Origin of the sequence: Achromobacter seleniivolatilans, assembly GCF_030864005.1 — a bacterium.
Lineage (GTDB): Bacteria > Pseudomonadota > Gammaproteobacteria > Burkholderiales > Burkholderiaceae_B > Achromobacter > Achromobacter seleniivolatilans.
The window spans coordinates 6,407,914-6,638,599 of record NZ_CP132976.1 but is presented as its reverse complement, the minus strand read 5'-3'; the positions used below and the strand labels follow the sequence as shown (position 1 = coordinate 6,638,599).

The 230,686-nt window shown below is 61.3% G+C and carries 181 protein-coding genes, 2 tRNA genes, 3 rRNA genes, 1 other RNA gene and 3 pseudogenes (1 of these 190 cut by a window edge); 95 read left to right on the top strand and 95 right to left on the bottom strand.

The genetic code is table 11. The features are described 5' to 3' along the window. Positions 1-129 precede the first annotated feature (129 nt). From RAS12_RS29955 to RAS12_RS29910, 10 genes are all read left to right on the top strand, one after another. On the top strand, positions 130-624 hold the full coding sequence (locus tag RAS12_RS29955) for an HU family DNA-binding protein (RefSeq protein WP_306944169.1): 495 nt from the start codon (positions 130-132) through the stop codon (positions 622-624). A gap of 156 nt (positions 625-780) precedes the next feature. Continuing rightward, a complete protein-coding gene (locus RAS12_RS29950) occupies positions 781-1,293 on the top strand; it encodes a MarR family winged helix-turn-helix transcriptional regulator (RefSeq protein WP_306944167.1) in 513 nt (170 codons plus the stop codon). 56 nt (positions 1,294-1,349) lie between these two features. Beyond that, on the top strand, positions 1,350-2,570 hold the full coding sequence (locus tag RAS12_RS29945) for an MFS transporter (RefSeq protein WP_306944165.1): 1,221 nt from the start codon (positions 1,350-1,352) through the stop codon (positions 2,568-2,570). A gap of 84 nt (positions 2,571-2,654) precedes the next feature. Beyond that, positions 2,655-5,312, top strand: a complete 2,658-nt coding sequence (gene leuS / locus RAS12_RS29940) for a leucine--tRNA ligase (protein ID WP_306951687.1) — start codon at positions 2,655-2,657, stop codon at positions 5,310-5,312. An 11-nt stretch (positions 5,313-5,323) separates the two neighbouring features. After that, complete coding sequence (locus RAS12_RS29935; RefSeq protein ID WP_306944163.1) at positions 5,324-5,986, top strand: LPS-assembly lipoprotein LptE; 663 nt, start codon at positions 5,324-5,326, stop codon at positions 5,984-5,986. Positions 5,987-5,989: 3 nt separating this feature from the next. Further along, entirely contained in the window at positions 5,990-7,045 is a 1,056-nt protein-coding gene (gene holA / locus RAS12_RS29930; RefSeq protein ID WP_306944162.1) for a DNA polymerase III subunit delta, read from the top strand. Positions 7,046-7,146: 101 nt separating this feature from the next. Beyond that, on the top strand, positions 7,147-8,427 hold the full coding sequence (locus RAS12_RS29925; RefSeq protein WP_371321233.1) for a glutamate-5-semialdehyde dehydrogenase: 1,281 nt from the start codon (positions 7,147-7,149) through the stop codon (positions 8,425-8,427). 166 nt (positions 8,428-8,593) lie between these two features. Then, on the top strand, positions 8,594-8,974 hold the full coding sequence (locus RAS12_RS29920) for a hypothetical protein (protein WP_306944157.1): 381 nt from the start codon (positions 8,594-8,596) through the stop codon (positions 8,972-8,974). Positions 8,975-8,977: 3 nt separating this feature from the next. Next, a complete protein-coding gene (locus RAS12_RS29915; RefSeq protein WP_306944154.1) occupies positions 8,978-9,763 on the top strand; it encodes a 2-keto-4-pentenoate hydratase in 786 nt (261 codons plus the stop codon). A gap of 36 nt (positions 9,764-9,799) precedes the next feature. Then, entirely contained in the window at positions 9,800-10,327 is a 528-nt protein-coding gene (locus RAS12_RS29910; protein WP_306944152.1) for a GNAT family N-acetyltransferase, read from the top strand. A gap of 1 nt (position 10,328) precedes the next feature. On the opposite strand, the gene RAS12_RS29905 is transcribed toward RAS12_RS29910, so the two are convergent. Next, positions 10,329-11,744: an amidase family protein gene (locus RAS12_RS29905; RefSeq protein ID WP_306944150.1), complete on the bottom strand. Its 1,416-nt coding sequence runs from the start codon at positions 11,742-11,744 to the stop codon at positions 10,329-10,331. A 113-nt stretch (positions 11,745-11,857) separates the two neighbouring features. Beyond that, the gene (locus RAS12_RS29900; RefSeq protein WP_306944148.1) at positions 11,858-12,727 is read right to left on the bottom strand and encodes a LysR family transcriptional regulator; all 870 of its coding nucleotides are present in this window, start codon (positions 12,725-12,727) and stop codon (positions 11,858-11,860) included. 136 nt (positions 12,728-12,863) lie between these two features. On the opposite strand from RAS12_RS29900, the gene RAS12_RS29895 reads away from it, so the two are divergent. The 5 genes from RAS12_RS29895 (at position 12,864) to RAS12_RS29875 (ending at position 16,894) form a co-directional block, all read left to right on the top strand. Further along, complete coding sequence (locus tag RAS12_RS29895; protein WP_306944145.1) at positions 12,864-14,261, top strand: MFS transporter; 1,398 nt, start codon at positions 12,864-12,866, stop codon at positions 14,259-14,261. Positions 14,262-14,346: 85 nt separating this feature from the next. Next, complete coding sequence (locus tag RAS12_RS29890; RefSeq protein ID WP_306944143.1) at positions 14,347-15,294, top strand: 3-hydroxyacyl-CoA dehydrogenase NAD-binding domain-containing protein; 948 nt, start codon at positions 14,347-14,349, stop codon at positions 15,292-15,294. Positions 15,295-15,339: 45 nt separating this feature from the next. Further along, entirely contained in the window at positions 15,340-16,089 is a 750-nt protein-coding gene (locus tag RAS12_RS29885; RefSeq protein WP_306944141.1) for a hypothetical protein, read from the top strand. Between the two features lie 109 nt (positions 16,090-16,198). After that, positions 16,199-16,471, top strand: a complete 273-nt coding sequence (locus tag RAS12_RS29880) for a GNAT family N-acetyltransferase (RefSeq protein ID WP_306944139.1) — start codon at positions 16,199-16,201, stop codon at positions 16,469-16,471. Positions 16,472-16,492: 21 nt separating this feature from the next. Then, on the top strand, positions 16,493-16,894 hold the full coding sequence (locus RAS12_RS29875; protein ID WP_306944136.1) for a YchJ family protein: 402 nt from the start codon (positions 16,493-16,495) through the stop codon (positions 16,892-16,894). A gap of 67 nt (positions 16,895-16,961) precedes the next feature. Here RAS12_RS29875 and RAS12_RS29870 read toward each other — a convergent pair whose 3' ends face one another. After that, a complete protein-coding gene (locus RAS12_RS29870) occupies positions 16,962-17,831 on the bottom strand; it encodes a LysR substrate-binding domain-containing protein (protein ID WP_306944135.1) in 870 nt (289 codons plus the stop codon). Positions 17,832-17,942: 111 nt separating this feature from the next. On the opposite strand from RAS12_RS29870, the gene RAS12_RS29865 reads away from it, so the two are divergent. Both RAS12_RS29865 and RAS12_RS29860 read left to right on the top strand, forming a co-directional pair. After that, positions 17,943-18,656, top strand: coding sequence for a haloacid dehalogenase type II (locus RAS12_RS29865; protein WP_306944133.1), 714 nt, complete (start codon positions 17,943-17,945; stop codon positions 18,654-18,656). A gap of 48 nt (positions 18,657-18,704) precedes the next feature. Beyond that, a complete protein-coding gene (locus RAS12_RS29860) occupies positions 18,705-19,445 on the top strand; it encodes an aldolase (protein ID WP_306944131.1) in 741 nt (246 codons plus the stop codon). Positions 19,446-19,684: 239 nt separating this feature from the next. Here the strand turns inward: RAS12_RS29860 and rrf are convergent. From rrf to RAS12_RS29840, 4 genes are all read right to left on the bottom strand, one after another. Beyond that, positions 19,685-19,797, bottom strand: a 5S ribosomal RNA gene (gene rrf, locus RAS12_RS29855). 197 nt (positions 19,798-19,994) lie between these two features. Continuing rightward, a 23S ribosomal RNA gene (locus RAS12_RS29850) occupies positions 19,995-22,879 on the bottom strand. Positions 22,880-23,222: 343 nt separating this feature from the next. Beyond that, positions 23,223-24,753, bottom strand: a 16S ribosomal RNA gene (locus RAS12_RS29845). The 16S, 23S and 5S rRNA genes sit together here, the layout of an rRNA operon. Before the next feature lie 1,119 nt (positions 24,754-25,872). After that, entirely contained in the window at positions 25,873-26,199 is a 327-nt protein-coding gene (locus tag RAS12_RS29840; RefSeq protein WP_306944129.1) for a hypothetical protein, read from the bottom strand. A gap of 126 nt (positions 26,200-26,325) precedes the next feature. On the opposite strand from RAS12_RS29840, the gene RAS12_RS29835 reads away from it, so the two are divergent. Further along, positions 26,326-27,249, top strand: coding sequence for a LysR substrate-binding domain-containing protein (locus RAS12_RS29835; protein ID WP_306944127.1), 924 nt, complete (start codon positions 26,326-26,328; stop codon positions 27,247-27,249). A 154-nt stretch (positions 27,250-27,403) separates the two neighbouring features. Here the strand turns inward: RAS12_RS29835 and scpC are convergent, their stop codons facing one another. Continuing rightward, positions 27,404-28,921 (bottom strand): succinyl-CoA:acetate CoA-transferase ScpC, encoded by a 1,518-nt coding sequence (gene scpC / locus RAS12_RS29830; protein ID WP_306944125.1) that lies wholly within the window; start codon positions 28,919-28,921, stop codon positions 27,404-27,406. 244 nt (positions 28,922-29,165) lie between these two features. On the opposite strand from scpC, the gene RAS12_RS29825 reads away from it, so the two are divergent. Continuing rightward, a complete protein-coding gene (locus tag RAS12_RS29825) occupies positions 29,166-30,083 on the top strand; it encodes a LysR family transcriptional regulator (protein WP_306944123.1) in 918 nt (305 codons plus the stop codon). Positions 30,084-30,269: 186 nt separating this feature from the next. After that, the gene (locus tag RAS12_RS29820; protein WP_371321232.1) at positions 30,270-32,663 is read left to right on the top strand and encodes a DUF3772 domain-containing protein; all 2,394 of its coding nucleotides are present in this window, start codon (positions 30,270-30,272) and stop codon (positions 32,661-32,663) included. A gap of 36 nt (positions 32,664-32,699) precedes the next feature. Here the strand turns inward: RAS12_RS29820 and RAS12_RS29815 are convergent, their stop codons facing one another. The 3 genes from RAS12_RS29815 to RAS12_RS29805 all read right to left on the bottom strand — a co-directional run bounded on the left by RAS12_RS29815 (position 32,700) and on the right by RAS12_RS29805 (position 34,760). After that, on the bottom strand, positions 32,700-33,398 hold the full coding sequence (locus RAS12_RS29815; protein WP_306944120.1) for a hypothetical protein: 699 nt from the start codon (positions 33,396-33,398) through the stop codon (positions 32,700-32,702). A gap of 44 nt (positions 33,399-33,442) precedes the next feature. Next, complete coding sequence (locus RAS12_RS29810) at positions 33,443-33,919, bottom strand: hypothetical protein (protein ID WP_306944119.1); 477 nt, start codon at positions 33,917-33,919, stop codon at positions 33,443-33,445. Between the two features lie 433 nt (positions 33,920-34,352). Next, positions 34,353-34,760 (bottom strand): hypothetical protein, encoded by a 408-nt coding sequence (locus RAS12_RS29805; RefSeq protein WP_306944117.1) that lies wholly within the window; start codon positions 34,758-34,760, stop codon positions 34,353-34,355. An 84-nt stretch (positions 34,761-34,844) separates the two neighbouring features. Here RAS12_RS29805 and RAS12_RS29800 point away from each other — a divergent pair, with 84 nt between their 5' ends. Continuing rightward, positions 34,845-35,135, top strand: a complete 291-nt coding sequence (locus tag RAS12_RS29800) for an antibiotic biosynthesis monooxygenase family protein (protein ID WP_306944115.1) — start codon at positions 34,845-34,847, stop codon at positions 35,133-35,135. Positions 35,136-35,144: 9 nt separating this feature from the next. Here the strand turns inward: RAS12_RS29800 and RAS12_RS29795 are convergent, their stop codons facing one another. The 5 genes from RAS12_RS29795 to RAS12_RS29775 all read right to left on the bottom strand — a co-directional run bounded on the left by RAS12_RS29795 (position 35,145) and on the right by RAS12_RS29775 (position 39,433). Next, positions 35,145-35,498, bottom strand: a complete 354-nt coding sequence (locus RAS12_RS29795; protein WP_306944113.1) for a nucleotide pyrophosphohydrolase — start codon at positions 35,496-35,498, stop codon at positions 35,145-35,147. Between the two features lie 26 nt (positions 35,499-35,524). Continuing rightward, a complete protein-coding gene (locus RAS12_RS29790) occupies positions 35,525-36,145 on the bottom strand; it encodes a 3'-5' exonuclease (protein ID WP_371321231.1) in 621 nt (206 codons plus the stop codon). A gap of 3 nt (positions 36,146-36,148) precedes the next feature. Beyond that, positions 36,149-36,373, bottom strand: coding sequence for a DUF1653 domain-containing protein (locus RAS12_RS29785; protein WP_306944111.1), 225 nt, complete (start codon positions 36,371-36,373; stop codon positions 36,149-36,151). A gap of 113 nt (positions 36,374-36,486) precedes the next feature. Continuing rightward, a complete protein-coding gene (locus RAS12_RS29780) occupies positions 36,487-37,971 on the bottom strand; it encodes a methyl-accepting chemotaxis protein (RefSeq protein ID WP_306944110.1) in 1,485 nt (494 codons plus the stop codon). A gap of 379 nt (positions 37,972-38,350) precedes the next feature. Beyond that, positions 38,351-39,433 carry a GlxA family transcriptional regulator gene (locus RAS12_RS29775; protein ID WP_306944108.1) on the bottom strand — a complete coding sequence of 361 codons (1,083 nt, stop codon included), beginning with the start codon at positions 39,431-39,433 and terminating at the stop codon, positions 38,351-38,353. A 142-nt stretch (positions 39,434-39,575) separates the two neighbouring features. Between RAS12_RS29775 and RAS12_RS29770 the strand changes: the two genes are divergently transcribed. The 5 genes from RAS12_RS29770 to RAS12_RS29750 are packed head-to-tail and all read left to right on the top strand — an operon-like array spanning position 39,576 to position 44,392. After that, positions 39,576-40,628, top strand: a complete 1,053-nt coding sequence (locus RAS12_RS29770; RefSeq protein ID WP_306944106.1) for an ABC transporter substrate-binding protein — start codon at positions 39,576-39,578, stop codon at positions 40,626-40,628. A gap of 14 nt (positions 40,629-40,642) precedes the next feature. After that, positions 40,643-41,695, top strand: coding sequence for an ABC transporter ATP-binding protein (locus tag RAS12_RS29765; protein ID WP_306944104.1), 1,053 nt, complete (start codon positions 40,643-40,645; stop codon positions 41,693-41,695). Next, positions 41,692-42,540: an ABC transporter permease gene (locus tag RAS12_RS29760; RefSeq protein ID WP_306944102.1), complete on the top strand. Its 849-nt coding sequence runs from the start codon at positions 41,692-41,694 to the stop codon at positions 42,538-42,540. The genes RAS12_RS29765 and RAS12_RS29760 overlap by 4 nt, the downstream gene beginning before the upstream one ends. After that, positions 42,537-43,328 carry an ABC transporter permease gene (locus tag RAS12_RS29755; RefSeq protein WP_306944100.1) on the top strand — a complete coding sequence of 264 codons (792 nt, stop codon included), beginning with the start codon at positions 42,537-42,539 and terminating at the stop codon, positions 43,326-43,328. Before RAS12_RS29760 ends, RAS12_RS29755 begins: the two co-directional genes overlap by 4 nt. A gap of 50 nt (positions 43,329-43,378) precedes the next feature. Beyond that, positions 43,379-44,392 carry a proline racemase family protein gene (locus RAS12_RS29750; protein WP_306944098.1) on the top strand — a complete coding sequence of 338 codons (1,014 nt, stop codon included), beginning with the start codon at positions 43,379-43,381 and terminating at the stop codon, positions 44,390-44,392. A 61-nt stretch (positions 44,393-44,453) separates the two neighbouring features. Here the strand turns inward: RAS12_RS29750 and RAS12_RS29745 are convergent, their stop codons facing one another. From RAS12_RS29745 to RAS12_RS29730, 4 genes are read right to left on the bottom strand one after another with little or no spacing between them, the layout of a single operon-like run. Further along, positions 44,454-46,058, bottom strand: a complete 1,605-nt coding sequence (locus tag RAS12_RS29745; RefSeq protein ID WP_306944096.1) for a GMC family oxidoreductase — start codon at positions 46,056-46,058, stop codon at positions 44,454-44,456. Positions 46,059-46,093: 35 nt separating this feature from the next. Beyond that, the gene (locus RAS12_RS29740) at positions 46,094-46,897 is read right to left on the bottom strand and encodes a shikimate dehydrogenase family protein (RefSeq protein ID WP_306944094.1); all 804 of its coding nucleotides are present in this window, start codon (positions 46,895-46,897) and stop codon (positions 46,094-46,096) included. 15 nt (positions 46,898-46,912) lie between these two features. Continuing rightward, a complete protein-coding gene (locus tag RAS12_RS29735; RefSeq protein ID WP_306944092.1) occupies positions 46,913-47,899 on the bottom strand; it encodes a transketolase family protein in 987 nt (328 codons plus the stop codon). Further along, on the bottom strand, positions 47,900-48,757 hold the full coding sequence (locus RAS12_RS29730; protein ID WP_306944090.1) for a transketolase: 858 nt from the start codon (positions 48,755-48,757) through the stop codon (positions 47,900-47,902). 125 nt (positions 48,758-48,882) lie between these two features. Between RAS12_RS29730 and RAS12_RS29725 the strand changes: the two genes are divergently transcribed. Both RAS12_RS29725 and RAS12_RS29720 read left to right on the top strand, forming a co-directional pair. Next, positions 48,883-49,587 carry a GntR family transcriptional regulator gene (locus tag RAS12_RS29725; RefSeq protein WP_306944089.1) on the top strand — a complete coding sequence of 235 codons (705 nt, stop codon included), beginning with the start codon at positions 48,883-48,885 and terminating at the stop codon, positions 49,585-49,587. 9 nt (positions 49,588-49,596) lie between these two features. After that, positions 49,597-50,667 carry a glycerol dehydrogenase gene (locus RAS12_RS29720; protein WP_306944087.1) on the top strand — a complete coding sequence of 357 codons (1,071 nt, stop codon included), beginning with the start codon at positions 49,597-49,599 and terminating at the stop codon, positions 50,665-50,667. Positions 50,668-50,711: 44 nt separating this feature from the next. On the opposite strand, the gene kce is transcribed toward RAS12_RS29720, so the two are convergent. From kce to RAS12_RS29705, 3 genes are read right to left on the bottom strand one after another with little or no spacing between them, the layout of a single operon-like run. After that, positions 50,712-51,647: a 3,5-dioxohexanoate:acetyl-CoA acetone transferase gene (gene kce / locus RAS12_RS29715; RefSeq protein WP_306944086.1), complete on the bottom strand. Its 936-nt coding sequence runs from the start codon at positions 51,645-51,647 to the stop codon at positions 50,712-50,714. Then, a complete protein-coding gene (locus tag RAS12_RS29710) occupies positions 51,640-52,596 on the bottom strand; it encodes a 3-hydroxyacyl-CoA dehydrogenase (RefSeq protein WP_306944084.1) in 957 nt (318 codons plus the stop codon). Before RAS12_RS29710 ends, kce begins: the two co-directional genes overlap by 8 nt. Then, positions 52,596-53,378: an SDR family oxidoreductase gene (locus tag RAS12_RS29705; protein ID WP_306944082.1), complete on the bottom strand. Its 783-nt coding sequence runs from the start codon at positions 53,376-53,378 to the stop codon at positions 52,596-52,598. Before RAS12_RS29705 ends, RAS12_RS29710 begins: the two co-directional genes overlap by 1 nt. A gap of 332 nt (positions 53,379-53,710) precedes the next feature. On the opposite strand from RAS12_RS29705, the gene RAS12_RS29700 reads away from it, so the two are divergent. The 6 genes from RAS12_RS29700 to RAS12_RS29675 all read left to right on the top strand — a co-directional run bounded on the left by RAS12_RS29700 (position 53,711) and on the right by RAS12_RS29675 (position 60,178). Beyond that, positions 53,711-54,910 (top strand): ABC transporter substrate-binding protein, encoded by a 1,200-nt coding sequence (locus RAS12_RS29700; protein WP_306944081.1) that lies wholly within the window; start codon positions 53,711-53,713, stop codon positions 54,908-54,910. Between the two features lie 122 nt (positions 54,911-55,032). Next, positions 55,033-55,899 (top strand): branched-chain amino acid ABC transporter permease, encoded by an 867-nt coding sequence (locus RAS12_RS29695; protein WP_006227849.1) that lies wholly within the window; start codon positions 55,033-55,035, stop codon positions 55,897-55,899. 22 nt (positions 55,900-55,921) lie between these two features. After that, complete coding sequence (locus RAS12_RS29690; RefSeq protein WP_306944076.1) at positions 55,922-57,703, top strand: branched-chain amino acid ABC transporter ATP-binding protein/permease; 1,782 nt, start codon at positions 55,922-55,924, stop codon at positions 57,701-57,703. Continuing rightward, entirely contained in the window at positions 57,696-58,400 is a 705-nt protein-coding gene (locus RAS12_RS29685) for an ABC transporter ATP-binding protein (RefSeq protein WP_306944074.1), read from the top strand. Before RAS12_RS29690 ends, RAS12_RS29685 begins: the two co-directional genes overlap by 8 nt. 18 nt (positions 58,401-58,418) lie before the next feature. Next, positions 58,419-59,414: an NAD(P)H-quinone oxidoreductase gene (locus RAS12_RS29680; protein ID WP_306944073.1), complete on the top strand. Its 996-nt coding sequence runs from the start codon at positions 58,419-58,421 to the stop codon at positions 59,412-59,414. Then, positions 59,411-60,178 (top strand): SDR family oxidoreductase, encoded by a 768-nt coding sequence (locus RAS12_RS29675; RefSeq protein WP_306944072.1) that lies wholly within the window; start codon positions 59,411-59,413, stop codon positions 60,176-60,178. The genes RAS12_RS29680 and RAS12_RS29675 overlap by 4 nt, the downstream gene beginning before the upstream one ends. A 61-nt stretch (positions 60,179-60,239) precedes the next feature. Here RAS12_RS29675 and RAS12_RS29670 read toward each other — a convergent pair whose 3' ends face one another. Beyond that, entirely contained in the window at positions 60,240-60,902 is a 663-nt protein-coding gene (locus RAS12_RS29670; RefSeq protein ID WP_306944070.1) for a thiopurine S-methyltransferase, read from the bottom strand. Between the two features lie 213 nt (positions 60,903-61,115). Between RAS12_RS29670 and RAS12_RS29665 the strand changes: the two genes are divergently transcribed. The 5 genes from RAS12_RS29665 to RAS12_RS29645 all read left to right on the top strand — a co-directional run bounded on the left by RAS12_RS29665 (position 61,116) and on the right by RAS12_RS29645 (position 64,626). Continuing rightward, positions 61,116-61,661: a sigma-70 family RNA polymerase sigma factor gene (locus RAS12_RS29665; protein WP_306944068.1), complete on the top strand. Its 546-nt coding sequence runs from the start codon at positions 61,116-61,118 to the stop codon at positions 61,659-61,661. After that, positions 61,658-62,341, top strand: coding sequence for an anti-sigma factor (locus RAS12_RS29660; RefSeq protein ID WP_306944066.1), 684 nt, complete (start codon positions 61,658-61,660; stop codon positions 62,339-62,341). Before RAS12_RS29665 ends, RAS12_RS29660 begins: the two co-directional genes overlap by 4 nt. An 86-nt stretch (positions 62,342-62,427) precedes the next feature. Then, entirely contained in the window at positions 62,428-62,976 is a 549-nt protein-coding gene (locus RAS12_RS29655) for a fasciclin domain-containing protein (RefSeq protein WP_306944064.1), read from the top strand. A 131-nt stretch (positions 62,977-63,107) separates the two neighbouring features. Then, complete coding sequence (locus RAS12_RS29650) at positions 63,108-63,833, top strand: tetratricopeptide repeat protein (RefSeq protein WP_306944061.1); 726 nt, start codon at positions 63,108-63,110, stop codon at positions 63,831-63,833. Positions 63,834-63,852: 19 nt separating this feature from the next. After that, positions 63,853-64,626, top strand: a complete 774-nt coding sequence (locus tag RAS12_RS29645) for a hypothetical protein (protein ID WP_306944060.1) — start codon at positions 63,853-63,855, stop codon at positions 64,624-64,626. A gap of 27 nt (positions 64,627-64,653) precedes the next feature. On the opposite strand, the pseudogene RAS12_RS29640 reads toward RAS12_RS29645, so the two are convergent. The 3 genes and pseudogenes from RAS12_RS29640 to RAS12_RS29630 all read right to left on the bottom strand — a co-directional run. Continuing rightward, positions 64,654-65,391, bottom strand: a pseudogene (locus RAS12_RS29640) (YoaK family protein); the annotation flags it as partial. Positions 65,392-65,466: 75 nt separating this feature from the next. Then, positions 65,467-66,159: a lysozyme inhibitor LprI family protein gene (locus tag RAS12_RS29635; protein WP_306944058.1), complete on the bottom strand. Its 693-nt coding sequence runs from the start codon at positions 66,157-66,159 to the stop codon at positions 65,467-65,469. Next, positions 66,156-67,385 carry an SMI1/KNR4 family protein gene (locus tag RAS12_RS29630; protein WP_306944056.1) on the bottom strand — a complete coding sequence of 410 codons (1,230 nt, stop codon included), beginning with the start codon at positions 67,383-67,385 and terminating at the stop codon, positions 66,156-66,158. The genes RAS12_RS29635 and RAS12_RS29630 overlap by 4 nt, the downstream gene beginning before the upstream one ends. Positions 67,386-67,486: 101 nt before the next feature. On the opposite strand from RAS12_RS29630, the gene RAS12_RS29625 reads away from it, so the two are divergent. Next, positions 67,487-68,137 carry a hypothetical protein gene (locus RAS12_RS29625; RefSeq protein WP_306944055.1) on the top strand — a complete coding sequence of 217 codons (651 nt, stop codon included), beginning with the start codon at positions 67,487-67,489 and terminating at the stop codon, positions 68,135-68,137. Positions 68,138-68,149: 12 nt separating this feature from the next. Here the strand turns inward: RAS12_RS29625 and RAS12_RS29620 are convergent, their stop codons facing one another. Then, positions 68,150-69,196, bottom strand: coding sequence for an aldo/keto reductase (locus RAS12_RS29620; RefSeq protein ID WP_306944053.1), 1,047 nt, complete (start codon positions 69,194-69,196; stop codon positions 68,150-68,152). 317 nt (positions 69,197-69,513) lie between these two features. Between RAS12_RS29620 and RAS12_RS29615 the strand changes: the two genes are divergently transcribed. From RAS12_RS29615 to RAS12_RS29590, 6 genes are all read left to right on the top strand, one after another. After that, the gene (locus RAS12_RS29615; RefSeq protein WP_306944051.1) at positions 69,514-70,479 is read left to right on the top strand and encodes an AraC family transcriptional regulator; all 966 of its coding nucleotides are present in this window, start codon (positions 69,514-69,516) and stop codon (positions 70,477-70,479) included. Positions 70,480-70,559: 80 nt separating this feature from the next. Beyond that, positions 70,560-71,528 carry a LysR substrate-binding domain-containing protein gene (locus RAS12_RS29610; RefSeq protein ID WP_306944049.1) on the top strand — a complete coding sequence of 323 codons (969 nt, stop codon included), beginning with the start codon at positions 70,560-70,562 and terminating at the stop codon, positions 71,526-71,528. A 118-nt stretch (positions 71,529-71,646) separates the two neighbouring features. After that, a complete protein-coding gene (gene ycaC / locus RAS12_RS29605) occupies positions 71,647-72,270 on the top strand; it encodes an isochorismate family cysteine hydrolase YcaC (protein ID WP_306944046.1) in 624 nt (207 codons plus the stop codon). Between the two features lie 147 nt (positions 72,271-72,417). After that, on the top strand, positions 72,418-72,981 hold the full coding sequence (locus tag RAS12_RS29600) for a DUF3455 domain-containing protein (RefSeq protein ID WP_306944045.1): 564 nt from the start codon (positions 72,418-72,420) through the stop codon (positions 72,979-72,981). A 127-nt stretch (positions 72,982-73,108) separates the two neighbouring features. Beyond that, a complete protein-coding gene (locus RAS12_RS29595) occupies positions 73,109-73,678 on the top strand; it encodes a sigma-70 family RNA polymerase sigma factor (protein ID WP_306944042.1) in 570 nt (189 codons plus the stop codon). Next, entirely contained in the window at positions 73,675-74,397 is a 723-nt protein-coding gene (locus tag RAS12_RS29590; RefSeq protein WP_306944041.1) for an anti-sigma factor, read from the top strand. Before RAS12_RS29595 ends, RAS12_RS29590 begins: the two co-directional genes overlap by 4 nt. 53 nt (positions 74,398-74,450) lie before the next feature. On the opposite strand, the gene RAS12_RS29585 is transcribed toward RAS12_RS29590, so the two are convergent. Then, positions 74,451-75,599, bottom strand: coding sequence for a sterol desaturase family protein (locus RAS12_RS29585; RefSeq protein WP_306944040.1), 1,149 nt, complete (start codon positions 75,597-75,599; stop codon positions 74,451-74,453). A 247-nt stretch (positions 75,600-75,846) separates the two neighbouring features. Here RAS12_RS29585 and RAS12_RS29580 point away from each other — a divergent pair, with 247 nt between their 5' ends. From RAS12_RS29580 to RAS12_RS29570, 3 genes are all read left to right on the top strand, one after another. Further along, a complete protein-coding gene (locus RAS12_RS29580; RefSeq protein ID WP_306944039.1) occupies positions 75,847-76,077 on the top strand; it encodes an HP1242/YdcH family protein in 231 nt (76 codons plus the stop codon). A gap of 128 nt (positions 76,078-76,205) precedes the next feature. Continuing rightward, complete coding sequence (locus RAS12_RS29575) at positions 76,206-76,808, top strand: LysE/ArgO family amino acid transporter (protein ID WP_306944038.1); 603 nt, start codon at positions 76,206-76,208, stop codon at positions 76,806-76,808. A gap of 118 nt (positions 76,809-76,926) precedes the next feature. Next, positions 76,927-77,268, top strand: coding sequence for a hypothetical protein (locus RAS12_RS29570; protein ID WP_306944037.1), 342 nt, complete (start codon positions 76,927-76,929; stop codon positions 77,266-77,268). 13 nt (positions 77,269-77,281) lie between these two features. Here the strand turns inward: RAS12_RS29570 and RAS12_RS29565 are convergent, their stop codons facing one another. Continuing rightward, entirely contained in the window at positions 77,282-77,602 is a 321-nt protein-coding gene (locus RAS12_RS29565) for a hypothetical protein (protein ID WP_306944036.1), read from the bottom strand. A gap of 735 nt (positions 77,603-78,337) precedes the next feature. Between RAS12_RS29565 and RAS12_RS29560 the strand changes: the two genes are divergently transcribed. The 6 genes from RAS12_RS29560 (at position 78,338) to RAS12_RS29535 (ending at position 114,913) form a co-directional block, all read left to right on the top strand. Next, positions 78,338-108,424 carry an Ig-like domain-containing protein gene (locus tag RAS12_RS29560; RefSeq protein WP_306944035.1) on the top strand — a complete coding sequence of 10,029 codons (30,087 nt, stop codon included), beginning with the start codon at positions 78,338-78,340 and terminating at the stop codon, positions 108,422-108,424. 312 nt (positions 108,425-108,736) lie between these two features. Next, complete coding sequence (locus tag RAS12_RS29555; protein ID WP_306944034.1) at positions 108,737-110,167, top strand: TolC family outer membrane protein; 1,431 nt, start codon at positions 108,737-108,739, stop codon at positions 110,165-110,167. Then, positions 110,164-112,272: a type I secretion system permease/ATPase gene (locus tag RAS12_RS29550; protein WP_306944033.1), complete on the top strand. Its 2,109-nt coding sequence runs from the start codon at positions 110,164-110,166 to the stop codon at positions 112,270-112,272. The genes RAS12_RS29555 and RAS12_RS29550 overlap by 4 nt, the downstream gene beginning before the upstream one ends. Further along, positions 112,269-113,474: a beta-barrel domain-containing protein gene (locus tag RAS12_RS29545; RefSeq protein WP_371321230.1), complete on the top strand. Its 1,206-nt coding sequence runs from the start codon at positions 112,269-112,271 to the stop codon at positions 113,472-113,474. Before RAS12_RS29550 ends, RAS12_RS29545 begins: the two co-directional genes overlap by 4 nt. 67 nt (positions 113,475-113,541) lie before the next feature. Beyond that, the gene (locus RAS12_RS29540; RefSeq protein ID WP_306944032.1) at positions 113,542-114,348 is read left to right on the top strand and encodes a SapC family protein; all 807 of its coding nucleotides are present in this window, start codon (positions 113,542-113,544) and stop codon (positions 114,346-114,348) included. Between the two features lie 199 nt (positions 114,349-114,547). After that, positions 114,548-114,913 (top strand): response regulator transcription factor, encoded by a 366-nt coding sequence (locus RAS12_RS29535; RefSeq protein WP_306944031.1) that lies wholly within the window; start codon positions 114,548-114,550, stop codon positions 114,911-114,913. A 319-nt stretch (positions 114,914-115,232) separates the two neighbouring features. On the opposite strand, the gene RAS12_RS29530 is transcribed toward RAS12_RS29535, so the two are convergent. Beyond that, positions 115,233-115,787, bottom strand: coding sequence for a contact-dependent growth inhibition system immunity protein (locus RAS12_RS29530; protein ID WP_306944030.1), 555 nt, complete (start codon positions 115,785-115,787; stop codon positions 115,233-115,235). 678 nt (positions 115,788-116,465) lie between these two features. Continuing rightward, positions 116,466-116,903 (bottom strand): DUF2778 domain-containing protein, encoded by a 438-nt coding sequence (locus tag RAS12_RS29525; protein ID WP_306951679.1) that lies wholly within the window; start codon positions 116,901-116,903, stop codon positions 116,466-116,468. A gap of 460 nt (positions 116,904-117,363) precedes the next feature. Between RAS12_RS29525 and RAS12_RS31150 the strand changes: the two are divergent. Both RAS12_RS31150 and RAS12_RS31115 read left to right on the top strand, forming a co-directional pair. Further along, positions 117,364-117,540, top strand: a pseudogene (locus RAS12_RS31150) (transposase); the annotation flags it as partial. Between the two features lie 95 nt (positions 117,541-117,635). Beyond that, positions 117,636-117,875, top strand: a pseudogene (locus RAS12_RS31115) (integrase core domain-containing protein); the annotation flags it as partial. A 96-nt stretch (positions 117,876-117,971) separates the two neighbouring features. Here the strand turns inward: RAS12_RS31115 and RAS12_RS29515 are convergent. Beyond that, positions 117,972-118,048 (bottom strand) — tRNA-Pro (locus tag RAS12_RS29515). Between the two features lie 81 nt (positions 118,049-118,129). On the opposite strand from RAS12_RS29515, the gene RAS12_RS29510 reads away from it, so the two are divergent. Further along, positions 118,130-118,513, top strand: coding sequence for an MFS transporter (locus RAS12_RS29510; RefSeq protein WP_306944029.1), 384 nt, complete (start codon positions 118,130-118,132; stop codon positions 118,511-118,513). Positions 118,514-118,575: 62 nt separating this feature from the next. Here the strand turns inward: RAS12_RS29510 and pstB are convergent, their stop codons facing one another. The 5 genes from pstB to ppk1 form a co-directional block, all read right to left on the bottom strand. Further along, the gene (pstB, locus tag RAS12_RS29505; RefSeq protein ID WP_006221056.1) at positions 118,576-119,352 is read right to left on the bottom strand and encodes a phosphate ABC transporter ATP-binding protein PstB; all 777 of its coding nucleotides are present in this window, start codon (positions 119,350-119,352) and stop codon (positions 118,576-118,578) included. Positions 119,353-119,400: 48 nt separating this feature from the next. Beyond that, positions 119,401-120,255 (bottom strand): phosphate ABC transporter permease PstA, encoded by an 855-nt coding sequence (pstA, locus tag RAS12_RS29500; protein ID WP_306944028.1) that lies wholly within the window; start codon positions 120,253-120,255, stop codon positions 119,401-119,403. 26 nt (positions 120,256-120,281) lie between these two features. Continuing rightward, the gene (gene pstC / locus RAS12_RS29495) at positions 120,282-121,298 is read right to left on the bottom strand and encodes a phosphate ABC transporter permease subunit PstC (protein ID WP_306944027.1); all 1,017 of its coding nucleotides are present in this window, start codon (positions 121,296-121,298) and stop codon (positions 120,282-120,284) included. Positions 121,299-121,456: 158 nt separating this feature from the next. Continuing rightward, entirely contained in the window at positions 121,457-122,497 is a 1,041-nt protein-coding gene (gene pstS, locus RAS12_RS29490; RefSeq protein ID WP_306944026.1) for a phosphate ABC transporter substrate-binding protein PstS, read from the bottom strand. 221 nt (positions 122,498-122,718) lie between these two features. Continuing rightward, on the bottom strand, positions 122,719-124,794 hold the full coding sequence (ppk1, locus tag RAS12_RS29485; RefSeq protein ID WP_306944025.1) for a polyphosphate kinase 1: 2,076 nt from the start codon (positions 124,792-124,794) through the stop codon (positions 122,719-122,721). 219 nt (positions 124,795-125,013) lie between these two features. Here ppk1 and ppx point away from each other — a divergent pair, with 219 nt between their 5' ends. Continuing rightward, positions 125,014-126,501 (top strand): exopolyphosphatase, encoded by a 1,488-nt coding sequence (ppx, locus tag RAS12_RS29480; protein ID WP_306944024.1) that lies wholly within the window; start codon positions 125,014-125,016, stop codon positions 126,499-126,501. Between the two features lie 184 nt (positions 126,502-126,685). Here the strand turns inward: ppx and RAS12_RS29475 are convergent, their stop codons facing one another. From RAS12_RS29475 to RAS12_RS29455, 5 genes are all read right to left on the bottom strand, one after another. Next, positions 126,686-127,492: a GNAT family N-acetyltransferase gene (locus tag RAS12_RS29475; RefSeq protein WP_306944023.1), complete on the bottom strand. Its 807-nt coding sequence runs from the start codon at positions 127,490-127,492 to the stop codon at positions 126,686-126,688. Positions 127,493-127,707: 215 nt separating this feature from the next. After that, positions 127,708-129,051, bottom strand: coding sequence for a phosphoglucosamine mutase (glmM, locus tag RAS12_RS29470; RefSeq protein ID WP_306944022.1), 1,344 nt, complete (start codon positions 129,049-129,051; stop codon positions 127,708-127,710). Continuing rightward, positions 129,048-129,893 (bottom strand): dihydropteroate synthase, encoded by an 846-nt coding sequence (gene folP / locus RAS12_RS29465; RefSeq protein ID WP_306944021.1) that lies wholly within the window; start codon positions 129,891-129,893, stop codon positions 129,048-129,050. The genes glmM and folP overlap by 4 nt, the downstream gene beginning before the upstream one ends. 18 nt (positions 129,894-129,911) lie before the next feature. Next, the gene (ftsH, locus tag RAS12_RS29460; protein ID WP_306944020.1) at positions 129,912-131,801 is read right to left on the bottom strand and encodes an ATP-dependent zinc metalloprotease FtsH; all 1,890 of its coding nucleotides are present in this window, start codon (positions 131,799-131,801) and stop codon (positions 129,912-129,914) included. 216 nt (positions 131,802-132,017) lie between these two features. Beyond that, a complete protein-coding gene (locus RAS12_RS29455; RefSeq protein ID WP_306944019.1) occupies positions 132,018-132,650 on the bottom strand; it encodes an RlmE family RNA methyltransferase in 633 nt (210 codons plus the stop codon). Between the two features lie 18 nt (positions 132,651-132,668). Here RAS12_RS29455 and RAS12_RS29450 point away from each other — a divergent pair, with 18 nt between their 5' ends. Beyond that, positions 132,669-133,271 (top strand): YhbY family RNA-binding protein, encoded by a 603-nt coding sequence (locus RAS12_RS29450; protein ID WP_306944018.1) that lies wholly within the window; start codon positions 132,669-132,671, stop codon positions 133,269-133,271. Positions 133,272-133,397: 126 nt separating this feature from the next. Here RAS12_RS29450 and greA read toward each other — a convergent pair whose 3' ends face one another. Beyond that, positions 133,398-133,874 carry a transcription elongation factor GreA gene (gene greA / locus RAS12_RS29445; protein WP_306944017.1) on the bottom strand — a complete coding sequence of 159 codons (477 nt, stop codon included), beginning with the start codon at positions 133,872-133,874 and terminating at the stop codon, positions 133,398-133,400. Between the two features lie 669 nt (positions 133,875-134,543). On the opposite strand from greA, the gene RAS12_RS29440 reads away from it, so the two are divergent. Then, a complete protein-coding gene (locus RAS12_RS29440) occupies positions 134,544-136,163 on the top strand; it encodes a methyl-accepting chemotaxis protein (RefSeq protein ID WP_306944016.1) in 1,620 nt (539 codons plus the stop codon). Between the two features lie 48 nt (positions 136,164-136,211). Here RAS12_RS29440 and RAS12_RS29435 read toward each other — a convergent pair whose 3' ends face one another. Continuing rightward, positions 136,212-137,549, bottom strand: a complete 1,338-nt coding sequence (locus tag RAS12_RS29435) for a solute carrier family 23 protein (RefSeq protein WP_306944015.1) — start codon at positions 137,547-137,549, stop codon at positions 136,212-136,214. 139 nt (positions 137,550-137,688) lie between these two features. Here RAS12_RS29435 and RAS12_RS29430 point away from each other — a divergent pair, with 139 nt between their 5' ends. From RAS12_RS29430 to RAS12_RS29405, 6 genes are all read left to right on the top strand, one after another. After that, positions 137,689-138,117, top strand: a complete 429-nt coding sequence (locus RAS12_RS29430) for a FlxA-like family protein (protein ID WP_306944014.1) — start codon at positions 137,689-137,691, stop codon at positions 138,115-138,117. Positions 138,118-138,241: 124 nt separating this feature from the next. After that, complete coding sequence (locus RAS12_RS29425) at positions 138,242-139,567, top strand: ABC transporter substrate-binding protein (RefSeq protein ID WP_306944013.1); 1,326 nt, start codon at positions 138,242-138,244, stop codon at positions 139,565-139,567. 135 nt (positions 139,568-139,702) lie between these two features. Continuing rightward, entirely contained in the window at positions 139,703-141,412 is a 1,710-nt protein-coding gene (locus RAS12_RS29420) for an ABC transporter permease (RefSeq protein ID WP_306944012.1), read from the top strand. Then, positions 141,409-142,494, top strand: a complete 1,086-nt coding sequence (locus RAS12_RS29415) for an ABC transporter ATP-binding protein (RefSeq protein ID WP_306944011.1) — start codon at positions 141,409-141,411, stop codon at positions 142,492-142,494. The genes RAS12_RS29420 and RAS12_RS29415 overlap by 4 nt, the downstream gene beginning before the upstream one ends. A 10-nt stretch (positions 142,495-142,504) precedes the next feature. Next, positions 142,505-143,413, top strand: coding sequence for a LysR family transcriptional regulator (locus RAS12_RS29410; protein ID WP_306944010.1), 909 nt, complete (start codon positions 142,505-142,507; stop codon positions 143,411-143,413). A 23-nt stretch (positions 143,414-143,436) separates the two neighbouring features. Continuing rightward, on the top strand, positions 143,437-144,081 hold the full coding sequence (locus RAS12_RS29405) for a histidine phosphatase family protein (protein ID WP_306944009.1): 645 nt from the start codon (positions 143,437-143,439) through the stop codon (positions 144,079-144,081). Positions 144,082-144,101: 20 nt separating this feature from the next. Here RAS12_RS29405 and RAS12_RS29400 read toward each other — a convergent pair whose 3' ends face one another. The 3 genes from RAS12_RS29400 to carA form a co-directional block, all read right to left on the bottom strand. After that, positions 144,102-144,866: an SDR family oxidoreductase gene (locus tag RAS12_RS29400; RefSeq protein WP_306944008.1), complete on the bottom strand. Its 765-nt coding sequence runs from the start codon at positions 144,864-144,866 to the stop codon at positions 144,102-144,104. An 81-nt stretch (positions 144,867-144,947) separates the two neighbouring features. Next, positions 144,948-148,193, bottom strand: a complete 3,246-nt coding sequence (carB, locus tag RAS12_RS29395; RefSeq protein WP_306944007.1) for a carbamoyl-phosphate synthase large subunit — start codon at positions 148,191-148,193, stop codon at positions 144,948-144,950. A gap of 10 nt (positions 148,194-148,203) precedes the next feature. After that, positions 148,204-149,358, bottom strand: coding sequence for a glutamine-hydrolyzing carbamoyl-phosphate synthase small subunit (gene carA / locus RAS12_RS29390; RefSeq protein WP_306944006.1), 1,155 nt, complete (start codon positions 149,356-149,358; stop codon positions 148,204-148,206). Positions 149,359-149,575: 217 nt separating this feature from the next. Here carA and tal point away from each other — a divergent pair, with 217 nt between their 5' ends. Continuing rightward, positions 149,576-150,529 (top strand): transaldolase, encoded by a 954-nt coding sequence (gene tal, locus RAS12_RS29385; RefSeq protein WP_306944005.1) that lies wholly within the window; start codon positions 149,576-149,578, stop codon positions 150,527-150,529. 64 nt (positions 150,530-150,593) lie between these two features. Here tal and RAS12_RS29380 read toward each other — a convergent pair whose 3' ends face one another. After that, entirely contained in the window at positions 150,594-151,121 is a 528-nt protein-coding gene (locus RAS12_RS29380) for a carboxymuconolactone decarboxylase family protein (RefSeq protein ID WP_306944004.1), read from the bottom strand. Positions 151,122-151,217: 96 nt separating this feature from the next. On the opposite strand from RAS12_RS29380, the gene RAS12_RS29375 reads away from it, so the two are divergent. Genes RAS12_RS29375 through RAS12_RS29360 form a run of 4 tightly spaced genes read left to right on the top strand, consistent with a single transcriptional unit; the run spans position 151,218 to position 155,039 of the window. Then, positions 151,218-153,407 (top strand): ATP-binding protein, encoded by a 2,190-nt coding sequence (locus tag RAS12_RS29375; protein ID WP_306944003.1) that lies wholly within the window; start codon positions 151,218-151,220, stop codon positions 153,405-153,407. Positions 153,408-153,423: 16 nt separating this feature from the next. Beyond that, entirely contained in the window at positions 153,424-153,789 is a 366-nt protein-coding gene (locus RAS12_RS29370) for a response regulator (RefSeq protein ID WP_306944002.1), read from the top strand. Positions 153,790-153,800: 11 nt separating this feature from the next. Continuing rightward, positions 153,801-154,448: a hypothetical protein gene (locus RAS12_RS29365; protein WP_306944001.1), complete on the top strand. Its 648-nt coding sequence runs from the start codon at positions 153,801-153,803 to the stop codon at positions 154,446-154,448. 15 nt (positions 154,449-154,463) lie between these two features. Continuing rightward, on the top strand, positions 154,464-155,039 hold the full coding sequence (locus tag RAS12_RS29360; protein WP_306944000.1) for a biliverdin-producing heme oxygenase: 576 nt from the start codon (positions 154,464-154,466) through the stop codon (positions 155,037-155,039). A 42-nt stretch (positions 155,040-155,081) separates the two neighbouring features. Here RAS12_RS29360 and RAS12_RS29355 read toward each other — a convergent pair whose 3' ends face one another. The 13 genes from RAS12_RS29355 to RAS12_RS29295 form a co-directional block, all read right to left on the bottom strand. Then, on the bottom strand, positions 155,082-155,876 hold the full coding sequence (locus RAS12_RS29355) for an ABC transporter permease (protein WP_306943999.1): 795 nt from the start codon (positions 155,874-155,876) through the stop codon (positions 155,082-155,084). Between the two features lie 3 nt (positions 155,877-155,879). Next, a complete protein-coding gene (locus RAS12_RS29350; RefSeq protein ID WP_306943998.1) occupies positions 155,880-156,689 on the bottom strand; it encodes an ABC transporter ATP-binding protein in 810 nt (269 codons plus the stop codon). After that, positions 156,682-157,722, bottom strand: a complete 1,041-nt coding sequence (locus RAS12_RS29345; RefSeq protein ID WP_306943997.1) for an ABC transporter substrate-binding protein — start codon at positions 157,720-157,722, stop codon at positions 156,682-156,684. The genes RAS12_RS29350 and RAS12_RS29345 overlap by 8 nt, the downstream gene beginning before the upstream one ends. An 11-nt stretch (positions 157,723-157,733) precedes the next feature. Next, positions 157,734-158,993, bottom strand: a complete 1,260-nt coding sequence (locus RAS12_RS29340; protein WP_306943996.1) for a CaiB/BaiF CoA transferase family protein — start codon at positions 158,991-158,993, stop codon at positions 157,734-157,736. A 148-nt stretch (positions 158,994-159,141) separates the two neighbouring features. Beyond that, on the bottom strand, positions 159,142-159,750 hold the full coding sequence (gene recR / locus RAS12_RS29335; protein ID WP_306943995.1) for a recombination mediator RecR: 609 nt from the start codon (positions 159,748-159,750) through the stop codon (positions 159,142-159,144). Between the two features lie 21 nt (positions 159,751-159,771). Next, positions 159,772-160,098 carry a YbaB/EbfC family nucleoid-associated protein gene (locus RAS12_RS29330; RefSeq protein ID WP_006221090.1) on the bottom strand — a complete coding sequence of 109 codons (327 nt, stop codon included), beginning with the start codon at positions 160,096-160,098 and terminating at the stop codon, positions 159,772-159,774. Positions 160,099-160,143: 45 nt separating this feature from the next. Beyond that, complete coding sequence (locus RAS12_RS29325) at positions 160,144-162,513, bottom strand: DNA polymerase III subunit gamma/tau (RefSeq protein ID WP_306943986.1); 2,370 nt, start codon at positions 162,511-162,513, stop codon at positions 160,144-160,146. A gap of 151 nt (positions 162,514-162,664) precedes the next feature. Continuing rightward, an RNA gene (gene ffs / locus RAS12_RS29320) (signal recognition particle sRNA small type) lies at positions 162,665-162,762 on the bottom strand. 563 nt (positions 162,763-163,325) lie between these two features. Next, the gene (locus RAS12_RS29315; RefSeq protein ID WP_306943984.1) at positions 163,326-166,775 is read right to left on the bottom strand and encodes a UvrD-helicase domain-containing protein; all 3,450 of its coding nucleotides are present in this window, start codon (positions 166,773-166,775) and stop codon (positions 163,326-163,328) included. Between the two features lie 3 nt (positions 166,776-166,778). After that, positions 166,779-169,442, bottom strand: a complete 2,664-nt coding sequence (locus tag RAS12_RS29310) for a PD-(D/E)XK nuclease family protein (RefSeq protein ID WP_306943983.1) — start codon at positions 169,440-169,442, stop codon at positions 166,779-166,781. A 77-nt stretch (positions 169,443-169,519) separates the two neighbouring features. Continuing rightward, positions 169,520-170,005, bottom strand: a complete 486-nt coding sequence (locus tag RAS12_RS29305) for a hypothetical protein (protein ID WP_306943981.1) — start codon at positions 170,003-170,005, stop codon at positions 169,520-169,522. Positions 170,006-170,017: 12 nt separating this feature from the next. Then, positions 170,018-170,887: a hypothetical protein gene (locus RAS12_RS29300; protein ID WP_306943979.1), complete on the bottom strand. Its 870-nt coding sequence runs from the start codon at positions 170,885-170,887 to the stop codon at positions 170,018-170,020. 287 nt (positions 170,888-171,174) lie between these two features. After that, a complete protein-coding gene (locus tag RAS12_RS29295; RefSeq protein WP_306943978.1) occupies positions 171,175-172,374 on the bottom strand; it encodes an MFS transporter in 1,200 nt (399 codons plus the stop codon). Between the two features lie 298 nt (positions 172,375-172,672). On the opposite strand from RAS12_RS29295, the gene RAS12_RS29290 reads away from it, so the two are divergent. From RAS12_RS29290 to RAS12_RS29270, 5 genes are all read left to right on the top strand, one after another. Beyond that, entirely contained in the window at positions 172,673-172,984 is a 312-nt protein-coding gene (locus RAS12_RS29290; RefSeq protein ID WP_306943977.1) for a DUF485 domain-containing protein, read from the top strand. Next, on the top strand, positions 172,981-174,651 hold the full coding sequence (gene actP / locus RAS12_RS29285; RefSeq protein ID WP_306943975.1) for a cation/acetate symporter ActP: 1,671 nt from the start codon (positions 172,981-172,983) through the stop codon (positions 174,649-174,651). The genes RAS12_RS29290 and actP overlap by 4 nt, the downstream gene beginning before the upstream one ends. An 18-nt stretch (positions 174,652-174,669) precedes the next feature. Beyond that, a complete protein-coding gene (gene acs, locus RAS12_RS29280) occupies positions 174,670-176,628 on the top strand; it encodes an acetate--CoA ligase (RefSeq protein WP_306943973.1) in 1,959 nt (652 codons plus the stop codon). 7 nt (positions 176,629-176,635) lie between these two features. After that, positions 176,636-177,277, top strand: a complete 642-nt coding sequence (locus RAS12_RS29275; protein WP_306943971.1) for a response regulator transcription factor — start codon at positions 176,636-176,638, stop codon at positions 177,275-177,277. A gap of 130 nt (positions 177,278-177,407) precedes the next feature. Beyond that, on the top strand, positions 177,408-178,361 hold the full coding sequence (locus RAS12_RS29270) for an NAD(P)H-dependent flavin oxidoreductase (protein WP_306943969.1): 954 nt from the start codon (positions 177,408-177,410) through the stop codon (positions 178,359-178,361). 53 nt (positions 178,362-178,414) lie between these two features. On the opposite strand, the gene RAS12_RS29265 is transcribed toward RAS12_RS29270, so the two are convergent. From RAS12_RS29265 to RAS12_RS29235, 7 genes are all read right to left on the bottom strand, one after another. Then, entirely contained in the window at positions 178,415-179,383 is a 969-nt protein-coding gene (locus RAS12_RS29265; RefSeq protein ID WP_306943967.1) for a tripartite tricarboxylate transporter substrate binding protein, read from the bottom strand. Positions 179,384-179,432: 49 nt separating this feature from the next. Next, the gene (locus RAS12_RS29260) at positions 179,433-180,629 is read right to left on the bottom strand and encodes a CaiB/BaiF CoA transferase family protein (RefSeq protein WP_306943965.1); all 1,197 of its coding nucleotides are present in this window, start codon (positions 180,627-180,629) and stop codon (positions 179,433-179,435) included. After that, a complete protein-coding gene (locus RAS12_RS29255) occupies positions 180,626-181,360 on the bottom strand; it encodes an enoyl-CoA hydratase/isomerase family protein (RefSeq protein WP_306943963.1) in 735 nt (244 codons plus the stop codon). Before RAS12_RS29255 ends, RAS12_RS29260 begins: the two co-directional genes overlap by 4 nt. A 90-nt stretch (positions 181,361-181,450) precedes the next feature. Further along, positions 181,451-181,987 (bottom strand): MarR family winged helix-turn-helix transcriptional regulator, encoded by a 537-nt coding sequence (locus tag RAS12_RS29250; RefSeq protein WP_306943960.1) that lies wholly within the window; start codon positions 181,985-181,987, stop codon positions 181,451-181,453. Between the two features lie 88 nt (positions 181,988-182,075). Next, positions 182,076-183,032, bottom strand: coding sequence for a hydroxymethylglutaryl-CoA lyase (locus RAS12_RS29245; RefSeq protein ID WP_306943958.1), 957 nt, complete (start codon positions 183,030-183,032; stop codon positions 182,076-182,078). Next, complete coding sequence (locus tag RAS12_RS29240; RefSeq protein WP_306943957.1) at positions 183,029-184,660, bottom strand: AMP-binding protein; 1,632 nt, start codon at positions 184,658-184,660, stop codon at positions 183,029-183,031. Before RAS12_RS29240 ends, RAS12_RS29245 begins: the two co-directional genes overlap by 4 nt. Further along, positions 184,657-185,427 (bottom strand): enoyl-CoA hydratase/isomerase family protein, encoded by a 771-nt coding sequence (locus RAS12_RS29235; protein ID WP_306943955.1) that lies wholly within the window; start codon positions 185,425-185,427, stop codon positions 184,657-184,659. The genes RAS12_RS29240 and RAS12_RS29235 overlap by 4 nt, the downstream gene beginning before the upstream one ends. Positions 185,428-185,751: 324 nt before the next feature. Between RAS12_RS29235 and RAS12_RS29230 the strand changes: the two genes are divergently transcribed. Then, positions 185,752-185,826, top strand: a tRNA-Arg gene (locus RAS12_RS29230). A 312-nt stretch (positions 185,827-186,138) separates the two neighbouring features. Continuing rightward, complete coding sequence (gene pbpG / locus RAS12_RS29225; RefSeq protein ID WP_306943954.1) at positions 186,139-187,362, top strand: D-alanyl-D-alanine endopeptidase; 1,224 nt, start codon at positions 186,139-186,141, stop codon at positions 187,360-187,362. A 79-nt stretch (positions 187,363-187,441) separates the two neighbouring features. On the opposite strand, the gene RAS12_RS29220 is transcribed toward pbpG, so the two are convergent. Beyond that, entirely contained in the window at positions 187,442-187,831 is a 390-nt protein-coding gene (locus RAS12_RS29220) for a ribbon-helix-helix domain-containing protein (RefSeq protein WP_306943952.1), read from the bottom strand. A 243-nt stretch (positions 187,832-188,074) separates the two neighbouring features. Here RAS12_RS29220 and adhP point away from each other — a divergent pair, with 243 nt between their 5' ends. Beyond that, a complete protein-coding gene (gene adhP / locus RAS12_RS29215) occupies positions 188,075-189,100 on the top strand; it encodes an alcohol dehydrogenase AdhP (protein WP_306951678.1) in 1,026 nt (341 codons plus the stop codon). Between the two features lie 79 nt (positions 189,101-189,179). Here adhP and RAS12_RS29210 read toward each other — a convergent pair whose 3' ends face one another. The 4 genes from RAS12_RS29210 to RAS12_RS29195 all read right to left on the bottom strand — a co-directional run bounded on the left by RAS12_RS29210 (position 189,180) and on the right by RAS12_RS29195 (position 192,411). Continuing rightward, positions 189,180-189,758 (bottom strand): DJ-1/PfpI family protein, encoded by a 579-nt coding sequence (locus RAS12_RS29210; RefSeq protein WP_306943950.1) that lies wholly within the window; start codon positions 189,756-189,758, stop codon positions 189,180-189,182. Between the two features lie 136 nt (positions 189,759-189,894). Further along, positions 189,895-190,383: a Cys-tRNA(Pro) deacylase gene (gene ybaK / locus RAS12_RS29205; protein ID WP_088590484.1), complete on the bottom strand. Its 489-nt coding sequence runs from the start codon at positions 190,381-190,383 to the stop codon at positions 189,895-189,897. 63 nt (positions 190,384-190,446) lie between these two features. Next, complete coding sequence (xerD, locus tag RAS12_RS29200) at positions 190,447-191,430, bottom strand: site-specific tyrosine recombinase XerD (protein ID WP_306943945.1); 984 nt, start codon at positions 191,428-191,430, stop codon at positions 190,447-190,449. Between the two features lie 75 nt (positions 191,431-191,505). Continuing rightward, positions 191,506-192,411, bottom strand: a complete 906-nt coding sequence (locus tag RAS12_RS29195; RefSeq protein WP_306943943.1) for a LysR substrate-binding domain-containing protein — start codon at positions 192,409-192,411, stop codon at positions 191,506-191,508. Positions 192,412-192,580: 169 nt separating this feature from the next. Between RAS12_RS29195 and RAS12_RS29190 the strand changes: the two genes are divergently transcribed. Both RAS12_RS29190 and RAS12_RS29185 read left to right on the top strand, forming a co-directional pair. Continuing rightward, entirely contained in the window at positions 192,581-194,263 is a 1,683-nt protein-coding gene (locus tag RAS12_RS29190; protein ID WP_306943942.1) for a thiamine pyrophosphate-binding protein, read from the top strand. 128 nt (positions 194,264-194,391) lie between these two features. After that, positions 194,392-195,585, top strand: a complete 1,194-nt coding sequence (locus tag RAS12_RS29185; RefSeq protein ID WP_306943940.1) for an acyl-CoA dehydrogenase — start codon at positions 194,392-194,394, stop codon at positions 195,583-195,585. A gap of 93 nt (positions 195,586-195,678) precedes the next feature. On the opposite strand, the gene RAS12_RS29180 is transcribed toward RAS12_RS29185, so the two are convergent. Further along, positions 195,679-196,608, bottom strand: a complete 930-nt coding sequence (locus RAS12_RS29180) for an energy transducer TonB (protein ID WP_306943937.1) — start codon at positions 196,606-196,608, stop codon at positions 195,679-195,681. A gap of 40 nt (positions 196,609-196,648) precedes the next feature. Here RAS12_RS29180 and RAS12_RS29175 point away from each other — a divergent pair, with 40 nt between their 5' ends. Beyond that, complete coding sequence (locus RAS12_RS29175) at positions 196,649-196,855, top strand: hypothetical protein (RefSeq protein WP_306943935.1); 207 nt, start codon at positions 196,649-196,651, stop codon at positions 196,853-196,855. A gap of 7 nt (positions 196,856-196,862) precedes the next feature. On the opposite strand, the gene RAS12_RS29170 is transcribed toward RAS12_RS29175, so the two are convergent. The 5 genes from RAS12_RS29170 to RAS12_RS29150 form a co-directional block, all read right to left on the bottom strand. After that, positions 196,863-197,306 (bottom strand): MaoC family dehydratase, encoded by a 444-nt coding sequence (locus RAS12_RS29170; protein WP_306943933.1) that lies wholly within the window; start codon positions 197,304-197,306, stop codon positions 196,863-196,865. A gap of 88 nt (positions 197,307-197,394) precedes the next feature. Then, positions 197,395-198,636 carry a benzoyl-CoA 2,3-epoxidase subunit BoxA gene (gene boxA, locus RAS12_RS29165; protein WP_306943931.1) on the bottom strand — a complete coding sequence of 414 codons (1,242 nt, stop codon included), beginning with the start codon at positions 198,634-198,636 and terminating at the stop codon, positions 197,395-197,397. Positions 198,637-198,692: 56 nt separating this feature from the next. Then, positions 198,693-200,120: a benzoyl-CoA 2,3-epoxidase subunit BoxB gene (gene boxB / locus RAS12_RS29160; RefSeq protein ID WP_306943929.1), complete on the bottom strand. Its 1,428-nt coding sequence runs from the start codon at positions 200,118-200,120 to the stop codon at positions 198,693-198,695. Between the two features lie 63 nt (positions 200,121-200,183). Beyond that, positions 200,184-201,842, bottom strand: coding sequence for a 2,3-epoxybenzoyl-CoA dihydrolase (gene boxC, locus RAS12_RS29155; protein ID WP_306943927.1), 1,659 nt, complete (start codon positions 201,840-201,842; stop codon positions 200,184-200,186). A 204-nt stretch (positions 201,843-202,046) separates the two neighbouring features. Then, entirely contained in the window at positions 202,047-202,955 is a 909-nt protein-coding gene (locus RAS12_RS29150; RefSeq protein WP_306943925.1) for a helix-turn-helix transcriptional regulator, read from the bottom strand. A gap of 177 nt (positions 202,956-203,132) precedes the next feature. On the opposite strand from RAS12_RS29150, the gene RAS12_RS29145 reads away from it, so the two are divergent. The 7 genes from RAS12_RS29145 to RAS12_RS29115 all read left to right on the top strand — a co-directional run bounded on the left by RAS12_RS29145 (position 203,133) and on the right by RAS12_RS29115 (position 209,922). Continuing rightward, positions 203,133-203,609, top strand: coding sequence for a DUF4863 family protein (locus RAS12_RS29145; RefSeq protein ID WP_306943922.1), 477 nt, complete (start codon positions 203,133-203,135; stop codon positions 203,607-203,609). Positions 203,610-203,679: 70 nt separating this feature from the next. Continuing rightward, a complete protein-coding gene (locus RAS12_RS29140) occupies positions 203,680-205,239 on the top strand; it encodes a benzoate-CoA ligase family protein (RefSeq protein ID WP_306943920.1) in 1,560 nt (519 codons plus the stop codon). 85 nt (positions 205,240-205,324) lie between these two features. Beyond that, complete coding sequence (locus RAS12_RS29135) at positions 205,325-206,485, top strand: ABC transporter substrate-binding protein (protein ID WP_306943918.1); 1,161 nt, start codon at positions 205,325-205,327, stop codon at positions 206,483-206,485. A gap of 15 nt (positions 206,486-206,500) precedes the next feature. Continuing rightward, positions 206,501-207,382 carry a branched-chain amino acid ABC transporter permease gene (locus RAS12_RS29130; protein ID WP_306943917.1) on the top strand — a complete coding sequence of 294 codons (882 nt, stop codon included), beginning with the start codon at positions 206,501-206,503 and terminating at the stop codon, positions 207,380-207,382. A 2-nt stretch (positions 207,383-207,384) separates the two neighbouring features. Beyond that, the gene (locus tag RAS12_RS29125; protein ID WP_306943916.1) at positions 207,385-208,446 is read left to right on the top strand and encodes a branched-chain amino acid ABC transporter permease; all 1,062 of its coding nucleotides are present in this window, start codon (positions 207,385-207,387) and stop codon (positions 208,444-208,446) included. Then, positions 208,439-209,215 carry an ABC transporter ATP-binding protein gene (locus tag RAS12_RS29120; protein WP_306943915.1) on the top strand — a complete coding sequence of 259 codons (777 nt, stop codon included), beginning with the start codon at positions 208,439-208,441 and terminating at the stop codon, positions 209,213-209,215. Before RAS12_RS29125 ends, RAS12_RS29120 begins: the two co-directional genes overlap by 8 nt. Next, positions 209,212-209,922: an ABC transporter ATP-binding protein gene (locus RAS12_RS29115; protein WP_306943913.1), complete on the top strand. Its 711-nt coding sequence runs from the start codon at positions 209,212-209,214 to the stop codon at positions 209,920-209,922. Before RAS12_RS29120 ends, RAS12_RS29115 begins: the two co-directional genes overlap by 4 nt. Here RAS12_RS29115 and RAS12_RS29110 read toward each other — a convergent pair. Both RAS12_RS29110 and RAS12_RS29105 read right to left on the bottom strand, forming a co-directional pair. Further along, positions 209,919-211,475 carry an acetolactate synthase large subunit gene (locus RAS12_RS29110; protein ID WP_306943911.1) on the bottom strand — a complete coding sequence of 519 codons (1,557 nt, stop codon included), beginning with the start codon at positions 211,473-211,475 and terminating at the stop codon, positions 209,919-209,921. The genes RAS12_RS29115 and RAS12_RS29110 overlap by 4 nt on opposite strands. Before the next feature lie 201 nt (positions 211,476-211,676). Beyond that, positions 211,677-212,699 carry an amino acid ABC transporter substrate-binding protein gene (locus RAS12_RS29105; protein WP_306943909.1) on the bottom strand — a complete coding sequence of 341 codons (1,023 nt, stop codon included), beginning with the start codon at positions 212,697-212,699 and terminating at the stop codon, positions 211,677-211,679. A 354-nt stretch (positions 212,700-213,053) separates the two neighbouring features. Between RAS12_RS29105 and RAS12_RS29100 the strand changes: the two genes are divergently transcribed. The 4 genes from RAS12_RS29100 (at position 213,054) to RAS12_RS29085 (ending at position 216,310) form a co-directional block, all read left to right on the top strand. Continuing rightward, on the top strand, positions 213,054-214,073 hold the full coding sequence (locus RAS12_RS29100) for a Bug family tripartite tricarboxylate transporter substrate binding protein (RefSeq protein ID WP_306943907.1): 1,020 nt from the start codon (positions 213,054-213,056) through the stop codon (positions 214,071-214,073). 62 nt (positions 214,074-214,135) lie between these two features. Next, entirely contained in the window at positions 214,136-214,816 is a 681-nt protein-coding gene (locus tag RAS12_RS29095; RefSeq protein ID WP_306943905.1) for a 3-oxoacid CoA-transferase subunit A, read from the top strand. 25 nt (positions 214,817-214,841) lie between these two features. After that, positions 214,842-215,483, top strand: a complete 642-nt coding sequence (locus RAS12_RS29090; protein ID WP_306943903.1) for a 3-oxoacid CoA-transferase subunit B — start codon at positions 214,842-214,844, stop codon at positions 215,481-215,483. Continuing rightward, on the top strand, positions 215,483-216,310 hold the full coding sequence (locus RAS12_RS29085; RefSeq protein WP_306943901.1) for an IclR family transcriptional regulator domain-containing protein: 828 nt from the start codon (positions 215,483-215,485) through the stop codon (positions 216,308-216,310). Before RAS12_RS29090 ends, RAS12_RS29085 begins: the two co-directional genes overlap by 1 nt. A 26-nt stretch (positions 216,311-216,336) precedes the next feature. Here RAS12_RS29085 and RAS12_RS29080 read toward each other — a convergent pair whose 3' ends face one another. The 6 genes from RAS12_RS29080 to RAS12_RS29055 all read right to left on the bottom strand — a co-directional run bounded on the left by RAS12_RS29080 (position 216,337) and on the right by RAS12_RS29055 (position 221,021). Continuing rightward, positions 216,337-217,389 (bottom strand): L-threonylcarbamoyladenylate synthase, encoded by a 1,053-nt coding sequence (locus RAS12_RS29080; protein ID WP_306943899.1) that lies wholly within the window; start codon positions 217,387-217,389, stop codon positions 216,337-216,339. Positions 217,390-217,403: 14 nt separating this feature from the next. Beyond that, positions 217,404-218,594 (bottom strand): 5-(carboxyamino)imidazole ribonucleotide synthase, encoded by a 1,191-nt coding sequence (locus RAS12_RS29075; protein ID WP_306943898.1) that lies wholly within the window; start codon positions 218,592-218,594, stop codon positions 217,404-217,406. A gap of 5 nt (positions 218,595-218,599) precedes the next feature. Further along, complete coding sequence (gene purE, locus RAS12_RS29070) at positions 218,600-219,121, bottom strand: 5-(carboxyamino)imidazole ribonucleotide mutase (protein ID WP_306943896.1); 522 nt, start codon at positions 219,119-219,121, stop codon at positions 218,600-218,602. 116 nt (positions 219,122-219,237) lie between these two features. Beyond that, a complete protein-coding gene (locus tag RAS12_RS29065; RefSeq protein WP_306943894.1) occupies positions 219,238-219,798 on the bottom strand; it encodes a disulfide bond formation protein B in 561 nt (186 codons plus the stop codon). Positions 219,799-219,808: 10 nt separating this feature from the next. After that, on the bottom strand, positions 219,809-219,967 hold the full coding sequence (locus tag RAS12_RS29060) for a DUF5993 family protein (RefSeq protein ID WP_306943893.1): 159 nt from the start codon (positions 219,965-219,967) through the stop codon (positions 219,809-219,811). A gap of 172 nt (positions 219,968-220,139) precedes the next feature. Further along, on the bottom strand, positions 220,140-221,021 hold the full coding sequence (locus RAS12_RS29055) for a phosphoribosylaminoimidazolesuccinocarboxamide synthase (RefSeq protein WP_306943892.1): 882 nt from the start codon (positions 221,019-221,021) through the stop codon (positions 220,140-220,142). A gap of 283 nt (positions 221,022-221,304) precedes the next feature. Here RAS12_RS29055 and RAS12_RS29050 point away from each other — a divergent pair, with 283 nt between their 5' ends. Then, positions 221,305-221,757, top strand: coding sequence for a GFA family protein (locus RAS12_RS29050; protein WP_306943890.1), 453 nt, complete (start codon positions 221,305-221,307; stop codon positions 221,755-221,757). Positions 221,758-221,854: 97 nt separating this feature from the next. Here RAS12_RS29050 and fba read toward each other — a convergent pair whose 3' ends face one another. From fba to RAS12_RS29015, 7 genes are all read right to left on the bottom strand, one after another. After that, complete coding sequence (fba, locus tag RAS12_RS29045; protein ID WP_306943889.1) at positions 221,855-222,919, bottom strand: class II fructose-bisphosphate aldolase; 1,065 nt, start codon at positions 222,917-222,919, stop codon at positions 221,855-221,857. Positions 222,920-223,130: 211 nt separating this feature from the next. Beyond that, the gene (locus tag RAS12_RS29040) at positions 223,131-224,570 is read right to left on the bottom strand and encodes an amidase (protein WP_306943887.1); all 1,440 of its coding nucleotides are present in this window, start codon (positions 224,568-224,570) and stop codon (positions 223,131-223,133) included. Continuing rightward, a complete protein-coding gene (locus tag RAS12_RS29035) occupies positions 224,563-226,194 on the bottom strand; it encodes an ABC transporter ATP-binding protein (RefSeq protein ID WP_306943885.1) in 1,632 nt (543 codons plus the stop codon). Before RAS12_RS29035 ends, RAS12_RS29040 begins: the two co-directional genes overlap by 8 nt. Further along, the gene (locus RAS12_RS29030) at positions 226,194-227,033 is read right to left on the bottom strand and encodes an ABC transporter permease (protein WP_306943883.1); all 840 of its coding nucleotides are present in this window, start codon (positions 227,031-227,033) and stop codon (positions 226,194-226,196) included. The genes RAS12_RS29035 and RAS12_RS29030 overlap by 1 nt, the downstream gene beginning before the upstream one ends. Next, complete coding sequence (locus RAS12_RS29025) at positions 227,030-228,007, bottom strand: ABC transporter permease (protein ID WP_306943881.1); 978 nt, start codon at positions 228,005-228,007, stop codon at positions 227,030-227,032. The genes RAS12_RS29030 and RAS12_RS29025 overlap by 4 nt, the downstream gene beginning before the upstream one ends. Next, on the bottom strand, positions 228,004-229,617 hold the full coding sequence (locus tag RAS12_RS29020) for an ABC transporter substrate-binding protein (protein WP_306943880.1): 1,614 nt from the start codon (positions 229,615-229,617) through the stop codon (positions 228,004-228,006). Before RAS12_RS29020 ends, RAS12_RS29025 begins: the two co-directional genes overlap by 4 nt. Before the next feature lie 56 nt (positions 229,618-229,673). After that, positions 229,674-230,686 carry the 3' portion of an ArgE/DapE family deacylase gene (locus tag RAS12_RS29015; RefSeq protein ID WP_306943877.1) on the bottom strand. Its footprint extends 310 nt past the window's final position, so the window shows 1,013 of its 1,323 coding nt (coding positions 311-1,323); the start codon falls outside the window, past its right edge; the stop codon is at positions 229,674-229,676.

Sequence of the window (230,686 nt, the reverse complement as noted above, 5' to 3'; positions counted from 1 at the left end):
AACAACGGCTTAAATGGCGTTGCAAAGGCGCTAGAACCTCAACTCTTCCGCTATCATCGGGCGCGTAGCGTTAAACGCCGATATCCCGGCGCGCGCTGCCCCATGTCCTTCAACATACGGATTTTGACCATGGCCACGAAAGCAAAAGCTCCTGCCAAGAAAGTCACCAAGACCGCCGTCAAGGCACCCGCAAAAAAGGCAACCGCCGCCAAGCCCGCAGTTAAGGCTGCTGTGAAGCCCGCAGCAAAGCCTGCTGTGAAGCCCGCAGCAAAGAAGGCCGTCGCCGCCAAGAAGGTCGCAACTGCACCCAAGGCAATCAAGGCTGCTCTGAACAAGACCCAACTGATCGCTCACATCGTTGAGCAATCGGGCGTGGAAGCCAAGGCTGTCAAGGCCGTTCTGGCCAGCCTGGAAACCTCGGTTCTGGGTTCCGTGGACAAGAAGGGCGTTGGCGAATTCACGCTGCCCGGCCTGTTCAAGGTTGCAGTGCAGAAGGTTGCCGCCAAGGCCAAGCGCTTCGGCAAGGATCCGTTCACGGGTGTTGAGCGTTGGTTCCCCGCCAAGCCGGCTTCGGTCAAGGTGAAGGTTCGCCCGCTCAAGAAGCTGAAGGACGCCGCGCAGTAATTTAATTACTCGCAGTCTCCGGTCAAGCCGGAAGGGCCCGCCTCGCAAGAGGCGGGCCCTTCTTTTTTGCCGCGCGGTTCGGAATCTCTACCGCCCCTATTGTTGGCATTTATCTTAATGTTAAGATACTTCACATCAAACTAATTTGAGTTTTCCATGAACGACCTCGTCGATCTGGTGATTTCACAATGGAATCGGGAATGTCCCACCCAGGACTTCGCCGCCATGTCGGTGGTCACCCGCGTCTTCCGCTTGAACGCCTTCGCCACGCGCAATGTGAACCGCAGTTTCCGCCGCTACAACCTGCATCAGGGTGAATTCGACGTGCTGGCCACGCTGTACCGCAGCGGAGCGCCATACGCCTTGAACCCGCAGAAACTGGTCGAGGCCCTGCTGCTGACGTCCGGCGCCATGACCAATCGGCTGGATCGCCTGGAGCAAGCCGGTTTGCTGATGCGCAATCCCAATCCCGATGACCGGCGCAGCACTATCGTGTCGCTCACTGCCGAAGGGCTGCGCATCGTCAAGCTTGTTCTCAAGGACTATCTGAAAGATCTGGCAGAGCTGCTGAATCCGCTCACCGTCCCAGAGCGCAAGCAATTGGCTGCCCTGTTAAAGAAGCTGCTGATCAAGCACGACGAAGAAACCCCTGGAGGCATCGGCGCCTGACGCCTGCTTTCGCCCCCCTGCCTTCCCCGCCCGCTTTGCTTTCCGGCTGTACCCCAATGACTTCTGCGACTTCCCCTACTCCGACGCCTGCACTGACCGCGCCGATCATCCTGCTGATGTCGGTCGCTACCGGCCTGGCCGTCGCCAGCAATTACTACGCCCAACCCCTGCTGCACACGATCAGTCAACAATTCGGACTTTCAAACGCTGTTGCGGGCAGCATCGTCACGACAGCCCAACTGAGCTATGCAGTGGGTTTGATGTTGCTGGTGCCCCTGGGCGACATGATGGAACGCCGCAGCCTGATCGTCCTGATGACCTTGCTGTCCGCCGGCGGGCTGCTGATTTCGTCCTTCTCGACCAATATCGTGATGCTGCTGGTGGGCACCGCGTTGACCGGCATGCTGTCTGTCGTGGCGCAGATTCTGGTGCCGTTCGCAGCCACGCTGGCGGCGCCCCATGAACGGGGCAAGGCGGTAGGCACTGTCATGAGCGGCCTGCTTCTGGGCATTCTGCTGGCGCGAACCGTCGCGGGGGCGCTAGCCGACGTGGGCAGCTGGCGCACCGTGTATTGGGTCGCTGCCATCCTGATGCTGGCGATGGCAGCGGCACTGTGGCGCGTGCTGCCTCGCTACCAGAGCCGCTCGACGTTGAGCTACCCGCGGCTGCTGGGTTCAATCCTGCGCATGTTCATTGACGAACCACTGTTCCGCGCCCGTTCGTTGCTGGGCGGCCTGCTGTTTGCCGCATTCAGCATGTTGTGGACGCCACTGACCTTTTTGCTGGCCAGCCCGCCCTATGAATACAGCAATACCACCATCGGACTGTTCGGTCTGGCCGGGGCGGCCGGCGCTTACGCCGCCAATCGCTTCGGACGCCTGGCCGACCGCGGCCTGGGCAATCTGGCCACCCGGGTCGGCCTGCTGCTGCTGATGGGTTCCTGGGGGTTGATGGCTTTCGGCCAGGTCTCGGTTTTTGCGCTGCTGGCCGGGATTCTGATCCAGGACCTGGCGATCCAGGGCGTCCACGTCACCAATACCAGTGCGCTCTACCGTCTGCGCCCGGAAGCCCGCAGCCGCCTGACTGCTGGCTATATGACGTCCTATTTCATCGGCGGAGCATCCGGTTCACTGTTATCGTCCTGGCTTTACGCCCATTTTGGCTGGCCCGGCGTGGTCATCGCGGGCGCCGTACTGGGGGTGATTACGTTGGCATACGGCACTTTGGCGCCAAGTGCGCGCATCCCGGAAACGGCTCCGCCCCCTGCCCGCGCCTAGCACCTCCTATAATCAGGGGTTTTGACCGCCACCGCGCCCGCGCGGCAGGGCGGCTCACCCTTTTTTGCCACCGTGCCCGAGCCCATGCAGGAACGTTACCTCCCCACTACCGTCGAAGCGGCCGCCCACCAAGATTGGCAGGCCCGCGACGCCTATCTGGTCCATGAACACGCAAAGAACGCTGACGGCTCCGAAAAGCCCAAGTTCTACGCCTGCTCCATGCTGCCTTACCCCAGTGGCAAGCTGCACATGGGTCACGTGCGCAACTACACCATCAATGACATGATGGCCCGCCAGTTGCGCATGCGTGGCTACAACGTCCTGATGCCCATGGGCTGGGACGCCTTCGGCATGCCGGCGGAAAACGCCGCCATCAAGTCCAAGGTGCCGCCGGCAAAATGGACCTACGACAACATCGCCTACATGAAGAAGCAGATGAAGGCGATGGGTCTGGCGATCGACTGGTCGCGCGAAATGTGCGCCTGCGATCCGCAGTATTACAAGTGGAACCAGTGGCTGTTCCTGAAGATGCTGGAAAAAGGCGTGGCCTACCGCAAGACCCAGGTCGTGAACTGGGACCCGGTGGATCAAACCGTGTTGGCCAATGAACAAGTCATCGACGGCCGCGGCTGGCGGTCGGGCGCGCTGGTTGAAAAGCGCGAAATCCCGGGCTACTACCTGCGCATCACCGACTACGCCGACGAATTGCTGGGCGCCGTCCAGAACGAACTGCCCGGCTGGCCCGAGCGCGTGCGCCTGATGCAGGAAAACTGGATCGGCAAGTCCGAAGGCCTGCGCTTCGCCTTCCCGCACAAGATTGCCGGCCAAGACGGCCAGTTGATCCAGGACGGCAAGCTTTACGTCTTCACCACCCGCGCCGACACCATCATGGGCGTGACGTTCTGCGCCGTGGCGCCGGAACACCCCCTGGCCACGCATGCGGCCCGCAGCAACCCGGCCTTGGCCTCGTTCATCGAGCAATGCAAGCTGGGCGGCACGACCGAAGCCGAAATGGCCACGCGTGAAAAAGAAGGCATGCCCACGGGCTTGTTCGTCACGCACCCGGTCACCGGCGCGGAAATCGAGGTCTGGGTCGGCAATTACGTGCTCATGACCTACGGCGACGGCGCCGTCATGGGCGTGCCGGCGCACGACGAACGCGATTTCGCGTTTGCCAAGAAATACAACCTGCCCATCGTGCAGGTCGTGGATGTCGCTGGCAAGGAATACTCCACTGACGCCTGGCAAGAATGGTACGGCGACAAACAAACCGGCCGCACCATCAATTCCGGCAAGTACGACGGCCTGTCCCACAAGGATGCCGTGGACGCCATCGCCGTTGACCTGGGCGCGCAAGGCCTGGGCGAAAAGCAAACCACGTGGCGCCTGCGCGACTGGGGCGTATCGCGCCAGCGCTACTGGGGCACCCCGATCCCGATCATCCACTGCGCCGATTGCGGCCCGGTGCCGGTGCCCGAGAAAGACTTGCCCGTCATCCTGCCCGATGACCTGATCCCCGACGGCAGCGGCAACCCGCTGGCCAAGAACGAAGCCTTCCTGTCCTGCTCGTGCCCCAGCTGCGGCAAGCCCGCGCGCCGCGAAACGGACACGATGGACACGTTCGTGGACTCGTCCTGGTATTTCATGCGCTACACCTCGCCTGGCAACGACTCCGCCATGGTCGACGCGCGCAATGACTACTGGATGCCGATGGACCAGTACATCGGCGGCATCGAACACGCCGTGCTGCATCTGCTGTACGCCCGTTTCTGGACCAAGGTCATGCGCGACATGGGCTTGCTCAATTTCGACGAGCCCTTCACCAAGCTGCTCTGCCAGGGCATGGTGCTGAACCATATCTACTCGCGCAAGACGCCCCAGGGCGGCATCGAGTATTTCTGGCCGGAAGATGTCGAAAACGTCTATGACGACCGCGGCGCCATTACCGGCGCCAAGCTCAAGTCGGACGGCTCCGCCATCACTTACGGCGGCGTGGGCACGATGTCCAAGTCCAAGAACAACGGCGTCGATCCGCAATCGCTGATCGACACGCTGGGCGCCGACACGGCCCGCCTGTTCGTCATGTTTGCCAGCCCGCCTGAGCAGACCCTTGAATGGTCCGACTCCGGCGTCGAAGGCTCCAACCGCTTCCTGCGCCGCCTTTGGTCGATCAGCTACGCACAACGCGAAGCCATTACACGTGGCCTGACCAACGGCGCTGATTGGACGCAAGCTCCGGCTGCCGTCAAGGATCTGCGCCGCGAGGTCTACACGCTGCTCAAGCAAGCCGACTACGACTACCAGCGCATTCAATACAACACCGTCGTGTCCGCCTGCATGAAAATGCTGAACGCCATCGACGACGCCAAGCTGCCTGAAGGCGCCACGACTGACGCCGCCTACGCTGAAACGGTGGGCGTGCTGCTGCGCGTGTTGTATCCGGTCGTGCCGCACATCACCTGGCACCTGTGGCAAGACCTCGGTTACGCGAAGGAACTGGGCGACCTGCTCGACGCACCGTGGCCGCATGTGGACGAAGCCGCGCTGATCGCAGACGAAATCGAGCTGATGCTCCAGGTCAATGGCAAGCTGCGCGGTTCGATCCGCGTAGCCGCCACGGCCGCCAAGGAAGACATCGAGAAGCTCGCCGCCAGCCAGGAAGAGGTCACTCGCTTCCTGGAAGGCCGCCCGCCCAAGCGCGTCATCGTGGTTCCGGGCAAACTGGTCAACGTCGTAGGCTGATGAGGTCAAGCATGTACTTCGCCGGGCAAAAAACGCACTCCCCCCGCCAATCCAGGCTGCTGCGCGGCGCCTGCCTGGCGCTGTTCATGCTGCTCTCCGCTTGCGGCTTCACGATGCGGGGAGTCACCCCGATGCCGTTCGACACGCTGTACGTCGGCATACCCGGCAACAACCAATTCGGCGCCGATGTGCGCCGGGCGTTGCGCGCGGCGTCACCCGACACGAAACTTGTTGAAAATCGCAAGGAAGCTCAGGCGATCTTCCAGCAGGTTTCCGATACGCGGACGCTACGCGAGGTGTCGCTCAACGCGCAGGGCCGAGTCGAGGAATACGAACTCGGCATCAACTACACCTTCCGCCTGATCGACAACAAGGGCCGCGCGCTGATTCCGGACACGACCCTGTCCATCTATCGCGAAATGCCGTACGACGATCAAATCGTGCAGGCCAAACAGGGCCAGATCGAAACCTTGTACCGTGCGATGCAGCGCGATTTGGTGTCCCGCGTGCTGCGGCGCATGACAGCGCCTGAAGTGCGACGCGCGTTCGAATCTGCTGATCAACGCGGAGAAAGTGAAGACTCCCCGCTGTTCGATCCCAATGCGCCGGATCCACAGCACACGCCCACGCCGTGGCAAACGCCGTCCACCACCGACCCGGCGATCTTGCGCTAGCCCATGGCACAGTCATTGGACGCGGATCGCCTGGCCGAACATCTGCAACGGCCGGGCAACGCGCTCGCGCCGCTGTATACGGTCTCGGGGGACGAACCCTTGCTGGTCACCGAGGCCGTGGATACATTGCGTGCTTCGGCGCGCAATGCGGGCTATACCGACCGGCTGTCCATGGTGATGGACGCGCGCAGCGACTGGAGTTCAGTCACTGCCGCCACTCAAAGCGTGTCGCTGTTCGGCGACCGCCGCATTCTTGAAATCAAGATCCCCACGGGAAAGCCTGGAAAGTCCGGCGCGGACACCCTGACCAAGCTGGCCGAACAGTCCGAAAAGCAAGGCAACGACGATACGCTGATCCTGATCGCCCTGCCCCGTCTGGATAAGGCCACCCGCGAAAGCCGCTGGGTTCAGGCCTTAAGCCGCGCCGGGGTCATGGTCGACATCGCCAATATCGAACGCGGCCGCCTGCCAGCGTGGGTAGGCATGCGTCTGGCACGCCAAAACCAGCGCGCCGATGCTGCCACCCTGCAATGGATGGCCGACAAGGTAGAAGGCAACCTGTTGGCGGCTCACCAGGAAATCCAGAAACTGGGGCTGCTCTACCCGGAAGGCCAATTGGCCGCAGAAGATGTGGAGCGCGCCGTGCTGAACGTGGCACGCTACGACGTCTTCGGCTTGCGCGATGCCATGCTTGCCGGCGACATCGCCCGCACCATCCGCATGATCGATGGCTTGCGCGCGGAAGGCGAAGCCCTGCCCCTGGTTTTATGGGCGGTCGGCGAAGAAATTCGCCTCCTTGCGCGCGTCGCCGAAGCCCGCTCACTTGGGCAAGACGTCAACGGCCTGATGCGCCGTCTGCGCATTTTTGGCGCCCATGAAAGGCTGGCCTTGCAAGCCCTGAGCCGGGTGCAACCGGCAGTCTGGCCCGCAGCCGTACAGCACGCACACGAAGTTGACCGCCTGATCAAAGGCCTGTCCGTACCTGGACGCCTTTCAGATCCCTGGGAAGAAATGACCCGGCTGGCGCTGCGCGTCGCCGCCGCCGGCGGACGACCGTGAAGGCGGCATAGCCGCCGCCTTCGCCTCGCCCCTCCCTACGCCCGGCCCTCTGGCTGGATATACACTGATTCTTCAGACGGCGCCCGCGCCGCCCCACCTCTATGATCGACGCCGCCATGTCCTCGTCCTCCATCGAACAAGCCATGCTTGCCCTGGGCGAAAACGCCCGCCGTGCCTCGCGCGCGATGATGCGCGCCAACAGCGCCGCGAAAAATCAGGCCCTGCTGGCCATGGCTGACGCGCTCGCCGCCAGTCACGACGAACTGAAAGCCGCCAACGAAAAAGACGTTGCCGCCGCCCGCGCCAATGGCCTGGAAGCCGCCCTGCTCGACCGCCTGACGCTGTCGGACAAAACGCTGAACCACATGGCGGAAGGCTTGCGCCAGATTGCCGCCTTGCCCGACCCGATCGGCAGCATCACTGCCACCACCGTGCGTCCCAACGGCATGCGCGTGGCGCAGATGCGGGTTCCGCTAGGCGTGATCGGCATCATTTATGAATCGCGTCCCAACGTCACTATCGACGCGGCAGCGCTCTGCCTGAAGTCCGGCAACGCCGCCATCTTGCGCGGCGGCAGCGAAGCCCTGCATTCCAACATCGCGCTTGGCCGCATTGTGCAGATGGGTCTGGCCGCCGCTGGCCTGCCCCAAGATGCCGTACAGGTCGTAGCCACAGCCGACCGGGCCGCAGTCGGCAAGCTCATCACCATGACCGAACACATCGATGTCATCGTGCCGCGCGGCGGCAAGGGCCTGATCGCCCGCCTATCGCAAGAAGCGCGCGTGCCGTTGATCAAACACCTGGACGGCAACTGCCACATCTATATCGATGCGGCGGCCGATCCAGAAAAAGCCCACGCCATCGCCTTCAATGCCAAGACCTACCGTTACGGCATCTGCGGCGCAATGGAAACGCTGCTGGTGGATGCCGTCGCCGCCGTCTCCATCCTGCCCACGCTGGCCGCGGCCTTCAACGAACATGGCGTCGAACTGCGCGGCTGCCCGCGCACGATGGCTCTGCTGCCGCACATCACGCCAGCCACAGATGAAGATTGGGGCACGGAATACCTGGCCCCCATCCTGGCCGTGCGCATCGTCGACACGTTGGACGACGCCATTGAGCACATCGCCCGCTGGGGTTCCGGCCACACCGACGCCATCGTCACCGAAGATCTATCGGCAGCGCAGCGTTTTCAGCGCGAAGTCGATTCCAGCTCGGTTTATGTCAACCTGCCGACCTGCTTTGCGGATGGTTTCGAGTACGGCCTGGGGGCCGAAATCGGCATTTCCACAAATCGCCTGCATGCCCGCGGCCCGGTCGGCCTGGAAGGCCTGACTACGCTTAAATGGGTGTTGAGCGGTGAAGGTCAAGTCCGCGGTTGACGCTGCCTGCATGCACGGGCGGCTTCCCGCTCGTGCGCAGCCGCTGACGCAGCCCTGAACACGCGCTTGCGCCAAGCCCCCTACAATATGGCCTGAATTTTTGTGCAGGCTTCTTAGCGCAGACTTCATTTCATTCAACGCGGCATGCCGCGCACCAGAGATCCCCATGCATTCACCTGCCATGGCCATGGCCTTCAGCCTTTTTGTGCTGTGCTTCATCACCTGCTCGCTCAGTGGCATCGTGCTGTTCTTTTTCAAGAGCAAGCAAATCAATGCCGCGATGAAGCATCCCTACCTGCAGCACCGCACATTCAAACAGTATCCGCTGTCTATCCAGGCCGCGATCATGCTGGATTATTTCTTTCGCCTGATGTTTCCCGGCACGCGCCTCTGGTTGATCGGCAACGCCAACGATTTGTTGGAACACGTTGATCCCAAAAAGGTGCCGCTGTCCCTGAAATGGCCGGTCGTCGGCTTTTGGGGCTCTTGCTGGTTGGGCTTGATTGCCATGATCGCGCTGTGGATCATGCTCTACGTAGGGGCTTGAGCCATGCAGATCAGAATCGAAGATTATCCGGGCAGTCTTGACGCTGCCAAAACGCTGATCGCCGCCCGCGACTCGGGAATTGCCGGCCCCCGTTTGCCTGCCGATCTGCGCCCCCAATCATTGGGACAAGCCTTCGCCGTCCAACAACGCACAGCGCAGGTGCTGCAAGAGACCCGGCAAGACGCAGTCGCCGCATGGAAAAGCGCATTGCCGTCGCCCGAAAAAACCGTCGTGGCGCCCATCTACGCGTCAACCGTTGCCTACGCAGAAACCGGTCCTGTCCCCACGCGTACCGATGTCGTTCGCATCGAACCCGAAATTGCGTTCGAGCTGGGCCGCGACTTGCCCGCGCGCGACACGCCCTACAGTGCTGCAGAAGTTGATGCCGCCATTGTCAGCGCGCGACTGGCATTGGAAGTTCTGGGTTGCCGCTACGCCTCTCCAGAACACGCCAGCCTGCCCGAACTGTTAGCGGACCACATGTTCAACCAGGGCCTGGTCCTGGGCCCGCGTATTGCGTCACCGGAAGCCGCCCCGGGCAGCATGAGCTTGACGCTGTCGGTCAATGGCGTAGAGGTAGAACAACACGCCGGATTTCATCCGAACGACCACCCCAAGGCAGGCCTGTATTGGCTAGCCAACTTCCTGCGCGAGCAAGGCCTGGGGCTGTCCGCAGGCCAGCATGTCATTACGGGCTCGTATGCGGGCTTTCTTGATGTCCCTGCAAACCAGGATATCGAACTGGTTTATGGCGATATCGGGGTGTTGCGCGTTCGCTTCAACAAGTAAGACACCTACACGCAACGCCCTTCTTCGCTGCCGCCCATGCTGACACTGCGCCCCTTGGCACTCACGGACTTTGCGCTATTGGCCAGCTGGTTTTCCGGCTTGCCCGATGTCGTGCAATGGGGCGGTTCGCAACTGTCGTTCCCGCTGAGTCAAGCCGACGTGTCCGCAATGCTGGCCGAAGGACAGACATCACCGCCCAGCCGCCGCTGTTGGATGGTTTGCCGTGGCGATACGCCCATCGGCCATGCGCAATTGGCGTATGACTGGCGCGACGGCAACGCCCGCCTTGGTCGCGTCGCCATTGCGCCTGCCGAACGCGGCAAGGGTTTGGCGCGTCCATTGGTGACGCTAATGGTGAATGAAGCATTCCAGACTCCCGGCATTGACCGTCTGGAGCTCAATGTCTATATGTTCAACAAACCTGCGATCCGCACCTATCAGGCGCTGGGTTTTACGCTGGAAGGCGTAAGGCGATCGTCCACGCGCGTGGACGATGCTCGATGGGACACCGGCATGATGGGTTTGCTGCGTTCAGAATGGCGGGCGGCACAGCCCGCCGCCTGATTCAACGCAGTTCGGGTTCCGCAATACTGATTGCCGGGCCTGCTGCCTCGATCACCTCGCCAGCGGCCAAACACAGGTCTTCGCGATAACGCCCAGCCACAATCTGCACCCCGACTGGACTCGGGCCGACACTGCTCATTGCGCTGCCCATTGCGACCGACAGGGCTGGCAAGCCCATGAACGGCACGCCAATCTGCGTCATCTGCGCACGCCATACGCGCGCATACGCGGCGTCGCCTTGCAAATCGAGCTTGTCCGGAAAGGGCAACTCAGCTGATACCGGCAACAGCAGTACCGGATATTCGGCAAAGAACAGCTCCCACAACCGCGTCAATGTCGCGCGCCGTGTCAGCGCAGCGGAAAAATTGCTCAGATCTGCACCCGCCGCTTTGTCGCGTTGACCGCGCAACGCCACCAACGCCCCTTGATCGCCTTCTTTTTCAGCAGCCGCCAGCATGGCGTCATACCCGTCGGCCATCCACATGCGGATTTGAAGGTCGGCGGCTTCCTGCATGGGCGGGATGGCATCTAGCGTGTCTACTGTCCAACCCGCGTCTGCCAGACGCCGCGCCGCTTCCAGCAAGGCTTTGACAACACCCGGCTCGGTTTCCATGCCATCGGGATTTACGCATAACGCCGCCCGGCGCGGTGCATCAGGACCAACCAGCGGGGCAGGCACCCACCACGGATCACGCGGATCTGCCGCCGCCAATACCGCCAACCCCAGACGCACATCAGCAATGGTCCGCCCCAAAGGGCCGGACACGGCCGTCAGCTGGCCTCCAATCGAACGTTCGGGCAGCGCGGCGTTATACGCCGCCACGCGGCCCAGAGACGGCCGCAATCCATGCACGCCGCAGGCGTACGCGGGATACCGGATGGACCCGGCAATGTCCGTGCCATGCGCCAGATGCCCAATGCCAGCCGCCACTGCTGAGGCCGCGCCGCCCGACGATCCGCCGGGCGTAAGGGACGGATTACGAGGGTTCAGCGTATCACCATGCAGGGCGTTGCCAGTAAACCAGCGCAGCGAAAAAGCGGGCGTATTGGTGCGCCCCAGAATAACGGCGCCAGCGCGGCGCAGATTGTCTACGACAGGACTGTTGGCCGTGGCGATCAGGTCCTTTTGCAGGTTCACGCCGTTTGTTGTGGCATAACCGGCCTGATCCACGTTTACCTTGACCGTAACGGGCACGCCCGCCAGTGGGCCCAGCGCGTCGCCGCGGGCCAGGGCCGCATCGACATCGGCGGCCTGCGCCAGCACATCTTCGGGACGATGATCAATTACCGCATTCAGCGTGGGGTTCACGGCATTTAACCGGCTCAACGCACTGCGAGCGGCGTCGACGGCGGAAACTTCACGATTGCGAATACGGGAGGCAAGCTCAACTGCGGACAAACGCCAAATATCGGACACGCGTCGCTCCTGTGGACATGGTGTTGGCGGGCAGACAAACCTTAGCGCCAGTTGCGCCAGCCCACAAGCCACGGATTACCGCAGTAGCGCCCGCAATGCCCGCGCTGGCTCTGCTACTTGTCCGCTTCAAACACGTCGATGATCGCATCGGCCACGGCCCGCACGCGCGCTGTGCGATTCAGATCGCCATGCATGACCAGCCATAGATCGTAATCTTCGCTGCGGCTGGGCCAGATGCGTACCAGGTCCGGATAACTCGGCGCCATATGCGTGGGAATTTCTCCAATGCCCAAGCCGGCCGCCACCGCTTCAATAATCATCACTCCGGAATTCAATTCAATCGCGACCCGGCCGTTTCCTGTTGGCTCGCCGCAGAACGTATCGGACCACCCGGGCAATACCGCTTGCTGATACGTCACCAGCGTATGCCCCGCAAATGCAGTTCCAGGCCGCGGTTCGCCATGCGCAGCTAGATAGGACCGCGACGCATACAAGCCCACTTCTTTGCGTGCCAGATGCCTTTGGATCAAATCGGGATTGTCAGGTTTGACATTGCGTATCGCCAGGTCAGCTTCGCGCCGCGTCAGGTTGCTGATCTGAATGGATGTAGACAAATCGATTCGGATATCGGGATGCTGAAGATGCAACCGGCGGATCGCCTCCATGATGAAGTAACTGGCCACGGTCTCCGAGGTTGCCACGCGCACCACGCCGGACAAGCGATGATCCAGCCCTTGCATCTGCCGCTGCAACTGGTCAGCCGCCTGCTCCATGCGTTCGGCCGCGGCAAACGCCAGTTCACCAGCCGCTGTGGGCACGTAGCCCCCTGGCGTGCGCAAGAACAAGCGCGCATCCAGAGATGACTCCAGCGCCGCCAGGCGGCGTCCGGCCGTGGCCTGGTCAATTTGCAGCAACGCTGCCGCGCCACGCAATGTACCGACCCTATAAATAGCTAGAAATATTCTGGCGTTGTCCCAATCCATGATGTTTTTCCCCTGCGCATACCCTGCATATCGATGCATTTTTGCATGACTGCAAAGCATTTATTTGGCTTTTTTGCATCGATGAAAAACCCTAAGCTTCTCCCTTCGGAAAGCATCAACAGACATCATCAACGCTATGAGTACCGCCTGCCCTCAAGTCCCCGCCCCCGCGCTGGACACCAAACCGGTCACTGGCTGGCTGCCGCTGATCACCCTGGCGATCGGGTTCGTCATGGCCATGCTGGACGTCACGGTGGTCAACGTGGCGTTGCCCAGCATCGCGCTGCAATTCACGGTGCCGCTGACCGATCTGGTCTGGATTGTGGACGGCTACACCCTGACATTCGCCGCGTTGCTGCTGGTGGCAGGCGCACTGGCTGACCGCTACGGCGCCAAGACGATCTACCTGACGGGTTTAGCCGTGTTCACGTTTGCATCGCTGCTTTGCGGTCTGGCACCGGACGGCAACGCGCTGATCGCGGCCCGCATGTTGCAGGGGCTGGGGGCCGCCTTGTTCATGCCCAGTTCACTCAGCTTGTTAACCCACGCTTATGAAGACGAGCAGGTACGCAACCGCATGCTGGCCGCTTGGTCGGCCATCGTCGCCGTGGCCGGCGCATCCGGTCCGTTGCTGGGGGGCGTGCTGATTCACCAGTTCGGCTGGCGCAGCATCTTTCTTATCAACATCCCGCTGGGCGTGGCTGGCTTATGGCTGGCACGCCGCCGGATTCAAGCAGCGCCGCGGCGGCCGCGCGCGCTCAATCCTTTAAGCCATCTTTTAGGCGTGATCGCGCTGTCATCGCTGTGCTTTGTGCTGATCCAAGGCAACGCCTACGGCTGGTCTTCCACTCCTATCGCCAGCGCCGCCGCGATAAGCGCGGTAGCCGTTGTCTTGCTGGTGCGCCGCGAACGGCGCCACGCCGAACCCATTCTGCCGCGCGCGCTCTTCAAAACCACGCAATTCGCCGCCGCAAATGCCGTGGGCTTTCTGATCAATCTGGCATCCTACGGACAGCTCTTTCTACTCAGCCTCTTCCTGCAACACGCACGCGGCGCGGACGCATTGCAGACCGGGATCGAACTGGTCCCGATGCTGGCGGTATTTTCAATCGGCAACTTGATTTCGGGCCGGGTATCGGCACGCTGGAATGTCTCGGCAGCCTTGTTGGGTGGCGTGGCGCTGGCTGCCATCATGAGCGCTATCGGCATCGTTGCATTCACACCGGGCATTGCCTACTGGCCGTTCGCCATCGCCGTTGCGCTATCGAATTTAGGGGTAGGCATCGCCGTGCCCGCAATGACCAGTGTCGTCATGCAGGTGTCCGGCAAGCATCACGCCAATAGCGCAGCCGCCGCATTGAACGCCAATCGCCAATCCGGCGCGCTGGTGGGAGTGGCGCTGATGGGCACGATTCTGCATGTGCTGCCTGACTGGCACACGACACTGCCAGCTGCTTACAGCATCATTGCGGCGAGTTATCTACTGGCAGTAGTGTTGGTCTGGAAGCACCTGCGCCGCGCACGCAACACTTGAAATTGCTGGCAGCGCCCTGGGCCTTGCATGACAAGCTTCGTGCGTTTGCTTCACAATGTGGCCCATCCACCTATCGGAGAGCCGCATGTCCAGCACCGTTACGCCCGCCCAGCCTATCCGTCGCGTCGCCATCGTAGGCGCCGGGACCATCGGCGCCAGTTGGGCCGCGCTATTCCTGGCCCATGGGCTCGAAGTCGTCGTGAGCGACCCCGCAGCCGATGCTGAATCGCAGACCCGCGCCCGCGTAAAGGCCGCCTGGCCGGTCCTGGCCGAGCTGGGCCGCGTAGCCGATGGCGCATCTGCCGACACCTTGCGCTTTGAGCCCGACTTGGCCGCCGCGCTGGAGGGCGTGGACTTTGTGCAAGAAAACGCCCCTGAGCGCGAAGATTTCAAGATCGATCTGTTCGCCCGCATGGATGCGATTCTGCCGCCGCACGTCATTGTCGCCTCCAGTTCGTCGGGACTCATCATGAGCCGCCTGCAATCCCGCTGCCAGCATGCAGCGCGATTTGTCATTGGCCACCCCTTCAACCCGCCTCACCTGATCCCCTTGGTGGAAGTGGTCGGCGGCAATCAAACATCGGCCGACACGATCGACCGCTGCATTGCCTTCTACCAGGCGATGGGCAAATACCCCATCCGGTTGAACAAAGAAGTCCCTGGCCATATCGCCAACCGCTTGCAGGCCGCTTTGTGGCGGGAGGCCATTCACCTGGCTGCGGAAAATGTTGCAAGCGTGGCCGACATTGATGCGGCAGTCTCGCAAGGTCCCGGATTGCGCTGGGCATTGTTTGGCCCGCACATGACCTTCAATCTAGGAGGCGGCGCAGGCGGTTTGGCGAACTTCATGGATCATCTGCTGGACCCGGTGCAAACCTGGTGGGACGATCTGGGTGCACCCGACGTCACGCCCGAACTTCAACAACGCCTGATCGATGGCGTCAACGCCGCAGCAGGCGAGCGCAACATCGCCGACCTCGTAGAAACTCGGGATGCGCAACTCACCGCTTTACTCAAGGCCTTGCAGCGCTAAGCCGTAGCGGGTTGATTCTTCCCTCTGTTGTCTAGGATGCAATACATGCCGTGGCTCAACCGCCCGCAGCTTGCGCGCCGCAAGCTGCTCGCCTGTCTCGCCCTTTTGGCGGCTTTGCCGGCAAGCGTTGCGCAGGTGTCGCCTGCCGAACCGATACGCCCACCCTCCCTCGTATGGGGTGCATTGCCCGACGGCGACCTCTATCTGCTTGTCGCCAGTCCACGCCTAAGCAAGCCAGAGGTCGTTCAACTGGCCGACGGCACAATCGGGCCCGGGGTCGGCGACGACCGGTTCGTCACGCAGGTCTGGAGCAATGTGCCAGCGCCCATCCAGCTTTGGGTCACGATCGATCCGGCTCGGCTGCGTGATGCAGGCCTGACATTGGATCAGGCCTTGAAGGCTCTAGATCAAAAGCTGGGCGTCTCTGCTCAACCGCTCCAAGGGATCGGCATTGCTGCTTCTTGGTTCTACCCGAAAGCGTCGCGTACTGCCTTGAGCGAAAGGTCAGACACATCGCTCAAACTGCCGGACGGCCGTGTCGCCGACCCGGCAATGTGGACAGAGGTCGCTTACCGGCAATACCCCGAACCCTGGAACGACTGGCAGCAAGTGGCGCTCAGCCTCACCATCCATGCAGAGAGCGATCGCAGTTCGCTCCACGACGTGGTTATTGGCCGGCTGAATCAGTTGGCGCAGAAACTTCCTGCGGACGTGTCCATCCTGATGATCCCGGGCGGCCCACGACTGAAAGAAGTCGATGGGATCTTCGTCACGCTCGGCGCTGAACATCGCTAACGCAGAGTGCCGGAACGTTTGCGGACGCCGCCTGCCATCGCGAGCCGCTGTTATCCTTGCACCACAGACACCGGGTCACGCCACCCGGCCTAACCAGGAAATCCGCTTCATGACGCTCGTCACGCAGGACATCGAACGCTCCCGCTTCACCGCCATCGTCGATGGCGTGCTGTGTGTGCTGGACTACCAGCTGCAAGACAACATCATGGCGATCGTGCACACGGGCGTACCCAGCCAGGTAGGCGGACGTGGCATCGCGGCCGAACTCACCAAATTCGCGTTGGATACGGCGCGCGCCAATGGCTGGAAGGTACGCCCCTTGTGTTCCTATGCCGAGGTCTACATGCGCCGCCATCCCGACTACAACGACCTGCTAGCCTGAACAACCTGCAACGCCTTTATCTTGACCAAGACATCCTCCACCCCAGCCCTGCCATGCCCGTGCGGCGGCGCGAAGTACTCCGCATGTTGCGGCCGTTGGCATGATGGCCCCGAGGCCATGCTGGCGCCTACCGCCGAAGCCCTGATGCGTTCCCGCTACAGCGCGTTCGTCATGGACAAGCTTCCTTATCTGCTGGCCACTTGGCACGCCAGCACGCGCCCGTCGTCCTTGGAACCCAACCCGCCTGACCTGAAGTGGCTTGGACTTGCTATCAAGCAAGCCCGCAGCCAGGACGCGGACCACGCCACCGTGGAGTTCGTCGCGCGCAGCCGCCAAGCCGGCCGCGCTCATCGCATGCATGAAACCAGCCGCTTCGTCCGTGAAGATGGGCAGTGGTATTACGTGGATGGTGATTTGAGCTGAACTGCGCCGATTCTGCGCAGTTCAGCTCAGAACCGCGTGGCGTTGGCAGGCGTTGGATCTGGAGCGGTCAGCTCGTCAAACTCTGCACGTCGCTTTCGATCGCCTGGCGCAGGGCTGACACCAGATGCTGTTCCACATCAGATACGCCACGCGGATTACCGACTATCGCCAACTCGGTCGGCGGCACCGCCGCAAAACCCTCGTCCGCGGCAAGCAGCGCATGCGTGTCCAAGCGCGCAAAAACAGGCAACAGACTCACGCCCAAACCAGCGGCCACCGCCGCCTGCACACCCGCCAGACTCTGGCTGTGATAAGCCACGTGCCATGCCCGTCCAGCGCTTTCCAGCGCATAGATCATCCGCTTGCGGTAGATGCACCCTTGAGGAAACAGTACCAGAGGCACCGACCCGCCTTGCGCCAAGCGCTGCCTGCCGCCCACCCACACCAGGCGTTCTGGCCATGCTGCCAGACTAGGCCCATCCCCGGGTTCACGCTTGATCAACGCCAGATCCAAATCCCCGGACGCCAACTTGGCTCGCAAATCCGAGCTCATACCGCTGGCCGTTTCCAGCCTGACCTCGGCATGTCCGGCAGCAAATCCAGCCAACAGCACCGTCAGCCGCGACACGTCGAAATCTTCAGGAATGCCCAGTCTTAAGACCCGCGTGGCCCTGGGCGCCGACAACACGTGCTCGGCTTCATCCGCAATCGCCAGCAAACGGCGCGCATAGACCAACATCAGATTGCCGTCTTCGGTCGGCGACACATTGCTGCCCGTGCGGTCTCGCAGCAGCAGCGTTTTGCCCACGGTCTGTTCCAGTTTGCGCACCTGTTGGCTTACCGTCGATTGCGTGCGATGCACACGGCTGGCCGCCCGCGTGAAGCTGCCTTCGTCCACGACACAAACCAGGGTTCTAAGCAATTCAAGATCCAGCATGGTTTAGATATTCACAAATCAACTGAGAAGAGTTCAATTATTAATTTTACAACTCATGTGTCAGAACCCTAAGCTGATTCTGTTCGGCTCCCACATCTACCGGAATCCAGCATGCCTTTGAACCAACTTCCCCGTCCCCAATGGCTGACCTTCGATTGCTACGGCACCCTTATCCAGTGGGACGAGGGGTTGCAAGCGGCTGTCGCGAAACTGCTGCATACCAACGCCCTTGACGGGAATGCGCCCACGCCCGCGCAATTCCTGCATGTTTACGACGAACATGAACATCGGCTGGAACGCACGCCTCCCCACAAGCGCTTCGCAGACGTGACTCGCGAGTCGCTGCGCCTGACTACGCAGGACCTGAACCTGCCCTATCGTCCGGAAGATGCCGAAATATTGACGAGCAGCATTTCTGCCATGCCGCCCTTTCCAGAAGTTGTCACAACACTTGCCGCGTTAAAACAAGCGGGTTTTCGTCTCTGCATCATTTCCAACACCGACGACGCCATCATCGCGGGCAACGTAGCGCAACTCGGAGGCCATATCGATCGCGTCATCACGGCTGAGCAAGCGGGTGCGTATAAACCGTCGCGCAAGATATTTGCCCACGCCCACGATAGCTTGGGCGTTACGCCGGACGAGGTCGTGCATATCTGCGCAAGCCCGCATCTGGACCATGCTGCCGCCCGAGAAATCGGGTTTCGTTGCATATGGATCGACCGCGGTACCGGCCGCAAGCTCTTGCCTGACTACCGCCCGGACGCTACCGTACCGACTTTGGATCGCGTACCTGACCTGTTCCGTAATGCCGGCTGGCTATGACGAGCAGTGGTTTCGCCCTTGTCGCTGTGTAACCCCATAAAGGTAGCCATGAATCAAGACCCGCATTTTGCTGACGCACTCTTTCGCGCTGAACCCGTCGCAGCGTTACGCGCTGACCTGGCGCTTGCCTTGCGGGCAGCAGCTGCCCATGGCTTGGGTGAAGGCGTGTGCAACCATTTCAGCGTGGCCTTACCCGGTGACCCAGACCACTTTCTGCTCAATCCGCGCGGCCTGATGTGGAATGAGGTCCAAGCAGACGACATTGTGCTGATCGACGCCAATGGCAACAAACTCGCCGGCCGCCACGAAGTCGAACCCACAGCCATGTTTATCCATGCGGCCATCCATCGAATCGCCGGCAAGGCCTGTGTGCTGCATACGCACATGCCTTACGCCACCGCACTGACGCTGACGTCTGACCGAGCGCTAGACACCACCCTTTCGCAAAACGCGATGCGGTTTCATGGGCGGCTTGCCATCGATCAGGATTACAACGGCTTGGCGCTGGATATCAGCGAAGGCGAGCGCATCGCGCACGCCATGCAAGGTGCAGACATCGTTTTTCTCGGCAATCACGGCGTTGTCGTTTGCGGTGAACGCCTGGACTATGCCTACGACGATCTGTTCTTTCTGGAGCGCGCGTGTACCGCTCAAGTGTTGGCGCAATCGACAGGCCGTCCACTAAAACCCGCTGATCCCGCAATTGCCGCCAAAGTTGCTGGCCAAATTCAAAGTGAACGTTTGCAGTCCGAACTGTTGTTCGCGGCATTGCGACGCCAATTGCCTTAGCCGATCTGGCTAGTCTTTTCGCTTTTTGAACAATCCCGATGAGACGAGACGATAGCTACCCACCGGCCTAAACATAACGACCAATAAAAAACCCCTCGCAGCGTCAGCTGCGAGGGGTTTTCTACATGGGGTATCGATATTCATACCGCGCATCGCGCGGCCAATACATAACGCAGGTAAAACCCGCGCCCCAAAGACAAAACCCCACAGGATTACCTGTGGGGTTTTGCGGAATAAAAGCCTGACGATGACCTACTTTCACAGACGTCCGTCCACTATCATCGGCGCGAAGGCGTTTCACTGTCCTGTTCGGGATGGGAAGGAGTGGTACCACCTTGCTATGGTCGTCAGGCGTAACTGGTTGAGCGGCTGCGGTTAGGCAACTGCTCCAATCTTGGAAGAAACACAACGTGTGGATGATCAGAGGCTAGCTCGATGATCATGCACAGGGGGGTGTAATTGTTGGCTGACTGCCGACGGTGCAGTCAGATTTTGTATTGAACGACACTTGGAACGCTATATCACCAGGTCAATAACCATCAGTGTTATAGGATCAAGCCTCACGAGCAATTAGTATCAGTTAGCTTAACGCATTACTGCGCTTCCACACCTGACCTATCAACGTCCTGGTCTCGAACGACTCTTTAGGGGGATCAAGTCCCCGGGATACCTAATCTTCAGACGAGTTTCCCGCTTAGATGCCTTCAGCGGTTATCTCTTCCGTACTTAGCTACCCGGCAATGCCATTGGCATGACAACCGGTACACCAGAGGTACGTCCACTCCGGTCCTCTCGTACTAGGAGCAGGCTCCGTCAAGTATCCAACGCCCACGGCAGATAGGGACCAAACTGTCTCACGACGTTTTAAACCCAGCTCACGTACCTCTTTAAATGGCGAACAGCCATACCCTTGGGACCGGCTACAGCCCCAGGATGAGATGAGCCGACATCGAGGTGCCAAACACCGCCGTCGATATGAACTCTTGGGCGGTATCAGCCTGTTATCCCCAGAGTACCTTTTATCCGTTGAGCGATGGCCCTTCCATTCAGAACCACCGGATCACTATGTCCTGCTTTCGCACCTGTTCGACTTGTCAGTCTCACAGTCAAGCACGCTTATGCCATTGCACTATCAGCACGATTTCCGACCGTACCTAGCGTACCTTCGAACTCCTCCGTTACACTTTGGGAGGAGACCGCCCCAGTCAAACTGCCCACCATGCACTGTCCCCGATCCGGATAACGGACCAAGGTTAGAACCGCAAACAAACCAGGGTGGTATTTCAAGGTTGGCTCCACGTGATCTAGCGACCACGCTTCAAAGCCTCCCACCTATCCTACACAGGCCGGTTCACAGATCAATGCAAAGCTACAGTAAAGGTTCATGGGGTCTTTCCGTCTAGCCGCGGGTAGATTGCATCATCACAAACACTTCAACTTCGCTGAGTCTCAGGAGGAGACAGTGTGGCCATCGTTACGCCATTCGTGCAGGTCGGAACTTACCCGACAAGGAATTTCGCTACCTTAGGACCGTTATAGTTACGGCCGCCGTTTACCGGGGCTTCGATCAAGAGCTTGCACCCCATCACTTAACCTTCCGGCACCGGGCAGGCGTCACACCCTATACGTCGACTTTCGTCTTTGCAGAGTGCTGTGTTTTTAATAAACAGTCGCAGCCACCGATTCTCTGCGACCCCATCATGCTAAGCGCGCAGGCGCTTCACACTACCGGGGTATACCTTCTCCCGAAGTTACGGTATCAATTTGCCGAGTTCCTTCTCCTGAGTTCTCTCAAGCGCCTTGGAATATTCATCCCGTCCACCTGTGTCGGTTTGCGGTACGGTCTCGTACAGCTGAAGCTTAGAGGCTTTTCTTGGAACCACTTCCAATCACTTCGCAAGCAATGCTCGCTCGTGTCACACCCTTGATTTACGCGCCCGGATTTGCCTAAGCGCCATCTTCGATGCAGCAACAGGGACATCCAACACCCTGATGATCTTCCGCGATCCGTCCCCCCATCGCACTGTACGACGGTACTGGAATATTAACCAGTTTCCCATCAGCTACGCATCTCTGCCTCGCCTTAGGGGCCGACTCACCCTGCGCCGATGAACGTTGCGCAGGAAACCTTGGACTTACGGCGAGGGGGCTTTTCACCCCCTTTATCGCTACTCATGTCAGCATTCGCACTTCTGATACCTCCAGCAGCCTTTACAAGCCACCTTCGCAGGCTTACAGAACGCTCTCCTACCGCGTGCACTAAAAGTGCACACCCGCAGCTTCGGTTTATCGCTTAGCCCCGTTACATCTTCCGCGCAGGACGACTCGATCAGTGAGCTATTACGCTTTCTTTAAAGGATGGCTGCTTCTAAGCCAACCTCCTGACTGTCTATGCCTTCCCACTTCGTTTCCCACTTAGCGATAATTCGGGACCTTAGCTGGCGGTCTGGGTTGTTTCCCTCTTGAGTCCGGACGTTAGCACCCGGTGCTCTGTCTCCCAAGCTGTACTTGCAGGTATTCGGAGTTTGCCATAGTTTGGTAAGTCGCCATGACCCCCTAGCTATAACAGTGCTCTACCCCCTGCAGTAATACTTGAGGCACTACCTAAATAGTTTTCGGAGAGAACCAGCTATTTCCAGATTTGTTTAGCCTTTCACCCCTATCCACAGCTCATCCCCTAATTTTTCAACATTAGTGGGTTCGGTCCTCCAGCACGTGTTACCGTGCCTTCAACCTGGCCATGGATAGATCATCTGGTTTCGGGTCTACACCCAGCGACTGAATCGCCCTATTCGGACTCGCTTTCGCTACGGCTTCCCTATTCGGTTAACCTTGCCACTGAATGTAAGTCGCTGACCCATTATACAAAAGGTACGCAGTCACCCCACAAGGAGGCTCCTACTGTTTGTATGCATACGGTTTCAGGATCTATTTCACTCCCCTTCCGGGGTTCTTTTCGCCTTTCCCTCACGGTACTGGTTCACTATCGGTCGATCACGAGTATTTAGCCTTGGAGGATGGTCCCCCCATCTTCAAACAGGATTTCACGTGTCCCGCCCTACTTATCTTACGCTTAGTTCCACACACAAAATTTCATCTACAGGGCTATCACCTGCTACGGCGGGGCTTTCCATCCCCTTCGATTATCTTGCATGCTAAAACGTAAAGGCTCTTCCGATTTCGCTCGCCACTACTTTCGGAATCTCGGTTGATTTCTTTTCCTCGAGCTACTGAGATGTTTCAGTTCACCCGGTTCGCTTCCACTAGCCTATGTATTCAGCTAGGGATACTGCATTGCTGCAGTGGGTTTCCCCATTCGGATATCTACGGATCAAAGCTTGTTTGCCAGCTCCCCGTAGCTTTTCGCAGGCTACTACGTCCTTCATCGCCTGTGATCGCCAAGGCATCCACCATATGCACTTAGTCGCTTGATCCTATAACGCTGTAGGCTATAGGACCTGAGTATTAGCGTTTGTGCCGTTCATAAGTTTCAAAGCAGTCTGAGGTTATTCACCCCAGTCTTGAGAACTTGGAACAAAAATAATGCAATCACAACCCGTACTTATTTTCTTCAGCTTGCGCTGAGTACTTAATAAGTACATTTCGTTGTGCTTCTTCCAGATTGTTAAAGAACGATATAGCTGTTGAGTAAAACCCAACTCATAACACTGCAAGCAGCGCTATGAGTTAGCTTCTACGCGGAATCAAGCATTCTTGATTCCAGCTACAAAAAACAACCGATAAGAGTGGACGCTTAACACGAGCACTTAAGCTCTGAAAGGAGGTGATCCAGCCGCACCTTCCGATACGGCTACCTTGTTACGACTTCACCCCAGTCATGAATCCTACCGTGGTAATCGCCCCCCTTACGGTTAGGCTAACTACTTCTGGTAAAACCCACTCCCATGGTGTGACGGGCGGTGTGTACAAGACCCGGGAACGTATTCACCGCGACATGCTGATCCGCGATTACTAGCGATTCCGACTTCACGCAGTCGAGTTGCAGACTGCGATCCGGACTACGATCGGGTTTCTGGGATTGGCTCCCCCTCGCGGGTTGGCGACCCTCTGTCCCGACCATTGTATGACGTGTGAAGCCCTACCCATAAGGGCCATGAGGACTTGACGTCATCCCCACCTTCCTCCGGTTTGTCACCGGCAGTCTCATTAGAGTGCCCTTTCGTAGCAACTAATGACAAGGGTTGCGCTCGTTGCGGGACTTAACCCAACATCTCACGACACGAGCTGACGACAGCCATGCAGCACCTGTGTTCCAGTTCTCTTGCGAGCACTTCCAAATCTCTTCGGAATTCCAGACATGTCAAGGGTAGGTAAGGTTTTTCGCGTTGCATCGAATTAATCCACATCATCCACCGCTTGTGCGGGTCCCCGTCAATTCCTTTGAGTTTTAATCTTGCGACCGTACTCCCCAGGCGGTCAACTTCACGCGTTAGCTGCGCTACTAAGGCCCGAAGGCCCCAACAGCTAGTTGACATCGTTTAGGGCGTGGACTACCAGGGTATCTAATCCTGTTTGCTCCCCACGCTTTCGTGCATGAGCGTCAGTGTTATCCCAGGAGGCTGCCTTCGCCATCGGTGTTCCTCCGCATATCTACGCATTTCACTGCTACACGCGGAATTCCACCTCCCTCTGACACACTCTAGCCCGGTAGTTAAAAATGCAGTTCCAAAGTTAAGCTCTGGGATTTCACATCTTTCTTTCCGAACCGCCTGCGCACGCTTTACGCCCAGTAATTCCGATTAACGCTTGCACCCTACGTATTACCGCGGCTGCTGGCACGTAGTTAGCCGGTGCTTATTCTGCAGGTACCGTCAGTTTCATAGGGTATTAACCCATGACGTTTCTTTCCTGCCAAAAGTGCTTTACAACCCGAAGGCCTTCATCGCACACGCGGGATGGCTGGATCAGGGTTTCCCCCATTGTCCAAAATTCCCCACTGCTGCCTCCCGTAGGAGTCTGGGCCGTGTCTCAGTCCCAGTGTGGCTGGTCGTCCTCTCAAACCAGCTACGGATCGTCGCCTTGGTGAGCCATTACCCCACCAACTAGCTAATCCGATATCGGCCGCTCTAATAGTGCAAGGTCTTGCGATCCCCTGCTTTCCCCCGTAGGGCGTATGCGGTATTAGCCACGCTTTCGCGTAGTTATCCCCCGCTACTAGGCACGTTCCGATACATTACTCACCCGTTCGCCACTCGCCACCAGACCGAAGTCCGTGCTGCCGTTCGACTTGCATGTGTAAGGCATCCCGCTAGCGTTCAATCTGAGCCAGGATCAAACTCTTCAGTTTAATCTCTGTATTTGTTCGTATTCTTGGTCCGAATAAATCCGAACCAGGTCATACGTCGCTACTCAAAGGAAGTGAGGTATGTTCTTAAACTTGACGTCTAAGGTACTTCACTTCTAGTGAGCACTTGATTTCTTGTGCTTGTGAATAAGCTCGGGTTTAACCCCTTACCTAATCACAGTGCATCGCATCAAGCGCCCACACTTATCGGTTGTTTAATTGTTAAAGAGCGGTACTGCTAAATTCTGTACTACTTACTGCTACTGCTTCAATCCGGCTCGCTTCGGGCTGCTTTCGCTACCGCGTCGCTTGCTGTTTTCAGCAGCAGAGAGGCGAGATTATGAAGGAGTTTTTATCGTTTGTCAAGCTGGCTTCGTTTCTGCTTTCGCTTCACTCCACCGCTTGACTCACAACCCCTTCAGGCCTGCTTCTCTTTAGCAGCTATCGAAATATCAGGGCAAACCCTAAGTTTTCGGCAACTGCCAAGCCTGAAACTATAACACAACTTTTGCAGATTATGCAACCGGCTTCTGCCTGATTTGCATCCTATCTTGCAACCCCGCCACCTTGGCCTGCGCCTCGATTTTGGCTCTGGAATCCAGAGGTTGGTTACCGCTCAGGTGGCTAGCAACTCGTTTAGGGTAAACCCTGAAAACCAATCACCAGCCAAGCCCAAGACTATAGCACGATTTTTGCAGATAGTGCAACTGGCTTTTGCCTGATTTGCATCCATCCTTGCAACAACCGCGGCGTGCTCATCGCTGAGTACTGTGCGGCAGATTCGCTGGTGAGCCCGTATCGGGCAACGCCTTCAAACCTGTTGTGCCTTGCTTGGCTTCGCGGTTCAGAACTGCTTGAACTGCGAAGGAGCGAGACTATAGCACAAATTTTTGGCTTGTCATGCGCTGGAAGCAATAAGGTGGACCTGTCCTGCCATGTGCCGAGGCTTCGTTGCCCTCCTCTATATATAGAGAGGGAAAAAGTAGGCACCTGCTCTATATATATAGCGGCTGCTATCCCCGTCTCTTTATGGCTACTGCTCTGCCAATCTCGAAGGCAGAACGTCCGAGCATTCCCTGCAGGACTCTGGGCGGCGCAAACGCCCTTGCCTCCATCAGCGATTTACCACCGCATGTAATCTGCCTTGCGCAGATTGCCAAGGTCTCGATTCACGTGGCTTTCATTGACGAGCCACGTGGGAGCGCCTACGTCTTTCAGCATGTGGGCATCCAATTCAGTAGCCAGGTTGCGCAGACAAGCCTCGGCGCGCCTCTTCTTATACGCGCGCCAGATCTTGGCAATGATGCCGGCGGGCGCGGTAGGTTGCGGCTGCACTTCTTGAACGGCAGCGGGCGAAGATGCCGAAGTAGGTAGGGAAGACGTCTTCTGCGACGCTTGCCAAGCGGGCTGGAAAGGCGGGGAAGACGAGCTGCAAGTATGGGCGGACATAAGGAACTCCTTTGGCTTTGACGTTTTGGTAAGCGTAGCCGCCCAACTTGCGGGTGAAAATCGAATTGTTTTCGCTATATCGGTAAGCTAGACTAACCAATACCCTTTCTGACCAAGCCGCCATCCATGCGATTACCCCTGAATACCCTGCCCGCCTTTCGCGCCGTTGCCGAATTGCAGAACCTGCGCGCGGCGGCAGAGCGCTTGCACCTGACCCACAGCGCAGTCAGCCAGCAGATCAAGGGGCTAGAGGAACAGTTGGGATTCCCGCTGTTTGAACGTAGCGGCCGGGGAATCGTGTTGAATAGTGCTGGCGCGGCATTGCTTTGCAGCGTACAAAGCGCGCTGGCAATACTGGATGAAGGCGTAATGGCCGCATCGGCCGCGGCGACTGGCAGCGAACAGCGCCTGCGCGTGTCGGTGCTTCCGTCGTTTGCGCAACGCTGGCTGTTGCCGCGCATGGCCCGGTGGCGGACACAGAATCCCGGGATGTCTCTGGAAATCGAGACATCCCAGCAAGTCGTGGATCTGGTGCGCGACGGTTTTCATGCCGCACTGCGGTTTGGGCGGGGACCGTGGGCGGGCGTCGAGTCCGAACCCTTGTTCGACATGCCGCTGCCGCTGATCGCACTGGCATCGCCCGAAACAGCAGCGACGCTAGAGGATGATTCTCCTGAAACGCTGGCGCGCCAGCCCTTGTTGGGTGAGCGCGATATGTGGCAGCACTGGTTCAACGCCGCCGGCTTGCGCACATCCATCATGCCCGTTGCCACCTTCAATGATGCGGGGATGATGCTTCAGGCCGCCGAGCAGGGCTTGGGAATCACATTGGGCAGGGAGCTGCTGGCGGCGGACGCCATTTGCGCGGGACGGTTGGTCCGGGTGTCGCCTATGCGCGTGCACTACGATCAGGCGCAAACCTACCATCTTGTTTACCCGCCTAGCTTGCGCGATTGGACGCCGTTGGTGGCGCTAAAGAAATGGCTGCGGGACGAATTGGAATTGTCACGCCGCAATCTGGTCACGCCGGGTTCGGACCTGGACGCTTAATCACTGAACAAAAAAAAGGTAAAGCAGCTTTCGCTCCTTTACCTCTACCAAAACACGGCGCCCGGCGGTATCCACCTACCCGCAAGTCAGGATTCGCTTCGCTCGAATGGCCTGGCAGGCGCCGTGGCGGCGGCAGTCAATTTTGGCCTCGCCGTCAGGCTGCCTTACGGGCCGCTGGCTTTGCGGGCTGCATTGAGTCCGTTTCGTTGAATCGCTGATGCCAGGAGAACGCCTCTTCAATCAGGTGAGGCGTCTGGCCGCCGCGCTCGCAAGCGCGGTCGAAGTAGTCCTGCAAACCTTCGCGGTACGACGGATGCACGCAATGCTGAATGACTGCGCGCGCGCGTTCGCGTGGCGCCAGCCCGCGCAAATCCGCCAGCCCGCATTCGGTAACCAGCACATCGACATCGTGCTCGGTGTGATCCACATGCGACACCATCGGCACGACGCTGGAAATGTCTCCATTCTTGGCCATGGATTTAGACACGAAGATAGCCAGATGCGCGTTACGCGCGAAGTCACCCGAACCGCCGATACCGTTCATCATGTGCGTGCCGCCCACGTGCGTGGAATTCACGTTGCCGTAGATGTCGAATTCCAGTGCCGTGTTGATAGCAATGATGCCCAGACGGCGGACAAGTTCTGGCGCGTTGCTGATCTCTTGCGGACGCAAGACGATGCGCTCGCGGTAGTGCTCGATATTGGCCAGGATCTTGTCGTACACGGGCTTGGACACCGTGATGGACGAAGCCGAAGCGAACGCAAGTTTGCCTTGGTCCAGCAGTTCAATCGCGCTGTCTTGCAGCACTTCGGAGTACATCGTCAGGTTGTCGAAATCCGAAGACTCAAAGCCATGCAGGACGGCGTTGGCGATGGTGCCAATGCCGGCCTGCAAAGGCAGGAGCGCGTTCGTCAAACGGCCGGCGTCCACTTCACCCCGCAGGAATGTATTGATGTGCCCGGCAATGGCGTTGGTCTCGTCGTCGGGCGGCAAAGCGTTGGACGGGCTGTCCGGTTCATGCGTGATGACGATCGCGGCGATCTTGTCGGGGTCGACCTCGATGAAAGGCAGGCCAATGCGCTGGTCGACTGTTGTCAGGCCTATGGGCTGACGGGCCGGACGGTCCGCGGGCACGTAGATATCATGCAGACCTTCGATAGCGGCGGGCACGCTCACGTTCAATTCGATGATGATCTTGTCCGCCTGTTGCGCGAACGAAGCGGAATTTCCGACCGACATGGTGGGCACGATGGCGCCGGTTTCGGTGATAGCGGCGGCTTCGATGATAGCCACGTTGATCGGACCGATATGACCCGCGCGCAATTGCTCGACGGTTTCAGACAGATGCTGGTCAATGAAGGCGATGTCGCCTTGGTTGATCTTGCGGCGCAGCGTCGTGTCGACCTGAAACGGCATGCGGCGCGACAGCGCGTTGGCCTGGGCCAGCATCTTGTCTGTGTCATGTCCCAACGAGGCGCCGGTAATCAACGTGATGGACAGCGGCTCGCGTTCAGCGCGGCTGGCTATCGCAGCCGGCACAGACTTACAGTCCCCAGCCCGTGTAAAACCGCTCATTCCAACGGTCATGCCGTCTTGAACCAGCAAAGCCGCCTGGGCAGCGGACGTGATTTTGGCGCGCAGCCCAGGATGGCGGATTCGGTCGAGATGCATGGTGTCTCCAAATTTAAAGTCCAACGGCTTGCGGCCGGGCGCGGCAATACGGCCAGAGCACCCGGGCGCCGTCTGACGCGGCGTTTCCCGATATCCCAGCGCTGGCGCAGGCCAGCCCAGGGATGAATTTTCGGCAGTATAGGAACGCCCGCCCAAATCTCGTAATGACTTAAAATCATTCAAACCAGTCGTTTTTTTCATCGTTTGCCCTTCCGGCGCGTAATGCGCCCAGGAACCCGCCCCCATGGACGTGCGCGCCCTGCGTTATTTTGTGGAAACTGTCCGGCACGCCAGCTTTACGCAGGCGGCCAAGACGCTGTTCGTCACGCAGTCCACCGTCAGCAAAATGATTCGCCAATTGGAAGAGGAGGCGGGTACACCGCTGTTGATCCGCGACGGCCATACCGCTCGCCCTACGGATACCGGCCGTGTCATGTATCAGCGAGGTCTGCAAGTGCTGGAGACGATGCGCCAGCTCTCCGAGGAACTGCGGCAGACAGCCGACCTGCACCGCGGCGCGCTGGAAGTGGGCATTCCGCCGATGATCAATTTGCTATTCACACCAGTGGTGAAGCGATTTCGCGAACTTCATCCGGGGATTCACCTGACGCTGCGTGAAGGAACGGGCCAGGCCGTTGAAGGGCTGGTCGCCACCGGCGAACTGGAAATAGGCGCCACCATCTTGCCAATCGCGCCCGATGGCGGTCTGGCCGCGCAGGCATTTGGCAGCTATCCGATCTGGGTTATCGGCCCGCCCGACGCCCCTTGGGCAGGCAAGACCTCATTGCCCTTGAGCGCCTTGCGCGACACTCGGCTACTGATTCCCACGGATGATTTTGCGATGACCCGCCGTTTGCGCCAGGCTTTTGCCGACGCGGGTATCCAGCCAGGCATCGCGGCACAAAGCGCACACTGGGACTTTCTGGTCGCCATGGCGTCCGCAGGACTGGGCGTTGCGCTGCTGCCCGAACCCTTGATGCAGCGCATGAAGACGCGCGGCTTAAGCACCGCGAAACTAGCCAAGTCCGGCCTGCAATGGGAGGTTGGCCATATCTGGCTGCAAACCGGCTATTTGTCCTTTGCCGCGCGCGCGTGGCTGGACGTGTGCGACGCCGTCCTGGGCAAGCCCAAAAGGGCGCGCTCGGGTCTGAATGCGGCCTAAGATGATTCCAAACGTTGGGCTCGTAAACGTTGATTTCGGTCCCTCTAGCCCCACCCTGATCCGCCAGCCCAACGAGTCTTGCAAATAACCAGGGACAGGTCGTCATTTTTGTTGCAACGCCTGCGGCGGCACCTTGTTATGCTGCCGCCTTCACTCGAGCAAATCGCTCAAGAAATGACCCTGACAATGCCCCCCTTGCTGAAACACGTCCGCCGCATTCGAACACCCGATTTCGCGGCGTTCATTGCTGCATTGTTCTTGGCGCTCTGTCTGATGCCCGCGTTTGCGGCGGCGCCTCCCAGCCCTTCGGAGACCGAAGCAACACTGGCGGCCGCCCGCAAGCAAATTGACGATATGCGCAAGCGCGTCGCCGATCAGACCGACGACGCAACCCTGGTCAAACAACGCAATGACGCTTTGGACATACAGTCCAAGGCTGATGCGGCCAGTGAAGCGCTGACGCCGCAACTGGCTAGCGTTACTGCCCGACTGAGCGAACTGGGCACTCCGCCCGAGGGTGCCAAGGAGGCGCCCGACGTCGCGGCGCAACGCATGCAACTGGAGAAAAACAGCCGGGCGCTGGACGCGCAGATCAAACTGGCCCGGTTGTTGTCCGTCGATGCCGCCCAAACTGCGGAGCAGATCTCGGCGTTACGGCGGACGCAGTTCAAAGCCAGGCTGGGCGAGCGCAGAGATTCGTTTCTGTCCGGCCAGTTCTGGACCGAATTTAACGAAGAGTTTCCCAGCGACCTGGAACGCCTCGGCGCGCTGCGCGACGAGTTGACGACTGCTGTCGGGCAAACGCCCAAATGGGGTTGGTTCCTGCTGGCGGCCGCCGCCGCGTTGGTCATTGCAGCGCGGGTAGCCATAGGCAGGGTGTTGCTGAGGGTGACCGCGACGCGCGTTCCGCCCGGCCGTTTGCGCCGCTCGTTTCTTGCCGTGGCGCTTTTGGTCCTGTCGGTCGCCACCCCCGGCCTGATCGCTTTGCTGATTCAAACCGGCCTGGACTGGAATTCGCAACTGTCGGACAACACTGCCGCGTTGCTGACGACCCTGGTCGCCACCGTCTGTTTTGGGGGGTATGTATCTGGCCTGGGCAATGCGCTGCTATCCACGAATCGCCCTTCGTGGAGGCTGCCGCCTATCAGCGATGCAGTCGCCACGCGCTTGCGCTGGCTGCCGGGCATGCTCGGCGTGCTGGTGGTGATGATCTGGCTGGCGGAACGCCTTCCGGTGTTGCTGAACGCCAGTCTGACGACCACGATTACGCTGACCGGGATTGTCGCCGTATTGCTGATGGCGACAATGGGCGTGGTGCTGGCTATCGGCCGCAGGCTGCGACGCCAAAGCATTCAGGAAAATGATGCGCCCGTGCCCTTCTGGATATCCCTGCTGCTGGGCGCGGTGTGGACGGTATTGATTATTAGCCTGGCCAGCCTGCTGGCGGGCTACGTGGCGTTCGGCAGTTTCATGGCCAAGCAGGTGCTGTGGGTGCTGATTGTGCTGGCATCCGCGTATTTGGTCTCGACGCTGATCGAAGACGGTTTCAGCACACTGCTGGGCACTTCGCACCGCGATACCGGCGAGAACGAAAAACCCAGTATGCGGGACCAGGCGGCGGTATTGCTGTCTGGTATGGGCCGCGTCGCCGTGGCTTTGCTGGCCATCATCCTGCTGCTGGCGCCGTTTGGCGAAGGGCCGATGGATCTGCTGCAACGCTTTGACCAATTGCGCAAAGGCCTGGCAATTGGCGAGGCGCAGATACGCCCCGGTGCTGTGTTGCAAGCGTTGCTGGTGCTGGCCTTGTCATTGCTGAGCGTAAAGGTGCTCAAGCGCTGGCTGTCGAATCGGTATCTGCCGACCACGGAATTGGACCCGGGCATGCAGTTGTCCGCCGCCACGTTGTTTGGATACGCGGGAGTAGTCCTGGCCGTCGCCCTATCGCTTTCCGCGGCGGGCATTGGCCTGGAACGTGTGGCGTGGATTGCCAGCGCGCTGTCAGTGGGGATTGGTTTTGGCTTGCAAGCCGTTGTGCAGAACTTTGTGTCGGGCCTGATCCTGCTGGCCGAGCGCCCCGTCAAAGTGGGTGACTGGGTATCGCTGGGCGGTGTGGAAGGCGACATCCTGCGCATCAATGTGCGTGCGACTGAAATCCAGATGGGAGACCGGTCGACGGTGATCGTGCCGAACTCGGAGTTCGTGACAAAGACGGTGCGCAACGTGACGCGATCAAATCCGCTGGGTCTGGTTCAGATCAAGCTGCCCATGCCTTTGTCCACGGACGCGGAACAGGTCCGCGAACTGATGTTGCAGGCTTTTGCCGACCACGAAGACGTGCTGGACACGCCCGCGCCCAATGTGTTTTTGGACGGCATTGATAACGGTCACTTGATCTTCAACGCCAAGGGCTACGTCTCGTCGCCACGGGCCGCTTACGGCGTGCGCAGCGCATTGCTGTTCACGGTACTCAAACGGTTGAACGACGCAGCGCTGGAAGTATCCTCGCCCCCCACAATGCTGTTGGCCTCGGCTCCACAGGCGGCAGCGCCCATCGGGGCGTTGCCCCCCGCCGCGACTTAGGCGCTGCATCCCCTCATTGCCGGCCATGATCCAGCCTTAACCCGGCGAGTACAGGTCAGCGAATTTCTGCCGGTCAAGCCGCGGGTTGCGCAACGGCGGCGAGGTCAAGGCCGCGGTCTGCGCGGCCTGTACCGGATACGCCTGCACGAGGGGCGCCGAGGCTGGAGCCTGGGACTGCATGACAAGCGGCGCCGGTGCGCTGCCGGCCGTCGATGTGGGTGCGGCTTGAGCTACCGCCGTGGTGTCAAAACGATGATCCGCTGTCGTCAAGGCGGGGTTGGTACACAGTCCTTGCGCAACCAGCGCGGCCTTGGTGCGGTCGTCGGTTTGGCAGAGTATGTCGATCGCCGCAGTTTCCAGACGACGCGAACGGTCAGCGTCTTTGGTCGACGCTGCGGCTTGCATGGTGCGCTCAAAGTTTCGGCGCAAGCTGCACTTCTGATCTTCGATCGGAATCGCGATATTCATGCCGAAGCCCACCACGGAACCGCCTCCGCCAGCGGACACCATGCAGCTGTCCGACGAGAACGATCCATAGAAACTTTGGCCGCCCACCGGGGGCACTGTGCGCACGGTGCTGGAACCGCTATTGTTGGAATTCAGCGTAATGCCCTGGTTGTTGCCCGCATTGGTGGACCCGGACGATGACGTTGTCGAAGAGCTGGAATTACTGGTTTGCGCGGTAGCCGAGAAGGCTGCCATCGACAGGGAAATAGCAAGCAGAATGGTCTTCATGGTGTCCCCTCGCCCGGACGGCCGAAGCCGTCCGGATAACTGGCTCAGTGATTGAAGCCGCCGATGTGGCCCACAGAGCCCACACCGCTGATCGAGCCGAATGCGCCAATGTTTCCAGCCACGAACGTCCCCGTCGCAGAGGCTGTCGTGTCCGTTTTGCCGAACGATGCGCCGCCGTTGGCAATGCTGTCGCCGACCATGATGGGCGCATTGCCCGTTACGTGGCCGTACGACTCGCTAGTGGCATATTGCCGCGTGCTGGTCGTGACCTGAGTGCCGTCGCGGTTGAAGCTCCCGCTGACCTGCGCGACCCCGCCCGTTTCGCCAAACGATGTCTGGGTGGAAGACCCGTAACCGTTGATCTGGGTCGCCACCACAGAGCTGCCCGTGGAAATTGATGTCGCCGTGCCATTGATCGTGCCGGCGTGACCCGTGAGCGACACGGTCGGCACGCTCGGGCCCGATGCATAGGCCGTTGCTGCGAACAATGACATGGCTGCGACTATTGCGAGCTTTTTCATTTGAGCTCCTCCTGATCCGCGAAGCGGATTCACAGGTACCGGTGGCCGACCGGCACGGACCGCTGCATTCCATTCCTTGCGCTGACTGAGAAGTCAGGTGTGGGACTTAAGTAGTGGTACGGAATGATTGCGCCGTCCTAAGCATGTCGATATCGGCCTTACGGGCGACCGCAACTTTGTGCATGAGACCGACCTGTAAAACATGAGGACAAATAGACGAGTATTTGGCATCCGGCCATGCGTATGGCCGATGGAAAAAGCATGAAATGGACGCCCCCCCCGGGCCAGTCTCGGCTGTATGGATGGGCTGATACGCGTCGGGTTCGCGCAACTTGGCTACCCCTCACGTCGTTGGACGTGGAGCCGATAACCTTTGGGCTTTACGTTGGATTGCCTGCGCCTAAAGGCCCATCGCGAAGGGTTGTGCGCGCAATCAGCGACGGACCAAGATGCTAGCGAGGAGTTGTGCAGATTCGCGCCTGGCCAACATCACATCGCCGGCCACCAGCAGCAACAAGAAGCCGCATTCCGCCAAATCCAGATCGGCCAGGACGTGATAGCTGGCCATCAAGGCAATGCCCAGTATGCCGGCAAGCCAGGCTGGCCAAGCGGGCGGCAGTCCCTTGACGGGCGAACCCGCGCTTCGGCTCCAGCACAACCACGCCATCAGCGGCAAGCAAAGCATCGACAAGGGAATGTAGATGGCAATGGCGGACAGCAGCACCACAACGCTGAATTGCGTGTGCAAGACCAGGGCCAATAGGGCAATTGCGCCAACGCCCACGTACCAAAGCAGGCGAACGGCTAGCAGACGAGTCAGTGTGACGGCTCGGGGATTCATCGGACGGGCTGAAATTAGAATTTTCAGCCATACTACTCCGGCCGGTAGGCCCCTACCCGACCCCATTTATTTGGAGACCCAGTCATGATCCAGGAAATTGCCAGCATTCATGTCCGCGAAGGGCAAGAAGCGCTGTTCGAGGCAGGCGTCGCGCAGGCCAAGCCGTTGTTTTTGCGGGCTCGTGGTTGCCATGGAATGGAGCTGTACCGCAGCATTGAGCAGCCGCAGCGCTACACGCTGGTTGTTGACTGGGAAACCGTGGAAAACCATATGGTGGATTTCCGTGAATCCCCTGATTTCCAGGAGTGGCGCAAGCTCGTGGCGGGCTTTTTCGTCGAGCCGCCACAGGTCCATCACGAACAGAAAATCATCTGAGACGTAACGCTAGGCCGGCGGGTCGTTGTATTTGCGTGCACTACCGCGAAACTGATCCGCCGGATATTTCTGGGCATTCTTGACCATCTTGTTGGCGACGGCGTCGGCAATGCCGATGCCCAATTGGTCCGCCAACGCCACCAGATACATCTGCACATCGGCGATCTCGTCCGCGGCATCCGCCAACTGTTCGGGCGTCAGGCTGCGCGATTGCGCTTCGGTCAGCCACTGAAACAGCGACACCAGTTCGCCGGTCTCTCCTGCCAGCGCCATTGCCAGATTCTTCGGCGAATGAAACGGCTGCCACGCCCGTTCTGCGGTGAAATTCCGCACCGCGATCTTGATCTGTTCCAGGTCGGACATGTCAGCTTCCAGAAAACAGCCCCGCGTTATTCGGCAGCCAGACGCGAACCAGCCGCCAGTGCAACGGCCACGGTGGTCCGCACATCGGCCAGCGCTCGGTGGGTGGGATTGGACGCGCCCACATGACGCGCCAGGATGTCGAGTTTGTGTGAGGGCAGCTCTGGCCACGCCCGGCGCGCCAATGCCAACGTGCAATGAGTGGCATTGGCAAACGGCATCCCGGTTTGATCTGCCGTCGCCCCCAAAAAGCGCCGGTCAAAAGACGCATTGTGGAAAAACACGGGCAGATCTTCAACAAATTCCAGAAAAGATGAGAACGCCTGCACGACGGGCACGCCATGACGGTCGATCTCGGCCTGCGTAATGCCGGTCAGCCGGGTAATGAAGGATGGCACAGGGGAGCGCGTACGCACCACTTGCGTGTATTCACGCGTGAGCGTGCCCGAGGGTTCAACCCTGACCGCCGCAAATTCCAGAATCTCGCACGTGGCGGTCGACAAGCCTGTTGTTTCCAAGTCGGCCACGATAAACGGGCCGCGCAAGGCCTCCAGCGCGGAGACCAGCGCCGCCGAGGCCTGCGTCCGGTTGGCTACAGTACGTGTAGCTGTTGCGCCGCCCGTGCGCGGCCGCCGGTTGTAGAACGTCACGTCTTACTCTGCCGGGTGCAACGGCGCGAAACGGGGGGAGCCGTCGGCGAGCTGGCCAAAGAACAATTCAGCCGGGCGGACCCAGAGGCCACGCGGATGAGGCCACAGGTGTTCATAGACCACCATCGATTCTTCGGTTTCAGAATGACGGGCCGTGCCCACATAGCGGTACAGACCACCTTTGTAGTGGCGGTGTGAGGCGAGAGTCAGCGCTTCAGATTCGGTCATGGACGGGTGCCGCAAATAACGCGGCCTGGGCAGGAAGCTTCCGGCCCAGGCCTTGGGGTTCAGACAATACCGTCTTTATAGCGCACTCGTGCGGATCGGCGCCCGCCCGGCTATCAGTACCGCACGTACTCCAGCACGGGCTTGGGCGGCAGCGGAGTATTCGCCGCCGGCCTGGCCCGGACCGTCGCTGCCACTGGCATGACGACGCTGGCGTGCCGGTGATTCAGCCGCGCGGCCTGCGCATCAGAGGCTTCCTGGGTCGCGCGCAGGGTCTGCGCCGCCTCGGCAGTCATCTGGGTGATGTCTTCGGTGACGTCGCCCAACTTGGCCGATTGCACCAGCGAAACGTCCACGACTTCCGCCATGATTTCCGTCACGCGGCGCGATGAGGCGACGATGTCCTCCATGGTCACGCCCGCCGATTGAACCTGCACCGCCCCGCTCTCAATCTGCTCCACCGACATGGTGATCAGACCTTTGATTTCTTTGGCGGCTGACGCGCTGCTTTGCGCCAAACTGCGGACTTCGGCTGCAACCACCGCAAAACCTTTGCCATGCGTGCCCGCGCGCGCCGCTTCCACGGCAGCGTTAAGCGCCAGAATGTTGGTCTGAAAGGCGATGTTATCCATGACGCCGATGATGTCGGATATGCGCCGCGAACTCTCTGTGATGGCGGCCATGGTCTTCACCACGCCCTGCACCGTCTTGCCGCCCTGCTCCGCGGTCTTGCTGGCGTCTAGCGCCAAGGTGTTTGCCTGGCCTGCGCGTTCGGCATTTTCCGTCAGCCCCTGCACCGCCACCCGTAGCGTCTGCGCAGCCATGAAGCGCTTGGTGATGTCCGTGGCATATTTAACGACTTTGAATGGCCGGCCCTCAGCGTCGAAGATGGGGTTATAGCTGGCGTCAATCCACACCTGCCTGCCCCCCTTGCCGATGCGCAGATACTGACCCGTGTCATATTCACCGCTGCGCAACTTTCGCCAGAACTCTTTATACGCCGCCCCCCGCGCCTCCTCCGGCCTGACAAACATACTGTGATGCTGGCCCACGACCTCACTGGCGTGGTATCCCACCGCATTCAAGAACAGGTCATTGGCGCGAATGATGGTGCCGTCCAGCTCGAACTCGATAATCGCCTGCACTTTGGAAATAGCCGACAACTGCCCCTCCAAGTCCGCCTGGCGCTGCTGCTGTTCTGTAATGTCAGTGGCGTACTTGACCACTTTGACCAGCCGCCCGCGCTTGTCGAAGATCGGGTTGTACGAAGCCTGCAGCCAGACATCGGTGCCATCTTTGCGGACCCGGCGGTAACGCCCGGCATCATGCGCGCCCTGGCCCAGCTTGCGCCAAAAGGCAGCGTAGGTCTCGGATTCACGCTCTTCAGGATTGATAAACATGCAGTGGTGCTGCCCCTGGACCTCTTCCAGGGAATAACCCATGGTGTCCAGGAAATTCTGATTGGCCATTAGCACATGGCCTTCAAGATCAAATTCGATCACAGCTTGGGCTTTATGGATGGCCGCAATCTGGCCATACAGGTCCGCTTTCTGCATTCCGCGCTCTGCACGGAAAAGGCGGTTCAGGGTGATCCATTGCATGTGGCGTCTCCTGCCAGGGATGGGACGGGTGTGCTGACTTCGATCGGCAAGCGAACTATTTGAATCAGTACTATTTGGCGCGTCCCAAAAAAGGCAGTGCACGCCGCGCCGCATGCACCCACTACCTGATGTCCGTTTCCGCCTAGGCCACGGCAGGTGCTGGATCTGTGTCTGTTGATGAATGTATCCAGTCGAAAAGATTTAATCCTAAAAACCTGACGTTCTCAATATTTTGGACACGGAATTACATAAAAAAATCGGGCAACAACAGTTTTTTATTATCTGTCCCGAATATTTTTTACCCACGCCGAAATCGCGACGAATCCCCCATCAGGGTTAATACGAGGCAGCGCGATTAAACGGTGCGCAAGGCAGAAGGCTAGACCGGTAATACATCGACGCCGCCTTCTTGCCCTGCGGTCTGCTGGCCTCTGGCCTGTTGATACTGCCGTGGAGATAATCCGAAATGCGCGCGGAAGTCGCGCGAGAAATGGGCGCCATCCGCAAAGCCGCAGTCCAAGGCAATCTGCGTAATGCTGCAAGGATTATTCAGCAACAGCCAGCTGCCGTACTCCAGCCGCAATTGACGCTGAAAAGCCATGGGCGACATGCCGGTGGCCAGACGAAACGCGCGTTCAAGCTGCCGCCTCCCCACTCCGACATAACGGGCAATCGCGTCCAGCGGCGGCGGGTTGTCAATCCGCTGCTCGATATAGTGCGCGGCCTGGCGCACCCGCAGATCCTGAATACCGGACAAGTCGGTGCGGAAATGCGCCTGCGGCACCCGCCCCGGGCGCACGCCTTGCAGCATCATGTGCCGCATCGCCTGCTGCGCTTTGTCGCGCCCGCAATGCCGGGCAACCAGATACAGCGCCAGATCGATCGCGGCCGTGGAGCCCGCGCAGGAAATCAGATCGCCTTCATCCACAAACAATCGGTCCACCACCGCCCTCGTCTGCGGGAAGCGCTCGCGAAACGTGTCCAGCACATTCCAATGCACGCAGACGGTACGCGGCCCGATCACATCGGCCTGCGCCAAGGCAAAGGTGCCCGTGCAGATGCCGAGCAGGCGCACCCGCTGCGCCGCTGCCAGCCGCAGCCAGTCGCGCAAGGGCTCGGGCATACGGCCAGTGATGTAGTCGTTTCCGCCGCAAACGGCCACGTAATCGAATTGAGTGGGATCGTCGGGCAGGCTGTCGGCAACATCGATCGTCAGACCAGCGCTTGAGCAACGCGGTTTGCCGTCCCAGCTCATGACCCGCCAGGCTGTGTGAATCTGACGGCTGCGCCCGCCGTGGTCGCCCGCCAGACGCAACACATCGACCAAACCCGCGAAGGCTGCCAGCGTGAATTGGTCCAGCAGCACAATACCGACGGTCAGCGCGGGTTTCCCCGGGGGTGGGCCAAGCGTGTCGTCTTCATAGGAGGACGGCGGAAAAGCGGCGGGCGTATCGAAGGTCATGACGCAATTATTCAAGTTTATGTCCCGCGTCTTCAAGCTCGTTTTCCCTGGGATCACCCAAGATGCAGTTGTGGCACCGTCCCAGAGGCCTCAATCTGGGGACTACCGGGACGGGCCGACAAATCTACAAGGGGAATCCGACATGGCAACACATACCCGCAGCGCAGTTCGCGCCGCCTTGCTGGGAGCTGGCCTGCTGATGGCAACTCAGGCGCTGGCGCAGCAACAGAAGATCACCGTCGCCTGGTATGGCGGCAACTGGGGCGACGCCTTCCGTGTATGCGTCGCCGAGCCCTACACCAAGGCCACGGGTGTTGCCGTGGTGCCCGAAGTCGGCACCTCCACCACCACGCTGGCCAAGTTGCAACAGCAAAAAGGCGCGCCCACAATCGACGTCGCGTGGATGGACGGCGGTATCAGCGAGCTGGCTGCGCAAGCCGGCGTGCTGGACACGCTGGAACCGGCCGCCATTCCCAACCTGAAAAACGTCATCGATCAGGGCGTGTACCGCAATGGTGACGCAGCCTACGCCGTCAGCACCGGCTATTACTCGCTGGGCATTACCTACAACACCAAGGAAGTGCCGCAGGCGCCGACCAGCTGGAAAGACTTGTGGAAGCCCGAATATGCGGGCGCCGTGGCCGTGCCCTCGCCCGCGAACTCCTCCGGCGTGCCGTTCATCTTCTTCCTGGCCCGCGTATTTGCCATTGACCCGTCCAATCTGACGCCCTTGTATGCCAAGCTCGCCACGCTGGACACCGCCTTATTCTTTGACAGCTCGGGCGCGGCCAGCAATGCCTACCAAAGCGGCGAGGCCATCATTGGCGCGCACTTCAACGTGGGAGCGTGGGACTTGATCGACAAGGGCCTGCCTATCGGCTTTGCCGTACCCAAGGAAGGCGCATGGGCAACGGACGCCCGCCTGCATCTGGTCAAGGGCGCGCCCAACAAGGCCGCAGCCCAGAAATTCATAGACACCGCGCTCACGCAAGACGCTGCCGCATGCCTGGCAACGCGCCTGTATCTGGGACCTGCCGTCAAAGATGTCGAAGTGTCCAAGGACGTGGCGCGCAAGCTGCCCTGGGGCGCTGAAGGGTCGGTCAAGAATCTGAGTCTGTTTGACTGGAACTTGATCAACAGCCGCCGCGCCGAAGTCACTGACGCGTGGAACCGCCAAGTCGCCCGCAAGCGCTAGGCCGGGGTAGAACAATGTCCGCTTTGCTCACCATCGAAGGCGTGTCGATGCGCTTTGGCGCCTACCAGGCGCTGGATCGCATCGATCTGGCGATCCAGCAGGGAGAGTTCGTGGCTCTGCTGGGCCCCAGCGGTTGCGGCAAGACCACCCTGCTGCGCTCGATCGCCGGTTTTCTCAAGCCTGAGTCGGGCCGCATCCTGATCGAAGGCCAAGATATCAGCCGCCTGGCCGCGCATCATCGTCCGCTCAACACCGTGTTCCAGAATTACGCGCTGTTCCCGCACATGACCGTGCAGGAAAACGTGGCGTATGGGCCGCGCCGTCAAGGCGCGACACGGACCGAGGCGGCCGAGCGGGCCCGTGCCGCGCTGGACATGGTGGGACTGGCGGATTTTGGACCGCGCTACCCTCGCGAAATGTCTGGCGGCCAGCAACAGCGCGTGGCGCTGGCACGTGCCATCGTGAATCAGCCCAAATTGCTTTTGCTGGACGAACCGCTGTCCGCGCTGGACTTGAAACTGCGCAAGCGTATGCAGCTGGAACTCAAGCATCTGCAAGCCAAGCTGGGCATAGCGTTCATTTTCGTCACGCATGACCAGGAAGAGGCCATGACCATGGCCGACCGCGTCGTGGTCATGCACGCCGGCCGCATCGAGCAAGTGGGCGCAGGCACGGACATCTACCGTCAACCCGCCACGCGATTCGTCGCGGAGTTCATTGGCGACGCCAATTTCATGGCCTACACGGCCGACGGCGATACGCTGCAACTAGACGCGCAAGGTCTGCGCTTACCGCTGCAAGGCAAGACGCCGCCTTCGGCACGCGGTGTTGCTGTGCTGCGGCCCGAAGACTTGAGTTTGAGCGGCGACGTTGCAGCGCCCGCGCTATCCGGCACCGTGACCGACGTTATCAACGTGGGCAGCCACAGCATGATTCACGCCGATATCGGCGGTCAGATCCTGGTGGCGCGTCACGGCGGCATTGCGCCGTCGGGTCTCGTTCCCGGTGCGCAGATCCGTCTGGCCTTTGCGCCGGAGCACCTGCATCTGATTGGTGAACAGCCATGAGCCGCCGCGCCTGGATCTCGCCCGGGCTATTGCTGGCCGCGCCCGTCCTGTTCTTTTCGGCGTTCTTCCTGGCGCCGCTGGCGGTAGTGGCGCTGGCCAGCATCACGGGCGGCGCGGATGGCGTCACCTTGACCACGCACCAGTATTTGCGCGTGCTGGCGGACCAATATCACTGGGACGTGATTCTGGTGACGTTCCGGCTGGCCTTTTTCACCACCGTGGTCTGCGTGATTCTGGGTTATCCGCTGGCCTGGTATCTGGTGCGGGTCGTGCGCTGGCAGGCCTGGCGGCGATTTTGCGTGATCTTGCTGGTGGTGCCTTTGTTCACCAGCAACATCGTGCGCGCCTTCGGCTGGATGGTGCTGCTGGGCCGCAATGGGCTGGTCAATCAGGCACTGATAGGCACGGGCGCGGCTGACCGTCCGGTGCGCTTCATCGGGACCGAGCTGGGCATTCTGATCGGCATGGTCTATGTGCTGCTGCCTTTTGTGGTGCTGGCCGTGGGCAATTCGCTGGCCCGGGTGGACCCGGCTTGCGAGCAGGCCTCCGCCGACCTGGGCGCCAGTCCCGCGTCCACGTTCTTTCACATCACCTGGCCGCTGACGCTGCCCGGCGTGGTGTCCGGCGCGATCATCGTCTTTACGCTGGCGGTCAGCGCTTACGTGACGCCTGCCTTGCTGTCCGGCGGACGCATCACGGTGCTGTCGATGCTGATCTTTCAGCAATACAGCTCGGTATTCGACTTTCACTACGGCGGCGCGCTGAGCATGGTGCTGCTGGTATTCACCCTGATTCTGGTTGCGCTGGCGAACCGCGCCGCCGTCCTGCCTGGAGCCGCGCGATGATCGCCCGCCACCTGATCCGCCTGATCGCGCTGGCTGTGCTGGCCTACCTGGCCCTGCCGCTGGTAGTGATCATGGGTGCGTCCTTCACCGCCACGCCGTATCTGGCTTTTCCGCCGCAAGGGTGGACGCTGGATTGGTATCGCACGCTGCTGGTCGAGGCTGGGTATATGGCCGCGTTCACGACCAGCACAGTGCTGGCGCTGGCCGCGACGGTGGTTGCCGTGCTGCTGACGGTGCCTGCTGCGCTGGCGCTGGCCCGCTATGAGTTTCCCGGCAAGGCCGCGATGACGTCGGTGCTGATGTCGCCGCTCGTATTGCCCCACATTGTGTTGGGCGCAGCGCTGCTGCAATACGGGGCGTACTTCGGTTTGACGCGCAGCTTTCTGTCGCTGCTGATCGGCCATATCGTCATCATCGCGCCGTTCGTCTTGCGGTCAACGTTGACCTTGTTGACGCCAGAGCAGCGGGCGCTGGAAGAGGCGTCAGCAGATTTGGGCGCCAATCCCTGGACCACCTTCTTTCTGGTTGTGCTGCCGCAGATCCGTCCAGGCATTGTGACCGGTTCGATCTTTGCGTTCATCTCATCGTGGATCAACGTGGAGCTATCCATTTTCAACACGACGGCGGATTTGAACACCATCCCCGTCAAGCTCTTCAACTACGTGCAGTACACGATCGATCCAACCATCGCAGCCGTATCGGGCGCCACGATTGTGGTTGCGGTGATTGCCATCGTCATTCTGGACTTGACCGTCGGGCTGGACATGCTGTCCGAACGCCGCGAATAAGTCTTCCTACTCCTGGTTTTTCCTTTTCCTACTTGTCTGGAGCCACAGTCATGCGCAAGCAAGACGCGTTCGATGTCATCTATACCCATACCGAAGGCGAGCCCCTGTGCATCGTGCATAGCGGCATCCCCTACCCTGCCGGGTCCACCATTTTGGAGAAGCGGGCTTTTCTGGAGCAGAACTATGATTGGTTGCGCCGCGCCCTGATGCGTGAGCCGCGCGGCCACAAGGACATGTTCGGCGTGTTTCTGACGCCGCCGTCCAGCCCCGAGTATGACGCCGGTCTGATCTATATCGACGGCACGGAATACTCGCACATGTGCGGCCACGGCACGATTGCGGTCAGCATGGCGATGGTTGCCAATGGGCTGGTCGCTCGCGGCAAGGACGGCATCACCAAGATCCGTTTTGAAACCACCGCCGGCCTGGTTGTATCGGAAGTGGCCTCTGAAGGCGACCACGTGTTGTGGACGCGCTTTGAAAACGTGCCCGCCTATGTTGCCGCGCAGGACATCCCGGTGGAACTGCCGGGTTACGGCAAGCTGTCGGCCGACATCGTCTGGGGCGGCAATTACTTTGGCATCGTGGATTTGTCGGGCTGCGACTTGCGGATCTCGCCAGACAACGGCACTGAGCTGTCGCGCATGGGTTTGATCGTGCGTGATCAGTTGAACGCCCGCCACCGCATCCAGCATCCGACCGAGGCGCACATCAACAACCTGAACTTCATTACGTTCTGGCACCAGCCAACGATTGAAGGCGCGTTCTACAAGAACGTGCACGTGTTCAGCGCGGGGCAGCTTGACCGTTCCCCCGGAGGCACTGGCACCAGTGCCATGATGGCCATGTTTGAAGCGCGTGGAAAGATGGGGCTGAATCAACCGATCAAATCGGAAGGTCTGCTGGGCAGCGGCACATTCGAAGGTTGCCTGCTGGGCGAGGTGGATCTGAACGGCACACGCGCCGTCCGTCCCACGGTCAAAGGCACCGCCAGCATCCTGGGTACGGCTCGCTGGGTGATCGACCGTAACGACCCGGTCGGCGCGGGTTTCGTTATCCGCTAAAGGCGGCTGAAAAAAAAGCGCGTGGGGCTGACTGGCCCCACGCGCTTTTTGCAGGCCACGCTTAAGCTTGCGCTTGCGCGGCGTCTTCAAGGATCATTTCTGCGCCACGTTCAGCCACCATCATCACGGCTGCCTGCGTATTGCCAGACACCATCTTCGGCATGACGGATGCGTCGACCACGCGTAGCCCCGTCAGGCCATTCACCCGCAACCGCACGTCCGTCACGGCTGCGGCGTCCGAACCCATGCGGCAGGTGCCGATGGGATGGTAGATGGTCTGCCCATTGCGCCGGGCAAAATCCAGCCAGTCCTCATCGCTGTCCACGCCTGTGCCGGGGCTGACTTCGGCCTCTACATAACGCTGCATCGCAGGCTGTTCGACGATGCGCCGCGCCACGCGCATACCCCCGACCAAACTATCCCTGTCTACCTGTGCAGACAAGAAGTTGGGACGTATCGACGGCCCGGCCAACGGGTCGGCGGATTTGATATGAATCGTGCCCACCGATTCGGGCCGCAATTGCGCAACACCTATCGTCATGCCCGGATGCCGGTCCAGAATGCGTTCGGCGGCATTGGCGTAGCTGGCGTGCACAAAGAAGAACTGCACATCTGGCGTCGGCAAGTCCGGCGCGCTTTTGACGAAACCGTGCACCAGCCCGGTGCCCAAGGTCAGGATGCCCTTGTGATGCGTGTAATAGCGCGCCACCTGCTGCACCAGCCGCCAGCCCCGAGACATCTCGTTCAATGTCACGGCGTCTTTCACACGCCAATTCATGCGCGTGGCGAAATGGTCGATGTAGTTTTCACCGACCTGCGTTTGCGCATGCACAAGCGGAATATTGAACGACTGCAACAGGGCCGGGTTGCCAACGCCAGACAACTCCAACAGTTGCGGCGACTGCACGGCGCCCATGCAGAGTACCGTCTCGCGCCGCGCACGCACCGTATGTTCCTGGCCGTTCTTGCGATAGACGACACCCACGCAGCGCTTGCCCTCGAACACCAGCCGCGTCACATGCGCGCCGCATTCGACGCTCAGGTTCTTGCGGCCGGCTGCGGGTTTCATATAGCCGTCCACGACGCTCCAGCGCCTGCCGCGATGTTGCAGCACCTGGTAGTAGCCCACCCCTGCCTGATTGCCACTGTTGTAGTCGGCATTCAAAGGCTGACCGTCTTCTTGCGCTGCACGCAGAAAGGCGTCTGACACCGGGAAGCGTTCGGCCACTTCTTCCAGATGCATCGGCCCGTGCTTGCCGCGCGTTTCGCCCCCGGGCTCGTAGGTTTCGATCTTGCGGAACAGGCGCTCGGCCTGTGCGTAATTCCATCCCGTGGCGCCGGCGGCTTCCCAGCCGTCGTAGTCCTGCGGTTGGCCTCGAACGTAGATCATGCCGTTGATCAGCGTTGATCCGCCCACGCCTTTTCCGCGCGGCACGGCAATGGTCCGGCCGTAGACGTTGTCTTCGGGTTCGGTGGCAAAGCGCCAGTTGTAGTCTGGATTGACCAGCAGCTTGGAAAAGCCCGCCGGGATCGAGATCCACATGCTGCGCGCTTCGTGGCCGGCTTCCAGCATCAGCACGCGATGCTTGCCATCGGCGCTTAGCCGGTTGGCCAGAATGCAGCCCGCCGTGCCGCCGCCCGCGATAATGAAATCGTAGTCGCCCATCTTGTCTTCACCGGCTCCTTGTCGTCTGAACCGACCTACTTGACGGGCGTCACGCCCAGGATTTCGGCCATCAGCTCGATCTGGCAGGCCAGCATCGGCGCGCCATAGTGCACCTTGCAGCCGCGGGCTTGCGCGGCCAACAGCAGCGCTGTGTCCTTGGGCTGCATGATGACTTCGCAGACCAGTTGGTCGGACGTCAGGCGGCTAGTGTCCAACGGCAGCGCGTCGCCCTCTTTCATGCCCAGCGACGTGCCATTGACGACCAGGTCATGGCCAGACGGATCGGACGTGCCGACCGTGATCTTGGCGCCGGGATGCAGCGACAGAATCCGCGCCTTCAGATCTTCTGCCTTGGCCGGTGTGCGGTTGGCGATGGTCAGGCGTGACACGCCCGCCTGGATCAGCGCAAAACCAATGGCGTTGGCAGCGCCGCCTGCACCTGCCAGATACGCGCTCTGGCCCTGCACCGGCACGCCTGCCGTCAGCAGGCCGCGCACAAAACCTTCGCCGTCCAGCATATGCGCCACCAGACGTCCGTCGGCATCGCGGCGCACGACATTGGCGGCGCCGATTTTGCTGGCCACCGGAGTCACTTCGTCCACCAGATCCAGAATCGCGGTCTTGTGCGGCATGGTGACGATGACGCCGCCCAAATTCTCCAAACGGCGCAAGCCCTCGACCACGGCAGCCAGATTGTCCGGCCGCGCATGGAAAGGCACGCACACCCCGTCAAAGCCGATCTTGGCGAACAGCTCATTCATGCGCTGCGGCGTTTTCACGTGATGGATCGGGTCGGCCAGAATGCCGAACAGGCGCGTGTTTCCGCTGATTTCCTTCATTTTTTTCTCCGTGTCTCAAGACTTGATCAGTTCGCGCGCCACCTCGCCAATGCCTGCAGCATCCAGCTTGTAGTGGGCGTATAGCGTCGTGGGCGGCGCGATCAGGCTGTATTCATCATAAATGCCGTGACGGCGCAGGCGTGTGCCGGTGCCGGCGTCGGCCAGCACCTCGGCAACCGCCGACCCCAGCCCGCCCAGCACATTGTGTTCTTCTACCGTCATCAACAACCGCGACTGGCCGGCTGCCGCCAGCACGGCGTCGCGATCCAACGGTTTGATGGTGGGCATATCGATGACGCCCACTGACAGCCCTTCCGCGTTCAGTTGTTCGGCGGCGGCAAGCGCCGCATGCAAGGTGATGCCGCAAGCAATGATGTTCAGATCGCTGCCTTTGGAATGCACGATGGCGCGGCCGAACTCGAATGGCACGCCATCTTCGTAGACCTGAGGATCGCGGCCCCGGCCAATGCGGAAATAGATGGGTTCGGGCCAGTTCACCGATGCTTTGATGGCGGCAGCCAATTGCGGGCCGTCAGCCGGCGACACCACCGTCAACCCCGCCAGCGCCCGCATCGTGGAGATGTCTTCGGTGGCGTGGTGCGATGTGCCATAGAAACCCAGGCTGATGCCGGTATGGTGGCCGATCAGCCGGACAGGCAGCTTGGTATAGGCCACGTCCATGCGTATCTGTTCGCAGCACAAGAGGCCCAGAAAAGACGCAAAGGTCGCCACGAACGGCATCATGCCGGTTGTGGCCAGACCGGCCGCCGCCGACACCATGTTCTGTTCAGAGATGCCGAATTGAACGTAGCGGTCAGGATAGGCCTGCGCAAAGCGGTTCAGACCGTTGGAATATTGCAGGTCGGCGGAGCCCGCCACAACGGGATGCCCCGCCTGGGCCAGTTCGATCAGCGCGTCAGAAAGATAGGACAGCCCGGGGTTGATCGCATTGAGCGCGCGGTACTGCCAGGAATCGGGAGAGAGTACTTGTGCCTGTGCCATTCAGATCTCGCGGGAGAGGATTTCGTCGACGGCGCTTTGCGCGTCTTGCGGCGCCAGATAACCCAGGTGCCAGCCCGGCTCGGTTTCCATATAGGAAACGCCCTTGCCTTTGATTGTCTTGGCAATCACGCAAGCCGGTTTTTCACGGGCATCATCCGCCCGCAGACGGCGCAGCAACGCCGTCAGTTCCAGCAGGTTGTGGCCGTCGACTTCGTGGACTTCCCAGCCGAACGCCAGCCACTTTTCCTTGAGCGATTCCACGCCCATCACGTCGTCCACTTTGCCGTCCAGCTGATAGCCGTTGCGGTCAATGATGGCCACCAGGCGCGACAAGCGGTTGTGGGCTGCGAACAGGGCAGCTTCCCACACCTGCCCCTCCTGCATTTCGCCATCGCCCAGCATCACAAAGACGTTGAAGTCCCGCTGGTTCATGCGCCCGCCCACTGCCATGCCGACGCCATTGGACAGCGCATGGCCGATCGAGCCGGAACTGAAATCAATGCCAGGCACCTTGCTCATGTCGGGATGGTCGCCCAGCGGACTGCCCAGCCGGGTGTAGCCGTCCAGCAACTCGCGGTCAATGAAACCGTGATCGGCCAGCACCGGGAACAGGCCCACCGCGGCATGCCCCTTGCCCATCAGAAAGCGGTCGCGGTCCGCCCATTGCGGTTCGCCCGGCCGCAAGCGCATTACGTCGTAGTACAGCGACGCGAATATTTCGGCGCATGAGAAGACCGAGCTGTAGTGCCCGACCTTGGCGATTTCGATCAGTCTGATTGTCTCCAGCCGGATATAGCGGGCCTTTTCCCGCAGCATCCGGACCTGCTCCTCGGTGGGAGCCTCCTGGTGGTGGCGCATGGCGCGTCCTTTTCTTCGTTAGGATATATGATATATAATATACCCATTGAGCTTGAATTGGCTATGGCGGGCTAGAATTCATCCCGGATTCACCCGTTCCCTACATACAGCAAGCCCGAAACGTCATGCCCAGCCTTAAACCGGTAAAGAAAGAGAACCTCTCCGTCAGGGTCTACAACGAAATCCGCAATGCCCTTATCAATGGGCAGTACGAACCCGGCGAACGCCTGATCATCGGCGAACTGGCCCAAGAGATGGGCGTGTCCATCACGCCCGTACGCGAGGCCATCTTCCGGCTGATCAGCGAACAAGGCCTGGAAATGCAGGCGGCCACTGCGGTCTACGTGCCCTACGTCAATTCGGAAAAGCTGCGGGAAATCCAGCAGATCCGTTTTCACCTGGAAGGCATGGGCGCAGCCGAAGCGGCGCAGAACATCACGCGCAAGCAGCTGGACAACCTGATCGCCTTGCAGAAAGACTTTATTTCCTGCACCTCGACCGACCCCAAGCGCGCCAGCTACCTGAACCGCAAGTTCCACTTCGGCATTCTGGAAGCCAGCAACAAGCCCATCCTGCGCAGTACCGTGGAATCGTTCTGGGTCATCACCGGCCCGATCCTCAAGGTGTTCCACATCAAGACAGCCGGGCTGGATTACTCGCAAGACAACCACCGCCACGAAGCCGTGCTGGAAGCCCTGGAAGCACGGGATTCCGAAGCCGCGCGCAGCGCCATCCAGGCTGACCTCGTCTGGGGCGGCAAGATCATGATCGACTGGCTGGTCGAACGTGAAAAAGAACTCGACTACCGCCCCCCCGGGGCCCGCAAATAGGAAGACTTCATGCTGAAGATTTTTGGCGCTCCCTGCCGCTATATCCAGGGAGCGGGCGCGCTGGACACCCTGGGCCAGTACGCTGCCCTGTTCGGCCGCCGCGCGGCCCTTGTCATCGACAGCTACGTCCATGGCGTGCTGGGACCAAGAATCGAAGCCTTGTGCGCCGAACATCAGGTGGCGTTGACGCCGCTGATCGTTGAAGGCGACCTGACTCCTGAGCTTATTGCTGAACTGCGAGCGCAGGCGGCGCCTGCAGGTATCGACATGGTGATCGCCGTTGGCGGCGGCAAGTCGCTGGACGCGGGCAAGGCGGTGGCGAAGTCTACCCATTGCCACCTGATCACCGTGCCCACGGTGGCATCCAATGACGCCCCCACCAGCAAGAACTACGTGCTGTACGACGCCCATCACAACCTCCTGGCGGTAGAGCACATGCTGTTCAACCCCACGATCGTGCTGGTGGACACCGCCATCATCGCGACGGCGCCGGTGCACTTCTTTCGGGCCGGCCTGGGCGACGCGATCTCGAAGAAATTCGAGGCCGAGCAATGCCAGCGCAATGGCGGCAAGAACATGTACGACGGCGCCCCGCTGCTGACCGCGCAACTGATCGCCGACGGCTGCCTGCGCACCCTGCTCGCCGACGGCGCGGATGCGGTGGCGGTGGCCGGCACCGGCCAGCCCACGCCAGCGTTTGAACGCGTGGTGGAAGCCATGATTCTCATGAGCGGTCTGGGTTTTGAAAGCGGCGGTCTATCGATTGCACATGCGCTGACGCGAGGATTGCCCAAGATCGGCGGCGTGGCCAACGCGCTGCACGGCTTGCAGGTCGCCGTCGGGCTTTTGGTGCAACTGGATCTGGAACAGCGCAACGATGGCATGTTGGCCGACCTGACCCAGTGGTACGCCCAAGTCGGGCTGCCCACGACGCTGCGCGAATTAGGCGCGGCGGATGCGCCAAGCGACGCAGATCTGACATTGGCAGCGGAACTGACCCTGAAAGCCCGCCACGCCGCCAACTTCGATCACGTGCTGGACGTTGCCACGCTTGCCGGCGCGCTACGCCGCCACGCCTGATTCGGACCTGGCCGGCGCAACGCGCGCCGGCCTGTCATCCGCGCTTAAAACGCCACGTTCTCCCGGCCCTTCAAGCCGAGCTTCGCGCGCGCCTCATCCGGCGTCGCCACTTCCAAATTCAGCGCCTCAAGAATGGTGCGGATGCGTTCCACCTGCACACGGTTGGATTCCGCAAACTGGCCCGGGCCGATCCACAACGAATCTTCCAACCCCACGCGCACATTGGACCCCATGGCCGCGCCGATGGTGGCCAACGGCATCTGGTTTCGGCCCGCGCCCAGAATCGACCATTCATAGTCGTTGCCGAACAAGCGGTCTGCCGTGCGCTTCATGTGCATCAGGTCTTCGGGGTGCGGGCCGATGCCGCCAAGAATGCCGAATACCGATTGAATGAACGGCGGCGACTTCACCAGACCACGGTCCACGAAATGGGCCAGGTTGTACAAGTGGCTGATGTCATAGCACTCGAACTCGAAACGCGTGCCATTGGCGTTGCCCAAGGTCAGGATGGATTCGATGTCCTGATAGGTATTGCGGAAGATCAGCGAACGGCTGTTTTCCAGATGCTCGCGCTCCCAGTCATGCTTGAAATCCTTGAAGCGGTCCAGCATGGGGAAGAGGCCAAAATTCATCGAACCCATGTTGAGCGACGCCAGCTCCGGCTGGAACGTGGTGGCCGGGCGCATACGCTCTTCGACCGTCATGTGGGGACTGCCGCCCGTGGTGATATTGATGATGGCGTCCGTCTCGTTCTTGATGCGTTCCAAGAACGGCTTGAACAACGCCGGGTCTTGCGAGGGCTTGCCGGTCTGCGGATCACGGGCGTGCAAGTGCAGCACCGCCGCGCCAGCCTTGGCCGCGCCAATCGCGGCTTCCGCGATCTCGTCGGCCGTGACCGGCAGGTGCGGCGACATGCTGGGCGTGTGGATGGCGCCCGTCACGGCGCAGGTAATGACGACTTTCTGTTTAGGCTTAGCCATTGTTGTCTCCGTTGCTTTGCTTGTGACGCATCAGGCGCATCAGTTTTTCATCACGCCAGAATCGGCGTTTGGCAAGATCTTCCTGCGGCAGCAAGCCGCGGCGTTCTGCCGACAGGGCGTCGAGCAGCGCGCCATTCCAGGTCACGCATTCACCCTGGGTAGCGCCGATGGATTCGTATAGACCGCCGTAACGCGCGCAGTAATCGGCAATGCCGCCTGGCGCATTCAGGTCGATGGTCTCGAACGGCCCCATAAAGGACCAGCGCAGGCCCAGCCCATCCTTCACCGTGGTGTCGATATCCTCCGCGCTGGCGATGCCTTCACTGGCCAACCGGAACGCTTCTTGAAGCAAGGCGCCTTGCAGCCGGTTCAGGATGAAGCCCTCGATCTCGCGCCGCAGCCGCACGGGTTTCTGGCCGATGGCGGACATGATTGCACTTGCGCCCTCCAGCGCATCAGCGCTGGTCCAGGGGGCCGGGCACAACTCCACGACCGGAATCAAGTACGGAGGATTGACGGGATGCGCCACCAGGCAGCGGTGCCGTCCGGGCAGGTGTTCGGTGAATGCGCTGGCGGGGATGCTGGACGTGGAGCTGCCGATGATGGCGTCCGGTTCCGCTACGGCGTCCAGTTCCGAGAACAGCGCGCGCTTGATGTCGACCTTTTCAGGGGAATTTTCCTGAATGTAGCTGGCGCCTGCTACGGCATCTGCCAAGCTGGATGCCACGTACACGTGTTCAATGATGGCGTCCGCGCCTGTCAGCAGCCCCTGCGTTTCCAGTTCACGCAGTTGCTGCAAAATCAGCGTGCGGGCTTCGGCCAGCATGGAAGCATTGACGTCATACAGACGAACGTCCCAGCCCATGCGCGCAAACACGATGGCCCAGCCCTGACCGATCAGGCCAGTGCCAATGATGGCGGCGCAACGCGCCGCAGAGCCGGCTGCCATCAGTAGAGCTTCTGTGTAAAGCCATCCACCACGATGGCCTGCCCCGTTACGCTGCGTGCGGCCTCGCTGGCATTGAACAGCACCATATTGGCGATGTCGCGCGCCGTCACCATGCGGCCCAGCACGGCTTGGTTTTCATATTGCGCGGCGATTTCATTCACCGGACGGCCTAATGTGTCCGCTTTGGCTGCAATGACTGCGCGAATACGCGGACCTTCGACCGCGCCCGGCAAAATGGCATTGACGCGGATTCCATACGGCCCCAATTCGATGGCTAGCGATTTGGTGAAGCCGATCACCGCCCACTTGGACGCGGAATACACCGACCGGCCGGCGAACCCCAGGTGTCCGGCAGCGGACGACAGGTTGATCATGACGCCTGCCTTGGATTCTTTCAGCATGGCAATAGCTTGGCGCGCGCACAGGAACTGACCTGTGATGTTCACAGCCAGCGTACGGTCCCAGTCCGCCTTGGACAGGGTTTCCACAAAGCCGGTCGGGCCTGCCACGCCCGCGTTATTGATCAGGATATCCAGGCCGCCCAGTTTTTGCTTGACCGCGGCAAAGAGCGCGCCCACGCTATCTTCGTCAGACACGTCCGCCACTGCGGTATGCACGCCCGGCAACTCGGACGGCAGCGCGGCCAGACGCGCTTCATTCACATCGCACACGAAGACCGTGGCCCCGGCATGGTGGAATACCTTGGCCATTTCCAGCCCCAGCCCATCCGCGCCGGCGGTGATCAGCACCCGTTTACCGGCGAAATCAACTTCCTCGAACATGCGTCTGTCTCCTTGGATTCTTATAAAAATCGCGCGTTTTATGATATACGATATATGATAAAACCAGATATTTTCTAATGCATCAAGTGGTAGCGGCATCCGCTGAATGGTGCCGTCCGCCTGGCGGAATATTGCGGTTTCTTACCTATGTCATCGCCCGCTAAGGCTTTATTCATGCGGCTTTAGGGAATTCCCCGATTCGGCTTGCTGCGCCCGACACTAGAATCCAAGTCGGGGTTTTTGTACCTGGCCGGCGCATATATCATATATTTAAAAAAGACGGACGACACTCAAAACAGTCCGCATCCCATACCGACAAAGGAGCGTAGACAGTGTTCAAGTTCAATAAAATTATTCTGGCGCTGGGCGTGTGCGGCGCGCTGGCAAGCGGCACCGCAGCGGCCGACATGAAAGTGGGCGCTCTGTTCCCGTTCAGCGGCGCGCTTGCGCTCCTGGGGCAAGAGAGCTATCGCGGCCTGGAGCTGGCCGTCAACGAGATCAATGCCGCAGGCGGCATCAACGGCGAGAAAATCGAGATCATCAAGGCCGACGCAGTGGACCCGACGCAAGCGGTGTCGGAAACCAAGCGCCTGATCTCATCCAACGTGGTCGGCGTGTTCGGCAGCTACGCATCCGGCATCTCTTACGCGGCGTCCCCCGTGACCGAGCTGGCGGGCGTGCCCTATTTTGAACTGGGCGCCACCGCGCACAAGATCACCACGCGCGGCTACAAGTACCTGTTCCGCAGCAACCCCAACACCGCGCTGTACGGCGTGTCGGTGGTCAATGCGCTGCACGACTCCATTGCCCCCGGCATGGGGCTGAACCCCAAGGACATCAAGATCGGCATCATCCACGAAGACGGGCCTTACGGCACCGACGTGGCGGCGACCGAAAAGAAGCGCGCGCAGGAACTGGGCTACACGGTTGCTGAAGTGCTGCCCTACTCGGCCAAGACGGTCGATCTGTCTTCACTGATCTTGCGTTTGAAGGGCGCCAAGGTCGATGTCGTGCTGCAAACGGCTTATCAGAACGACGCCATTCTGTACTTCAGCCAAGCGCGCGCTGCGGGCTTCAAGCCCAAAGTCGTGATCGGCGCGGGCGGCGGTTACTCGCTGGCAGACACCGCCAAGGCAGTCGGCGCCGACATGAATGGCGTGTTTGATCTGGACTTCCCGCAATCGTCCATCAACCCGGCCGGCGCGCCGGGCCTGGACAAGTTCCTGGAAGCTTACAAAGCCACCTACAAAAGCGATCCGCAGTCTGGCCACAGCCTGACCAACTACGTCGGCGCCAAGGCTTTCTTTGAAGCCATCGGCAACGCGAAGTCGACCGACAAGGACAAGATCCGCGCAGCGGTCCTGGCCTATAAGAAGCCGGCCGGCCAAACGGCCAACGGCTGGGCGTTCGACTTTGGCGAAGACGGCCAGAACAACGCTTCCACGTTCTACGTGATGCAGTGGCAAGACGGCAAGCTCGTCACCATCGCGCCCAGCAACCTCGCACTTGGCAAGCCCATCTTCAAGAAATAAAGCGCTACGCCAGTGATCAGGCGCTCGGGGGCGCCTGACGTTTCTCGGGTCTTGCGCGCCCTGGCACTGCCGCGATGTATGCGGCAGCGCCGGGGCCGCGGCCCGCTCTAAGAGGTTGCACCATGGATATATTCATTCAACTGGTCATCAATGGCCTGTTGCTGGGCGGCGCGTACACCATCATCAGCCTGGGGCTGACACTGATCTTCGGCGTCGTGCGTGTCGTGAACTTTGCGCACGGCGAATTCCTGATGATAGGCATGTATCTGGTCTATCTGATTGCCGCGCAATTCGGCGTACACCCGTATGTGGGCCTGGTACCCGTTGCCGTCATTCTGTTCGCGCTGGGTGCGCTGACGCAGAAGGGCATCATCCAGCCGTTGCTCAATGCTGACCAGCACATCCAGATCTTCGCCACGGTGGGCGTGTCCACCATTCTGCTCAATCTGGCTCTGGTGATCTTCGGCGCCAATGTGTATCGCGCGCCGGTCGAACTGGGCACGAACGCCATCGACGTAGGCAACTACTCCATGGTGACCGGCCAGTTGATCACCTTCGTGGTGGGCATCAGCCTGGCAGTGTTGCTGCACTTGTTCATGCACCGAACCTATCTGGGCCGCGCCCTGCGCGCCGTTGCGCAGCACCGTTACGCGGCCACGCTGATGGGGGTGAACGTCAACAACGTTTACGCCATTGCATTCGGCTTGGGCACGGCATTCGTCGGCATCGCCGCAGGTCTGCTGGCGCCGCAGTATCCGGTGTTTCCGACCGTGGGCACGTACTTCGTGCTGACGGCGTTCGTGATTGTGGTGCTGGGCGGCCTGGGCAGCCTGTACGGCGCCGTCGCCGGTTCCATGATCATCGGCATCGTCGATACGCTAGCTGGTTATTACATCGCCCCCGACCTGAAAGAGGTCGTGTATTTCGGGATCTTCCTCTTGATCCTTGTCCTGCGTCCGAACGGCCTGTTCGGCGTCGGCACAGAGTGATCAGAGCCACAAGGAGCGAGACGTGTTTCCCGACTTTCGAAGCCCCAAAGCCTACGTCAGCCTGATTCTGCTGATTGTCATGTTCATCGTGCCTGCCGTGTTGGGCACGCCATTCTGGACCAACCTTTTTGTTTTGCTGTTTGTCTTTTCGTCTCTGTCGGTAGCCTGGAACATCGTCGGCGGATATGCCGGCCAGTTGTCCTTGGGCCATGCGGTCTTCTACGGCATCGGCGGTTATACCGCCACCTTGTTGACGCAGAACTTCGGCATTTCGCCGTGGATCGGCATGTTTGCCGGCGCGGCGATTTCGGCGGCGGTGGCCATCCTGATCAGCTATCCCACGCTGCGCCTGCGCGGCCCCTTCTTCGCGCTGGCCACCATCGCCATTTTGGAAGTGGTGCGCCTTCTGGTCATTCACGAAGAAAGCTGGACGGGCGGGTCTAGCGGCATCAGTCTGCCGCTGAATATCGGCTGGGCCTGGATCGTGTTCCGCGAAAAGATCAACTACGTGATCATCGCGTTCGGTCTGTTCCTGTTCGTAACGTGGGTGTCCTGGTACGTGCGCAAGTCGCGCATTGGCCATTATCTGATCGCGATACGCGAACGCGAAGACGCGGCGCTGGCAGTCGGCATCCCCACCGTGCGCGTGAAGATCATTGCCGCCGTGATTTCGGCCATGCTGACCAGCATTATCGGCACGTTCCACATCACGTATCTGACCTTCGTCGATCCCAGCTCCGCGTTCTCTCTGGAACTGTCGATCCAGGTGGCCATGTTTGCCTTGATCGGCGGCCTGGGCACCGTGGCTGGCCCGATTGCCGGCACCTTCCTGGTGTTGCCGATCGCGGAACTGGCTCGCGGCTGGTTGTCGAGTGTGGGCAATGGCATGCACGGTCTGATCTACGGCTTGATTCTGGTGGCCGTGGTTCTGACGATTCCGCGCGGGCTGGCCGGTGCGTTCGGTCCCTTCATTGAACGCTGCCTGGCCCGTCTGCCCTATCTGGGCACGCCGCGTAAAAAGATGAAGCTGGCTGATGAACTGCGCCTGCACAACGCGACGCGCAACGATCAGCCGGTACTCAAGGCCGATAAGCTCTTCAAGAGCTTTGGCGGCTTGCGTGCCACCAACGACGTCTCGTTGACGCTGAATCAGAACGAGATCCTGGGCATGATCGGGCCGAACGGCGCGGGCAAGACCACGGTGTTCAACCTGCTGTCGGGATTTTTGTCGCCGGACAAGGGCGGCATTTCGATGCTGGACGCCGATGGCAACTGGGTCACGTGCAAGACACCCGACGAGTTTGCGCACAAAGGGCTGGGCCGCACGTTCCAGATTGCCAAGCCATTTACCGGCCTGACGGTGCTGGAAAACATCATGCTGGGCGCGTTCATCCGCACATCCAGCCGCGATGAGGCCGAGCAGATTGCGCTGAAGGTCGCTGAACAGACCGACCTGCTGAAGTACTTGAACACCGAGGCGCGCAGCCTGACGGTCGGCGGCATGAAGCGCCTGGAGATTGCCCGGGCGCTTGCCATCAAGCCCCGCATCCTGTTGCTGGACGAGGTCATGGCGGGGCTGAATCCCACCGACATCGAGAAATCCATTCAGATGATCCGGCGCATCCGCGACTCAGGCGTGTCCGTGCTGCTGATCGAACACATGATGCAGGCCACGATGGCCTTGTCTGACCGAATCATTGTCTTGAACGAAGGCGCAGTGCTGGTTACCGGCGCCCCCAAGGACGTGGTGGAGAACCCTGCGGTCATCGAGGCCTATTTGGGCAAGGAGTACCAAGATGCTTAAGGTTTCGAATCTGTCGTCAGGATATGGCAAAAGCCAGGTGTTGAACGGCCTGAACTTCGAAGTGCACGCAGGCGAGATCGTGACGTTGATCGGCGCGAACGGCGCAGGCAAAACCACCACGTTGAAGACGCTTTGCGGCGTCATCAACGCCATCGAAGGCAAGGTGGAGTTCGAAGGCCAGGACCTGACCAACAAAAAGCCCTACGACATCGTCGACGCGGGCATCACGATGATTCCCGAAGGCCGTCAGCTGTTTCCCCACTTTACGGTGCGCGACAACCTGCTGATGGGTTCGTACAAACGCGCTGCGCGCCCCATCGTGCAGCGCAAGCTGGACGAAGTGCTGGCGATTTTTCCGCGTGTGAAGGAAAGGCTGAGCCAATACGCCGGATCACTGTCCGGCGGTGAACAGCAAATGGTGGCGATCGCGCGCGGCATGATGTCCGACCCGAAGCTGCTGGTGTTCGATGAACCGTCGCTGGGCTTGTCGCCGCTGCTGGTGCAACAGATGTTCGACATCATCCGCAACGTCACGTCCCATGGCGTCACGGTGCTGCTGGTGGAGCAGAACGTGTTTCGCACGCTGCGGCTGGCCGATAGAGGTTATGTGCTGGAAAACGGCGCCATCGTACGTACCGGCACCGGCGCCGAATTACTCAGCGACCCCCACGTAAAGAAGGCCTATCTGGGCCACTGATTACCAGGATCTACTCTTATGTCCTTACGCTGCACATTCATCGACCATGGCAAGGGCGGCACGCCCGATTGCATGCGCCTGGCCGAACGCGACATGGAATCACCCGTCGGCAGACAGGTGTTGATCGAAGTGGCTTACGCCGGGGTCAACCGCCCTGACGTGCTGCAACGTTCAGGCTCATACCCTCCGCCGCCGGGCGCGTCGCCCTATCTGGGGCTGGAAGTCTCCGGCACGATCATTGCCGTCGGCCCCGATGTCAGCGCTTGGAAGATTGGCGATACGGTTTGCGCACTGACCCCGGGCGGCGGTTACGCCCAATACTGCCTGGCCGACGAACGCCATTGCCTGCCGGTGCCGCGTGGCCTGGACTTGCTGTCGGCTGCCGCTATTCCCGAGAACTACTTCACGGTCTGGACCAATGTATTCGACCGTGCGCGGCTGTCGGCCGGCGAGAAATTCCTGGTGCATGGCGGCTCCAGCGGCATCGGTTTGACGGCGATCCAACTCGCCCGCGCGTTTGGCGCCGAGGTCTGGACGACCGTGGGCAATCAGGCAAAGGCCGATGCCTGCCTGAAAGCCGGCGCGCACCACGCCATTCAATACCGCGACGCGGACTTTGAGGCAGACGTGCGTCAAGCGACCAACGGCGCAGGGGTGGATGTCATTTTGGATATGGTGGGTGGCGCCTACATCAACAAGAACATCCGGTTGCTGGCCGTCAATGGCCGGCTGGTGCAGATCGCTTTTCTGGAAGGCAGCAAAGCCGAGATCGATGCCCTGCCCATCATGATCAAGCGCCTGCAATTCACGGGGTCCACGCTGCGTCCGCGCTCGGATGATGACAAGGGCGCCATCGCCCGGTCCCTGGCTGAAAAGGTCGTGCCGCTTATGGAGCAAGGGCAGTGCCTGCCCCTGATTCACAAAGTATTCCCGCTGGCCGAGGCGGCGCAGGCCCATGCGCTGATGGAAAGCAGCAAGCACATTGGCAAGATCATGCTGAAGGTGCAGGCATGAGCGCACGCTTTAAAGATCAGGTCGCGATTGTGACAGGCGCGGTCGGTGGCATTGGTTCGGCCATCGTTGAAGGGTTCCTGGCCGAAGGCGGCCGCGTGGGCCTGATCGATTTCAATTCGCAGGGCGGTCAGGCGTACGAGCAAGAGCTTAAAAAGCGTGGCCATGAGGTGGCTTTCGTGCATGCCGACGTGGCGCACTTTGAACAGTGTCAGGCGGCCTATGAGCGCATTACCGCCGAGCTGGGCGCCGCGACGATTCTGGTGAACAACGTGGGCATTTCGCCCAAGACGGACGGACGCGCGCTGAAGGTCTGGGAGATGCCGCCCAAGGAATGGGATGCCGTTGTGCAGGTGAACCTGAACAGCGTCTTCTACATGACGTATCTGGCCACCCCGCACATGGTGAAACAGCGCCAGGGGCGTGTCATCAATATGTCGTCGGTGGCGGGCAAAGCGTATTGCGACATTGTGGCGGCGCACTACGCAGCCACCAAGGCGGGCCTGATAGGACTGACCCGTCATTGGGCTGCCGAATTGGGCGAATACCAGGTGACCGTGAACGGGCTTGCGCCCGGACGCATCAGCACGCCGCTGTTAAAGAGCGTGCCGCAAGAGATCAACGATGCGGTTGCGCAAGTGACGGCGTTACGCCGGCTGGGTACACCCGAAGAAGTTGCGGACGCCTGCTTGTTCTTCGCATCTGATCAAGCCCGCTTCGTCACCGGCCAGGTGCTGGATGTGGCTGGCGGTTGGTTGATGACCTGAGTTGCGCGAGCCAATGGCAGCGCGGTATGTTGAATCACCCCACATACCGCGCGGCAACCCATCAACCGTCCTGCAAACCCAGCCGGTACACCACGGTGTCCAGCCGGCTCACGCCTGACGCCTGGAACTTGGGTTCCTTGTCCAGAATGTCGCGGCGGTCGATGATGACGGCGGGCGATACGCCCGTGAAGATCGTCTGCACCTCGCTGTCCACAACCGAAAACGGCGGACCCGCCATCTCTTCCTGCGGGTAATCCAGCGTAATCAGCAAGCCTTTGTAGGCAGGTGACAACTGGCCATACACATGGCGCACGTACTCCGCCCGCATCGGTTCCGGCAATGCAACCAGCGCCGCGCGGTCGTACACGCCCACGCAATGGGACAACATCTGCGAATCCAGCGCGAAGATATCGCCGCAGATGATCTCGATATTGCCCGCCACATAATGTTTGCCGTAGATGGACTCATGAGTCACGGGCCGCAACTCGTTCTCGGCAAAAAACTGATCCACGGCCAGTTGGGACAACTCGCTTCCCAGAACCGCGTGGCCTTGCGCCGCAAGCCAAACCATATCCAGCGACTTGCCGCACAGCGGCACCAGGACTTTACCTCCCTGCGGTATGGCCAGCTTGGGCCAATACTTCTGCAAGAGCGGGGTTATCCGAGTTTGATGAAAGTGCGTGCGCCCTTCGCGCCAGCGTTCCAACCAGAATTCTGCGTCCATACGTTGTCTGCTCCTCCTGTGTGTCTGTTGCAAGCTTTTGCCGGACCCGCCGGGACCCGGACGCCCTCTGACGCCCCAGCGTAGCCGCAAGCGCCACCGGTGCGCTTGACGGCGCGCAAACCGGTGCCGGGCATTGTAGTGTGCTCTAAATTGGTGACGCGTACGCGCAGGACCGGTATGCTTTACGTCAGCATGCCCTTCCCCCAGGAACCAATGCCAGACGCCCAGCACCTGCAAGCCCTGCTCGTCCAGTGCGCGGAAAAGCGCGAATCCGCCCTGGCCGAGATATATCGCCTTGCATCCCCGCATCTGTTTGCGCTTGCCAGACGTATGTTGAGAGACCAGGCCGCGGCGGAGGACGTGCTGCAAGAGTGTTTCGTATCGATCTGGCGCCAGGCCGGGCAGTACCGGGTGGAGCAGAGTCAGCCCATGACGTGGATGACCCGCATCGTCCGGAACCGGTGTATAGACCGTTTGCGCCGTCCCGGCATCGAGGTCCCTGACCCGGACGATACGCTGACGCTGGCTTTTGCCGACGACGCTCCTGGCCCGCTTGCCCGGCTGGAAGCAAACCAGGACGGCCGGCGGCTGGCAGATTGCATGGGGCAGCTGGAAGGGCCGCAACGCGTAGCCATCGCCATGGCGTTTTTCGATGACCTGGCGCATCCCGACATCGCGGCGCGACTGGACACGCCGCTTGGAACGATAAAGAGCTGGATACGCCGCGGCTTGCAGCGGCTGAAAAGGTGCTTGGAATGAACTACCGCCATCCCGAATTGCAGGACCGCCTGGCCGCCGAGTACGTGCTTGGCGGTCTGCGCGATGGTGCGCGGCGCCGGTTCATCCAACTCTTGCGAGATGACGCCGGCCTGCGCCGGGCAGTGACGGAATGGGAAGACAGGTTGCTGCCGCTGGCATTGGCCCTGCCGCCCGAAACGCCTCCCGAGCACGTCTGGAAAACCATTGCCGCGCGCATTGCCCCCCAGGCTGACGCCGCGCCCGCACGCAATGCGACCGGGCGCGGCCTGCCCTGGTGGCGCACGCTGTCCGCAGGGCTGGCGACGGCCGTGGTCGTGCTGGCCTTCCTGACGTTCAAGCCGGCCACCACCCCGGACAACCTGCGCACTGTCGCCGTGCTGTCCGGAGAGAAAACGCCGGGTGCGCTGGTGCTGAACAATCTGCCCGACAACCGTCTGGCCGTGCAACCGATGCAGGACCTGGTCGCGCTTGCCGATGGCCGCGCCTTGGAACTATGGGCGATCTCGCCAGGACAGGCCCCGCGCTCTTTGGGCCTGGTGCTGCCGGGCCAGACGACCGTGCTCGCGCCGCGCCAGCCGCCGTTACAGGGCGACACCGTCGCCGTCACGCTGGAACCGGCGGGCGGCGCCCCCAATGGCGTCCCGACGGGTCCGATCGTATTAAGCGGAAAGGTTATCTGACCAGGGTTTATCCCTAGATAAATCGCGCATCCAATCGCAGGCCAGCCCCGTATCTCCTGATGACGGCCACACAAAAGGAGATCGTCATGAAACTGCTAGCCTCGATTGCCATCGCTTGCTCCGCCTTCACCATGTCGCCCACGTTTGCGGCTGATGTCATGGTTGGCGGCCAGGCAATGATGCCCGCCAAGAATATCGTCGCCAACGCGGTCAATTCCGCAGACCACACGACGCTGGTGGCGGCGGTAAAGGCCGCAGGCTTGGTGGATACGCTGCAAGGCAAAGGCCCATTCACCGTGTTTGCGCCTACCAATGCCGCCTTCGGCAAGCTGCCTGCCGGCACGGTAGACACACTGGTCAAGCCTGAGAACAAGGCCACCCTGACCAAGATTCTGACCTACCACGTTGTGCCGGGAAAATTGGACTTTGACGCTCTGGCGGCCAAGATCAAGAAAGGCGGCGGCTCCACCGAGCTGACGACCGCCAGCGGCGGCAAGCTTTGGGTCATGATGAACGGCAAGCACAACCTGACCTTGAAGGACGAAAAGGGCGGTGTGTCTACGATCAGCACCTATGACGTCTACCAATCCAATGGCGTGATCCATGTCATCGATACGGTGTTGATGCCCAAGTGATTTTTTACGGCACATCGCGCAAGCGATGCGCCCTTGCCGGCGAAACGCCCGGTACACCCGCCGGGCGTTTCGCCGTCCGCCGCAGTTCCGGTATTGTTAAGGCCCCAAAACCGGATCTGCTGACCACCACCATGCTTACGACTCTGCGACGCCGTCTGCTTCCCTTTCTGTTGGTCTCGCCGCTTTTGGCTTTTCTTGCACCTGCGGCCATTGCCCAGGACGCGTCCCAGCTGGACCACGCCTATCAATCTGAATTGCAGGCGGAAAACGCCGCCTTGCGTGCACGCATACAGAAGATGCCGCCCGCCATGCAAGAGCTGAACTCGCAGGTCTCTGCCGCCTTGCGCGCAGGCAACGGCCCAGAAGCGCAACGCATCGCCGAACAGATGGCACAGAAGTATCCGGACAATGCCGATGTGAAGCTGTTCCTGGCCAAACTGCAAAGCCAGCAGGGCAATTTTGCAGCGGCGGTGGAGCTGATCGATCAGTCCATCAAGCTGAACCCCGGCAATAAGTGGGCGTATATCAACAAGGCAGGCGCGCAGGCCGAACGTTCCGACCTGCCCAACGCGCTGGCAACCACCCAGGAACTGACAAAGCGATTCCCTGACTGGAGCATAGGCTACAACCTGCAAGCATCGTTGCTGGACAGCATGAACCGCGAAGCCGAAGCGCTACAGACCTATCAGAAAGCCGTGCGCGCCCAGCCCGCCAGCGCATTGATCCTGACCAACTTGGGCAACCTGCAACGCCGGCTTGGGCATATCACCGACGCGCGTCTGTCTTACGAGGCTGCGTTGCGCGTGGAACCTGGCTACCCTCTGACCGAGGCCGAGCTGGCCAGCATGCCCAAATAATCGTATTGGCCAAGAATCCATGCAACGCCGCCCCTTGCTTGTTGGTCTAGGTTGCCTGTTGATCGCGCCCTTGGGTGTGAACGCCGCGCCCGGGAACGCCCGGATGCCTGATCGCAACGCCATCATCAGGCAGGTGTACGCATTGCCGCCCGAGGCCATCGCGTTCACCCCGCAGCACGCGGCCTTGATACGCTTGCTGGTGGTGCAATGGCTACCCATCGAATCAGGCGCGCCCGGTGTCGATTTTGAACAACCGCTGCACGGCGGCAGAGACACTATGGCCAATGCGCGCAATGCGCTACACACGCAGGACGACGCGCTGGCGATACGCCGGCTGGCAGAAGTCTGCCGCTTGATTCCACGCTATGTCAGACAAACCGGCAAACTGGAGCCAGGGCGCTACGCCGTGCCGGCTGAATTGAGAGACGCGCTTTCGTTTCCCGCAAGCGGCGTGGATACCAAGGGCGAGTTCACCTTGCTCGACACTCACATCAAACTACTGCGCTCGCTGAACTGGCGCGAAGTCGATGCGCGGTCACTGGAATCCGTGCTGCATGAAGGCGACCGGTTCTGGCCGATGCCTTATGTGGACGGCAAGCGCCCCTACGGCAACAGTGCTTTCTATCAAATAGACATGGCCAATGTGCTGGGCGAGCCCTACCGCCTGGACGCCAAAGGCTACGCAGTCACCGAGCCAGCCAAGGATGCCCGGCTGGCGCGTTTGCACCAGGAAACACTGGCCGCGCTGCAAGTCTTCCTGGCGTATTCAAGCGCCACGGCAGCCAAGCGCTGAGAATAACTAGGCGCGCTTAAAAAAGCTGCGGATGTCATCAACAATAGGCACCGCCGCCAAGATTGTCAGCAGCAGCGCAAGCGGCCAGGTCGAACCGAAGCCAAAGTTAAAAAATGAGTATGCGCCCGTCACGCCACCCGCGAAGAACAGCGTGACCATCAGGCTCAACACAATCAGTTTTCCGCGATCAGCGCGCACGGGCGCCAGGGACAATGCTTCGCCCTTAGAGAAATTCCAGTAAAACAGCTTGCCCAGCTCAATGCCGATATCCGTGACCATTCCCGTCACGTGCGTCGTGCGGATTTCGGATCTCGACACTTTGGTGATCATCGCGTTTTGCAGCCCCATGATGTAGCAAAGCAGCATCACCGTGCCCGGCACATAGAACCAGCGCATGGACTCCAGGTTGGCGCCCAGCAGTCCAAAGCCCAGCAACAGCGCGGCCTCGAACAAAAGCGGCAAGGCATATTCACTGCTCAGGCTTGACCGGCGTCCGAAGTTGATCAAGAAGGCAGAGCTTGCCGCCCCTGCCAGGAATGACAGCAATGCCGCCAACCCTTGCAGGACGACCACCGCGCCACCCAGCGCCATGTGGTCAGCCATCATCGAGACAATGCCCGACATGTGCGAGGTGTACTGCTGAACGGCCAGAAAACCGCCGGCATTGACCGCGCCGGCGGTGAACGTCAGAAAATAGGCTAGGTGCCGGTTAGCTTGCGGACTGCGGCTGACGGCTGTCAGCCGGCGCAGATACGGAATGGCCACGCGTGTCCCTTGAAAACAAGAATGCGCTCAGTGCAATGTGCATGACATTCTAGTCGCGGCGTGACCGATCCGTGATCAAGGTTTGCGCACCGGGAAATATACGCCGCTCAGGTGGCCGTTCAAACCGCAATAAGGCGGACCGAATCCCGCTTGGTCTTTCGCCTGAGCCGCTTCAGCCAGTTCCACGCCTGCGCCAATGCGTTTGAGCGTCAACGTCCATCCTTCGTTGTCGGTAGCATCAATTACCAGCGTGCCGTCCTTGACCCGGGCGATGCCGCTCACGTCGCATACCCAGCGGCCGTTCTGCGGGTGAGCCGCCTGCCCTTCAAAGAACAGTTGGCCATCGGCCTGCTTCTTCACCGAGAATCCGCCAGCCAGATTGCCCCAATATCCCTCAAACCCCTCGCGTGGGGTCAAGGCAATGGAGGCTAGAAATAGATCGCGATATTTCAATCGCTCGGACAGTTCAGCACGAGGCGAGTTCTGATTGAACGGCTCTGCATAGGCATCGTTGCGCAGGTGCACGAAATAGCGCTGATCGTCTGCCAGCGCCTTGGCGGTCGGCTCATCAAAGGCTTTTCTGGCCTGGCCGTAGTGCGCCGCGATGCTCGCATCCTGCGTTGCCAGTGCGGGGTCAGCGCAGATGGCTTTTTCGACATCCGTGCGTGCTTTGCCGCAATCGAACGAAGGCTTGGACGCCGCCAGCGCCGGGGCGCTGATGCACAGAAACGCAACGACCGCCGCTGCGGCATGGTTCTGAAACGTCATAGCGAAAACTCCTGCAGGTTGGCGACGCGTTCAGCCAAGCCATCCGCGCCCAGATAGTGACCAAGCTTGCCCGCACGCACGCGGCGCAGGTCTTCCTGATAGCTGTTGGCCATGGAATTACGGGCCTCAGCAAAGGCCGCGGCAATCCCCTCGCCCCCTGCCTTTGCAACCAGCCGCGCCGCATCGGGCGAACCGCAAGCCACGCAGCGCGCCACGCCCAAGCCGTCAGCGGCTGCGCCGCTCGCCAGCAACAACGCTACCAACTCGGTCGGCGGCGCGCGGTCGAAGCGGTGAATGGCCTTGTCGCTGACGGACGCGCCCGCTTCGATCAATGCTTGAGCCGCCGTGCAGGCATGCTGCATCAGCGCCACATCTACCGGCTGCGCGCTGCCACGCAAAGGCTGGTCAAAACGCATGCCTTGCGCCGCCAATTGCTGCACCAGTCCGGCATCGTCATGCGCCAGCGCGTGCTGCAAGGCCAGCTTGGCCAGATGCGGCGTTTGCCCAAGCTCACCTGCGGCCAAGAGGCTGCGCCAGTCCACCAGCGCGCGGCGGTAGAACGCAATCAATTTATCCGCCAGGCCTTGGGGCAAACCGTGATCCGACACGCGCTCGTCCACATATTCCAGCAAGCGTATGCCTGGGCTGTCTTCGTCTTGTTCGGGGTCCGTTTCCAGGCATAACGCCGCGAAGGCGCTATGCAGATCGGCCGCTACGGTTGCGATGCCATCCTGCTGCAACGCGTGAGTCCAGCCCGGCAGCCCCTGCTTCCAGGCGACCACGCTGCCTGCTCCGGCGCCGGGTTCCACTGCCACATAGATGCGGTCGCAGTACTCAAAGCCGCCGATAGGCAGATAACGCAGCTTGCCGTTCCAGGTTTCGCCTGCCTCCGTAGCGGCCTCGTCGGCGCATTCCTGTTCGTGTTCGATCCAGCCTTGCAGATCGCGATAGTGGCTGCTGCCGTCGTAGAAGAGTTCAGACCAGCTCAACGCCTCTTCGTTGCCATCCATCTGCGTGCGCAGGTCATACGCCAACTCGCCTCCCGCAGTCAGTTGCCAGAGTTCCCGCAAGGCCTGTGGCAAAGGGCCTGCGCAGGCCGCCTCGATTTCCGCCATGCGCGCATCGGCAAGCGGCGGCTGAACATCGATCAGCACGCGATCCGCGAACAACGCAATGCCGTGCTCACGCAAGGCGAGCAATTCGCCAGAGGAAAAGAATTCGCTCATATTGAATCTTCAGGGAGTGAGACGGCCCTGATTCTACTAGCCGCCAGCGCAGCGCCACCGCGATACCATACCGGTCCCCATGTATTGCACAGAGGTTGCTCTTGGCTTTCCACACGAAAATGTATGACGTGTATCTGGTATTGAGCGGCGCAGCTGCGGCCTGCCCATGGTCCACCAGCGCTTGGCTGCCCATTGCAGATGCGCTTGCTGCCTACACCTTGTCGGCGCGCGGCAAGCCCGCCGTACGTTGCGTGCAGATCGACAAAAACACACGCAAGAGCGCCAAGTTTGGCAGGCTGGGTTGGAACGCGGAGTCGCACCGCAAGTGGACGCACGATGAGCCGGACGCGGCCCCCTGGTTCTTCATCGGGTCAGAAGCCTGGGGGCCGTCCTGGAATCAGTGCGAGAAAGACAATGAAGCGCCCGATTGCTATGTGTCCGTTTCGCCGCCAAACGCTGGGCGCCAAGACACGGCGTTGCAGTTCGGAGGCAAGCTGCTGGTAGCGCTTACGGCCGACGCGCCCGACGAGCAAAGAGCCGATCTGCGCGCCAGCATCATCGCCATTGCCCGTGAGCTGGACAGCCCGCTGACTGTCTACCAGCGCCGGCCATGGGGTAAGGCATCGTATGGCGGGTTTACCGGCGCTATGAACGACCTGAGCGTCACAGGCCTGTTCAAGCAAGGCAGTCCCCACGACCGCCCGCTGGACCTGGCGACCTTCAACGAAGCCTGGTCGCCAGTCCAACTCTGACGCCGGCCGTCCTTACACGGCGCCAGACTCGGCAAGCTGCTTACGCCGGAACTCGCCCTGGCGCACGTGCATCCAACCCGGATACTCGGGCGGCAAAGCGCTGACCTTGTCCAGCGCAGCCAGTTCGTCCTGCGTGAGCTTGATCGCGGTGGCCGCCAGATTGTCGTCCAGCTGATCCACACGCTTGGCGCCAATGATGACGCTGGTCACAACCTGCTGATGCAGCAACCAGGCCAAGGCCACCTGGGCAACGGATACGCCACGCGCATCGGCAACCTGCCTCAAGGCGTCGATACTGTCGTAGGCGCGGTCGTGATCAACCGGCGGGAAGTCGAATGCGGCGCGGCGGCTGCCGGCTTCAGCCTTGCCGTCACGGCCATACTTGCCGCTGAGCAGGCCGCCAGCCAGCGGGCTCCACACCATCAGCCCCACCCCTTCGCTTTGCAGCATGGGCACCAATTCACGTTCCAGGTCGCGGCCTGCAATCGTGTAGTAGGCCTGCAGCGACTCAAAGCGCGCCAGCCCCAGGCGTTCGGCAATGCCCAATGCCTTCATGATCTGCCAGGCGGCCCAGTTCGACACGCCCACATAGCGCACGTGCCCGTGCTGCACCAGATTGTCCAGCGCCCTGACGGTTTCTTCGACGGGGGTCGCGGGGTCAAACCCATGGATCTGGTAGAGATCGATGTGGTCCAGCTGCAAACGCGACAGGCTTTTCTTGACGCTGTCCATGATGTGAAAGCGCGAGTTGCCACGCGCGTTCACACCGGCGCCGGTCTGGCCGAAAACCTTGGTGGCAATCACTACGTCATCACGCGCTACTTTCAGATCGCGCAATGCCTGACCGGTAATGACCTCCGACCGGCCTTCCGAATACACGTCAGCGGTATCGATGAAATTGACGCCTGCGTCCAGAGCGCGGCCCACCAGCCGGTTTGCGTCTTCCTGCTGCAAGCTGCCGATCTTGCTCCAGAGCTCGCCCTCGCCACCGAAGGTCATGGTGCCCAGGCAGAGTTCCGAGACGAACAGACCGGTGCTGCCAAATTTCTTGTATCGCATGATGCACTCCTACTGCGGCGCAGCGGGCCTGCGCGTCCCGGGATGGGACGCCGGTACTCCTGCTGCCGGGGTGTCAACAGTATGCGTCGGACTGTTAACGCTGACGCTGCTTGATCCTGCCCTTTTTTTGCCTGATTCTCTGGCAAACGCCTTTGATTTTCCGGCATGCGCTCAATCCTCCACACTTTTTGCCTATTTCTACGAGCCAGGAACAGGACCATGGCATCGTCCGCTACGCCGGGCATACACTGGAGTCCGCCATCCCTCTGTTGCCCCTCAGCGTTGCGCGCGCGGGCGGCACACCCCCTGGAGTCTCCATGCCTATTACTACTGTACGACCGGGAGAGCTCGCCGCCGCCGCGCCCGCGGATATTGCCTACGAACCCGCCCGCAGAGAACTGCTTTGCACGCTGGACCGGATGACAGGACATCTGGAAGGATCGCTGGATACCCCAATCGAAGGGCTATTCCTGCACCGTCTGTCGCAGCCCACCGGCGCCAAGCCCGGCCTGCAAAAAGCCGCGCTGGCGGTCATTGCCCAGGGATCGAAACGCCTGTTGATCGGGGACGAGTCCTTTGAGTACGACCCCTTTCATTACCTGATCTCTTCCGTGGATCTGCCGGTTGTGGCCAAAGTGTCGGTCGCCAGTCCTACCCTGCCCTATCTGGGCCTGCGGCTGGATCTGAACCCGGAAGAAATCGCGGAACTGATCAGCGACGAAAATTTGCCGCCGCTGGTGCCTGCCGAGACCGTGCGCGCGCTGTGCGTGAACCCGTTGGGCGGCTCGTTGCTGGATGTGGTGCTGCGCTTGCTGCGGCTGTTGGACACGCCGCGCGACATTCCCATTCTGGCCCCGATGATCAAGCGTGAGCTGGTGTACCGGCTGCTGATGAACGGCCAGGGCGTCGTATTGCGTCAAACCGTGCTGCAAGACAGCCAACTCAATCGTGTGGCGAAGGCCATTCGCATTCTGCGGGACAACTACGCCCAGCCCCTGCGCGTAGAAGAGATCGCCCGTGACGTACACATGAGCGTGTCGTCTTTGCACCATCACTTCAAGCAGGCCACAGCCATGAGCCCGCTGCAATATCAGAAGCACCTGCGGTTGCAGGAAGCGCGCCGCCTGATGCTGAGTGATGATGCCGGGGTTGCGCTGGCCGCACATGCCGTGGGCTACGAAAGTTCGTCCCAGTTCAGCCGCGAATACAGCCGTCTGTTCGGCACGGCGCCGCTGCGCGACAAGCAACGCTGGAAAGAAGAATCGGCGGGCGCGCCCGCCTGAAACGCGCAGACTTTCCGCCAGGCTGGCGGGGCGCGTTATATGCTCCCCGCTACGTCAAATTTTCAAATAGCGGAAAGCTCATGCACGACTTGAATGATCTCTACTACTTCGTCCAGGTCGTCAGAAACGGGGGCTTTGCCCCTGCCGGACGCACGCTGGATATTCCCAAGTCCCGGCTGAGCCGGCGCATCGCGCTGCTGGAAGAGCGCCTGGGCGTGCGGCTGATCCAGCGTTCCACCCGGACCTTCGCGGTCACGGAGCTGGGCCAGGAGTACTTCGATCAATGCCTGTCGATGCTGGCCGGGGCGGAAGCCGCGCAAGACGTGATCGACCGCACCCACGCCGAACCGCAAGGCACGATCCGCATGAGCGCCCCGCCCGCGCTGATCTATTACTTTCTGGGTGATGTGGTGGCGCGCTTTATGGAAAGGTGCCCTAAAGTCCACGTGTACTTGAAGAGCTTTTCAAGATCCGTGGATGTGCTGCGCGAGGGGTTCGACCTGGCCGTGCGCGTGCGCTTTGGCCCCATGGAAAGCAGCGATCTGGTCATGAAGCATCTGGGCATGAGCTGCCAGAGCCTGGTTGCCAGCCCGTCGCTGGCCGCGACTCTGCCGGTGACGGCCGACGTGCAGCAAATCAGCCAACTGCCCACTCTGGCCTTGGGCACCGAACAACGCGAATGCCAGTGGCGCCTGGATGGCCCCAACGGCGCCCGGCAAGCCGTGCCCTTCACGCCGCGTCTGGTCACCGACGACATGCTGGCGCTCAAGCAGGCCACCCTGCGCGGCGTGGGCGTCGCGGCCCTGCCACTGATGATGATCCGCGAAGAACTGGATGCCGGCACGCTCGTGCCAGTGGGGGCGCCTTGGTATCCCGAACCTGGCGCCGTTCATGCCGTTTTCCCGACACGGCGCGGCTTGCTGCCTGCTGTGCGCGAGCTTCTGGATTTCATGGGCGCGGAGTATGGTGAAAACGCCCGGCGCGAACACGACACCCAGTTGCGTCACGGCATTCCCATCCCCAAAGGCACCCCATCGTCCGATTTATAGAACGCTGAGGCGCAATTTACCCATCTACCGGGGTCATTGGCTTGTATTTAGAATTCTGTTCATGCACTCACCGCGCAACACCGCGCACCCAGACCTGAAGACATAACGGAGCAAAACCATGACCAAACCCTACGTGAAACTGGACAAAAACGAAGCCGCCGTTCTGCTGGTGGATCACCAGGCCGGCTTGCTGTCGCTGGTTCGTGACTTCCAACCCGATCAGTTCAAGAACAACGTTTTGGCCCTGGCCGATCTGGCCGAATACTTCAAACTGCCCACCATCCTGACCACCAGCTTCGAAAACGGCCCCAACGGCCCGCTGGTGCAAGAACTGAAAGACAAATTCCCCGATGCGCCCTACATCGCCCGCCCCGGCAACATCAACGCCTGGGACAACGAAGACTTCGTGAAGGTCGTCAAGGCCACCGGCAAGAAGCAACTGATCATCGCTGGCGTCGTGACCGAAGTTTGCGTTGCCTTCCCCGCCCTGTCGGCCCTGGAAGAAGGCTTTGACGTGTTTGTCGTGACCGACGCGTCCGGCACCTTCAATGAAGTCACCCGCAACGCTGCCTGGAGCCGCATGGAGCAAGCCGGCGCGCAATTGATGTCTTGGTTTGGCGTGGCGTGCGAACTGCACCGCGACTGGCGCAACGATGTGGAAGGCCTGGGCACGCTGTTTGCCAACCACATCCCCGACTACCGCAACCTGATGGCGTCGTATTCGGCCAAGGCCGGCAAGTAATCGGCTGATCGCCCCAGCAACAACGCCAAAAAGCAGGCCGGAAAAAATATTTGCATCCGGCCTGCATCCAAAGCGGTGTCTCCCGTGTAGTACCTGCACCGGCGCGCATGTCGCGCGCCGTCTACAGATCCTCGCTGGAGACCACCCATGAAGACCCAACGTTCGAATCGCATTCCCACCGTTGCCGGCCTGTTCGCCGTGTCGCTCCTTGCCGCCTGCGGCACGATGAGCTCCAAATCCATGGCCTATTCGCAGAACGATCTGCCTGCCAGCGTCCAGGTCCCCACCGGCAATAAGGTCGCCTGGGAAACCGTGGGCGTGGGCGAGATCACCTACGAATGCCGCGCCAAGGCCGACATGAAGAGCCAGACGGAATGGGTGTTTGCAGGCCCCAAGGCCGTCTTGAATGACCGCCAGGGCAAGCAGGTGGGCACGTATTACGGGCCTCCGGCCACTTGGGAAGCCAAGGACGGTTCCAAGCTGACGGGCACGCAAGTCGCCGTAGCCCCGTCCGGCGAAGGGAATCTGCCCTATCAGTTGGTCAAGGCCAACCCCGTTGTGGGTGCTGGCGCGCTGACAGGCGTGACCTACATCCAGCGCGTTGCGCTCAAAGGCGGCGTAGCGCCCAAGACCCCTTGCACCACGGCAACGCTGGGCCAGAAGAGCCAAGTGCAATATCAGGCTGACTACATTTTCTGGAAGGCAAACTAAAACCAGCAGGCCCGCCGAATGTACCGGCGGGCTGCTGGCTACGTTGCAGGAGTCCGGTAAGATGGCGGAGCATTCCGCCTCAGCCCCTGGGCATTGAGCGGCCGCCCAACTCCTGCACCTCGCTCGCATGCCGAACCGCCTGAACCCGGATTTCGATTACGAAGCAACTCTGAAGGAGTGCGCTGCCGGCCGCCGGCCTGCACTGGAATCCCTATACCTGCAAGAAGGCCCGCGCCTGCTCGGCGTGGCCCAGCGACTGCTGCGCGACCGCGCTTGGGCAGAGGACATCGTGCATGACGCTTTCGTCAAAATCTGGAAACAGGCGGGCAGTTTCGACGCGTCGCGCGGATCAGCGCGCGGCTGGGTCTACAGCATCACGCGCAACCTGGCGCTGAACGCGCTGCGCGACACCGCGCGTGAAACTGCCGTAGATGAAGACACCGCCGCCGCGCTGGACGCGCGCGACGCCATGGAAGCGTGGCACGATACCCGCGACGCTTTCGATTGGCGCGCCAGCGCTGGCCAGATCGGCCCCTGCCTGGAACAGCTGGAACCCGTGCGCCGTAATTGCGTATTGCACGCCTACGTGGAAGGCTTGTCGCATAGCGAAATTGCCCAACGCCTGGGCGCGCCGCTAGGCACGGTCAAAGCCTGGATCAAGCGCAGTCTGCAAGCGCTCAAGGAGTGCCTGGCATGACCGGCCCCCAAGAATCCCCTGCCGACCTGAACCAGCTCGCGGGCGAATATGTTTTAGGCACGTTGACGGCCGCGCAACGCCGCGAGGTGCAGACGCGCTTGACTCACGATGCGGCCTTGCGCGCAGCAGTCTCGAGATGGGAAGAACAATTGCTGCCGCTGACCAGCCTGTCCGAACCGGTTGAGCCTTCGGCAAGCCTGTGGCCTCGCATCAGCCAATCCATCTCTGCTACCGCTGCACAGCGGCCCGCCGTCAAGCGCTCGCCCGGCATGTGGGACAGTCTGTTTTTCTGGCGTAGTCTGGCGGCAGGCGGCATGGCCGCAGTCCTGATTCTAGGCAGCACCTTAGCGCTGCGTCCGCCCGCGGGACCCGGCGCGCCGCAATACGTCGTTGTGTTGGTGGCGCCGCAATCCCAAGCGCCCGGCTGGGTCGTCCAGGCCCAGGCCGGTCAGACAGCCGTGCAACTGGTGCCGCTGGCGGCCACCGAAGTGCCTGCGGACCGCGCACTGGAATTCTGGACCAAGGCCGACGGCTGGGCCGGACCTGTCTCACTGGGTCTGATCAAACCAGGAGAATCCGTTCGCATCCCGCTGGACAAGTTGCCGCCGTTGGAACCCAATCAGCTGTTTGAGCTGACGCTCGAACCCAAGACCGGCTCGCCCATCGGCAAGCCCACCGGCCCGATTCAATTCATTGGCCGCGCGGTAAAGATGCTCTAGCGAAAAGGTCCGGGCGCCAATGGCTCAAGGCCAGGGCCCTGACCAGGAAGCGATTACTTCTTGCGCTTGAAGGGATACGCCTGCTGGGCCAGGAAGGTCCCGGGCATATCGTTGTCCAGGATGCCGTACTTCTCCGGCAGGCGATTGCCCACGCCGCGCACGGCGGTGCCGAAGATGTAGTCGATAAACGAGAAATGCGCCGCGTAGTTCTTGTCGATCGCCTCGGTGTCCGACGAATGGTGCCAGTAATGGAAATCCGGCGTCACGATGATGTAGCGCAGCCAGCCCCAGGGCAGCCTGACGTTCGAGTGAATCAGCACTGCCTGGAAACCGACGATGATGATGTAGGCATCCAGCACCGACTTGGAAAAACCAAGCACAAACAACACGCCCAGCACAGCCACGCGAGTGATCAGCAACTCAACGATATGCAGACGCGATCCTGCCAGCCAGTCCAGCGTGCGCGTGCTGTGGTGCACGGCGTGGAAGCGCCACATGACCGGCACCTCGTGATAGATACGATGCGCCGCGTATTGCGCCAGATCTGCCACCAGCACCGCCACAAACAGTTCCAGCAGATACGGCATGGACCGGATCAACTCTTGCAGCGGTTCGTAGGCCGCCCACGAAAACAGCCTGTGGATGAAGAAGTTGATGCACAACAGCACCGCCCCCACCGACAGGTGGTTGAACAGGAAGTGCTTCATGTCCACTTGCCACTCACCGCGAAATACCGGTTGCCCCGGATACAGCGGCGTCAGCTTTTCGAAGATGATGAAGACCGTGCTGGATGCCAGCAGGTCCAGAATGAACCAGTCCAGCCCCAAATAGGGGTGATTGCCGGTATTGGTGGTCGTAACGACGACCTGACTGCCGCCCGCCGCCACTGCGCCGCAGACCAACACGAACGCGGTGATATTCAGCCAGCGTTGACGGCCCAATACGGTATTGGCCAGCGCGATCGAACCCGACACCAGCAATGCGCAGAACAACAACGTGCGCATCGCTTCCACCGTGTAGAACGCGCGAAGTTCCGGTGTCGTCAGATAGGCCGGGAAGTGAAATGCCAGTACGCCCAGTACCGCCAGGATCGCCAGAAACAGCGCAATCACGCCGCTCATCATGCCTGTACCCGGATTGATGCGTCCGTCTTGCCTGAAGAGCTCAAAAATTTGCCGATGGATAGGCGCGCGCTGTTTCATTTCACTTTAATGTCTATCACGGGGTAGCGAGTGTATCGCCGGGGCTGAATACCCATGTAATGAAACGTATATAGACGCAACAGGTTGGCTCCCTATGCGACAGGGTTGCGCGGCATCAAATTTACGAACATGGCAGCCTGCGGAGCGGTTGACAAGGACTGGCGGTTGGCGTGTCATGGAATTGACGCTGATGAGGTGTCACCTGGCGCGTCATCGGTCCCGTCAATTGGTTCCAAAAGAGGCCCTTATGTTCCCTGAATATCGCAACCTCATTACCCAGCTGAAATCCGAGAACGCGCATTTCTCGGCCTTGTTCCAGCGTCACAACGACCTGGACCAGGAAATCAAGAACATGGAAGACGGCATCGTGCCGAGTTCGGGCAACAACATTGAGGTCCTGAAGAAAGAGAAGCTGCACCTGAAAGATAAGCTGTATGGCTTGTTGCGGGCGGCAGACCCGAACGCCAGCCAGGCTTAGCGCCTGGCCCTGCCGGACCCTGAAACCCACGGTCCGCGGTAATTAGAAAAACTAAGTACGAATTAGGATATTTAGTTTTTCTTAGCTGGCAGTAAAAGCTAGGCTATCGCCCTCGTATAGGGTTTCCGATGTCCTCCGCTTTTATTCCCGGCTTCCTGCTCAGCCTGAGCCTCATTCTTGCCATTGGCGCTCAAAACGCCTTCGTCCTGCGGCAAGGGCTGCGCCAGGAACATGTCTTTGCCGTTTGCCTGACCTGTGCCGTGTCCGACGCCATCCTGATTGCGGCGGGCGTGGCCGGCTTTGGCTTGGCGGTCAACGCGCTGCCTTGGCTGGAATCCGCCATGCGATATGGCGGTGCGCTGTTCCTGTTTGCTTATGCGGCGCGCAGCCTGGCCTCGGCGCTGCGCCAGCAACACGGCAGCTTGACTCCTTCCACCAAACAAACAGCCGGGCGCGCCGCCACGCTGGCTGCCTGCCTGGCCTTTACGTGGCTCAACCCGCACGTCTATCTGGACACGGTGGTGCTGCTGGGTTCCATTTCCAGCCAATACGAAGGACAAAAAACCGCATTCGCGCTGGGCGCGATGTCGGCGTCCTTTGTTTTCTTCTTTGCGCTGGGTTTTGGCGCGCGGCTGCTGCGGCCGGTATTCGCGGACCCGCGCGCATGGCGATTGTTGGACGCCTGCGTGGCAATCGCGATGTTTACGATAGGCCTGAAACTGGTGCTGTAGCGCCAGCGTGCCGCAGCCGCCCGTTTGCGTTAAATCTGAAGATCATCCGTCTGAAGGACGGCGAGAGCCCTTGCGTACTGCTACGCTGCCCCAACTCCACCTTGAACGGATACCTCCCGTGAAAACCGCCATTGGCGCAGCATGTGCAATCGCCGCCCTGCTGCATACCGGCACGCTGTCCGCGCAGTACGTGGTGCAGACTCAGGACATGGAGGGTAAGTGGAGCGTGCCGAACCCTCAATACAAGGGTGTTCCGGAACTCTTTCGGGCAAGCTCCGGCGCCAAACGGGCCTGCCTGGACCGGGGGCCGCGCACCGATCTCAATCGCGCCACAAAGGTGATTGACCTGCGCACTAGCGAGATAGTGCTGCTGGTCGATTGCATCCCCATACGCAAGGAACAGCGCGAACGGTCCGAGCAGATCAGAGCGAACGCAGTGAAGCCTTCAGCCTCGCAATAGTGAGTGACGCCGATTAGCGACCGGGTTTTTTCTCTGTCTGGCCGCTGGAAGCGTTCATGTAGTCCTTGACGGTGCCGTCTTGGTTGTAGATCACCGTCAACGTCCGCTGATCCTGCACGGCCCCATATTCACTGTTATTGAAGTAGAACCACGTGGCAGTACGTATCCCCTGCGGATTGACGTGCTGGGTCCGAGGCGGCCCGAAGTCACGGGCCATTTCGTCAAAGGTGGTGACATGGATCTTGATAGCCGCGATCTTCGCTTCGCTGATCAAGTCTCCAGAGCTGGTGGCCGCACAACCCGTCACGATAGCGGCCACGAAAAGCAACGACATTCTCATTCAACAACCTCATCGTGGTAAGCCGCGATGCGCGGCTGCTGTGTTTTCAAAGTCGATCTTGCTTGAGCGAATCTGCAAGACGATCCGGAAAGCGCGGCATTAAACAGCCACGCTAAACAGCCAGCTCGTTTGCGTTTCGGAAGCATACCAACTAGTCGAAGACATGGGTATTAAGATTGCCCCCAGTTATTGCGGCCGCGTCCAATACGAAATTGCTATTAATACCAAGCAACGACACCAGCAAGCGATATTGACCCTGACTGCGAGAGTTCGCGGACACGCATTTATTTAAATGCACTTCTCTTCTTGAAAATGCAACGTTTGAATAGCCGCGCCCTTTAGTTTTCTCATCGGCCAGCGATTGAGGCTGCCTGCGCGCCGGGCTGTCAGGCAAAGCAGATATAGCAAGTACCTGACGATGAAAATAATTAATAGGCTCCAAACAATAATCCGCCTGTAGCCGACGGGATAAATGACTATCACCCTGCCAGTTTACTTATTAATCCTCTATCCGATTCCAAAATGGAATCTTTTATTCGATTCCCAAATGGAATCTGATACCGCAGCATTAGTTTGAGCGAATGGCTGTGTTGAATTTTTTTATTTTTGTTCCCCAAAACAAATATTTATTTTGATGTAATCCATTTGCTTTTTTTTGCGCATAACATATTTCCTAACTTGAGCCTTCCTGATCCCCAGCCTGGATGTCAAGTTCTTGAGGTATAGAAAATGGGCAACCCTATTTCTATCAGTATCGTGGACAAGAAAACACATTCTCAGTCCAGTACATCTCAACCTGACCTGACCTTGTCATCGCCATCGGTCGTACAGGTCCCCATACCCAAAGCCCAAATCAAGTCCATGACTCGCGACGGAGATACGCTCGTTATCACGACCGTATCCGGCGAAGTCGTGCGGGTGCATGGGTATTACCTGCACCACCAAGGCCAGAAGAACAGCCTGGTCTTGCAGGACCCGGATGAGTCGCTGTGGTTGCTACAGCCGCCGGATGCGGCAGAGGCAAGCGCGACCGACGCCGCCGCATCGGTGCCCACCTACGACAGTATCGATGCGATTGATCCGCTACTGGCCGAAGGCGGCGGCATGGGCGGCGCTTTGCCCTGGGTTCTCGGCGCATTGGGGTTGGGACTGGCGGGCATTGCCGCAAGCAGCAGCGGCGGTGGTGGTGGTGGCAGTAGCAGCGGCAGTGAAAGCTCGGGTGGTTCCATATCACCCGCCGCGCCGGCTGGACCCACCGCGATTGCCGTCATCAGCGCCATATCCAAAGGGGCATTGGCTAGCGGCAACGGCTTTATCTCCAATGTGCAACACCAAGTCGTCAGTGCCACCTTGACCGGGTTGCTGGAACCGGGTGAGACCGTTCAGATCTCCGTAGATGGCGGCGCAACCTGGCATAACGCAGCGCTGGTAAGCGGCAATACCTATGCGTTCGACAACAGCGCCGACGCGCTTGCGGAGGGCCACTATAACTTTGCCACCCGCGTGATCAATTCAGCCGGTGTGGCCAATGCTGCGGGCACACAGGCCGTCACCATTGACACCACCGCGCCGACTGTCGTGGTCGCCAGTATCTCCATTACCCACCAAACAGGCGCGAACAGCACCGAGCTAATCACCAATAACAATAATCCGACATTCTTCGGCACGTTAACGGCGCCATTGTCGGCAGGTGATACGGTGCAGATCAGCCTGGATGGCGGCGTTTCCTGGAATACAGCAACGGTCACCGGCACCAACTGGAGCTTCGACCCCTTACTGGACGGTACCTACCAGGTGGTCGTACGCGTGGTAGACGCCGCAGGTAATGCCGGCCCCAGCGCTACACAGACCGTATTGGTTGATACAACGCCCCCCGCATCGCCCACTGAATCAATCAGCACCAACCCGAATGGCACCGTGACGGTAGCGGGGACGGCTCAACCGGGCAGCACCATAAAGGTTACCTATCCTGATGGCTCGACTAGTACGACGGTGGCTAGTGCCAGCGGCGCCTACAGCACGACGTCGAGTGCGGAGCAGAATGACGGTACGGTCACCGTAACGGCGACCGACGAGGCGACCAATGTCAGCACACCAGCCTCCACGGTGTATCACAACACCACGGCGCCACTGGCGCCCACCGAAACCGTAAGCGCCAACCCCAACGGCACAATCACCGTCAGTGGCACGGCGCGGCCCGGCAGCACGGTGACGGTCACCTATCCCGATGGCACCACCGGAAGTGTCGTTGCCGGTGCCAACGGCACCTACAGCGTCACGTCGCCGACCGTGCAGAGCAGCGGCCCGGTAAGCGCCACCGCGACCACGCCGCAAGGCTATACCAGCACGACCGCGAGTACCCCGTACACGGACACCACGCCCCCCGCCGCACCGACCGAAACGCTCACCACCAACCCCAACGGCACCATTACGGTGAGTGGCACGGCGCAGCCCGGCAGCACCGTGACCGTGACCTATCCCGATGGCACCACCGGCACGGCGGTGACGGCCGCCAACGGCACCTACAGCATCACCTCGCCGACCCCGCAGAACAATGGGCAGGTCACCGCCAGCGCCACCGAGGCCGGCGGCCTGAGCAGCAGCACCGCCAGCACGCCCTATACCAACACCACGCCACCAGCCACACCGACCGAAACGACGCATACCAACCCGGATGGCACGCTGACGGTCAGCGGTACGGCGCAGGCTGGCAGCACCGTGGCCGTGACCTATCCCGATGGCACCACCGGCACGGTCGTCGCCAGCGCCAACGGCACTTACAGCATCACCTCGCCGACCGTGCAATACGACGGTTCGGTGTCGGTGACCGCCACGACAGTTCAAGGCTATAGCAGCCCAGCGGCCACCAGCAGTTACCACAACACCACACCACCACTGGCGCCCACGGAGACCGTGGTCGCCAACAGCAACGGCACGTTGACCGTCAGTGGCACCGCGCAGCCGGGCAGCACCGTGCTCATCACCTATCCCGATGGCAGCACCAGCTCTACCGTGGCCAATGCCAATGGCGGCTACAGCACCAGCTCCGCCGCAGCGCAGCTCAGCGGCAGCATCGTGGCCACGGCGACGACGCCAGAAGGCTACACCAGTACCGCGACCTCCCACCCCTATACCAACACCCTGGTGCCAGCCGCCACCGCGGCCGTCAGTGCGATCACCCAGGATATGGGGGTCAACAGCAGCGACTTCATTACCAGCGATCAGCATCTGCTGGTGACGGCAACCCTGACCGGCACCTTGAACATCAACCTGGGCGACACGGTGCAGATCTCCGTGGATGGCGGCAGCAGTTGGCACAATGCGGCCCTGGTCAGCGGCTCGACCTATCAGTACGACAACAGCGCCAACACCCTGGCCGCAGGCAGCTACAGCTTTGAGGCGCGGGTGGTGAACGCGGCGGGCAATGCCAGTGCTGCAAGCAGCCAATTGGTGGTGATCAACACCACTGTGCCCAGCGCCAGTGAAACCATTGCCATTACGTCCATTACCCAGGACACCGGCGTCAGCAGCAGCGACTTTGTCACCAACGATCCTAGCCTGGTGTTCCACGGCACTTTAGGCAGTGCACTGGGCAGCGGCGAGAGCGTGCAGATCAGCCTGGACGGCGGCACGACCTGGCTCAATGCCAGCGTCAGCGGCACAAGCTGGAGCTATGACAACAGCGCCGGCCCATTGGCCAGCGGCAGCTATGCCGTTCAGGCACGGATCATCTCCGAGGCCGGCGCAATCGGCGAGACCGCCAGCCGGCTCGTCGTGGTCAACACCGTGGCGCCTAGCGCCACTGAAACCGTTGCCATTTCGTCCATCACCCACGACAACGGCGCGAGCGGCAGCGACTTCATTACCAACGATCCGAATCTGGTGCTGCACGGCACCCTGGGCGCCACGCTGGCCAGCGGCGACAGGGTGCAGATCAGCCTGGACGGCGGCAGCACCTGGCTCAATGCCTCTGTAAGCGGCCTCACCTGGAGTTATGACAATTCGGCCAATACTCTGGCCAGCGGCAGCTATAACGTCGAGGCACGGGTGGTCGACACCGCCGGCAATGTGGGGCTTGGCGCCAGCCAGCTCGTCGTGGTGAACACCGTGGCGCCCAGCGCCACTGAAACCATTGCCATTACGTCCATCACCCAGGACACGGGCGCCAGCAGCAGCGACTTTGTCACCAACGATTCAAGCTTGGTGTTCCACGGCACCTTAGGCAGCGCACTGGCCAGTGGAGAGACCGTGCAAATCAGTCTCGATGGCGGCGCCACCTGGCTGAACGCTGCCGTCAGCGGCAGCACATGGAGCTATGACAACAGCGCCAGCGCGCTCGCCGATGGCAACTACACCATCAACGCCCGGGTGATCAACGTGGCTGGCAATATCGGCCAGACCGCCAGCCAGCCCATGGTGGTCAATACTCTTGCGCCCAGCGCCACTGAAACCATTGCCATTACCGCCATCAACCTGGATACCGGGGTCAGCGGCAACGACTTCATCACCAGCGATCCGAACCTAGTGTTCCACGGCACGCTAGGCATACCGCTGGCACCAGGGGATAGCGTACAAATCAGCGTAAATGGCGGCAGCACCTGGCTCAATGCCACGGTCAGCGGCACGGACTGGAGTTATGACAATAGCGCCAATGCACTGAGCAACGGCAGCCACATCGTTCAAGCCAGGGTGATCAACCTGGCAGGGGTTGCCGGCCAGAGCGCCAGCCAATCCGTGACGATCAACATCCAGGCGCCCAGCGCCAGTGAAACCATTGCCATTACATCCATCACACAGGACAGTGGCGCCAGCAGCAGCGATTTCATCACCAACGATGCCAACCTGGTGTTCCACGGCACGCTGGGCAGCACCTTGGGCGCTGGCGATGGCGTGCAGATCAGCATAGACGGCGGCATGACCTGGCTCAACGCCACGGTCAGCGGCACCAGCTGGAGCTACGACAACAGCGTCAGCACCTTGACCGATGGCAGTTACACCGTGCAGGCTCGCGTGGTGAACATAGCGGGCAATGTGGGCCAGACCGCCAGCCAGGCGCTGGTGATCAACACCGTGCCCCCCAGCGCCAGCGAAACCATCGCCATTACGTCCATCACGCAGGACGGCGGCATCAGCAGCAGCGACTTTGTCACCAACGATTCAAGCCTGGTGTTCCACGGCGCCCTGGGCAGCGCACTGGCCAGTGGCGAAACCGTGCAAATCAGCCTGGACGGCGGCACGAGCTGGCTCAACACCACCGTCAGCGGCACCAGCTGGAGTTATGACAACAGCGCCAATGCGCTCGCCGACGGCAGCTACTCCGTTCAAGCCAGGGTGATCAACCTGGCAGGCGGTATCGGTCAGAGTGCCAGCCAGACCGTGGTGATCAACACCGCGGCGCCGAGCGCCAGCGAAACCATTGCCATTACGTCCATCACCCAGGACACCGGCGCCAGCAGCAGCGACTTCATCACCAACGATGCCAACCTGGTATTCCAGGGCACCCTGGGCACCGCCCTGGCCGCTGGTGACAGCGTACAGATAAGTCTAGACGGTGGCAGCACCTGGCTCAACGCCACGGCCAGCGGCACCAGCTGGAGCTACGACAACAGCGCCAACCCCCTGGCCAATGGCACCTATAGCGTTGAGGCGCGGGTGATCAACCTGGCAGGCAATATTGGCCAGATTGCCAGCCGGACTTTGGTGATCGACACCACCGCTCCCAACGCCAGCGAAACCATTGCCATTACCTTCATCACGCAGGACAGCGGCGCCAGCAGCAGCGACTTTGTCACCAACGATCCCAGCCTGGTGTTCCATGGCACGCTGAGCACCGCCTTGGCCGCTGGCAACAGTGTGCAGGTCAGCCTTGATGGCGGCAGCACCTGGAGGACCGCGACGGTCAGCGGCACCGCCTGGAGCTATGACAACAGCGGCACCCCTCTGAGCGATGGCACCTATAACGTGGCTGCGCGGGTGATCGATATCGCCGGGAATGTAGGACAAAGCGCCAGCCAGACGGTCGCGATCAATACCCAGGCGCCGAGTGCCAGCGAGACCGTGGCCATTACGGCGATCACCCCGGACAGTGGCGCCAGCAGCAGCGATTTCATCACCAATGCGCAGCATCTGGTGTTCCACGGCACGATGGGCACCGCCCTGGCCTCGGGCGACAGTGTGCAGATCAGCCTGGACGGCGGCAGCACCTGGCAAAACACCACGGTCAGCGGCGCCACCTGGAGCTACGACAACACTGCCAACACCTTGGCCAATGGCACCTATAGCGTCGCAGCGCGCGTGGTCAATGTTGCCGGGAATGTGGGCCAAATCGCGAATCAAACGGTGGTGATCAACACGCAGGCGCCAAGCGCCAGCGAAACCGTGGCCATTACCGCCATCACCCTGGACAGCGGGATCAGCAGCACCGACTTCATTACCAATGCGCCTAATTTGGTATTCCATGGCACCGTCGGAACCTTGTTGGCTGCCGGCGACAGTGTGCAGATAAGTCTAGACGGTGGCAGCACCTGGCTGAACACCACGGTCAGCGGCACCAGCTGGAGCTACGACAACAGCGCCAACGCCCTGGCCGATGGCACCTATAGTGTTGCGGCGCGGGTGATCAACCTGGCTGGCGATGTCGGCCAGAGCGCCAGCCAGACTGTGGTGATCAACACGGTGGCGCCAAGCGCCAGCGAAACCGTAACCATCAGCGGCATCACGCCCGACACCGGCATCAGCAGCAGCGACTTCATCACCAGCGCTTCCAACCTGGTGTTCCACGGCGCCGTGGGCACGGCACTGGCCAATGGCGACAGCGTGCAGATCAGCCTGGACGGCGGCAGCACCTGGCAGAGCGCCACGGTCAGCGGCACCACCTGGAGCTATGACAACAGCGCCCATGCCTTGCCCGATGGCACCTATAGCGTTGCCGCGCGGGTGATCAACGTCGCGGGGGATGTGGGGCAGACCGCCAGCCAAACCCTGCTGATCAACACCGTGCCGCCAAGCGCCAGTGAAACCGTGACCATCAGTTCTATCAGTCCAGACACTGGGATCAGCGCTGCGGATTTCATCACCAACGCCCCCAGCCTGATATTTCAAGGCACCGTTGGTACCGCTCTGGCCGCTGGCGATAGCGTGCAGATCAGCCTGGACGGTGGCAGCACCTGGCAGAACACCACGGTCAGCGGCACCACCTGGAGTTACGACAATACGGCCAATGTACTGGCCGACGGCACCTATACCGTCGTCGCACGGGTGGTCAACGTCGCGGGGAGTGTGGGCCAGACCGCCAGCCAGAGCGTGGTGATCGATACCACCACACCGGCCGCCAATGAAAGCATTGTGATCTCGTCCATCACCCGCGATACCGGCGCCAGCGCCAGTGATTTCATTACCAGTGACCATACGCTGCTGTACCAGGGCACCCTGAGCGCGCCGTTGTTGAACCAGCAGATCGTGCAGATCAGCGCGGACGGCGGCACCACTTGGCAGACCGCCAATGTCACCGGCACCAGCTGGAGCTATGACGGCACCGGCGCCTCGTTGCCCGATGGCAGCTATACCGTGCAGGCACGCGTCGCTGACCTGGCAGGCAATATCGGCCAGAGCACCAGCCAAGTGGTGGTGATCGACAGCACGCCGCCAAGCGCCAGCGTAACGGTGACCGTCATCTCGATCACTCCCGATACCGGTCTGAGCAACAGCGACTTCATTACCAGTGCCACCCACCTGGTGTTCCAGGGCACGGTCGGCGCTGCGCTGGCCAGCGGTGACGGCGTGCAGATCAGTCTGGATGGCGGCAGCACCTGGCACAACGCCGCTGTCAGCGGCGCCAACTGGACTTATGACAACAGCGCCAACACGCTAGCGGATGGCAGCTACAACGTGCTGGCGCAGGTGATCGACGCCGCTGGCAACGTGGGCAGCAGTGCCAGCCAAGTGGTGGTGGTCAGTACCACGCCGCCGTCATCCAGCGAAACAGTTAGTCTGGTTTCGATCACCCGCGACAGCGGCCTGATCGGCACGGACTTCATCACCAACGACCACAGCCTGCTGTTCAACGGCACCCTGGGGGCGCCGCTGATTGGCGGCGAAGCGGTTCAACTGAGCACCGATGGCGGCAGCACCTGGCAAACAGCGAGCGTCAGCGGTACTGCGTGGACGCTCGACAATACCGCAAACTCCCTGCCCGATGGCAGCTATGACGTGCAGGTGCGGGTGATCAACGTGGCTGGCGACGTGGGCGCCACCACAGCGCAAACCGTGGTGATCGACAGCGTGGCGCCCAGTGCGGCCCCAACCATCAGTGCCATCAGCGCAGACACCGGCAGCAGCGCTGGCGACTTCATCACCAGCGCTCAACACCTGGTGGTCAGCGCGACACTCTCCGGCACCCTGGCGGCCAACGATACGGTGCAGATCTCTCTGGACGGCAGCAATACCTGGCAAACCGCCACGCTGGTCAGCGGCAACCTTTACCAGCTCGACAACAGCGCCAACACGCTCGCCGCCGGCACCTACACCTTCGCCACCCGCGTCACCGATGTGGCGGGCAATACCAGCGCAGTATCCAGCCAGACCGTGGTGATCGATACCGCACCGCCGGCCGCCGGCAACAGCGTGGCGATCACCAGCTACACCGATACGGTCGGCCCGCTAGTGGGCAACTTCGGCAATGGCAGCAGCACCAATGCCAGTGCACCCTTGCTCAATGGCACGGTCAGCGGGCTGAACAGCGGCGACCTGGTGCAGGTCTATCAAGGCAGCACCTTGCTGGGCAATGCCAACGTCAGTGGCGGCAGCTGGACCTATCAACTGAGCAGCAACCCCGACGGCGCCTACACCTATCGCGCGCTGATTACCGACATCGCCGGCAACCCGGGCACCGTGTCGAGCGACTTCGGCTTTACCATCCAAACCGTGGCGCCGGTGGTGACTGCCGCACTGACGGCGATCAGCCCGGATACCGGCGTCAGCAGCAGTGACTTCCTTACGGACACCAATCATCTGATCCTGAGCGGCACCCTCAGCGCCGCGTTGCCTGCGGGTGACAGCGTGCAAGTCAGCCTCAACGGCGGGGCAACCCTGATGGCGGCCACTGTCAGCGGCACCACCTGGACCCTGGACCTGAGCGGCGCCACTTTGGCTGACGGCAGCTACCCGGCACAGGTCTGGGTCCAGGATGGGGCGGGCAACCAGAGCCCGATCAGCAGCCAGACCTTCATCATCAACAGCGTTGCCCCGACCCAGAGCGTGGCGATCACTTCCATCACGCAAGACACTGGCACCAGCAGCAACGACTTCATCACCAGCGATCAGACTCTGGTCTTCCACGGCAGCCTGGGCGCGGCGCTGGCGGCCAACGGCTCGGTGCAGATCAGCCTGGACGGTGGAAGCACCTGGCACGCGGCTTCGGTCAGCGGTACCAGCTGGAGCTATGACAACAGTGCCAGCGCGCTAGCGGCTGGCAGCTATAACGTCGAAGCGCGGGTGGTGGACACCGCGGGCAATATCGGTAACCTGGCTAGCCAGACGCTGATCATCAACACCACCGCCCCCACCACGGGCAACAGCGTGGCGATCAGCAACTACGCTGACAACATCGCTGCGCAAGTGGGCAACTTCGCCAGCGGCACCAGTACCAACGACACGACTGCGCTGCTAAACGGCAGCGTTACCGGCCTGATTGCCGGCGACATCGTGCAGGTCTTCCAGGGTTCCACCTTGCTGGGAAATGCCACGGTCAGTGGCAATACCTGGACCTATCAGCTCGGCGCCCTGGCCGAAGGCAGCTACAGCTTTGACGCGGTCATCACCAATGTGGCCGGCATCCAAGGCACCACGTCCAGTTTGTTTACCCTGACGGTGGACACCAGCGCGCCAACCGAGAGCATCTCCATCACCGCCATCAGTCCCGACACAGGCAGCAGCGCCAGCGATTTCATCACCAACGGCAACCACCTGCTGTTCAGCGGCACGCTGGGCTCTACGCTGGCCATAGGCGAATATGTGCAGGTCAGCCTGGACAACGGCGGCACCTGGCAGACCGCCAGCGTGAGCGGCAACACCTGGAGCTACGACAACAGCGCCGCCACCATGGCCGATGGCAGCTATGAAGTCCTGGCGCGGGTGGTGGACGCCGCAGGCAACCCAGGCACAAGCGCCAGCCAACTGGTGGTGATCAACACGGTTGCACCGGTGGAAAGTATTGCCATTGTGTCGATGACACCCGATACCGGCATCAGCAGCAGCGACTACGTCACCAGCGCGCAAAACCTGGTCTTTCATGGCAGCCTGAGCACCGCGCTGGGCGCGGGCGAAAGCGTGCAGTTCAGCCTGGACGGCGGAGCGACCTGGCGGAACGCCACGGTCAGCGGCAGCAGCTGGACCTACGACAACAGCGCCAACACCCTGGCCTCGGGCAACTACACCGTGCAAGCCCGAGTGATCAACGTGGCCGGAGACAGCGGAACTGTCGCCAGCCAGTTGGTGGTGATCGACACCGCCACCCCCGCGGGCAACCCGATCACCCTCACCTCGATCACCCCGGATACCGGGGCCAGCGCCAGCGATTTCATCACCGGCAGCAATACCCTGGTGTTCAACGGCGCCTTGACCAGTCCCCTGGCCGCCAATGAATCCGTGCAGATCAGCCTGGATGGCGGCGCCACCTGGCTCAACGCCACGGTCAGCGGCACGACCTGGAGCTACAACAACACCGCCAATGTCATGGCCGATGGCAGCTACAGCGTGCAGGCGCGCATCATCGACGGTGCCGGCAATATCGGCAACGGCACGAGCCACGCCATCGTGATTGCAACCGTCGCACCGACTGCAAGTATCAGCATCAGCTCGATCAGCCAGGACACAGGCAGCAGCGCCACCGACTACATCACCAACGACAACACCCTGGTGTTCCGTGGCAACCTGAGCGGCGCCCTGGGCGCCAGCCAATCGGTGCAGGTCAGTCTGGACGGCGGCAGCACCTGGCAAACCGCCAGTGTCAGCGGCACGGCCTGGACCTACGACAACAGCGCGAATGTGCTGGCCAATGGCAGCTACAGCGTACAGGCGCGGGTGACGGATGTTGCTGGCAATATTGGCCAGAGCGCCGTCCAGACCGTCGTGATCAATACCCAGGCGCCAACGGAAAGCATCGCCATCACCTCGATCACCCCGGATACCGGGTCCAGCAGCAGCGACTTCATCACCAGCGGGCAAAACCTGGTACTTCACGGCAGCCTGGGCAGCGCCCTGGCCGCGAATCAGTCCGTACAGATCAGCCTGGATGGCGGCAACACGTGGCAGAGCGCCAGTGTCAGCGGCAACAGCTGGGCCTACGACAACAGCGCCAATACCTTGCTTGCGGGCAACTACAACGTCGCAGCGCGGGTCATCGATACGGCCGGCAATACTGGCCAGCTCGCAACCCAAGTGGTGCAGATTGCCACGGCGGCCCCCAGCGCCACCGCGAGCGTCGCCTCGATCAGTGTGGACAGCGGCAGCAGCGCCAGCGACTTCGTGACCAACGACCAGACCTTGCAGGTCTACGCCACGGTAAACGGCACGCTGGCCAGCGGCAATAGTGTGCAGATCAGCGTGGACGGCGGCACGACCTGGCATGCCGCAACCCTGGTCAGCGGCAATACCTACGCCTATGACAATAGCGCCAGCGCCTTGGCTGCGGGCAACTACTCCTTTGAAGCGCGCGTGGTGGACGCGGCCGGCAATGCCAGCGCCGCCGGGACCCAGGCAGTGGTGATTGCCACCAGTGCGCCGGCCAATACTGTGGCGATTACCGCAATCAGTCCTGATACCGGGGTTAGCGCCAGTGATTTCATCACCAATGCGAATCAACTGATTTTCAGCGGCACCCTGGCCACTGCGCTACCGGCCGGGGCCGGCGTGCAGATCAGTCTGGACGCCGGCGCCACCTGGCATGCGGCCAATGTCAGCGGCGTCACGTGGAGCTACAACAACACCGCCAATGTGCTGGCAGACGGCACCTACACCGTCCAAGCGCGATTGATTGACCTGGCGGGCAATACCACGACCGAGGTCAGCCAGGCAGTGGGGATCAATACCCAGATCCCCAGCGCCACCGCCGCCATCAGTGGCATTTCCCAGGACACCGGCACCAGCGGCAGCGACTTCATCACCAGCGACCAGAGCCTGGTGATCAGCGCCACCGTGACTGGCTCCGTGGCCAGCAACCAATTCGTCCAGATCAGTCTGGACGGCGGCAGTACCTGGCACGCCGCAGCCCTGGTCAGCGGCAATACCTACGCCTACGACAACAGCGCCAATGCCGTAGCCGCAGGCACCTACACCTTTGAAGCCCGGGTGGCCGACAGCGCCGGAAACGCCAGCAGCGCCACCAGCCAGGCTGTGCAGGTCATCACCACGGCGCCCACCACCGGCAACAGCGTGGCGATCACCAGCTATACCGATGACATCTTCCCGCAGAGCGGCATATTCACCAGCGGCACCAGCACCAACGACAGCGCGCCGTTACTCAACGGCACCGTCACCGGGCTCAAACCCGGTGACATCGTGCAGATCTTTCAAGGCGCCACTTTGCTGGGCAATGCTGCGGTCAGCGGAAGTACCTGGACTTACCAGCTAGGCACCCTGGCTCAGGGCGACTACACCTTCGATGCGGTGATCACCGATGTGGCCGGCCTGCAAGGCACCGCCTCGAGCAACTTCAGCCTGACCGTCAAGACCTCGCCGCCCAGTGTCAGCGAAACCATCAGCATCGCCGCCATCAGCCCGGATACCGGTGTCAGCGGTACCGACTTCATCACCGGTTCCAGCCACCTGGTGTTCACCGGAGTGCTGGGAACTGCCCTGGCCGCGGGCGATATCGCCCAGATCAGCCTGGACGGCGGCAACACCTGGCTCAATAGTGTCGTCAGCGGCACCGCCTGGAGCTATGACAACTCGGCCAACACCCTGGCCGACGGCGTGTACAACATCAAGGCACGGGTGGTGGACGCGGCGGGCAACCAGGGCAATACCGGCAATCAAGCCCTGGTGGTCAACACCACCGCGCCAACGCAAAGCATCACCATCGCTTCCGTCACACCGGATACGGGCGTCAGCAACAGCGACTACCTGACCACCAGCAACACACTAATCTTTAACGGCAATCTGGGTAGTGCGCTGGCCAGCAATCAGTATGTACAGATCAGCCTGGATGGCGGGCTCACCTGGCGCAACGCGAGCGCCACCGGCAGCACCTGGAACTACAACAACACCGCCAATGTGATGAGCGACGGCAGCTACGCTGTCCAGGCGCGCGTCATCGACACCGCCGGCAACATCGGCCTGAGTACCAGCCAGACCGTGGTGGTAGACAGCACTGCGCCGAGCCAAATCATCACCATCGCCTTGGTCACCCCGGATTCGGGCGTGAGCAGCAGCGACTTCATCACCAACGTCAACACCTTGCAGTTCCAGGGCGCACTGAGTGCTCCTTTGGGCAGCGGCGAGTCTGTCCAGTTCAGCCTCAACGGGGGCGTGAGCTGGAGCATCGCCACCGTCAGCGGCACCACCTGGAGCTACAACAACAGCGCTTCGGTGCTGGCCGACGGCAGCTACAACCTTAAAGTGGAAGTGATCGACCAGGCGGGCAATATCGGCCATACCGCCAACCAGGTGCTGATCGTCAACACGGCGATACCCAATGAAAGTATCGCCATCACCTCGATCACCCCGGACACCGGCAGCAGCGCCAGCGATTTCATTACCGCCAGCAACAACCTCGTGTTCAACGGCACGTTAAGCAGCACGCTGAACAGCCAGCAATCGGTACAGATCAGCCTCGATGGCGGCAGCACCTGGCAGACAGCCGCCACCACGGGCACCGCATGGACCTTCAACAACAGCGCCAACACCCTGGCCAACGGCACCTACACCGTGCAAGCGCGGGTGGTGGACGTGGCGGGCAATATCGGCTCCAACGTCAGCCAGATGGTGGTGATCTACAACGGGCTGCCCACCGCCACGGCAGCCATCAGTTCCATCAGCCCAGACACCGGCAACAGCGGTACCGACTTCATCACCGGCGCGGCTCAACTGACCATCACTGCCACGGTGACCGGCACCCTGGGGGTCAATGATTACGTGCAGATCAGCCTGGACGGCGGCAACACCTGGCGCACTGCGACGCAAACCAGCGGCAACCTTTATGCCCTGGACAACACCGCCAGCACTCTGGCTCAGGGCAGCTACACCTTCGAGGCGCGGGTAATCAATCTGCAAGGCAGCTTCAGCACCGCCGGCACCCAAACCGTGGTCATCGCCACCACACCACCAGCCGTCACCGCGATCAGCGTGCAGACCGAGGTCACCGACACCGCGCAGGGCCTGCTGACCGGTACTGGCAGCACTACCAACAACGCCAGCAACAACGATTTTGTCACCCGTGATCCGTCGGTGATTATCAACGGCAACTACACCGGCACCCTGCTCGCCAGCCAGTTTCTGCAAATCAGCAGTGACGGCGGCATCACCTGGGCCAACACCACGGTCAATACCAGCACCCACACCTGGATCTACATCGACCCGACTACACGCACCAGCAACGTCACGTATCAATTGCGGGCGGTGGATGTGGCCGGCAACGTGGCGGCGGGCGTGACCTCACAACTCTTGACGGTGCAGACGGTCGCGCCCTTGCAAAGCTTGCTGGCGCCAACCCTGCTCACAGCCAATGACACCGGGGTCGTGGGCGACGAAATCACCACCGCCACCAGCTTGACCTTTAATAGCATCAACTCGCTGCCAGGAACTCCCGGCAACACGATCGCCCTGATCAACGACGTCAACAACAACGGCATTTACGCCCAGGGCATCGATCCGGTACTGGCCAGCACCACGGTGGCGGCGGATGGTTCCTGGTCGATCAGCGTGGCCGGGCTATCGCTGGGCAACTACAACCTTGCCTTCCTGCAACTCGACCCCGCCGGCAACCGCAGCCTGCTCAGTGGCGTGACCCAGATCAGCGTGGTGGCCGCCAACAATTCCATCACGGCCGCCGCCACCTGGGGCAACGGTTTCGCCGGCAACCTGACCTCCGGCGCCAGCCTGACGCTGGGCAACAACGGCCTGTGGACCTTCTCTCAGGACGTCAGCGGCGGCACCAATGAAGCGATCTACACCAGCACCGGCCTGACCAGCTACAACGCCATCAACCTGGCCAACAGCGGCCAGCAATCCACAGGCGCGAGCTTCGCCGATATCAAGCGCAGCGGCTTCGCGGCGCTGGTCTCCGAGGGCAACAACATCGCGCAGCAGAGCTACTGGACTACCACCAACGGCGTAAGCTACACCCAGGGCACACTCACCGGCAACTCGCTGGCCTACGGCGGCGTGGCAGCGTTCGATAAGACCGGCGGCGGGTACCTGGGCTTTGCGTTCGGCAACAGCAACAACAACACGCTGGCCTTTGTCACCAACACCACGGGCACCCTGACCTGGATGAATGGCACCGCGACCGCGGGCACGGGAAGGCCCAGCGGCACGGGGGCGATCGCCACCATCAACAGCTACGCGGAAGTATCGGCGGTAGACCTCAACAACACCGGTGTGGTGGATGTGATCGAACACACCAACGGCAGCGGCAACTTTGCCCTGACCACCCTGATGAACAATCAGGCCACCACCAACACCTTCAGCAGCGTCAACAGCATTGCCGGGGTATTCAATACTCCCGTGGCTGGCAACTCGACCACGCCGATCTCCATGACCTGGGCCGACTTCAACAATGACGGCTACGTGGACCTGTACCTGAACAACGGGCGCAACGCCGCCAATACCGCCGACTCCAATAGCGGGCGCATCTACTGGAACAACGGCGCCGGAGCCTTTGGCACCACCTCAGCGGCCACGGGCACCACCACCGGCGGCACCGCCACCTACTTTGCCAACAGCATGCAGGGCGGAGCATCGCTCGCCATCGACTGGAACCATGATGGCCAGATGGACGCCATCGAGTTCCCGGCCTTTGGTGTGACCGGCTCGCCGACCTTGTATATGAACCAGGGAAATGGCTACTTCGCCACCGGCGTCGCGCTGACCGGCAGCAGCACCTACAACGGCGTGACGGGCGCGATGGCGGTGGACTACAACTGGGATGGCGCGATGGACATCGTCATGCACCAGTCGGCAGCGGCCAGCGTGGTCATCAGCAACGCCAATCCGACGGCCTATGGCACCAGCCTGCACCTGCGCATCCTGGACCCCAACGGCATCAACGACTACTACGGCAATATCGTCCAGCTGTTCGACCAAACCGGCAAACTGGTGCAATCCCAGATCCTCAATCCGCAGTCCGGGCTGTTCACCAACAACGGTACCGGCATCGTCGATTTCTACGGGCTCAATCCCACCAGCACCTACACTGCGGTCCTGCTGCGCAGCATCGGCGGGATCGCCTCCAATGTGGGCGGCCTGCCGGCCGTGGGCAGCCTCACGGTGCAGAACGTCAATAGCACCTGGACCGGCCTGACCCCGGGCGCTGCCACCAATGCCTATGTGCTGGCGGCGGAGGCGGGAACCGCCACTGCCACCGGCAGCTTTACCGGCACCGGCTACAACGACACCTTCTTCGCTACCCTCGGCACCAATACCTACAACGGTTCCGGAGGCTTGAGCGGCGCCAGTTATGGCACCCCGGCCTGGATCGCTTCAGGCGGCATGAACGTCCTCAGCTTTGCCCTGGCCGGCAGCACCGCGCTGAACATCAACCTCAACACGACTACCGCCCAGAACACCGGCTACAACACGGTCACCCTGAACAATATCCAGGGCATCATCGGCAACGCCGGCAATGACACCTTTACCTCCAGCACTACCGCCAACGTCAACAACCAGTTTCAGGGCGGTGGCGGCAACAACGTCTTCAACCTGACCGGCGGCGGCGGGCATACGACCCTGCTGTTCCCGCTGCTCAACAGCGCCGATGCCACCGGCGGCAATGGCACCAATACGGTCAACGGATTTGTGCTGGGCAATGTCAGCAGCACTGCAAATGCCGATGTCCTGGACCTGAGCGGACTGCTGTCCGGCTACAACGGCACGGCCTACCTCTACTACGATCAAACCAGCGCCAAGTACCAGCTGGATGTCGCCTCCCAGAGCCTGAACAACTACTTGCAGGTAAGCAATAACGGCGCCAACACCACGGTCAGCGTTGACCTCACCGGTTCCGGCAACTTCCACACCCTGGCAACCTTGAATGGCGTGGCCACCGACCTGCCGACCCTGCTGCTGAATAACCAGTTGCTGCTGTCGTCCTCCAACACCCAGGGAGTGATCACGGTAACCAGCGTAACCACCGTCAACACCCTGCCGGTCATCAGCGGCACCGTGCCTTTTGCCCTGGCCAACGGCGAGTACATGCTCGTGGTGCTGAATGGCGTTACCTACAGTTCCGCCAATGGGGCCGTGGTGGTCGATCCGTTAAACCATACCTGGTCGCTACAGGTGCCCATCGTCAATGCGCTGGCCGCCGCCACCTATACCGTGGGCGCCGGCGTCTTCACCAGCAGCGGCACACTGATGGCGGATTCGCACAGCAGCGGCCAGCTGATCGTGAGCGCCGTGCCGTCCACCAGCTTCCGGGCCAGTGGCATCAGCAACAGTGCGACGGATACCGCCATTACCCTGCAAAACGGCGCCTGGGTGATTGTTGCCAACGACACCGTCTACGCCAGTAACGGCGTCAGCAACGCCACCCTGGGCAACTTCACCAGCACCTCAATCGCGGTAGCGTCCCAGAGCACCACCAGCGCCACGTTCATCGACTACAACCGCAGCGGCTATATGAGCCTCTTCGGCGAGAACCAGAATTACGCTGCGGGGCAAGTAGCCTGGACCTACAACGGCAGCGCCTACGCCAACACCTACGTCACTGGCAGCGGCAACACCAGTTCCAACGTGTCGGCGTCCAACAGCGGCGTGACGGCCTTTGAAAATACCGGCAACGGCTATGTCGGCCTGAGCTACGGTTCCACGTTTCCGAACGCGGCCAACAGCAGCGGGGGCGGCTACAACACGCAGCTGGTGGTCAATACCAACGGCACCATTGCCGGCATGATCAAAGACGTCAACTACGTCTCCACCAACACAGGTTCTCCCGCACCGACCAACATCAACAACGCCACGGCCTACGAGGAAGTGTCGGTGGTGGACATCAGCAACAACGGCACGGTGGACCTGGCCTACCACGGCACCAACGGCAGCAACTACACCAGCGCCGCCAAGACTGCTACCGACAGCAACGCTTACCGGCTGGTGATCGTCAGCAACAACGGCAATAACGTGCTCAACAGCACCCAGGTGCTGGACAACGTGTTCTACGAAAACGGCGGCGCCACCGGCCAGGCTCAGCAACCGGCCACTGGCCTTGCCTGGGGCAACTTCGGTGGCAATGGCTACATGAGCCTGTTCCTGACCGCTGGGCAGATCTCGTCCAACGGCACCGTGGCGGCGACCACCACGCCGCAGATCATCTACAACAACGGTGGCACCCTGGTCAGCTCCACCGTCGGCCCCTACAGCACCACTTACCTGAGCACCACCCTTAATGGCGCCGGCAGCTCGGCATTGGCGGTAGATTGGGACGCCGATGGCAAGCTGGACGTCATCCAGTTGCCAAACAGCACCAGCACCGGCCCAATCCAGCTGTACACCAACCTGGGCGGCGGCAACTTCAGTACCGGCACCCTGGCCACTATCAGCACCACAGGGGTCACCGGCGCAGTCGCCGCCGACCTGAATTGGAATGGCGCCCAGGACCTGGTGTACTTCTACGCCAACGGCACCAACGCCACCGTGATGAACCCCAACGCGGTGGCCTATGGCACCAGTCTGCACCTGCGGATCGTCGATCCGGGCGGCATCAACATCTACTTCGGCAACACGGTCCAGCTGATCGACAACAGCACCGGCCTGGTGGTGGCGGCAGATATCATCAACCCGCAGAGCGGCCTGGGCACCAACAACAGCACCGGCATCGTCGACTTCTACGGTCTGGACCCCAACCACACCTACAGCGCCGTGCTGCTCAACACCATTAACGGCGTGCTGTCCAACGTCGGCGGGGTCACCAGCACCACCGCCGGGGCCGGCGGAGTCGGTGCGGTACAAGCGGTCAACTTCAACAGCACCTGGAGCAACCTGGCGCCAGGGGCAGCCGACCATGCCTATGTGCTCACGGCGACGCTGGGCACAAGTGGCAGCAACCTTGTCAATGCCTACACCGGCGCAGCGGGTGGCGGTTCGCCGCTGACCGGCACGGGCTACAACGACACCTTCTATGCCGAGACCGGCACCAGCGTCTACAACGGCGCGGGCGGCGCCAGTATCGACAACACAGGAGCCTCGGTCTGGAGCCCTAACGGTGGCATGAACATCGTTGACTACAGCGCGGCGGGCAGCACGGCGCTGACCATCAACCTGAGCCTGAGTACCGCCCAGAACACCGGCTACAACACGGCCACCTTCCAGAATATTCAGGGCATCTACGGCAGCAACGGCGCCAACGTGCTCACCGACGGTACCGGCGATGACCAGTTCATGGGACGCGGCGGCGCAGACACCTTCAACCTGACCCATGGCGGTCACGACTCGGTGATCTACGCCCTGCAAAACGCCAGCAACGCCACCGGCGGCAATGGTTCCAGCGATGTGATCAACGGCTTCGTCGCGGGCTCCTACAACAGCAATGCGAACGCCGACCAGATCGTCCTGCGCAACCTGTTGCTGGGCTTCACCCCGAACGCAGCGGGCGAGGCGCTGTACATCAATGGCGTGGCCACCATCAATAGCGGCACCGCCATCGGCAGCTTCCTGTCCACCAGCATCACCGGCGGCAACACCGTGATCAGCATTGACCGCGATGGCGCAGGCAGCGCCTATGGCTCAACCGCGCTGCTCACCCTGAACGGCGTGCAGACCAATCTGGCGACCCTGCTGGCCAACGGGCAGATCGTCATCAACGCGGCGCCAGCGGTGTATGTGAACGCCGAGAGCACCACCAACACCACACCGATTGTCAGCGGCAGCCTCGCGCTGGGTCTGGTGGGCGGTGAAACCATGCAGGTAATCATCAACGGCGTGACCTACAGCTCCAGCACCGGCGCGGTATCGGTAGACCCGCTGAACAACACCTGGTCGGTCCAGGTGGCTGCCGGCAGCCCGTTGGCGGTCGGCACCTATAACGTGGTGGCGCAAGTACTGAGCAGCAGCGGCGCGGTGCTGGTGCAGGACCAGAGCAACAACCAGTTGAGCGTCACCGCGCCTCCCAGCGGCAGTTTTGCCGCCACTGGCTCCAGCAACAGTGCCACGGATACCGCCATTACCCTGGGAGCCAATGGCGACTGGCAGATCCTGGCCAATGACACCGTGTTTACCAGTACCGCCAACAGCAGCCGCACACAGGGGGCGTTCTCCACCACCTCGATCGCCGTGTCCGGCCAGTCCAGCGCCAGTGCCACTTTTATCGACTTCAACCGCAGCGGGTACATGAGCCTCTTCGGGCAGAACGGCAACGCCAGCCCGGGCCAGGTAACGTGGACCTTCAACGGCAGTGCCTATACCACCACCTACGTCGGCGGCAGTGGCAATACCAGCGCCAACGTATCGGCGGCCAGTGGGGGCGTGGTCGCCTTTGAAAACACCGGCAACGGCTATGTCGGCATTGTCTACGGCGATACCGGCCCCAACGACTCGCAAAACGGTGGCGGCTACAACACGCAGCTTGTGGTCAATACCAACGGCACCATTGCCGGCATGATCAAGAGCGCGAACTACGTCAGCAGCAATGTGGGTTCACCGGCGCCGACCAACACCAACAACGCCCAGCCCTACGAAGAGGTTTCAGCCGTCGACTTCACCAACAGTGGCACGGTGGGGCTTGCCTACCACGGCACCAACGGCAGCAACTACACCAGCGCCGCCAAGACTGCTACCGACAGCAACGCCTACCGCTTGGTACTGGTCAGCAACAGCGGTGCTGGCACGTTCAACAGCACCCAGGTGCTGGACAACGTGTTCTACGAAAACGGCGGCGCCAGTGGCCTGACGCAACAGCCGGCCACCGGCATGGCCTGGGGCGACTTCAGCGGCAACGGCTACATGAGTCTGTTCCTGACAGCCGGACAGACCTCGGCCTACGGCGCAGTCATCGCCACCAGCACTCCAAGAATTCTCTACAACAATGGCGGCACCCTGGTGCAATCGACACTTGGGGCCTACGCCACCACCTACCTCACCACCACGCTCAATAGCGTCGGCGGCTCGGCGCTGGCGGTGGACTGGGACGCCGATGGCAAGCTGGACATCATCCAGTTGCCAAACAGCACGAGCACCGGCCCGGTCCAGCTGTACACCAACCTGGGCGGCGGTAACTTCAACACCAGCGCCTTGGCCACGATCAGCACCGCCGGAGTTACAGGCGCGGTCGTCGCCGACCTGAATTGGAATGGTACCCAGGACCTGGTGTACTTCAACGCCAATGGCTCCACCGCCACCGTGATGAACCCCAACACCGTGGCGGCGGGCACCAGCCTGCACCTGCGCATCCTTGATCCGGGCGGCATCAACAGCTACTTCGGCAACACCGTCCAGCTGATCGACAACAGCACCGGCCTGGTGGTGGCGGCAGACATCATCAATCCGCAAAACGGACTGGGCACCAACAACAGCACCGGTATTGTTGATTTCTACGGCCTGAATCCCAACCACACCTACAGCGCCGTGCTGCTCAACAGCATCGGAGGAGGCTCGGCCAACGTCGGCGGCGTCACAGCGACTACGACAGGCGCCGGCGGCGTCGGCGACGTACAACAGGTCAATTTCAACAGCACCTGGGCCAACCTGACTCCGGGGGCAGCCAACCACGCCTATGTGCTGACCGCTGCGCTGGGCACGAGCGGCGCAACGCCAGTCAATGCCTACACCGGCGCCGCCGGTGGCGGCGGGCCGCTGGTGGGCACCGGCTACAACGACACCTTCTATGCTCAAACTGGCACCAGCGTCTACAACGGCGCCGGGGGCACGGTGACCGACAGCAGCGGCGCATCCGTGTGGACCAGCACCAGCGGCATGAACATCGTCGACTACAGCGCGGCGGGCAGCACAGCACTGACCATCAACCTGAGCCTGAGTACCGCCCAGAATACCGGCTACAACACGGCCACCTTCCAGAATATCCAGGGCATCTACGGCAGCAGCGGCGCCAACGTGCTCACCGACGGCAGTGGCGGCGACCAGTTCATGGGACGCGGCGGCGCAGACACCTTCAATCTGACCCATGGCGGTCATGACTCGGTGATCTACGCGCTGCAGAACGCCAGCAATGCCACCGGCGGCAATGGTTCCAGCGATGTGATCAACGGCTTTACGCTGGGTTCGGTCAACAGCAATGCGAACGCCGACCAGATCGTCCTGAGCAACCTGCTGCTGGGCTTCACCCCGAACGCAGCGGGCGAAGCGCTCTACATCAATGGTGTTGCCACCATCAATAGCGGCAACACTATTGGCAGCTTCCTGTCCACCAGCATCACCGGCGGCAACACGGTGCTCAGTATCGATCGAGACGGCAGTGGCAGCGTCTACAGCTCAACCACGCTGGTGACCCTGAACAGCGTTCAAACCAACCTGACGACCTTGCTGGCCAACGGCCAGATCCTGCTCAATCCGGCGCCCTCGGTCTCCGTCAACGCCGAGAGCACCACCGACAACACGCCTATCATCAGCGGCACTCTGGTGGGGGGCCTGGGCACAGGCACGACGCTGCAAGTGATTGTCAATGGCGTGACCTATAGTTCCAGCACCGGGGCGGTAGCAGTAGACCTGCAAAACAGCACGTGGTCGGTGCACTTGCCGATTGCCGACACACTCGCCACCGGAACCTACAGCGTGACCGCGCAGGTTGTAAATACTGCGGGCACGGTGCTGGTGCAGGATCAGACCAGCGGCGAGCTGGTGGTGAACGCCCTGCCGGTCACCAACTTCAACGCCGTCGGCGCCAGCAATACCTCCTACGACGTCGCTATCACCCTGAGTACTACCGGCGGTTGGCAAATTCTGGCCAATGACACCGTGTTCAGCAGTAACGCCAGCAGCAGCGCCACGCTTGGCAACTTTTCCACCACTGCGATCGGCAACGGCCAAACCACCAGCAGCGCCACCTTCATCGACTTCGACCGCAGCGGGTACATGAGCATCTTCGGGGAGAACGGCAACGCCGCTCCCGGGCAAGTGACCTGGACCTTCAACGGCAGCGCCTACACCACCACCGTGGTCAATGGCAGCGGCAATACCAGCGCCAACGTATCGGCGGTCAACGGCGGTGTGGCGGCGTTTGAAAACACCGGCAATGGATATGTGGGCATCAGTTACGGCTCATCCTTCCCGAACAATGCCAGCAACTACGGGGGATACAACACGCAGCTGGTGGTCAATACCAACGGCACCATTGCCGGCATGATCAAGGACATCAACTACGTCTACACCAACACAGGTTCTCCCGTACCCACCAACATCAACAACGCCACGGCCTACGAGGAAGTGTCGGTGGTGGACATCAGCAACAACGGCACGGTGGATCTGGCCTACCACGGCACCAACGGCAGCAACTACACCAGCGCCGCCAAGACCGCCACGGACAGCAACGCCTATCGCCTGGTGATCGTCAGCAACAACGCCAACAACGTGCTCAATAGCACCCAGGTGCTGGACAACGTGTTCTACGAAAACGGCGGCGCCACCGGCCAAACCCAGCAACCAGGCAGCGCGATGGTCTGGGGCGACTTCGGTGGCACCGGCTACATGAGCCTGTTCCTCATCGCCGGTCAAACCGATGCCTCGGGGGCGGTGACGGCGTCCACCAGTCCACGGATTCTGTACAACAATGGCGGCACCATAGTGAGCTCCACTTTCGGCGCTTACGCCAGCACCTTCCTGAGCTCATCGCTGAACGAGAGCTACGGCAGCAGTGTGGCAGTGGACTGGAATGCAGACGGCAAGCTCGACATCATCCAGATGCCCAACGGCAGTATCTCGGGCCCTATCCAGCTGTACACCAACCTGGGGGGAGGTCACTTCACCACCAGTTCCCTGGGCACCGCTGCCCTTGGCGTCAGCGGCTTGGTGACCGCCGATCTGAACTGGAGCGGCGCACAGGACCTGGTGTATTTCAACAACAATGGCGGCGTCAACACGGTGATCAACGCCAACCCGGTGGCCTATGGCACCAGTCTGCACCTGCGGATTGTCGATCCGGGCGGCATCAACATCTACTTCGGCAACACCGTGCAGTTGATCGACAACAGCACCGGTCTGGTGGTCGCTGCCGACATCATCAATCCGCAATCGGGAATTGGCGTCAACAACAGCACCGGCATTGTCGACTTCTACGGCCTGAACCCCAACCACACCTACAGCGCGGTCCTGCTCAACACCATCAATGGCGTGCTGTCCAACGTCGGCGGGGTCACCAGCACCACCGCCGGGGTCGGCGGACTTGGCGCGGTGCAAGCGGTCAACTTCAACAGCACCTGGAGCAACCTGGCGCCAGGGGCGGCCAACCATGCCTATGTACTGACCGCGACCCTGGGCACGGCGAGCGCCAGTGCAGTCAACGCTTACAGCGGGGCGGCCGGCGGTGGCGGACCGCTGGTGGGCACGGGCTACAACGACACCTTCTATGCCGAGACCGGCACCAGCGTCTACTACGGCGCGGGCGGCGCCAGTATCGACAACACAGGAGCCTCGGTGTGGAGCAGTACCGGTGGCATGAACATCGTTGACTACAGCGCGGCGGGCAGCACGGCGCTGACCATCAACCTGAGCCTGAGTACTGCCCAGAACACCGGCTACAACACGGCCACCTTCCAGAATATTCAGGGCATCTACGGCAGCAACGGCGCCAACGTGCTCACCGACGGTACCGGCGATGACCAGTTCATGGGACGCGGCGGCGCAGACACCTTCAACCTGACCCATGGCGGTCACGACTCGGTGATCTACGCCCTGCAAAACGCCAGCAACGCCACCGGCGGCAATGGTTCCAGCGATGTGATCAACGGCTTCGTCGCGGGCTCCTACAACAGCAATGCGAACGCCGACCAGATCGTCCTGCGCAACCTGTTGCTGGGCTTCACCCCGAACGCAGCGGGCGAGGCGTTATACATCAATGGTGTCGCCACCATCAACAGTGGCGACACCATCGGCAACTACCTGTCCACCAGCATCACCGGTGGCAACACCGTGATCAGCATCGACCGCGATGGCGCAGGCAGCGCCTATGGCTCAACCGCGCTGCTCACCCTGAACGGCGTGCAGACCAACCTGGCGACCCTGCTGGCCAACGGGCAGATCGTCATCAACGCGGCGCCTGCGGTGTATGTAAACGCCGCGACCACCACCAACACCACACCGATTGTCAGCGGCAGCCTCGCGCTGGGTCTGGTGGGCGGTGAAACCATGCAGGTGATCATCAACGGCGTGACCTACAGCTCCAGCACCGGCGCGGTAGCGGTAGACCCGCTGAACAACACCTGGTCATTGCAAGTGCCGATCGCCAACGCACTGGGCGCCGGTACTTACAGTGTGGTGGCGCAAGTACTGAGCAGCAGCGGCACCGTGCTGGTTCGTGATCAGAGCAGCAACGAGTTGACCATCAACGCTGTGCCGGTCATTCCCGCCAGTATCAGTATCAACGTCGTTACGCCCTCCACCGCCACCGACACCGCGATTACCCTGGGAGCCAACGGTGACTGGCAGTTTTTGGCCAATGACGCGCTTTTCAACAGCACCGCCAACAGCGACGCCACTCAGGGTTCGTTCTCTGTCACCCCGCTTTATGTCTCGGGCCAGTCCACGGCCAGCGCTACGTTTATCGACTTCAATCGCAGCGGTTATATGAGCATCTTCGGCGAGAACGGCACCTCCACCCCTGGCCAGGTAGCCTGGACCTTCAACGGCAGCGCCTACACCAGCACCTACGTCAATGGCAGCGGCAATACCAGTGCCAATACCCAGGTGGGTAACTCTGGCGTGGCGGCTTTTGGAAATACCGGCAACGGCTATGTCGGGATTATCTACGGCGATACCGGGCCGAATGACGCTCAAAACGGTGGCGGCTACAACTCGCAGTTGGTGGTCAATACCAACGGCAGCCTGGCCGGCATGATCAAGAACGTGAACTACGTTTATACCAACGCCGGCTCGCCCATCCCGACCAATGTCAATAACGCCCAACCCTATGAAGAAGTGTCGGTGGTGGACATCAGCAACAACGGCACGGTGGACCTGGCCTACCACGGCACCAACGGCAGCAACTACACCAGCGCCGCCAAGACCGCCACCGACAGCAACGCCTACCGTCTGGTGATCGTCAGCAACAACGGCAACAACGTGCTCAACAGCACCCAGGTGCTGGACAACGTGTTCTACGAAAACGGCGGCGCCACCGGCCAGACCCAGCAAGCGGATACCGGCATGGCCTGGGGCAACTTCGGCGGCAACGGCTACATGAGCCTGTTCCTGACCGCCGGGCAGACCGCATCCAACGGCACGGTGGCAGCCAGCACCACACCGCAGATCCTCTACAACAACGGCGGCACGCTGGTGAACTCAACCATCGGCGCCTACGCCACCACCTACCTCACCACCAGCCTCAATGGCGCCGGTGGCTCGGCGCTGGCGGTGGATTGGAATGCCGATGGCAAGCTGGACATCATCCAGTTGCCCAACAGCACCAGCACCGGTCCGATCCAGCTGTACACCAACCAGGGCGGCGGCAACTTCAGCACCAGCGCTCTGACGACCATCAGCACCGCAGGGGTAACCGGTGCGGTGCTTGCCGACCTGAATTGGAACGGGGCGCAGGATCTGATCTACTTCAACGCCAACGGCAGCGCCAACACCATCGCGAACCCCAATGCGGTCGCGCCGGGGACCAGCCTGCATCTGCGCATCCTTGATCCGGGCGGCATCAACAGCTACTTCGGCAACACGGTGCAATTGATCGACAACACCACCGGCCTGGTGGTGGCGGCGGACATCATCAACCCGCAGAACGGCCTGGGCACCAACAACAGCACCGGCATCGTGGACTTCTACGGTCTGGACCCCAACCACACCTATAGCGCCGTGCTGCTCAACACCATCAATGGCGTGCTGTCCAACGTCGGCGGGGTCACCAGCACCACCGCCGGGGCCGGCGGACTCGGTGCGGTGCAAGCGGTGAACTTCAACAGCGCCTGGAGCAACCTGGCGCCGGGGGCGGCCAACCACGCCTATGTGCTGACCGCGGCGCTGGGCACGAGCGGCGCAACCCCGGTCAATGCTTACACCGGCGCCGCCGGTGGCGGCGGGCCGCTGGTGGGCACCGGCTATAACGACACCTTCTATGCCCAGAGCGGCACCAGCGTTTACAACGGCGCGGGCGGCACCAGTATCGACAGCAGCGGCGCATCGGTGTGGAGCAGTACCGGTGGCATGAACATCGTCGATTACTCCGCCGCGGGAAATACCGCACTGACGGTTAACCTGAGCCTGATTGCGGCGCAGAACACCGGCTACAACACGGCTACCTTCCAAAATATCCAAGGCATTTACGGCAGCAGCGGCAACAACGTCTTCACCGACAGCAGCGCCGGCGGCAACCTGTTTATGGGACGCGGCGGAGCGGACACCTTCAACCTGAACCATGGCGGCGATACGGTGGTCTTCGCCCTGCAAAACGCCAGCAACGCCACGGGTGGCAACGGCTCCGCCGATGTCATCAATAGCTTCTCGGTGGGTTCGGTCAACAGCAACGCCAGTGCCGATGTGATCAGCCTGAACAACCTGCTGCTGGGCTTCACTCCGAACGCAGCGGGCGAGGCGTTGTACATCAATGGCGTGGCCACCATCAACAGCGGCAACACCATCGGTAACTATCTGTCCACCAGCATCGCCGGCGGCAACACGGTACTAAGCATCGACCGCGATGGCACCGGCAGCGCCTACAGTTCCACGGTGCTGGCCACCCTCAACGGAGTACAAACCAACCTCTCTACCCTGCTAGCCAACGGGCAGATCGTGATCAACGGCACCCCGGCGATCTATGTGAATGCGGTCTCCACCACGGATACCACGCCGACGGTCACAGGTACCTTGGTGGATGGTCTGGTATCGGGCGAGACTCTGCGGGTAATCATCAATGGGGTCACCTACAGCTCCAGCACCGGCGCCGTAGAGGTGGATGCGCTGAACAATACTTGGTCGGTGCAAGCGGGCACCCTCGCTGCCGGCACGTACAACGTGGTGGCTCAAGTACTGAGCAGCAGTGGCGCGGTGCTGATGCAAAACCAAACCAGCAATCAACTGACTATCACTGCCGCGCCAGTCGTCACCTTCAATGCCAGCGGCACCAGCGGCAGCGCCACCGGCACCGCCATTACCTTGGGGACCAACGGCAGCTGGCAGTTCCTGTCGAATGACACCATATTCAACAGCACCGGCAGCAACAGCGCCACGTTGGGCAACTACTCCACCAGTCTGATCGCCGTGTCTGGCCAATCCACCACTGCCGCTACGTTCATCGACTACAACCGCAGCGGTTATATGAGCCTCTTCGGCGAAAACCAGAACTATGCCGCCGGCCAGATCACCTGGACCTTCAACGGCGCCGCCTACACCAGCACCTACCTCGGTGGCACAGGCAATACCAGCGCCAACGTGTCGGCGTCCAACAGCGGTGTGGCGGCCTTTAGCAACACAGGCAACGGCTACGTCGGCATCAGCTACGGTTCCACCTTTCCGAACGCGGCCAACAGCAGCGGGGGCGGCTACAACACGCAGCTGGTAGTCAATACCAACGGCAGCCTGGCCGGCATGATCAAAGACGTCAACTACGTCTACACCAACACAGGTTCTCCCGTACCCACCAACATCAACAACGCCACGGCCTATGAGGAAGTGTCGGCGGTGGACATCAGCAACAACGGCACGGTGGACCTGGCCTACCACGGCACCAACGGCAGCAACTACACCAGCGCCGCCAAGACCGCCACCGACAGCAACGCTTACCGCTTGGTGATCGTCAGCAACAACGGCAACAACGTGCTCAACAGCACCCAGGTGCTGGACAACGTGTTCTACGAAAACGGCGGCGCCGCCGGCCAAACCCAGCAACCGGCCAGTGCCATGACCTGGGGCAACTTCGGTGGCAATGGCTACATGAGCCTGTTCCTGCCTGCCGGTCAGACCAACGCCACGGGTACGGTGACGGCGTCCACCATCCCGCGGATTCTGTACAACAACGGCGGCACTCTGGTCAGCGCCACGACCGGCGCCTACGCGACCACCTACCTGGTTTCCACCCTGAGCGAGAACAGCGGCAGTAGCTTGGCGGTGGACTGGAACGCCGACGGCAAGCTGGACATCATCCAGCTGCCTGCCAGCACCAGCACCGGCCCGATCGAGTTGTACACCAACAATGGCGGAGGCCTGTTCAGCACCAGCGCCCTGGCAACCGTCAGCACGGCCGGCGTCACTGGCGCGGTCACCGCCGACCTGAATTGGAACGGGGCACAGGACTTGGTGTACTTCTACGCCAACGGCGCCACCGCCACCGTGGTCAACCCCAACACTGTGGCGGCGGGTACCAGTTTGCATCTGCGGATCTTGGATTCCAACGGCATCAACGTTTACTTCGGCAATACGGTCCAACTGGTGGATAACACGACGGGCCTGGTGGTAGCTGCAGACATCATCAACCCGCAGTCAGGTACAGGCACCAACAACAGCACCGGTATCGTAGATTTCTACGGTTTGAATGCCACTCATACCTACAGTGCCGTGCTGCTGAACAACGTCAATGGCGTCTCCCAGAATGTGGGCGGCGTCAGCAGCGCCACCGCAGGAGAGAACGGTGTGGGCGCCACCAACAGCATCAACCTGAACAGCACCTGGTCGCACCTGACCCCCGGCGCCGCAGATCATGCCTATGTACTGACCGCCGCTACCGGCACCAGCGGTGCCAGCGATGTCAACGCCTATATCGGAGCCGCTGGCGGCGGCAGCAGCCTACTCGGTACGGGATACAACGACACCTTCATGGCGCAGACGGGCACCAGTGTGTATGAGGGTGCGGGCGGCACCGGCACCGATAGCAGCGGCGCAGCGGTCTGGAGCAGCAGCGGCGGACTGAACATCGTCGACTACAGCGCCGCCGGGACTACCACGCTGAACATCAACCTGAACAACAGCGCGGCGCAAAACACCGGCTACAACACCGCCACCTTCCATAATATTCAGGGGGTTATTGGCGACGCCGGTATCAACACATTTACGGATAGCAATGCAGGCAGCAACCTGTTCCAGAGCGGAGGCGGCACCAATACCTTCAATCTGATCAATGGGGGCCATGACACGCTGGTTTATAACCTGCTGAACGCGAGCAGTGCGACGGGAGGCAATGGCACGGGCGCGGATGTGGTCAACGGCTTCAAAGTGGGCGCCTTTGCCTCCACTACGGGTGCTGATCAAATCAACTTGAACGGGTTGCTGATGGGCTTTACCCCTAACGCCAGCGGCGAAGCCAAACTCATCAACGGCGTGGCTACTATCAACTCCGGCGATACCGTCGCTAATTATCTATCGGCCTCGACTTCGGGAAACAATACGGTGATAAGTATCGACAGGGACGGGACTGGCAGCACCTACACGCCTACGGCGCTGTTGACACTGAATAACGTACACACTGATCTGGCGACATTGCTGGCGAATCACCAGTTGGTGCTCCACTAGATCACTCGGGCAATCGGACTATGTTTTGCGCTGGTTTCTTGGCTTAACGCTGGGACTCTAAAAAATATAAACAAATGCAACACGCCAAGAACAAGCAGTACGAAATACAGGTTGGTTGCCCGACTTTAGTATGAGGCCGTTAAAAATGGCCTGCAGAGCATGCTAGTGTCACGCGAATTTCTGATGGCCGAAACCAACGTTTAGCAGATAGAAAGGCCGCGCCACATTCTTAGCGACTTTGAATGCCGTTGCTGCGCCATAAATTTCCTGCCCGCTATGGAAAATCGGCAGAGCCTGTAGAGGGGAAACTGTTTGAACCGGCACACCAAGATGTTGCTTTGCTGCGGTTTAGCACTGCTGCATTCCCCCGTTGCGGCACAAACAAGCAATGCCGCCTACACGCCGCGTATCAATGGCGACATCCCCCGATTTCTCGCTCCCCAGGATCTGGCCAATCAACTAGGTGCCGGCGCCAGCGGACGCAGCGTGCCCCCAAGAGAAATCGATAACAGCGTCGTGCAACTTTTACCCGCCGTGCGGCGCGCGGTGAACTGGCATCCAAGCATTTCCGACAGTATCGCTACGCTCGCGCAGCAGGTCGGTGGTGTAGATGTAGCTCGCGCCCGCTACTACCCCCAGGTCAAGGGTGGACTCGGCAGCGGGGACAACACACAGGGCGGGCGGTACACGCTGGCATCAGCCTCGGTGTCGCAAATGCTTTACGACTTTGGCAAGACTTCAGGATCGGTCAATCAGGCTCAGGCACAGCTACGCAAGCAGCAAGCGCTAGTACTCAAACAAATCGATGTGGTCGCCCAGCAAACTGCCGAAGCGGTGGTGGCATTGCATCGCTATCAGAGCTTGCAGGCTATCGCCAAGACGCAGGTTCAAGCCATCGCAAAGGTGCAGGAACTAACTGTGCTGCGCAGCGACGCCGGCCTCAGTTCACGCTCCGATCCAATCCAGGCGACGTCGCGCCTGGACGACGCCAAATCCAATCTATTGCAGGTCACGTCCTTGCATGAGCAGGCGCGTGAGCGGCTGCGTACCTTGCTGGGCGCGCCAATAGGCGATAGTGCTGGGCCGTTGGATGATCTGGACCAGGAAGTCGCGGCCGTGCAACGGGATCAGCCCGCCGACCTGCGTCTGGTGCCAGACGTGCTGGCCGCAGAAGCTGACCGGCAAGTGGCGGTAGCGCAGTTGAGCGTTGCGCAGGCGCAGCGCTACCCCACCATCTCTCTGGATGGTTCTGTAGACCGCGCCATAACCGGCAACAACCCGGCCACCTTGAACCAGCGTGGTTCAAATCGCACCATTATGCTGAATTTTTCCGCGCCTATTTATCAAGGTGGCGCATTGAGTGCGCAAGTGAGTGCGGCCGTCAATGCCTTGGAAGCGGCGCGCCAGCGTGTCGATACCGCCAGGCTTAACGCCGGCGATCAGGCGCGCCTCCTGATGCAACAGATGGAGGGGGCGCGTCAGCGCCTGTCCGTATTGGATGAGCGCAAGCGCAGCATCACCGAGGTGCGCGATCTATTTCGCGAACAGTACATGCTGGGCACACGCTCAATTCTGGATTTGCTCAATGCAGAGCAAGAGTTCTATCAGGCCGCTGCCGATCAAGAAGCGGTTCGCCATGATATGTGGGCCAGTCTTGTGGGGTACATCGGAGCGACGGGCATGAACCGCGATTTCTATCATCTGAATAATGAAGTCGTTCAAGGGATGGAGCTGCGCCCATGAACTTGCCTGCGGAATACACAAAGTGGCTGAACGCAATGCTCGTCGTAGCACGCCATTACGGCATCAGCGTTTCAGAAGAAAGCGTGCGTGTAAACCTGTCGTGGCAACGAGCTGCGGCAACAGACAGCTTGCTCGAAAACATGGCGCGCCAGTCGGGGCTGACCTTGCGCCTGGGCGACTACAGCAAAGATCTGCTGGACCCTTGGCGTCTGCCGCTGGTGGTTGAAATGAATGATGGCCAGGTAGCGGTCGTAAAAACAGCTGACGGCAATGGTCAATTGAGTTTGCTGTTTGGTGAAGATCAGGGCCTGGAAACCACCGTCACCGCAGATGACTTGCAAGCCCGCATCAAGCGGGTGCTACTGCTGCGCCCGCGCCTCTCCATGCCAGATTCCCGGGTAGACGACTATATCAAGCCGTATCGCCCCAGTTGGTTCTGGCTGATCGCCTTGCGTGACTGGCCGCGTTATGGGGATGTGATCACGGCGTCGTTGTTCGCCAACGTGCTGGCTTTGGCAACGATGATGTTTTCCATGCAGATCTATGATCGCGTCATCCCCGCCCAGTCCGAATCCACCTTGTGGGTGCTGTTTGGCGGCGTGATGCTGGCAATCGGATTTGAATTCGCCTTGCGTATGGCGCGCACGTATATTTCCGACCTGCTCGGCAAGCGCGCCGATCTCAAGATTTCAGATGTGGTGTTTGGCCATGCGTTGCGCCTGCGTAACGATGCGCGCTCCAAATCCACAGGCAGCTTCATTGCTCAGATACGCGAGCTGGATCAGGTGCGTGACCTGCTCACCTCCAGCACCATGAGTGTGGTGGCCGATCTGCCATTCTTTCTGCTGTTCACGCTGGTGCTGTGGCTGGTGGGCGGCCCGCTGGTACTCGTGGCGGTAGCCGCTGTGCCGCTGTTGGTGATCCCCGGCCTGTTGATCCAGCGTCCATTGGCAAAACTTTCTACCGAAGGCATGCGTGAATCGGCGTTGCGCAGCGCCATGCTGGTTGAGGCCGTACAAGGCATCGAAGACATCAAACTGATGCGCGCCGAATCGCGTTTTCAAAATCAATGGAACCATGTCAATGAAGTCTCCGCCGGCATAGGCATGCGGCAGCGCTATCTGGTGGGCTTGCTCATGACCTGGACGCAAGAAGTGCAAAGCATCGTCTATGCCCTGGTCCTGCTGGCAGGCAGCTATCTGGTAATACAAGGCGAGATGACGACCGGTGCGCTGGTGGGCAGCTCGATTCTCGCCTCGCGCATGATTGCGCCGCTGGCTCAGTTATCGGGTGTATTTGCGCGCTGGCAGCAAGCCAAGGTAGCGCGCAAGGGATTGGATGACCTGATGCAGCGCCCGGTCGATCAGCCCGAGAACACTCGTCTGATACACCGACCGGTCGTGCATGGCGATTACGCTCTTGAAGGCGCGCTATTTCAATATGGCCGCGAAGATCGTCATCCGGCGCTCGCGATAGGCGCCTTGCAAATCCGCGCGGGTGAAAAAATCGCGGTGTTGGGGCGCATGGGAGCGGGCAAATCCACGTTGTTGCAGCTGCTGGCAGGCTTGCAAGTGCCGCAACAGGGAACCATCAAGCTGGATGGCATAGAACTGGGGCTCATCGACCCCGCCGATGTACGCCGTGATGTCGGCCTGCTGACCCAGAACGCTCGTTTGTTCCATGGTTCCATCCGCGACAACGTCACCTTGGGCATGCCTTTGGCCAGCGATGACGAAATATTCAAAGTGCTGGACATGGTGGGTGCGCTGGGCTTCGTCCAGACTTGCACGCACGGGCTGGATGAACTGATCCCTGAGGGCGGTCAGAGTCTGTCTGGCGGTCAGCGTCAGGCCTTGTTATTGGCGCGTACGCTGATACGCGAACCGGCTGTGGTCTTGCTGGATGAACCCACTTCCAGTCTGGATGAAATGACGGAGCGGCAGGTGATCACGAACCTCAGCGCCTGGCTGGCGCCGCGCACAGTGGTGGTCGCCACGCACCGCACACCGGTGCTGAACTGGGTCGATAGAATTCTGGTGTTGAACGAAGGACGTTTAGTAGTCGACGGGCCCAAGGCGCAAGTGCTCAAGGAGTTATCCAAATGAGTGATGTGGGCCAACCCTCGTCAGGCAGACTGGATATGCGGTTCTATAGCGGCTCTCCGGGCGATACGCCGTTGCCTAAAGCGGCGCTTGTGATCTGGCTGATTGCGGCGCTGCTACTTAGCTTGCTGATCTGGGCCTGGTATTTCAAACTGGTCGAAGTCTCCACCGGTACGGGCAAGGTGGTGCCCTCTTCCAAAGAGCAGATCATCCAGTCGCTCGAAGGCGGGATTCTGGCGCACTTACTGGTCAAGGAAGGGGACATCATCAACGCCGGACAGGTGTTGGCGGAATTGGACCCGACCCGTACCGAGGCCATGGTCCAAGAAAGTGCCTCGCGCATGCGCGCCGCGCAGGCAACCGCCGTAAGACTATCCGCTGAAGTCAACGGTACTCCACTGACGTTCCCGACCGAGGTACTGGCTGAACCCGGTCTGGTACGTAGCGAGACAGCGCTCTACTATTCGCGTTTAGATAGCCTGAAAAGCAGTCTGGAAGGCATCGCGCGAAGCCAGGCCCTGGTGAGCCGTGAGCTGGCCTTGACGGAACCGCTGGTAGTGCGCGGCGCGGCCAGCAATGTCGAGGTGCTAAGGCTGAAGCGCCAGATAGCTGAACTACAGACCAAGGCCGCCGATACACGCACCCAATACCTGGTCAAAGCGGGCGAAGATCTGGCCCGCGCCAACGCCGAAATCGAGGCACAGCGCTCGGTCACACGTGGCCGAACCGACGCGCTGACACGCCTGACCATTGTGTCGCCGGTGCGTGGCGTGGTGAACGATATTTCAGTGACCACCGTGGGCGGCATCCTTCCGCCGGATGGCAAGCTGATGGCAATCGTGCCGCTTGATGAGCAACTGCTCATCGAGGCGCGTCTGTCGCCCCGCGACATCGCCTTCATTCATCCAGGGCAGGACGCCATGGTTAAGATCACCGCTTACGACTACGCCATTTATGGCGGCCTGCCAGGCAAGGTAACGCTTATCTCCCCCAATACCATCCAGGATGAAGTCCGGCACGACGTTTATTACTATCGCGTCTACATCCGCACTGATAGCGACCGTCTGAAAAACAAGGCTGGCAAGGACTTCCCTATTTCGCCGGGCATGATCGCTACCGTCGATATCCATACGGGAGAGAAAACAGTACTGGATTACCTGCTCAAACCGTTCAACAAGGCACGTGAAGCATTGCGTGAGCGTTAGCGTTCTTGGCGAACGCTGACGCCGCACGCATCGGATCTGTTTGGATCATTGACCATTGAGATGACACATGATTAAAAATGACGAACCCAGCGCGGCAAGCGCCGCTACCGTAGATCCCGCAATCAACTCATTGCCGTTGTTCTATAAAGCGCCGGTGGTGTTGAACGTAGAGCAGCACGGCAATTGCGGACTGGCCGACAGCAATAGCTTTGCCTTTGCCCGCGAAGCCATCGCTGTACCCCTCGACATGAGTGAGTTTGTGCCGGTGGTGCGTGATTACCCAATTGTGTTCTCTGATGCCGAGCAGCCAACGCCGTTAGCCGTGTTGGGTTTCAAACAGAACCAGAACCTGTTTCTGGAAGAAGACGACACCTGGCGCGCTGATCGTTATATACCTGCCTATGTGCGGCGCTACCCGTTCATCGTCACAGAAATTTCGGCAGAAAACCGGCAATTACTGGCCATCGATACCGCCTCGGAACGTTTTATTCCCAGCGTCAGCGACGAGCAAATGTCGCGACGTTTGTTCAATGATGACTCAGCCCCTACCGAGTTGGCGCAGGCCGCCATCAACTTCTGCAATGCCTTTCATCAAGAGCACCTGCGCACCATAGAGTTCTGCCAAGCCCTCAAGGATGCCAAGCTGCTAGTCGCCAACCATGCCGATATGCAGCTCCCGGACGGAACGCGCTACACGTTGAATGGTTTTCGCGTTATTGATGAAAAAATATTCCGCGAATTGCCCGCTGACACGCTAAGCGAGTGGAACAAAAAGGGCTGGCTCGATTTTGTCATCTTGCACTTTGCCTCGCGCCAGAACTGGCAGACGCTGCTGGACTTGAACGCACTGCGCGCACAAGCGCAAAACGCCTGATAAGGGCCTATGCAAGCAACAGCCTAGAAAAGCCAAAGGCCGTCAGTGAGCACTATCACTGACGGCCTTTGATTTTATTGGTCAGGGCGGACGTACTCCGTACATCCACCGATACGAAAGCTTCGAAGTCTTTAGTACGCTACTTCCTGCGCTATTTATTGCCACAGCCCCGGAACGCAAATCGTGCAAGGTAGTCAGCATGCGTATATTGATAGTCGAAGACGATCTTGACGTGGCCGAGATGATTTCAGAATGCCTTCAAATCGAAGCTGATGTGGCTGTTCGAATTGTCGGAGACGCTGCCGCCGCACTCAACGCTTGCCCGGAATTTCGGCCAGATGTCATCCTGCTTGATCTAGGCCTGCCGGATGTGTCTGGGTCGAAGATTACGGCTCAGCTGATGACGTTTTGCCCAACCGCTCGAATCATCATCCTCAGCGGCTACGACCCAGGCCGGGACGGCGACAGGCCACCCCCAGAGTTCGTTCGACTGATCAAGCCCGTGGACTTTGACGTGCTGCATCACCACGTCTTCGCCGCCGGCATAGGCCGCTTGCAGGCGTAAATGGAGCGGGCTGAGGGAATCGGACCCTCGCTGCACGGTTTGGAGGGCGGGTGGCTCATCATGACCATGCCCGAACAGCAAGATAAGCAGTTCATTCAACCGCCACCGGACATCGCGCCTTGGGCGAATCAGAACTCAGCCATGTCTGAATTTCATTGCAATAATCTTCGCGACTGGAGCATGAACAAATGCCGACATAGGAGTACAGCGAGTTCTGCTAGCCACGCCCCCGATGAGGTACGGCCACAGGCCTTAGACCTGCAATGCAAAAGCCCCGACCGGATATCCGAATCGGGGCTTTGTTTTTCCGCTTGATCAGCTAGCTGTTCAGAATCCGCTTCAACTCTTCGAAGAAAGCAGGAATGGTGTAGCCCAAGCCCGCCAGATCGAACGATTGCCATAGCTGCGCAAATGCGATATCCGAAGCTGGGCCGTATTTTTTTACGAAGGCATCCATTTCCAGGCATGCCTGACTCACTTGGAGCGGGTCTGTAACGCGCTTGTATTCTCGAGCCACACCTTCGATCGATTTCCCCTCTTCGTCCCAATCTTCGTGGAACCACTCACCGATGAATTGCTCGAGTTCAGGATACTGCCCGGGCATAACGACTAAGGTCGAATGATCGGCTATCGACCCACCCTTAAGGACAGCCGCCAACTGCTCCGGCGTAAGCACAAAGCTTATACCTTGCTCAGCGTCGGTTTTGCGAAACAACTTGCGGAGAAGTCGCGTTAGGGCCCATACCAGTGCCGTCAACACGGCAAGAAGAGCGAGGGCGGCGCCCCATAGGACATAAAACTCTAGGTCCGCCGCACTTTCGCAACACCCGACCTCGACATGCGTGGCAAGCCATTTCCAGAGCCATGTCGGCACGGGATTCCACACCGTTGCGTTACCTACCCAATACCGGCAGAGGAAAAGGCTCCCGAAAATTAGCCAAACAGCGAGAAAAACGTACCGAAATCGACGCATTACGCCCCCGAATTTCCACAACGCACGTTCACCTTTCCATACGCGGATAGCGTGGTTCCCGGGATTTGATACGGCTCTTGTTTGAGAAGCAATCTGCTCAATGTAAGGAAGTTGTTTTCGCTCTGCCAGCGTTCATCCCACTGAATGAATAATCCGCTACTGCTTTGGCCGGCGGGTTCCGGCCTGCATGTCCTCAGTGGGCATCAGAGATCTCTCTGAACTCTGAATCGGTCATCACCCAGCCATCGCCCTTGCTACACGAGACGCGCTTGAATCTGAACGCCTTGTCGTAGCTCCAATCCCCACCTATCTATTAGCCACGGCGAACCCATTTGCGCAGCAACCAGATGACTGCGGTCACGACTAGCATCGTCAATATGGATGCACCAAGGACAACGAGGTATTCCACGTCAGCCGCTTGCTCGCAACATCCAATATTTACACGCTTTTCTACTTGGTCCCAAACCCAATGCGGGATCGGATTCCAGGCATCGGCATTACGTACCCAAAAGAGTGCCAACGCCATGCTTGAAGCTACCAGCCAAAGAACCAGCACGAAAAGTCGCAGCAATCTGCCCATCACCCTCCCCCGCCACACCGCACATTCACAATGCCATAGGCCTGCAATGTGGAACCGGAAATTGCAGAGCTACCGCCTTCAAGGATAAGTTTGCGAAGCGCGGCAAAGTCAGAGGCGCGCTCAAGCGTAATGCAACCCTCGCTTATACCCCGAGGGCCTTTCGGATGTAGGCGAAAATTCCCACGTTCGACATCGTTGCAGAAAACCCAGTCATCGACGTTACTGTCAATCGCAAAGAGACCGAACCAATCCCAACGCCCTAATGCCCAGGTGTTGATCGTACCCCTGACGCCGCCAGTAGGCCTGTCAACAATGTAGTACTTGCCGACGGGGATTGGCCCTACGTTGCGAAGGCACGCCGACTCACACTTATTGAAGTGCCCCTCTCTTCCCGAAAACGCATCCAAGGAAAGACCCCGCCCTTTTATCTTGCTCATAGGCTGGTTGTTCAGCACAAATTCCCACTCCACCATTCGTAGCTCCCCAAAGAACGTTTCTTGGGGACAGAATGCCAATCAACGCTCGGTTGGAAGATAGGCGCTGTCCTATATCAAGCAAATAAACGAAAACGCCTCGACTCATAATATTTTCGAAGCAGTGGAGCAAATTGCGGGGAGCGAATCCCCATGGTCGGCTTGGAAGCCCGCAGCCTGACCACTCGGCCAAGCCCGCGCTTGTTATTAGCCGTGCCAATACCAACATAAGACACGAAATGGAAATGAGGAAAGCAGCTTTCATCGTATTTTGGCGACCGTGATTGCACGTTGCCCCACCACGCCTGTCACCGCCGACAAAGCCACGCCAGTTCCGGCTGCCCGATTATTTGCACACCGGCCGGCGATTTCGGGACGGCTGTCGTTTGGTAGACACCTTTTTGAGAGAAAAAAGGAGAGCCAACTGGAATCAAGGATCAAGCGCACGCAGCCCGACTACAGTCGGGCTTTTAAACTGTCGGTGGTCGAGCAGGTAGGAAAAGGCGAACTGAGCTACAAAGAGGCGCAGCGCCGCTATGCTATCCAAGGTCGTTCGACAGTACTGGTGTGGTTGCGCAAGCATGGCTGCCCGGGCTGGAGCGGGTGGAGCCTGCCGACGGTCAGAGGAGTGGACATGGGCCGTCAAGGCAAGGGCTGAACGTGGCAAGGGCTTGCCGCTACATGGGCCGCAGCCGCCTGCATGCCCGCCATGGCATCCGTTGCTCGATGACGGATGGGTACGACTGCTATCAACGCATCTTGGCCGAGCGGGTAAACGGCATCCTTAAGGGAGAGTTGTTACTCAGCAGACCCGCTGACCTGACACAAGCCAGGCTGATGGTCAGGCAGTCTGTCGAGATATACAACACGGAGCGCCCGCACCTGTCCCTACAATGCAAAACACCCGATGAAGTTCATCGGGTGTTTAGTCCGTAGGTATCAACCTACGTTAGGAGGGCTCACGTCCACCAGCTAGTCCACTAACTGGTTTTCTGTGCTATGCGGAGATCCGGAGAAGACCCGCATGGATATTGGTCGGGGCGGTGGGATTCGAACTCACGACCCTCTGCTCCCAAAGCAGATGCGCTACCAGGCTGCGCTACGCCCCGAAGGGTGCAGACTATACCAGAATCTGGCGAAACCGGCTTGCCCCTGCTGAACCCGCCCCCTGCCCACCCTCTTCCGGCATTTTGGGCGCCGTGCTTGCGGCGCTGGCCGAAGACAAGAGCTGGAATCTATCCTCCATAGAGCTCGGCGTATTGGGCAGCTACGCGCTGGCAGGCATGTTCGTCGGTTCGTTCGCCGTAGGCACGTTAAGCGACCTGCTTGGCCGCCGGCGCATGACGCTGGCCTGCGTCACGTTGTTCTCGCTCACGATGATCGGCGTGGCCTGGGCGCCCACGCCCACCTGGTTTGCCGTGTTTCGCTTTATTGGCGGATTGGGATTGGGCGGCGTGATCCCTGTAGCAGCGGTGCTGGCGGCGGTGTTCGTCATTCTGATTCCCGGCCGTTACGCCGGTCCCCCGAAAACGAATGCCGAGCCTGACGCAACGCCAAGCTTGCAACGAACCTGAAAGAAAAACGGCGCGCCTTAAATGGCGCGCCGTTTTCTTGAAGCCGACGATCCGGAACGCAATCAGCCGAAGCGGCCCGTGATGTAGTCTTCCGTTTCCTTGCGCGACGGTTTCACGAAGATCTGATCGGTCTGACCGAACTCCATCAGTTCGCCCAAGTACATATAGGCCGTGTAGTCCGAGCAGCGCGCCGCTTGCTGCATATTGTGCGTCACGATCACGACGGTGTAGTCGTTCTTCAGTTCCGCGATCAGCTCTTCAATCTTGGCAGTGGAAATCGGGTCCAGCGCCGAGCAAGGCTCGTCCAGCAGCAGCACTTCCGGTTTGATGGCCACGCCGCGTGCGATGCACAGACGTTGTTGCTGACCACCCGACAGGCTGTTGCCGCTTTGATGCAGCTTGTCCTTCACTTCGTTCCACAGCGCGGCCTTGCTCAACGCCCACTCCACGCGCTCATCCATCTCGCCCTTGGACAGGCGTTCAAACAGACGCACGCCGAAAGCGATGTTGTCGTAGATGCTCATGGGGAACGGCGTCGGCTTCTGGAACACCATGCCGACCTTGGCGCGGATCAGCGAAATATCCGTCTTCGCCGTCAGCAGGTTCTCGCCGTCCAGAATGATTTCGCCTTCGGCGCGCTGGCCCGGATATAGCTCAAACATACGATTGAACGTGCGCAAGAGCGTCGACTTGCCGCAGCCCGACGGGCCGATGAAGGCAGTCACCTTCTTCTCCTGGATCGACATGTTCACATTGCGGATCGCATGGAACTTGCCGTAGTAGAAGTTCAGGTTCTTGACCTCGATCTTGTTCTTGACGGCGGTAGCGGTATTTTCCATTTCGTTTCCCTTGGCTCCGGCGCGCCCAGCGCGCCGGCAAAGCGATCTTTATTTGCGGAACATGTTGCGGGCAATGATATTGATGCCCAGCACCAGCAGCGTAATCAGCGTAGCCCCGGCCCAGGCCAGGTCGTTCCAGTCCTTGAAGGGGCTGGCGGCGTATTGGTAAATAACCACCGGCAAGTTGGCCATCGGCGCATTCATGTTCATCGACATGAATTGGTTGGACAGCGCGGTAAACAGCAACGGCGCGGTCTCACCCGAAATCCGGGCAATGGCCAACAGGACGCCGGTAATGATGCCGGTCTTGGCAGCGCGATAGCACACCAGGGTGATCATGCGCCACTTGGGGCAACCCAATGCGGCCGCGGCTTCGCGCAGACTATTGGGCACCAGCAGCAACATGTTGTCCGTGGTGCGCACCACCACCGGGATCACCAGGATGGACAGTGCAAGCGCGCCGGCCCAACCCGAGTAATGGCCAACTTGCGCCACGTACACGGCATAGATGAACAAGCCGATGATGATGGACGGCGCGGACAGCAGCACGTCATTCAGAAACCGCGTGGCAGGCGCCAGCCAACCGCGCTGGCCATATTCAGCCAGGTAGGTACCGGCCAAAATGCCCACCGGCGTGCCAATCAGCGTGCCGATACCGGCCATCATGACGCTACCGAAGATCGCGTTGATCAAGCCGCCGGTTTGACCCGGAGGCGGCGTGATCTCGGTAAACAGCGTGTAGGACAGCGCGGGGGCGCCCTTGGTCAGCAGCGTCAGAATGATCCAGAACAACCAGAACAAACCGAACACCAGCGTTCCCAGCGACACGGTCAACATGATGCTGTTGATCACGCGGCGCCGGCGGTAAACGCCATTCTGCATATTGAGTACGGAAACAGCCATGATCTTTTCCTTGGTCTCGCGGCGCGTCAGGTTTTCTTGCCTTCGCCGGCGGACAGGCGAACCAACAGCATCTTGGCCAGGGCCAGCACAATCGTGGTGATCAGGAACAGGATCAGGCCCAGTTCCAGCAACGCCGATTTCTGAATGCCGCCCGCTTCATTGAATTCGTTGGCCAGCGCCGAGGCGATCGAGTTGCCCGGCGAGAACAGCGAGCCCGACCACTTGAAGGCGTTGCCGATCACGAAGGTCACGGCCATGGTTTCGCCCAAGGCGCGTCCCAGGCCCAGCATGATGCCGCCGATGACGCCCGATTTGGTGAAGGGCAGCACCACGCGCCACATCACTTCCCAGGTCGTGCTGCCCAGCCCGTATGCCGATTCCTTCAGCATGGCCGGCACCAGCTCGAACACGTCGCGCATCACGGCTGCGATGAACGGAATGATCATGATGGACAGGATCAGGCCGGCCGTGAAAATGCCGATACCGAACGGCGGCCCCGCAAAAATGCCGCCAATGACAGGCACGCTTCCTAGAGTGGCGATCAGGAAGGGCTGCACGTACTGCTGAAACACTGGCACGAAGACGAACAAGCCCCACATGCCGTAAATGATCGACGGGATGGCGGCCAGCATCTCGACCGCAGTGCCCAGAGGACGGCGCAGCCAGGTCGGGGACAACTCGGTCAGGAAGATGGCAATACCGAACGACACCGGCACAGCGATGATCAGCGCAATGGCCGAGGTCAGCAGTGTCCCGATGATCGGCACCACAGCGCCGTAGTTTTGATTGACGGGGTCCCAATCGTTCAGCCACAGGAACGACAGACCATACTTGGCCAGCGATTCGCGGCTGCCGTAGATCAGGGATACCAGAATCGCCGCCAGCAGAATGAACACCAGGAAGGCGAACAGGCGGGTCAGATTCTTGAACAGCGCATCCATCAGCGCGTTTTTATTTTGCTTCATAGGCGAAGGCGTGCCGGTAGTCACGGAGTCCGCCACGCTGGGCGAAAGCGGCACACTATTATCCATTACCGCGCTCATGGATGGACTTTCCTTAGGAAACCTGGGGGGAAACATCTAGGGTCTTGCGGCGGACCGCCCCTTTTTTCTGCGGACAGAAGATCTGGGGCGGCCGCTAGCTGGGTCAGGCGCTGTGGGAGTCAGCGTTCTTGCTGAGTCTCCCTCGCGCTATCCCCTTCTTACTTCCAGACGGCTTTGCCGTCGGCGGCCTTGACTTCGCCCCAAGCAGCGCGAATTTCTTTGGTGACAGCATCCGGCAGCGGAACGTAGTCCATGCCTTCAGCCGACTTGGCGCCGTTCTTGAACGCCCAGTCAAAGAATTCCAACACAGCCTTGCCCTGAGCCGGCTTGTCTTGCGACTTGTGGATCAGGATGAAGGTGGCGGCGGTGACGGGCCACGAATCGGCGCCCGGCTCGTCGGTCAGGACCACGCCCATGCCCGGCGCGCTCTTCCAGTCGGCGTTGGCAGCAGCAGCAGCAAATGCCTTCTGGTCGGGCTGAACGAACTTGCCTTCCTTGTTCTGCAACTGCGTCCAGGCCAGCTTGTTCTGCTTGGCGTAGGCGTATTCGACGTAACCGATCGAGTTCTTCAGCTGGCCAACGTAGGCGGCGACGCCTTCGTTGCCCTTGCCGCCTTGGCCGGTGGGCCACTTGACGGCCTTGCCTTCACCGACTTGCGACTTCCACTCCGGCGACACCTTGGACAGGTAGTTCGTCCAGCCGAAGGTGGTGCCCGAGCCGTCCGAACGGTGCACGACGATGATGTCGGCCGAGGGCAGCTTCAGATCGGGGTTCAGCGCCTTGATGGCGTTGTCGTCCCACTTCTTGATCGTGCCCAGGAAAATGTCGGCCAGAACCTTGCCCGACAGCTTCAGCTTGCCCGGAGCGATACCGTCGACGTTGACCACGGCAACCGTGCCGCCGATCACAGCCGGGAATTGCAGCAGGCCGTTCTTTTCCAGATCGGCTGCCTTCATCGGATCATCCGAAGCGCCGAAATCGACGGTCTTCGCGATGATTTGCTGCTGGCCGCCGCCCGAACCGATCGACTGGTAGTTGACCGCGGTGTTGGTGGCAGCCTTGTAGTCGGACGCCCACTTGGCGTAGATGGGGTACGGGAACGATGCGCCGGCGCCGGTCACATCGGCGGCCTGGACGGCAAACACGGCGGCGCTCAGCGCGACGCCCAGGGAAACTTGTTTGAAGACACGTTTGAACATCAGGGTTCCTTCTGTGCTCGTTAAAGGAGTCTAGTCAGGCTTTTTCTTGTGCCTGTCTTTCAGCGACCCTCGCATCTTAGAAGGCCAACGTGACAAGATAGTGACAGTCACATACGCTTCATGCGACACCCCGCGCCCCGCTGAAAACACTGCGGCCACCCTGGGTTTCCTGGGTGGCCGCAATATTTTGGGGACGAATCGCTATGTGACAAACCGGCCCGTTAAACCCCCAACTTTTGCATCAAATACTGATGCACGTTGAACGGCTCCCGGCGGCTTTTCACCCGAGCGTAATCTCCATCGGCCTGCTGTTGCCATGCCAATTGGTTATCTCGAAGCGCGTAAGTAAACGCTTCATCAATGACGCGCTTTTTCAGCGTTTTGTCGTAGATGGGGAAGGCGATTTCAACACGGCGGAAGAAATTGCGGTCCATCCAGTCGGCCGAAGACAGGTATACGGTCTCCTGCCCTTCCGCGTAGAAGTAAAAGACCCGTGAATGCTCCAGGAAGCGTCCGACGATAGACCGCACCCGGATGTTCTCGGACAAACCCGGCACGCCCGCTCGCAACGCGCAGACTCCGCGCACGATCAGATCAATCTTGACCCCTGCCTGGCTGGCCTTGTAGAGCTCTTCGATAATCTGCTCTTCCAATAGCGAATTCATCTTGGCCATGATGCGTGAACGCTGGCCGGCCTTGGCCGCGCGGGCCTCAGCGCGGATCAGCGCCACCATCCCGTCGTGCATAGTGAATGGCGACTGCATCAGCGCCTTGAGCGATCGGCGCGCGCCCAAGCCGGTTAGCTGTGCAAACACCTTGTCCATGTCCTCGCACAGCTTCGGGTCTGCTGTCAGCAGGCCAAAGTCGGTATACAGGCGGGCAGTACGGGGGTGGTAGTTGCCGGTGCCCAAGTGGGCGTAGCGGCGCAGCCGGCCTTTTTCACGGCGCAACACGACCGCCATCTTGGCGTGCGTCTTATGCCCCACGACCCCATACACCACATGCGCGCCCACCTCTTCGAGCTTGGACGCCCAATTGATATTGGTCTGCTCGTCAAAGCGCGCCATCAGCTCCACGACGACCGTCACTTCTTTGCCGGCGCGCGCTGCCGCCAGCAAGATTTTCATCAGTTCAGAGTCTTCGCCGGTGCGATAGATCGTCTGTTTGATGGCCATCACGTCGGGATCGAGCGCAGCAGCCGTCAAAAAGTCGATGACAGGCTGGAATGACTGGTAGGGATGGTGCAGCAGGCGGTCCTGCTCGGCCACGGCCTCGAACAATTCGGACGGCTTGGCGGCCACGCGGTCGAACGGAGCCGGTAGCGGCGCGCGGTAGTCGGGAAACAACAGGTCCGGCCGCAAATCCGAATTACACAGCTGCATCAGGCGCGACAGGTTTACCGGCCCGGGGACGCGGTAGGTGTCTTCGGCTTTCAGCGAAAATTCACGCTGCAAGAAGTTCTCCAGCACTACCGGCGTCAGCTTGTCGATTTCCAGCCGCACGGCAGCGCCGAAGTTGCGCTGCGACAACTCACCTTGCAGCGCATGGCGCAGATTGGTGACTTCTTCCTCGTCCACGAACAGATCGCTGTTGCGCGTGACACGCCACTGATAGCAGCCCAGCATCTCCAGCCCCGGGAACAGCTCGCCCACAAAGGCGCGCAATAACGAGGTCAGCAGAATAAAACCTTCCGGATGCCCAGAGAGTTCCGGCGGCATTTTGATCAGGCGCGGCAAGGCGCGAGGCGCCTGCACCACCGCAATCGAGGCCTGGCGCCCAAAGGCGTCGGCGCCCGATAGCGACACAATGAAATTCAGGCTCTTGTTGTAGACACGGGGAAACGGGTGCGCGGGGTCCAGCCCAATGGGGGTCAGGAGCGGCATGACATCGCGGTTGAAGACATCCCGCGCCCACTCTTGCTGCTCGGCGTTCCACTCGGACGCGTGATGCAGGGTGATGCCTTCGGCGTGCATGGCCGGCAGGATGTCGTCGTTCAGCAGGTTGTATTGCCGCGCCACCAGGGCGTGAACGGCCTGCTGGACGTTTTCAAACGCCTGGTCCGGCGTCATGCCATCAGGGCCAACCAGATTGGGCGATTGCAACTGCTGCTCTTTCAGGCTGGAGATCCGAATTTCAAAAAACTCGTCCAGATTCGAACTGACGATACACACGTAGCGCAGCCGTTCCAGCAACGGTGTCTGGGGATTCTCCGCCATTGCCAACACACGTTCGTTGAATTTGAGCAGCGACAACTCGCGATTCATGAGCAAGGGCTCGCCTGGCGGGCGTGTGGGCATACCGAATTCCATACGTAAGGGGAGCGTGGAGTTTTACTGCAAAAAGGTGACGGTTCTATGACACGGCCTAAAACCATAGCGTACGCCAAAATCGGGACGTATAGCGTTGGTCATATATCCCTGCAAGCCACTGTTTCGTAAGCGAAAACCCCTAGCAAAGAGCGCTGTCACATGGGGTCTCTATAATCAGGCCACCTTTCAGCCAATATTACGAGCCGCATGGATCAACTTCTGGCCGCGGTGGACCTCGGGTCCAACAGCTTCCGCCTCTCCATCGGACGCATCGTTCAACAGGACGGTACGCCCCAGATCTATCAGATCGACCGCCTCAAGGAAACCGTCCGGCTAGCCGCCGGTCTGGATGCCGAGAAACGGCTTGGCGACGATGCCATCGAACGCGCTATCGCCGTTTTGGAACGTTTTGGCGACCGTCTGCGCAGCTTTCACCCCAACCGCGTCCGCGCGGTTGCCACCAATACGTTCCGGGTCGCACGCAATACCCGGGACTTTCTGCCCCGGGCCGAAGCCGCTTTGGGCTTTCCCATCGAAGTGATTGCCGGCCGCGAAGAGGCCCGCCTGATCTTCTCCGGAGTGGTCCATACCCTGCCTCCGTCGCCCAACAAGCGGTTGGTGATCGACATCGGCGGCGGGTCCACCGAAGTCATCATCGGCAAAGGCCACGAACCCGGTCTGATGTCGTCGCTGTACATGGGCTGCGTCAGTTACAGCCGCCAGTTCTTCTCGGATGGCGTGGTCGACGCGCACCAGATGAAGCAGGCCGAACTGGCCGCGCGCCGCGAAATTGAAGTGATCGCCAAGCAGTACCGCAAGACGGGCTGGAAAGAAGTCTACGGCTCATCCGGCACCGCCAAGGCGCTGTTCGCCATCCTGACCGAATGCCGGTTTTCTGACCGCGGCATCACCCGCGCCGGTCTGGCCAAACTGAAAGACCGCATCGTGCGTTCCGGCCGGGTCATTCCGTCTGAATTGCCCGGTATCAAGGTCGAGCGCTCAGATGTGCTCCCCGGCGGCCTGGCCATCATGAGTGCGCTATTCGACGAACTCGGCATCGACGTCATGCACACCGGCGACGGCGCGTTGCGCCTGGGCGTGCTCTATGACCTGCTTGGCCGCGACGACGAACACGACAAGCGCGATGAATCGGTGCGCCAGTTCATGAAGCGCTACCACGTGGACCCCAATCAGGCGCGCCGCGTACACCACGCAGCCTTGACCCTGTTCGACGCCATGTTCCCCGAAGGCCCGGAACGCGCCGAACTTCGTCCCGCGCTGGGCTGGGCGGCTGATCTGCACGAGGTGGGCCTGTCGATAGCGCATAACGCGTATCACAAGCACACGGCCTATGTGCTGGAAAACGCGGACATGCCCGGCTTTTCACGCGCAGACCAGCAACTGCTCGCGCTGCTGGCGCTGGGGCATCAGGGCAAACTGACCAAACTGGAACCGCTGATCCGCACCCGCCCGCAATGGAAGGCAATTCTCAGCCTGCGGCTGGCCGTGCTGCTGTTCCGCCGACGCGGCGAAATCGAACCGCTGCCGCTGACGGCGTCGGTGCGCGACAACTCCATTGTGGTGCGCGTCAATCGCGAATGGCTGGCCCAGCACCCCTTGAGCGACTTCACGCTGCGCGCGGAAGAAGCCGAATGGAACAAGGTCGGGTTTTCGTTCGAGCTGCTCGAGTTCTAACGAACGTTCTGACGAAAAAACGGGCGATAGCGGCAACGCTATCGCCCGTTTTCAATCCGGCAGAAAGTTCAAAACGGCGACAGATCCGTCTCGCGATGAAGCCGCTTGAGCTCCATGCGCAAGGGCCTGGTGGCCCGCCGTATCATTCTGATCTTCATACGGCGGAACAAGCGGCGCATGATGATCAGCGCTGGCCGTTTACGGCCGCAGGTTGATCCAGACCGAAGTGACGGCGATAGCGCTCGTCCATGTGGTCCATCCTTAGCAACACAGGAAAGTCCGCCGCATTGAAGTCGGGGTCCCAAGCCGGTTCACCACAGACCGTGGCGCCCAGCTTCAGATAACCCTTGATCAGCGGCGGCACCCGCGCCGGCAAGGTGCTGGCAAGCTTTTCCACCGGGTAGCGATGCAGCGGCGTGACATGCGGCTGACCATCCTGCGGCAACTGCTTGGAAATCGTGCGCCACACTTCGGCGGCGGTGACCCCGTCGTCGCGCAAGCTGACGCTAGCGCAGCCCAGCACATAGTCGTAGCCGCCTCGGCGCAGGTATTCGGCCAGCCCGGACCACAGCAACATAATGACAGCGCCGTTGCGGTAATCGGTGTGGGTGCATGAGCGCCCGACTTCGACCAGGTTATCGCGGATCGAACCCAGGCCTGATAGATCAAATTCGGACTGTGAGTAGTATCCGCCCGCCTCCCGCGCCTTTTCCGGCGTCAGTATCCGATACGTGCCGACCACACGGCCGGTATCGATCTCACGGACCATAAGGTGCTCACAGAATGGATCGAAGCGGTCTTGTTCAATACCGTCCTGGGCGTCGGGAAACACCGCGCCCATATCTTCCGTGAAGACGTCGTAGCGCAGACGCTGAATCTGCTCGATTTCTTCACCTGTGCGCGCCAGGCCGACCGCCAGCACCTTGGGCGCAGCACCCGTCCAGGGTTCTGTGGGATTACGGCTTGGATTAATGCGTGCTAGTTCCAGCATTGCGCGAAGCTCCTAGAGAGTCCAGCCAGTGTGGACGCCCTGTATGTCAAAGACTTGACCAATATGTTACGTGACTATGAAGTTTAGATCGGCGCAGATACCCCATTTTGCGCAAATATGGACAAAACTTTACAAATGAATACGGCCCATTTACGTACAAAAGCCACGCACCGCAGGGCGGTGAGTGGCTTTCAATAGAATGCGCGACCGGCAATTTACGCCAAACTGGCGGCAAGCTTCTCGGCGCAGGACACGGCAAGGGTTTCATCTTCCGCTTCGACCATCAGCCGCAGCTTTGGTTCGGTTCCCGACGCACGGATCAAAATACGCCCGCGTCCGTCCAACTCGGCCTCTACGGCTTTGCGCGCCGCGGTCAGGCCCGGATGGGTTTTCCAATCTTGGCCAGGCGTCAGCGGCACGTTGATCATCTTCTGCGGATACATCCGCAGATCGCTCACCCAATCCGCCAGCGATACCGAATTGCGGCGCAGCGCCGTCAGGACTTGCAAGGCAGCCACGATGCCGTCACCGGTCGAATGGCAATCCAGGCACAGCAAGTGGCCTGAGCTTTCGCCACCATACAGCCAGCCCCGCGCCTGCATCTGCTCAAGCACATACCGGTCGCCGACGTTGGCGCGTTCGAAACCCACGCCCAAGCGCTGCATTTCACGCTCAAAGCCAAAGTTGGTCATCAACGTGCCGACCACGCCGTCCACCTTGCCGCGCTGCATGCGCTCGCGGACGATGGCATACATGAGTTCGTCGCCGTTATAGATGCGGCCTTCGTCGTCCACCATCTGCAAGCGATCAGCGTCGCCATCCAGCGCAATACCGATCTGGGCGCCGCGGGCCTTTACTTCCTTGGCCAGCAACTCGGGATGCAAGGCGCCCACGCCCTTGTTGATATTGAATCCATCCGGGTGCACGCCGATGGCGTGGACTTCGGCGCCCAACTCGCGGAACACGTGCGGCGCGATGTTGTAGGCCGCGCCGTGCGCGGCATCCACCACAATCGACATGCCGTTCAGGTCCAGATCGTTGGGGAACGTGCTCTTGCAGAATTCAATATAGCGGCCCTGCGCGTCGCTCATCCGGCGAGCTCGGCCCAAGCCTTCGGAACTGACGCAGCCCAAAGGCTCGTCCAGCGCGGCCTCAATCGCGGCCTCGGTCTCGTCGGGCAACTTCATGCCTTGCGCCGAGAAAAACTTGATGCCGTTGTCTTGATAGGGGTTGTGGGAGGCGCTGATGACGATGCCCGCCACCAATCGCAATGCGCGGGTCAGGTACGCCACGGCCGGAGTCGGGATGGGGCCAGCCAGCACCACATCAATCCCTGCGGCCGACAAACCGGCTTCCAGGGCGGATTCCAGCATGTAGCCCGAAATGCGGGTGTCCTTGCCAATCACGACCTGCGGGCGGCTGCCGCCGCGTCCGGCATGTTCGCGCGCCAGCACGCGGCCAGCGGCATAACCCAGGCGCAGCGCGAATTCGGCGTTGATCACCGGACCGCCAACTTCACCACGCACTCCATCGGTACCAAAATACTTGCGTCGAATCATGAACTGATCGCTCCTTGTTCAGCCGCTTGCCATACCTTAAGGGCATCTACCGTAGCGGCGACATCGTGCACACGCACGATAGAAGCGCCACGCGCCACACAAGCAAGGGCAGCGGCAATGCTGCCAGACAACCTGTCACCGACCGGCCGGCCTGTGGCCTGGCCAATCATATTTTTGCGGGACAAGCCGATCAGCAATGGGTAACCGGTACTGCGCAGGCTGCTCAGCCGGCGCAACAATTGAAAATTCTGATCTGCCGTCTTGCCGAACCCAAAACCCGGGTCCAACACGATACGGCGGGGATCTATCCAGGCCGCGCGCAGCTTCTGCGCCCGCGCCCCTAAAAACAGTCCGATTTCACCAATCAGATCCGTATATTCGGGCGGTTCGGCCTGCATCGTAAGCGGCTCGCCCTTCATATGCATCACGCACAATCCGCAGCGCGATTGCGACACCGCTTCAACGGCGCCAGGCTGCCGGAAACCATAGATGTCGTTGATCATGTCCGCACCCGCGTCGAGCACGGCGCGCATGACTTCCGGTTTGAAGGTGTCGATGGACAAAGGCACGCCGCAATCGCGCAAGGCTTCGATCACTGGCAGCAACCGGGCAAGTTCATCCGGCCCAGGCACAGGGGTTGCCCCTGGCCGCGTGGACTCACCGCCCAGATCCAGGATCTGAGCGCCCTCTGCGATCAACTGGCGCGCATGCGCCACCGCGGAATCCGTATCGTCATGCTGGCCGCCGTCCGAAAAAGAATCGGGCGTGACATTGACGATACCCATGACAAGCGGGCGCTCGAGATCAAACTCGAAGCGCCCGCAAAGAAAGTTATTTGCCATAACTCAGGACAAAAAACCTCAAACAGCTGCTGCCGTGCTACCCCCAGCCGCCAGGCCGGTGGAAGGCGGCGTGTCGGTGGAATCCGACGGGCCTTGAGGCGTTTTCGGGGGACGCGGAGGACGGCCCTCGACGATGTCGTTGATCTGGTCTGCGTCAATGGTTTCCCATTCCAGCAGCGCCGCGGTCATCACTTCGACCTTTTCACGGTTCTCTTCCAGGATCTTGCGCGCAACACCGTACTGCTCGTCGATGATGCGGCGGATCTCGGTGTCCACCTTTTGCATGGTGGCTTCGGACATGTGAGTCGTCTTGGTGACGCTGCGGCCCAGGAATACTTCGCCTTCGTTCTCGGCGTAGACCATCGGGCCCAGTTCGTCGGTCATGCCGTAACGCGTGACGATGTCGCGAGCGATGGCGGTGGCGCGTTCGAAGTCATTCGAGGCGCCCGTCGTCATCTGGTCCATGAACAGTTCTTCAGCGATACGTCCGCCAAACAGCACAGCGATGGTGGACAGCAAACGGCCCTTATCCATGCTGTAGCGATCGGTTTCCGGCAACTGCATGGTCACACCCAGCGCACGGCCGCGCGGAATGATGGTGACTTTGTGGACCGGATCGGTCTTCGGCAACAGACGCGCAACGATCGCATGGCCGGATTCGTGATACGCGGTGTTCTTGCGTTCATCTTCAGGCATCACGATCGAGCGGCGCTCGGCGCCCATGATGATCTTGTCCTTGGCCTTTTCAAAGTCAGACATATCCACCGTGCGGCCATTACGGCGGGCGGCAAACAGTGCGGCTTCGTTAACCAGGTTGGCCAGATCGGCACCCGAGAAACCCGGGCAACCGCGCGCCAGGATGGTCGCGTCGACGTTAGGCGACAGCGGAACCTTGCGCATGTGGACTTTCAGAATCTGCTCGCGGCCACGGATATCGGGCAGCGGCACCACGACTTGACGGTCGAAACGGCCGGGACGCAGCAGAGCCGGGTCCAGCACGTCGGGACGGTTGGTTGCGGCGATCACGATGACGCCCTGGCCGGATTCAAAACCGTCCATTTCAACCAGCATCTGGTTCAGGGTCTGTTCGCGTTCGTCGTTGCCGCCACCCAGGCCGGCGCCGCGCTGACGGCCCACCGCATCGATTTCGTCGATGAAGATGATGCAAGGCGCATGCTTCTTGGCGTTTTCGAACATGTCGCGGACACGGGCAGCGCCCACGCCGACAAACATTTCAACGAAGTCCGAACCGGAAATGCTGAAGAACGGAACCTTGGCTTCGCCAGCAATGGCCTTGGCCAGCAGGGTCTTACCGGTACCCGGCGAGCCCACCATCAGCACGCCACGCGGAATACGGCCGCCCAGCTTTTGAAACTTGCTGGGATCGCGAAGAAAATCGACCAGTTCCTGAACGTCTTCCTTGGCTTCGTCGCAACCGGCGACGTCAGCAAAGGTGATCTGGTTGGTGTTTTCGTCGAGCATGCGGGCACGCGACTTGCCGAAGCTGAACGCCCCGCCTTTGCCACCGCCCTGCATCTGTCGCATGAAGAATACCCAGACGCCGATCAACAGCAGCATGGGGAACCACGACACGAAGATGCTCATCAGCAACGATTGCTCTTCACGCGGCTTGCCCGACACCTGCACGCCATACTTCAGCAGATCGGAGACCATCCAGAGGTCGCCCGGGGATGTCAGCGTGTAGGCGCGGCCCGCGTCGGGGGTGACGTACAGCACGTCGCCCTGAACGTCGACCTTGCGGATACGTCCTGCCTTGGCGTCGTCCATGAACTGCGTGTAAGTCACGCCGTCCTGGGTCTGAGCGCGTCCGTCGAACTGTTTGAAGACAGTAAATAGCACGAGTGCTATCACCATCCAGACAGCGACTTTCGAAAATGAATTATTCAAGGTCGATCTCCTGCTTTCGATTCCGACCCGCGACTGCGCACCCGCGTATTGCACAGTCACAAGTATGTCAATAGCCCATTCTACCCTGTCGGACCCAATTGCGTCCTGGGATCCCTGGGGCCCGTGTATTTACGTCTTATTCGTCACTATTTGGTCGTTGTCTCGGCAAGCAGGTGAGTGGCTTCAGGGGTCCAAGGCAACATGCCCCGGCCCGGATTATTTCAGATCGCGGGCAACCAGAAAGGTTTCGGAGGATTTCGCCCTCGACGCCTTCGGCTTGCGCTCTACCACCCGTTTGAAGTGCTGCTTGAAGCTCTGCACGATTTGCGAAAAACCGCTGCCGTGAAAAGCTTTGACGATCAGCACGCCATCCGGCTTCAGATGAGCGCGGGAAAACTCCATCGCCAACTCGCACACATGCTGGATGCGCGCAGCGTCGGCAAGGCCCACGCCTGACAAGTTGGGGGCCATGTCTGAAATAACAAGGTCCACGGCGCGAGATCCGACCATGTCTTCCAATTGTTTCAGAATTTCATCGTCGCGAAAGTCGCCCTGGATGAATTCCACGCCCGCAACGGGTTCCATGGGAAGCAGATCCAGCGCAATAATACGTCCGTCCACCGTGCCGCCTGGCCCCGCCAGGCGCTCACGCGCCACTTGGGACCAACTGCCGGGCGCCGAACCCAGGTCAATGACCAGGTCGCCCCGGTACATCAGCTTTTCGGTGTCCAGGATCTCGATCAGTTTGAAAGCGGCGCGGGCTCGGTAGCCCTTCTGTTGCGCCAGCTTCACATAGGGATCATTGATGTGCTGGTGAATCCAGTCTTTAGAGAATTTATTCTTGGCCATTACCGTACAATTCCACGCATGCCTATATTAGAACTTACCTCTCGTGAGCGCAGCGACCTTCGGTCCGCCGCCCACCCCCTGCGCCCCGTCGTCCTGATTGGCGACAATGGCCTGACCGAAGCCGTGCTCAAGGAAATTGACTTGGCACTGTCTTCGCACGGCCTCATCAAGGTACGCGCTGGCGGCGACGACCGCGAGGCCCGCGACACCATGTTGTCGACGATTTGCGACACTCTGTCTTGCGCCCCCGTGCATCACCTGGGCAAGACCCTGATTCTGTTCCGCCCGCTGGCCGGCAATGTAAAGCCCGCCGCACTGGCATCCAAGGAACCCGAGGCCCCCGCCAAACGCCGCAGCTCCGAGCCGTATACGCCGAAGAAGCTGGCCGCCGAAGGCAAGACCTTGTCCAAGCGTCCGCGCCGTAGCGAAACCGAAGAGCCCAAGCCGGCAAAAACCCGCTATGTGCCCCAGGACGAGCTGAACAAAAACGGCAAGCCCATGCGTCCTAGCAACAAGCGCACCGCCTCTGGCAGCCACGGCATTCCCCGCCGCGCTGGTAGCGCGATGAGCCTGCGTGCCGGAGCACGTAGCGGCACGAGCCGCAAGTCGTCGAAAAAGTAAGGCCGGGCACAAAAACGGGCGCTTTACGCGCCCGGTCCACCATAGCTATCCGCAAAGTACCGCGAATTCAAACGAACACAGGTTCGGGCTATGGTGTTTTGACAGTGTACCGTTTAAGCGGCTGCGTTAGATGTAACGCACGCCCAGAACTTCATATTCGCGCACGCCAGCCGGGGCCTTGACCTCGACAACGTCGCCTTCGCTCTTGCCTATCAGTGCGCGCGCCACAGGGCTCGACACCGAAATCATGTTCGCCTTGATATCGGCTTCTACGTCGCCGACGATCTGGTACGTCACGCGGTCACCGGAATCCAGGTCTTCGATATCAACCGTGGCGCCGAACACAGCGCGGCCTTCGGCTTCCAGCGAGCTGGGGTCGATCAGGTGGGCGTTGGAAAGCGTGCCTTCAAGTTCGGCAATGCGGCCTTCGATAAAACCTTGGCGCTCGCGAGCAGCGTCATACTCGGCATTTTCCGACAGATCACCCTGCGCGCGCGCCTCAGCGATGGCGTTAATCACGGCAGGACGTTCCACGGTTTTCAGCCGCTGGAGCTCTTCTTGCAAGCGCTCGGCCCCGCGCACGGTCAAAGGAATGGCAGACATGTCGTTTCCCAAACAAAAGTAGAAAAACGCTCCCGATGGAGCGTTCTCGGTGAAGGTCGTACACCAAGCGCGCGCATACCGTCTTGACTGCAAAAGCAGGACGAGCGGCGCGGACGACCAAAACAAAACCCCGGCTCGGGTCGGAACCGGGGCAATCAAGGTCATATTGTGGTCAAAGTCCACGGGAATTGCAAGCCACCGGAGAAAACGTGCTTTTCGGCGCATTTCGCTGCTGTAACCCGCTAAAACCTGCGATTTCTTTAATAAATCTCAACACGCGACTAGTTGCGGCCTGCGGTGCATGGGCCAGCACGCGCACCGCCAATCAAGGTCGTTGCATAAAAGATACTAGTGGGTAGTTTTGAATTCCAAATGATGGTTTTACAAAAAAAACGCCTGGAAGAAATCAATAAGAACGGTATAACAAACAAACGGCAGCATTAATAACAATTACATACAAACCAGCTGTAACCGGCGCTTCTCTTTGACTCAGGTGCGGGCATCGCGGCAATTGCAAGACCGATTGCCGCGATATCGATTGATTGTGCGTGTAAGCAAGTCAGACGGGCGCATCGCGGTCATCCGGCACGACGCTCGTCCCTCTATTGCGCCATAACCGGCAATCCCGGTTTTTCCGCGATGGATCGCCTTCAAAAACGAGGAGCTCTCATGCTGGAAAGAATAAAAATTCGTACGGGCATGTTATTGGTGCTTGCCTGCTTTGTGATCGCTCTGGCCTTTGCCTGCGGATTAAGCTGGCAAAACGCGGCAGTCAGCGTGACCGAGTTTGAAGATTTGAATACGGTCGCGGTTCAACAGGTTGACCCGCTGCACGAGTCCAGCGCCGCCCTGCTCCGAACCCGTCTGGCGCTGGACGCTGGCATTGCCGCCGTCCAGTCAGGCGCTCCGGACCAGGCATCGGCGGCGGAGCAAGAAGCCGCCAGCCAGCTGAAACTGGCCCGCGAACGCTTCGCCTATTACATGACCGTACCCAAAAGCGAGCGCGGCCAGGCATTGGCGAACACGCTGCAAACCCGTTTCACTGAATACACCGCGCTGCTGGACACGCTTGCCACCGCCGTCAAAGAACGCTCGCTGGCGAAATACCAGCAAGATGCGGGGCGCGCGCGCATCATGGATGCGACGTACGTCCGGGACATGCAGGCATTTCTGGCGCGCGTCCAAGAACGCAGCGACAGCGTGCTGGCCGCTGCGCAAAGCACGTATTCGACGGCACGCATTTCGTCGATCTCGCTGCTGACTGTCGCCCTGCTGTTGACGGTGTTGTGCTGGACCTTCATCCGCCGCGGCGTGTTGCTGCCCTTGCAGGAAGCGGGCAGGCATTTTGACCGCATTGCCGCCGGAGACCTGACCAACCGGATCGAAACTCGCAGCAATAATGAAATCGGCACCCTGTTTGCGTCGCTAAAGCGTATGCAGGAGGGGCTGACCCGAACCATTTCCACTGTGCGCAACGGCGTCGAGGAAATCAACCTGGGCGCGGCCGAGATCGCGGCGGGCAACGCCGACCTGTCTACCCGCACCGAGGAGCAGGCGGCGGCGCTGGAAGAAACGGCAGCGACCATGGAGGAACTGGCCGCCACCGTTAAACAAAATGCCGAGAATGCTGCCCAGGCGAATCAGCTGGCCGCCGTCAGCATGGAGGTCGCGCAACGCGGCGGCCACAACGTCGGCCAGGTCGTGACCACGATGCAAGGCATCTCGGACAGTTCCCGCCGTATCGCGGACATTGTGTCGGTGATTGATGGCATCGCCTTTCAGACCAACATCCTGGCGCTGAACGCCGCCGTGGAAGCCGCGCGCGCCGGAGAACAGGGCAAGGGTTTTGCCGTGGTGGCCGGGGAAGTCCGGTCGCTCGCGCAACGCGCCGCCCAGGCCGCCAAAGAGATCAAGACGCTGATCGAGGCCTCGGTGGACACGGTCAAGGCCGGCTCGGCGCAAGTATCTGCCGCTGGCCAGACCATGCAGGAGATCGTGGCGTCCGTGCAGCGTGTGACGGACATCATGGGCGAAATCTCGGCCGCATCGACCCAGCAGGCCAGCGGCATTGACCAGGTCAGCCTGGCAGTCTCACAGATGGATGAAGTGACCCAGCAGAACGCTGCGCTGGTCGAAGAGGCATCGGCCGCAGCCTCCGCGATGGAGGAACAGGCGCGGCGCCTGTCAGAGGCCACCGCCGTGTTCAAAACGCAGTCGGGACAGGTGATTGAGGCCGTGCCAGCCCAGCTATCACGAGCCAAACCGGCAACCCGTTTGTCCCGCACCTGATGCACGGGCCGCTGCGCGCGGGCTTGCACGCCCGCGCGCCTGATCACATTAGTGACCGGATACCGGACCCGTTGCGGGCTTGCGGCGGCGCAAGATCGCGTACAGGATGATGGCGCCGAAGGTGGCGGTACCAATGCCGCCCAACATGAAGTCACCCAGCTTGATGGTGAAATCGCCCGCCCCCAACACCAGCGTGACCGCAGCCACTATCAGGTTGCGGTTGTCGCTGAAGTCCACTTGGTTGACCACCCAGATCCGGGCGCCGGCGATGGCGATCAGCCCGAACACCACGACTGACATACCGCCCAGCACAGGGCCAGGGATGGTCTGGATCAGCGCGCCGAACTTGGGCGAGAAACCCAGCACAATGGCGATCAGCGCGGCCACGACAAACACCAGCGTCGAATAGATACGCGTAACCGCCATCACCCCGATGTTCTCGGCATAGGTGGTGACGCCCGTGCCGCCCACGGCGCCCGAGACCATGGTGGCCACGCCGTCGCCAACAAAGGCGCGGCCCAAATAGCGGTCCAGATCCTGGCCGGTCATGGCGCTGACGGCTTTCACGTGGCCCAGGTTCTCGGCCACCAGAATAATGGCGACCGGCACAATCAACCCCATGGCCTCGGCCTTGAAGACCGGCGCCGCAAAATGCGGCAGGCCGATCCAGGCGGCTGCGGCCACGCCGGAGAAGTCGATGGGCTTGCCCAGACCCATGCCATTGGCAAGAATGGCGTACACCACGCAAGCCAGAATCAGTCCGACCAGGATCAGCAGGCGCTGCACCATGCCCTTGGTATAGACCGCGATACCGCCAACGCAGACGATCGTGACCAGCGCCATGACGCTGTCAAAAACCGACGAGCCCATCGCGCCTTTAGCGGCAATCGGCGCCAGATTCAGGCCGATCACGGCCACGACCGCGCCCGTCACCACAGGCGGCATCAGCGCATCGATCCAATTGGCGCCGCCGCCGGCACGCGCATTGACGATCCAGACAATGACGCCGATCAGCGTATACGCAAGGCCGCAGGCGATGATGGCCCCAAGCGCCACGCCGATATTGGCGTTGGCGCCGCCGCCTGCATAACCGGTGACCGCAATTACCCCGCCGATAAAGGCAAAGCTGGACCCCAGATAACTGGGCACCCGGCCGCCGACGAACAGAAAGAAAATCAGGGTGCCGATACCCGACATCAAGATGGCGACGTTGGGGTCAAAGCCCATCAGCAAAGGGGCCAGCACGGTCGAACCGAACATCGCCACCACGTGTTGGGCGCCCATGGCGACGTTCTTGGGCCAGGACAGCCGTTCATCGGGCGCAATGATGACGCCGGGCTCGGCGTCATCCGCCAGGCGCCAGCGCGGAAAATAGGAATTGGACATGGATTCCCCGGGGAAGGTATTGGGTATGAGCGGGCGCCAGTGTAAATGGGGCCGCGAACGGGCGGCAACGTTTAAGTTTCCAGTCAAACTTGCCGTATTAGAGAAAACCCGAAAGCCCACCAAGGAAGCAGGAGCAATCATGGCCATCAATTCCATCAGCGGCACGTCCCGGATTGGCAGCCTTGCCGATTTGTGGGCAGAAAGAATCCAGGCAAACAAGGAAGCCAAGGCGGCGACCAACGAAAGCTCCACCACGGTAACTGCCGACGGAAAAATCCGGGTCAACAACGCGGGCAGTATGAAAGTCGGTGGCGCCCAGGCGGCGGAAAGCACAGACAACGAAGACGAATTCACCCGCCTGATCAAAGAGTTGCAGAAGCAGTTGAAGCGCGTCATGGACCAGATTGCCAAGCTCCAAGCCAGCGGAATGCCGCCTGAAATCAAGGCGCAGCAATTGAAGGCGCTCAATGCCCAGGCCATGCAGATTCAAGGGCAGATCGCCCAAGTCATGGCCCAGCAGGCCAAGGCCGCCGCACAAGGCGGCGGCACCGTGTCCGCCACGGCGTAAAGCGCCCAACCGGGCGTCGGCTCACGACGCCCGCACTGATGATGCGCATCAAAATTTCTGATTGGACGCATAGCAGATCAGCCCTTACTGTCTCCGAACAAATCTAAAACTACGGAGACAAACCATGTATGCAATGCGCACAGCCCTTGCAGGGGCGTTGCTGGCCGTTTGCGCGGCCCCGGCTCTTGCCGGCACCGTCACGGTGATTACGTCGTTCCCCAAGGACCTGACCCAGGCCTACAAGACCGCCTTCGAAAAAGCCAACCCGGGCATCACGCTGGAAGTCCTGAACAAGAACACGGTCTCTGGCATTGCCTATGTGCGCGAGACGCCCGCCGGCCAGCGGCCTGAAGTGTTCTGGGCCAGCGCGCCGGACGCCTTTGAAGTGCTGGGCCGCGACAAGCTGCTGGCCAAGTCATCCGATGTAGCAAACAAGGACGTGCCGGACAAAATCGGCAATTACCCCATCAATGACCCGGGCGGCATGTACCTGGGCCAAGCATTGGCCGGGTATGGCATTGTCTACAACACCCGCTATATCGCAGCGCACAAGATACCCGCCCCGGTGGAGTGGAAGGATTTGCTCGCACCGCAATGGTTCGGCCACGTGGGCATCACGTCGCCTTCCCGTTCGGGCACCATGCACCTGACGGTAGAGACCATTCTGCAAGGCGAAGGCTGGGATGACGGCTGGCGCACTCTGCTGCGCATGTCGGGCAACAGCAGCGCCGTGACAGAGCGCTCGTTCGGCGTACCGGACGGCGTGAACAATGGCCAGTTTGGCGCGGGCCCGGTCATCGACTTCTTTGGTCTGTCCAGCAAGTATTCCAAGTTTCCGGTGGAATTCGTCTACCCCTCTGAAACCGCTATCGTGCCGGCGAACATTGCGTTGATCGAGGGCGCGAAAAATACCGAGGAAGGCAAGAAGTTCATTGCTTTCACGCTGAGCCAGGCCGGCCAGGAGTTACTGCTGGAACCGAAAATATCGCGTCTGCCCGTGCTGCCCTACACGGCGCTGGCCGGCAAGATTCCGCCGGGCTATCCCGATCCGGCTGAAATCGCAAAGCGCAGCAAGGTGCAATTCAACGCCGACCTGTCGCAGAGCCGTTACTACGTTGTGCAATCGCTGTACGACCAGACGGTGACGTTTCGCCTGAAGGAACTGCAAGCCGCCACCAAGGCCATCTACGACGCCGAGGCCAAGCTGGGTGAAAAGGCCAAGAGCGGCAAGCCCGCCGAATTGCTGGACCAGGCGCGCAAGCTGACCTGGGCGCCGCTGGTCGATGGCAAGAAGGCTGCTGACCCGGCCTTCCTGGCGATCTTTGCCGGCAATAAGAAGGATGCCGCAGTCAATCAGCAGATCACTCAGCTGGAAGGCGAGTGGAACGGCCGCGCCAAGGCGAACTACGAAGAAGCTGTAAAGCTGGCTAAACAGGCGGCGGCGCTGTAAGGCGCAACGCGGCTGCGTTTGTGGCTGCGTTTGTGGCTGCGTTTGCGGCCGCGCTCGATTCGCGCAGCAACGGAGCGGCGGCGTCCGCCACCCCGTTGCTGCGGTTATCCCCTGGCAACGATTTTGGGAAACTCGATGAATTCTTCGGGCCATTCACGCCTGCCCGCCGGCCCCGTATTGACGGCGCTGCTGGTATTCGGCTTTCTACTGCTTTTTCTGGCCGTGCCTGTGGGCACGGTGTTCTATAGCGCCTTCGTGAATGCCGACGGCAGTTTCACGATCGGGCACTTTGGCGCGTTCTTCAATCAGCCACTGATGAAGGAAGCCTTCTTCAACAGCCTGTATGTTGCGGGCTGGTCTGCATTGCTGGCTTCTTTGATCGCCGTGCCGCTGGCGTATTTCACGGTGCGCTTTGATTTTCGCGGTGCGCTGCTGATCCAGACGCTGGGCGTGCTGCCGCTGATCATGCCGCCGTTTGTTGGCGCAGTCGCGATGCAGCTGATCTTTGGCCGCTCGGGTAGCGTCAACCTGATTCTGAACGATTGGTTCGGCTTCACGATTCCTTTCATGGAAGGGCTGAACGGCGTCATTTTTGTTGAGTCGCTGCATTACTTCCCGTTCATTCTGATGAACCTGGTTGTCGCCCTGCGCAATATCGATGGCGCTATGGAAGAAGCGGCCTTCAACTTGGGTTCCCGCGGCTTCCGGCTGTTTCGCCGCGTGATTTTCCCGCTGGCGTTGCCGGGTTATGTGGCGGGAACATCGTTGGTGTTCGTGAAGGTCTTTGATGATCTGGGCACGCCCCTGGTGCTGGGCACGACCAACATGCTGGCGCCGCAAGCCTACCTGCGCATCACGCAAGTGGGCCTGGAAGATCCGTTGGGATATGTCATCAGCGTGATCATGATCGCGTTTTCTATCCTGGCGCTCTGGCTGTCGGCCCGCGTGCTCAAGGGCCGCGATTACTCCACGCTGCAAAAAGGCGGCAACTCCATCCAGAAGCGCAAACTGCGGCCGATGGAAAGCGTGCTGGCTTACGGCTGGATCATCCTGGTTCTGCTGCTGGTGCTGTCGCCGCACATGGGGGTGCTGCTGCTGTCGCTTGCCAGCGTCTGGAGTTTTGCGCCCTTGCCCGACGGCTATACGCTTGCGCATTATTCCGCGGTGTTTTCCGAGTCGCAGGGCATGATCGCCAACACATTGCTCTACTGCGGTCTGGCGGCCGGGGTGGACGTGATTCTGGGTACCGCCATCGCCTACCTGATGCTGCGCACTCGCCTGCCCGCTCGCCAGTGGCTGGATTTCATGGCGTCGGCGGCGTTGGCTATCCCCGGGATCGTGCTGGCCATTGGCTTTCTGCGCACCTTTCGCGGCATCGAACTGCCGGGCACGGGCACGCTGCTGACCTCGTCTTGGATCATCATCATGATCGCGTATTCGGTGCGGCGGCTGCCCTACGCCTTGCGTTCTTGCGTGGCGTCTTTGCAGCAGATCAACGTATCACTGGAAGAGGCCGCGCAATCGCTGGGCGCCACCCGCATGAGCACGATACGCCGCGTGGTGGTGCCACTGATGGCGGGCGGCATGCTGGCCGGGTTTGTCACCAGTTTCGTGACGGCGGCCGTGGAGTTGTCGGCCACCATCATGCTGGTCACGAAAGACAGCCAGGCGCCCATGAGCTATGGCATCTATCTGTATATGCAAAGCGCGGCCGGCCGGGGCCCCGGCGCCGCGCTGGGCGTGCTGGCGGTGGCCGCCGTGGCCATCGGCACGTATGTATCGCACCTGCTGGTAGAGCGCGCCCAAGTGCGCCAGCGTCCGGCACGCAATGAGGAGACAGCATGAAAAAGGTCAGTGTGGAATGCCGCAATATCCGGCTGTCTTATGGCAAGACAGAGGTGCTGAAGGATGTGAACATCAGCATCGAACCTGGTGAATTCTTCGCCCTGCTGGGGCCTTCGGGCTCCGGCAAGTCCACCTTGTTGCGCCTGATCGCCGGGTTCAATCGCCATAGCGCCGGACAGTTGCTGGTGGATGGCAAGGACATCAGCGGCACCCCGCCCTGGGACCGCAACATCGGCATGGTGTTTCAGAACTATGCGCTATGGCCGCACATGACGGTGTGGGACAACGTGGCGTTCGGACTGGTCGAACGCAAGCTGCCCAAACAAGAAATTCGCGACAAGGTCGAAGCGGCGCTGGAGCTTGTAGGTTTGTCCCAATACGGCAAACGCCGCCCCAATCAGTTGTCGGGCGGTCAGCAGCAGCGCGTGGCGCTGGCCCGCACGATCGTCATTGAGCCGCAGGTGCTGCTGCTGGACGAACCGCTGTCGAACCTGGACAAGAAGCTGCGCGTGCAAATGCGCCAGGACCTGCTCAGTCTGCAACGGCGGCTGGGCATCACCACCATTTTCGTCACCCACGACCAGGAAGAGGCCATGACCACTGCCGACCGCATGGCCGTGCTGGACCATGGCGTGGTGCAACAGATCGGCGCGCCCACCACCTTGTTCGACTACCCGTTAAACCGCTTTGTCGCCAACTTCGTCGGCACGATGAATGTGCTGGAAGGCAATGTGCGCGAGCGCACCAGCGGCAGCGTGGTGCTGGCGGTGGAAGGCGTGGGCGACCTGCACCTGCCCCTGACCACCGAAGCGCCGGCGGCGGCCCGGCTGGCGGCCAGCTTCCGGCCGCATACCGTGCAGATCGAGATGGCCGATGGCTTGGGCGATGCGCGCTATGTGTGGCTGCCGGGCATTGTGGAAAGCAGCGAGTTCCTGGGTGAGTTCACGCGCTACCAGGTGCTGGTCGGTGAACAGCGCCTGACGGCCGACCAATCCCATTTGGCCGGCTTGTCGCCATTTCCGGCTGGCGCGCCGGTATCCATCGGACTGGAACCGACTCAAGTGCGGCTGCTCGCGGCCTAAACTTGCGACCATGGAAATCTATCAGATCCGCGCCTTCGTCACGGTTGCCCGGCTGGGCAATCTGACCAAGGCGGCTGAAGCGCTGTCGCTGACGCAGCCTGCCGTCACTGCCCAGATCAAGGCGTTGGAGCAAAGCCTGGGCGTAGCGCTGTTCGAACGTAGCGGAGGGCGGCTGGCCTTGGCCAAGGCGGGCGAGGTGCTTTTGCCGACCGCCGAATCGCTGCTGGTGCTGGGCGCGCAGTTCAAATCCGAGGCCCAGCAGTTGCAAGGCAGCCTGCACGGCGTCGTTGAATTGGGCGTACCCAGTGAAAAACCCGATTTTCTGCGCCTGGGCGAACTGGCGTCTGCTGTCACACAGCGGCTGCCACTGGTGGAACTGAAAACCCAGACGCTGCCCGCTGCCACCTTGGCGGAACTGGTCAGCACCGGCCGCTTGCCGGCAGCCCTGACCCTTGCTGCCAACCCGCCGCGCGGGGTGCTGTGGCAACCCTTGCGCAGCGTGCGCTATCGCATCGCCATGCCCAAGGAACACGCCGCCGTCCTCAAGCGCGGCGGGTGGCGCGAAGTGGCGCAATTGCCGTGGCTGGACGGACCATCTGGCAGCCATACCCACCTGCTCTTGCGCGACATGTTCGAACGCCACGGCCTGTCGCCGCGCGTTGTCATGCAAAACGACGACCAAGCCAATCTGGATGCACTGGTGCGCGCTGGCGCGGGCTGCGCGCTGCTACGTGAAGAAACGGCTTTGGCTGGCGCAGCCAGAAACGACTTCATCGTCTGGGGCCAGGCGCGCGTCGACGCCATGTTAGGCTTCATCCTGCCTTATGAGCGCGCTAGCGAGCCAACGTTGGTCGCGTTAAGCTCGATCATTCAAATCATCTGGAAGCCGCGCACCGCAATCGCGCCGGCCCAGCTCTAAGCCTTATTGCGCATCACAACTGTATGACTGAAATCTGGTTCATCCGCCACGGCGAAACCGACTGGAACCGCCAGCGGCGCCTGCAAGGCTGGCAAGACATTCCCCTGAACGAATTCGGCATCAACCAGGCCAGCCTGCTGGCCGCACGCCTGCGCGAAGAAGCCCGCCACACGCCGATCGACGCCATTTACAGCAGCGATCTGCAACGTGCCCACGCCACGGCCGTGCCCGTTTCCGAACAGCTTGGCCTGCGAGTGCGCGTGGAACCCGGCATCCGCGAACGCGGTTTTGGCGTGCTGGAAGGGCTGGACCATGAACGTATCGACGAGCTTGCGCCCGAAGCCGCCGCAGCCTGGAAAAGCCGCGATCCGCTCAGGCCGCTGGATGGCGGCGAAACGCTGGGGCAGTTTCAGTCCCGCGTGATTTCCACGGTGGACGATATCGCCAGCCGCCATGACGGCGAACGCATCCTGCTGTTCACACACGGGGGCGTGCTGGACATCATCTGGCGCCATGCCTCTGGCGTGCCGCTGAACGCGCCGCGCGATGCCGCGCTGCTCAATGTCAGTATCAATCGCGTCGGCGTGGAAGGCCGCAAGTGGCAGGTGCTGGACTGGGGCGACGTGGGCCACGTGGCCGACGAAGTGGGCGACGACGTAGTGCCGTAACGGCAGGCCGGTTTAGAAAACTAGCCGGCTTTACGCGGCTTGCGCGGTGCATTGCGCGCAAGCCGGTCGTAGACGGCGTTGGGCAGCAGGCGCATTAATTTGGCCACCACGCCCATCTGCCACGGAATCACCGTGTAGGACGCGCCGCGTTCAATTGCCGCATACGCGCGCGCCGCGAAAGCGTCTGCTTCCATCAGGAACGGCATCGAGTACGGGTTGTGCGCCGTCATGGCAGTCTTGATGTAGCCGGGTGCAATCGTCACGACACGGATGCCCTCGCCCGCCAGCTCCAGCCGCAGGCTTTCGCAGTACGTCACCACCGCGGATTTGGATGCGCTGTAGGCGCCCGCCCCAGGCAAACCGCGCACACCGGCTACGCTGGCAATCCCCACCAGACGGCCTGAACCTGCCGTGCGCATGGCGCCGACAAACGGTTCAAAGGTGGCAACAGTGGCCAGCAGATTGGTGTCCACAATGGCTTTGAAGACGTCGTAGTCTTCGCCATGGTCAGTCAAGGTGCCCGCGCTGATCCCTGCGCTGGCGATGACCACATCTACCCTGCCCTGGCAAAACGCAATAAAGTCCTGCGCGGCAGCATGCAGGGCTGCGCGATCGCGCACATCCACGGCATAGCAGCGGTGCTGGCCGGGCAAGCTTTCCGCCAATTCGCGCAGCGCGTCTTCGCGCCGGCCCAACAGGCCCAGCGTGGCGCCCGTTGCGGCATATTGCTGCGCCAGAGCGCGGCCCAGGCCACTGCTGGCGCCGGTGATGAAGACTCGGTTCATGGATAGCCTGACCGCCCGGACGGACGGATAAAGATACGTTGCAAAGCATCAGGGCACGCTCTCGCGTGCCCTGATGTTGACTTACGCCTGCCCTTGCAGGGAGGCGTGAAGCTCTTGCAGCGAGTAGACCTGCAAGCCCAGGCCTTGGCGCAGATACTGCATGCCTTCAACCGCGGCGCGGGCGCCAGCGATGGTCGTGAAGAAAGTCACGCGTGCAGCCAGCGACTGGGTGCGGATGGTGCGCGAATCAACGATGGCGTTGCGACGCTCTTCGACGGTGTTGATGACCAGCGCGATTTCGCCGTTCTTCACCATGTCGACGATGTGCGGACGGCCTTCAGTGACCTTGTTCACCACTTGCACCGGGATGCCGGCAGCTTGGATCTCGGCAGCCGTGCCACGCGTGGCAACCAGCTTGAAGCCCAGAGCGTCCAGACCACGCGCCACTTCCACGGCGAGGGGTTTGTCCTGATTCTTCACGCTGATGAACACCGTGCCGGAATCCGGCAGACGCACGCCTGCAGCCAGTTGCGACTTCACGAAGGCTTCGCCGAAGCTCATGCCCACGCCCATCACTTCACCGGTCGACTTCATTTCCGGGCCCAGAATGGTGTCTACGCCCGGGAACTTCACGAACGGGAACACGGCTTCCTTGACCGAGAAGTAAGGCGGCACGACTTCCTTCGTGATGCCTTGGGACGCCAGCGTCTGGCCGGCCATGGCGCGCGCGGCGATCTTGGCCAGTTGCAGGCCGGTGGCCTTCGACACGTAGGGCACCGTACGCGATGCGCGCGGGTTCACTTCCAGCACGTAGACGTCACCGCCCTGGATCGCGAACTGCACGTTCATCAGGCCGCTGACGTTCAGGGCCTTGGCCATCATCGTCGTCTGGCGCTTGATCTCGGCGATGACTTCCGCCGACAGCGAGTACGGCGGCAGGCTGCAAGCCGAATCGCCCGAGTGCACGCCGGCCTGTTCGATGTGTTCCATGACGCCGCCGATGAAGACGGTTTCGCCATCGGCCAGGCAGTCCACGTCCACTTCGGTCGCGTTGTTCAGGAAGCGGTCCAGCAGCACGGGCGAGTCATTGCTGACCTTCACGGCCTCGCGCATGTAGCGCTCGAGGTCTTGTTGCTCGTGGACGATTTCCATGGCGCGGCCGCCCAGCACGTAGCTGGGGCGAACCACCAGCGGATAGCCGATTTCGGTGGCGTGGGCCAGGGCCTCGCCTTCCGTGCGCGCAGTGCGGTTGGGCGGCTGGCGCAGGCCAAGCTTGTTCAACAGCTTCTGGAAACGCTCGCGGTCTTCAGCGACGTCGATGGATTCCGGGCTGGTGCCGATGATGGGCACGCCGTTGGCTTCCAGAGCACGCGCCAGCTTCAACGGGGTTTGGCCGCCGTACTGGACGATCATGCCAACCGGATTTTCCTTGTGGACGATTTCAAGCACGTCTTCCAAGGTCAGCGGTTCGAAGTACAGGCGGTCCGACGTGTCGTAGTCGGTGGACACGGTTTCCGGGTTGCAGTTGACCATGATGGTCTCGTACCCGTCTTCGCGCAGCGCCAGCGCGGCATGCACGCAGCAGTAGTCGAATTCGATGCCTTGGCCGATACGGTTCGGACCACCGCCCAGCACCACGATCTTCTTGCGATCGGTGGGCGCGGCTTCGCACTCTTCCTCGTACGTGGAGTACATGTAGGCGGTGCGGGTGGCGAATTCAGCGGCGCAGGTGTCCACGCGCTTGTAGACCGGGCGCACATTCAGCTGGTGACGCAGCTTGCGGACTTCGGATTCGGCCGAGTCCAGCAGGAAAGCCAGGCGGCGGTCAGAGAAACCGCGGCGCTTCAGTTCCCACAGGGTCGCGTAGTCCAGGTCGGCCAGCGTCTTTTGTTCCAGCGCCAGTTCGATGTCGACGATTTCCTTGATCTGCGACAGGAACCACGGGTCGATGTGCGTAATGTTGTGCACTTCGTCCAGCGTGAAACCTTGCGCAAAGGCGTCGCCCACATACCAGATGCGTTCCGGACCGGGCTCGCCCAGTTCGACTTGCAGCTTTTCGCGGTCGGTGGTTTTTTGGTTCAGGCCGTCGACGCCGACTTCCAGACCACGCAGCGCCTTCTGGAACGATTCCTGGAAGGTACGGCCGATGGCCATAACTTCACCCACGGACTTCATCTGGGTGGTCAGGCGCGCGTCGGCGGTGGGGAATTTCTCGAATGCGAAACGCGGCACCTTGGTGACGACGTAGTCAATCGACGGTTCGAACGAGGCAGGCGTAGCGCCGCCGGTGATTTCGTTCTTGAGCTCGTCCAGCGTGTAACCCACGGCCAGGCGCGCAGCGACCTTGGCGATGGGAAAGCCGGTGGCCTTGGAGGCCAGGGCCGACGAACGCGACACGCGCGGGTTCATCTCGATGACGATCATGCGGCCGTCGCGCGGGTTGACCGCGAACTGCACGTTCGAGCCGCCCGTGTCCACGCCGATCTCGCGCAATACCGCGATCGATGCATTACGCATGATCTGGTATTCCTTGTCGGTCAGCGTTTGAGCCGGCGCCACGGTGATCGAGTCACCGGTGTGCACGCCCATCGGGTCCAGGTTTTCGATCGAGCACACGATGATGCAGTTATCCGCCTTGTCGCGGACCACTTCCATCTCGAATTCCTTCCAGCCCAGGAGCGACTCTTCAATCAAGAGTTCGCTGGTGGGCGAGGCTTCCAGGCCACGGCGGCAGATCGTTTCGAATTCTTCGGCGTTGTAGGCAATACCGCCGCCCGAACCGCCCATCGTGAAGCTGGGGCGGATAACGGCCGGGAAACCCGAGGTGCCGACTTCAACCGCAATGCGGCGCTGCACTTCCCAGGCTTCGTCCATGCTGTGAGCAACGCCCGACTTGGCCGATTCCAGGCCGATGTCGGTCATGGCCTGCTTGAACTTCTGGCGGTCTTCGGCCTTTTCGATGGCGTGTTCGTTGGCGCCGATCAGTTCCACGTTGTGCTTTTTCAGCACGCCGTGGTGAGCCAGATCCAGAGCGCAATTCAGCGCGGTCTGGCCGCCCATGGTCGGCAGCAGCGCATCGGGCTTTTCACGCTCGATGATCTTTTCAACGGCTTGCCAGGTGATGGGCTCGATGTACGTGACGTCAGCCGTTTCCGGGTCCGTCATGATCGTGGCGGGGTTGCTGTTCACCAGAATGGTGCGGTAACCCTCGGCCTTGAGCGCCTTGCACGCCTGTGCGCCGGAATAGTCGAATTCGCAAGCCTGCCCGATGATGATGGGGCCGGCGCCAATGATGAGTATGCTTTTTAGGTCTGTACGCTTAGGCATGATGCAATCTTTACTTTTGGCCGGACATCAGGGCGATGAACTTGTCGAACAGTTCAAGGATGTCGTGCGGACCCGGGCTGGCTTCGGGGTGACCCTGGAAGCAGAAGGCCGGGCGGTCGGTGAGCTCGAAGCCCTGCAAGGTGCCGTCGAACAGCGACACGTGCGTCACGCGCGCATTGGCCGGCAGGCTGGCAGCGTCGACCGCGAAGCCATGGTTCTGGCTCGTGATGAACACGCGCTTGGACTGGAGGTCCTGCACGGGGTGGTTCGCGCCGTGGTGGCCCGTCTTCATCTTGAGCGTCTTGCCGCCCACGGCCAGGCCCATGATCTGGTGACCCAGGCAGATGCCGAATACCGGCAGCTTCTTGTCCAGGAACGTGCGGGTGGCGGTGATGGCGTAGTCGCAGGGCTCGGGGTCGCCGGGGCCGTTGGACAGGAACACGCCGTCAGGATTGAGCTTCAAGACGTCTTCGGCGCTGGTTTGCGCGGGCACCAAAGTCAGGCGGCAGCCACGGTCAGCCAGCAGGCGCAAGATGTTGGTCTTGATGCCGAAGTCGTAGGCCACGACGTGGAACTTGGACTGGTCGGGCTTGGAGAAGCCTTCGCCCAATTGCCAAGTGCCTTCGGTCCATTCGCTGCTGGACGTGACGGATACCACCTTCGCCAGATCCTGGCCGGCCATGCCGGCAAAGCCGCGAGCCAGTTCAACAGCGCGCTCTGCGTCGGTGCCGACGAAGATGCAGCCGCCCTGGGCGCCTTTTTCACGCAGGATGCGCGTGAGCTTGCGGGTGTCGATGCCAGAAATGGCGACGATGCCCTGCGCGGCCAGATAGTCGGGCAGGGACTGCGTGGAACGGAAGTTCGACACGCGGGCGGGACAGTCACGGACCACCAATCCGGCGGCATAGACGCGATTGGCTTCCACGTCTTCGGCGTTGACGCCGGTGTTGCCAATGTGCGGATAGGTCAGCGTGACGATCTGGCCGCTATAGCTGGGATCGGTGAGAATTTCCTGGTACCCGGTCATAGCAGTGTTGAACACTACTTCGGCAACGGTATGCCCAGACGCACCGATCGACACGCCTCGAAAAATGGTACCGTCCGCCAGAGCCAGAATTGCAGGAGGGAAGCGGTTGATCCCCTCGGGAAAAAGTTGCGGCAGCACAGTAAACCCCGGTTTTAGAATCGATAATCAAACCTTCGGATTATACCTTGGCCGGGCGACTTTCCTGGCGATCCGCGCCAAATAAGGCCGAAACGGGTGGTTAAGCCTGTTTTTACCCCTGCCGCGAACCCTCCCGCATGTGGCCGATCTTGACCCTGCGGCGGCAGTGATACGCTAGGACACCTTCAACCCTAGCCAGCTGCGAGCCGTAACGTCCATGTCCAGCCAACTTGACGCCCTGCGCAATCACACCACCGTTGTCGCCGACACGGGGGATTTCGAAGCGATGAAGGCGTTGCGTCCCACCGACGCCACCACCAATCCGTCCCTTATCTTGAAGGCCGTGCAGCAGGACGCCTACCGCCCGCTGCTGGAAAAGACTGCCCAAGACCATCGCGGCGCATCAACGCCAGAACTGGTCGACCGCCTGCTGGTGGCTTTCGGGCGCGCCATTCTGAATATTGTGCCGGGCCGCGTGTCGACCGAAGTCGATGCCCGCCTGTCGTTTGATACCCAGGGCACCATCGAGCGGGCTCGCGGGCTGATCGCGCTGTACGAAGCCGCAGGGGTGCCGCGCGAGCGCGTGCTGATCAAGATTGCAGCCACCTGGGAAGGCATCCAGGCCGCCCGCGTCTTGCAGGCGGAAGGCGTGCACTGCAACCTGACGCTGTTGTTCTCGCTGCCCCAGGCCGTGGCCTGCGCCGACGCCAAAGTCCAGCTGATTTCGCCGTTTGTGGGCCGCATCTACGACTGGCACAAGAAGAGCGCCGGCGCATCATGGGTTGAAGCCGACAATGCGGGAGCCCAGGACCCGGGCGTACTTTCCGTGACCCGCATCTATCGCTACTACAAGCAGTGCGGCATTCCGACCGAAATCATGGGCGCCAGCTTCCGCAACGTGGGCCAGATCCTGGCCTTGTCCGGCTGCGACCTGCTGACGATCAGCCCCGACCTGCTGAACAAGCTGGTCAGCACGCCCGGCGATGCGCCCGCGCAATTGCGCGCGGACGACACCGGCGCCCCGCTGACCCGCATTGGGGCCGACGAAATCAGCTTCCGCACCTTGCTTAACGAAGACGCGATGGCCAGCGAAAAACTGTCCGAAGGCATCCGCCTGTTTGTGGCGGACGCAGTCAAGCTGGATGCGCTGATCGAAGCGCAGCGCGGCTGATCACCACGTTGCCCCAGAAACGCGCGCCGTTACCTGAACCGACACGCGCGCGTTTCTTTTTCTGTCAGCGATGGTCGTGCGAATGCACCTGCAACGCTTCCAGAAAGCGCGACACCATGTTGTAGGCGGCCACCGTCGCCGTCAATTCGACGATCAGCTTTTCAGAGCCCAATGCCGCCCGGGCCGCATGGAACACGGCATCTGGCACTTGGACATGGCGCGTCATCGCGTCCGTGTAGGCCAGCACGGCCTTTTCACGTTCATCGAACAATGCAGAGGTTTCCCAAGCGTCCAGCGCGTCCAGCTGTGCTTGGGACACGCCTTCTTTCAGGGCGATTGGCGCATGCTGATCGGCCTCGTAAGGGGCGCCATTGATCGCGGCCACACGCATGATCACCAGTTCGCGCAAATCACCGGGCAATGTGCTGAGCTGGCGGATTGACGTCAGATAGTTCAGCCAGCCTGCGGCCACCGGGGGGCTATGGAGCAGCATCTGATACAGGTGCAGAACACTGCCGCGCTCGGCGACGATGCGATCGACGAGGGGCCGTGCATCAGGATGAGTCAGATCGGCGTAGGGTAGACGAGCCATGAAAACTCCATATGGGTGACGGGCTGCAAATACATACATTCGTACAATATCTTTGACATAATGACAGGACATTGCGCGTCCCGGTACCTACCTCGAATGAATGCGCCCACCCAATCCCATCCGCCCGTCACACTCGCCAATTGCGATAGCGAACCGATACACATACCGGGCGCCATTCAGCCGTTGGGCGCGTTGCTGGCATTCGATGCGGATGGCATTTTGCGATTTGCCAGCGAAAATGCGGCCCAGCTTCTGGGATCGCAGCTGACGCTGGGACTAGCGTGCGCCCCGGGCGCGCTGCCGCAAGCATTGGCGCACTATCTGGAAACCTGGCTGAGGAACGCGGACCCCATTTTCGACCCGCTGACGATCACCCTGGGCGCCACCACGTACGACGTCATCGGCCACAGAAATGGGGACGGCTTGACGATCATCGAGCTGGAACGCCGTACCGAAGACAATTCCGTCGCCGACCCTGCCCTTATCTATCGCAGCATAGAACGCGTGCGCCGCCAGCCCGACACAAAGAGCTTGCTCGACAGCGCCCTGCGTGAAGTGCGGCGCGCAACCGGTTTTGACCGGGTAATGGCCTACCGCTTTCATCCCGACGACAGCGGCGAGATCGTGGCCGAACAACGCCACGATACGCTGGAAGATTGGGTCGGACGCCGTTATCCCGCGGGCGACATCCCTGCGCAGGCCCGGCGTCTGTACACCGTCAACACCCTGCGCCAGATTGCGGACGCCGGCTACCAGCCGATCCGAGTGCTCGGCGCGCCGTCTACCAGCCCGCGCCCGCTGGACATGAGCTTTTCGTCTTTGCGCAGCGTGTCCCCCGTGCATTTGGAGTACATGGCGAACATGGGCGTGCAGGCATCAATGAGCCTGTCGCTGGTGATCGGCGGCCAACTGTGGGGCATGATTGCCTGCCATCACCATTCGCCCCACCCTATTCCCTACCCCGCACGCCTGGCTTGCGAAGCGCTTGCGCAGGTGCTGTCCGCGGCCATCGCGAATATCGAAGGCAATGCGCGCGCCGAAGACGCACGCCGCAATGCGGCGCTGGTAAGCCAGTTGGCCGAACGGGTGTCTGCCTCGGAGAACGTTCCGCACGCTTTGTCCTGCGGCCCGCAAACCCCTGGGTCCCTGATCCCGGGCGATGCCACGCTTTGTTTGTGGGGCAACAGCGTGACGGTGTTTGGCGGTATTGCTCCGCGCGGCGAGCTCGCGGGCATTTTGTGCGCGCTGGATCAAAGCGGCCAGCGGCTGGTGCATACCGATAACATCGCCCGCGACTACCCCGATCTGCAAACGGATCTGGTGCCCTACGCGGGGCTGCTTGCCTGCAAGTTCGATCCCATGAACAACGGGTGGCTGATCTGGCTGCGCAAAGAGCAGATCGAAACGCTGGTGTGGGGCGGCAAGCCTGAAAAGCAATATGCGGTCGGCAGCCTGGGGCCGCGCCTGACACCGCGCGGTTCGTTTGAGGCCTGGCGGGAAGTGGTGCGCAATACGAGCATGCCGTGGCTGCCCGCTGAACTTGAAGCCGCCGACAACCTGCGAGACGAGCTTTCCCACATCGCCACCAGCCGCACTGCGGATGTGGACCGGGCGCGCACCGCCTTGCTGGCCATGCTGGGTCATGATTTGCGCGACCCTCTGCAATCCATTTCCATGGCCGCCACCCTATTGTCCAAGACCGACTCCGGCGCGCGCATGGGCGAACGCATCCGCTATTCAAGCGGCCGGATGCAGCGCCTGATATCCCAAGTGCTGGATTTGTCTCGCTTGCAAGGCGGCATGGGCCTGGGTATAGAAAAGCGGCCGTGTGATTTATCTGTTCTGGTGAACAGCCTGATCGACGAAAAGCGCCAAGCCTACCCCGGCTTGCGCATCGAACCTGATATCGAGCCAGGCCTGAACCTGATGGCCGATACTGACCGCATAGCGCAGGTGCTCACCAATCTGATGAGCAACGCGCGCCAGCACGGCGCGCCGCGCCAGCCTATTCTGGTGCAGGCGCGAAGGATAGGCAGCAATATTGAACTGCGCGTGATCAATCATGGCGAGCCCATTGCAGATGATTTGCTTGCGCATCTGTTCTCGCCTTTCAAACCCGAATCATTGGGCCAATCACGCAACCGCAATGGCCTGGGGCTGGGCCTGTATATTGCTGATCAAGTCGTTCGCGACCATGAAGGCGATATCGCCGTGGATTGCCACGATGGCCTGGTCTGTTTTACGGTGACGTTGCCGCGCGACTTGCGCGACACCCTGCACCCTTGAATTCTGGAGACTTCATTTGAACGATGCGCGTTCGATTCGCGTCCTGCTGGTTGACGACAATGAAATTGGCTCAGAGCTTCTGGCCGAGTTTCTGGCGCTATCCGGCGTAGAGACACGTTGCGCCGCCACTGGCAAAGAAGCTTTGCAGCTTGCCGACAGTTTTTTCCCTGAAGCCGTGCTGGTAGATATTCTGCTGCCCGACATGGATGGCTATCAACTGGCGAACCTGCTGCGCGCGCGCCCGGCCCCCCCTCGCATTTATGCGTTGAGCGGGCTGGCGCGTCACGACCGCCGCGACGACGCGGGCGGCGTTTTCAATGGCTGGATAGAAAAACCGGCCGACCCGGACGCCCTGCTCGCCATCCTGCGTCAAGCTGACTGATGGCGGATGGAATGAGCGTCTTACCTCTTACCGCACTGGCGGCACGCGGCGTCCAGTTCAAGGTGCTGTCGCAGATCTTTCCGGTTCTGCGTCACGAAGTGGTAGGACCTCTGTCCAACGCCACGCTGGCCGCCGCCATGTTGCGCCAGTCCCCGGACGGCGCCAACGCCGAAGCCTTGCAGCAGCGTTGCCATCGTTTGGCTGGCGATCTGACTGGCATGCTGGACGACAGCGTCAACGTCGTGCGCGAGCTGGATCAATGGCTGGCAGACAACGGCGCCATCACATCGACAGAAGATTTGCTGCGCGACTGCCGCAAGCTGATGTTCTCGCACCTGTTGTTGTCCAGGCACAGCATCATCTGGCCCGAAGACGTGGCGGCCGTCCAATTGCCGCAGTTTTCTTCGCGATACCTGCTCTTGGCGTGGCTGCTTTGCCTGTTGCGCGAGTTGCCCGCCGACGCAGGGCTGACATTGGACTTTTCACAAGCCGGAGTATGGCGCGCCCGCTTTCCCGAAGGGCAGGCCGCGTCCGCTGGCGCCGGGCAAGCTGACGTTTTCGATCTGCAAGAAGTTGAATTGCTTGCGGCCGCATCAGGCTGGCGCCTTGAACGTCAAGCGCAATGCTGGTCGTTACACGCGCCTGCCCATCCCCTTTGACAACGAGAGGCCGACATGATTTCCCCCGTCCATCAGTTGCTTCGCGAAGGCACCCGTGAGCGGCACGAAACACTGGACCAGGGACTGGCGCTGGCTGGCAGCGAAGTCGATCGCAGCGATTATCTGAATTACCTGCGCGCACTGCTGGGCTGGCTGGAACCGCTGGAACAACGGCTTTGGCAACTGGACTGGCCCGACAGCCTGCAAGCGCCCGCACGCGCGGACAAAAGCGCCTGGATTCGCGCCGACCTGGCTTCAGCTGGCGATGCGTCGCCGGTGCCGCAGTGCACGGATGCGCCACGCGTTGACGCCGCTGATGCCTACGCCTTGGGCGTCGCGTATGTGGTCGAGGGATCGCAATTGGGCGGCCGCTTTCTGGCCAAGCATCTGGCTGATGTCACCCCCGCGTTGCCCCTGCGTTATCTGCGCGGCTACGAGGACCAGGTTGGACCGATGTGGAAGGGTTTTCTGCAATATCTGGATAGCGAAGATGGCGCGCAGGGCCAGGAGGCTCAAGCCTTGCAAGGCGCGCGAGATGCATTCGATAGTTTGACAGCCTGGCTGCGCAGCCAGCAGGCGATACGCGCTTGATGCGCGTTGTCCGCAACGCCGTGGCGTTGCGGACTGTTCCGCTTAGAGCTTCTCGGTTTCGCCCGATTTAGGCTGCCACTTCATCAGCCGCTTTTCGCCAATGCCGACGATATAGTCCAGCACCAGCGCAAACGCCGTCAGCACAACGATGCCGGCGAACACGGTATTCACGTCAAACGTGCCTTCTGCCTGAAGAATCAGGTAACCCACGCCGCTTGCCGACCCCAGGTATTCGCCCACCACCGCGCCCACAAACGCCAGGCCCACAGACGTATGCAGGCTGGAAAACACCCAGCTGGTGGCCGACGGCAGGTACACGTGGCGCAGCAGTTGCCGCTGACGTGCACCCAACATGCGGGCATTGTCCAGCAGGGTTGGGCTGACTTCACGCACGCCCTGGTAGACGTTGAAGAACACGATGAAGAACACCAGCGTCACCGCCAGAGCCACCTTGGACCAGATTCCCAGACCGAACCACATGCCGAAGATAGGCGCCAAAATCACCCGCGGCATCGAGTTGGCGGCCTTGATGTAGGGATCAAGAATGGCGCTGGCGCGCGGCGACAAGCCCAGCCACAGGCCAAAGCCCAGGCCGGCAATCGTGCCGATGAAAAAGGCCAGTACCGTTTCCGTCAAGGTCACCCATAAATGGGTGTAGATGTCTGCATTGGTGACGAACCAGGCCCAGATACGGCCCCAGACCTTCAGCGGTTCACCGAAAAAGAACGCCACTTTGGAATCGCGCGATGCAAAATGCCACACGCCCAGAATGATCACAAGCAAGAGCAATTGCCAGAAGCGCAGACTGGCGGAACCGGTTTTGAATGACTTCGACATACGTCAGGCTCGCTTCTGTTGGGCATAGCCCTTAAGCACTTCTTCGCGCAGCACGGCCCAGATGGCCGAATGCAGCTCGACAAAGCGCGGATGGGCGCGCACCTCGGCCACGTCGCGCGGACGCGGCAGGTCGATGGTGAATTCGCCGATCGGGTGCGTGCCGGGCCCCGCCGACAACACCACCACGCGATCGCTCATCGCGATGGCTTCGTCCAGATCGTGCGTAATGAACAGCACGGCCTTGCGCTTGGCCATCCACAGTTCCAGGACTTCGTTTTCCATCAGCTGGCGGGTCTGGATATCCAGCGCCGAGAACGGTTCGTCCATCAGGATGATGTCTGGATCGCGGATCAGCGTTTGAGCCAGCATGGCGCGTTTGCGCATGCCGCCCGACATCTGGTGCGGATAGCGTTCTTCAAAGCCGCCCAAACCCACGCGGCGCATCCACTCGCGGCCGCGCTCCAGCCCTTGCTCACGCGGCACGCCGGCGAAATCCAGGCCGGCTACCACGTTGTCCAGCGCGCTGCGCCAGGGCAAGAGCGCCTCGCCCTGGAACATATAGCCTGCGCGCGAATTGATGCCGGACAAAGGCTGTCCAAACACCTTCACCTGGCCCGTCGACGGCGCCAGCAAGCCAGCGCTGACGTTGAGCAGCGTGGACTTGCCGCAACCGGTCGGGCCCACCACCGACACGAACTCCCCTGGCGCGATGGCCAGAGTCGTGTCGCTGACGGCGGTGTAGCGCTGCGAACGGTCGTCACGCGAAACAAAGGTGCAACTGATATTTTCCAGCGACAGTGCGGCTTCAGCCATTGGCATACTTCTCGTTGGCGCGGCGCGCAAAGTCATTGGTCCAGACCTTGGACGGGTCGATCTTCGAGCCATCGAAGTCAGCCTGATAAGCGGCCAGCGCCTTCAAGGCCGTGGCAGCGCCGTCTTCGGGAATCAGACCGTCTGGAGACAGACCTTCCAGGCTCTTGGTGATCGCGGCCTTGTACACGGCCGGGTCGCCCAGCAAGTACGTTTCAGGCACGACCTTGGCGATCTCGTCGGCGCCAGCCTTTTGAATCCACTTGTCCGCGCGCACCAGCGCATTCGTCAGCGCCTGCGTCGTGTTCGGGTTGGCGTCGATGAAGGCTTGCGGGGCATACAGGCAGCCGGCGGGCATGTTGCCGCCGAAGATCGCCTGGGTATCCTTGAGCGTGCGCGTATCGATGATGATTTGGATGTCGCCCGGCAATTCCAGCATCGACACCACGGGGTCGGTATTGGAGATGGCGTCGATCTGGCCGCTGCGCAATGCCGTTACCGCGCCTGCGCCCGCGCCCACGCCAATGATGGACACGTCAGAAGCCTTCAGGCCGTGTTTGGCCAGGAAGAAGCTGACCACCATGTTGGTGGACGAGCCCGGCGCGGTCACGCCGATCTTCTTGCCTTTCAGGTCAGCTGGCCCCTTGTAGTTGGGCATATTCTTCTTGGACACGCCCACGCCGATCATCGGCGCGCGGCCCTGCAGCACAAAGGCGCGATAGGCCTGGCCTTTGGACTGCATGGACAACGTGTGTTCAAACGCGCCCGACACCACGTCGGCGCTGCCGCCCACAACCGCCTGCAAGGCCTTGGAGCCGCCGGCGAAGTCGGCGATGCTGACATCCAGCCCTTCGTCCTTGAAGTAGCCGCGGGCTTCTGCAATGGTCAAGGGCAGGTAATAGATCAGGGGCTTGCCGCCCACTGCGATCTGAACTTTGGTTTTTTCAAGTTTTTGGGCGCGCACGATGGCGGGCGCCATGCTCATGACGCCGGCGGCGCCGGCCATCTTGAGCAGTTCACGGCGGGTGACTGACATAGGGTTGTCTCCTAATTTTCGGGTTTGCCGATAGCGCCGGTCTTTGCCAGCTCGTCGATAGCCGCTGAATCATACCCTAGCGATTTCAGGACTTCCTCGGTATGTTCCCCTAATTTCGGGCCTACCCAGCGCGTCTGGCCAGGGGTCTCCGACAGCTTGGGAACAACGGCGGGCAGCTTGACGGGACTGCCGTCGGCAAAGTGGTGTTGCTCGATCATGCGGCGCGCCAGGAACTGCGGATCGCTGAACATATCGGCCACGCTATATATTTTGCCCACGGGCACGTCGGCGCTTTTGAGCGTATCCAGCGCCGCCTCAATGCCACGGCCGTCGCACCATTGCTGGATCGCGCCGTCGATCTCGGTCACGCGGCGCGCGCGGCCGTCGTTGCGCACCAGATCCGGGTCTTCCGCCAAATCGTCGCGGCCAATGGCCCGCATCAGGCGATGGAAAATCGCGTCGCCGTTTCCAGCAATGACAATGTTCTGTCCATCGCGGGTGGTGTAGGTATTGGACGGCACAATGCCGGGAAGCGCGCCGCCCGTGCGTTCGCGCACAACACCCGCTACGTCGTATTCGGGCACCAGGCTTTCCATCATGTTGAAGACGGCCTCGTATAGCGCCACGTCCACCATCTGGCCCTGCCCGGCTTGCGATTCAGCGCCCGTTTTTCCGTTCCAGCGGCCGCCGGTGGCATCCCGGTGGCGCAGCGCCATCATGGCGCCTATCACGCCATGCAGCGCGGCGATCGAATCCCCGATCGAGATCCCGACCCGCAGCGGCGGCCGGTCGGGATGGCCCGAGACGTAGCGCAATCCGCCCATGGATTCGCCAATCGCGCCGAAGCCGGGCTGGTCCTTCATGGGGCCAGTCTGACCGTAGCCTGACAGCCGCACCATGATCAGCGCCGGATTGATCGCGCGCAGTTGTTCAAAACCCAGCCCCCATTTTTCCAGCACGCCGGGCCGGTAGTTCTCGACCACGACATCGGCGTCCAGCGCCAGCTTGCGGGCGATTTCCTGCGCGCGCGGGTCTTTCAGATTGAGGGCGATGGATTGCTTGTTGCGGGCCTGTACCGTCCACCAGAGCGAATTGCCCTCGTGCAGATGGCGCCAACTGCGTATCGGGTCGCCGCCCCCCGTGCCATCCGGCCCGTGCGGGGTTTCCACTTTGATGACGTCGGCACCAAATTCGCCGAAGATGCGTGCGGCAAACGGCCCGGCGATAAGCGTGCCGAGTTCCAGGACTTTCAGTCCGGTCAACGCTGACATGGTTTGTCTTCCTCGTGTGTGTTGCCTTTCCGGTACGTTGCCGGTCGGCTATTTTTGCATCAGGCCGCCCAAAGAAAAAGCGCCCCTAAGGGGCAGCAATCTCTGGGCGCAGGCGCAGCGCGAACACAATTGTCATGCAGAGAGAGCCTCAGGTGACTTTGCGCTCCATCAGTGCCCACGCAATGGTGCCCGCGTCCACATATTCCAGTTCGCTGCCTGCAGGCACGCCGCGCGCCAGGCGCGTGACGCGCAAGCCGCGCTCACCCAGGGCTTCGCCCAGAAAATGGGCCGTGGTCTCGCCTTCCGCAGTGAAATTGGTGGCCAGGATGACTTCCTGCACCTGCCCATCGGTCGCGCGTTTGATGACGCGATCAAAGTCCAGTTCACGCGGGCCTATGCCTTCAAGCGGCGCCACCCGCCCCATCAGCACGTAATACAAGCCGCGATAGCCGTGGCTGGACTCGATCATGTTCTGATCGGCCGGTGTTTCCACGATGCACAGCAGCGACGGGTCACGCTTGGGATTCGCACAGGTGCCACAGACCTCGTCTTCCGAAAAGCTATTGCAGCGGGCGCAATGCTTTAAGTCCCGCACCGCGCCCGCCAGCGCCTGTCCCAGCATGTCCGCGCCTTGCGGGTCATGCTGCAACAGGTGGTAGGCCATGCGCCGGGCTGATCGGATGCCCACGCCGGGCAGACGCCGAAGCGCCTCGATCAGCGAGACCAGCGGTTCGGGTTCAGGAAGTAAGGGGTCCATTGCAGCCTGGGACTACGCCGATCAGAACGGCAGCTTCATGCCCGGGGGCAGCGGCATGCCGGCCGTGACGCCAGCCATCTTTTCTTGCGATGTGGTTTCGGCCTTGCGCAGCGCGTCGTTGAACGCGGCAGCGACCAGATCTTCCAGCATGTCCTTGTCATCGCCCAGCAGGGACGGATCGATCACAACGCGCTTGACGTCGTGACGGCAGGTCATGGTGACCTTGACCAAGCCGCCGCCAGAGGCGCCTTCGACCAGGATCTCGGCCAGCGCATCTTGCGCCTTCTTCATGTTTTCCTGCATTTGCTGCGCCTGGCGCATCAGGCCGGCCAGTTGTCCTTTCATCATGATGGATGTTCCTTGAACGAGGGGAATAAGAGATTGCCGCCGCCGTCAGGCAACGGCAGGGGGATCAACGTGGCGAATGGAACCGGGCACGACCCGGCCGCCAAAATCGGCCACAAGCGCTTGCACAAAAGGATCGATGGCCACCGCATCTTCGGCGGCCTGCTGGCGCGCGGCGCGTTCGGCTTGCGCCACGGCATGCGCCGTGGCTTCGCCAGTTACGCCGACTTCCACATCCAGCCGGATGCCCTGACCAAAATGTTCGCACAGTACCGTTTGCAGGCGAACGCGGCTTTCGCTTTCGGCCAGCGTCTTGACGGCCACGCGCAGGATGATCGCGTCGCCTTGCACACCGGCCCATTCGCTCTGGCGCGCCAATTCGGCGGCCAATCCGGTGACGGGCAGGCGCGCAGCCAATTCCGGCCAGCCCGCGGACGTCATGTCTGTCATGCGGCCGCGCGATTGGCGCTTGCGGGCGGCGGCTGGGGCCGCTGCACCGGAGGCCGATGCTGCGGCGCCTTCACGCTTGGTCACCGCTGCGGGACGCTGCGGCGCCGATGAGGGCGCGCTGGCCAGAGTTTCAAATTCGTCATCGTCCGGATCGGACGTGAAGCCGCTGTCAGGCACGAAGCCGCCTTCGGCTTCAAATGGGATTTCTTCGTCGACCCAGGACGGCGGACCGTCGCTGGCATCGGCCGCTTCGGGGGCGGCGGCAATCACCGCCGCGACAGCGGGTGTTACTGCCAGCGCCGCGGAACCCGCAGGCTTGGCAGCAACGGGCGCGTCAGCTGGCAAGTCTTCCCAAGGCGGCACGCTGGCGGCCGAGGCCGCGACAGGCGCTGGTTCGGATGCGGCAGCAGAGACTGAATCAGGCGCGGCAGCATGTGCCGCCTGCGGAACGGGGGCCGCCACCGGTTCCGCCGGGGATATCGTTTGCGGCGCGTTTGCAGGCTCAGCGTCAACGGCCAAAGCGGCCAAGGAGGCTGCTGCGGGAGCGTTTGGCGACGTGGCGGCAACGGGCGAGGAGGCTGCCGGCTGGGCAGCGACGGCTACGGACTCCGCAACTACGGGAGCAGCGGGCGCAAGCACCGGCGTGGTAACGACTGGATCTGACACCGTAGCGGCATGCGCCTGCGAAGCGACGGCTGGGGCTGGGGCTGATTCCGCAGCGGCATGCACCGGCTGAGCGACGGCTGGGGCAGAAACAGGCACTGCGGTGGACACAGGCGCCGAGGCCATCACAGCAGCCGGGGCAGGCGCGGCTGCAACCGCTGCCGGTTCAGCCGTCTGGCGGGCAGGCGCAGCGGGCGCTTCCAAAGCGGTTTGCGGACCGGCATCGCCGTTCAGTGCCAGCATGCGCAGGCAGGCCATGATGAAGCCCGCGTACTCGTCGGGCGCCAACGTCAATTCGCTGCGGCTGTGTACCGCCACTGAATAGAACAGTTGCACCGCGTCGGGATGAAGGGTCTGCGCCAAACGGGCGATATCACCCGCCAGCGGGTCTTCAACCGGCGTAACACCCGTCACGCGCTGCTCAATCGCCACGCGCGACAACAACACGGCCAGATCGGCCAGCGCACCGGCGTAGGACAGGCCACGTATCGCCAATTCGTCCGCCACGGCCAGCACGCTCTTGGCGTCGCCAGCGGACAAGGCGTCCAGCAGGCGCACCAGGTGACGCTGATCAATAGTGCCGAGCATGCCGCGCACGGCATCTTCGGTCATGTTGCCGGCGCTGTAGGCGATGGCCTGATCCGTCAGCGAAAGCGCGTCGCGCATGGAGCCCGAAGCCGCTTGCCCGATGAGGCGCAGCGCCGGAATTTCGAACGGGACGTCTTCGTGGCCCAACACGGCCTGCAAGTGGCCAACGATGGAGTCGGCAGGCATTTGCTTCAGATTGAACTGAAGGCAGCGCGACAACACCGTCACCGGGATCTTTTGCGGATCGGTGGTGGCCAGGATGAATTTGACGTGCGGGGGCGGTTCTTCGAGCGTCTTCAACATGGCGTTGAAGGCGTGCCCGGTCAGCATGTGGACTTCGTCGATCATGTAGACCTTGAAGCGCCCCGCGCCAGGCGCGTATACCGCCTGCTCAAGCAGCTGCGTCATTTCTTCGACGCCGCGGTTCGAGGCCGCATCCAGTTCCAGATAGTCGACAAAGCGCCCGGCATCGATTTCCGTGCAAGCGCGGCAGACGCCACAAGGCTTGGACGTGATGCCGGTTTCACAGTTGAGCGATTTGGCCAGGATGCGGGACAACGTGGTCTTGCCCACGCCCCGTGTGCCGGTGAACAACCAGGCATGGTGCAGGCGTTGGGTGTCGAGCGCATGGGTCAATGCGCGCACCACGTGATCCTGTCCCACGAGGGTATCGAACGATCGCGGCCGCCACTTGCGGGCCAGTACCAGATAAGTCATGGCTGGATTGTAGAGCCTGTTTCGCTTGCTGGCTGAAATGCAAAGGGGACGGGCTTATTCCCGTGGAACGAATCCCTGGAAAATAACCCCGTCCCCCTTGAAAGCATCAAGGCCGTGGATGAATTCACGACCTGCTGCTTTGAAGAATCCGGTTGGCGAGCCTTACTCCGGCACTGACCCTAAACGACTATGGCTGCTTCGTTCCCGACCTGACCAGGTTCACCGTCGAACCATGCGGAGGGGCCCGCCAACCGGAATTCTAGCAGAGCTGCGCTTCGCTTGCTTGCTAGCCTTCCGGTTGCCGGGCCCCGGGGGGCGGGATGTTGCCCCCTCCCCAGCCCTCCCCCCGGGGGGGAGGGGGTTTGGGGCGTTGCTTCGCTTGCCCTTTTGGCTCGCTTCGCTTTGCCTTGCTTGGCTCGCTTTGCTTCGCTTGCTCGGGGGGCTCGCTGCGCTTTGCCTTGCTTCGCTACGCTTGGCTCGCTTTGCTTCGCTTGCTCGGGGGGCTCGCTGCGCTTTGCCTTGCTTGGCTGCGGTTGGCTCGCTTTGCTTCGCTTGCTCGGGGGGCTCGCTTCGCTTTGCCTTGCTTGGCTGCGGTTGGCTCGCTTTGCTTCGCTTGCTCCAGGTAGCTCGCTTCGCAAATCTCGTTGTACTTCGCTCGCCCGAACTCGCTCGCTACCCGTTGCGTTGCTTCCTTTCCCTGTCTCACTTTGCTTCGCTTGCTCGGACTCGCTCGCTCCCCGTCGCCTTGCGTGCATTGCTTGTCTCGCTTGGTTCGTTCGAGCGGTCGCTTTAGATTATTTTTCCGCGCTATTTCATGGAGTTAGATCTATCCAGGCTTTTGCGCGGGGGAAGTACAGGGCTGCGCGCGCGGTGCGGCCGTCCAGGGACGTGACTTGGGTGCAATAGCGAAGGAGTTGTTCGCCGTGGCGTTGGCGCATTCGGGTGGCGAAGGCGGCGGGGGGTTCGCCGGGGTGGGGGCGGCCGGTTTTGTAGTCGACGATCAGCCAGCCGTCTTCGGTGCTCAAGGCTAAATCGATAACGGACACTTTGCCGGCAGCGTCGATCAAGGGCCATTCGCGGCGGGCGCCTGATTGGGAGAGGAGCCATAGGCCGCGTTCGTCGGCCAGGGTGGCTTGCAAGGTTTCCAGTACGGCTTCTGAGGCGGCGTCGGCTTGGCTGGCGGGGATGCCGGCTCGGGTTAGTTGGCGGCGCATGGCGGATTGGCGGTCGGCCAGTGCGGTGGCGGGCCAGGCGGCGACGCCGTCTTGGCCGATGCGGGCGAGCCAGGCGTGGGCCAGGGTGCCGATGGCCGCGTCGTAGCCGGCTTCCAGTTGCCAGGCGGGGTGTTCGCCACTGTCGCCCCAGGCGCCACGTGCGGGCGAGGCGAAGCCGGGGCTGACGTTGATGTCGGACTGGCGCGCCAGTTGAGCCAGGCCTGCTTGCGCCACGCGGCGCAAAGGTTCGCCTTGCCATTCGGGGCCATCGAGGGTTTCCTCTTGCGCGTCGCCTTCCATCGCTGGCGGCACGGGGGTGGGCAGGCAGGGCCACAGACGGCCCAGCAGACTCGCCGAGGGCGGTGTCTTGGGTTGGCCGGTGGCTTCGTCTACCGATACGTGGCCCACCAGATGCAGGCGTTTGCGCGCTCGCGTGGCGGCTACGTATAGCAGGCGGTCGATTTCATAGGAAGCCCGGCGCGCTTCGCGGGCGCCCAGGTAGCGCGACACCGGATCGGCCTCTGTTTCGGCCCGGGGTTTGACGGGGCCGAACAGCACGCGCCCGCCGCTTTGCTCAAAGCGCACCAGCGGCGCTTGATCTCCGCGAGGTGCGCGGTGCAGGCCGAACAGGATGACCGTTTCGAACTGCAAGCCCTTGGACTTGTGCATGGTCATGATTTCGACCGCGCCTTCGTCTTCGTCCGCGGCATCCGGGGCGGCGAATAGGCGCGAGATTCCAGCGTCCAGGGCGGCGGGGTCTATGCCGCCGTGCGGCGCCAACCGTTCGACCAGTTGGAACAGACTTTCAGCGTCATTGGCCACCGACAGGCCCGCGTAAAGCGCCGGCCCGCCCAAGCGGCGCCACAGCGATTCCACCCAGGCGGCGAAGGGCATCGCGCCGGAGTCGTTCCGCTTGTCCAGCAGAACGGCGGCCACCTGACGCAAACGCGCAAATTCCTCGGCGGGCAGCAAGGTTTGCGCGGATGGTGTATCCGGGGCCGTGGGCGCAGCGTCGAACAAGGACCCCTGCGGCGCGGCGCTGACGGGCACCGGCATGGTTTGCGGAACGATGCGCAAGGCGCGTTCCAGCAACACAGGAACCGGCGTAATGTGGTCATCGCCAAACAGGCGCTGCAAGGATGTCAACGTCAGCCCGCAGTACGGCGCCCGCAATACGGACAGCCATGCCAGCCGGTCGCCCGGGTGAGACAGTGCGCACACCAGTTGCACCAGATCGGCCACCACCGGCCGCAGGGCCAGTGGCACCAGGTCTACGGCGCGGCAGCGGATGCCCTCTTGCCCCAGTCGCCGCGTCAGGTTGCCCAAGTGGCTGCGCGCGCGCACCAGCACGGCCACGGGATGCTTGGCGCCCTTGTGATCGATCAGCGCCTGACGCACCAAGCCCACCGCGATGTCTTCGGCCTGCTCTTCGGCCGTCGCGGCCCCGCTGCGTGACCACGCCGGATGAAAGCGCACGGCAGGTTCAGGCAAAGCATCGTGAAACGCGGTGGACGGGCTGTACTTGATGGCGCCCGCAGTGGCGTCGCTACGCTTGGGCAGCAGTTGCACGAACGACTGGTTCACCCAGTCGACGATGCCAGCCTGTGAGCGGAAGTTGTCTGTCAGGTTCAGGAAGTCGGGCTTCAATTCGCCCACGCCAACATCGGCGACTTCAAGGAACAGGCCCACTTCTGCTTTGCGGAAGCGGTAAATGGATTGCATCGGGTCGCCCACCAGGAACAGGCTGCGGCCGTCGCCCTCTTGCCATCCCGAGGTCAAGGTGCGCAACAAGTCCAGCTGCGTTTGGCTGGTGTCTTGGAATTCATCGATCAGCAAATGGCGGATCGACGCATCCAGCTTGAGCAGCAACTCGCCCGGATCATCCGCGCTACCCAACGCGGCGGCGGCACGTTGCGCGATCTCGATGAAGTCCACCTCGCCCGTGTCGGCAAAACGCAGCCGCAACTGCGCCACCGCCAGCGCCAGCGTCATCAGTTGGGCGCCAAGAACCTCCCATTGCGCATCGGTGAAGTGTGGCGCGGGAATGTCGCGCACGGCAGCCAGACGGCGCACCCAGGCGCCCTGCCCGTCGGCGGATTCCAGCCACGCCACAAAAGGTTCTTTGTGCGCGCATTTGGCGGGAAAACCCAGATTCTTGTTGACGGTCTTGCGCAAGGCGCCCGTGCCGGTCAACAGCAGGTGCGCAACCGCGCGCCATTGATCCAACACCTCGGCGTCGGGCGGGAGCTCTTCCGACCAGTCGAGCAACGCCAGCAATTTATTGTCTTCGTCGCCGTCTTGCAGCTGAGTCGCTGCCAACCGCGCCGGTCCGCAAAGCGCCTCGGCCCAGCCGTAGGGCATGGCTTCGCTCAGTGCGTCCAGGTCTTCGCCGATGGCCTCAGCCAGCGTCGCTTCCATGGCGGCGCGATCGGAGCCGTGACGCAACAGGGGCAGCCATTGATCGCGCTGGCCCAGCATGTCGGCGATGGCTTCTTTGGCAGCCTGTACGTCTACGTCCAGATGCTGCAACAGAATGCGCACAGCGTCGTAATCGTCGGCCAGATCCAGCGTTGCACGCGCGGCGGCTTCATAGTGGCCGCGAGCGTCGTCGGTGATTTCGGGCATGCCGCCCAGCTCCGACAACCATGGCATGCTGCGCACCAGACCCGCGCAGAACGAGTCGATGGTGCGGATGGCCAGCCGCGCCGGATGGTCCAGCAGATGCCAGCCTTGTTCGGCATTGCGGGCCAAAGCCGCACGCGCCAGTTCCCAGCTGCGGCGCTCATGCATGGCCTCGGGCGGCGCATCCAGCCCGCGCCGCAGCTTGCTCAGGACCCGCGCATGCATTTCGGACGCGGCCTTGCGAGTAAAGGTGATGGCGACAATTTCTTCCGGCCTGGTCACGGTGGCCAGCAGCGCCAGGATGCGGTCTGTCAGCAGCTCGGTCTTGCCCGAGCCGGCAGGCGCCTGCACCAGAAACGAGCGGGTGGGGTCCAGCGCGTCGGCACGCGCGGCGTGGTCCTGCGGCAAGCGTTCTTGTTCAGCCATGGCTTATGCGTCCTCGTCGTCCAGATGCAGACGCAAGAACGGCAATGCATCGCAGTATTTCAAATCGTCGCGGCGGTAGGCCACGTTGGAGGCCACCCCGGCGACGTACTCATCGGCCAGCGCCTCGATCGCCACACGCCAACGCTGCCGGATTTCAGGCCAGGTCAGGCCGTCGAAATATTTGCTTTCGCTGGCCAGCGTTACGCCCGGCACGCCCAGGTCTTCGTCGGCCAGCCCTTGCGCAGCCACCTGCCGCGCATGGATCTGCGCCAGCACCAGGCCTGCGACCTCGCCGCCTGCGGCATCCGCCAGCACTGACGCATAGAACGGCAGTTGCACGTTTACGGGACGGCTGCGGGACCAGTCGGGTTCGGGCTTGGCGGCAGCCACGCCGGTCTTGTAGTCGACGATGACGTTGCGGCCGTCGCCCAGGCTGTCGATACGGTCCAGCCGCAGTTTCAAGGTCAGCGCGCCGCGCTGCCACTGGTGGCTTTTTTCCACCTGCGCCACAGCGAACGGCAGACGCTGCGCCTCCATGTCGAGCCAAGACGCCAGCACCGCGCATGCACGCTGGCATTCCAGCTTTTTCAGGGCGGGGGCGTAGTCTTTCAGTTCTTCTTCGGCCGCTTGCGCCACGGCCTGTTCCAGCAAGGCGGGCAAGCGGCCGGTTGCCAGAATGTCATGCAGGGTTTCTTGATCGGGCATCATGCCCCACACCAGTTCCAACGCCTTATGCAAAAACTGGCCGCGCACGTTGACCGTCGCGGAATCGGCATACGGCGCCAGTTCGCGTCCGCCCAGGCGGTGACGCACAAACGCCCACAGCGGGTTGCGCGCCTGCGTGTCCAGCACGTCCAGACCGCCGCCACCGCGATTGCCAGCGGCAAGCGGCGGACCCTGGCTATCATCCAGTGATTCCAGCGGTAGCGGCAGGACCATGCCCGTAACCGCCGGCGCCCAGTCTGTGAGCGCCGTAGCGGCGATCAATGGCGATGGGCGCAATTCACGTTCGCCATCCATGTGGGAATGGCTGACGATGATTTCGGGCGCACAACGGCACAGCGCTGCATACATGCCTTCGGCCCATTCGCGTTCGCGCTCAGGCGTGGCGCGCGGCGCCTTGGCCTGACGCAACACGGCCAAGGGCAGCAGCGGATTCGGCTTGGGCGAAGCGGGCAGCACGTCGTCCGTCAGGCCCAGCATCCAGACGCCATCCCAATAGCCGCCTTCCGCTTCCAGCAAACCCAGCACGTCAAGGCGCGCAAGCGGGTCGCGCTGCGGCTGGAACGATGCCGACCGCGCAACACTTTGCAGCAGGTTGACTGCCGCCACGCCGCCCAGCCGCCCCGCGGCGGGCGCCAACGCGGAAAAACTGCCCAGCGCGTCGCCCAATGCGCCCATGACCTGATAACCCACGCTGTCCAGGACGCCCTCACCCGGAAAACCCAAGGCCATCAGCGCGGCTTTCATGCGCAACATCCAGACGTCGCATGTTGCCTGCCGGCCGCCCTGCGTCCAGATTTCCATCGACTGGTTCCACGCTTGGGCCAATGCTGGCACGTCGGCCAGCAAACGGCGCCAATCATGCTGGCTGACATGCTGCACGGCTTGACGGCGCCAACGCGCATCGATGGCAGCCAGTCGTGCGCGGTCGCGCACGTCGCTGGCGCAGTGGCCAGCCAGCAGCGCAGCGCCCAAAACATCCACGCCGCAACTCTTGCCGTGTGCACATTCAGCCAGCGCGCGTAACCAGGCCAGCGCGGCGCGCGCCATTGGCCATTCATTGAGCGGACGGCCCACTGCCACGTTAAATGCAAATGCCGGCGCGCCGTCATGCCCAGCCAGCGCCTGACTCAGTACGCGCCGTGCAAAGGGCGACTCGGCCTCCAGTTGCGGCGACACGATGGCGTAGCGGCCCTGCGGATTGGCCTTCAGCTGGCTGGCGGCCCAAGCCGCCGCGGCACGCCATTCCGCGCCATCGTCTGCGGCCTCGTAGCGCCGCGCGGTGGTCTCCAGGCGCTGCGCATCGCGCCATTGCGCGACCGAAGTGCCCTGGTCTTCAAAAGCGCGCAGCAAACGGCGAAAACGCGGCGAAACATCGGTAAAGCCCGCCAGCACAAGTTGCCGTGGAGTGGCCAGCCGGCCGTCTTCCAGCGCGCGCAACACGCGGGCATAACCCTGGTTTGCGTCTTCGGCATCAATGCCCGCCAGCGTGTCGTGATAGCGCAGGCGCCACTTCGCAAAACCCCGGTATTCGTCGGTGTCCGCGCCGGATGGCACGCGTAGATCCCATTCGTCCATCAGCAGGTCCGCGTCCATAGCCAGGCGCGCGGCCTGGCTGGCGTCCAGCAACACGCGTTCGGCCTCTTCCGCGCGGATGGCTTCAGTCCATACCAACTGCGTGGCAAAACTGTCCAGACGGTAGGCGGGCACGTCGTCGCCGGCCTCGAACGCGAGCTCATTGGCGGATTCGGCCAGCCACGCCGACAGCGGCAGAATGCGCGGCAGTTCGCTGACCTGCCGCTCTTGGCGCAGCAGGCCCGCGAGCTCAAGTGTCAGCCGGCGCGACAGGCGGTTGTTCACTGTCAGCACCAGCGTGTCTGCCGCGGGCAGACCGCCGATGTCCGGCAGTGAAAAATCGGGATAGGAAAGCGATGAGTCCTGCATGGGCGCCCATAAAAAACGACGGATAAACTCCGCCGTAGGATACCCCGAGCCGGACCGCGCGTGCGGTGCCTGCGCGCCTATTTGCCACCCTGGACAAAGGGCGGAATGACGATCTTCTGGCCATGCCGGTCGCAGTCGTCGGCCAATTGATGCCAGGCCCGAACGCTGGTGACCCGCGCGCCGCCTGTGCCGGGGTCCTGGCCATCGGCCGGAATCTCGTCCAAACGGACGCCATCGGTGGTGTCCATCAAGCTGGCTTCACGAATCTCGCGGTCCAGGCTGCCATCCCACTGGACCAGGCTGCCGTCTTCCTGCCAATGCAGCCAAACCTGAGAATTGCCGTCTCGCCACCGGTATCCAATAAGGCAAAAGTGGTTGGTGTCCTTTTGCTTATTGAAGTAGGCCACCCGGTTTTTGATTGCCCGCTCGGGCTGCTGGTAATACGGGCTGGCCGACACCAGAAAGCGTTCGTCCGGAGGCGTCCGGAACGGCTCGTCCGGCAAGCCGTCCGCGCAGGCAAACAAAGGAAACGCAAGAACAAGAACTGCGAACCAAGCTTTCATGTCAGCCATCCGTTATTTTATTTTCAGAACATCAGCACGGAATTCCGGAGTCAGCGTGTAGAAATCCTGCCCCCCTAAACTCCGGAAATACCTGAAACTCGGGCCAGGACTGGGAGCGCCTTGCGTCTTCCAGCCGTATAGCTTGGTCGGGCAGGGGTCCGCGATCGGCGCGCTTCCCGCCACGGAGATGGCGTCTTCCACCAATCCACGGTACGCCCGGAAGCGGCTCTGCGTTGCGTCATTGGCAAGTTCCAGAGTCCTCTTGAGCAGCGCCTTTTTCTTCTCCGGCAGGTTCGGATACAGAGAAAATGCTTCCACCTGCCCCGGAACCTTGACCACTTCTGTCATCGTTTTGATCGACAGTTTGGCCGCCTCTCTGGGTTTGAGCGAAAAATGGTGCGCCCCTGCGTCAATCCGGTTTTGCAAAAGACGAACTATCCATTGCATGGACTCGCGCGCCTCGGTAGGACCCGCATACATCCGATGCTCGGGACCCGCAGTTTCTATGATCAGCATCCTGGTCAGGATGCCCAATTCCGTATCTTGAGGGGGCAATTCCACACGCGGAAATATCTTGACGCGGATCTTGGGTGTGCCCGAATCGACGTTGGTATTGCGCCCGTCATTGGTATAGGCGATCACTTCGACCACTTTTTCCTGACGCAGATCCTTGGCCGTGACAGTCAATTTGACTGATTGCTCAAGCCTGGCGTCATCGGGCCTGTCCGCCTGAACAGACAAAAATGCAGGCGCGTTGGATTTCAGAATCAGATGTTTCTTATTCGATCCCAGACCCACGACTTTGATAGCGAGGGAGTTGCCTTCCACCAAACTGATTTCGGAAGGCAACGAAGACCGGTCATTGCGGAAAAGTTTAGCCATACAGCGTGTCGAAACCTCGCAAGTGCATACGGCGGACAAAAGCATCCGCTGTTTACTATGTACTTGCACCGATTACGCTGAGATATAGGGGCCGTCTGAATACCGGGTTAAAAACCGCATAGAGCGGCAATGTTTTCCCAGTGGACACTCATCTCGGGCGACAGATAACCCCAAAACGCCAGCCCTAAAACGGACGACAGGGCGATAGCGCCCGCCAACCGCCAGGCGATTTGGCGGCGCCGTAACGGTTGTGCGGAAGGCATCATGGTCAGGCGCTCTTTGCTGCGTCAGGCCGCAGCAGTTTGAGTAACGGGCTGCTCACGCACCGGCAGGCATAACAAGGCCGCAATGATTGCCAGGGCCACACCCAGCCACCAGACCAGATCGTAGCTACCGGTCTTGGCATACGCGTAGCCGCCAAGCCAGACCCCGATAAAACTACCCAGCTGGTGGCCCAGGAAGACGATGCCCGACAAGGTGGCCGCATAACGCAGGCCGTAGATTTGCCCGATCAGCCCTTGCGTAAGCGGCACCGTGCCCAGCCAGAACAGGCCCATCCACGCGGCAAACACATACAACACCCAGGGCGACAACGGCATCCACAGCAACAGCAAGATGCCGAACGCACGCATGAAATAGACCACCGCCAACAGGCGCTTCTTGCTGTATTGGCCGCCAAGCTTTCCTGCGTAGAACGAACCCACCACGTTGAACAGCCCAATCAGTGCGATGGCGGTTGCACCCTGCCCTGCCGTCAAACCGCCATCGGAGACGTAGGCAGGCAAGTGCAGCGTGATGAAAGCCGTATGGAAGCCGCAAACAAAATAGCTCCAGAACAAAAAATGGAATGAGGGGTGACGCACCGCCTGCTTGACGGCGGAAGCCAGCGACTGCTGTGGCCCCGAATGCGTGGCCGGACGGCCGCGCAAGAAATAAGCCAGCGGCGCGGCGCAGGCCACGAACAGCGACAGCACCCACAGCGCACCCGGCCAATCCAGGCCGCTGATCAACACTTGGCCCGTCGGCACGATGGCAAACTGCCCCAGCGAACCGCCCGCGCTGGCAATGCCCATGGCCGTACTGCGGTAAGCCGGCGGCACGGCCCGCGCCACGACCGGCAGAATCACCGGAAAGGTGGTGCCCGCCTGCCCCAGCCCGACCAGCACGCCAGCGGTCAGATATAGCGTTGTTTCATCGGTGGCAAAACGGGTGCCGATCATGCCCAACATGTACAGCAGCGCACCCAGCGCGATGGTGCGGCCCGATCCAAAACGGTCGGCCATCATGCCCATGAAGATGCACGCTACCCCCCACACCAGGTTCTGCAACGCAAAGGCCATCGAAAACACTTCGCGGCCCCAGCCGTGCGCCAGGCCCATCGGCTGCAAGAACAGGCCAAAAGTGGCGCGAACGCCCATGGCAAGCAACACCACCAGCGTGCCCAGGACGATGGTGCGTGTGGAAATCGTATCGGTTTGGCTAGACATGAAACCCGTGTCTGGTTGTTTTTTGGGTTTGCGCCCCCTCCTCGGGGCGGCCCGGCGCGCTGGCCAGACCCGCACATCATATACAAGTCGCCTGGGCGGAACAGGAATATCCACGTCGGCGCATCGCTTTCTTTCGCAGGCTCGTACCGCTGCTTTCTAGGACACTTCCCTACGACTAAGGTCCAGTGTTCCGGGTTCCAGCGCATCTCTATATTGGTTTCGGTTCCTCACAGGCATCGCCGCGTGGGCCCATCCGGGCCATAGGGAGCCACTCAAAAAACAACAAGGAGACATGCCAGTGACGTCAACAAATGGCGAGGTTGCCGCAGTGATGCGGAATCCCAAGTATCAGGAATTGCTGCGCCGCCGCAGTAGGACCAGTCTGCTTTTCTTTGCGATCACCGGCGTGATTTACGCCGGTTTCATCCTGACACTGGCCTTTGACCCTGTGTTCTTCGCCAGCCCCGTCCCAGGCATGACGATGAGCATCGGCATATTGACCGGCATCCTCGTCGTATGCAGCGCGGTGGTGCTGATTGCCGCCTACGTCCATATCTCCAACTCCGTGTTCGACCCGCTATTGGCCGCGATCATCAAGGACGTCTCATGAAAAAAAAGCTGGGCGTCATATTGTTGGCCGTGGGTTGCGGACTGGCCGGGCAAGCCTGGGCGGCATCGGCAGGCAAAACGAGCACCTCCGCCATCGTCATGTTCCTGGTCTTTATCGCAGGCACGATGGGCATCACCTATTGGGCCGCAAAGCGCACTCACACCACGTCGGATTTCTATACGGCGGGCGGAGGGTTATCAGGCTTTCAGAATGGCCTTGCGATTGCCGGCGACTATCTTTCCGCGGCCTCGTTTCTAGGCATTGCGGGGATGGTGTATGTCAGCGGCTTTGACGGCATGATCTACGCCATCGGTTTCCTGTTCGGCTGGCCGGTAGTCATGTTTCTGATTGCCGAGCGCCTGCGCAACCTGGGGCGCTACAACTTCGCGGACGTCACATCGTTCCGGCTCGCGCAAACGCCCATGCGCATTTTGGCGGCCAGCGCGTCGTTGCTGATCATCGCCCTGTACTTGATTGCGCAGATGGTGGGCGCCGGCAAATTGATCGTGCTGCTCTTCGGGCTGGACTACAACGTTGCCGTGCTGATCGTGGGATCGCTCATGATGATCTACGTGGCATTTGGCGGCATGACGGCCACTACCTGGGTGCAGATCATCAAGGCGGTGTTGATGCTGGTGGGCGCCACACTGATGACGATCCTGGTGCTGGCGGCATTCAGCTACAGCCCCGACGCGCTGCTGGCCGAAGCCGTCCGCGTGCATCCGGCCGGCAAGGAATTGATGGCGCCGGGCTCGCAGGTCAGCAGCAACCCGCTTAACGCGCTGTCGCTGGGCATTGCACTGGCGTTCGGCACTGCCGGGCTGCCCCACATCCTGATGCGGTTCTTCACCGTGTCCAACGCGAAGGAAGCGCGCAAATCCGTCATCTACGCCAGCTCGTTCATCGGCTATTTCTACCTGCTGACTTTCATCATCGGTTTTGGCGCCGTTGCGCTGCTGGTGCGCCACCCAGAGTATTTCGTGACGGGGCCGGACGGCAGTTTCGACATGATGAAAAGCCTGATCGGCGGCACCAATATGGTCGCGGTGCACCTGGCCAATGCCGTGGGCGGCAGCCTGTTGCTGGGCTTTCTGGCGGCGGTCACCTTTGCCACCATCGTGGCCGTGGTGGCTGGACTGGCACTGGCCGGCGCTGCGGCAATCTCACATGACTTGTACGCCAACGTCATCGCCCGCGGACGCGCCACCGAACGCCAGCAGATGCGTATTTCGCGCTTGTCCACCATCGTGCTGGGCGTGCTGGCCATTCTGCTGGGTATCGTGTTCGAAAACCAGAACGTCGCATTCATGGTGGGCCTGGCGTTTGCCATTGCCGCCAGCGCCAACTTCCCGGTGCTGGTGTTGTCGATCTCGTGGCGCGGCTGCACCACGCGCGGCGCCACCATCGGCGGGTTCCTGGGGCTGGCCAGCGCCACCATCTGGGTCGTGTTGAGCAAGACCGTGTGGGTGGACGTCTTCGGGTTTGCCGCACCAGTCACGCCCTTTCCCAACCCAGGCATTCTGTCCATTCCGCTGGCGTTTTTCTCGATCTGGTTGTTCTCCAAGCTGGACCACAGCCCCAGGGCCAAGCAAGAGGCTGCGGCGTTTGACGCCCTGACCGTTCGCAGCCAGACCGGAATCGGCGCCACAACTGCCGTTGCCCACTAACCGTTCAGAGGATTCATCATGAACACCACCCATGATCGTTATCCCGTTCCGCAAGGCTTTGCCGGCCCGCAAACGGTGACCCAGGAACAGTATGAAGACCTTTACCAGGCATCGATTACCGATGCGGACGCCTTTTGGGCAAAGGCCGCTGAACGCGTGGACTGGTATCGCGCACCCACGCAGATTCAAGACACCTGCCTTACCAATGCCGACGAATTCCATATCCGCTGGTATGCCGATGGGGAGTTGAATGTCAGCGTCAACTGCCTGGATCGCCATCTGGAAAAACGGGGTGACAAGGCTGCGCTGATTTGGGAATCGGATGACCCGGCCATCCCCTCGCAACGCGTTACCTACCGCGAACTGCATGCCAAGGTCTGCAAAATGGGCAACGCCCTGCGCCGGCTGGGAATTGCACGCGGCGACCGCGTCACAATCTACATGCCCATGATTGTGGAGACCATCGTTGCCATGCTGGCCTGCGCGCGCATCGGCGCGGTCCACAACGTCGTGTTCGGCGGCTTCGCGCCAGCCTCGATTGCCGACCGGGTCCGCAACTGCGGCGCAAGCGCCATCATCACCGCCGACGAAGGGCGGCGCGCCGGGCGCAAGATCGCATTGAAGGCTAACGTTGACGCCGCGCTGGAAATGCCCGGCATGGAAGGCGTGCGGTCGGTGCTGGTGGTCCCGAACACCGGCACGCCCGTCAACATGGTGGCTGAACGCGACTACTGGCTGGACCGGCTGATGGAACGCGAATCCGCCGAATGTGAACCCGAACGCATGAACGCCGAAGATCCGCTGTTCATCCTGTATACGTCGGGCAGCACTGGCAAGCCCAAGGGCATGCTGCACACAACGGGCGGCTACCTGGTCTATGCCGCGTACACCCATGCCGCCATCTTCGACATTCGCGACAGCGACGTCTTCTGGTGTACCGCTGACGTGGGCTGGATCACGGGCCATAGCTACATCGCTTACGGCCCGCTGGCCAATGGCGCGACTTCACTCATTTTTGAAGGCGTTCCCAGCTACCCCGACGCCTCGCGCTTCTGGCAGGTAATCGACAAACACGACGTCACCATCTTCTACACGGCGCCTACGGCGATCCGCGCGTTGATGCGCGAAGGCCCCGAGCCCGTGTTGCGCACGTCGCGAAAGTCATTGCGGCTGCTGGGCACTGTGGGCGAACCCATCAACCCCGAAGCTTGGCGCTGGTATCACGGCGTTGTGGGCGCGGGCCGTTGCCCCATCGTGGACACGTGGTGGCAAACGGAAACCGGCGGCATCCTGATATCGCCGCTGCCCGGCGCCACCGAATGCAAGCCAGGAGCGGCCAGCGTTCCGTTCTTCGGCATACGCCCCGCGCTGGTCGATGTCGCCTCTGGCACGCTGATCGAGGGACCCGGCGAAGGCAATCTTTTCATCCGCGGCTCCTGGCCGGGGCAGGCACGCAGCATCTACGGAGACGATCGCCGTTATTACGAAAGCTGCTTCAAGGATTACCCCGGCATGTACTTCACGGGAGACAGTTGCCGCCGCGACGCCGACGGCCATTACTGGATCACCGGGCGAGTAGACGATGTGTTGAACGTGAGCGGCCACCGTATCGGCACCGCAGAACTGGAAAGCGCGCTGGTTTCACACCCGAAAGTGGCCGAAGCCGCGGCGGTCGGTTTTGCGCACGACATCAAGGGCCAGGGCATTTACGTCTACGTCACCCTGAAAGCCGGCCATGCGGAATCCGACAGCCTGCGCCAGGAATTGGTGGCGCACATGCGGCGCGAGATCGGCCCCATCGCCACGCCCGATCATCTGCAATGGGCGCCCAGCCTGCCCAAAACCCGTTCCGGCAAGATCATGCGCCGCATCTTGCGCAAAATTGCCGAAAACACGGTCGACGATCTTGGCGACATCACCACGCTGGCCGATCCCTCGGTCGTGCAGGCGCTGGTGCGAGAGCGGCGTATGGCATGATCAGCCCATGCCGGTCATTCTGATTGCTGATGGTCACCCGTTGTTTCGCGATGCCTTGCGCGGGCTCATCGGCCGTCTGTTCCCTCGCGCCACCGTCCATGAGGCCGGCCAGATCAGCGTGCTCTACGATCTGGCCGTTGCCCGCCGCGACGCCAGCCTGTTGCTGCTGGACCTGGAATTGCCAGGGTCCAGCGGCTTCGGCCCGCTGGTGCAGGTGCGCAGCCAGCACCCGCACCTGCCAGTAGTCGTTCTGTCGGCGCATGATGACCCTCTCCTCATGCGACGCGCGGTGGCGCATGGGGTAATGGGATTCATCCCGAAATCGGTCGATGTGGAAACGCTGTGCGGCGCATTGCGGCAGGCAGTGGCCGGCAAATTCTGGCTACCCCAGGAAAGTGATGCGTACGGCAGCGTCAGTCTTGAAGACGAGTTGCTTGCATCCAGCGTGCGCGAACTGACACCCCAGCAGTTCCGCGTATTGCAAATGGTGGGCGGAGGCCTGTTGAACAAACAGATCGCCCACGAATTGAAGGTGTCCGAAGCCACCATCAAAACCCACATGACTGCTGTGATGCGCAAGCTGTGCGTATCCAACCGGACTCAGGCAGTGCTGATCGCAGGGCGATTGGGAATGACGACCTGGCGCTAGGCCCAACAGTTGGACACCTGTTGAGCTACGCCGACCGCCCCTTCTCTGGTACCAAATTCTGCCAACTAAATTTAGTTGATATTATCAACCATTTAACTGAGAATGGAGTTTTCCCCACGTCAGGTAGGCCATGATTTTGCAAACTCCGTTGACTCGATTGCTGGGCACGCGTTATCCCATCATCCAGGGCGGCATGAGCTGGGCATCGTCCAACGCAGCGCTGGCACTGGCGGTATCGCGCGCGGGCGGTTTGGGCGTCATCGCCGCTGGCCCCATGTACCCGGAGGCCCTGCTTGCTGCCGTGCGCGAGGTGCGCCGTGGCACTGACGCCCCCTTCGCCGTCAATATTCCGCTCTACAACAAGCGCGCCCAGGAACACATGGACATCGCTATCGCCGAAGGCGTGCCGGTGATCATTGCGTCTCAAGGCGGTCCGCAAAAACACATTGGCCGCGCGCGCGACGCCGGCATCAAATGGCTGCAAGTGGTGGCAAGCCCGCTGCATGCCGAGAAGGCGCAGGCAGCGGGCGTAGACGCGGTGATCGCCGTCGGCCTTGAAGCGGGCGGCCACCCAGGGCCAGACGAAATCGGCTTGCAAGTGCTGTTGCGCGCGACCGTCCGGCGCGTGACGTTGCCTGTCGTTGCGGCAGGCGGCATTGCCGATGGCGCGGGCATTGCCGCCGCGCTATGCCTGGGCGCGGCAGGTGCGCAATTGGGCACCCGCTTCCTGCTGACGCCAGAGGCAGGCGTGCACGCCGACTACAAGGCCGCTGTGCTTGCCGCTGGCGTGGCCGATACCACGCTGGTGGGACGCGGGCGTTCGCCAGTTCGGATGCTGCGCAATGCCTTTGCCCGCCAGTATCAGCAGGCAGAACGCGGCAGCGATGACGACGCGCTGGATGCGTTATTCGCCCTGAGTTCCTTGAAGCAAGCCGCGTATGACGGCGACGTCGATGGCGGCAAAGTCGAAGCGGGACAAAGCGCCGGTTTGATAGACAGCCTGCAACCAGCAGGCCTGCTGGTGCAGCAACTCGTGGACGAAACGCGGGCAGCCCTGGCACGCGCAGCCGCTCTGGCTGCCTGAACGCAACGAAGCCGCCCACAGGCGGCTTCGTTGCGTTCAGATAGGCGGGCCGCTTACTTTTTCATCAGCCCTGCCGACTCCACCAATTTGCGCATGGCCACTTGATCCTTTTCCACGAAAGCCGTGGCTTCTGCGGGCGTCATATTCCACAGGTCCACGCCCTGCGCCTGCATCAGCTTGCCGTATTCCGCATCGGCATTCACGCGAGCCACTGCGTCGTTAAGCCGTTGCAGTACGTCTGGCGGCGTTCCTTTGGGCGCAGCCAGGCTGTACCAGGATGCGGACTCCGCGCCCGCCACGCCCGACTCGGCCAGCGTGGGCACATCGGGCAAGAGCGGTGAGCGCTTGCCGTTTGCATATGCCAGCGCTTTCAGCCGCCCGCTACGAATGAATTGCAGGCTGGCGGCCAGGTTGAGCACGGCAACATCCACCTGCCCTCCCACCAGATCATTGATAGCGGGCGCTGCGCCGCTGTAAGGGATATGCACGATGTCCACGCCCGCCCGCTCGCGGAACAGTTCGGCGCCCAGATGCGGCGAGCTGCCCGGCCCCGCGGAGGCATAGTTGATTTTTCCGGGGTCCTTGCGCGCCATCGAAATCAGGTCGGCGACGCTGGCGGCGTTCAGCGTGGGCCGCGCCACCAGCATGTTCGGCTGGTTGGCCACAATAGACACAAAGGCGAAGTCTTTGATGCCGTCGTAGGGCGTGCGCTGCATCAATGGCGTCACCACATGCGCAGCCGATGTGCCCAGCAACAAGGTGTAGCCGTCCGGCTTGGCGCGCGCCACGAAATTCGCGCCAATGGCTGCGCCTCCGCCCGCTTTGTTTTCGACGATCACCGGCTTGCCAAGTTGCCTTTCCAGTTCACGCGCCAGCGCGCGCCCCAGCACATCGGCAGGACCACCGGCGGCATAGGGATTGACCAGCGTGATCGGCTGGGATGGATACGGCTCGGCAGCCGCGGCGGCGGCGCAGAAAGCGCCCGCGGCCAGGCCGCATAAAAGGCGATTGAGGGTCTTCATGGTTTGTCTCCTGCAAGTCTGTTTTTTTTGGTGTAACGATGAACTGCTGCTAGATCGCGCCCTCGGCGCGCAATGCCTGAATCTCCGCGTCCGACAGGCCCAGCTTGGACGTCAGTACGCTATCGGTGTGTTCGCCCAAGAGCGGCGGACGTTCCAGGCGCGGATCTTCATAACCCTTGAATTTGAATGGGACGGGTACTGCGCCAAACCGGCCGATGGAAGGATGCTCGTAACTAGACACCATGCCGCGCGCCAGCACGTGCTCGTTGTGCATGATTTCTTCCACATCCAATATCGGCCCGGCAGGGACACCCACCGCGTCGCAACGCCGGCAGAGTTCATCACGCGTGAGCCGCCGCGTGGCGGCCGACAAACCCGCCATGACTTCCTCGCGGCGCGCTACCCGCACGGCGTTGCGCGCCAGCTCCGCATCATCCGCCCATTGCGGCAAATCCAGCGCTTGGCACAAGGGCTTCCAGTGCTGGTCGCTACCGGTGATCTGTACCCAGCGGCCGTCGCTGCACTCAAACGCAGCCGAAGGAACCCGCCCCGGATGTTCGGTGCCCAGCCGTTGCGGCACTTCGCCCAGCGCGAAGTAGCGCGCCGCCGCCAGCGACAACAAACCCACTTGCCCGTCCAACATCGAGAAGTCGATATGGCAGCCCTGCCCCGACCGCGCTCTGCCCACCAGCGCGGACAAAATGCCGATGGCGGCCCATAGTCCGGAAGTCAGATCTGCGACGGGCAGCCCCGGTTTTACCGGACCGCCGCCACGTTCACCCGTCAGGCTCATGATGCCGCCCATGGCCTGGAACACGGTGTCATAACCCTTGCGGGGCGCATAAGGACCCGTCATGCCAAAACCCGTGCACGAGAAATAGATCAGGCCAGGATTGCCGGGCGCAATCTTGTCGCGATCCAAGCCGTATTTGGCCAAGGTGCCCACCGGAAAATTCTCCACCACCACGTCGCAGGTTCCGGCCAGCCGGCGAATCAGCGCCTGACCTGCCGGTTTGCGGAAGTTCACGGTGATGGATTGTTTGCTGCGATTAAAAGCCAGGTAATAGGCGGACTCCGTTCCGCCTTCGCCCTGCACCTGCGGCTCGAATCCCCGCGTTTCGTCGCCCGCGCCGGGTTGCTCAACTTTGATGACGGTGGCGCCTAACTCCGCCAGAATCATCGACGCAAAAGGACATGCCAGCACGCGCGACAAATCCAGAATGGTCACTCCATCCAACGGTCTCATCGCGCGGCCCCCTGGCGAAAGCCCCGCATGATCACATTGGCATCGCGCCCAACGCCCAGCGCCTCGGCCAGCCCCAGATCCGCTGCGCGATGAAAGGCGCGTTTGGTCAATCCCATCGCGGCAGGCTCCCAGCCTGCCAGGCGTTCAGCCATTGCCAGGGCCGCATCCAGCACCTCTGCGGCAGGCAATGCCCGATTGGCGATACCTAGCGCCAGCGCTCGCGCGCCATCAATGGGTTCCGCCATGGCGACCAGTTCAAACGCGTGCTTTCGTCCCACTTGCCGCACCAGATTCGCCATGACCACGGCCGCCACGATGCCATGGCGCAACTCGGGATAACCGAAACGCACATCCTCGGCCATGACGGTCAAGTCGCACGCCAGCGCCAACCCTGCGCCACCGCCCAGCGCATTGCCGTGCACGGCGGCGACAACCGGTTTGGTCATGCGCGAAAACACCAGATGCAGATCGGTCGTCAGGTCCGCGCGGCTCAGAACCGCAGCCGGTTGCTCCATGGTCAGGCCCGAGAACTCGGTCGTGTCGGCGCCGGCGCAAAAAGACTTGCCGTTGCCGGTCAGCACCACTGCGCGCACAGCTGTATCGCGGTCCGCTTGCACCAGGGCATCCAGCAGCGCCGTGGTCAAAGCGGTATTCAGCGCGTTGTGCTTTTCCGGGCGGTTCAGCCGCAACAAACGCACCGCGCCGTGGTTCTCTATGATCAATTCCGGCATGGCGAAAATCCTCTTGAAAAGTGATTGGATATTTGATTGATTTAATCAACAATATGATCAAAAAAAGGCGCCCGTCAGGCGCCATGGCGCTCAGCGCGGTTGCACGCCGCGTCCGCGGCGAGCCGGCACCTCGGCCTTGAATTCGTTCAGCATCTCGAGCGCATGAGCCGTCAACTTGTCGAGCATTCTTTCCATCATGTCGCGTTCCTCTTCCGACAGCACGGCAAGCATGGCGTCGTTGCGCTGCACCGCGGCCGGGAACATCTCGTCGTATAGCGAGCGGCCAGCCCTCGTCAGATCCAGACTGACGCCACGGCCGTCCTGACTGTCCGCGCTACGGCATATCAGGCCGCGTTCAATCAGCTCCGACACGGTGCGGCTGGCCTGGCTTTTATCGATGTTGGCCTCGCGCGCCACCGCATTGAGCGACATGTCTGGCGCCGCGCCCAGCAGCGCAATAATCCGCCACTCGCGCGGCCCGACTCCATAGCGGCTTTCGTTCAAACCGGCCGCTATGCGGCTGGAAACGTAGGCCAAACGATTCAGCCGGTAAGAGAAGAGCTCTTTCAAGGCCGTCGGCTGGCCGCGCGAGGAGGAAACAGACTTGCGTGCGTTCAGGGTTGCCATGGCTGGGCTCTGCAAAGATAAGGAAAAAGAGAATGGGCGCGCCAGGCGCCCCCCTGGCCGCATGATATACAAATGCGGCGCGCCCTCGTCATGACGCCCCCAGCGCTTGCCGCGCGCCCGAAATAAGCGGATTCAGACCACTTTGCGCGACCCGGCTGTGCAGCGGGCGGCCCAGCGTGTGCTGGCAAAGCTGAGACACCTCGTCCAACGCATCCAGATCCAAGCCGGTACTCACGCCCATGGACTCAAACAGGCTGACCAGATCTTCCGTTGCCACGTTGCCGGTGTGGCCGCCGCCATAACGAACCTTGGCCGGATGCCCGCCGACACCGCCAAACGCGCAGTCAAAATGGCGCACGCCTGCGTCCAGCGCAGATACGTAATTCACCAGTCCCGTGCCACGCGTATCGTGAAAATGCGCGACCGGCGTCAATTGCGGAAATTCGCGCAACATGCGGCCATACAGCTCGCGCACCGCCGCCGGCGTCGCCATGCCGGTCGTGTCGCCCAGCGTGACGATGCCCACGCCCAGTTGCGCAAAACGCCGCACGTCGTCCATGACAGACTCGGGGTCCACCGCGCCCTCGAACGGGCATCCGAAAGCGACCGAGATCGTGCCAACCATGCGCAGACGGCCACGGGCCAGCTCCGCCATTTCCGTGATGTTCTCCCATTGCGCGGCCCGCTCGCGTTTCAGGTTGCGCAAGGAATGCGAAGCGCTGGCAGACACCAGCAGGCTGATCTCGTTGGCGCCTATGCCTGCATCCAGGTCCGCCAGCGCACGTTGCACCGCACGGGCATTGGCGCAGGTCGCCTTGTACCAGACGCCATCGCGGCGGGGCAGCATCGCCAGCAACTCGCTGGCGTCGGCGAACTGGGGCACCACTTTGGGATTGGAATAGGACGTGGCTTCCACGCGCTCGAATCCCAACGCCGCAAAGCGGTCGATCAGGCCCGCCTTGATCTGCGTGCCGATAAATTCCGGTTCGTGCTGCAAGCCGTCGCGGGCAAAGCATTCGCACAGGACCACATCGCGCGCGCTCATGCTGGTTGCTCCAATCCGAACAGCGCCACGGCATGCGCTCGCAATTTGTTCTTTTGCACTTTTGAACTGCCCGTCATGCCGATGTTTTCAAAGCTGTCCACGACAGCCACATACCGCGGCACTTTATAGTTCGCGCAGCGGCTCTTGCACCACGCCGTCAGCTCCGCAGCCGTGCTGTCCTGCCCGTCTTTCAGCAGCACAAAAGCAGCGGGCACTTCGCCCAAGCGCGCATCGGGCACGCCCACGACCTGGGCCATGCGCACGGCAGGATGCGCATGCAGCACTTCTTCCACCTCGGCGGGCGCAACGTTTTCACCGCCAACGCGGAACATATCTTTCAAACGGCCCACCATGCGCATGCGCCCGTCGGCATCCATTTCGCCCAGGTCGCCCGTGCTGAGCCAGCCGTCTGCGCCCAGCGCTCGTGCCGTAGCTTCTGGCATGTTGTAGTACCCCTTCATGACGCTCCAGCCACGCGCCTGAATTTCTCCAGCCTCGCCCACCGGCACCGGGCTGCCTGTACCCGGATCAACGATGCGCACTTGCATGCCCGGATGCGGCAAGGCCCAACCTGCGGCACGCAACGAAAAGGGATCGTCGAAGGATGAGAGCGTGATGTTGGGCGATGCCTCGGACTGGCCATAGGCATTGCACATGCCTGGCACGCCCATCACATCGCGAATCTTCTGCATAACCTGCGGACCGGCAGCCGCCCAACCGCCACGCAGATGAATACGCGAACGGTCGAAGTCGGGATGCCCCATCAACATCAGGAAGATCGTATCGTTGCCGGATGTGAGTGTGCAGCGTTCGGCATCCAGCATCTGCAACGCATCGGCCACGTCAAACTTGGGCAGCGTCAGCAGACAGCAGCCCGTCATCAGGCTCACCAATATCGACAGCGTAGTGCCGGCCACGTGGAAGTACGGGCGAATGCTGAAATAGCGGTCGTCGGCGCTCACGCCGATGCGCTGGGCCACGGCCCAAGCGTTGGTCAACATGTTGGCGTGCGTCAGCATCACGCCTTTGGGAAACGAGGTCGTGCCAGAGGTGTATTGAATCAACAGCACATCGTCAGGCGCAACGGCCTCTATGCAAGCCTGTAACTGCGCGTCGTCCACGGCATCACCCGCAGCAAGGAACGCATCCCACGCTTGCGCGCCAGCCGGGCAGCGCTCTCCCAGCACGACGACCTGGCGCAAACAAGGCAGGCGTTCGCCGGGCAGACCGCCAGCGCTGGCCAAGGCCGGTTCCACTTGCGTCAGCAATTCTAGAAAATCGATGCCTAGAAAGATGTCCGCCGTCAGCAGCACCTTGACGTTCGACTGCTTCAGACAGAACTCAAGCTCTTCGGTTTTGAAGCGCGTATTGACCGGGACGGTGACTGCGCCCAGCATCGCGCAGGCGTAGAAAATCTGCACCCACACGCCGCTATTGCCCAACAGCACGCCGACATGATCACCATGCCGCACGCCTGCGGCGTGGAGCGCACGCGCGATGCGCTGCGATTGCTCACGCATGGCGCGCCAATCATGACGTTCGCCCGGTGCGACAAACGCCTGCGCCTGCGGACGTTCCCGTGCAACACGGTCCAATGCCTGAGACAGCGTAATCGGCGCGGTGATCATGCGCGGTCTCCCTGGGCCGGCGCGCCGAATCCAGCAATCGCCTGCTGCCAATCCGTGCCGCGCAAGTTTTCTTCGATGGCCAGCAGCTCAATCGCCATAGCGCCTTCGCGCGTGGTGGCCAAGCCTTGATCGATGCTGCGTTTGGTCAGCCTGACGGTCAGGGGCGACGCGCCCGCAATCTTTTTTGCCATCTCAAGCGCTTCCGGTTGCAGCGCATCTGGCGCATACATATGGTTCACCAGGCCGATCTCGCAAGCTTCGGCCGCACCGAAGCGGCGGCCGGTAAACAGCAGTTCCTTGGCCTTGCGCGCGCCTGCTATGCGCGGCAGGCGTTGGGTCGCGCCCACCGTGCCCCAACCCACTTCGGGATAGCAAAAAATGGCTTCCGATGAAGCCAGCACAAAATCGCAGGCAGCGGCAATCTCGCAGCCCGATCCGAAGGCCGGGCCCTGCACTACTGCGATCACCGGCTGGGGCAGGCGCTCAATCGCGCCGTAGGCGGCAAAACCCTGCACGCGCCTGGCGGTCATTTCTGATGTGTTCATCGTCTTGCGCTCTTTCAGGTCCGCGCCGGCGCAGAAAGCGGCGCCAGCGGCCTGGATCAAGACTACGTGCACGAGGGGATCTGTTGCCAAAGACTCCATGACCCGCACCAATTCGGCGCACATAAGGGAATTCAGCGCGTTGCGGCTGTCGGGACGGTTCAGCGTCACCGTGGCGACACGGTCCTGCACGTCGAGCAAGATCGTGTGAAAGGTCGGGGTCATGCCTGCTCCTGAATGTTCTGGATATTTGCGTCCGGTTGCGGCGCCTGGCGGCGTGTCCGGCTTTGAAATCGACTATAGGGCATATAGTTGATTTAATCCACTAGTTTTCAGGAGCCTATTTCCCAGATTGAAGTGGGCCACGGATTCGCACAATTCGCAGCTTTGGGCGCAATCTGCGGCTCCTCTGCTAGACTTGCGCCCTGTCAGCGGCCTGGACCCGCCTTGTTTAGTGATACACTCCGCCCGGGTGTTTTCCTGCAATATCAAGGCATTAGAGAAGAAATTCGCTTCCACGCGACCGCTTCGACACCCTGTTTTGCCCGTCTCGCCGTAGTTAAATGGATATAACCGGCCCCTCCTAAGGGTCAATTGGTGGTTCGATTCCACCCGGCGAGGCCACTTCTTCGGCCTCGGTCCCGACGCCGTACCTCTCCCCGAAATACCGCGCGTTCAGCCAGATGAGGGTTAATCCGGGCTACGCTCACGCGCCTTACACCGTTAGCTTCTCGTGACGCGTCTTGTGACGAATTGAATCGACGTCAATACGTCACTAATATTTTTTTGAGCGATGATAGCGAATCGCCTTGCGTGCAACTTCAAATTGCTGTTTAAATTCGACGCGTAAGCCCCTAATTCATCTGGACTTTTTCTGAACCGACGAAGCGCCGGCCTTAGAAATACTTCTTCACAGACTGATAAGCCTGCTCAACCATGGCATTTTCCTGGAAACGTGCAATTGCGAACGCGATAGCGCCTGCGGCGCTGGCGGTGTGCGCGCTCCTGCCCCCCGCCGCGCTCGCCGCGAAGAATTCAGACCCCTGCAAGACCAACGCCAAGTCGGCGGCTTGCAAGGCGCAACAAGCAAAGAAAGCCCCCGCGCCCAAAGCGGCGTCGGGTAAAGGCGCCGCTGGCAAACAAGCCGCCGCCCCCGCTGCAAAGAAAGGCGCGCCCGCCGGCAAGAAGGCCGCTCCGCCCAAGTCTGCTTCGGCCGATAAGAAGGCGCCGCCCAAGGGTGGCAAGCAGGCCGCAGGAAAAGCCACGCCGCCCAAGAAGGCCGCAGCCGGCACCGGTAAAAACGGCAAACCCAACAAACCGTCACGCGCTGACCGCGTGGCCGCCGCCGCCAGCGCCGCAGCGATGCCGCCGCCCGCGGTTTCCGTGCGCGCCGAAGCAGCCGCCCTGCGTTCCAGCACGGCCTATGTGCAAGACCTGGAAACGTCGACCGTCCTTTTCGCCAAAAACGAAAACGTCGTGCGCCCCATCGCTTCGATTTCCAAGCTGATGACCGCCGTGGTCGTGGTGGACGCCAACCTGCCGATGGATGAAATGCTGGAGATTACCGACGAAGACGTCGATGGTCTGAAGCACACGACATCCCGCCTTCGTGTGGGCACCAAGCTCTCGCGCGGCGATATGCTGCATCTGGCGCTGATGTCTTCCGAGAATCGCGCAGCCAATGCGCTGGGCCGCAACTATCCGGGCGGTTTGCCGGCATTTGTGGCCGCCATGAATGCCAAGGCGCAGTCGCTCGGCATGCCCAGCACGCGCTTCATTGAGCCGACAGGCTTGTCCAGCAACAACGTGTCGTCGCCGCACGATCTGGCGCGCCTGTTGCGCGCCGCGTCGCAGCGCCCGCTGATCCACCGCTACTCGACCGATACCGAGTACGAGGTCGAGATCAACAACCGCACGCAGACCTTCCGCAATACCAACCTGCTGGTGCGTAAGCCCGACTGGGACATCAAGGTCTCCAAGACCGGCTACATCAACGAAGCGGGCGAATGCCTGGTGATGCTGGCCCGCATCAATGGCCGTGACCTGGCCATCGTGCTGCTGGATTCACAAGGCAAGCTGTCGCGCATCGGGGATGCCGTGCGCATCCGCCGCATTGTGCAAAGCGAAGTGGCTTTGGCGTCCATTCAATCAGGCGGCTGATCCGTCAGCCAGACGCGGATAACGCCAGGAATGCAAAGGGCCCGATCAATGATCGGGCCCTTTTCTTTACTGCGGAAATCTATGCAGCGACAGGGCGCTTGGACCGCAACGGCTGCGCGTCATACAACGAGGACGGCAGCCCTTCCAGCACCGCTTGGGCATTCAGCGACCCGATAGGCACGCCGGCGTCCAGCGGAATCCGCCCTTCAGCCTGCAACAGCTGATAGCGCAGGCAGCACACGCGCAGGAAAGAGGTGAAGTTGGCGGCCTCGCCGCGATATTCAATGAGTTCATCGTACAAACGTTCGATCAGCTGCGTGACACGCATGCCATCACGCCCGGCGATCTCTTCCAGCACCTGCCAGAACAGTTGCTCAAGCCGCAAGCTGGTCGCCACGCCATGCAGCCGCAAGGAACGGGCTTCGGGCGCGTAGGACTGCTCGCTCGCGCGGATAAAGATTTCACACATGAGGGCTCCTGGAGCAAGGGCAAGACACCCGCCTGAGCAGGGACGCTTGCGGTCCACTGTACGACGATTGCCGCACACCCGGCAAGACGGCGCGACCCCCTTGGCGCCGCGCCCGTGGCGTCCGTTATTCTGCAACGACACGTTTCCCGCGCCGCCCGTGTTTACCCGTGGTTGATATAAATCATGGTCTTGAAGGCGCTAGCGTTCGAGCATAGTCAAGTTGATCAGACTTCGGAGGTAATGATGAATAAAACCATGAAGGCCGCAGTTGCACGAGCATTTGGCAAACCGCTAGTCATCGAAGAAGTCGCGGTGCCACGCCCGGGTCCCGGCGAGCTGCTGGTCAAGATCGAGGCCTGCGGCGTGTGCCACACCGATCTGCACGCCGTTGAAGGTGACTGGCCCGTCAAACCCAACCCCCCGTTCATTCCCGGCCACGAAGGCGTGGGCTACGTAGTGGGCGTAGGAGCGGGCGTCACCCATGTAAAGGAAGGCGATCGCGTCGGCATCCCCTGGCTGTACTCCGCCTGCGGTCATTGCGAACATTGCCTGGGCGGCTGGGAAACCTTGTGTGAACAGCAGCAGAACGCCGGCTACTCGGTCAATGGCGGTTTTGCGGAATATGCGCTGGCGGCCGCCGACTATGTCGGCCTGCTGCCCAAGAATGTGGGCTTTGTCGAAATCGCCCCCGTGCTGTGCGCGGGCGTCACGGTCTACAAGGGATTGAAAATGACGGACACCCGCCCGGGCAACTGGGTAGTGATCTCGGGTATTGGCGGCCTGGGCCATATGGCGGTGCAATATGCGAAGGCCATGGGCTTGAACGTGGCCGCCGTGGATATCGACGACGACAAGCTGGAATTCGCCAAGCGGCTGGGCGCTGAAGTCACCGTCAACGCCAAGACCACCGATCCTGCGGCTTACCTGAAGCGGGAAATTGGCGGCGCGCACGGTGCGCTGATCACGGCGGTATCGCCCAAAGCCTTCGAACAAGCCCTGGGCATGGTGCGCCGCGGCGGTACGGTGGCGCTTAACGGTTTGCCGCCCGGCGACTTTCCTTTGTCGATCTTCGACATGGTGTTGAACGGCGTGACGGTGCGGGGCTCAATCGTAGGGTCGCGGCTGGACTTGCAAGAATCGCTACAGTTCGCCGAAGAGGGCAAGGTGCACGCAACCGTCGCCACGGAAAGCCTGGAGAATATCAACAGCGTGTTTGACCGCATGAAGAAGGGCCAGATCGAAGGCCGTATCGTGCTCGACTTCGCCTGATCCGCGGCTAGCGGCCACGTAAAAAAACGCCTGGGGGGTTAGAAGACCCCAGGCGTTTTTATTCGTGCGAGCAGCAAGATCAGTGCGTGATCTTCGTGCCCAGCACGGCCAGAAACTGCGCCAGCCATGCGGGATGCGCGGGCCACGCCGGCGCCGTCACCAGATTGCCGTCGGTATAGGCCTGATCGATGCCGATTTCGGCGTAGGTGCCGCCAGCCAACCGGACTTCGGGTGCGCAAGCGGGGTAAGCCGAGCACGTGCGGCCTTTCAGGATGCCGGCCGCGGCCAGCAATTGCGCGCCGTGGCACACCGCCGCGATGGGCTTTTTGGCCTGATCAAAGGCACGCACGATATCCAGCACTTTTTCGTTCAAACGCAGGTACTCGGGCGCGCGTCCGCCCGGGATGACCAGACCGTCATACGACGACGGCTCCACACGATCAAAGTCGTAGTTCAGCGAAAAATTGTGACCACGCTTTTCGCTGTAGGTCTGCGCGCCCTCGAAATCATGGATAGAGGTGGCAATGGTGTCGCCGGATTTCTTGTCCGGGCAGACCGCATGCACCGTATGCCCCACCGCCAACAGCGTCTGGAACGGCACCATGGTTTCGTAGTCTTCGGCGTAGTCGCCGACCAGCATCAACAGTCTTTTGCTCATCGTTGTCTCCTAGGGATGGGGGCCAAGCCGGTTCGCGCGCCTGATTGACGGGGCTCCGGTTCTTGATGTTCTGCGCCCATTGTGACGCCGCTTGTTAAACGGCGGGTAGTAGCGGGATACCACCCCCAGCCCAACGCTATTCCAGCGCGACCGATACGCCCTTCGCCCCCAGCAGCGTCACCAGCACCTTGGGATCAATGCCAATCAGATAACCGCGGCGGCCGCCGTTGATGTAGACCACCGGGTACTCCAGCACCTCGGCCTCTACCCACACTGGCATCTTCTTGCGTGTGCCGAACGGCGAAGTACCCCCCACCTGGTACCCAGAATGCCGCTGGGCGACCTCGGGCTTGCAGGGCTCGACCTTTTTCAAGCCGGCCTGACGCGCCAGATTCTTGGTGGAGACTTCGCGATCCCCGTGCATGACAACGATCAGCGGCTTGGCGGACTCATCTTCCATCACCAGCGTCTTCACCACCGCATGCGGGTCCAAACCCAGCTGACGCGCGGCCTCGCCAGCGCCTCCATGGTCCACATAATCGTAGGTGTGTTCGGTGTAAGCCACCTTGTTCTGCTTCAGGAACTGGGTGGCGGGGGTTTCAGAAACGTGGCGGGCTTTGCTCATGAGATTGCCGGGGCGAAAAAGCGAAAGTGTAAGAGACGGAGGCCGGACCGAAGGGCGCCAGCCCTAGCCGCGCGGGTGATGCATGGCGTGCAGCGCCTTCAAGCGTTCACGCGCCACATGGGTGTAGATCTGCGTCGTGGAAATGTCGGCGTGGCCCAGCAGCATCTGCACCACCCGCAGATCCGCGCCGTGGTTCAGCAGATGCGTGGCGAAGGCATGGCGCAATACGTGGGGCGACAACGGCGCATGCACATCAGCCAGCAACGCGTATTTTTTGACCAGTTGCCAGAAAGCCTGACGCGACATTGCTTCGGCGCGCCCCGTAATAAACAGGGCATCGCTGACCCGTCCCGCCGCCAATTCAGGGCGAGCGGTTTTCAGATATTGATCTATCCAGTGGGCCGCTTCGGCGCCCAAAGGCACCAGGCGATCCTTGCCGCCTTTGCCCAGCACCACGCGCACCACGCCTTCATTCAAGCTGACGTCCAGTGCGCGCACCCCCACCAGCTCGGACACTCGCAAGCCGGTGGCGTAGAGCGTTTCCAGCATGGCGCGGTCGCGCAGGCCTCGCGGCTGGCTCAGATCCGGCGCGCGCAGCAAGGCATCCACTTGCTGTTCGGACAGCGTCTTCGGCAGACGCGGCGGTTGTTTGGCGGCGATCAGCGTCAGGCAGGGGTCGCGCTCTGAACGGTGCTCGCGCAGCGCCCAGGCATAAAAGCGGCGCAGCGCGGCCAGCCGGCGATTGGCGGTGGTGGCGCGGGTTTCCTCGTGGCGGAATGCAAACCAAGCTTCGATATCGGCCTTTTGCGCATCGCACAACGGCTTGGCCGGGCCGACTGGCATTGCGAACGCATTGGCGCCATCACCGTAGCGGTCATTCATTTCACGCGCATAAGCCTCGGGATCTTCCAGCCAGCGTGCAAAGCCGGTGAGGTCACGGCGGTAGGCAGCGAGTGTATTGGCCGACAGGCCGTCCTCTAGCCAGACCGCGTCAATAAAGGCGTCGATGTCGGCTTGGGAAGCTAGCGGTTGGCGGGTATCTGACATAGAGAGTCCAGGTGACGCTGGGTAAAACACTGGGTGCGCTGACCGGCGGTCATTCTACGGCGGGGACCGGAGGAATCAGCGTTCCCCCACCCCCGCAGCCGCAGCCTTCAGCCACGACTCGAACAGTTTCAGGGCGTCGGAACGATCACTGCGTTGGGGATAGCCAAAGTAATAGCCCTGGCTGACGGTAAGCGATTGCGGCACCGGCATCACCAGCGTGCCCTGATCCAAGGCAGGCTGCGCCAGAAAGCGCGGCATCAGCCCCACGCCCAGCCCCGCCTGCACGGCCGCCATCACCATGGTGAACAGCTCGTAACGCGGTCCGCCCGCAGCCAGCGGGCCATACAGGTAATTATTGGCGGCGTACCACTGGCGCCATGCGTCAGGCCTCGAGGCCAGATGCAGGTGTGTCATTCCGGCCAATGCGCTGGCGCCCTGATCCTGCACCCGCGCCGCCAATTCGGGCGAACACACGGTCACCAGCTCGCGCTCCGGAAACAACAGCCCGCCCTGGGTGCCCGGCCACAATCCGTCCCCGTGATATAGCGCCCCGTCAAAGGGCTGATCCTTGAACTGAAACGGCAAGGTCCGCACCGACAGGCTGACGGTGATATCCGCGTGCTCCCGCTGAAAATCCGCCAGGCGCGGAATCAGCCACGTGGTGGCCAGCGTCGGCACCACGGCAATGTGAATGCTGCGGCCCATGCCCGTGCGGCTGACCAGTCCGAAGGTGTCTTTTTCGATCTGATCCAGATGGTGACGTATCCGGCCCGCGTATTCCGCCCCATGATCGGTCAGCACAATGCGCCGCCGGACGCGGGTGAACAACTGGACCCCCAGGCGGGATTCCAGATTGGCCACCTGACGGTAAACCGCGCTATGCGTCAAAGACAGTTCTTCGGCCGCACGGGAAAAACTGCCCAGCCGGGCCGATGCTTCAAACGCCTGCAAGGCGCTCAGATTGGGAATGCCGTTTCTCATGGAGCGGGAACTGCCTTAAACCGGCCTGAACCGGGCGCGCCGCTTACTGCGGCGCAACAGGGCACTACGTGCCGGGGGGTCAATAGATTGTGCAATTTTATCAATTGCGTTGTGCGATCAAGGAACATATGCTCGGGAGTCTTATCCTAGGCTCACCACGACACCCACCATGCCTCAGCAAGATTCCCGCCTTGGCGGTCACATTCTGGTCGACCAACTGGTCGCCCAGGGCGTCAAACATGTTTTTTGTGTTCCCGGCGAAAGCTATCTGGCGGTGCTGGACGGCCTGCACGACGCCGACATCAAGGTCACGGTGTGCCGCCAGGAAGGCGGCGCGGCCATGATGGCCGATGCCCACGGCAAGCTGACCGGTGAACCCGGCATCTGCATGGTGACCCGCGGCCCGGGCGCAGCCAACGCGCTGGCTGGCGTGCATATCGCCAAGCAAGACTCCACCCCCCTGATCCTGTTCGTCGGCCAGATCGAACGCGGCATGCGCGAACGCGAAGCTTTCCAGGAAATGGACTACCGCGCCGTGTTCGGCACGCAGGCCAAGTGGGTCACCGAGATCGATCAGGTCGAACGCATTCCCGAACTGATCTCGCGCGCCTTCCACATTGCCACGTCCGGCCGCCCTGGCCCGGTCGTGATAGCCCTGCCCGAAGACATGCTGGTTGAAGCCGCCAACGTGGCCACTGCCCCGCGGTACGAGTTGATTGAATCCGCCCCCACGGCCGGCCAGTTGGCCGACCTGGAAAAGCTGCTGGCCGACGCCAAGAATCCGGTCGCCATCCTGGGCGGCACGCGCTGGGACGCCCGCGCCGTGCAGCAATTTGCTGATTTCGCGCAGCGCCACGCGCTGCCCACGGCAGTGTCGTTCCGCCGTCAAATGCTGTTCCCGGCCGACCACCCGTGCTTTATCGGCGACGTGGGCCTGGGCATCAACCCGGCCCTGCTCAAGCGCGTGGCCGACGCCGACCTGATTTTGCTGGTCGGCGGCCGCATGTCGGAAAATCCCAGCCAGGCCTACACGCTGTTGGACATTCCTGTTCCGAAGCAAAAGCTGGTGCATGTGCATCCCGACACCGCCGAACTGGCGCGGGTGTACCGTCCCACGCTGGCAATCAATACGTCCCCCACGGCCTTTGCGGAATCGCTGGCTGGCCTGAAAGTGTCCGCCAAGCCCGTCTGGGCCGAAGGCACGCAAGCCATGCGCGAGTCCTACCTGAAGTGGAGCGACCCGGAAACCATCACGACCCCGGGCGCGCTGCAAATGGGCAAGGTGATGGCTTACCTGGAAAAAACGCTGCCGGCCGACGCCATCATGACCAACGGCGCAGGCAACTACGCTACCTGGCTGCACCGCTTCCATCGCTTCACCCGCTTTGGCACGCAATTGGCGCCGACTTCGGGCTCCATGGGTTATGGCCTGCCGGCAGCCGTGGGCGCCAAGCGCGTCTGGCCCGACAAAACCGTCGTCTGCTTTGCGGGCGACGGCTGCTTCCTGATGCATGGCCAGGAATTTGCCACGGCCGTTCAATACGACCTGCCCATCATTGTGGTGCTGGTCGACAACGGCATGTATGGCACGATCCGCATGCACCAGGAAAAGCACTACCCCGGCCGCATTTCCGCGACCGAATTGAAGAACCCCGACTTCGCCGAGTATGCGCGCGCCTTTGGCGGCCATGGCGAACGCGTCGAGACCACCGATCAGTTCGGTCCGGCGTTTGAACGGGCGCTGGCCAGCGGCAAACCGGCAATTCTGCATTGCTTTATTGATCCGGAAACCATCTCGCCGTCCACGACCTTGGAAAAGATCCGTGACGCCGCGCTGAAGGCCCAGCACTGATACCCGACCGGAAGCAAGACTGCCGGGGCGCCTGCCGCGTCCCGTGCAAACCCCAACTTGCCGCCCGAATTATTTTAGGTTTAAACTTTCTAGATTCCGAATACGGAAATCCATAGCGGAGACCCAGCATGTCCTCGAATCCTTCTTTTCACTGGCAAGATCCCCTGTTGCTGGACCAGCAACTGACCGAAGAAGAACGCATGGTGCGCGACGCCGCCTATGCCTATTCGCAGGACAAGCTTGCCCCGCGCGTGCTGAATGCCTTCCGCAACGAGAAGACCGATCCGGAAATCTTCTCTGAAATGGGCGAGCTCGGCCTGTTGGGCGCCACCATCCCCGAAGAATACGGCGGCGCTGGCATGAACTACGTCAGCTACGGCCTGATCGCCCGCGAAGTCGAACGCATCGACTCCGGCTACCGCTCCATGATGAGCGTGCAGTCGTCGCTGGTCATGGTGCCGATCAACGAATTCGGCAGCGAAGAACAAAAGAAGAAGTACTTGCCCAAGCTGGCTCGCGGCGAGTGGATTGGCTGCTTCGGCCTGACCGAACCCAACCACGGTTCCGACCCCGGCGGCATGGAAACCCGCGCCGTCAAGACGTCCGACGGCTACAAGATTTCCGGCAACAAGATGTGGATCACCAACTCGCCCATCGCTGATGTGTTCGTGGTGTGGGCCAAGTGCGTTGGCGGCGACTTCGACGGCAAGATCCGCGGCTTCATCCTGGACAAGGGCATGAAGGGCCTGTCGGCTCCCGCCATCCACGGCAAGGTCGGCCTGCGCGCATCGATCACCGGCGAAATCGTCATGGACGAAGTGGAAGTTTCCGCTGACCAGATGATGCCCGGCGTGTCCGGCCTGAAGGGTCCGTTCACCTGCCTGAACTCGGCCCGCTACGGCATCGCCTGGGGCGCCATCGGCGCAGCAGAAGCCTGCTGGCACACCGCCCGCCAATACACGCTGGACCGCAAGCAGTTTGGCCGCCCCTTGGCTGCCAACCAGCTGATCCAGAAAAAACTGGCCGACATGCAGACCGAAATCACGTTGGCGCTGGCTGGCTGCCTGCGTCTGGGCCGCATGAAAGACGAAGGCACCGCCGCCGTCGAAATCACGTCCATCATGAAGCGCAACTCTTGCGGCAAGGCGCTGGACATCGCGCGCCTGGCTCGCGACATGTTGGGCGGCAACGGCATCTCTGACGAATTCGGTGTGGCCCGTCACCTGGTCAACCTGGAAGTCGTCAACACGTACGAAGGCACCCACGACGTGCACGCCCTGATCCTGGGCCGCGCACAAACGGGCATTCAAGCGTTCTATTGATCGCTTGAGCGGCTGCCGCCAAAATGAAAACCGCCCTTCGGGGCGGTTTTTTCATGGCTGATGCCACGGCTACTTTCGGCGCACAGACAGCCTCTACCTTTTGAGCGGCGTTTCAGTATCGGGCAACAGACTGCGCAGCAGCACGTCGCGTTGACCAGGAGGAATGCGAGGCGCGGCGCGATACATAATCTTGCTGATTTCTATAAACGCTTCAGGGTTGCGCGGGGCTAGCACCCACTCCCTCAAGCGCGTCAACGATTCGGCATCCAGCACGGCCGCCGCCGCTGCATGCGCTTCGGCAATCTCTTCTCGGGTGCCGGACGGATAGTTGGCGGGCACCCTTGCAATATCGGCCCGCAGAGCCCGCAAACGCAAATCGGCGTATTGGCGCAGTTCGATCAATGGCAATGCCAGCAGATATGACACCGGCGGGAAGACGTCATCGATGTAGCGCCAGTCCGGGTGGCGCAATATGGCCTCCGTGAAGCGCGCGTGCGCCTCGACATCCGCAGGACCCAGCCTGTTGAAGCCGCGCAAACTGGACAAGAACTTCATCTTGTCGAGCTCTTTGGAGCGGTTCAATCTTGCGACGCTGAGACCATGATCTGCCGGCGCGCCACGCGTGGCGAGGTCGTAGTCTTGATAGAACTTGCGCAACGTCGAAACTTGTTCCGCAGACATCGCGGTTGGATGACGATACTTGGCTAGCGGCAAAGCGTGGGGAGGATGGCTCACGTCGAGCGAAGTACGCACGGCGCGCGCCGCCCCATCAAAGGTGAACGCCAAATCCAGCGAATAGCGCAAGGGCTTGCCTGTGGCGTCCACGGCAGGTTCAAAGCTTGTCCGCAAGACGGCATCGAATGCCGCGTTATTGAACAGTGCAGAAGCTGCCGGCCCAACGAGCGCAATCTCATCCAATTGGCCAGATGCGCCCACAAAAGCCCGGACCACCACGCGCCCGCTTGATCCGTTCGCGGCATGAGGGTAAGCAGGCGCTACCACTCCGCCCCTGCCCTCATCCATCCGCACCGATCCCCGATGGACTCGCGCCACATCGAGATAATTGGAAGCTTTGAATGCTGAGGAATTCGATGCGCCTGCGGCGCCGGTATGGGAAAAAGGCCAAGCCGCCAACAACAAGACAACGGCAAATCTCACGAAATCGACGCGCATGTTCAACAGGGCAAAAGAGTGGATGAATGACGGTTACATTATGTCATGTCATCAGGCCATCTGCCCTGCCATTCACTCATTGACGTCGGCCAATTGAACGGCGCTTAGTCTTCGCCCGACAGATCAAACAAGCTGGTCGCTTCCATTTCCAGCACGCCTTCGTCGTGCTGGTTGATCACCGTCCAGTACCACGTGATGATGCCCAGGTCAGGCCGCGACGACGAGGTGCGCGCGCCCTGCACCCGCGCTTCCAGACGCAGCGTGTCGCCAGGACGCACCGGCGTGCGCCAGCGCACTTCACCCAATCCCGGAGACCCAAAGGATTCGGAATCGTGCAGGGCGGCGTCCACTGCCATGCGCATCGCCATGGCACATGTATGCCAGCCGCTGGCGATCAGCCCGCCCCAGCGCCCTTCCGCAGCTCGTTGCGGATCGGTGTGGAACCACTGCGGATCGAACTTGCGTGCAAACTCCAGAATTTCGGCTTCGGTCACCTTCATGGGACCCGCCTTGATCAGCATGCCGTCCTTGAATTCGGCGAACTTCATTATTGCTTTCCCCCTGCAAACGTCAACGGCGCGCCAAGGCGCGCCGTTTTCACGTCAGTCACGCTTAAGTCACGCTCTGCTTTAGGATTCAGTACGTCTCAAAATGCAGCCGGCCTTCACGGCGCAGCACATCGTGCAGAATAGACCAATCCTGTCCTGACTGCATCGTGACCTCGCGCAGGGCGTCCAGCACGCCGACTTCCATTCCCTTCAGACCGCAGACATAGATGCAGGTATTGCGGTCAGACAGCAATTCACGTACCTGGGGGGCGCGTTCGCGAATCAAGTCCTGCACATAACGTTTGGGTTGCCCCGGTTCACGCGACAACGCCAGATTGATGTCGATGAAATCGCGCGGCAGCTTCATCAAGGGTCCGAAGTACGGCAGCTCGCGTTCGGTGCGAGCCCCGAAGAACAGCATCAGCTTGCCGTTTTCGCCGGTGCCGATACGGCGCCGGAAGCGCTCTGTCATGGCGCGCATGGGCGCTGAACCCGTGCCGGTGCAAATCATGATGAGGTTGGCGCGGGCGTGATTTGGCATCAGGAATGTATGGCCGAATGGGCCAATGACCTGCACGGTGTCGTTCTTGGCCAGATCGCACAGGTAGTTCGAACACACCCCATGCGCGGCCGTGCCGCCGTGGTCTTCCGTGACGCGCTTTACTGTCAACGACAGGTTGTTGTAGCCAGCGCGTTCGCCATCGCGCGGACTGGCCAGCGAATACTGCCGCGCGTGTTGCGGCCGCCCCTGGGCATCGCTGCCGGGCGGCAGGATGCCGATGGATTGGCCTTCGAGCACGGGAAATGGCAATTCACCGAAGTCCAATACGATGTGATGAATATCGCTTTCGGTATCCGCGCCAGTGACGCGGTAATTGCCGACTACGGTCGCCGTCATCGGCGCCTTGTGCGTGTAGAGATTGACGTACGGATGCGCCGCCGACCAAGGGGGCACGGACGATCCCGGCACGGTAAATGCCGCAGGCACCGCAGCGGACACGGCGTCCGGCAGGGTGTCGATGGCAACGGACGTTTCGGCTATTGCATCCGGCAGCTCTTTTTCCTTGGGCAGCTCATCCCATCCCAACTGTTCTTGCACGCTGTAGGCTTCCACCCGCAGCATCAACCGCCAATTGTCGATGGACCCCGTGGGGCACGGCGGCACGCAAGCCATGCAGCTGTTGCAGATCGCGGCGTCCACGACATAGTTATTCGAATCGTGGGTGATCGCGCCGATTGGACAGGTTTCTTCGCAGGTGTTGCAGCGGATGCAGATCTCGGGATCGATCAGATGCTGCTTCAGCACTTCGCTTGGCAAGGGAGCGTTCATCGCGGTCTACCCAAACAAAAGGCCAGGCGGCGCGCCATCGCTGCCGCCGGCCCGTCTTAGTTGAAACGAACGTAGTCGAAATTCACCGGCTGGCGGTTGACGCCCATGACCGGTGGCGCGATCCAGTTGGCGAACTTGCCGGGCTCGGTCACACGCCCCATCAAGGAGGCCACATAGGCGCGGTCTTCCGGGGTGGGCAGCCATTTGTTTTTATTAGCCTGCCATTGCGATTCGGAAATCAGCTCACCATCCGGCGACATGCGGATGCCTGCCAACGTGCCGATCTGACGATTGAATGCTTTGTGCGGCACCTGCAAACGGAAAGGAATGCCGCTTTTTTCAATGACCTTGTTCCAACGACCGATACCCGCCACGGAATCGCGGATGAAGTCATCGCGCAGCACTTCATTCAAGGCGTTCAGCATCGGCACCTCGATCTCGTTCAGTTTGCCGTTGTTCACGGACAGCACGCGATACGTGTCGTTCTTCAGCTGGTGATCGTCGGTGCGCTTGGTTTCCTCGTACCGGCCCTTCAAACCTGAACCATAGAAAATGGCGGCGTTGGACGATTGGTCTGCGCCGAACAGATCGATGGTGACGCTGTAGTGAAAGTTCAAATAACGCTGAATGGTCGGCAGGTCGATGACGCCGGCGGCGCGCACGCTTTCCGGGTCGTCGGTCTTCAATTGATTCATGACTTCACACGTGCGCTGAATCACGCGGGAGATGCCCGATTCGCCCACGAACATGTGATGCGCTTCTTCGGTCAACATGAACTTCGTCGTGCGCGCCAACGGATCAAAGCTGGACTCCGCCAACGCACACAGCTGGAACTTGCCGTCGCGGTCGGTGAAGTACGTGAACATGTAGAAGGCAAGCCAGTCCGGCGTCTTCTCGTTGAACGCGCCCAGAATGCGCGGGTTGTCCGAATCGCCCGAGCTGCGTTGCAGCAGCGCATCGGCCTCTTCGCGGCCGTCGCGGCCAAAGTAGCGATGCAACAGGTAAACCATGGCCCACAGATGACGCCCTTCTTCGACGTTGATCTGAAACAGATTGCGCAGGTCGTACTGCGACGGCGCGGTCAGACCCAGGTGGCGCTGCTGTTCAATCGATGCCGGTTCGGTGTCGCCCTGCGTGACGATGATGCGGCGCAGGTTGGCGCGATGTTCGCCGGGCACGTCCTGCCACACGTCGCGGCCGATGTTCTCGCCAAAATGGATCTTGCGCTGACCGTCTTGCGGCGTCAGAAAAATACCCCAGCGGTAGTCAGGCATCCGCACATGACCAAAGTTGGCCCAGCCGTCGGGTTCCACGCTGACGGCGGTGCGCAGGTAGACGTCAAAACCGTGCGAGCCATCGGGGCCCATGTCCTGCCACCATTGCAGATAGTTGGGCTGCCAGTGTTCCAGCGCGCGCTGCAAGGTGCGGTCGCCGGACAGATTGACGTTATTGGGAATCTTATCGGTGTAGTTGATGCCTGACATTGTCTCGCTCCTGTTCCTAGTGGATGGAGGCCGCTCTGGCGCGGCGTTTTTTCTTCGGACCGTTTAGACCCGGTTCCAATCAAATGCCGCCTGCTCGCCCTTGCCGTAAAGCTTGAGCGCGCCCTTGTCGCCTGCCGCGTTGGGGCGGTTGAAGATCCAGTTTTGCCAAGCGGTCAGCCGGCCAAAGATGCGGGTCTCCATCGTTTCCTTCCCGCCAAAACGCAAATTGGCTTCCAGTCCCGTCAAGGCATCCGGCGATAGCGCCCGGCGCTCTTCAAGCATCATGCGGACCTCGTCGTCCCAGTCGATGCTGTCGGGCGCGAAGGTGATCAGACCCAGATCCAGTGCATCAGTGGCAGACAGGCGCTGCCCGGCCCGCGCACGCACGGCTTCCAGCGGCGCGGTCTCTTCATAAAAACGGCGCTGCAAACGGCTTTGCCCGTTGACCAGCGGATAGGCGCCGAAGTTGCGCTCGCCCACCGCGATCTGAGCGGGCGCGGATTCGTCTTCGTTATCCAGCATGTAGCTGCGGTCGGCGGCCAGCGCCAATTCGAGCAAGGTGCCAACAAAACAAGAACCAGGTTCGATCAAGGCGAACAGGCTGCGCGAGGTCACGTCCAGACGCGCCAAGGTGCGGCGCAACATGCCTGCCGTTTCTCGCACGAACCAATGATCGGCGTGCCGCTGCAACGCGGCGTCGGCGGCCAGCACGGCGTCGGCGTCGCCTTGGGTCTTCAAAATCCAGGTGCCGATATCCAGTTCGTTGGCGCGCATGGACAGGATGGCGTCGTCCAGCTCGCGCGCCATCTGCAAGGGCCACCAGGCAGCGCCTGCGGCAAGAATGTCAGCCAGTTCGGACTCGACCGGAGCTTGCGGACCGCGCACGGTCCAGGTGGCGTGCCGCTTGTCGCGGTCCAGCTGAATATCCACGTACTGGTAGGACAGGCTGTCGGCGCTCTCGTTGCGCTGCAAAGGCGTCAGCACGATGCCTTGGGCATCAGCCGGACGGTCGCTCGCTTGCGCCAGGGCCAAGGCGCGCTCGCGCACCGCGTCGTCAAAACGCGCCGGTTTGACGACGTCATCCACCAGCCGCCAATCTTTGGCGCGCTGCCCCCGCACTCCCTCAACCAAGGTGCAGAAGATGTCGGCGTGGTCGTGCCGCACCCGGCGCTTGTCGGTCACTCGGGTCAGGCCACCCGTGCCCGGCAGTACGCCCAGCAGCGGCACCTCGGGCAAGGCCACGGCGGACGAGCGATCGTCGATCAGCAGAATTTCGTCGCACGCCAGGGCCAGCTCGTAACCGCCGCCCGCGCAAGCGCCATTCAATGCGGCAATGAACTTCAAGCCGCTGTGGCGGCTGGAGTCTTCAATACCGTTACGGGTTTCGTTGGTGAACTTGCAGAAGTTCACCTTCCAGGCGTGCGTGGACAGACCCAGCATGAAGATGTTGGCCCCCGAACAGAAGATGCGGTCCTTCATGCTGGTGACGACCACGGTGCGCACTTCGGGATGTTCAAAGCGAACGCGCTGCAAGGCGTCGTGCAATTCGATGTCCACGCCCAGGTCGTACGAATTCAACTTGAGCTTGTAGCCGGGGCGCAGGCCGCCGTCCTCAGCGACATCCATAGCCAGCTTGGCGACCGGGCCCTCAAACGTCAGACGCCAATGGCGGTATTGCGCGGGATCGGTTCGGAAATCCACCCGGTTGACGGTGCTGCTCATAGTGTGTCTCCTCGTACGCCCTGCCTGGACAGGAAAAATACTGCATCACATGAATTATTGTGCAGATTAGTGCAGGAGAAAATTGTCGTCAAGCAAGACATGCATAAAAGTGCAGGTTCTGATGCACCGAGCGTCAGCCGCCCAATGAAAAATGCCGCCTGGAACCCAAGGCGGCATTTCAAGCAGAACGAGAAGCGGCGTTGCTTACAGCGGCAAACCGCAGGCCTTGCGAACCTGAGTGCGCAAACCGGCAAAGCTTTCTTGAACTTCCAGGTTGCTGGTGATCCAGGTCAGATCAGCCTTGGCGTAAAAAGCTTCACGTCCGGCCAGGATGCGTTTCAGGTCGGCCATGGCTTCGTTGTTGCCCGACATGGGCCGGAAGTCGCCCTGCGCCATGACGCGGCCCATGTGCTCTTCCGGGGTGGCGCGCAGCCACACGGTGTAGCAATGCGCCAGCAACAGATTCAGGGTGGCTGGCTCTGAAACCAGCCCGCCCGGTGTGGCCAGCACCATTTCCGGATAGATCTGCACCGCCTCTTCCAGCGCCCGGCGCTCATAGCGGCGGTAGGCGTTAGGGCCATACAGATTGTGGATTTCCAGAATGCTGCAGCCGGCGACGCGCTCAATTTCCCGGTTCAACTCAACAAAGGGATAACCCAGATCGTCGGCCAGCATCTGACCCAACGTCGATTTGCCTGCCCCACGCAACCCGATCAGCGCGACGCGCTGCGTGCGATTGGGGCGCTGCGCACCGGCGCCGACGCCAAACAGTTGGGTCAGGGCTTCACGGGCGCGCTGCAAATCAGATTCGGTGCGGCCACTAAGCAGTTCGCGAATCAACAGCCAATCGGGCGACTCGGTCGTTACGTCGCCCACCAGTTCGGCAAGCGCGCAGTTAAAGGCACGCGCGATTTGCAACAGCACCAGGATCGACGCGTTGCCGACCCCATGTTCCAGATTGGCCAGATGCCTCTCGGACACGCCGGTCACCTGCGACAGGCTCTTGCGCGTCATGCCGCGGATAGCCCGCAAGCGGCGCACCCGCTCGCCCAATGCCACCAGGAAAGCTTCCCGCCTGGGTTCGGTTGGCGCCGCGTCTAGCGCTTGATTCATGTTTTGGCTGACTCCGCAAATACCCTGATAAGCCCTGTTTTATGCACTATAGTGCTTGACCCAAACCTTTGGAAGCACTATTTTTCCTCCAAGCAGGTCCATGGCGCTGATGTGCAAAAAAACAGCACTCAATTCATCTCGCATCTAAAGCGCCGACAGTGTAAAGGAGGAGTCCCGGTGAGCACGCCAGATCAATTCCATGCCCTGATGCGCGAAGCGATGCGCCTTGTCGCCGGTCAAACGCTGGATGATGGGCTAGCGGCCCGTCTAAACCGCGATGCCGGTCCGGACAGCGCGCTGTACCAAAACATCTTTGCCGCCTGTAGGCAGGGCGTGGCCGACGGTTGGATGTGCAACCGGGAAGGCGGCGGCATTCGTTATGGCCGTGTCATCAAACCCGCCCCAGACCTGGCGGATTGTTCCGTGGACGTCGTCGACATGGACGACCTGGCCGGCCCGCAGCACGCCCATCCCAATGGCGAGATCGACCTGATCATGCCGCTGACCGCAGATGCCCGCTTCGATGGCCATGGCGCCGGCTGGCTGGTCTACGGCCCGGGCAGCGCCCACCGCCCCACCGTCACCCACGGCCGCGCCCTGGTGCTGTACCTGCTGCCCGGCGGCGCCATCGAGTTCACCCGGCCAGACAGCTAGCCCCAAAAAAAGACGGTCAGGCGATAACAACTACAGCCGTGGCCCGCCCCCAGGACAACAGGAGACAACCGTGAACGCCTGCCCCGCCGAACTGAACTTTGCCAGTTATCTGGCCGCGCTGAACGCGCCACGCGCCGCCAAAACGGCTTATATCGACGACACGCGCCAGCTCACCTATGGCGAACTGGCCGAGCGCGTGGCGCGTATGGCGGGCGCTTTGCGTCAGTTGGGGCTGCGCCGCGAAGAACGCATTCTGCTGCTGATGCAAGACACGGCGGACTGGCCCGTGGTGTTTCTGGGCGCGCTGCATGCCGGGGTAGTGCCGGTCGCCGTGAATACACTGCTGACCGCAGACGACTACGCCTACATCGTGGCGCACAGCCGCGTGCGCGCCGTGTTTGTTTCGGGCGCGTTGCTACCCACGCTGCAATCCGCATTGACGCAGGCGGCCACTGACGTCGAGCATCTGGTGGTGTCCCAAGCCGTCACTCCCCTGCCCGCCCACGCTTTGGACTTCGAAGCCTTGCTGGCCGCCGCGCCGCTGGCGCCTGCCGTGCGCACCTTGTCCGACGAGATCGCTTTCTGGCTGTATTCCTCCGGTTCCACAGGCAAACCCAAAGGCGTGGTCCATACGCATGGCAACCTGTGGCACACGGCCGAGCTGTATGCCAAACCAGTGCTGGGCATCCGCGAAGACGATGTGGTGTTCTCGGCCGCCAAATTGTTTTTTGCCTATGGCCTGGGCAACGGCTTGACGTTCCCGCTGTCGGTGGGCGCTACCGTCATTCTGATGGGTGAACGGCCCACGCCGCAGGCGGTGTTCCAACGGCTGACCCGGCACCGTCCCACCGTGTTCTATGGCGTGCCAACGCTGTACGCCAGCATGTTGGCCTCGACCGATCTTCCGCCACGCGACCAGGTGGCGCTCAGGGTCTGCACATCCGCTGGCGAGGCCTTGCCCCGCGACATCGGCGAACGCTTCACGCGGCATTTCGGCTGTGAAATTCTGGATGGCATCGGCTCCACCGAAATGCTGCATATCTTCATTTCCAACCAGACCGGGCAATTGCGTTACGGCACGACCGGCAAACCGGTACCGGGCTACGAAGTGCAATTGCGGGACGACAACGGCGCGCTGGTCGCCGCAGGCACGATTGGCGACCTCTACATCAAAGGCCCCAGCGCGGCGCTGATGTACTGGAACAATCGCGACAAAACGCGCCAATGCTTTCTGGGTGATTGGCTCAAAAGCGGCGACAAATACACCTGCGACCCGGACGGCTACTACACCTACGCTGGCCGCAGCGACGACATGATCAAAGTCAGCGGCCAGTATGTGTCGCCCGTTGAAGTCGAGAACATCCTGGTGCAGCACGAAGCCGTGCTGGAAGCCGCCGTGATCGGCGTGCCAGACCACGATGGTTTGGTCAAAACCAAAGCCTATGTTGTGCTGCGCCCAGGCTTTGAACCGGACGCGCAGACGGGCGCCGCCTTGCAGAGCTACGTGAAGCAACGGCTGGCCCCCTTCAAGTATCCGCGCCAGATCAATTTCACAGAAGAACTGCCCAAGACCGCTACCGGAAAAATCCAGCGGTTCCGGCTGCGGCAACTGGAAGAGTCAACGCTGTGACCCTATCCGCGCCGGCCGCGCCCGCGGCCAGCGCGAGCACCCAGGCTGCGCTTGCGCCAGCCCATAACAAGCACGGAGACAAACCATGAATCACGCCCTGACCCGGGCTGCGCTTACCGCAGCCTTGATGCTTGCTGCAAGCAGCGCGCAGGCAGCCGACAAAATCAAAGTCGGCTTCATGCTGCCCTATAGCGGCACCTTTGCCGCACTGGGCACTGCGATTGAAAATGGATTCAAGCTCTACGTCGCCGAGCAAGGCGGCAAGCTGGGCGGGCGCGAGATTGAATACTTCAAGGTCGATGACGAATCCAATCCCGCCAAAGCGGCAGAGAATGCCAATCGGCTGATCAAGCGGGATCAGGTCGATGTGTTGATCGGCACGGTGCACTCCGGCGTGGCGATGGCGCTGGCCAAATCCGCCAAGGACAGCGACACCACGCTGATCGTCACCAACGCGGGCGCCAACGCCATCACGGGCCCCTTGTGCGGCCCGGGCATCTTCCGCACATCATTCACCAACTGGCAACCTGCCTATGCCATGGGGCCGGTGGCTTACAACAAAGGCCACAAGACCGCCGTCACCATCACTTGGAAATACGCAGCGGGCGACGAAGCCGTGGGCGGATTCAAAGAAGGTTTTGAGAAGGCCGGCGGCAAAGTCGTCAAAGAACTCAGCCTGCCGTTCCCCAACGTGGAATTCCAATCGCTGCTGACCGAGATCGCGGCGCTCAAGCCCGACATGGTGTTCACGTTCTTTGCTGGCGGCGGCGCCGTGAAGTTCGTGCAGGACTATCACGCAGCGGGCCTGGATAAAACGATTCCGCTGTACGGCTCAGGCTTCCTGACCGACGGCACCTTGCAGGCTCAAGGCGCCTCCGCGCAAGGCCTGTTAACCACGCTGCATTACGCCGACGGATTGAACACCCCGCGCGACAACGCCTTTCGCGCCGACTATGCCAAGCAATACAACGCGCAGCCAGACGTGTACGCCGTGCAGGGTTATGACGCCGCGCAACTGATGCAATCGGGGCTGACTGCGGTAAAGGGCGACTTCGCCAAGAAGGAGGCTTTCCGCAGCGCCATGCGCAGCGCCACGGTCGATAGCCCGCGTGGCCCCTTCACCTTGTCCGCAGCCGGCAACCCCGTGCAGGACATCTACCTGCGCCGCGTCGACGGCCTTGAGAACAAGGTCGTGGAAGTCGCCGTAAAAAAACTGGCCGATCCGGCCCGCGGCTGCAAGCTCTGATCGCAAGGAGGCCCCATGGACATCAGCATCCTTCTTATCCAAAGCCTGAACGCCTTCCAGTATGGCTTGCTGCTGTTCCTGGTGGCCAGCGGACTCACCCTGATCTTCGGCATCATGGGCATCATCAATCTTGCCCATGGCAGCTTCTACATGATCGGCGCCTACATGGCGTTTGCGCTGGGGCCGCTGGTGGACCGTTGGCTGGGCGGCGGTTTCGTCGCCACGCTGATTGTCTGTGTACTGCTGGCTGGCGTGCTGGGATATTTTCTGGAAGCCGCGTTCTTCAGCTATCTGTACCACCGCAATCATTTGCAGCAGGTGCTGATGACCTATGGCCTGATTCTGGTTTTTGAGGAACTGCGCAGCATCCTGGTCGGCAACGACGTACACGGCGTGCCCCTGCCCGCCTGGCTGCAAGGCAGCATTTCGCTGGGTGGCGTGATGACGTATCCGGTCTATCGGTTGTTCATCTCGGCCGTCGGCATCGCCGTCGCGTTGCTGCTGTACTGGATCATTTCACGCACACGGCTGGGCATGATGTTGCGCGCAGGCGCCAGCAATCGCGAAATGATCGGGTCGCTGGGCATAGACATCAACAAGCTGTACCGGCTGGTGTTTGCAGCCGGTGTCGCATTGGCGGCATTGGCGGGCACCATTGCCGCGCCCGTGTCGTCCGTGTATCCCGGGATGGGCAATGGCGTGCTGATCATCTGTTTTGTGGTGGTGGTCATCGGCGGTATCGGCTCCATTCGCGGCGCGTTTCTGGCGGCCATGCTGGTCGGCATTGTCGAGACCTTTGGACAAGTGTTATTCCCTTCCGCCGCAGGCGTGCTGGTCTACCTGCTGATGGCCTTCATTCTTCTTTGCAAGCCCGAAGGGCTGTTCAAACAGGGCTGACCATGCTGAATCGATTTCTGCCTTTTGCGGCGCTCTTGGCACTGGCCACCTTTGCCTGGAGCGGCAGCGACTACTACACCGGTCTGGCAATCAAGATCATGATCTACGCGATCTTCGCGTTAAGCCTGCAATTGCTGGTGGGCGGCGCGGGGCTGGTCAGCCTGGGCCATGCCGCCTTCTTCGGCATAGGCGCGTATGCGGCGGCCTTGCTGTCACCCGAATCAGAAGCGGCCAGCCTGTGGTGGCTGCTGCCCGCCGCCTTGCTGGCGGCGGCCGTCTACGCCGTGGTGACCGGCGCGTTGGCGCTGCGCACGAAAGGCGTGTACTTCATCATGGTGACGCTGGCCTTTGCGCAAATGGCGTACTACGTCTTTCACGACACCAAAGTGGGCGGCGGCAGCGACGGCATCTATCTGTACTTCAGGCCAGAGCTTGCCATTGCCGGATGGATGCCCTTCGACCTGAGCAAGGCCACGACGTTTTATTATTTTGTGCTGGCCTGCCTGGCGTTCACCTGGGGGTTTCTGGCGCTGTTGCGGCGCTCGCCTTTCGGCGCGGCGCTGGCTGGCATCCGCATCAATGAACAGCGCATGCGCGCCGCCGGTTATTCGACCTATCCCTACAAGCTCACCGCCTATGTCGTGGGCGCCACACTGGCCAGCCTGGCGGGTTTTCTGTTTGCGTTGAAAGACGGGTTTGTCACGCCTGAATTGCTGGCCTGGGAACAGTCTGGCCTGGTGCTGCTGATGGTGATCCTGGGCGGCATGGCCAGCCTGGGCGGCGCCGTGCTGGGCACTGTGGCGCTGGTGCTGATGCAAGAACTGTTTCAGTCCCAAGAGCTGTTCGGCGACTATGCGCGGCATTGGCATTTGCCATTGGGCATCGCCATCATCGCGCTGGTGGCCCTGCTGCCAAATGGTCTGGCAGGCTTGCCCGCGCAATGGCGGCAACGCCGTGAGGCGCGTCTGGCAGGCGTGCGCGACGCGCCGCCGTCCGCCAACGCGAAAGAAACCCGCGCGGCAACCGCTGCCCGCCTGCCCATCCAGGGAGAACCTCATGTCTGATCTTTTGCTGGCGGCCAGCGGCGTGACGCGCCGCTTCGGCGGCCTGACCGCGGTCAATAGCGTTTCGCTGGGGTTGTTGCGCGGACAGGTGCATGCCGTCATCGGGACCAACGGCGCGGGCAAGTCCACGCTGATCAACATCCTGTCGGGCGAGTTGGCGCCCAGCAGCGGCCAGGTCACGCTGGGCGATCGCGACATCACCGCGTGGCGGCAACCTGAACGCGCACGGGCGGGGCTGGGCCGAAGCTATCAGCGTTCCACCTTGTTTCAGGAACTGAGCGTGTTTGAAAATTGCCGGCTAGCCGCCCAGGCAGGCCGGCAGCGATTCTGGCACTGGTGGCGCCCGGCGTCTGATTGCCGCCGCAGCGCCGAACTGGCGCGTCACGCGCTGGAGCGCACAGGTCTGGCGGATGACGCGGCTCGCATCGCTGGCCTGCTGCCGCACGGCCGCAAACGCCAGTTGGAGATCGCCATGTGCCTGGCAGGCGAACCGCAGGTGCTGCTGCTGGATGAGCCGCTGGCCGGAATGGGACCTGAAGAAACAGACCGCATTCTGGATCTTCTGCAAACCCTGAAATCTGGCCATGCCATCTTGCTGGTGGAACACGATATGGACGCGGTGTTCCGCATTGCCGAAACCATCACGGTCATGGTCAATGGCACCGCGATTGCCAGCGGCACGCCAACGGACATCCGGGCCAACGCCGACGTGCGCACCGCGTATCTGGGCGACGACACGCACGGCCATGCACAAGGAGCCAACGCATGAATGCGCTGATCGAAGCAAACGGACTGCACGTCTATTACGGCGCCAGCCATGTGCTGCGCGGTATCGACATGCACATCGCGCCCGGTGAATCCATCGGACTCGTAGGACGCAACGGGATGGGCAAAACCACGCTGATCCGCAGTCTGATGGGTCACGTGAAAAGCGCGCGCGGCCACGTACGGATCAGCGGCCGCGATTGCACCCATGCGCAGCCGCATGTGGTGGCGCGCTCCGGCGTGGCCTACGTGCCCGAAGGCCGGGGCATTTTTCCCAATCTGAATGTCCGCGAAAACCTGCAAGTCGCAGCGCGGCCGGATCTGCGCGGCAAACAGGCTTGGACCTATGCACGGGTGCTGGACACGTTTCCAAGGCTGCGCGAACGGCTGAACCACGGAGGGCAGCAATTATCGGGCGGGGAACAGCAAATGCTGGCCATCGGCCGGGCGCTGATGACCAACCCCGATCTGCTGATTCTGGATGAAGCCACTGAAGGGCTGGCGCCGTTGATCGTGGCGGAGATCTGGAAGATCATCCGCCAGATCCGCGCAACCGGCATGTCCACGTTGATCGTGGACCGCAACTACCGGGCGGTGCTGGATCACACCGACCGCTGCCTGGTGATGGAGAAAGGACTGATTGTGCAAGACGGAGATAGCGCGTCGCTGGCCCGGCAACCCGAGCAGCTGACGCGCTATCTGGGCGTTTAGATCAAGGCTTCGATCAGGAACGGGCCACGGCGCTTCAGACCCTCTTGCAGCGCGCGCGCAAAGCCTTCAACCGTATCCACGCTGACGGCTTCCACACCCATGCCACGGGCCAGGTGCGTCCAGTCCAGGTAGGGTTCTTCCAGATCCAGCATGCGGCGGGCGTTGCGGCCCGGTTCCTGCACGCCAACGTTCTTCATTTCGCCATGCAATGTGGCGTAAGAACGATTAGCCAGAATCACCGTCAGGCAGTTCAGGTTCTCGCGCGCCTGGGTCCACAAGGCTTGCAAGGTATACATACCGCTGCCGTCGGCCTGCAAGGTGATCACCTTGCGATCCGGGCAGGCGACGGCCGCGCCTGTCGCCATCGGCAGGCCGATTCCAATCGCGCCCCCTGTCAACATCAGCCAGTCGTGCGGCGCGCTGCTGGCGCTGTAGATCGGAAATTCGCGCCCCTGGGTGATGGACTCATCGCAGACGATGGCCTGTTCGGGCAAGGTGTGCGCGACCAGAATGTTCACGGCGGCGCCCGTCAGCTTGCCGGTCTGCGGCACATCGTAGGTGGCGGCGGGGGTGGCCAGACGCGGCGCGTCGGCAGCAATGCCCAGTTCGTCAGCCAGCCATTCCAGCGCATGCGCCAGATCTTGTTCGGCCGAGGCCAGTACCACCTTGTTGCTGTCGGGCGGGGCCAGCAGGCTGGGCTTGCCAGGATAGGCAAAGAAACCCACGGGGGCCTTGGCGCCCGCCAGCACCAGGTGTTTCACGTCTTTCAGCTTGGCCACTGCCAGATCGATGGGGTACGGCAGACGATCAACCGGCGTACGCGAACCACCGCGTTCGATACGGCGATTCGAGGTCTCGGACATCAATCGCACGCCGGTGGCGCGCGCAATGCGGCCGGCGGCGTTCAACGCACGCTCGCGCAGCGCGGCGCCGCCCAACATCAAGACCGTCACTTCGCCAGAGCGGATGGCGGCAGCAGCAGCGCGCACGGCATCCGCGCTGGTCTGTGTCAGGGCTGCGTCCTTGACCTGGACAGGCACGGACCCGTCAGGCAGATCCGTCCACGCGGTATCTGCCGGCAGGATCAGGGTTGCGATATTGCCCGGCGACTGACGTGCCATGCCGATGGCCTCAGCAGCGTCGGCAGACACGGCTGCCGCCGTCATTGTGCGTTTGACCCAATGCGACATGGGACGCGCGACGCCTTCAACATCGCTGGTCAGCGGCGCGTCGTATTGCACGTGATAGGTCGCGTGATCGCCCACGATATTGACCATGGGAGTGCGGGCGCGCTTGGCATTGTGCAGATTGGCCAATCCATTGCCCAAGCCCGGTCCCAGGTGCAGCAAGGTGGCGGCGGGCTTGTCAGCCATGCGGGCGTAACCGTCGGCGGCGCCCGTCACCACGCCTTCAAACAGACCCAGCACACAGCGCATCTTGGGCTTGCGATCCAACGCCGCAACAAAGTGCATTTCCGAGGTGCCGGGATTTGCAAAGCAGACGTCCACATCGTTGGCAAGCAAGGTATCGCAAAGACTATCAGCGCCGTTCATGGTTTTCCCTAGTCGTTATCAATGGCGGTGCAGGCGCATTCGCGCCTGCCTGTTGTGCATGATAGGTAGCGTATCAAAAACGCGGTAGAGCCATTTCAGCTCGGCGACATGGAACCATTCCCATCGCGTTCCGCCTGCCGGAATCATGCAAAGAAAAACGGCCTGCATCTGCAGGCCGCTCAGGGGTTCAAAACAGAGCGGTCAGCGGATGGGCCACGGATACATGGCGCCGCCCTTGTTCCACAGTGCGTTCGTGCCGCGTTGCAGGCCCAGCTTGCTGTCCTTGCCAACGTTGCGCTCGAACACTTCGCTGTAGTTGCCCACGGCCTTGATGGCGTTGTAGGCCCATTTTTCGTCCAGGCCCATGTTCTTGCCCGCGCCCGGCGTCACGCCCAAGATGCGCAGCACGTTGGGATTGGTGCTCTTTAACATCTCGTCGACGTTCTTCTGCGTAATGCCGTATTCCTCGGCCTCCAGCAGCGCGAACAGCGTCCAGCGGATGATGCTTACCCAGTTTTCGTCGCCCTGGCGCACCATGGGACCCAAGGGTTCCTTGGAGAATCGTTCCGGCAGAATCTCGTAGTCGTTCGGGTTGGCGACCTGCGTGGCGCGCACGGCGGCCAGTTGCGAAGCATCGTCGGTGAAGGCGTCGCAGCGGCCGGATTCAAAGGCGCGCACGACTTCAGTCACCTTGTCGATCACGACGGGTTTGAATTCAATATTGTTCGACCGGAACCAATCCGCCAGATTCAGTTCGGTGGTGGTGCCCGGCTGCACGCAGACCGTCGCGCCATTGAGTTCCTTGGCGCTTTTAACGCCGAGCTTCTTGTTGACCAGGATGCCCTGGCCATCGTAGAAACTGGCCGCAACCGCCGCCAGGCCCAGCGAGGTATCACGCGTTTGCGTCAGCGTCACGGTGCGCAGCAGCACGTCCACTTCGCCCGATTGCAACGCGGTAAAGCGTTGCTGGGTCGACAGCGGCGACCCCTTGAACTTGGTCGAATCCCCGAACACCGCGGCCGCGACCGCGCGGCAGATGTCCACATCCATGCCTTCCCATTCGCCCTTGCTGTTGGTGGCGGAAAATCCGGATACGCCGTCGGTCAAACCGCACTGCACGAACCCCTTTTTCTTCACCGCATCAAGCGTAGGACCGGCGACTGCCGCCTGGGACGCGCAAGCCAGGGCAAGCGCGCCGGCTGCAAACAAAGTTGACCGTTTCATTATTGCCTCTCCTGAGATAGATGCCCGCGTCAGCTTGTAAGCCGGCTGCGGCTGAAACCAAGCCCTGCTTTACTGGGCCGGTCGCCAGATTACGACATGTCCACAGCGTGAACAACGCAACTGAGCCTAGTGGAAACCCGGGGCCGGGGTGTAGGCAAGCATTTCACGTTTGTCCGGTGATCGAACTTTATCCAACCATTGCGCGGCATTGGGATGTAGCGTGCGTGCCATACTTTTTTTACGGTGATGTCCGATAAGCGGCATTGCCGCACATCCCAAAAAGAGCCGATCGCGTCACAACAAAAAAGCCGGGCGCGCATCGATATACGGTCGATTCATGGAGGAGACAAATCCATGGCACAAGCTAGCAAGCCGCAGCGTCGTCTTAACGCAGCAGCGCATCGCCGCGTTGCCCTGAAAACCTTGTTGTGCGCGGCGCTGGCCGCAACGGGCCTGAGCGCCGGCCCTGCCCACGCGGCCGATGACTGGCCCAGCAAACCGATCAAAATCATCGTGCCCTACACACCGGGCGGGTCCACCGATATCGTCACCCGGATCGTGATGGAAAAGCTTGGCCCTCGGTTAAAGCAAACCATCATTGTCGAAAACCGGCCCGGTGCGAACAGCAGCGTGGGTTCGGCTATTGCGGCAAAGTCCGACCCGGACGGATACACCTTTCTATCGATGCTGCCGGCCTACATCATCAACTTCCACCTGTACAAGCTGACCTACACCCCTGCCGATCTCACGCCGGTGGTGCAGATGGCCGACCTGCCGCTGTTCCTGTTCGTGTCGCAAGATTTGCCCGTCAAGACGCTGGCGGAGCTGGTCGCCTACGGACGCAAGAATCCAGACAAGCTGACCTATGCGTCCAGCGGCAATGGGTCCAGCGCCCACCTGACCGGCGCAGACTTCGCGCTGCAAAACAAACTGACGATGACGCACGTGGCCTACAAAGGCAGCGCGCCCATCCTGACCGATTTGCTGGGCAATCGCGTGTCCATGGTCTTTGACCCGATCCTCGTGCCCATGCAGTACGTCAAACAGAACCGGCTGAAGGCGCTCGCTTTCACGGGCAAGGAGCGCTGGCCCACCGAGCCCGGCATCCCCACCATGGAAGAGGCCGGCATGCCTGGTTTCGTAACCGGCTCCTGGGCCGGCTTGATGGCGCCCGCCAATACACCCAAGCCGATCATCGAACGGATGGCTCGCGAAATCAGCGAGATCGTCAAGGAACCCGATGTGAAGCAGAAGTTCGTGGACGCCGGCTTTCTGCCTGTCAGCGGCACCACGGCGCAATTTGCGGACCTGATGAAGTCAGATTCGGCCCGCTACGAAAAAATCATCCAGCAAGCCGGTATCACCGTGAATTAAATGCGGGCAGAACCCGGGCAGCAGCCGGCCCTATGCCGCGCGCTGCCCGAACGGAATTCATCATGATCAATAAATTCATTGATACGCCCGCAGCCGCGGTCGCGGACATACACGACGGCGCCACCGTGCTGATCAGCGGCTTTGGCGGCGCAGGCATGCCCACCGAATTGATCCACGCGCTGATTGAACAGGGCGCGGGCGACCTGACGGTCGTCAGCAATAACGCGGGCAATCACGAAACCGGCTTGGCGGCACTGGTCAAGGCGGGACGCGTGCGCAAAGTGATCTGCTCGTTTCCCAAAGCTTCGCATTCGTGGGTCTTCGACGATCTGTACCGCCAGGGCCGCATCGAGCTGGAATGCGTGCCGCAAGGCACCATCGCGGAACGGTTGCGCGCAGCGGGCGCCGGGCTGGGCGGCTTCTTCACCCCCACCGCCTACGGCACCGAGCTTGCGCTAGGCAAGGAAACACGCATCATCGATGGGCGCGGCCATGTGTTCGAAACGCCCCTTCATGGCGACTTTGCGCTGGTGAAAGCCGATCAGGCCGACCGCTGGGGCAATCTGACTTATCACATGAGCGCGCGCAACTTTGGCCCCATCATGTGCATGGCCGCCAAGACCACCATCGTGCAAGTGCGCGCCAAAGCAGAGCTGGGCGAGCTGCCGCCTGAAGCCATCGTGACGCCAGGCATTTTCGTCAAGCGCGTGACCGAGGTGGCCAATGCCGCCTTCTCCAGCTAGCGCTCGTCCACACCAAGGAATACGCATGTTTCGTCCCCTGACCCGCGAAGCCATGGCGCGCCGCCTGGCCCTGGATATCCCCGATGGCAGCTACGTCAATCTGGGCATCGGCATGCCGGTGCTGGTGGCGGCCCATCTGCCCGCCGGCCGCGAAATCGTGCTGCATAGCGAAAACGGCATATTGGGCATGGGCCCGCCGCCGGCCAAGGACGCTATCAATCTGGACTTGATCAATGCCGGCAAGCAACCGGTAACGCTGCTTGCCGGTGGTTCGTTCTTTCACCACGCGGATTCGTTTGCCATGATGCGCGGCGGCCACCTGGACATCTGCGTGATGGGCGGCATGCAGGTCGCGGCCAATGGCGATCTGGCCAACTGGTCGCTCAACAAGCCGGGCGAAGCGCCTGCCGTAGGCGGTGCCATGGATCTGGCCGTAGGCGCGCGCAGCGTGTTCATCATGATGGAGCACAACAGCAAGAACGGCGAACCGAAGATCGTCAGCCAGTGCACGTATCCGCTGACGGGAGCAGGCGTGGTGGATCGTATCTACACCGATCTTGCGGTCATCGATGTCACGCCAGACGGCCTGCTGGTTCGGGATATGATCGACGGCATGACTCTGACCGAACTGCAAACGCGCACCGGCGCGCCACTGCGCGCGGCTTGATGCTGCCCAACTTCCCGCCCCCCGGTTACGCCGCGCCTCTGGCCGCGGAGGACCATCCCGATCAGTTTCGCGGCGATGCGGATTACATGCTGACGCTGGCTCGCGGCCTGCATGTCATCCGCGCCTTTGGCACGCGCCGGCAACCGCAGACGGCAGCGGATCTGAGCCGGCGCGCCGGCCTGCCCAGGGCTGTGGTGCAACGCTGCTTGCATACGCTGATCCTGCTGGGCATTGCCGAGCAGCATGGCCGGCTGTATGTACTGACGCCGCGCATTCTGGGATTGGGGTATGCATATTTTTCGTCCACGCCGTTCGTGTCGCTGGCGCAACCCGTACTGGAAGAGTTGAGCGCAACGGTCAACGAGACGTGTGCGCTGGCCATCATGGAAGGCCACGAGATGCTGTATCTGGCGCGTTCCGAAGTGAACCGCCTGTTGGCCACGTCTATGGGACTGGGCAGCCGCCTGCCGGCCTATTGCACGTCGATTGGCCGCGTGCTGCTGGCGCAATTGCCCGAGGCGGCGCTCACGCGCTACTTCGCCGCGACCGAATTGCAGCCCTATACCGAATTCACCATCACCACCGAATCCAAACTGCGCGCAGAGCTTGAACGCATCCGTGAACAGGATTACGCGCTGGTGGATCAGGAATTGGAGTTGAACGTACGCGCCATCGCGTTGCCGGTGCGCTCTGCCAGCGGCAAAGCCTGTGGCGCAGTGAACGTCAGCGTCAAGGCAGCCCGTGTGCCGTTGAACCGCCTGACAGAAGAATTCTTGCCGCCTCTGCGGCAAGCGGTCGAGCGGATTGGGGAATTCTTGGTGGCTTGAAGGCGGGGGAGCGTCTCCGCCTTGGCTCACAAATCCGTCGTATCCAGCGTGAACGCCGCAGCGGCGCGGCCGATACGGTCGTTGACTGCGTGCCACGCATCCGTTGCAGGCGGGGCTTGCACGATGATGCGCGCATAACCCTGCTTATCCAGATCACGCAACAAACCGTAGAGCGCTTGCGCATACCGCGCCGGGTCCGCAGGCACGGATTGCCATTGCAGGCGGGCATCCATCGCGGCGGGCTGGTCTCCGTAAGCGACCACCACCACGGCGCCTTCAGGCAGGTTGCGGCCTTGCACCACATCCTGCAAACGCGCATCGGACGCCAATTCCAGCGGTGTGCGCGGCGCGTAATGGGCCTTCAAAGTGCCAGAGGCGCGCGGCGCGGCGGCATCAGGGGCGAACACCTGCACACCCAACACCGCTTCAATCTGCGCGGCGCTGATATGCCCCGGACGCAATAGCACCGGACCTGCGCCCCGATCCAGGCGAGACAGATCCAGAATGGTGGATTCAATCCCCACTTCCGACGGCCCGCCTTCCAGCACGGGCATGCCGGCGGCGACTTCTTCCGGGAACTCGCTCTTCACATGCTCTGCGCTGGTCGGCGATACCTGGCCAAACTTGTTGGCCGAAGGCGCGGCCACGCCACCTTGCCCGTTCGGTTTACCGGCGGCAAACGCAGCCAGCAATGCCTGCGCCACGGGATGCGAGGGGCAACGGATGCCGATGCTGTCCTGCCCGCCACTGACCGTATCGACGATGTGCGGCGCGCGTTTCAGGATCAAGGTCAACGGGCCCGGCCAAAATGCGTCAATCAACAAACGCGCCTCGGGCGGCACCTCGGCCGCCCAATACGACACATCGCCTTGCGGAGCGATATGCACAATGACGGGATGATTCGACGGCCGGCCTTTGGCTGCGTAGATCTTCGCCACGGCTTGCGGGTTTTCCGCGTCCGCACCGAGACCGTATACGGTCTCGGTGGGAAACGCGGCCAGTTCGCCATCCAGCAGGCGCTGGGTGGCGATAGCGATTTCCGCAGCGCTGGCGGACTCAGGCAAAGGCAAGGCTGTCATCGGATCGTCGTGGTTTACTCAGGCGCCTGCATGCCCAGCACGGCGGCCACGCGGGTCGCGTCTTCACGAGCCTGCTCCAACGTGGAAGCCACGACGGTGATGTGACCCATCTTGCGGCCGCGGCGCGCCTCTTGCTTGCCATACAGATGCAGCTTGGCGCTCGGCACGGCCAGCGCGGCAGCCCAATCGGGTTCCCGTTGCGTGGTGGCCGTTGCCGACGCATACCAGATGTCGCCCAGAATATTCAGCATGATGGCGGGGGCCAGCAGGCTGGAGCTGCCCAGGGGCAAGCCAGCCATGGCGCGCGCCTGTTGCTCGAACTGGCTCGTAATGCAGGCGTCCATCGTGTAGTGGCCGCTATTGTGCGGACGCGGCGCGATCTCGTTGACGATCAAGCTGCCGTCCTTCAGCACGAAGAACTCCACGCAGAGCACGCCGTGATAGCCCAAGCCCTGCGCAATGGTTTGCGCGGCCTGGGTGGCTTGCGCCTGGCGCTCGGCGTGCGCTGCGTCCTGTTGCACAGGAGCCGCCGTGGACACCGCCAGAATGCCGTCAACGTGCACATTGCGCGCAACCGGAAACACCACGCTTGCGCCGTCAAAACCGCGAGCAAGCACGACCGAGATTTCGTAATCCAGCGGCATCAGGGCTTCCAGCACGCAAGCCACGCCGCCGAAATCGGCGAAAGCGGCGAGTGCTTCGTCGCGGGTATTGATGCGGGCCTGACCCTTGCCGTCATAACCCAGACGGGCCACTTTCAGAATGCCGGGGAACAAGGCCTCGGGCGCGGCGCGCAGATCCGCAGCATTGCGAATGGCAGCGTGCGGGGCAACCGGAATGCACTGCGACGCGATGAACGTCTTTTCAGCGATGCGGTCTTGCACAATGGCCACGGCGTCTCCTGCCGGGCTCACGCGGCAGCGCGTAGCCAGCGTGCGCAGGCTATCGGCAGGCACATTTTCAAATTCAGTGGTGACGGCCTGACAGGTCTGGGCCAGGCGGGCAAGGCCGGCCTCGTCGTCATAGGCAGCCTGGATATGCAGGTCGGCAACCATGCCGGCCGGGCATTCATCAGCCGGGTCCAGCACGGCTACCTTGTAGCCCAGGCTTTGCGCAGCGTGGCAGAACATGCGGCCCAGTTGGCCACCGCCCAACATACCCAGCCAGCCGCCGGGAGCAATCATGAAAGGTTTCGATTGAGTCATTCTGATCAGGCCTCGGGCGGAACCTTCATGTCGCGCGCGGCTTGCGTCTGACGCGCGCGGAAAGCCACCAGCTTCTTGTGCAAACCGGCATCGGTGCCCGCCAGCGTGGCGATCACATGCAGCGCGGCATTGGCCGCGCCCGCTTCGCCGATGGCGAAGGTAGCCACCGGCACGCCCTTGGGCATTTGCACGATGGACAGCAGCGAGTCTTCGCCGCGCAGGTATTTGGACGGCACGGGCACGCCAAAGACCGGCACTTCGGTCAGCGCAGCCATCATGCCCGGCAGGTGAGCGGCGCCACCGGCGCCAGCAATGATGCCCCGCAGGCCGCGGTCATGCGCCGCCGCGCCGTATTCGGCCATATCCTGCGGCATGCGGTGGGCGGAAATCACGCGGGTTTCATAGGCCACGCCGAAATCCTCCAGCATGGTGACCGCGTGCTTCATGACCTCCCAATCGCTGGAAGAACCCATAATCACGCCCACCACGGGGGTGGTCACTGCCGCTGCGGAAGTCTTGGCTGTCATAACCGGTGTCAAAGAGTTAAGACCACGGCACAGGGCCGCAGAATGTCAAAGGACCGCGGAACGCGCCCGCGAAACCCGGTATTTTACCCGGCGCGCGCGATCACCTGCCGCGCGGCCTAAGATCCCAGCAACAGATAGCTGTCGGGGTTGTCCGGGCAAGGCCCGAAACCGCATTCCAGCGTGGTGCTGGCGGTGTTGGCCAGGGCCATGATGAAAAATAGGGCCATGACCAGCACGCCCAGCACCGACACGGGTTTTTTCAGCATGCTGTCGCCCCATTTTCGGTCGGCGGTCTGCATCAGAATGCTGAAGACGATGATGGCGAAAAAGGCAATGAATGCCCAGGTGTAGAAGTGCAGCCCCATGAATGGCGTGCCATAACCGGGGTCGCCAGGCGCGATATGCAAAAGCATCTGGCGGCCTGCGGCGATCATGCCGCCGAGCGAGGCCGCAATGCTCATGGCGTAGTGCATGGGCGATGGCCCCACGCGCATATTCAGCAAAAACCCCACGCCCGCCAGAATGAGCGCGACGCGTTGCAACAGGCAAAGCGGGCAAGGCAGTTCGTCATAGACAAACTGCCAGACAAAGGCGATCGCCAGAATGGCAGTCACGCCCAACAGCGCCAAGCCGTTCAACACGCGCGAGCCGCGCGCCGGGTTGCGGGAAAAGATCATCGCCCCGCCTTTACAGAGACAGCGCCAGCGGACTGGTCATGTGATATTGGCACCAGGCGGCGAAGATCAGCAAAGTCAGCAGCCAGAACGTCACGCACGGACGGCGCTTTCCCTGCAAACCAAACCACACTGCGACCGTACCGGTCAGAAAGGGCAACATCATGATCATGCAAAGACTCCTGCCGACGGGCGTCCTTTAGACAGCCAAAGAGTATAGCGTAACAATAAGAAATAATTTGCTATCGAAAGCCCTTATGCCGGCAGGTTTCCCGGCTACCCGCCAAACGAAAAAAACCCGCTCAACGAGCGGGTTTTGGGCGGTGTCTGAATCAGTCTGGTAATCAGGCGATCAGGCGATCCAGCGCTTCACGGTACTTGGCGGCCGTCTTTTCCAGCACATCCTGGGGCAGGCGCGGCGCGGGCGGCGTCTTGTCCCAGGTTTGGGTTTCCAGCCAGTCGCGCACGAATTGCTTGTCGAAGGACGGCGGGCTGATACCCACGCGATAGCCGTCAGCCGGCCAGAAGCGCGACGAATCGGGGGTCAGCACTTCGTCCATCAAGTGCAGCGTGCCGTTGTCGTCCAAGCCGAATTCGAACTTGGTGTCGGCAATGATGATGCCCTTGGTGGCGGCAAACTTGGCGGCTTCGGCGTACAGCTTGAGCGTCACGTCGCGAATGCGTTCGGCCATTTCCTGGCCGACTTCCTTGACCACGTGCGCAAAGTCGACGTTTTCGTCGTGCATGCCGAATTCGGCCTTGGCAGCAGGCGTGAAGATGGGCTCGGGCAGCTGGCTGGCTTGTTGCAGGCCGGCAGGCAGCTTGATGCCGCAGATGGCGCCGGTGGACTGGTAGTCTTTCCAGCCGGAACCGATCAGGTAACCGCGGGCAACCGCTTCCACCAGAATCGGCTTCAAACGCTTGACCACGACGGCACGGCCGCGCACTTGATCCACTTCGTCGGGCGCCACCACGTCTTCGGGCTTCACGCCCGTTGAGTGGTTCGGCAGGATGTGGGCCAGCTTCTGCAACCAGAACTCGGTCAGCTCAGTCAGCACCTGTCCCTTACCGGGAATGGGATCGTCAAGAATCACGTCGAAAGCGGAGATACGATCCGACGCGACGATCAGCAACTTGTCGTCGCCCACCGCGTACATATCGCGCACCTTACCGCGGCCCAGCAGCGGCAAGGACTTGATGCTGGATTGATGCAAAGCAGAAGTCACGGGAATGGCCTATGGCAAAAATGAAGATTCCCGCCACGGGCAAACGCCAGGGCGGGAAGTAGAACGAAATCGGGAACTGCGCTCGGGGCGGCGCAATAACGCGGACCCGGCAAAGCGCATAGATTACTGCAAATGGACGGGTTTTGCCGCGCCCCCGGGTATACCTGTCTGCCCGCCCCTCGACGGCGCCGCGCACCCGGGTTAGGCTCATGCCTCGAATCACTATGCGCGCCGACCGCCGCTGGCGTCACGGCGCTGACCTTTCGCCCGGAGACAGAGTCGTATGCAGGATGCTTCCCTCAAACGTACCGCCCATGCCGACGCACAGGTACACCTCACCGGGGGCTGTCAATGCGGCGCCGTCCGGTATGCCGTCACCGACGAACCCATCACTGCCGCCACCTGTCATTGCCGGGACTGCCAGTATTCAAGCGGCGGCGCCCCGGCACATGCACTGATCTTTCGCGCGGGTTCCGTCACCATGCTGCGCGGCCATGCCAAGGAACACCGCTACAAGGGCGATTCCGGCCACACGGTCATGCGCAGTTTCTGTGCGGACTGCGGCACCCCTTTATTCGGCAGCTCTGAAGGCATGGGCTACGAAGTGGTGCGCGCGGGGTCACTGGACGACCCGGAAGCCTTCCACGCCCAGGCCAGCTTGTGGACGGCTTCCGCACCGTCCTGGCATCACGTAAACCGCGCCCTGCCCCACTTCCCGCAGAACGCGCCCGCTTAGTAATCCGGGCGTCATGCGCAAAAAAGGGCTGCCCCTGTTGAAGGAGCAGCCCTTTTTCCTGCGCCCGCCGCGCTTACGGCGGTGGCGGGCCGTGGCTTTATTGCACCACTTGCGACAGCTTGCCCGACGCGTATTGCGCGGCGATTTCGGTCAGCGGCAGCGCCTTGATCTTGCTGGCGTTACCGGCGGTGCCGAATTCGTTGTAACGAGCCACACAGATTGCCTTGGCAGCGGCACGGGCCGGCTTCAGGTATTCACGCGGGTCGAACTTTTCCGGGTTTTCAGCGAAGAAGCGGCGAATTGCGCCGGTCATGGCCAGACGGATATCGGTATCGATATTGATCTTGCGCACGCCGTACTTGATGGCTTCCTGGATTTCCTCGACCGGCACGCCGTAGGTTTCCTTCATGTTGCCGCCGAATTCACGGATTTCGGCCAGCAGTTCCTGCGGCACGCTGGAGCTGCCATGCATCACCAGGTGGGTGTTGGGCAGGCGGGCGTGGATTTCCTTGATACGGGAGATCGACAGGATGTCGCCGGTAGGCTTGCGCGTGAACTTGTAAGCGCCGTGGCTGGTGCCGATGGCAATGGCCAGGGCGTCCAGCTGCGTACGGCGCACGAAGTCGGCGGCTTGCTCCGGGTCGGTCAGCAACTGATCCATGGTCAGCTTGCCGTCGGCGCCGTGGCCGTCTTCCTTGTCGCCTTCCATGGTTTCCAGGGAACCCAGGCAGCCGAGTTCGCCTTCAACCGTCACACCCAGCTTGTGGGCGATGTCCACGACCTTTTTGGTCACTTCAACGTTGTAGTCGTAGTCGGCGATGGTCTTGCCGTCTTCTTTCAGCGAACCGTCCATCATGACGCTGGAGAATCCCAGGTCGATGGCGCCTTGGCAGACCTTGGGCGATTGGCCATGGTCTTGGTGCATCACGACGGGGATGTGGGGATACGATTCCACCGCAGCCTGAATCAGGTACTTCAGGAAACCTTCGCCCGCGTACTTACGCGCGCCGGCCGAGGCTTGCATGATCACCGGGCTGTCGGTCTCCGCAGCGGCTTCCATGATGGCCTGGACTTGTTCCAGGTTATTGACGTTGAAAGCGGGAATGCCGTAGCCATGCTCGGCGGCATGGTCGAGCAACTGGCGCATGGAGACTAGGGCCATGAGTGGTCCTCCTTAAGTACTTGTCTATTGAAAGATGATTGAAGTCCTGCTGAATGGGGTGATTTTACGGGGGAATCGCTGAAAGGTCTTGCAACCGGCCGTATCCCGTCCCTACAGACGACAGCGAAGGGCCTGGATCGGCCGTGTCCTCCCCCTGATGGCGGAGGGCGGCAAGGCTGTAGCGCCCCGCCGCCGTGCGGATCAGCGCCGCCTAGATGGCCCGCGGCACCGCGATGCGCCCGGCCCAGGGCTGGGCCGTTTCAAGCTGGGCCGACAGCGCCAGCACGATGTCTTCACGGCCATAGCGGCCGGCTATCTGCACGCCCACGGGCAGACCAGCGTCGGTCCAAACCAGCGGCAGGCTGGCAGCCGGCTGCCCCGACGCATTGAATGCGGCAGAGAACGTGCCGTAGGTGGACACCTTGCGCCGGAAATCCAAAAACGAGCCTTGCGCCGTGGACAACTCGCCCAGTTTCAAAGGCAGCTGGGTCAAGGACGGCGACAGGATGGCGTCGTAGCCTTCCATATAGGTATCCAGAATGCGGCCGATAGCATGGAAACGGTTCACGCTTCCGATGTACTGGGCGGCAGGCAGCGTCTTGCCGTACTCGTAGCCTTGCCGCAAAACAGGTTCCAGATCATCGTCGCGCAAGCTCTGGCGCGTAAGACCCAAGCGGGTATCCACCGACAGCACGATGTTGCCGGCCAGCACATTGGCGTGGGCCAGGACGAAAGCCTCGTATTCGATGTCCGGCGGCGCGCCGTCCACGACGTCATGCCCCAATTCGCGGCACAGCGCCGCCGCGCGTTCCACCGCAGCCACGCATTCGGGTGCCACGGCGATGCCATTCCACGCGCTGCGCCACATCACAATGCGCAGACGGCGGGGCGCCTCGCTCAGTAACTTCAGGTAGGAATCTGGGGCCTGCGGTGCGGCATAGGGCGCGCCCGGCTCGTAGCCCGCCACGGCATCCAACGCCGCCGCCGTATCCCGCACCGAGCGCGACAACACGCCATCGGTTGCCAGGCCGCCCCAGCCTTCGCCGCGAAACGGGCCCATTGGGATACGCCCGCGAGAGACCTTCAACCCATAGACCCCGCAACTGGCCGCGGGGATGCGGATCGACCCGCCGCCGTCGCTGCCATGGGCCAGCGGCACAATGCCGGCAGCCACGGCTGCGGCTGCACCGCCACTGGACCCGCCCGACGAACGGGTCAGATCCCAGGGGTTACGGGTGGGACCGCCATTGCGCGCTGCCTCAGTCGTGGGCGCCATGCAGAACTCAGGCACGGTCGTGCGGGCAAAGGGGATCAGGCCAGCGGCCTCAAACCGTTCAGTCAGCGTGGCGTTGCGGGTATAGCTCGTGTCATTCAGCAGGCGCGAACCCAGACTGGACGGAAAGCGCTTGTGCGCCAGCCCGGAATCCTTGAGCAGAAAGGGAATGGCGCCGAACGGCCCCTTGGGCTGCCAGTCCCGCGCGACATCCATGGACTCGTCAAAGCGTTCATAGCACAGCGCATTGAGCGCTGGGGCGCGTTCTTGCGCCAGCTTGATGGCGCAGGCCATCAGATTTTCAGCGCTGACTTCGCGCCGGGCCAGCAAGTCGGCCAGCGCCAGCCCGTCCAGCAACTGATACTCGGTGTCACGCATACTGCTTGCTCCAATTTGAGGGGTCGGACGGCGTCTCAAGATCGGGCTTGTTCCAGGACTTGCCCGGCACCGAATCAATCAAGCGACGCGTGTATTCATGTTGAGGGTGGTAGAAAATCGTGGCGGCGCGATCCAGCTCGACCAACTGCCCCTGCTGCATCACCGCAATGCGGTCGCAGATTTGCGCGGCAACGCGCAAGTCATGGGTGATGAACAGCACCGATAAGTCGAATTGCCCGCTGACGGTTTTAAGCAAATCGAGCACCTGGGCCTGGATGGAAACGTCCAGCGCCGACACGGCTTCGTCGGCTACCAGCAGCCGGGGTTTAAGCGCCAGGGCGCGAGCGATGCCCACACGCTGCCGTTGCCCGCCCGAGAACTGGTGCGGATAACGGTCGCCAGCGTCGCCGCCCAGGCCCACAAGGTCCAGCAGTTCGCGCGCTTCACGCAACGCGGTTTGACGGCTTACGCCAAAGGCAATCGGGCCTTGCGCCACGGCCTCTACCACGCGATGACGCGGATTCAGCGAGGCGTACGGATCTTGGAAAACCATCTGAATCTGACGGCGGTAGGGGCGGAAGTCCCGGGGTTTCAATCCCACCAGTTCCTGGCCTTCCATGCGGACGCTGCCACTATCGGGCGAGATCAGTCCGATCAGCGTACGACCCAGGGTCGATTTTCCCGATCCTGATTCGCCGACCAGTCCCAGCGTTTCCCCCTGGCGGATTTCCAGCGAAATATCGCGCAGCGCATCCACACGCCGGCCGCCCGTAGCGAAGGTCTTGCACAACGCTTTCACCACCATCAGCGGCGGTGCGGCCGCGGCCTCGTCCTTGCCTTCGGGTTTGTGCGGCACCGCAGCGATCAGTTGGCGGGTGTAGGGATGTTGCGGACGATTCAGAATGTCGTCGGCCACACCCGCTTCGACGACCTCGCCTTTGCGCATCACGACGATGCGGTCAGCGATGTCGGCCACCACGCCGAAGTCATGGGTGATGAAGATGACGCCGATACCCATACGCTGTTGGATATCTTTGATCAGCCCCAGAATCTGCGCCTGCGTGGTGACGTCCAGCGCGGTCGTGGGTTCGTCGGCAATCAAGACGTCGGGTTCCAGCGCCAGCGCCATCGCAATCACGACACGTTGACGTTGCCCGCCCGACAGCTGGAACGGAAAGGCGTCGTACATGGCCTGCGGGTCGGGCAGCAACACCTGGCCAAACAAGTCCAGCACACGTTGCTTGCGGGCGGCGGCGCTCAGGTTGGTGTGCCGCTCCAGCACTTCATCGACTTGCCTGCCGACTCGCATGATGGGGTTCAGCGCCGTCATGGGTTCTTGAAACACCATGCCAAAGCATCTGCCGCGCAAGCCATACCAATCGGTGGCCGACAAGCCGACCAGATCACGCCCGCTGTACAGAATCTGGCCTTGCGTGACGCTCAGTTGATCGGCCGGCAGCAGGCCCATGATGGCGTGCGCGGTCACGGATTTTCCCGAACCCGATTCGCCCACCACACACAGGATCTCGTTGCGGTTCACGGTGTAGGACACGCCCTGCACCACCGTCGGCCCGCCATGGGCCGCAGTGACGCTAAGGTCACGAATTTCTAGCAGCGCAGTCATTACGTTGTCCTCCTGCGGGCCAGCTTGGGATTCAAGGCATCGTTCAGCGCCTCGCCGATCAGATTCAGCGATAGCACCGTCACCAGAATGGCCACGCCGGGAAACACGCTCATCCACCAAGCATCGCGCAGCACGCTGCGAGATGCGCCAATGATGTAGCCCCATGTCATGGCATTAGGGTCGCCAAGGCCCAGAAAGCTAAGGGCGGATTCAAGAAGGATCGAGCTTGCGATCATCAGAGAACCCGACACAATCACCGGCGACAAACTGTTTGGCAGAATCTGCGTCAGGATGATGCGCAGATTGGATTGCCCCGACAGCATCGCCGCCTGCACGAATTCCCGGTTCTTCAGGCTCATGAATTCCGCCCGCACCAGGCGCGCCAACGGCGGCCAGGACACCACGGCAATCGCAAAGATCACAGTGCCCATATTGGGCGTCAGAATCGCCACCAGCACTACCGCCAGAAAGAAGCTGGGTATGGTCTGGAAGAGTTCAATGAAACCGACGATGGCCTGATCGACGCGTCCGCCATAGAACCCGGCCAGAGCGCCCACGGTGATGCCCACCAGGATAGAGACGGCGGTGGACACCGCGGCCAGCACCAACGTGACCCGCGAGCCGTAGGCGATGCCGGTGGCGATATCGCGCCCCAAAGTATCTGTGCCGAGCAAGGCGCCATCCGACAGTGGCGGCATGAAGGGCCCGTTGATGATGTCCCACGGGCTATCGGGAAAGATCCAGCTGGCGGTAATGGCCATCAGCGTCACCAGACCCAGCACGATCAGCCCCATGATGCCGCCCTTGTTGCGGCAGAACGATTGCATGAACGCTTTCATTTGAGTTCGATCCTGGGATCTGCCACCGTGTACAGAATGTCGGTGACTAGGTTGACCACGACCACGATCAATGAGGCCATGAAGAACACACCAAGCAGCACGCTGTAGTCGCGCTGGATCAGCGCGTCGAACGCCAGCCGGCCAATGCCGGGCCAGGCAAAGACCGTTTCCACCAGCAGGGAACCACCGATCAGCCCGCCCGCCTGAATTCCCGCATAGGTAATGACGGGCAAGAGCGCGTTGCGCAGCACATGACGCACGATTACCGTGCGCTCGGACAGGCCCTTGGCGCGCGCCGTCTTCACAAAATCCAGCTGGCTGATTTCAAGAATCGACGCGCGTGTGAGCCGCGCGTAGACCGCCATATAGAACATGCCCAGGGTCAGGGCCGGCAACAGCAGGTGCTTGGCCACATCAGCCACGCGAGCCAGGCCAGTCAGGTTGGCGCCCACGCTTTCATAACCGAAGGCGGGCAGCCATTCCAGATTGACCGAAAACAGCAGCACCAGCATCAGCCCCACCCAGAACAAGGGAGTGGCGTAAGCCAGCATGGACAAGGTGGTGATGACGGTGTCTCCCCACTTGCCCACCCGCAACGCGGCTTGCGTGCCCAGGCTTACGCCCGCCAGCAGCGCAAACGCGAAGGCTGTCAGGGTGAGCAGCAAGGTGGCCGGCAAGTGTTGCAGGATCAGGCTGGAGACCGAGGCCTGCTGGCGGTAGGAATACCCCAGGTCGAACGTGGCCACGTTCTTCAGGTATTGCCCCAGTTGCACCACCAACGGCTTGTCCAACCCAAATTCCTGACGCAGCTTGGCGATGTATTCGGCATCCACCGCGCCAGACTGCCCGGCCAGGATTTCAGCCGGGTCGCCCGGCGCGGCGCGCACCAGGAAGAAGTTGAAGAGCGCGATCATCAGCAGAACCAGGACGCTCTTGACCACCCGGTTTCCAAGAAAGGTGGCAATCTTCTTCATTCTTTGGACAACCAGGCGTCGCTCTGCGTATCCACCACGCCCAGCGCAGTGGTCACAGCGTTATGCACGCGCTTGTTCAACAGCGTGGAGTAGTTGGTGTCAGCCAGCCACAGCACCGGAACGTCGTCCACCAGAATGCGTTGCGCTTCGCTGTACAGCTTCTGGCGTTCTTCGTCGGTGCCTGCGGTGGCGGCGGCATTGAACAGTTCATCGACCTTGGGGTTGTTGTACTGCGAGGTATTGCTGAACATCAGCCCCTTCTTGATGTTGCTGCCCAGATAGGTCCGCGACACGCCAATGGCCGGATCACCATACTGGAATACGCCATTGGCGCCCATGTCGAAATCCCAGTTGCCGATACGGCTGGTCCAGCCGCCCACATCCGTGTTTTCAAGCGTGACGGCCACACCGATCTTTGCCAGGTTCTGCTTGATGTATTCGGAGATGCGGCGCGGCATTTCGCCGTAAGGCAACGGAATCAGGCCGACGGTGGCGCGCACGCCCTTGGCGTCCGGCTTCAGGCCCATCTCGTCCAGCAGCGCAATGGCCTGTTTGGGATCGTAGGGATACTTCTTGACGTTGGGGTCGTAGAAACGCGTGTTGTGATGAATGGGGCCGGTGGCCACCGTGCCCGAACCAAACATGATTTTTTCGGCAATGAACTCGCGGTTGATGCCGTACATCAGGGCTTGGCGGAAACGCTTGTCGGCGAAGGGCTGGCGGCCGCCGTTCAGCTCAATCCATTGCATCGTGGACCAATACTCGTACCCCTTCTGCGTACGCGTAATGTGAGGCAACTTGGCCACACGCGTCACATCGACGGGCTCGATATCCAGCATCCAGGCCTGCAACACCGAGCCCTGCTCCAGCGCCATGCGGCGCGAGGCGGAATCGGGAATCACGCGATAGGTAATGCCGTCCAGGTAGGGCCGGCCTTCTTTCCAGTAGTGCTCGTTCTTGACCAGTTCAATGTACGAACCGCGTTCCCAGCGCTTGAACTTGAACGGGCCGGTTCCAATCGGCGCGTTGTTGTTTGGGTTCTGTCCGATGGGCGTATCTACGTCGTACAGATGTTTGGGCAGAATGGCGCCGCCGCCAATATCGAATGCGTAGAGGAATGCCGAATACGGCTGCTTCAATTTAAAGACGACGGTGCCCGCGTCCGGCGCGGAAACCTGCTCAACGTTGGACATCAACGTGCGCGTGCGCGGCGTATTGGCCAGGATCTTGGTGTAGGTAAACACCACATCGTCAGCTGAAAACGGCTTGCCGTCATGCCACTGAACCTTGGGCTGCAAATGAAAGGTGTAGGTCAGGCGGTCTGCGGACACATCCCACGATTTCGCCAGCCCCGGCTGCGGCTTCAGGTCGAAGGAATAAGTCAGCAGGCTTTCAAAGATTTTTCCGCCAACCAGTTGAGTGCTTGCCACCTGCTGGACGGCAACGTTCAAGGTGGGCGGTTCGGGGTTGACGATGGCGGTCAGCACGCCGCCGTACTGCGGTGCGGGTTCCGGGGAGGCAGCGTGCGACACAGGGGCGGCGGCGGCAAACAAGCTGGCGGCAGCCAGCGCGCAGCGCGCCAGCACGCGCGGGGCGTAGTGGGATGTCATGGCGGGAATTCCGTAGGAAAAATGGGAGAAAGCCGCGGCCTATGCCGCGGCCCGATTCAGGCTTGCCGCGGTTCGACGCCGCACCAGTCATGGATGAACAGCGCCAGCGACGTTGCAACGCGCACCATGCTGTCCACCGAAACGCATTCGTTAAAACCGTGCACGTTCTGCACCTTGGGGCCGTAGCAGGTGACTGGCACATCCATCATCAAGCGGAAGTGCCGGCCATCGGTCGTTGCCGTCAGCGCTGTGGGCTCGGGCAGTTCGCCAGCCACGCGGCGATGCGAGTCGGCCAGTAATTGCATTGCAGGAACATCCAGGTCGTATTCGCAGCCAGGCGCATGAAAGCCTTCATAGCGGATGTCGATGCGCACATCGCTGTCGGTCAGTTGCGCCTCGACCGCGCGAATGCGCTCTGCCACGATGGCTTTGGCGGTATCGATGGACATGTCTGGATAGCAGGCAATACGCATGCCCAGCGTGCAGACGCTAGGCACCGACGAATTCCAGTCGCCGGCGTGAATCTGGCCCAGGTTGAAATTAATGGGATGCGCATGTTCGCGGTAGGCGGGATGCCGGTTTTCAGGCAGGTTCCATTCATGTTCCAGCTGCTTCATGGCATCGACGATGCGCAGGCCCGTTTCAACCGGATTGACGCCCGTGGTCATGTAGGCGGCATGGGCGGGCCGGCCCACGATGTCCACGTACATCCAGTACACGCCCAGTTGCGCGCTCATCATGCGTTCGTTGGTGGGTTCGGGAATGATGACCGCGTCAAACGCGCTGAGCTTGGCCGCCGCAATGGCGCTTTGCAGCGCGGACACCGTGGCCAAGGTGCCGTTACCGGTATTTTCTTCTTCAAGCACGCCGTTGAAACCGACGGCTCCAGCGGGTTGCATGCCCAGGTCACTCAACGCTTTGAACGCTGCCAGCGCGCAGATGATGCCCGCCTTCATGTCGCCCGCACCGCGCCCGTATAGCCAGCCATCGCGCAGTTCGCCGTCAAAAGGCGCGGCGTCCCATAGTTCATGCGGGCCGGTGGGCACCACATCGAGGTGGCCGTTGAACA

What these genes read in the sequence shown, in the direction of transcription:
- RAS12_RS29190 (WP_306943942.1), top strand. Translation starts at nt 192,581, where the DNA reads ATGCCTCAGCAAGATTCCCGCCTTGGCGGTCACATTCTGGTCGACCAA.
- ybaK (WP_088590484.1), bottom strand. Translation starts at nt 190,383, where the DNA reads ATGAGCAAAGCCCGCCACGTTTCTGAAACCCCCGCCACCCAGTTCCTG.
- RAS12_RS29775 (WP_306944108.1), bottom strand. Translation starts at nt 39,433, where the DNA reads ATGACCTTCGATACGCCCGCCGCTTTTCCGCCGTCCTCCTATGAAGAC.
- RAS12_RS29180 (WP_306943937.1), bottom strand. Translation starts at nt 196,608, where the DNA reads ATGGATGAGGGCAGGGGCGGAGTGGTAGCGCCTGCTTACCCTCATGCC.
- RAS12_RS29405 (WP_306944009.1), top strand. Translation starts at nt 143,437, where the DNA reads ATGACTGAAATCTGGTTCATCCGCCACGGCGAAACCGACTGGAACCGC.
- RAS12_RS29820 (WP_371321232.1), top strand. Translation starts at nt 30,270, where the DNA reads ATGCCCCCCTTGCTGAAACACGTCCGCCGCATTCGAACACCCGATTTC.
- RAS12_RS29360 (WP_306944000.1), top strand. Translation starts at nt 154,464, where the DNA reads ATGATTTCCCCCGTCCATCAGTTGCTTCGCGAAGGCACCCGTGAGCGG.
- RAS12_RS29325 (WP_306943986.1), bottom strand. Translation starts at nt 162,513, where the DNA reads ATGACTTATCTGGTACTGGCCCGCAAGTGGCGGCCGCGATCGTTCGAT.
- RAS12_RS29620 (WP_306944053.1), bottom strand. Translation starts at nt 69,196, where the DNA reads ATGCGATACAAGAAATTTGGCAGCACCGGTCTGTTCGTCTCGGAACTC.
- RAS12_RS29415 (WP_306944011.1), top strand. Translation starts at nt 141,409, where the DNA reads ATGAAAAAGGTCAGTGTGGAATGCCGCAATATCCGGCTGTCTTATGGC.
- RAS12_RS29590 (WP_306944041.1), top strand. Translation starts at nt 73,675, where the DNA reads ATGACCGGCCCCCAAGAATCCCCTGCCGACCTGAACCAGCTCGCGGGC.
- xerD (WP_306943945.1), bottom strand. Translation starts at nt 191,430, where the DNA reads ATGTCAGATACCCGCCAACCGCTAGCTTCCCAAGCCGACATCGACGCC.
- RAS12_RS29840 (WP_306944129.1), bottom strand. Translation starts at nt 26,199, where the DNA reads ATGTCCGCCCATACTTGCAGCTCGTCTTCCCCGCCTTTCCAGCCCGCT.
- RAS12_RS29805 (WP_306944117.1), bottom strand. Translation starts at nt 34,760, where the DNA reads ATGAATCCCCGAGCCGTCACACTGACTCGTCTGCTAGCCGTTCGCCTG.
- RAS12_RS29680 (WP_306944073.1), top strand. Translation starts at nt 58,419, where the DNA reads ATGTCCTTACGCTGCACATTCATCGACCATGGCAAGGGCGGCACGCCC.
- RAS12_RS29565 (WP_306944036.1), bottom strand. Translation starts at nt 77,602, where the DNA reads ATGTCGTTGCTTTTCGTGGCCGCTATCGTGACGGGTTGTGCGGCCACC.
- RAS12_RS29870 (WP_306944135.1), bottom strand. Translation starts at nt 17,831, where the DNA reads ATGCTGGATCTTGAATTGCTTAGAACCCTGGTTTGTGTCGTGGACGAA.
- RAS12_RS29435 (WP_306944015.1), bottom strand. Translation starts at nt 137,549, where the DNA reads ATGTCCAATTCCTATTTTCCGCGCTGGCGCCTGGCGGATGACGCCGAG.
- RAS12_RS29300 (WP_306943979.1), bottom strand. Translation starts at nt 170,887, where the DNA reads ATGGCTAAACTTTTCCGCAATGACCGGTCTTCGTTGCCTTCCGAAATC.
- pstA (WP_306944028.1), bottom strand. Translation starts at nt 120,255, where the DNA reads ATGGCTGTTTCCGTACTCAATATGCAGAATGGCGTTTACCGCCGGCGC.
- RAS12_RS29185 (WP_306943940.1), top strand. Translation starts at nt 194,392, where the DNA reads ATGTCCTCGAATCCTTCTTTTCACTGGCAAGATCCCCTGTTGCTGGAC.
- RAS12_RS29220 (WP_306943952.1), bottom strand. Translation starts at nt 187,831, where the DNA reads ATGTGTGAAATCTTTATCCGCGCGAGCGAGCAGTCCTACGCGCCCGAA.
- RAS12_RS29265 (WP_306943967.1), bottom strand. Translation starts at nt 179,383, where the DNA reads ATGAAGACCCTCAATCGCCTTTTATGCGGCCTGGCCGCGGGCGCTTTC.
- RAS12_RS29525 (WP_306951679.1), bottom strand. Translation starts at nt 116,903, where the DNA reads ATGAGCAAGATAAAAGGGCGGGGTCTTTCCTTGGATGCGTTTTCGGGA.
- RAS12_RS29675 (WP_306944072.1), top strand. Translation starts at nt 59,411, where the DNA reads ATGAGCGCACGCTTTAAAGATCAGGTCGCGATTGTGACAGGCGCGGTC.
- RAS12_RS29305 (WP_306943981.1), bottom strand. Translation starts at nt 170,005, where the DNA reads ATGAAAGCTTGGTTCGCAGTTCTTGTTCTTGCGTTTCCTTTGTTTGCC.
- folP (WP_306944021.1), bottom strand. Translation starts at nt 129,893, where the DNA reads ATGGCAAATAACTTTCTTTGCGGGCGCTTCGAGTTTGATCTCGAGCGC.
- RAS12_RS29050 (WP_306943890.1), top strand. Translation starts at nt 221,305, where the DNA reads ATGCAGGATGCTTCCCTCAAACGTACCGCCCATGCCGACGCACAGGTA.
- RAS12_RS29900 (WP_306944148.1), bottom strand. Translation starts at nt 12,727, where the DNA reads ATGGATTGGGACAACGCCAGAATATTTCTAGCTATTTATAGGGTCGGT.
- RAS12_RS29115 (WP_306943913.1), top strand. Translation starts at nt 209,212, where the DNA reads ATGAATGCGCTGATCGAAGCAAACGGACTGCACGTCTATTACGGCGCC.
- RAS12_RS29665 (WP_306944068.1), top strand. Translation starts at nt 61,116, where the DNA reads ATGCCAGACGCCCAGCACCTGCAAGCCCTGCTCGTCCAGTGCGCGGAA.
- boxA (WP_306943931.1), bottom strand. Translation starts at nt 198,636, where the DNA reads ATGAACGCTCCCTTGCCAAGCGAAGTGCTGAAGCAGCATCTGATCGAT.
- RAS12_RS29885 (WP_306944141.1), top strand. Translation starts at nt 15,340, where the DNA reads ATGCCGTGGCTCAACCGCCCGCAGCTTGCGCGCCGCAAGCTGCTCGCC.
- RAS12_RS29110 (WP_306943911.1), bottom strand. Translation starts at nt 211,475, where the DNA reads ATGAACGGCGCTGATAGTCTTTGCGATACCTTGCTTGCCAACGATGTG.
- RAS12_RS29860 (WP_306944131.1), top strand. Translation starts at nt 18,705, where the DNA reads ATGAATCAAGACCCGCATTTTGCTGACGCACTCTTTCGCGCTGAACCC.
- leuS (WP_306951687.1), top strand. Translation starts at nt 2,655, where the DNA reads ATGCAGGAACGTTACCTCCCCACTACCGTCGAAGCGGCCGCCCACCAA.
- ppk1 (WP_306944025.1), bottom strand. Translation starts at nt 124,794, where the DNA reads ATGCCCACACGCCCGCCAGGCGAGCCCTTGCTCATGAATCGCGAGTTG.
- greA (WP_306944017.1), bottom strand. Translation starts at nt 133,874, where the DNA reads ATGTCTGCCATTCCTTTGACCGTGCGCGGGGCCGAGCGCTTGCAAGAA.
- recR (WP_306943995.1), bottom strand. Translation starts at nt 159,750, where the DNA reads ATGGACCCCTTACTTCCTGAACCCGAACCGCTGGTCTCGCTGATCGAG.
- acs (WP_306943973.1), top strand. Translation starts at nt 174,670, where the DNA reads ATGAACACCACCCATGATCGTTATCCCGTTCCGCAAGGCTTTGCCGGC.
- RAS12_RS29030 (WP_306943883.1), bottom strand. Translation starts at nt 227,033, where the DNA reads ATGAAAGCGTTCATGCAATCGTTCTGCCGCAACAAGGGCGGCATCATG.
- RAS12_RS29260 (WP_306943965.1), bottom strand. Translation starts at nt 180,629, where the DNA reads ATGAGACCGTTGGATGGAGTGACCATTCTGGATTTGTCGCGCGTGCTG.
- RAS12_RS29780 (WP_306944110.1), bottom strand. Translation starts at nt 37,971, where the DNA reads ATGCAATGGATCACCCTGAACCGCCTTTTCCGTGCAGAGCGCGGAATG.
- RAS12_RS29915 (WP_306944154.1), top strand. Translation starts at nt 8,978, where the DNA reads ATGCAGATCAGAATCGAAGATTATCCGGGCAGTCTTGACGCTGCCAAA.
- RAS12_RS29695 (WP_006227849.1), top strand. Translation starts at nt 55,033, where the DNA reads ATGGATATATTCATTCAACTGGTCATCAATGGCCTGTTGCTGGGCGGC.
- RAS12_RS29365 (WP_306944001.1), top strand. Translation starts at nt 153,801, where the DNA reads ATGAGCGTCTTACCTCTTACCGCACTGGCGGCACGCGGCGTCCAGTTC.
- RAS12_RS29560 (WP_306944035.1), top strand. Translation starts at nt 78,338, where the DNA reads ATGGGCAACCCTATTTCTATCAGTATCGTGGACAAGAAAACACATTCT.
- RAS12_RS29170 (WP_306943933.1), bottom strand. Translation starts at nt 197,306, where the DNA reads ATGAAGTTCGCCGAATTCAAGGACGGCATGCTGATCAAGGCGGGTCCC.
- RAS12_RS29350 (WP_306943998.1), bottom strand. Translation starts at nt 156,689, where the DNA reads ATGGCTGAAGCCGCACTGTCGCTGGAAAATATCAGTTGCACCTTTGTT.
- RAS12_RS29670 (WP_306944070.1), bottom strand. Translation starts at nt 60,902, where the DNA reads ATGGACGCAGAATTCTGGTTGGAACGCTGGCGCGAAGGGCGCACGCAC.
- RAS12_RS29295 (WP_306943978.1), bottom strand. Translation starts at nt 172,374, where the DNA reads ATGTCTAGCCAAACCGATACGATTTCCACACGCACCATCGTCCTGGGC.
- RAS12_RS29235 (WP_306943955.1), bottom strand. Translation starts at nt 185,427, where the DNA reads ATGACCCCGACCTTTCACACGATCTTGCTCGACGTGCAGGACCGTGTC.
- RAS12_RS29120 (WP_306943915.1), top strand. Translation starts at nt 208,439, where the DNA reads ATGTCTGATCTTTTGCTGGCGGCCAGCGGCGTGACGCGCCGCTTCGGC.
- RAS12_RS29610 (WP_306944049.1), top strand. Translation starts at nt 70,560, where the DNA reads ATGCACGACTTGAATGATCTCTACTACTTCGTCCAGGTCGTCAGAAAC.
- RAS12_RS29125 (WP_306943916.1), top strand. Translation starts at nt 207,385, where the DNA reads ATGCTGAATCGATTTCTGCCTTTTGCGGCGCTCTTGGCACTGGCCACC.
- glmM (WP_306944022.1), bottom strand. Translation starts at nt 129,051, where the DNA reads ATGATTCGACGCAAGTATTTTGGTACCGATGGAGTGCGTGGTGAAGTT.
- RAS12_RS29550 (WP_306944033.1), top strand. Translation starts at nt 110,164, where the DNA reads ATGAACTTGCCTGCGGAATACACAAAGTGGCTGAACGCAATGCTCGTC.
- RAS12_RS29150 (WP_306943925.1), bottom strand. Translation starts at nt 202,955, where the DNA reads ATGAATCAAGCGCTAGACGCGGCGCCAACCGAACCCAGGCGGGAAGCT.
- RAS12_RS29085 (WP_306943901.1), top strand. Translation starts at nt 215,483, where the DNA reads ATGCTGCCCAACTTCCCGCCCCCCGGTTACGCCGCGCCTCTGGCCGCG.
- RAS12_RS29750 (WP_306944098.1), top strand. Translation starts at nt 43,379, where the DNA reads ATGCGCAAGCAAGACGCGTTCGATGTCATCTATACCCATACCGAAGGC.
- ycaC (WP_306944046.1), top strand. Translation starts at nt 71,647, where the DNA reads ATGACCAAACCCTACGTGAAACTGGACAAAAACGAAGCCGCCGTTCTG.
- RAS12_RS29035 (WP_306943885.1), bottom strand. Translation starts at nt 226,194, where the DNA reads ATGACTGCGCTGCTAGAAATTCGTGACCTTAGCGTCACTGCGGCCCAT.
- actP (WP_306943975.1), top strand. Translation starts at nt 172,981, where the DNA reads ATGAAAAAAAAGCTGGGCGTCATATTGTTGGCCGTGGGTTGCGGACTG.
- RAS12_RS29355 (WP_306943999.1), bottom strand. Translation starts at nt 155,876, where the DNA reads ATGTCGAAGTCATTCAAAACCGGTTCCGCCAGTCTGCGCTTCTGGCAA.
- RAS12_RS29270 (WP_306943969.1), top strand. Translation starts at nt 177,408, where the DNA reads ATGATTTTGCAAACTCCGTTGACTCGATTGCTGGGCACGCGTTATCCC.
- RAS12_RS29880 (WP_306944139.1), top strand. Translation starts at nt 16,199, where the DNA reads ATGACGCTCGTCACGCAGGACATCGAACGCTCCCGCTTCACCGCCATC.
- RAS12_RS29710 (WP_306944084.1), bottom strand. Translation starts at nt 52,596, where the DNA reads ATGGCAGCCGGCTCTGCGGCGCGTTGCGCCGCCATCATTGGCACTGGC.
- RAS12_RS29135 (WP_306943918.1), top strand. Translation starts at nt 205,325, where the DNA reads ATGAATCACGCCCTGACCCGGGCTGCGCTTACCGCAGCCTTGATGCTT.
- RAS12_RS29040 (WP_306943887.1), bottom strand. Translation starts at nt 224,570, where the DNA reads ATGCGTGACACCGAGTATCAGTTGCTGGACGGGCTGGCGCTGGCCGAC.
- RAS12_RS29770 (WP_306944106.1), top strand. Translation starts at nt 39,576, where the DNA reads ATGGCAACACATACCCGCAGCGCAGTTCGCGCCGCCTTGCTGGGAGCT.
- RAS12_RS29635 (WP_306944058.1), bottom strand. Translation starts at nt 66,159, where the DNA reads ATGACGTTTCAGAACCATGCCGCAGCGGCGGTCGTTGCGTTTCTGTGC.
- RAS12_RS29815 (WP_306944120.1), bottom strand. Translation starts at nt 33,398, where the DNA reads ATGAAGACCATTCTGCTTGCTATTTCCCTGTCGATGGCAGCCTTCTCG.
- RAS12_RS29100 (WP_306943907.1), top strand. Translation starts at nt 213,054, where the DNA reads ATGGCACAAGCTAGCAAGCCGCAGCGTCGTCTTAACGCAGCAGCGCAT.
- RAS12_RS29330 (WP_006221090.1), bottom strand. Translation starts at nt 160,098, where the DNA reads ATGATGAAAGGACAACTGGCCGGCCTGATGCGCCAGGCGCAGCAAATG.
- RAS12_RS29890 (WP_306944143.1), top strand. Translation starts at nt 14,347, where the DNA reads ATGTCCAGCACCGTTACGCCCGCCCAGCCTATCCGTCGCGTCGCCATC.
- RAS12_RS29745 (WP_306944096.1), bottom strand. Translation starts at nt 46,058, where the DNA reads ATGGGCGACTACGATTTCATTATCGCGGGCGGCGGCACGGCGGGCTGC.
- boxC (WP_306943927.1), bottom strand. Translation starts at nt 201,842, where the DNA reads ATGAGCAGCACCGTCAACCGGGTGGATTTCCGAACCGATCCCGCGCAA.
- RAS12_RS29430 (WP_306944014.1), top strand. Translation starts at nt 137,689, where the DNA reads ATGGCCATCAATTCCATCAGCGGCACGTCCCGGATTGGCAGCCTTGCC.
- RAS12_RS29380 (WP_306944004.1), bottom strand. Translation starts at nt 151,121, where the DNA reads ATGGCTCGTCTACCCTACGCCGATCTGACTCATCCTGATGCACGGCCC.
- RAS12_RS29025 (WP_306943881.1), bottom strand. Translation starts at nt 228,007, where the DNA reads ATGAAGAAGATTGCCACCTTTCTTGGAAACCGGGTGGTCAAGAGCGTC.
- RAS12_RS29580 (WP_306944039.1), top strand. Translation starts at nt 75,847, where the DNA reads ATGTTCCCTGAATATCGCAACCTCATTACCCAGCTGAAATCCGAGAAC.
- pbpG (WP_306943954.1), top strand. Translation starts at nt 186,139, where the DNA reads ATGGCATTTTCCTGGAAACGTGCAATTGCGAACGCGATAGCGCCTGCG.
- RAS12_RS29240 (WP_306943957.1), bottom strand. Translation starts at nt 184,660, where the DNA reads ATGATCACCGCGCCGATTACGCTGTCTCAGGCATTGGACCGTGTTGCA.
- RAS12_RS29545 (WP_371321230.1), top strand. Translation starts at nt 112,269, where the DNA reads ATGAGTGATGTGGGCCAACCCTCGTCAGGCAGACTGGATATGCGGTTC.
- RAS12_RS29340 (WP_306943996.1), bottom strand. Translation starts at nt 158,993, where the DNA reads ATGTCAGCGTTGACCGGACTGAAAGTCCTGGAACTCGGCACGCTTATC.
- RAS12_RS29825 (WP_306944123.1), top strand. Translation starts at nt 29,166, where the DNA reads ATGGACGTGCGCGCCCTGCGTTATTTTGTGGAAACTGTCCGGCACGCC.
- kce (WP_306944086.1), bottom strand. Translation starts at nt 51,647, where the DNA reads ATGGCTAAGCCTAAACAGAAAGTCGTCATTACCTGCGCCGTGACGGGC.
- RAS12_RS29865 (WP_306944133.1), top strand. Translation starts at nt 17,943, where the DNA reads ATGCCTTTGAACCAACTTCCCCGTCCCCAATGGCTGACCTTCGATTGC.
- RAS12_RS29250 (WP_306943960.1), bottom strand. Translation starts at nt 181,987, where the DNA reads ATGGCAACCCTGAACGCACGCAAGTCTGTTTCCTCCTCGCGCGGCCAG.
- RAS12_RS29275 (WP_306943971.1), top strand. Translation starts at nt 176,636, where the DNA reads ATGCCGGTCATTCTGATTGCTGATGGTCACCCGTTGTTTCGCGATGCC.
- RAS12_RS29810 (WP_306944119.1), bottom strand. Translation starts at nt 33,919, where the DNA reads ATGAAAAAGCTCGCAATAGTCGCAGCCATGTCATTGTTCGCAGCAACG.
- RAS12_RS29075 (WP_306943898.1), bottom strand. Translation starts at nt 218,594, where the DNA reads ATGACTCAATCGAAACCTTTCATGATTGCTCCCGGCGGCTGGCTGGGT.
- RAS12_RS29095 (WP_306943905.1), top strand. Translation starts at nt 214,136, where the DNA reads ATGATCAATAAATTCATTGATACGCCCGCAGCCGCGGTCGCGGACATA.
- RAS12_RS29945 (WP_306944165.1), top strand. Translation starts at nt 1,350, where the DNA reads ATGACTTCTGCGACTTCCCCTACTCCGACGCCTGCACTGACCGCGCCG.
- RAS12_RS29575 (WP_306944038.1), top strand. Translation starts at nt 76,206, where the DNA reads ATGTCCTCCGCTTTTATTCCCGGCTTCCTGCTCAGCCTGAGCCTCATT.
- carB (WP_306944007.1), bottom strand. Translation starts at nt 148,193, where the DNA reads ATGCCTAAGCGTACAGACCTAAAAAGCATACTCATCATTGGCGCCGGC.
- RAS12_RS29090 (WP_306943903.1), top strand. Translation starts at nt 214,842, where the DNA reads ATGTTTCGTCCCCTGACCCGCGAAGCCATGGCGCGCCGCCTGGCCCTG.
- RAS12_RS29720 (WP_306944087.1), top strand. Translation starts at nt 49,597, where the DNA reads ATGCTGAAGATTTTTGGCGCTCCCTGCCGCTATATCCAGGGAGCGGGC.
- RAS12_RS29105 (WP_306943909.1), bottom strand. Translation starts at nt 212,699, where the DNA reads ATGAAACGGTCAACTTTGTTTGCAGCCGGCGCGCTTGCCCTGGCTTGC.
- RAS12_RS29735 (WP_306944092.1), bottom strand. Translation starts at nt 47,899, where the DNA reads ATGGCACAGGCACAAGTACTCTCTCCCGATTCCTGGCAGTACCGCGCG.
- tal (WP_306944005.1), top strand. Translation starts at nt 149,576, where the DNA reads ATGTCCAGCCAACTTGACGCCCTGCGCAATCACACCACCGTTGTCGCC.
- RAS12_RS29685 (WP_306944074.1), top strand. Translation starts at nt 57,696, where the DNA reads ATGCTTAAGGTTTCGAATCTGTCGTCAGGATATGGCAAAAGCCAGGTG.
- holA (WP_306944162.1), top strand. Translation starts at nt 5,990, where the DNA reads ATGGCACAGTCATTGGACGCGGATCGCCTGGCCGAACATCTGCAACGG.
- pstB (WP_006221056.1), bottom strand. Translation starts at nt 119,352, where the DNA reads ATGGAAAATACCGCTACCGCCGTCAAGAACAAGATCGAGGTCAAGAAC.
- RAS12_RS29210 (WP_306943950.1), bottom strand. Translation starts at nt 189,758, where the DNA reads ATGAGCAAAAGACTGTTGATGCTGGTCGGCGACTACGCCGAAGACTAC.
- RAS12_RS29740 (WP_306944094.1), bottom strand. Translation starts at nt 46,897, where the DNA reads ATGAAGGAAATCAGCGGAAACACGCGCCTGTTCGGCATTCTGGCCGAC.
- RAS12_RS29650 (WP_306944061.1), top strand. Translation starts at nt 63,108, where the DNA reads ATGCTTACGACTCTGCGACGCCGTCTGCTTCCCTTTCTGTTGGTCTCG.
- RAS12_RS29255 (WP_306943963.1), bottom strand. Translation starts at nt 181,360, where the DNA reads ATGCCGGAATTGATCATAGAGAACCACGGCGCGGTGCGTTTGTTGCGG.
- RAS12_RS29630 (WP_306944056.1), bottom strand. Translation starts at nt 67,385, where the DNA reads ATGAGCGAATTCTTTTCCTCTGGCGAATTGCTCGCCTTGCGTGAGCAC.
- RAS12_RS29755 (WP_306944100.1), top strand. Translation starts at nt 42,537, where the DNA reads ATGATCGCCCGCCACCTGATCCGCCTGATCGCGCTGGCTGTGCTGGCC.
- RAS12_RS29730 (WP_306944090.1), bottom strand. Translation starts at nt 48,757, where the DNA reads ATGCGCCACCACCAGGAGGCTCCCACCGAGGAGCAGGTCCGGATGCTG.
- RAS12_RS29705 (WP_306944082.1), bottom strand. Translation starts at nt 53,378, where the DNA reads ATGTTCGAGGAAGTTGATTTCGCCGGTAAACGGGTGCTGATCACCGCC.
- purE (WP_306943896.1), bottom strand. Translation starts at nt 219,121, where the DNA reads ATGACAGCCAAGACTTCCGCAGCGGCAGTGACCACCCCCGTGGTGGGC.
- RAS12_RS29540 (WP_306944032.1), top strand. Translation starts at nt 113,542, where the DNA reads ATGATTAAAAATGACGAACCCAGCGCGGCAAGCGCCGCTACCGTAGAT.
- RAS12_RS29475 (WP_306944023.1), bottom strand. Translation starts at nt 127,492, where the DNA reads ATGCTGGAACTAGCACGCATTAATCCAAGCCGTAATCCCACAGAACCC.
- RAS12_RS29645 (WP_306944060.1), top strand. Translation starts at nt 63,853, where the DNA reads ATGCAACGCCGCCCCTTGCTTGTTGGTCTAGGTTGCCTGTTGATCGCG.
- RAS12_RS29835 (WP_306944127.1), top strand. Translation starts at nt 26,326, where the DNA reads ATGCGATTACCCCTGAATACCCTGCCCGCCTTTCGCGCCGTTGCCGAA.
- RAS12_RS29535 (WP_306944031.1), top strand. Translation starts at nt 114,548, where the DNA reads ATGCGTATATTGATAGTCGAAGACGATCTTGACGTGGCCGAGATGATT.
- scpC (WP_306944125.1), bottom strand. Translation starts at nt 28,921, where the DNA reads ATGCATCTCGACCGAATCCGCCATCCTGGGCTGCGCGCCAAAATCACG.
- boxB (WP_306943929.1), bottom strand. Translation starts at nt 200,120, where the DNA reads ATGTCAGGCATCAACTACACCGATAAGATTCCCAATAACGTCAATCTG.
- RAS12_RS29245 (WP_306943958.1), bottom strand. Translation starts at nt 183,032, where the DNA reads ATGAGCGCGCGCGATGTGGTCCTGTGCGAATGCTTTGCCCGCGACGGC.
- ppx (WP_306944024.1), top strand. Translation starts at nt 125,014, where the DNA reads ATGGATCAACTTCTGGCCGCGGTGGACCTCGGGTCCAACAGCTTCCGC.
- pstS (WP_306944026.1), bottom strand. Translation starts at nt 122,497, where the DNA reads ATGTTCAAACGTGTCTTCAAACAAGTTTCCCTGGGCGTCGCGCTGAGC.
- RAS12_RS29020 (WP_306943880.1), bottom strand. Translation starts at nt 229,617, where the DNA reads ATGACATCCCACTACGCCCCGCGCGTGCTGGCGCGCTGCGCGCTGGCT.
- RAS12_RS29310 (WP_306943983.1), bottom strand. Translation starts at nt 169,442, where the DNA reads ATGCAGGACTCATCGCTTTCCTATCCCGATTTTTCACTGCCGGACATC.
- RAS12_RS29800 (WP_306944115.1), top strand. Translation starts at nt 34,845, where the DNA reads ATGATCCAGGAAATTGCCAGCATTCATGTCCGCGAAGGGCAAGAAGCG.
- RAS12_RS29950 (WP_306944167.1), top strand. Translation starts at nt 781, where the DNA reads ATGAACGACCTCGTCGATCTGGTGATTTCACAATGGAATCGGGAATGT.
- RAS12_RS29660 (WP_306944066.1), top strand. Translation starts at nt 61,658, where the DNA reads ATGAACTACCGCCATCCCGAATTGCAGGACCGCCTGGCCGCCGAGTAC.
- RAS12_RS29895 (WP_306944145.1), top strand. Translation starts at nt 12,864, where the DNA reads ATGAGTACCGCCTGCCCTCAAGTCCCCGCCCCCGCGCTGGACACCAAA.
- RAS12_RS29130 (WP_306943917.1), top strand. Translation starts at nt 206,501, where the DNA reads ATGGACATCAGCATCCTTCTTATCCAAAGCCTGAACGCCTTCCAGTAT.
- RAS12_RS29925 (WP_371321233.1), top strand. Translation starts at nt 7,147, where the DNA reads ATGATCGACGCCGCCATGTCCTCGTCCTCCATCGAACAAGCCATGCTT.
- RAS12_RS29655 (WP_306944064.1), top strand. Translation starts at nt 62,428, where the DNA reads ATGAAACTGCTAGCCTCGATTGCCATCGCTTGCTCCGCCTTCACCATG.
- RAS12_RS29955 (WP_306944169.1), top strand. Translation starts at nt 130, where the DNA reads ATGGCCACGAAAGCAAAAGCTCCTGCCAAGAAAGTCACCAAGACCGCC.
- RAS12_RS29195 (WP_306943943.1), bottom strand. Translation starts at nt 192,411, where the DNA reads ATGAGAAACGGCATTCCCAATCTGAGCGCCTTGCAGGCGTTTGAAGCA.
- RAS12_RS29060 (WP_306943893.1), bottom strand. Translation starts at nt 219,967, where the DNA reads ATGATCATGATGTTGCCCTTTCTGACCGGTACGGTCGCAGTGTGGTTT.
- RAS12_RS29595 (WP_306944042.1), top strand. Translation starts at nt 73,109, where the DNA reads ATGCCGAACCGCCTGAACCCGGATTTCGATTACGAAGCAACTCTGAAG.
- RAS12_RS29420 (WP_306944012.1), top strand. Translation starts at nt 139,703, where the DNA reads ATGAATTCTTCGGGCCATTCACGCCTGCCCGCCGGCCCCGTATTGACG.
- pstC (WP_306944027.1), bottom strand. Translation starts at nt 121,298, where the DNA reads ATGAGCGCGGTAATGGATAATAGTGTGCCGCTTTCGCCCAGCGTGGCG.
- RAS12_RS29725 (WP_306944089.1), top strand. Translation starts at nt 48,883, where the DNA reads ATGCCCAGCCTTAAACCGGTAAAGAAAGAGAACCTCTCCGTCAGGGTC.
- adhP (WP_306951678.1), top strand. Translation starts at nt 188,075, where the DNA reads ATGAATAAAACCATGAAGGCCGCAGTTGCACGAGCATTTGGCAAACCG.
- RAS12_RS29410 (WP_306944010.1), top strand. Translation starts at nt 142,505, where the DNA reads ATGGAAATCTATCAGATCCGCGCCTTCGTCACGGTTGCCCGGCTGGGC.
- RAS12_RS29600 (WP_306944045.1), top strand. Translation starts at nt 72,418, where the DNA reads ATGAAGACCCAACGTTCGAATCGCATTCCCACCGTTGCCGGCCTGTTC.
- RAS12_RS29065 (WP_306943894.1), bottom strand. Translation starts at nt 219,798, where the DNA reads ATGATCTTTTCCCGCAACCCGGCGCGCGGCTCGCGCGTGTTGAACGGC.
- RAS12_RS29935 (WP_306944163.1), top strand. Translation starts at nt 5,324, where the DNA reads ATGTACTTCGCCGGGCAAAAAACGCACTCCCCCCGCCAATCCAGGCTG.
- RAS12_RS29375 (WP_306944003.1), top strand. Translation starts at nt 151,218, where the DNA reads ATGAATGCGCCCACCCAATCCCATCCGCCCGTCACACTCGCCAATTGC.
- RAS12_RS29795 (WP_306944113.1), bottom strand. Translation starts at nt 35,498, where the DNA reads ATGTCCGACCTGGAACAGATCAAGATCGCGGTGCGGAATTTCACCGCA.
- RAS12_RS29615 (WP_306944051.1), top strand. Translation starts at nt 69,514, where the DNA reads ATGCCTATTACTACTGTACGACCGGGAGAGCTCGCCGCCGCCGCGCCC.
- RAS12_RS29765 (WP_306944104.1), top strand. Translation starts at nt 40,643, where the DNA reads ATGTCCGCTTTGCTCACCATCGAAGGCGTGTCGATGCGCTTTGGCGCC.
- RAS12_RS29080 (WP_306943899.1), bottom strand. Translation starts at nt 217,389, where the DNA reads ATGACAGCCTTGCCTTTGCCTGAGTCCGCCAGCGCTGCGGAAATCGCT.
- RAS12_RS29400 (WP_306944008.1), bottom strand. Translation starts at nt 144,866, where the DNA reads ATGAACCGAGTCTTCATCACCGGCGCCAGCAGTGGCCTGGGCCGCGCT.
- RAS12_RS29450 (WP_306944018.1), top strand. Translation starts at nt 132,669, where the DNA reads ATGCCTATATTAGAACTTACCTCTCGTGAGCGCAGCGACCTTCGGTCC.
- RAS12_RS29760 (WP_306944102.1), top strand. Translation starts at nt 41,692, where the DNA reads ATGAGCCGCCGCGCCTGGATCTCGCCCGGGCTATTGCTGGCCGCGCCC.
- RAS12_RS29455 (WP_306944019.1), bottom strand. Translation starts at nt 132,650, where the DNA reads ATGGCCAAGAATAAATTCTCTAAAGACTGGATTCACCAGCACATCAAT.
- fba (WP_306943889.1), bottom strand. Translation starts at nt 222,919, where the DNA reads ATGGCCCTAGTCTCCATGCGCCAGTTGCTCGACCATGCCGCCGAGCAT.
- RAS12_RS29345 (WP_306943997.1), bottom strand. Translation starts at nt 157,722, where the DNA reads ATGTCAGTCACCCGCCGTGAACTGCTCAAGATGGCCGGCGCCGCCGGC.
- RAS12_RS29785 (WP_306944111.1), bottom strand. Translation starts at nt 36,373, where the DNA reads ATGACCGAATCTGAAGCGCTGACTCTCGCCTCACACCGCCACTACAAA.
- RAS12_RS29425 (WP_306944013.1), top strand. Translation starts at nt 138,242, where the DNA reads ATGTATGCAATGCGCACAGCCCTTGCAGGGGCGTTGCTGGCCGTTTGC.
- RAS12_RS29315 (WP_306943984.1), bottom strand. Translation starts at nt 166,775, where the DNA reads ATGGCTGAACAAGAACGCTTGCCGCAGGACCACGCCGCGCGTGCCGAC.
- RAS12_RS29585 (WP_306944040.1), bottom strand. Translation starts at nt 75,599, where the DNA reads ATGAAACAGCGCGCGCCTATCCATCGGCAAATTTTTGAGCTCTTCAGG.
- RAS12_RS29910 (WP_306944152.1), top strand. Translation starts at nt 9,800, where the DNA reads ATGCTGACACTGCGCCCCTTGGCACTCACGGACTTTGCGCTATTGGCC.
- RAS12_RS29920 (WP_306944157.1), top strand. Translation starts at nt 8,594, where the DNA reads ATGCATTCACCTGCCATGGCCATGGCCTTCAGCCTTTTTGTGCTGTGC.
- RAS12_RS29440 (WP_306944016.1), top strand. Translation starts at nt 134,544, where the DNA reads ATGCTGGAAAGAATAAAAATTCGTACGGGCATGTTATTGGTGCTTGCC.